General features: G+C 71.0%; 190 protein-coding genes (2 of these 190 cut by a window edge). 92 read left to right on the forward strand and 98 right to left on the reverse strand.

The annotated features are described in order from the left end of the window. Together OG226_RS10770 and OG226_RS10775 are read right to left on the reverse strand one after the other, a co-directional pair. Positions 1-692 carry the 5' portion of an SDR family NAD(P)-dependent oxidoreductase gene (locus OG226_RS10770; RefSeq protein WP_329348723.1) on the reverse strand. 79 nt of this gene lie to the left of the window's left edge, so only the first 692 of its 771 coding nucleotides appear in the window; the start codon lies at positions 690-692; the stop codon falls past the left edge of the window. Positions 693-695: 3 nt separating this feature from the next. Further along, positions 696-2,231: an acyl-CoA synthetase gene (locus tag OG226_RS10775; RefSeq protein WP_328676719.1), complete on the reverse strand. Its 1,536-nt coding sequence runs from the start codon at positions 2,229-2,231 to the stop codon at positions 696-698. A gap of 213 nt (positions 2,232-2,444) precedes the next feature. Between OG226_RS10775 and OG226_RS10780 the strand changes: the two genes are divergently transcribed. From OG226_RS10780 to OG226_RS10790, 3 genes are all read left to right on the forward strand, one after another. After that, complete coding sequence (locus OG226_RS10780) at positions 2,445-3,209, forward strand: enoyl-CoA hydratase/isomerase family protein (RefSeq protein WP_328676720.1); 765 nt, start codon at positions 2,445-2,447, stop codon at positions 3,207-3,209. 71 nt (positions 3,210-3,280) lie between these two features. After that, positions 3,281-4,339 carry a 2,3-butanediol dehydrogenase gene (locus tag OG226_RS10785; RefSeq protein ID WP_328676721.1) on the forward strand — a complete coding sequence of 353 codons (1,059 nt, stop codon included), beginning with the start codon at positions 3,281-3,283 and terminating at the stop codon, positions 4,337-4,339. A 1-nt stretch (position 4,340) separates the two neighbouring features. After that, positions 4,341-5,495 (forward strand): acyl-CoA dehydrogenase family protein, encoded by a 1,155-nt coding sequence (locus OG226_RS10790; RefSeq protein WP_328676722.1) that lies wholly within the window; start codon positions 4,341-4,343, stop codon positions 5,493-5,495. A gap of 43 nt (positions 5,496-5,538) precedes the next feature. Here the strand turns inward: OG226_RS10790 and OG226_RS10795 are convergent, their stop codons facing one another. Continuing rightward, the gene (locus OG226_RS10795) at positions 5,539-6,246 is read right to left on the reverse strand and encodes a TetR/AcrR family transcriptional regulator (RefSeq protein WP_328676723.1); all 708 of its coding nucleotides are present in this window, start codon (positions 6,244-6,246) and stop codon (positions 5,539-5,541) included. 141 nt (positions 6,247-6,387) lie between these two features. Between OG226_RS10795 and OG226_RS10800 the strand changes: the two genes are divergently transcribed. Continuing rightward, on the forward strand, positions 6,388-8,385 hold the full coding sequence (locus tag OG226_RS10800; RefSeq protein ID WP_328676725.1) for an alpha-ketoacid dehydrogenase subunit alpha/beta: 1,998 nt from the start codon (positions 6,388-6,390) through the stop codon (positions 8,383-8,385). Between the two features lie 70 nt (positions 8,386-8,455). Here the strand turns inward: OG226_RS10800 and OG226_RS10805 are convergent, their stop codons facing one another. After that, a complete protein-coding gene (locus OG226_RS10805; RefSeq protein WP_328676727.1) occupies positions 8,456-9,505 on the reverse strand; it encodes a cyclase family protein in 1,050 nt (349 codons plus the stop codon). A gap of 156 nt (positions 9,506-9,661) precedes the next feature. Between OG226_RS10805 and OG226_RS10810 the strand changes: the two genes are divergently transcribed. Beyond that, positions 9,662-10,060, forward strand: coding sequence for a nuclear transport factor 2 family protein (locus tag OG226_RS10810; RefSeq protein WP_328676729.1), 399 nt, complete (start codon positions 9,662-9,664; stop codon positions 10,058-10,060). A gap of 46 nt (positions 10,061-10,106) precedes the next feature. Continuing rightward, on the forward strand, positions 10,107-10,505 hold the full coding sequence (locus tag OG226_RS10815; RefSeq protein WP_328676730.1) for a nuclear transport factor 2 family protein: 399 nt from the start codon (positions 10,107-10,109) through the stop codon (positions 10,503-10,505). Between the two features lie 63 nt (positions 10,506-10,568). Here OG226_RS10815 and OG226_RS10820 read toward each other — a convergent pair whose 3' ends face one another. Continuing rightward, on the reverse strand, positions 10,569-12,197 hold the full coding sequence (locus OG226_RS10820; protein WP_328676732.1) for a flavin-containing monooxygenase: 1,629 nt from the start codon (positions 12,195-12,197) through the stop codon (positions 10,569-10,571). 227 nt (positions 12,198-12,424) lie between these two features. On the opposite strand from OG226_RS10820, the gene OG226_RS10825 reads away from it, so the two are divergent. From OG226_RS10825 to OG226_RS10850, 6 genes are read left to right on the forward strand one after another with little or no spacing between them, the layout of a single operon-like run. Continuing rightward, complete coding sequence (locus OG226_RS10825) at positions 12,425-12,820, forward strand: carboxymuconolactone decarboxylase family protein (RefSeq protein WP_328676733.1); 396 nt, start codon at positions 12,425-12,427, stop codon at positions 12,818-12,820. A 56-nt stretch (positions 12,821-12,876) separates the two neighbouring features. Continuing rightward, positions 12,877-13,617: an SDR family NAD(P)-dependent oxidoreductase gene (locus OG226_RS10830; RefSeq protein ID WP_329348724.1), complete on the forward strand. Its 741-nt coding sequence runs from the start codon at positions 12,877-12,879 to the stop codon at positions 13,615-13,617. Positions 13,618-13,661: 44 nt separating this feature from the next. Beyond that, positions 13,662-14,867: an NAD(P)/FAD-dependent oxidoreductase gene (locus tag OG226_RS10835; RefSeq protein WP_329348725.1), complete on the forward strand. Its 1,206-nt coding sequence runs from the start codon at positions 13,662-13,664 to the stop codon at positions 14,865-14,867. A gap of 28 nt (positions 14,868-14,895) precedes the next feature. After that, complete coding sequence (locus OG226_RS10840) at positions 14,896-15,090, forward strand: ferredoxin (RefSeq protein WP_033279370.1); 195 nt, start codon at positions 14,896-14,898, stop codon at positions 15,088-15,090. Positions 15,091-15,140: 50 nt separating this feature from the next. After that, the gene (locus OG226_RS10845; protein ID WP_329348726.1) at positions 15,141-16,382 is read left to right on the forward strand and encodes a cytochrome P450; all 1,242 of its coding nucleotides are present in this window, start codon (positions 15,141-15,143) and stop codon (positions 16,380-16,382) included. Positions 16,383-16,420: 38 nt separating this feature from the next. Beyond that, positions 16,421-17,338, forward strand: a complete 918-nt coding sequence (locus OG226_RS10850; protein WP_329348728.1) for an SDR family NAD(P)-dependent oxidoreductase — start codon at positions 16,421-16,423, stop codon at positions 17,336-17,338. A 46-nt stretch (positions 17,339-17,384) separates the two neighbouring features. Here the strand turns inward: OG226_RS10850 and OG226_RS10855 are convergent, their stop codons facing one another. The 4 genes from OG226_RS10855 to OG226_RS10870 all read right to left on the reverse strand — a co-directional run bounded on the left by OG226_RS10855 (position 17,385) and on the right by OG226_RS10870 (position 23,973). Next, positions 17,385-18,110, reverse strand: coding sequence for a class I SAM-dependent methyltransferase (locus tag OG226_RS10855; RefSeq protein WP_328676744.1), 726 nt, complete (start codon positions 18,108-18,110; stop codon positions 17,385-17,387). Between the two features lie 172 nt (positions 18,111-18,282). Beyond that, complete coding sequence (locus tag OG226_RS10860) at positions 18,283-20,784, reverse strand: SpoIIE family protein phosphatase (protein ID WP_328676746.1); 2,502 nt, start codon at positions 20,782-20,784, stop codon at positions 18,283-18,285. Between the two features lie 149 nt (positions 20,785-20,933). Next, the gene (locus OG226_RS10865; RefSeq protein WP_329348731.1) at positions 20,934-23,363 is read right to left on the reverse strand and encodes an MFS transporter; all 2,430 of its coding nucleotides are present in this window, start codon (positions 23,361-23,363) and stop codon (positions 20,934-20,936) included. A gap of 166 nt (positions 23,364-23,529) precedes the next feature. Beyond that, positions 23,530-23,973: an SRPBCC family protein gene (locus tag OG226_RS10870; RefSeq protein WP_328676749.1), complete on the reverse strand. Its 444-nt coding sequence runs from the start codon at positions 23,971-23,973 to the stop codon at positions 23,530-23,532. A 180-nt stretch (positions 23,974-24,153) separates the two neighbouring features. Here OG226_RS10870 and OG226_RS10875 point away from each other — a divergent pair, with 180 nt between their 5' ends. The 4 genes from OG226_RS10875 (at position 24,154) to OG226_RS10890 (ending at position 28,055) form a co-directional block, all read left to right on the forward strand. Beyond that, the gene (locus OG226_RS10875; protein WP_328676751.1) at positions 24,154-25,200 is read left to right on the forward strand and encodes an Rv2578c family radical SAM protein; all 1,047 of its coding nucleotides are present in this window, start codon (positions 24,154-24,156) and stop codon (positions 25,198-25,200) included. 186 nt (positions 25,201-25,386) lie between these two features. Continuing rightward, positions 25,387-26,967 carry an alpha/beta hydrolase gene (locus OG226_RS10880; RefSeq protein ID WP_329348733.1) on the forward strand — a complete coding sequence of 527 codons (1,581 nt, stop codon included), beginning with the start codon at positions 25,387-25,389 and terminating at the stop codon, positions 26,965-26,967. Between the two features lie 66 nt (positions 26,968-27,033). Continuing rightward, complete coding sequence (locus OG226_RS10885; RefSeq protein ID WP_328676755.1) at positions 27,034-27,459, forward strand: RidA family protein; 426 nt, start codon at positions 27,034-27,036, stop codon at positions 27,457-27,459. Positions 27,460-27,521: 62 nt separating this feature from the next. Beyond that, entirely contained in the window at positions 27,522-28,055 is a 534-nt protein-coding gene (locus OG226_RS10890; protein ID WP_329348734.1) for a GNAT family N-acetyltransferase, read from the forward strand. A gap of 21 nt (positions 28,056-28,076) precedes the next feature. Here the strand turns inward: OG226_RS10890 and OG226_RS10895 are convergent, their stop codons facing one another. Then, entirely contained in the window at positions 28,077-28,652 is a 576-nt protein-coding gene (locus tag OG226_RS10895; protein ID WP_329348735.1) for an adenylosuccinate lyase, read from the reverse strand. A gap of 306 nt (positions 28,653-28,958) precedes the next feature. On the opposite strand from OG226_RS10895, the gene OG226_RS10900 reads away from it, so the two are divergent. From OG226_RS10900 to pssA, 9 genes are all read left to right on the forward strand, one after another. Then, positions 28,959-30,764 carry a 3-hydroxyacyl-CoA dehydrogenase family protein gene (locus tag OG226_RS10900; protein ID WP_329348736.1) on the forward strand — a complete coding sequence of 602 codons (1,806 nt, stop codon included), beginning with the start codon at positions 28,959-28,961 and terminating at the stop codon, positions 30,762-30,764. Between the two features lie 202 nt (positions 30,765-30,966). After that, on the forward strand, positions 30,967-31,794 hold the full coding sequence (locus OG226_RS10905; RefSeq protein ID WP_329353360.1) for a TetR family transcriptional regulator: 828 nt from the start codon (positions 30,967-30,969) through the stop codon (positions 31,792-31,794). A gap of 424 nt (positions 31,795-32,218) precedes the next feature. Further along, a complete protein-coding gene (gene ccrA / locus OG226_RS10910; RefSeq protein ID WP_329353361.1) occupies positions 32,219-33,556 on the forward strand; it encodes a crotonyl-CoA carboxylase/reductase in 1,338 nt (445 codons plus the stop codon). A 9-nt stretch (positions 33,557-33,565) separates the two neighbouring features. Then, positions 33,566-35,593, forward strand: coding sequence for a protein meaA (locus OG226_RS10915; protein ID WP_329348737.1), 2,028 nt, complete (start codon positions 33,566-33,568; stop codon positions 35,591-35,593). Then, on the forward strand, positions 35,590-36,561 hold the full coding sequence (locus tag OG226_RS10920; RefSeq protein WP_328676760.1) for an HpcH/HpaI aldolase/citrate lyase family protein: 972 nt from the start codon (positions 35,590-35,592) through the stop codon (positions 36,559-36,561). The genes OG226_RS10915 and OG226_RS10920 overlap by 4 nt, the downstream gene beginning before the upstream one ends. Before the next feature lie 5 nt (positions 36,562-36,566). Then, on the forward strand, positions 36,567-37,079 hold the full coding sequence (locus tag OG226_RS10925; RefSeq protein ID WP_328676761.1) for a MaoC family dehydratase: 513 nt from the start codon (positions 36,567-36,569) through the stop codon (positions 37,077-37,079). 2 nt (positions 37,080-37,081) lie between these two features. Then, positions 37,082-38,287 (forward strand): acyl-CoA dehydrogenase family protein, encoded by a 1,206-nt coding sequence (locus OG226_RS10930; protein ID WP_329348738.1) that lies wholly within the window; start codon positions 37,082-37,084, stop codon positions 38,285-38,287. 169 nt (positions 38,288-38,456) lie between these two features. Beyond that, on the forward strand, positions 38,457-39,113 hold the full coding sequence (locus tag OG226_RS10935) for a phosphatidylserine decarboxylase (RefSeq protein WP_200688558.1): 657 nt from the start codon (positions 38,457-38,459) through the stop codon (positions 39,111-39,113). A 22-nt stretch (positions 39,114-39,135) separates the two neighbouring features. Further along, the gene (pssA, locus tag OG226_RS10940) at positions 39,136-39,957 is read left to right on the forward strand and encodes a CDP-diacylglycerol--serine O-phosphatidyltransferase (protein WP_019062931.1); all 822 of its coding nucleotides are present in this window, start codon (positions 39,136-39,138) and stop codon (positions 39,955-39,957) included. Between the two features lie 72 nt (positions 39,958-40,029). Here pssA and OG226_RS10945 read toward each other — a convergent pair whose 3' ends face one another. Beyond that, positions 40,030-41,148 (reverse strand): glycerate kinase, encoded by a 1,119-nt coding sequence (locus OG226_RS10945; RefSeq protein ID WP_328686283.1) that lies wholly within the window; start codon positions 41,146-41,148, stop codon positions 40,030-40,032. Between the two features lie 198 nt (positions 41,149-41,346). Between OG226_RS10945 and OG226_RS10950 the strand changes: the two genes are divergently transcribed. Continuing rightward, on the forward strand, positions 41,347-42,423 hold the full coding sequence (locus OG226_RS10950) for an ADP-ribosylglycohydrolase family protein (RefSeq protein ID WP_329348739.1): 1,077 nt from the start codon (positions 41,347-41,349) through the stop codon (positions 42,421-42,423). Here OG226_RS10950 and OG226_RS10955 read toward each other — a convergent pair. Next, entirely contained in the window at positions 42,420-43,439 is a 1,020-nt protein-coding gene (locus OG226_RS10955; RefSeq protein ID WP_329348740.1) for an NAD-dependent epimerase/dehydratase family protein, read from the reverse strand. The two genes, OG226_RS10950 and OG226_RS10955, sit on opposite strands and share 4 nt — an antisense overlap. 134 nt (positions 43,440-43,573) lie before the next feature. On the opposite strand from OG226_RS10955, the gene OG226_RS10960 reads away from it, so the two are divergent. After that, the gene (locus tag OG226_RS10960; protein WP_329348741.1) at positions 43,574-44,128 is read left to right on the forward strand and encodes a TetR/AcrR family transcriptional regulator; all 555 of its coding nucleotides are present in this window, start codon (positions 43,574-43,576) and stop codon (positions 44,126-44,128) included. Positions 44,129-44,317: 189 nt separating this feature from the next. Further along, positions 44,318-44,815, forward strand: coding sequence for an NUDIX hydrolase (locus OG226_RS10965; protein ID WP_328676775.1), 498 nt, complete (start codon positions 44,318-44,320; stop codon positions 44,813-44,815). A gap of 344 nt (positions 44,816-45,159) precedes the next feature. Here the strand turns inward: OG226_RS10965 and OG226_RS10970 are convergent, their stop codons facing one another. Next, positions 45,160-45,360: a DUF2191 domain-containing protein gene (locus OG226_RS10970; protein WP_328676777.1), complete on the reverse strand. Its 201-nt coding sequence runs from the start codon at positions 45,358-45,360 to the stop codon at positions 45,160-45,162. 78 nt (positions 45,361-45,438) lie between these two features. Here OG226_RS10970 and OG226_RS10975 point away from each other — a divergent pair, with 78 nt between their 5' ends. Continuing rightward, on the forward strand, positions 45,439-46,182 hold the full coding sequence (locus tag OG226_RS10975) for a Sir2 family NAD-dependent protein deacetylase (protein ID WP_329348742.1): 744 nt from the start codon (positions 45,439-45,441) through the stop codon (positions 46,180-46,182). A gap of 715 nt (positions 46,183-46,897) precedes the next feature. Here the strand turns inward: OG226_RS10975 and OG226_RS10980 are convergent. Together OG226_RS10980 and OG226_RS10985 are read right to left on the reverse strand one after the other, a co-directional pair. Next, on the reverse strand, positions 46,898-47,383 hold the full coding sequence (locus OG226_RS10980; protein ID WP_328676781.1) for a methylated-DNA--[protein]-cysteine S-methyltransferase: 486 nt from the start codon (positions 47,381-47,383) through the stop codon (positions 46,898-46,900). 28 nt (positions 47,384-47,411) lie between these two features. Then, positions 47,412-48,878, reverse strand: coding sequence for an AlkA N-terminal domain-containing protein (locus OG226_RS10985; RefSeq protein ID WP_329353364.1), 1,467 nt, complete (start codon positions 48,876-48,878; stop codon positions 47,412-47,414). A gap of 177 nt (positions 48,879-49,055) precedes the next feature. Between OG226_RS10985 and OG226_RS10990 the strand changes: the two genes are divergently transcribed. Beyond that, the gene (locus OG226_RS10990; RefSeq protein WP_329348743.1) at positions 49,056-50,357 is read left to right on the forward strand and encodes an aminotransferase class I/II-fold pyridoxal phosphate-dependent enzyme; all 1,302 of its coding nucleotides are present in this window, start codon (positions 49,056-49,058) and stop codon (positions 50,355-50,357) included. Between the two features lie 112 nt (positions 50,358-50,469). Beyond that, complete coding sequence (locus tag OG226_RS10995; protein ID WP_327400211.1) at positions 50,470-50,856, forward strand: luciferase domain-containing protein; 387 nt, start codon at positions 50,470-50,472, stop codon at positions 50,854-50,856. A 106-nt stretch (positions 50,857-50,962) separates the two neighbouring features. Here the strand turns inward: OG226_RS10995 and ppk2 are convergent, their stop codons facing one another. Genes ppk2 through OG226_RS11010 form a run of 3 tightly spaced genes read right to left on the reverse strand, consistent with a single transcriptional unit; the run spans position 50,963 to position 53,319 of the window. Further along, a complete protein-coding gene (gene ppk2 / locus OG226_RS11000; protein WP_328676789.1) occupies positions 50,963-51,853 on the reverse strand; it encodes a polyphosphate kinase 2 in 891 nt (296 codons plus the stop codon). Positions 51,854-51,913: 60 nt separating this feature from the next. Beyond that, complete coding sequence (locus tag OG226_RS11005; RefSeq protein ID WP_328676790.1) at positions 51,914-52,147, reverse strand: hypothetical protein; 234 nt, start codon at positions 52,145-52,147, stop codon at positions 51,914-51,916. A gap of 17 nt (positions 52,148-52,164) precedes the next feature. Continuing rightward, complete coding sequence (locus OG226_RS11010; protein ID WP_329348744.1) at positions 52,165-53,319, reverse strand: inorganic phosphate transporter; 1,155 nt, start codon at positions 53,317-53,319, stop codon at positions 52,165-52,167. A 292-nt stretch (positions 53,320-53,611) separates the two neighbouring features. Here OG226_RS11010 and OG226_RS11015 point away from each other — a divergent pair, with 292 nt between their 5' ends. Next, the gene (locus OG226_RS11015) at positions 53,612-55,471 is read left to right on the forward strand and encodes a M1 family aminopeptidase (RefSeq protein ID WP_328676794.1); all 1,860 of its coding nucleotides are present in this window, start codon (positions 53,612-53,614) and stop codon (positions 55,469-55,471) included. Between the two features lie 54 nt (positions 55,472-55,525). Here the strand turns inward: OG226_RS11015 and OG226_RS11020 are convergent, their stop codons facing one another. Then, positions 55,526-56,671, reverse strand: a complete 1,146-nt coding sequence (locus OG226_RS11020; protein ID WP_328676795.1) for an FHA domain-containing protein — start codon at positions 56,669-56,671, stop codon at positions 55,526-55,528. A gap of 202 nt (positions 56,672-56,873) precedes the next feature. Between OG226_RS11020 and OG226_RS11025 the strand changes: the two genes are divergently transcribed. The 5 genes from OG226_RS11025 (at position 56,874) to OG226_RS11045 (ending at position 64,068) form a co-directional block, all read left to right on the forward strand. Next, entirely contained in the window at positions 56,874-58,643 is a 1,770-nt protein-coding gene (locus OG226_RS11025) for a protein kinase domain-containing protein (protein WP_443066989.1), read from the forward strand. A gap of 90 nt (positions 58,644-58,733) precedes the next feature. Next, positions 58,734-59,519 (forward strand): IclR family transcriptional regulator, encoded by a 786-nt coding sequence (locus OG226_RS11030; RefSeq protein WP_329348746.1) that lies wholly within the window; start codon positions 58,734-58,736, stop codon positions 59,517-59,519. A 133-nt stretch (positions 59,520-59,652) separates the two neighbouring features. Continuing rightward, positions 59,653-61,734 carry an oxidoreductase gene (locus OG226_RS11035; RefSeq protein WP_329348747.1) on the forward strand — a complete coding sequence of 694 codons (2,082 nt, stop codon included), beginning with the start codon at positions 59,653-59,655 and terminating at the stop codon, positions 61,732-61,734. Positions 61,735-61,783: 49 nt separating this feature from the next. Beyond that, positions 61,784-63,037 (forward strand): aromatic ring-hydroxylating oxygenase subunit alpha, encoded by a 1,254-nt coding sequence (locus OG226_RS11040; RefSeq protein ID WP_328676806.1) that lies wholly within the window; start codon positions 61,784-61,786, stop codon positions 63,035-63,037. Continuing rightward, positions 63,034-64,068: a 2Fe-2S iron-sulfur cluster-binding protein gene (locus tag OG226_RS11045; protein ID WP_328676811.1), complete on the forward strand. Its 1,035-nt coding sequence runs from the start codon at positions 63,034-63,036 to the stop codon at positions 64,066-64,068. The genes OG226_RS11040 and OG226_RS11045 overlap by 4 nt, the downstream gene beginning before the upstream one ends. A 60-nt stretch (positions 64,069-64,128) precedes the next feature. Here OG226_RS11045 and OG226_RS11050 read toward each other — a convergent pair whose 3' ends face one another. The 5 genes from OG226_RS11050 to OG226_RS11070 form a co-directional block, all read right to left on the reverse strand. Next, on the reverse strand, positions 64,129-64,644 hold the full coding sequence (locus tag OG226_RS11050) for an O-acetyl-ADP-ribose deacetylase (protein WP_328676813.1): 516 nt from the start codon (positions 64,642-64,644) through the stop codon (positions 64,129-64,131). Further along, positions 64,641-66,050: a phytoene desaturase family protein gene (locus tag OG226_RS11055; RefSeq protein ID WP_328676815.1), complete on the reverse strand. Its 1,410-nt coding sequence runs from the start codon at positions 66,048-66,050 to the stop codon at positions 64,641-64,643. Before OG226_RS11055 ends, OG226_RS11050 begins: the two co-directional genes overlap by 4 nt. 109 nt (positions 66,051-66,159) lie before the next feature. After that, positions 66,160-67,002 carry an inositol monophosphatase family protein gene (locus OG226_RS11060; RefSeq protein WP_328676817.1) on the reverse strand — a complete coding sequence of 281 codons (843 nt, stop codon included), beginning with the start codon at positions 67,000-67,002 and terminating at the stop codon, positions 66,160-66,162. 116 nt (positions 67,003-67,118) lie between these two features. Then, entirely contained in the window at positions 67,119-68,921 is a 1,803-nt protein-coding gene (locus OG226_RS11065; protein ID WP_329348748.1) for a gamma-glutamyltransferase family protein, read from the reverse strand. Positions 68,922-69,019: 98 nt separating this feature from the next. Then, positions 69,020-70,174: an ROK family transcriptional regulator gene (locus OG226_RS11070; RefSeq protein ID WP_329348749.1), complete on the reverse strand. Its 1,155-nt coding sequence runs from the start codon at positions 70,172-70,174 to the stop codon at positions 69,020-69,022. 368 nt (positions 70,175-70,542) lie between these two features. Here OG226_RS11070 and OG226_RS11075 point away from each other — a divergent pair, with 368 nt between their 5' ends. The 7 genes from OG226_RS11075 to OG226_RS11105 all read left to right on the forward strand — a co-directional run bounded on the left by OG226_RS11075 (position 70,543) and on the right by OG226_RS11105 (position 81,753). After that, positions 70,543-72,603 (forward strand): fibronectin type III domain-containing protein, encoded by a 2,061-nt coding sequence (locus OG226_RS11075; RefSeq protein ID WP_329348750.1) that lies wholly within the window; start codon positions 70,543-70,545, stop codon positions 72,601-72,603. A 57-nt stretch (positions 72,604-72,660) separates the two neighbouring features. Then, positions 72,661-73,686, forward strand: a complete 1,026-nt coding sequence (locus OG226_RS11080; RefSeq protein WP_329348751.1) for a carbohydrate ABC transporter permease — start codon at positions 72,661-72,663, stop codon at positions 73,684-73,686. Between the two features lie 11 nt (positions 73,687-73,697). Beyond that, positions 73,698-74,636: a carbohydrate ABC transporter permease gene (locus tag OG226_RS11085; RefSeq protein WP_329348752.1), complete on the forward strand. Its 939-nt coding sequence runs from the start codon at positions 73,698-73,700 to the stop codon at positions 74,634-74,636. 32 nt (positions 74,637-74,668) lie between these two features. Then, complete coding sequence (locus OG226_RS11090) at positions 74,669-77,086, forward strand: glycosyl hydrolase family 95 catalytic domain-containing protein (protein WP_329348753.1); 2,418 nt, start codon at positions 74,669-74,671, stop codon at positions 77,084-77,086. Further along, positions 77,080-78,117, forward strand: a complete 1,038-nt coding sequence (locus OG226_RS11095; RefSeq protein ID WP_329348754.1) for an acetylxylan esterase — start codon at positions 77,080-77,082, stop codon at positions 78,115-78,117. Before OG226_RS11090 ends, OG226_RS11095 begins: the two co-directional genes overlap by 7 nt. After that, positions 78,114-79,475 (forward strand): ABC transporter substrate-binding protein, encoded by a 1,362-nt coding sequence (locus OG226_RS11100; RefSeq protein ID WP_329348755.1) that lies wholly within the window; start codon positions 78,114-78,116, stop codon positions 79,473-79,475. The genes OG226_RS11095 and OG226_RS11100 overlap by 4 nt, the downstream gene beginning before the upstream one ends. 94 nt (positions 79,476-79,569) lie before the next feature. Then, positions 79,570-81,753 carry an alpha-galactosidase gene (locus tag OG226_RS11105; RefSeq protein ID WP_329348756.1) on the forward strand — a complete coding sequence of 728 codons (2,184 nt, stop codon included), beginning with the start codon at positions 79,570-79,572 and terminating at the stop codon, positions 81,751-81,753. A gap of 51 nt (positions 81,754-81,804) precedes the next feature. On the opposite strand, the gene OG226_RS11110 is transcribed toward OG226_RS11105, so the two are convergent. Both OG226_RS11110 and OG226_RS11115 read right to left on the reverse strand, forming a co-directional pair. Beyond that, the gene (locus tag OG226_RS11110; protein WP_328676838.1) at positions 81,805-82,512 is read right to left on the reverse strand and encodes a response regulator transcription factor; all 708 of its coding nucleotides are present in this window, start codon (positions 82,510-82,512) and stop codon (positions 81,805-81,807) included. After that, positions 82,509-83,624, reverse strand: coding sequence for a sensor histidine kinase (locus OG226_RS11115; RefSeq protein WP_328676840.1), 1,116 nt, complete (start codon positions 83,622-83,624; stop codon positions 82,509-82,511). The genes OG226_RS11110 and OG226_RS11115 overlap by 4 nt, the downstream gene beginning before the upstream one ends. A gap of 165 nt (positions 83,625-83,789) precedes the next feature. On the opposite strand from OG226_RS11115, the gene OG226_RS11120 reads away from it, so the two are divergent. Next, positions 83,790-84,785 carry a carboxymuconolactone decarboxylase family protein gene (locus OG226_RS11120; RefSeq protein ID WP_329348757.1) on the forward strand — a complete coding sequence of 332 codons (996 nt, stop codon included), beginning with the start codon at positions 83,790-83,792 and terminating at the stop codon, positions 84,783-84,785. A gap of 176 nt (positions 84,786-84,961) precedes the next feature. Further along, positions 84,962-85,633, forward strand: a complete 672-nt coding sequence (locus tag OG226_RS11125; RefSeq protein WP_328676845.1) for a hypothetical protein — start codon at positions 84,962-84,964, stop codon at positions 85,631-85,633. Positions 85,634-85,661: 28 nt separating this feature from the next. On the opposite strand, the gene OG226_RS11130 is transcribed toward OG226_RS11125, so the two are convergent. The 9 genes from OG226_RS11130 to OG226_RS11170 form a co-directional block, all read right to left on the reverse strand. Further along, positions 85,662-87,218: an NCS1 family nucleobase:cation symporter-1 gene (locus tag OG226_RS11130; protein ID WP_329348758.1), complete on the reverse strand. Its 1,557-nt coding sequence runs from the start codon at positions 87,216-87,218 to the stop codon at positions 85,662-85,664. 131 nt (positions 87,219-87,349) lie between these two features. Continuing rightward, the gene (locus OG226_RS11135; protein ID WP_328676848.1) at positions 87,350-88,369 is read right to left on the reverse strand and encodes a TIGR03842 family LLM class F420-dependent oxidoreductase; all 1,020 of its coding nucleotides are present in this window, start codon (positions 88,367-88,369) and stop codon (positions 87,350-87,352) included. 11 nt (positions 88,370-88,380) lie between these two features. Beyond that, positions 88,381-89,784, reverse strand: coding sequence for a dihydropyrimidinase (hydA, locus tag OG226_RS11140; protein ID WP_328676849.1), 1,404 nt, complete (start codon positions 89,782-89,784; stop codon positions 88,381-88,383). A gap of 136 nt (positions 89,785-89,920) precedes the next feature. Continuing rightward, positions 89,921-90,763 carry a nitrilase-related carbon-nitrogen hydrolase gene (locus tag OG226_RS11145; protein ID WP_328676852.1) on the reverse strand — a complete coding sequence of 281 codons (843 nt, stop codon included), beginning with the start codon at positions 90,761-90,763 and terminating at the stop codon, positions 89,921-89,923. Positions 90,764-90,918: 155 nt separating this feature from the next. After that, on the reverse strand, positions 90,919-92,499 hold the full coding sequence (locus tag OG226_RS11150; RefSeq protein WP_329348759.1) for a PucR family transcriptional regulator: 1,581 nt from the start codon (positions 92,497-92,499) through the stop codon (positions 90,919-90,921). Between the two features lie 156 nt (positions 92,500-92,655). Next, the gene (locus tag OG226_RS11155) at positions 92,656-93,942 is read right to left on the reverse strand and encodes an aspartate aminotransferase family protein (RefSeq protein WP_328676854.1); all 1,287 of its coding nucleotides are present in this window, start codon (positions 93,940-93,942) and stop codon (positions 92,656-92,658) included. Next, positions 93,939-94,781, reverse strand: a complete 843-nt coding sequence (locus OG226_RS11160; RefSeq protein WP_328676856.1) for a nitrilase-related carbon-nitrogen hydrolase — start codon at positions 94,779-94,781, stop codon at positions 93,939-93,941. The genes OG226_RS11155 and OG226_RS11160 overlap by 4 nt, the downstream gene beginning before the upstream one ends. Positions 94,782-94,974: 193 nt before the next feature. Then, entirely contained in the window at positions 94,975-96,609 is a 1,635-nt protein-coding gene (locus tag OG226_RS11165; RefSeq protein WP_329348760.1) for a hypothetical protein, read from the reverse strand. Positions 96,610-97,067: 458 nt separating this feature from the next. Next, entirely contained in the window at positions 97,068-97,319 is a 252-nt protein-coding gene (locus OG226_RS11170; protein ID WP_019062010.1) for a helix-turn-helix domain-containing protein, read from the reverse strand. A gap of 32 nt (positions 97,320-97,351) precedes the next feature. On the opposite strand from OG226_RS11170, the gene map reads away from it, so the two are divergent. Further along, complete coding sequence (gene map / locus OG226_RS11175; RefSeq protein ID WP_328676865.1) at positions 97,352-98,119, forward strand: type I methionyl aminopeptidase; 768 nt, start codon at positions 97,352-97,354, stop codon at positions 98,117-98,119. An 81-nt stretch (positions 98,120-98,200) separates the two neighbouring features. On the opposite strand, the gene ggt is transcribed toward map, so the two are convergent. Further along, positions 98,201-100,000 carry a gamma-glutamyltransferase gene (gene ggt / locus OG226_RS11180; protein WP_328676867.1) on the reverse strand — a complete coding sequence of 600 codons (1,800 nt, stop codon included), beginning with the start codon at positions 99,998-100,000 and terminating at the stop codon, positions 98,201-98,203. A gap of 143 nt (positions 100,001-100,143) precedes the next feature. Between ggt and OG226_RS11185 the strand changes: the two genes are divergently transcribed. After that, a complete protein-coding gene (locus tag OG226_RS11185) occupies positions 100,144-100,899 on the forward strand; it encodes a hypothetical protein (protein ID WP_328676869.1) in 756 nt (251 codons plus the stop codon). A 116-nt stretch (positions 100,900-101,015) separates the two neighbouring features. Beyond that, positions 101,016-102,584 carry a CocE/NonD family hydrolase gene (locus tag OG226_RS11190; protein ID WP_328676871.1) on the forward strand — a complete coding sequence of 523 codons (1,569 nt, stop codon included), beginning with the start codon at positions 101,016-101,018 and terminating at the stop codon, positions 102,582-102,584. 37 nt (positions 102,585-102,621) lie between these two features. On the opposite strand, the gene OG226_RS11195 is transcribed toward OG226_RS11190, so the two are convergent. The 5 genes from OG226_RS11195 to OG226_RS11215 form a co-directional block, all read right to left on the reverse strand. Continuing rightward, positions 102,622-103,479, reverse strand: coding sequence for an amino acid ABC transporter permease (locus OG226_RS11195; protein WP_328676872.1), 858 nt, complete (start codon positions 103,477-103,479; stop codon positions 102,622-102,624). Further along, entirely contained in the window at positions 103,476-104,120 is a 645-nt protein-coding gene (locus OG226_RS11200; RefSeq protein WP_328676874.1) for an amino acid ABC transporter permease, read from the reverse strand. Before OG226_RS11200 ends, OG226_RS11195 begins: the two co-directional genes overlap by 4 nt. Before the next feature lie 11 nt (positions 104,121-104,131). Continuing rightward, entirely contained in the window at positions 104,132-105,043 is a 912-nt protein-coding gene (locus OG226_RS11205; protein ID WP_329348761.1) for a glutamate ABC transporter substrate-binding protein, read from the reverse strand. 17 nt (positions 105,044-105,060) lie between these two features. Next, positions 105,061-105,804, reverse strand: coding sequence for an amino acid ABC transporter ATP-binding protein (locus OG226_RS11210; protein WP_328676879.1), 744 nt, complete (start codon positions 105,802-105,804; stop codon positions 105,061-105,063). Between the two features lie 113 nt (positions 105,805-105,917). Continuing rightward, entirely contained in the window at positions 105,918-106,325 is a 408-nt protein-coding gene (locus tag OG226_RS11215) for a DUF6278 family protein (RefSeq protein ID WP_328676882.1), read from the reverse strand. Positions 106,326-106,990: 665 nt separating this feature from the next. Between OG226_RS11215 and OG226_RS11220 the strand changes: the two genes are divergently transcribed. After that, the gene (locus OG226_RS11220; RefSeq protein WP_329348762.1) at positions 106,991-107,731 is read left to right on the forward strand and encodes a hypothetical protein; all 741 of its coding nucleotides are present in this window, start codon (positions 106,991-106,993) and stop codon (positions 107,729-107,731) included. Between the two features lie 38 nt (positions 107,732-107,769). Here the strand turns inward: OG226_RS11220 and OG226_RS11225 are convergent, their stop codons facing one another. The 8 genes from OG226_RS11225 to OG226_RS11260 all read right to left on the reverse strand — a co-directional run bounded on the left by OG226_RS11225 (position 107,770) and on the right by OG226_RS11260 (position 119,196). Further along, positions 107,770-108,549: an exodeoxyribonuclease III gene (locus tag OG226_RS11225; protein ID WP_328676886.1), complete on the reverse strand. Its 780-nt coding sequence runs from the start codon at positions 108,547-108,549 to the stop codon at positions 107,770-107,772. Between the two features lie 30 nt (positions 108,550-108,579). Then, positions 108,580-109,215 (reverse strand): MBL fold metallo-hydrolase, encoded by a 636-nt coding sequence (locus OG226_RS11230; protein WP_328676888.1) that lies wholly within the window; start codon positions 109,213-109,215, stop codon positions 108,580-108,582. 135 nt (positions 109,216-109,350) lie between these two features. Continuing rightward, positions 109,351-110,640: a bifunctional 3-oxoadipate enol-lactonase/4-carboxymuconolactone decarboxylase PcaDC gene (pcaDC, locus tag OG226_RS11235; protein ID WP_443044921.1), complete on the reverse strand. Its 1,290-nt coding sequence runs from the start codon at positions 110,638-110,640 to the stop codon at positions 109,351-109,353. A 202-nt stretch (positions 110,641-110,842) separates the two neighbouring features. Continuing rightward, positions 110,843-113,053, reverse strand: coding sequence for an SWIM zinc finger family protein (locus OG226_RS11240; protein ID WP_443066990.1), 2,211 nt, complete (start codon positions 113,051-113,053; stop codon positions 110,843-110,845). 527 nt (positions 113,054-113,580) lie between these two features. Next, entirely contained in the window at positions 113,581-116,415 is a 2,835-nt protein-coding gene (locus OG226_RS11245; RefSeq protein WP_329348763.1) for a DEAD/DEAH box helicase, read from the reverse strand. Positions 116,416-116,512: 97 nt separating this feature from the next. Beyond that, positions 116,513-117,094 carry a sugar kinase gene (locus OG226_RS11250; RefSeq protein ID WP_328676895.1) on the reverse strand — a complete coding sequence of 194 codons (582 nt, stop codon included), beginning with the start codon at positions 117,092-117,094 and terminating at the stop codon, positions 116,513-116,515. After that, entirely contained in the window at positions 117,091-118,239 is a 1,149-nt protein-coding gene (locus OG226_RS11255; RefSeq protein WP_266774003.1) for an ROK family glucokinase, read from the reverse strand. Before OG226_RS11255 ends, OG226_RS11250 begins: the two co-directional genes overlap by 4 nt. Before the next feature lie 219 nt (positions 118,240-118,458). Continuing rightward, positions 118,459-119,196 (reverse strand): GntR family transcriptional regulator, encoded by a 738-nt coding sequence (locus tag OG226_RS11260; RefSeq protein WP_328686285.1) that lies wholly within the window; start codon positions 119,194-119,196, stop codon positions 118,459-118,461. Between the two features lie 130 nt (positions 119,197-119,326). Here OG226_RS11260 and OG226_RS11265 point away from each other — a divergent pair, with 130 nt between their 5' ends. Beyond that, on the forward strand, positions 119,327-120,343 hold the full coding sequence (locus OG226_RS11265; RefSeq protein WP_328676907.1) for a Gfo/Idh/MocA family protein: 1,017 nt from the start codon (positions 119,327-119,329) through the stop codon (positions 120,341-120,343). A gap of 49 nt (positions 120,344-120,392) precedes the next feature. Here OG226_RS11265 and OG226_RS11270 read toward each other — a convergent pair whose 3' ends face one another. The 4 genes from OG226_RS11270 to OG226_RS11285 form a co-directional block, all read right to left on the reverse strand. Next, on the reverse strand, positions 120,393-120,791 hold the full coding sequence (locus OG226_RS11270) for a PaaI family thioesterase (protein ID WP_328686286.1): 399 nt from the start codon (positions 120,789-120,791) through the stop codon (positions 120,393-120,395). A gap of 192 nt (positions 120,792-120,983) precedes the next feature. Next, the gene (locus OG226_RS11275; protein ID WP_329348764.1) at positions 120,984-122,168 is read right to left on the reverse strand and encodes a cytochrome P450 family protein; all 1,185 of its coding nucleotides are present in this window, start codon (positions 122,166-122,168) and stop codon (positions 120,984-120,986) included. A gap of 65 nt (positions 122,169-122,233) precedes the next feature. Beyond that, the gene (locus tag OG226_RS11280; RefSeq protein ID WP_328676910.1) at positions 122,234-122,914 is read right to left on the reverse strand and encodes a response regulator transcription factor; all 681 of its coding nucleotides are present in this window, start codon (positions 122,912-122,914) and stop codon (positions 122,234-122,236) included. 360 nt (positions 122,915-123,274) lie between these two features. After that, positions 123,275-124,531: a sensor histidine kinase gene (locus tag OG226_RS11285; protein WP_329348765.1), complete on the reverse strand. Its 1,257-nt coding sequence runs from the start codon at positions 124,529-124,531 to the stop codon at positions 123,275-123,277. A gap of 259 nt (positions 124,532-124,790) precedes the next feature. Between OG226_RS11285 and OG226_RS11290 the strand changes: the two genes are divergently transcribed. Beyond that, positions 124,791-125,180: a ribonuclease domain-containing protein gene (locus OG226_RS11290; RefSeq protein ID WP_328676913.1), complete on the forward strand. Its 390-nt coding sequence runs from the start codon at positions 124,791-124,793 to the stop codon at positions 125,178-125,180. A gap of 181 nt (positions 125,181-125,361) precedes the next feature. Here OG226_RS11290 and OG226_RS11295 read toward each other — a convergent pair whose 3' ends face one another. Both OG226_RS11295 and OG226_RS11300 read right to left on the reverse strand, forming a co-directional pair. Further along, positions 125,362-126,432, reverse strand: a complete 1,071-nt coding sequence (locus OG226_RS11295) for a DUF6745 domain-containing protein (protein ID WP_328676915.1) — start codon at positions 126,430-126,432, stop codon at positions 125,362-125,364. An 87-nt stretch (positions 126,433-126,519) separates the two neighbouring features. Beyond that, a complete protein-coding gene (locus OG226_RS11300) occupies positions 126,520-126,846 on the reverse strand; it encodes a hypothetical protein (RefSeq protein WP_266867828.1) in 327 nt (108 codons plus the stop codon). A 169-nt stretch (positions 126,847-127,015) separates the two neighbouring features. Here OG226_RS11300 and OG226_RS11305 point away from each other — a divergent pair, with 169 nt between their 5' ends. The 6 genes from OG226_RS11305 (at position 127,016) to OG226_RS11330 (ending at position 133,370) form a co-directional block, all read left to right on the forward strand. Next, the gene (locus tag OG226_RS11305; protein ID WP_329348766.1) at positions 127,016-127,975 is read left to right on the forward strand and encodes an STM4015 family protein; all 960 of its coding nucleotides are present in this window, start codon (positions 127,016-127,018) and stop codon (positions 127,973-127,975) included. Continuing rightward, positions 127,972-129,159, forward strand: a complete 1,188-nt coding sequence (locus OG226_RS11310; RefSeq protein WP_329348767.1) for an STM4014 family protein — start codon at positions 127,972-127,974, stop codon at positions 129,157-129,159. The genes OG226_RS11305 and OG226_RS11310 overlap by 4 nt, the downstream gene beginning before the upstream one ends. Before the next feature lie 7 nt (positions 129,160-129,166). After that, complete coding sequence (locus OG226_RS11315) at positions 129,167-129,982, forward strand: STM4013/SEN3800 family hydrolase (RefSeq protein WP_329353367.1); 816 nt, start codon at positions 129,167-129,169, stop codon at positions 129,980-129,982. Continuing rightward, the gene (locus tag OG226_RS11320) at positions 129,979-131,316 is read left to right on the forward strand and encodes an STM4012 family radical SAM protein (RefSeq protein WP_329348768.1); all 1,338 of its coding nucleotides are present in this window, start codon (positions 129,979-129,981) and stop codon (positions 131,314-131,316) included. The genes OG226_RS11315 and OG226_RS11320 overlap by 4 nt, the downstream gene beginning before the upstream one ends. Before the next feature lie 9 nt (positions 131,317-131,325). Beyond that, complete coding sequence (locus OG226_RS11325; protein WP_329348769.1) at positions 131,326-132,192, forward strand: STM4011 family radical SAM protein; 867 nt, start codon at positions 131,326-131,328, stop codon at positions 132,190-132,192. A 179-nt stretch (positions 132,193-132,371) separates the two neighbouring features. Continuing rightward, the gene (locus tag OG226_RS11330; protein WP_329348771.1) at positions 132,372-133,370 is read left to right on the forward strand and encodes a CHRD domain-containing protein; all 999 of its coding nucleotides are present in this window, start codon (positions 132,372-132,374) and stop codon (positions 133,368-133,370) included. 91 nt (positions 133,371-133,461) lie between these two features. Here the strand turns inward: OG226_RS11330 and OG226_RS11335 are convergent, their stop codons facing one another. The 6 genes from OG226_RS11335 to allB form a co-directional block, all read right to left on the reverse strand. Beyond that, a complete protein-coding gene (locus OG226_RS11335) occupies positions 133,462-135,828 on the reverse strand; it encodes a glycosyl hydrolase family 95 catalytic domain-containing protein (protein ID WP_329348772.1) in 2,367 nt (788 codons plus the stop codon). A 187-nt stretch (positions 135,829-136,015) separates the two neighbouring features. Further along, positions 136,016-136,921 (reverse strand): DMT family transporter, encoded by a 906-nt coding sequence (locus OG226_RS11340; RefSeq protein WP_328686288.1) that lies wholly within the window; start codon positions 136,919-136,921, stop codon positions 136,016-136,018. 91 nt (positions 136,922-137,012) lie between these two features. Then, on the reverse strand, positions 137,013-137,645 hold the full coding sequence (locus OG226_RS11345; protein WP_329348774.1) for a dihydrofolate reductase family protein: 633 nt from the start codon (positions 137,643-137,645) through the stop codon (positions 137,013-137,015). Between the two features lie 116 nt (positions 137,646-137,761). Next, positions 137,762-138,580, reverse strand: coding sequence for an AIM24 family protein (locus OG226_RS11350; RefSeq protein ID WP_328676937.1), 819 nt, complete (start codon positions 138,578-138,580; stop codon positions 137,762-137,764). A 61-nt stretch (positions 138,581-138,641) separates the two neighbouring features. Then, positions 138,642-139,757, reverse strand: a complete 1,116-nt coding sequence (alc, locus tag OG226_RS11355; protein ID WP_329348775.1) for an allantoicase — start codon at positions 139,755-139,757, stop codon at positions 138,642-138,644. A gap of 49 nt (positions 139,758-139,806) precedes the next feature. Next, positions 139,807-141,144, reverse strand: coding sequence for an allantoinase AllB (allB, locus tag OG226_RS11360; protein ID WP_329348777.1), 1,338 nt, complete (start codon positions 141,142-141,144; stop codon positions 139,807-139,809). Positions 141,145-141,427: 283 nt separating this feature from the next. Between allB and OG226_RS11365 the strand changes: the two genes are divergently transcribed. Both OG226_RS11365 and OG226_RS11370 read left to right on the forward strand, forming a co-directional pair. Next, positions 141,428-142,222 (forward strand): IclR family transcriptional regulator, encoded by a 795-nt coding sequence (locus OG226_RS11365; protein ID WP_328676943.1) that lies wholly within the window; start codon positions 141,428-141,430, stop codon positions 142,220-142,222. Then, positions 142,219-142,917 (forward strand): DUF6304 family protein, encoded by a 699-nt coding sequence (locus tag OG226_RS11370; protein WP_329348778.1) that lies wholly within the window; start codon positions 142,219-142,221, stop codon positions 142,915-142,917. The genes OG226_RS11365 and OG226_RS11370 overlap by 4 nt, the downstream gene beginning before the upstream one ends. A gap of 1 nt (position 142,918) precedes the next feature. Here OG226_RS11370 and OG226_RS11375 read toward each other — a convergent pair whose 3' ends face one another. Beyond that, positions 142,919-143,239, reverse strand: a complete 321-nt coding sequence (locus OG226_RS11375; RefSeq protein ID WP_327400281.1) for a DUF5955 family protein — start codon at positions 143,237-143,239, stop codon at positions 142,919-142,921. 188 nt (positions 143,240-143,427) lie between these two features. Between OG226_RS11375 and OG226_RS11380 the strand changes: the two genes are divergently transcribed. Both OG226_RS11380 and aceB read left to right on the forward strand, forming a co-directional pair. Continuing rightward, on the forward strand, positions 143,428-144,027 hold the full coding sequence (locus OG226_RS11380) for a nucleotidyltransferase family protein (protein WP_328676951.1): 600 nt from the start codon (positions 143,428-143,430) through the stop codon (positions 144,025-144,027). A gap of 183 nt (positions 144,028-144,210) precedes the next feature. Continuing rightward, positions 144,211-145,833, forward strand: a complete 1,623-nt coding sequence (aceB, locus tag OG226_RS11385) for a malate synthase A (RefSeq protein ID WP_328676953.1) — start codon at positions 144,211-144,213, stop codon at positions 145,831-145,833. Positions 145,834-145,876: 43 nt separating this feature from the next. Here the strand turns inward: aceB and OG226_RS11390 are convergent, their stop codons facing one another. The 4 genes from OG226_RS11390 to OG226_RS11405 all read right to left on the reverse strand — a co-directional run bounded on the left by OG226_RS11390 (position 145,877) and on the right by OG226_RS11405 (position 151,470). Beyond that, on the reverse strand, positions 145,877-146,146 hold the full coding sequence (locus OG226_RS11390) for a SelT/SelW/SelH family protein (protein WP_328676956.1): 270 nt from the start codon (positions 146,144-146,146) through the stop codon (positions 145,877-145,879). Next, the gene (locus OG226_RS11395; RefSeq protein ID WP_328686289.1) at positions 146,143-147,057 is read right to left on the reverse strand and encodes a HipA family kinase; all 915 of its coding nucleotides are present in this window, start codon (positions 147,055-147,057) and stop codon (positions 146,143-146,145) included. The genes OG226_RS11390 and OG226_RS11395 overlap by 4 nt, the downstream gene beginning before the upstream one ends. A 29-nt stretch (positions 147,058-147,086) precedes the next feature. Further along, positions 147,087-149,774: a protein kinase domain-containing protein gene (locus tag OG226_RS11400; RefSeq protein ID WP_329348779.1), complete on the reverse strand. Its 2,688-nt coding sequence runs from the start codon at positions 149,772-149,774 to the stop codon at positions 147,087-147,089. A 181-nt stretch (positions 149,775-149,955) separates the two neighbouring features. Then, positions 149,956-151,470: an IucA/IucC family protein gene (locus tag OG226_RS11405; protein ID WP_329348780.1), complete on the reverse strand. Its 1,515-nt coding sequence runs from the start codon at positions 151,468-151,470 to the stop codon at positions 149,956-149,958. Between the two features lie 151 nt (positions 151,471-151,621). Here OG226_RS11405 and OG226_RS11410 point away from each other — a divergent pair, with 151 nt between their 5' ends. From OG226_RS11410 to OG226_RS11420, 3 genes are read left to right on the forward strand one after another with little or no spacing between them, the layout of a single operon-like run. Further along, positions 151,622-153,136: an IucA/IucC family protein gene (locus OG226_RS11410; RefSeq protein WP_329348782.1), complete on the forward strand. Its 1,515-nt coding sequence runs from the start codon at positions 151,622-151,624 to the stop codon at positions 153,134-153,136. Positions 153,137-153,145: 9 nt separating this feature from the next. Beyond that, positions 153,146-154,411 (forward strand): VWA domain-containing protein, encoded by a 1,266-nt coding sequence (locus OG226_RS11415; RefSeq protein WP_329348783.1) that lies wholly within the window; start codon positions 153,146-153,148, stop codon positions 154,409-154,411. Further along, positions 154,411-155,220, forward strand: coding sequence for a hypothetical protein (locus tag OG226_RS11420; protein WP_328676969.1), 810 nt, complete (start codon positions 154,411-154,413; stop codon positions 155,218-155,220). The genes OG226_RS11415 and OG226_RS11420 overlap by 1 nt, the downstream gene beginning before the upstream one ends. 61 nt (positions 155,221-155,281) lie before the next feature. On the opposite strand, the gene OG226_RS11425 is transcribed toward OG226_RS11420, so the two are convergent. Continuing rightward, positions 155,282-155,911 (reverse strand): winged helix-turn-helix transcriptional regulator, encoded by a 630-nt coding sequence (locus tag OG226_RS11425; protein WP_329348784.1) that lies wholly within the window; start codon positions 155,909-155,911, stop codon positions 155,282-155,284. An 88-nt stretch (positions 155,912-155,999) separates the two neighbouring features. Between OG226_RS11425 and OG226_RS11430 the strand changes: the two genes are divergently transcribed. The 5 genes from OG226_RS11430 to OG226_RS11450 all read left to right on the forward strand — a co-directional run bounded on the left by OG226_RS11430 (position 156,000) and on the right by OG226_RS11450 (position 159,594). Continuing rightward, a complete protein-coding gene (locus OG226_RS11430; protein ID WP_329348787.1) occupies positions 156,000-157,208 on the forward strand; it encodes a pyridoxal phosphate-dependent aminotransferase in 1,209 nt (402 codons plus the stop codon). Between the two features lie 36 nt (positions 157,209-157,244). Beyond that, on the forward strand, positions 157,245-157,778 hold the full coding sequence (locus OG226_RS11435; protein WP_329348788.1) for an HAD domain-containing protein: 534 nt from the start codon (positions 157,245-157,247) through the stop codon (positions 157,776-157,778). A gap of 3 nt (positions 157,779-157,781) precedes the next feature. Next, positions 157,782-158,381 (forward strand): histidine phosphatase family protein, encoded by a 600-nt coding sequence (locus OG226_RS11440; protein ID WP_329348790.1) that lies wholly within the window; start codon positions 157,782-157,784, stop codon positions 158,379-158,381. 61 nt (positions 158,382-158,442) lie between these two features. After that, complete coding sequence (locus tag OG226_RS11445) at positions 158,443-159,096, forward strand: hypothetical protein (protein ID WP_329348791.1); 654 nt, start codon at positions 158,443-158,445, stop codon at positions 159,094-159,096. A gap of 75 nt (positions 159,097-159,171) precedes the next feature. Beyond that, positions 159,172-159,594, forward strand: coding sequence for an acyl-CoA thioesterase (locus tag OG226_RS11450; RefSeq protein ID WP_329348792.1), 423 nt, complete (start codon positions 159,172-159,174; stop codon positions 159,592-159,594). Between the two features lie 7 nt (positions 159,595-159,601). Here the strand turns inward: OG226_RS11450 and OG226_RS11455 are convergent, their stop codons facing one another. Continuing rightward, positions 159,602-159,991: a winged helix-turn-helix transcriptional regulator gene (locus tag OG226_RS11455; protein WP_328676981.1), complete on the reverse strand. Its 390-nt coding sequence runs from the start codon at positions 159,989-159,991 to the stop codon at positions 159,602-159,604. Between the two features lie 102 nt (positions 159,992-160,093). Here OG226_RS11455 and OG226_RS11460 point away from each other — a divergent pair, with 102 nt between their 5' ends. Then, a complete protein-coding gene (locus OG226_RS11460; RefSeq protein ID WP_329348794.1) occupies positions 160,094-161,536 on the forward strand; it encodes an MFS transporter in 1,443 nt (480 codons plus the stop codon). A gap of 142 nt (positions 161,537-161,678) precedes the next feature. Here the strand turns inward: OG226_RS11460 and OG226_RS11465 are convergent, their stop codons facing one another. Beyond that, positions 161,679-161,975 carry a hypothetical protein gene (locus OG226_RS11465; protein WP_329348796.1) on the reverse strand — a complete coding sequence of 99 codons (297 nt, stop codon included), beginning with the start codon at positions 161,973-161,975 and terminating at the stop codon, positions 161,679-161,681. 184 nt (positions 161,976-162,159) lie between these two features. Then, entirely contained in the window at positions 162,160-163,014 is an 855-nt protein-coding gene (locus OG226_RS11470; protein ID WP_443044633.1) for an NAD(P)H-binding protein, read from the reverse strand. Between the two features lie 95 nt (positions 163,015-163,109). Here OG226_RS11470 and OG226_RS11475 point away from each other — a divergent pair, with 95 nt between their 5' ends. After that, positions 163,110-163,913, forward strand: coding sequence for an AraC family transcriptional regulator (locus OG226_RS11475; RefSeq protein ID WP_329348798.1), 804 nt, complete (start codon positions 163,110-163,112; stop codon positions 163,911-163,913). Between the two features lie 180 nt (positions 163,914-164,093). Next, positions 164,094-164,912 carry a chitosanase gene (locus tag OG226_RS11480; protein ID WP_329348799.1) on the forward strand — a complete coding sequence of 273 codons (819 nt, stop codon included), beginning with the start codon at positions 164,094-164,096 and terminating at the stop codon, positions 164,910-164,912. On the opposite strand, the gene OG226_RS11485 is transcribed toward OG226_RS11480, so the two are convergent. The 7 genes from OG226_RS11485 to OG226_RS11515 form a co-directional block, all read right to left on the reverse strand. Beyond that, positions 164,897-166,297: a nucleobase:cation symporter-2 family protein gene (locus OG226_RS11485; RefSeq protein ID WP_329348801.1), complete on the reverse strand. Its 1,401-nt coding sequence runs from the start codon at positions 166,295-166,297 to the stop codon at positions 164,897-164,899. The two genes, OG226_RS11480 and OG226_RS11485, sit on opposite strands and share 16 nt — an antisense overlap. Before the next feature lie 225 nt (positions 166,298-166,522). Beyond that, positions 166,523-167,902: an 8-oxoguanine deaminase gene (locus OG226_RS11490; RefSeq protein WP_329348803.1), complete on the reverse strand. Its 1,380-nt coding sequence runs from the start codon at positions 167,900-167,902 to the stop codon at positions 166,523-166,525. A gap of 134 nt (positions 167,903-168,036) precedes the next feature. After that, positions 168,037-168,969 (reverse strand): factor-independent urate hydroxylase, encoded by a 933-nt coding sequence (gene pucL, locus OG226_RS11495; protein WP_328676998.1) that lies wholly within the window; start codon positions 168,967-168,969, stop codon positions 168,037-168,039. A 7-nt stretch (positions 168,970-168,976) separates the two neighbouring features. Next, entirely contained in the window at positions 168,977-169,378 is a 402-nt protein-coding gene (uraH, locus tag OG226_RS11500) for a hydroxyisourate hydrolase (protein ID WP_328677000.1), read from the reverse strand. Continuing rightward, positions 169,375-169,893, reverse strand: coding sequence for a 2-oxo-4-hydroxy-4-carboxy-5-ureidoimidazoline decarboxylase (gene uraD / locus OG226_RS11505; RefSeq protein WP_329348806.1), 519 nt, complete (start codon positions 169,891-169,893; stop codon positions 169,375-169,377). Before uraD ends, uraH begins: the two co-directional genes overlap by 4 nt. Positions 169,894-170,014: 121 nt before the next feature. Beyond that, complete coding sequence (locus OG226_RS11510) at positions 170,015-170,383, reverse strand: helix-turn-helix domain-containing protein (RefSeq protein ID WP_328677003.1); 369 nt, start codon at positions 170,381-170,383, stop codon at positions 170,015-170,017. After that, positions 170,380-170,631 carry a hypothetical protein gene (locus OG226_RS11515; protein WP_328677005.1) on the reverse strand — a complete coding sequence of 84 codons (252 nt, stop codon included), beginning with the start codon at positions 170,629-170,631 and terminating at the stop codon, positions 170,380-170,382. Before OG226_RS11515 ends, OG226_RS11510 begins: the two co-directional genes overlap by 4 nt. A gap of 147 nt (positions 170,632-170,778) precedes the next feature. Here OG226_RS11515 and OG226_RS11520 point away from each other — a divergent pair, with 147 nt between their 5' ends. The 5 genes from OG226_RS11520 (at position 170,779) to OG226_RS11540 (ending at position 175,513) form a co-directional block, all read left to right on the forward strand. Then, positions 170,779-171,609, forward strand: coding sequence for a TIM barrel protein (locus tag OG226_RS11520; protein WP_329348808.1), 831 nt, complete (start codon positions 170,779-170,781; stop codon positions 171,607-171,609). Positions 171,610-171,647: 38 nt separating this feature from the next. Further along, positions 171,648-172,562 (forward strand): 2-hydroxy-3-oxopropionate reductase, encoded by a 915-nt coding sequence (locus OG226_RS11525; protein ID WP_329348810.1) that lies wholly within the window; start codon positions 171,648-171,650, stop codon positions 172,560-172,562. Positions 172,563-172,697: 135 nt separating this feature from the next. After that, the gene (locus OG226_RS11530; protein WP_329348812.1) at positions 172,698-174,161 is read left to right on the forward strand and encodes a catalase; all 1,464 of its coding nucleotides are present in this window, start codon (positions 172,698-172,700) and stop codon (positions 174,159-174,161) included. A 425-nt stretch (positions 174,162-174,586) separates the two neighbouring features. After that, the gene (locus OG226_RS11535) at positions 174,587-174,823 is read left to right on the forward strand and encodes a hypothetical protein (protein WP_329348813.1); all 237 of its coding nucleotides are present in this window, start codon (positions 174,587-174,589) and stop codon (positions 174,821-174,823) included. A 117-nt stretch (positions 174,824-174,940) separates the two neighbouring features. After that, positions 174,941-175,513, forward strand: a complete 573-nt coding sequence (locus OG226_RS11540) for a TIGR04222 domain-containing membrane protein (protein ID WP_329348814.1) — start codon at positions 174,941-174,943, stop codon at positions 175,511-175,513. Between the two features lie 180 nt (positions 175,514-175,693). Here the strand turns inward: OG226_RS11540 and gcl are convergent, their stop codons facing one another. Next, positions 175,694-177,478, reverse strand: coding sequence for a glyoxylate carboligase (gcl, locus tag OG226_RS11545; protein ID WP_329348815.1), 1,785 nt, complete (start codon positions 177,476-177,478; stop codon positions 175,694-175,696). Positions 177,479-177,665: 187 nt separating this feature from the next. On the opposite strand from gcl, the gene OG226_RS11550 reads away from it, so the two are divergent. Then, positions 177,666-178,373, forward strand: a complete 708-nt coding sequence (locus OG226_RS11550) for a hypothetical protein (RefSeq protein ID WP_329348817.1) — start codon at positions 177,666-177,668, stop codon at positions 178,371-178,373. 768 nt (positions 178,374-179,141) lie between these two features. On the opposite strand, the gene OG226_RS11555 is transcribed toward OG226_RS11550, so the two are convergent. After that, on the reverse strand, positions 179,142-180,773 hold the full coding sequence (locus OG226_RS11555; RefSeq protein ID WP_329348820.1) for an AMP-binding protein: 1,632 nt from the start codon (positions 180,771-180,773) through the stop codon (positions 179,142-179,144). Next, on the reverse strand, positions 180,770-182,440 hold the full coding sequence (locus OG226_RS11560) for an AMP-binding protein (protein ID WP_329348821.1): 1,671 nt from the start codon (positions 182,438-182,440) through the stop codon (positions 180,770-180,772). The genes OG226_RS11555 and OG226_RS11560 overlap by 4 nt, the downstream gene beginning before the upstream one ends. Before the next feature lie 125 nt (positions 182,441-182,565). Here OG226_RS11560 and OG226_RS11565 point away from each other — a divergent pair, with 125 nt between their 5' ends. From OG226_RS11565 to OG226_RS11580, 4 genes are all read left to right on the forward strand, one after another. Continuing rightward, positions 182,566-183,399, forward strand: coding sequence for a helix-turn-helix transcriptional regulator (locus tag OG226_RS11565; protein ID WP_329348822.1), 834 nt, complete (start codon positions 182,566-182,568; stop codon positions 183,397-183,399). A 183-nt stretch (positions 183,400-183,582) separates the two neighbouring features. Further along, the gene (locus OG226_RS11570; protein WP_329348823.1) at positions 183,583-186,399 is read left to right on the forward strand and encodes an ATP-binding protein; all 2,817 of its coding nucleotides are present in this window, start codon (positions 183,583-183,585) and stop codon (positions 186,397-186,399) included. 201 nt (positions 186,400-186,600) lie between these two features. Continuing rightward, positions 186,601-187,392, forward strand: a complete 792-nt coding sequence (locus OG226_RS11575) for a S1 family peptidase (RefSeq protein ID WP_328677026.1) — start codon at positions 186,601-186,603, stop codon at positions 187,390-187,392. Between the two features lie 161 nt (positions 187,393-187,553). After that, positions 187,554-188,201 (forward strand): LysE family translocator, encoded by a 648-nt coding sequence (locus tag OG226_RS11580; RefSeq protein WP_329348825.1) that lies wholly within the window; start codon positions 187,554-187,556, stop codon positions 188,199-188,201. Between the two features lie 29 nt (positions 188,202-188,230). Here OG226_RS11580 and OG226_RS11585 read toward each other — a convergent pair whose 3' ends face one another. Continuing rightward, positions 188,231-189,331 carry a winged helix DNA-binding domain-containing protein gene (locus OG226_RS11585; RefSeq protein WP_328686290.1) on the reverse strand — a complete coding sequence of 367 codons (1,101 nt, stop codon included), beginning with the start codon at positions 189,329-189,331 and terminating at the stop codon, positions 188,231-188,233. 261 nt (positions 189,332-189,592) lie between these two features. On the opposite strand from OG226_RS11585, the gene OG226_RS11590 reads away from it, so the two are divergent. Beyond that, on the forward strand, positions 189,593-190,771 hold the full coding sequence (locus OG226_RS11590) for a magnesium and cobalt transport protein CorA (protein ID WP_329348826.1): 1,179 nt from the start codon (positions 189,593-189,595) through the stop codon (positions 190,769-190,771). 19 nt (positions 190,772-190,790) lie between these two features. Here the strand turns inward: OG226_RS11590 and OG226_RS11595 are convergent, their stop codons facing one another. Both OG226_RS11595 and OG226_RS11600 read right to left on the reverse strand, forming a co-directional pair. After that, complete coding sequence (locus tag OG226_RS11595) at positions 190,791-192,092, reverse strand: amidase (RefSeq protein ID WP_328677032.1); 1,302 nt, start codon at positions 192,090-192,092, stop codon at positions 190,791-190,793. A gap of 71 nt (positions 192,093-192,163) precedes the next feature. Next, positions 192,164-194,185, reverse strand: coding sequence for an MFS transporter (locus OG226_RS11600; RefSeq protein ID WP_329348828.1), 2,022 nt, complete (start codon positions 194,183-194,185; stop codon positions 192,164-192,166). A 192-nt stretch (positions 194,186-194,377) separates the two neighbouring features. On the opposite strand from OG226_RS11600, the gene OG226_RS11605 reads away from it, so the two are divergent. The 4 genes from OG226_RS11605 (at position 194,378) to OG226_RS11620 (ending at position 204,009) form a co-directional block, all read left to right on the forward strand. Then, positions 194,378-195,178 (forward strand): thioesterase II family protein, encoded by an 801-nt coding sequence (locus OG226_RS11605; protein ID WP_328677036.1) that lies wholly within the window; start codon positions 194,378-194,380, stop codon positions 195,176-195,178. Positions 195,179-195,374: 196 nt separating this feature from the next. Then, positions 195,375-196,196 (forward strand): thioesterase II family protein, encoded by an 822-nt coding sequence (locus OG226_RS11610; protein WP_329348829.1) that lies wholly within the window; start codon positions 195,375-195,377, stop codon positions 196,194-196,196. 88 nt (positions 196,197-196,284) lie between these two features. Then, a complete protein-coding gene (locus OG226_RS11615) occupies positions 196,285-197,217 on the forward strand; it encodes a TauD/TfdA family dioxygenase (RefSeq protein ID WP_329348830.1) in 933 nt (310 codons plus the stop codon). A 72-nt stretch (positions 197,218-197,289) separates the two neighbouring features. Beyond that, positions 197,290-204,009: a non-ribosomal peptide synthetase gene (locus OG226_RS11620; RefSeq protein ID WP_329348831.1), complete on the forward strand. Its 6,720-nt coding sequence runs from the start codon at positions 197,290-197,292 to the stop codon at positions 204,007-204,009. A gap of 167 nt (positions 204,010-204,176) precedes the next feature. Here OG226_RS11620 and OG226_RS11625 read toward each other — a convergent pair whose 3' ends face one another. Continuing rightward, positions 204,177-204,527, reverse strand: a complete 351-nt coding sequence (locus OG226_RS11625; protein ID WP_328677040.1) for an acyl carrier protein — start codon at positions 204,525-204,527, stop codon at positions 204,177-204,179. 369 nt (positions 204,528-204,896) lie between these two features. On the opposite strand from OG226_RS11625, the gene OG226_RS11630 reads away from it, so the two are divergent. Together OG226_RS11630 and OG226_RS11635 are read left to right on the forward strand one after the other, a co-directional pair. Then, positions 204,897-205,457: a hypothetical protein gene (locus OG226_RS11630; RefSeq protein ID WP_328677042.1), complete on the forward strand. Its 561-nt coding sequence runs from the start codon at positions 204,897-204,899 to the stop codon at positions 205,455-205,457. A 13-nt stretch (positions 205,458-205,470) separates the two neighbouring features. Next, positions 205,471-206,919 (forward strand): aldehyde dehydrogenase family protein, encoded by a 1,449-nt coding sequence (locus OG226_RS11635; RefSeq protein WP_443066881.1) that lies wholly within the window; start codon positions 205,471-205,473, stop codon positions 206,917-206,919. Between the two features lie 7 nt (positions 206,920-206,926). On the opposite strand, the gene OG226_RS11640 is transcribed toward OG226_RS11635, so the two are convergent. From OG226_RS11640 to OG226_RS11650, 3 genes are all read right to left on the reverse strand, one after another. Further along, entirely contained in the window at positions 206,927-207,157 is a 231-nt protein-coding gene (locus OG226_RS11640) for a hypothetical protein (protein WP_329348833.1), read from the reverse strand. Then, positions 207,154-208,416, reverse strand: a complete 1,263-nt coding sequence (locus OG226_RS11645; protein WP_329348834.1) for a beta-ketoacyl-[acyl-carrier-protein] synthase family protein — start codon at positions 208,414-208,416, stop codon at positions 207,154-207,156. The genes OG226_RS11640 and OG226_RS11645 overlap by 4 nt, the downstream gene beginning before the upstream one ends. A gap of 70 nt (positions 208,417-208,486) precedes the next feature. Further along, positions 208,487-209,506 carry a ferritin-like domain-containing protein gene (locus OG226_RS11650; protein WP_329348835.1) on the reverse strand — a complete coding sequence of 340 codons (1,020 nt, stop codon included), beginning with the start codon at positions 209,504-209,506 and terminating at the stop codon, positions 208,487-208,489. Positions 209,507-209,685: 179 nt separating this feature from the next. Between OG226_RS11650 and OG226_RS11655 the strand changes: the two genes are divergently transcribed. After that, entirely contained in the window at positions 209,686-211,431 is a 1,746-nt protein-coding gene (locus OG226_RS11655) for an acyl-CoA dehydrogenase family protein (protein WP_329348836.1), read from the forward strand. A 64-nt stretch (positions 211,432-211,495) separates the two neighbouring features. Here OG226_RS11655 and OG226_RS11660 read toward each other — a convergent pair whose 3' ends face one another. From OG226_RS11660 to OG226_RS11675, 4 genes are all read right to left on the reverse strand, one after another. Beyond that, on the reverse strand, positions 211,496-212,869 hold the full coding sequence (locus OG226_RS11660; protein WP_329348837.1) for a helix-turn-helix domain-containing protein: 1,374 nt from the start codon (positions 212,867-212,869) through the stop codon (positions 211,496-211,498). Between the two features lie 135 nt (positions 212,870-213,004). Continuing rightward, positions 213,005-213,376, reverse strand: a complete 372-nt coding sequence (gene panD, locus OG226_RS11665; RefSeq protein ID WP_328677053.1) for an aspartate 1-decarboxylase — start codon at positions 213,374-213,376, stop codon at positions 213,005-213,007. Positions 213,377-213,487: 111 nt separating this feature from the next. Then, positions 213,488-213,670, reverse strand: a complete 183-nt coding sequence (locus OG226_RS11670) for a hypothetical protein (RefSeq protein ID WP_328677055.1) — start codon at positions 213,668-213,670, stop codon at positions 213,488-213,490. Between the two features lie 221 nt (positions 213,671-213,891). Then, positions 213,892-214,533, reverse strand: coding sequence for a 4'-phosphopantetheinyl transferase family protein (locus OG226_RS11675; RefSeq protein WP_329348839.1), 642 nt, complete (start codon positions 214,531-214,533; stop codon positions 213,892-213,894). 423 nt (positions 214,534-214,956) lie between these two features. Between OG226_RS11675 and OG226_RS11680 the strand changes: the two genes are divergently transcribed. Next, entirely contained in the window at positions 214,957-215,952 is a 996-nt protein-coding gene (locus tag OG226_RS11680; RefSeq protein WP_328677058.1) for a helix-turn-helix transcriptional regulator, read from the forward strand. Between the two features lie 69 nt (positions 215,953-216,021). Here OG226_RS11680 and OG226_RS11685 read toward each other — a convergent pair whose 3' ends face one another. From OG226_RS11685 to OG226_RS11715, 7 genes are all read right to left on the reverse strand, one after another. Then, the gene (locus OG226_RS11685) at positions 216,022-217,278 is read right to left on the reverse strand and encodes a cytochrome P450 (protein WP_329348840.1); all 1,257 of its coding nucleotides are present in this window, start codon (positions 217,276-217,278) and stop codon (positions 216,022-216,024) included. Between the two features lie 41 nt (positions 217,279-217,319). Beyond that, complete coding sequence (locus OG226_RS11690; protein WP_328677062.1) at positions 217,320-218,093, reverse strand: SDR family NAD(P)-dependent oxidoreductase; 774 nt, start codon at positions 218,091-218,093, stop codon at positions 217,320-217,322. A gap of 98 nt (positions 218,094-218,191) precedes the next feature. Further along, positions 218,192-219,208 (reverse strand): guanitoxin biosynthesis L-enduracididine beta-hydroxylase GntD, encoded by a 1,017-nt coding sequence (gene gntD, locus OG226_RS11695; protein WP_328677064.1) that lies wholly within the window; start codon positions 219,206-219,208, stop codon positions 218,192-218,194. Further along, positions 219,205-219,420, reverse strand: coding sequence for an MbtH family protein (locus tag OG226_RS11700; protein WP_328677066.1), 216 nt, complete (start codon positions 219,418-219,420; stop codon positions 219,205-219,207). The genes gntD and OG226_RS11700 overlap by 4 nt, the downstream gene beginning before the upstream one ends. A 214-nt stretch (positions 219,421-219,634) precedes the next feature. Next, positions 219,635-221,146 carry a condensation domain-containing protein gene (locus tag OG226_RS11705; RefSeq protein ID WP_328677068.1) on the reverse strand — a complete coding sequence of 504 codons (1,512 nt, stop codon included), beginning with the start codon at positions 221,144-221,146 and terminating at the stop codon, positions 219,635-219,637. Further along, on the reverse strand, positions 221,143-227,604 hold the full coding sequence (locus OG226_RS11710) for a non-ribosomal peptide synthetase (RefSeq protein WP_329348841.1): 6,462 nt from the start codon (positions 227,602-227,604) through the stop codon (positions 221,143-221,145). Before OG226_RS11710 ends, OG226_RS11705 begins: the two co-directional genes overlap by 4 nt. Then, a protein-coding gene (locus OG226_RS11715) for a non-ribosomal peptide synthetase (protein ID WP_329348842.1) crosses the window boundary here: on the reverse strand, positions 227,601-230,686 show its end. Its footprint extends 3,268 nt past the window's final position; the window shows 3,086 of its 6,354 coding nt (coding positions 3,269-6,354); its start codon lies beyond the right edge, outside the window; the stop codon is at positions 227,601-227,603. Before OG226_RS11715 ends, OG226_RS11710 begins: the two co-directional genes overlap by 4 nt.

Genomic DNA, 230,686 nt, shown 5'->3' on the forward strand with positions numbered 1-230,686 from the left:
GCGGCCCCGCCGAGTTCCGAGACGTCGCCGACGCGGCCCAACGGCGTGCTGTCGACGATGCGTTCGCCCCAGCGGCTGGCCAGCAGGCCGGAGCTGAGGTCGGTGTGGAAGTAGCCGGGCGCGAGGGCGTTGACCCGGACCCCGCGGTCGGCCCATTCCACGGCGAGGGACTTGGTGAGGGCCTCGACCCCGCCCTTGCTGGCGGCGTAGGCGGCGATCCGCTCGAAGCCGGTGCGGGCGTGCACCGAGGAGACGTTGACGATCGAGCCCGAACGCTGCTCCAGCATCACCTGGCCGGCCTCGCGGCAGCAGTAGAAGGTGCCTTGGAGGTTGACGTCGAGAACCTGCTGCCAGTCCTCGTCGGTGACGCGCTCGCTGCGGGTGAAGTGCGGGCTCGTACCAGCACAGTTGACGACCGCGTCGAGGCGGCCGGTGTCGTCGGTGATGCGCTCGACGATGCCCCGGACGACGCCGGAGTCGGCGACCGAGCCGGGCAGGACCAGCACCTTGCCGCCGTGCGCGGCGAGTTCGCCCTCCAGGCTCTCAAGGTCCGCCGCGGTGCGGGCCGTTGCCGCCACGGTGGCGCCTGCCTGGGACAGGGCGACGGCGATCGCCCGCCCCAGTCCCTTCCCCGCACCTGTCACCCACGCCGTCCGCCCGTCGAGCCGGATTTGGGCATTCACGTCGGTCATGGCTCAGCCCTCCGCGGGGATGTCGCGCAGGGTTCGCTTGAGAACCTTGCCGGACGGGGTGCGGGGCAGCTCGTCGACGATGTCGAAGCGGGCCGGCACCTTGAACTTGGCGAGACGGGCCCGGCAGAACTCCCTCAGTTCCTCCGCGCCGGCGTTGTCGCCGGGCCTGAACACCACGAAGGCGCGCGGGACTTCGCCCCAGCGGGGATGGTTGAGCCCGACCACCGCGGCCTCAAGAACTGCCGGGTGTTCGTACAACACGCGCTCCACCTCGGGCGTGGCGATGTTCTCGCCACCGGACACGATCATGTCCTTCTTGCGGTCGTCGATGAAGAGGAAGCCCTCCTCGTCGACGTGTCCGATGTCGCCGGTGTGGAACCAGCCGTTCCGCAGAGCCGCCGCCGTGGCCTTCTCGTCGCGCCAGTACCCGGCGAAGACCTTCGGCCCGCGCAGGGTGATCTCACCGAGCTCACCGGCCGGGACCTCTACTCCGCTGTCGTCGACGATCCGCACGCGCGTGTGCGGGACGGGACGTCCGACCGAGCCCAGCTTGGACAGCGCGTGCTCGCGGTCGAGGAAGGTGTCGCCGGAGACGGTCTCGGTCAGGCCGTAGGCGTCGGCGAACCAGGCGTTGGGGAACGCGGTCATGATGCGCCGGAGCACCGGTTCGGGCGTCTTCTCGCCGCCGCCGAGGATGAAGCGGACCGAGCTGGTGTCGTACTCCTCGCGGTCGGGGACCTCCAGGACCGCGTTGACCATGGCGGGCGCCAGCCACACGTTGGTGACGCGGTACCTCTCGATGGCGTGCAGGACGCCCTGCGGGTCGAACTTGCGCTGGAGCACGACACTGCCGCCCGCGTACAGGACCCCGAGGGCCGGCATGTCCAGACCGCCGACGTGGTAAAGCGGGCCGCAGACCAGCGTGGTGTCCGCCGCCGTCAGGCCGAAGTGGACGATGTGGGCGAGGTTCTTGGCCTGGAGGTTTCCGTAGGTGATGCGGACACCCTTGGGGCGTGAGGTGGTGCCGGAGGTGTACATGAGCCGCTGGAGATCGTCGAGCTCGACGTCCACGGGCTCCACCCGCTCCCCCTTGTGCCGGGCCAGCAATTCCTCGTAGTCGGTCCACGGCTCCTCGGGCGGCTCGCCCGCGCCGATCAGGACCCGGTGCTCCAGGTCCGTCAGACACCCGGCGCTGCGCTCCACCGCCCGCACGAACTCCGGCTCGGTGACGATCACCTTGGCCTGGGCGTGCCCGAGGATGTACTGCCACTCCTCTTCCGAGAGGCGGTAGTTGAGCGGCAGGAAGACCGCGCCGAGCCGGTTGGTCGCGTGGACCAGCTCCAGGAACTCCGGCTGGTTGTAGAGCAGCAGACCGACGACATCACCGCGTCCGACGCCCAGCTCGGCCAGGCCCGCCGCCAACTGGTTCACCCGCTCGTGCAGATGACGGACCGTCAGACAGCGCTCGCCCTGGACGACGGCGACGGCGTCCGGCCGCTGCGCCAGGTGGTAATCGAGGATGCTCGCGAAATTGTGCACGGCTCACTCTCGCTCTGTGGTGTTCGGCGCTGAACACGGCTCGACCACGGCTCATGGGGCACACCGGATCCCGACCGGTCGGTTGCCCACTCCCATGATTTAGTGTACCCCTTGGTCTATAAAACCAATGAGCCGCACTTTACGACGGCGCGTGCGCATCGACAACCACCCGATCGCACGCGACGCCGCTTCCGCCGAGGAGGAGGGTTCTTCGTGCCACGCATCCGGCTCGACACCGACGGACCGGTCGTCACGGTCCGCCTCGACAACCCGCCGATGAACGCCTTCGACTCCCTTCAGAGAGAGGAGCTGGCCACCTGCGTACGCGGGCTGGCCGACTCCCCCGCCGTACGGGCCGTCGTGCTCCACGGCGGCGAACGGCTCTTCGCCGCCGGCGCCGACATCAAGGCCCTGGCCGCGATGGGCCCGGAGGAGATCCGCGGCTGGAACCGCGCGTTGCAACGCACCTTCGACGAGGTCGCCCGCCTGCCCATGCCGGTGATCGCGGCGGTCACCGGCTACGCCCTGGGCGGCGGCATGGAGCTGGCCCTGGCCGCCGACTACCGGGTGGCAGCCGAGGACGCGGTCTTCGCCCAGCCGGAGGTACAGCTCGGCATCATGCCGGGCTCGGGCGGCACCCAGCGGCTCGCCCGGCTGATCGGCCCGTCCCGCGCGAAGAACCTGCTGATGACCGGCCGCAGGGTGAAGGCGGAGGAGGCGCTACGGCTGGGCCTGGTGGACGAGGTGGTCCCCACCGGTTCCACCTTGCAGGCCGCGCTGACCTACGCCCGCCAACTGTCCGAGGGCCCACCGGCAGCCTTGGAAGCCATCAAAGAGGCGGTCGACCACGGCACGGACGCGAGCATGACGGCCGGCCTGGCACTGGAACGCGCCCTGTTCACAGGGGTGTTCGACACAGAGGACGCGAGGAAGGGCATCGGCTCCTTTCTCAACAGGGCCAAGAAGAACGCCCCTTAAGGGGCGCGGGGAACTGCGCGACCAGCCCCCACCGGGCCGCAGCCAAAATCGATACGAAAGGGGCGGAAAACATGGAGGCACTCGTCTGGCACGGTGCACAGGATCTCCGTTTCGAAGAGGTGGCCGAACCCCCTGACCCCTCCGCGCACGAGGCCGTCATAGAAGTCTCCTGGTGCGGAGTCTGCGGCACGGACCTGCACGAGTTCCTCGAAGGCCCCCACATGATCCGCGAGGCCCCGCACCCCCTCACCGGAGCCAAGCCGCCCCTCGCTCTCGGCCATGAACTCAGCGGCACAGTGGTCGCGTTGGGCGCGGACGCACCCGGCATCACCGTCGGAGACCGCGTCACCGCGGACCCGGTGTGGCGCTGCGGCGTGTGCTTCTGGTGCACGCGCGGCGAGTACCACATCTGCCCCAAGAGCGGTTCCGTGGGCCTCGCCTCCCCCGGCGGCTTCGCGGAACGCGTCACCGTGCCGCTGGCCGGCCTGACCCGCCTCCCGGACAACGTGAGCGACGAACTCGCCGCCGTGGCCGAGCCGTTGGCGGTCGGGCTGCACGCCGTGACCCGGGCCGGGGTCAAGCCGGGCGACAACGTTCTCGTGGTCGGCGGCGGCCCGATCGGCGTCGCCGTGGTCCTCGCGGCCCAAATCGCCGGTGCGGCGGGGCTGTTCGTGAGTGAACCCCTCGCCGGCCGTCGCGAGATGCTGCTCGGCATCGGCGTCACCGAGGCCTTCGACCCACGCGAGACCGACGTACGGCGTGAGGTGTTCGTACGGACCGGGCGGATCGGCCCGGACGTTGTCATCGACGCGACGGGTGTGCCCGCGCTCGCGGGGCAGGCCGTGTCGATCGTGCGGCGCGGCGGACGGGTCGTGCTGGCCGGGGTCGGGCACGGAAGTGTCGAGTTCGACATGGGCCAACTCGTGTTCTACGAGCGGTCGGTGGTCGGCACGCTCGGCTACAACTTCGACATCCCGCGCGTGATCGATCTGATGAGCACCGGGCGCCTGGACGCCTCCGCCCTGATCACCGGCCGTTTTCCGCTCTCGGGAGGAGCCGGTGTCTTCGAGGACCTGGCCGCCGACCGGGCCAAGCACCTGAAGGTGCTGCTGACCCCGAAGGGACTGTGACATGGACTTCGACCTGCCCGAGGAGACCCTCGCTCTCCAGGACATGGTCCGCGAGTTCGCGGCCAACGAGATCACGCCCCACGCGGCCGAGTGGTCCGAGAACGAGATCTTCCCCACCAAGATCTTCACCAAGCTGGGCGAACTCGGCCTGATGGGCATGCTGGTGCCGGAGGAGTACGGCGGGGCCGGCGCGGACACGGTCACCTATGTCGCGGTGATGGAGGAACTCGGCGCCGCCGACCAGTCGGTGGCCTCCTCCTGGAACGCGCACTCGACGATCGGCACGCTGCCGTTGCTCGCGTACGGCACCGAGGAGCAGAAACACCGCTGGCTGACCCCGCTGGCGAAGGGCGAGGCGATCGGCGCGTTCGGGCTGACCGAGCCGGACGCCGGCTCCGACGCGGCCGGCATCGCGACCACCGCCCGCCGGGCGGACGGGGGTTGGGTGATCAACGGCACCAAGATGTTCATCACCAACGCGGGCACCGACATCAGTCAGGGCGTCACCCTGCTCGCCACGACGGGCAGGGGCGCGGACGGACGCAAGGGGTACGCGACCTTCTACGTGCCGACCGGCACGCCCGGTTACACGGTCGGCGCCAAGCTGAAGAAGCTCGGCTGGCACGCCATGGACACACGGGAGTTGGTGTTCACCGACTGCTGGGTCTCCGACGACCACCTGATCGGCGAAGAGGGCAACGGGCTGCGGCAGTTCCTGTCCGTGCTCGACGGCGGCCGGATCAGCGTGGCGGCGCTCGGCCTCTCGCTGGCCAAGGCGGCGCTGGCGCTGGCGGTCAAACACGCCAAGGAGCGGCACCAGTTCGGGCGTCCGCTGTCGGACTTCCAGGCGGTCGCGCACAAGATCGCCGACATCGGGACTGAGTACCAGGCGGCCCGCTGGATGGTCTACCGCGCCGCGTGGCTCGCCGACCGGGGCCGCCCGCACAGCACGGAGGCCGCCATGGCCAAGCTGTACGCCTCCGAGGTCGCCAACCGGGCGGCCTCCCAGTCGCTGCAGATCCACGGCGGCTACGGATACGTGCGGGAGTCGGAGATCTCCCGTTTCTACGCCGACGCCAAGATCCTGGAGATCGGCGAGGGCACCAACGAGATCCAGCGCAATGTCATCGCCAGGGCCCTGGTCCAGGGCGCGTGAGCGGGCGGGATCCGCGGTGCGCGGCGGCGCACCGCGGGTCCGGTCAGCTCGCCACGGAGACCGCTTCCCACAACGCCTCTGGGTCGAGGAGCAGTTCGGGCCGAGCCCGCTTGAACTCGGCGGCCAGCGCCTCGACGTCCGGGAGGTCGCCGACGGACGCGGCGAAACCGCGGAACAGGGTCGAGCAGTACTCGCCCGACAGGAACGCGGCGTCCCAGCTGCCGTCCGGCCGCACCCATTGGTAGGTGTGGTTGTGGAGGTTGAGGAACTGGAGGGTGGCCAGGTGCGGTTCGACCGCGCGGAAGGTCCCCTCCTCGACAGCCTCCGTGAGCAGGCCGGTGATCAGCAGTTCGAAGTCGGAGCGCTGCCGCAGCACGATCTCCAGCTCCTTGCCGCTGAGGCTGCGGTAGTCGTGCTCGTAGACCCAGATGTGGTCGAGCCTGCGGAAGATGATCGTGAGCAGCGACTCGGACAGCAGGCGCAGCCGCAGCAGCGGGACCTCGTCGAGGGCCGCGATCTCCTTGGCGCGCGCCAGCAGCGGGCCGAGCACCCGCGACTGGATCTCGATGAGCAGGTTCTCCTTGGAACCGATGTAGTAGTACAGGGCACCCTTGGCGAGCCCGACCGCGCGGCCCAGGTCGTTGATGGAGGTCGCCGCGTAGCCCTGTTGCGCGAACAGGGACGCCGCGGCGTCGATGATCTTCTGACGTCTGACTTCGAAGCCCGGCCCATGACCTGGCGGTCGTGGCATCTCTTCTCTCCCCTGACTGTGACGACGTGCGTGCTGTCCCGGGTCCGCACAGGCGCCGGATCGTGGCGCGCCCGGGGGAAGCGGACCCGGGGACGTCGCTCTAGTTTGCTAGACCAAACGGTACATTAAGGCGAGGACCGTATGACTCAGGTATCGCATCACACCGGCACCGGCTCCGCACAGACGGACCAGCTCCTGGAGATGTACCGGCGGATGCGCCGCATCCGCCGCTTCGAGGAGCGGGCGTCCGATCTGTACAAGGCCACGGAGATCCCGGGCTTCCTGCATCTGTCGATCGGCCAGGAGGCGAGCGCCGTCGGCGCCTGCTGGCCGCTCGGCGCACGCGACGGCATCACCTCCACCCACCGCGGCCACGGCCACGTCCTGGCCAAGGGCCTGGACTCGGCGTCCATGATGGCCGAGCTGATGGGCAAGGACGCGGGCACCTGCCACGGCCGCGGCGGCTCGATGCACATCGCGGACCCCGGTCTCGGGATCTACGGCGCGAACGGCATCGTCGGCGCGGGGCTCCCGATCGCGGCCGGGGTGGCGACCGCCGCGAAACTGCGCGCGGCCGGCGACGTGGTGGTGGCGTTCTTCGGGGACGGGGCGGTGGCCCAGGGCATGTTCCACGAGGCCGTGAACCTGGCCTCCGTGTGGGATCTGCCGGTCGTCTTCCTCTGTGAGAACAACCACTACTCCGAGTTCTCCCCCGAGGCCGAGCAGCACCGCGCCCCGCTCTCCGCGCGCGCCGCCGGGTACGGCATCGACTACCACCACGTGGACGGCAACGACGTGCTGGCCGTGGCGCAGACCATGACCGGGATCGTCGCGCGGCTGCGCGCGGGCGGCGGCCCGGTCCTGCTGGAGGCGGAGACGTACCGCTGGCACGGCCACTACGAGGGCGACCCCGAGCGCTACCGCCCCGCCGAGGAGGTCGCCGCCGCCAAGAAACGCGACCCGCTGCTCGTGGCCCGCGCGCACCTGGCGGCGGCCGGTGTCCCGACCGCGCTGGCCGACGCCGTGGACGAGGAGATCGACAAAGAGATCGAGGCGGCGATCGACTGGTCCAGGACCCTGCCGGAACCCGCCCCGGAGACCCTGCACGACTACGTCTCCGCGCCCCGCCTCCCGATCCCCGAGCCCGCGCCGCTCCCGGCCGACGCCGAGATCTTCCGGTCCATGGACGCCGTACGACTGGCCCTGGAGCACGAACTCGCCGCCGATCCGAGCGTGTTCGTCGCCGGGATCGACGTCGGCGCCGGCGGCAACGTCTTCGGACTGACCCGCGGGCTCGCACAGGCCTTCCCCGGCCGGGTGCGGGACACCCCGATCAGCGAGAGCGCCGTCGTCGGTACGGCGGTGGGAGCGGCCATGGCCGGCATGAGGCCGGTGGTCGAGATCATGTACATGGACTTCATCGGCGTCTGCCTCGACATGCTCCTCAACCAGGCCGCCAAACTCCGCTTCATGACCGGCGGCCGGGCCTCCATGCCGCTGGTCGTCCGCACCCAGTTCGGCGCGGGACGCTCCTCGGGCAGCCAGCACTCGCAGAGCCTGGAGGCCATCCTCGCCCACATCCCCGGCCTGACGGTCGTGATGCCGTCCAACCCGGCGGACACCTACGGCCTGCTGCGTGCCGCCATCCAGGACCCCAACCCGGTGGTCTTCGTGGAGAACCGGCTCCAGTACGGCCTCAAGGGCCCCAGGCCCCCGGCCGACCATCTGATCCCGCTGGGCAAGGCGAAGGTGGTCCGTGAGGGCACCGACATCACCCTGGTCTCCTGGTCGCGGATGGTCCAAGACGCCCTGGCCGCCGCCGAGTTGCTCGCCGGGGAGGGCATCAGCGTCGAGGTGATCGACCTGCGCACGATCGCCCCGCTGGACCGCGAGACCGTCCTCGCCTCCCTCGCCAAGACCAACCGCCTGGTCATCGCGCACGAGGCGGTACGGGACTTCGGCGTCGGCGCGGAACTCTCCGCGATGGCCGTCGACGAGGGCTTCTGGCACCTGGACGCACCGGTGACGCGCGTGGCCCCGCCGTCGGTTCCGGCGCCGTACGCACCCTCGTTGGAACGGGTGTGGCTGCCGTCACGGGACACGATCGCGGACACGGTCCGGCGGATCGCCGCGGTCTGATCCGAGCGGTTCGTCCTACGACGGGAAGGGCCCCCAGAGATTCTGGGGGCCCTTCCCGTCGTAGCGGCTGTCAGACGGTCGCGACCGGTGTCAGCGGACTGCCCTGTGTCCCCGGCAGGTTGAGCGGGGGCGCGGTGAGCAGGAAGCGGCTGCGGTTGTGCTCGCGCAGCCAGGCCGCCAGCTTCTCCAGGTACCACAACTCGCCGAGCGGGACGCCCAGCTTGAAGAGGCAGAGGTTGTGGATCGGGAGCAGCGAGTGCGGGGTGTTGTCCTCAGGGCCGACGCCCACGCCCTCGACGGCGTAGTTGTCCGAGACCAGCGCGGAGATCTGCGACTCGGCGATCCACTCCAGGAGCGCCGGGTCGAACGCGTCGAGGTAGGAGGCCGTGGTGTGGATGCCCACGGGGTCCGGGTTCTTCCCCCAGGCCATCACCGCGGTGTCGAAACCGGTGTGCAGGAGGAGCATGTCTCCGGGTTCGACGACGATGTCGTCCGCCGCCATGATCTCCTGAAGGGTCTTCAGGTTGACCGGCTGCCAGGTGGTGCCCAGGTGGTGGGCCAGGTCGATGAGGACGCCCCGGCCCTGGACCCCGTGCTCCGCCATGTGCTCCAGGCCGAGGTGGCGGGCGAAGCCGAGGGTGCCGCTGCCGTCGCCCTTGGCGTCCTCCTGCGGTCCGACGATGTCGGTGTCGGCGCGGTAGCCGTTGTAGTAGACCGCCTCTTCGACGCCGTCACCGTCGGCGTCGAACTCCTGGCCCTGGTGGGCGAGTGCGTCCCACTGCGTCGAGTACTGCAGCCAGAGGGTCACCACGTCGTCGGACCAGACGTCCCTGAGGTGCGGCGAGAAGTGCTCCCGCGCCTTGATGTTGTAGAAGACGTCCTGCTTGTGTTCGAGGTCCTCGGTGGGCCGCAGGATCGGAGGGTAGCGGCGCTGGTTCAGCTCGCTCCCGCCCGGATAGTCCAGCGGCAGGCTCAGGCTGAAGCTGATCCCGTGCTCGACCTCGCGAACCCCCTGAAGGACCTTCTCGGGAGTGAGCAGGTTGATACGGCCCAGTTCGTCGTCCTCACCCCAATCGCCCCACGTAGAGCCCGGCGGACGCTGCTTCCAACGCTTCGTCATGATCACGCCTCCTTCGGCGACAGTCCCCGTCGACCAGCCGCCCGCATGTTATTTGTGATTGTACCGATCGGTCAACGAATCCGACGCGCACCCCTCCCTTTATCTTCTGCCCATCAATAGACTGAGTGGTCGAAACACCTGACCTTGGAGCGAAGAATGAGCGAATCCACACAGGCGTGGGTCGTCGCGGGCGTACGGGCCGTACTCGGCTCGCACACCCAGGCCCAGGACGCCGGCCGCACCGACGAGATCGTCGCGCTGTACACGCCCGACGCCGTCCTGGAGATCCCGGGCATGGACCCGGTCGAGGGGCGCGACGCGATCCACGCGGCCTTCAAGGGATGGGAGCCGGTCCGGCCGCAACTCCACCTGGTGACCAACACCGTCGTGACGTCCACGGGCGAGGACGAGGCCCGCGCCCTGAGCGACGTGGTCTTCCTCCAGCGCGGCGAGGCCGGCTGGGCGGTGGGCGTGGTCGGGCACTACGACGACACCCTGCGCAGGCAGGACGGCACGTGGCTGATCCGGAGCAGGAAGACGACGTACCAGGCCTGACGGCCGTTCCCCCAGAACTACTTCACCCTCTCGACCCTGGAGTGAGATGACCACCACGATCGACGCGTCCGTCACGGCGGCCGTACAGACCGCCATCGCCGCCTACGCCCAGGCCCTGGACGCCGGACGGACCGACGACATCGCCGACCTGTACACCGCCGACGGCGTCGCCGAGATAGTCGGCATGGCCAAGTTCGAGGGCCGGGAGGCGATACGGCAGGGCTTCGGCGGCTTCACGCCCCAGGCGCCGCAGTTGCACCTCATCGCCAACACCGTCGTGATCTCGGCGACCGAGGACGAGGCGACGGCCACCAGCAACCTGGCGTTCTTCGCGCGCGGCGAGGCGGGCTGGACCGTCCAGATGGTCGGACGCTACGACGACGTCCTGCGCCGCGAGGGCGGCCGGTGGCTCTTCCAGCAGCGGGTCACGACCTTCGCGGAGTAGGCCCCGGCGGAAACCCGGACGCCCGTGCCGCCCACGTCCAGGGCGGCACGGGCGTCCGGGCGTTCAGGCGTCCGGAGTCTCGGCCTTGGAGAGGACGAACGTCGGGTACTCGCCCTGCTTGACGGCGGCGATCGCCTCCTGGAGCGCCCACCGGCCCGTCGGGTTCAGCAGCTGCTTGACCGGCTTGCCGGGGATGTTGCCCCCGGAGAAGTAGGTGCTGTCCAGGAAGGAGGACATGGTGCTGCTGTTCATGGCGTCCGTCCACTCCCGCTCGGCGGCCTCGGTCACCTCGATGACGTCGTATCCCTGGTCGCGCGCGTGGACGATCGCGTCGGTGACGAATTCCACCTGATCGCCGGCGTACCGCGGATTGTTGCCCGTCGCGCCGTGGGGCCCGCCGGGGAAGAAGAAGTTGGGGAAGCCGGCCGACACGACCCCGAGGTAGGTGCGCGGGCCGTCCGACCAGTACTCCTTCAACGGCAGGCCCTGCCGCCCCCGCACTCCGAGCCGGTTGAGGGCCCCGGTGCCGAAGTCGTAGCCGGTGGCCCAGATGATGATGTCGAACTCCTCGACACCGTCGGCGGTTTCGATACCGTCCTCGGTGATGCGGGTGATCGGCGTCGTGTTGATGTCGACGAGAGAGACGTTCGGCTTGTTGTACGTCTCGTAGTAACCGGTCCCGAAGGGGGGCCGACGCCCACCGTAGCCATGACCCTTGGGGATCAGCTTGTCCGCCGTCTCCGGGTCCTTGACGATGCCGCGGATCTTGTCGGCCATGAACGCGCACCACTCCGCGTTCACGGTCTCGTTCGACAGCATGTCCATGTAGTGCTGGGTCAGCTTGGTGAAGCCCGGGCCGTTCCACCGCTCCTCGTAGAACGCCTGGCGGTCCTCCGGGCTGTCGTCGAGGCCCGAGCGCATGGTGAACTCGTGGAGGAACCCGCTCGGCGAGGTGTTCAGCGTGTCCCGGATGGACTCGAAGTCGGCCTTGAGCTCCGCCTGCTCCTCGGGCGGGATCGGCCCGTTGTTGAGCGGCGTGAGCCAGTCGGCGTCCTTCTGATACACCGTCAGCTGGGCCACGTCGTCCGCGATCGCGGCGATGATCTGCACACCGCTGGAGCCGGTACCGATCTGGGCCACCCGCTTGCCGGTGAAGTCGATGGGTGTCTTCGGCCAGCGGGAGGTGTGGTGCTGCTCGCCGCGGAAGTCGTCGCGGCCCGGGATGCCCGGGATGAACGGTACCGAGAGGTTGCCGGTGGCCGCGACGACGTAGCGGGCCCGGACCTCGGTGCCGTCGCTGCCTCGCACGGTCCAGGTGCCGGACGGCTCGTCGAAGACGGCCGAGGTCACCTTGACGCCGTTGCGGATGTCGCGCCGCAGGTCGAAGCGGTCGACGACGTGGTTGAAGTAGCGCTCGATCTCGGGTTGCCCGGCGAACCGCTCCGACCACTCCCACTCCTCCCACAGCTCCTTCGAGAACAGGTAGCCGTAGGTGTAGCTCTCGGAGTCGAAGCGCGCCTCGGGGTAGCGGTTCCAGTACCAGACGCCACCCACCCCGGTTCCCGCTTCGAGGAGGCGCACCGAGAACCCGGCTTCACGGGCGGTGTGCAGCTGGTAGATGCCGGTGACACCGGCCCCGATGACGAGGACGTCGACCCGGTCCTGGACCGCCGGCTTCGAAGATTCGCTCATTTGCCCTCCATGGTGACTGGGGCTGCGGCTCCCACATGAGCCTCGTTTGATAGTTCGACCAGTCGGTCGAATATTCAGATCGAGAGTAGATGAGGGGCTGAGCCCGATCAATGCCGATGACGGAGAGAGCCTGGAACCGCCATATCCGTAACAGGGATTGATTGTACCGACCGTTTGATCTAACTTTCGCTTGGGACGAATGCAATCGCCTGCACCGGGAGTCGCGCATGAGCGCCGAAGACGTCAAGGAAGCCACCGATCTGCGCGTCGCGGGCCTGAAGGCCCTGCGGGCCGCACTGCCCGGGGTGGTTCCCGCGGAGGGTGATCTCGACATGCGGGACGGCAAGCTCGGCGAGGATCTCGTCGAGATCGGCCTGTCCACCGTGTGGGGCGCGCTGTGGGGCCGTGAGGGCCTCGCCCCGCGCGACCGCAGCCTGGTCACCCTCGGCATCCTGATCGCGCTCGGTGCCGAGACCGAGCTGAAGACCCATGTCCGGGTCGCCCTCACCAACGGCGTGACCAGGGACGAGCTGGCCGAGATCCTCTACCACGCCGCCGGGTACACCGGCTTCCCCCGGGCCGTCGCCGCCCGCACCGCGGCCCGCGAGGCCCTGGGCGAATAGCCGAACCACCGGTGTCCGGTCCTCACGGCACCGCGCACGAGCGCAAGGGAGCGCACATGTCACTGCAGGGAAAGGTCGCCGTCGTCACCGGCGGCGGTCGCGGCATCGGCCAGGCGATCGCGACGGTGCTCGCCGCCCGGGGAGCCGCGGTCGCGGTCTGGGACCTCAACAGCGAGGGTGCCGAGAAGACCGCGGCGGCCATCCAGGAGGCCGGCGGTGCGGCGATCGCGGTCCCCGGCGACGCGGCCGAGGCCGGCGCCGTGGCACGGGCGGCCGCCCGCACCCGCGAGGAGTTCGGCCCGGTCGCGATCCTCGTCAACAACGCGGGCATCACCGCCTACGAGCCGTTCACGAGCATCTCCGAGGCGTCCTGGGACCGCATGATCGGGATCAACCTCAAGGGCCCGTTCCTCGTCACCAAGGAACTGGTGCCCGACATGGTCGAGGCGGGCTGGGGCCGGATCGTCAACATCTCCTCGTCCTCCGCGCAGACCGGCGCGCCCTCGATGGCCCACTACGCGTCCTCCAAGGGCGGTGTCATCGCCCTCACCCGGGCACTGGCGGTCGAGTACATCGGCCAAGGCATCACCGTGAACCACGTGCCGCCCGGCTTCATCGACACCCCCCTGGTCCGCGAGGGCCCGGTCGACGTGGAGGCCGCCGCCGCCTCCATGCCGATGAAACGGGCCGGCAAGCCGGAGGACATCGCCTACGCGGTGGCGTACCTCGCCTCCGAGGAAGCCGCCTACGTCACCGGCCAGACCCTCAGCGTCAACGGCGGGCGCTATCTGGCGTGAGCGCCCGCACAGACCATCGCACCAACGCCGCAACGGAGCAGAACATGAGCAACGAGGACGACACCGGGGCCGTGGCCCACGTGCTGGTGGTGGGCGCCTCCGCGTCCGGGCTGACCACGGTGGAGGCCCTCCGGCGCAAGGGGTACACGGGCCGTGTCACGGTGCTCGGCGCCGAGCCGCACGCCCCGTACGACCGTCCGCCGCTGTCCAAGCAGATCCTCTCCGGCGCCTGGGAACCGGCCCGGGCCGCACTGCGCACCGAGGAGATGCTGTCCGGTCTCGACACCGAGTTCGTGCTCGGCGACCCCGCGGTCGCCCTGGACCCGGCGACCCGGACCGTGCGCACGGAGTCCGGACGCGAGCTGAGCGCCGACGTGATCGTGATCGCCACCGGCGTACGGCCCCGAATGCTGCCGGGACAGGGCGAGTTGACCGGTGTCCATGTACTGCGCACCCTCGACGACGCGCTCGCCCTGCGGACGGATCTGCTGGCCGGGTCGCGGCTGGTGGTCGTCGGCGAGGGCGTTCTCGGCTCCGAAATCGCCGCCACGGCACGGACGTTGGGCCTGGACGTCACCCTCGCCGGACCACTCACCGGCCCTCTGGCCCTTCAGGTGGGCCCCCTGGTGTCGGGACTGCTGGCGGAGCTGCACACCGAACGGGGGGTGCAACTCCGGCTGGGCAACGGCGTCGTAGGGCTGACCGGTGACCAAGGCCACGTCTCCGGCGTGGAGTTGAGCACCGGCGAGGTGCTGCCCGCCGATGTGGTCGTGGTCGCGATCGGGGCGAGTCCGGCGACGGAGTGGCTGGCCGACAGCGGGCTCGAACTCGACAACGGCGTGGTGTGCGACTCGCGTTGCCAGGCGGCGCCCGGGATCTACGCCGTCGGTGACGTGGCCCGCTGGCACCACGAGCAGCTCGGCCGGCTGATCCGGCTGGAGAACCGGACGAACGCCACCGAGCAGGCCATGGCGGTCGCCGGCGCGATCCTCGGGGAGGACCGGGCGTACGAGCCGGTGCCGTACTTCTGGACCGATCAGTTCGACGCCAAGCTCCAGGTGCACGGCTTCCTGCCGGCCGATGCCGAAGTCGACGTCGTCGAGGGGGAGTTGGCGGCCCACCGGTTCGTCGCGCGCTACCGCAGCGGCGGCCGGGTCACCGGGATCCTCGGCTGGAACATGCCCAAGCAGGCCAGACAGCGCCGTCAGGAGATCGTCGACGCGGTCCCCTCCCCCGCTCCCGCCCACTGAACGACCCGGAACGATCAGGAGAGTTGCCATGAAGGTTGTCGTCGACGAGGACAAATGCGTCGCCGCCGGGCAGTGCGTCGCCGCCGCCATGGACGTGTTCGACCAGCGCGACGAGGACGGCATCGTCGTCCTGCTGAACGAGAACCCGCCCGCCGAACTGGCCGACGACGTGCGGAACGCCGCGGCGGTGTGCCCCGCGCTGGCGATCCGTATCGAGGAATAGCCCCCAGCTGTATTTCCCCCACCCTCCCACCCTCATCTGGAGGAACGACCATGTCCGAGGCCGAGACGGAACTCGCCGCCCCTGACGCGGAGCTCTTCGACTACCCGGGCGCACGCGACCGCACCTGCCCGTTCGCCCCGCCGGCCGGACTGCGTGCCCTGAACGACGAGGCGCCCGTGTCCCGGGGCCGGATCTGGGACGGCAGCACCCCGTGGCTGGTGACCGGGCACGCCGCACAGCGCGTGATCCTGTCCGACCCGCGGGTGAGCTCCGACGACAAGCAGCCGGGGTTCCCGTATCCGAACGAGGCGATGGCGGAGAACGCTCCCCACCATCCGCTGACCATCTTCAACGCCGACGGCGCCGACCACACGCGGATCCGCCGCATGATGACGGCTCCGTTCACGCGTAACCGGATGGAGAAGCTGCGGCCGGAGATCCAGCGGTTCACCGACGAGCTGATCGACAGGATGCTCGCGGGCCCGAACCCGGCGGACCTGAACGCCGCGCTGTCGCTGCCGCTGCCCTCGCTGATGATCTGCGCGCTGCTCGGAGTGCCGTACGAGGACCACGAGTTCTTCCAGGAGCACGCCTCGCTGGCGACCCGGAGCGACAAGACCGCCGAGCAGGACCGGGCGGCGAACCAGGCGCTCGGCGGCTATCTGGCCGGGCTGCTCCAGAAGCGGATGGAGGAGCCGTCCGACGACGTCATCTCGGACTTCGCCGGGCGGATCAAGGCGGGCGAGGTCACCCTGCCCGAGGCCGTCATGCTCTGCATGATCCTGCTGATCGCCGGCCACGAGACCAGCGCCGGCATGATCACCCTGGGCACCGCCCTGCTCCTCCAGAACCCCGAGCAACTGGCCCTGCTGCGCGGGACGGACGACCCCAAGGTCGTCGCGAACGCGGTCGAGGAGATCCTGCGCTATCTGACGATCCCGGCACTCGGGCAGCGGCGGATCGCCGCCGAGGACATCGAGATCGAGGGCGTGACCATCAAGGCCGGCGAGGGCATCGTCGTCGCGCTGCCCGCGGGCAACTGGGACCCGGCGGCCTTCCCCGAGCCGGAGAGGTTCGACATCTCCCGCGAGGCGCGGCACCATCACGCCTTCGCCTGGGGCATCCACCAGTGCCTCGGCCAGCAGCTCGCCCGCATCGAACTCCAGGTCGTCTACGGCACGTTGTACCGCCGCATCCCGACCCTGCGACTGGCCGTCGGCTTCGACGAGTTGAGGTTCCGCCGGGACGACGCGCTCGCCTACGGCCTGCACGCACTGCCGGTCGCCTGGTAGCCACCCACGCTGTCACCCGCACACAACTGGAGTCACCCATGAGCGAGTTCGGCTTCGAAGGACGCGTCGCCGTCGTCACCGGCGCGGGCCGTGGCCTCGGCCGCGCCTACGCCCGCCTGCTGGCGGAGCGCGGGGCGAAGGTCGTCGTCAACGACCTGGGCGGGTCGATGGAGGGCGAGGGCTCCGACGCCGGACCCGCGCAGAAGGTCGTCGACGGAATCGTCGCCACGGGCGGCGAGGCGGTGGCCGACACGCACGACGTGTCCACGACCGCGGGCGGCGAGGCGGTCATCGGCACCGCGATCGAGAACTTCGGCCGGATCGACGTCCTCGTCAACAACGCCGGGATCATCCGGTACGCGGGCCTGCCGGAGATCGAACTCGACAACCTGGAACGGCACTTGGCCGTCCACCTGCTCGGTTCGTTCAACACGATGCGGGCCGCCTGGCCGCACTTCGTCGAGCGGGGCTACGGCCGGGTCGTCCTGACCACCTCCAGCGGCATGTTCGGCATGGACAACAACCTGTCGTACGCCGCCGCGAAGGCGGGCACGGTCGGCATGGCGCGCAGCGCGAAGCTGGCCGGAGAGCCGCACAACATCAAGGTCAACCTGATCGCGCCGGCCGCGATGACCCGGATGGGCGGCGGCCCCGAGGAGGAGCCCACCGAGACCGCGGAGGGCATGCCGTACATGCCGTCGTCGGCGGTGGCGCCGATGGTGGCCTACCTCGCGCACGAGAGCGTCCCGGTGAGCGGGGAGATCTACACGGCCGGCGCGGGCCGGTTCGCGCGGGTCTTCCTGGCCTCGACAGAGGGGTACGCGCACGCCGGTGGTGACGCGTCGGTCGAGGACGTGGCGAAGAACTGGGACGCGATCAACGACGAGAAGGGGTACTACGTGCCCGCGGACCTGATGGCGTGGTCCGGGTCGTTCCTCAAGCACCAGTTCGGGTAGTGCGGGTGGGGGGAGGCGGTGAGCCGCCCCGCCTCCCCCTGCCGTCTCAGGTCGCGCGGCTCGCGATCACCCACTTCGACGGCAGTTCGATGCGCGCGCCGTCCGCGGTGAACTCGGTGGTGATCAGCGGTAGTTCGCCGCTCGCGAGGACCGTGAGGCCGGCCGCGCGCAGGAGTTCCGGCACCTCGTCGTCGGGTACTTCGCCGGGGGCGATGCCGTGCCGGAAGACCGGGGCGAGCTTCGCCGGCGGGCCCGCCGGGTCCTGGGCCAGTTCGCCGAGGATCGGGCGGGCGGCCTCGGCGAGTTCGACGAGGAAGGCGTGGCCGCGCTCGCCGATGAGCGTGGCGATTCCTTCCACCAGCGGCTGCCGGTCGTCGGGCTCGACCTGGTGCAGCACGCCCCTCATGTAGACGTTGGCGTCGCCGAGTTCGGCGTGCAGGGTCTCGACCTCGGTCTTGTCGGCGGCGTCCAGCAGCCGGTAGGCCGCCTGTCCCGCCGGGTCGTCGTGCCGGGCGTGGTCGAGGGCCGCGGCGGACAGGTCGGCGCCGACGACATGGGTGAACCGGTCGGCGAGGAACCGGGTCTGAGTGCCGTTGCCGCAGCCGAGGTCCACCATCTGGAGGCCGGGGTCGCGCAACTTCGGCTCGAACAGGGCGAGATGGAGCCCCACCGTCTGCGCCGCCGCCGCGTCCCAGAAGACGGCTCCCTGCCCGTCGGGCGCCTCGCGCCAGAAACCTTCCCAGGCCTCCCGGTACCGACTGGTCACGCTCATGCCCAACTCCCCAGGATGCGAGGCCGTTCCGCCATAAGTGACGGGCCAGTACGGTCTATCGCGCCCCGGTCCCGCTCACAAGCACACGGCGCATTCCTTCACCGCTCATTCGACCCGTGTACGCCGATGTACGCCTCGTGCGCCCCCACGGTCACCTGCGGTCGCCTCCGCTTCAGCGGCGGGGCAGGGTGAGTTCGAACCAGACGGTCTTGCCCGTGGTCGTACGGCTGGCGCCCCATTCGCGGGCGAGTACGCCGACCAGGTGCAGTCCGCGGCCGAACTCGTCGTCGGGGCCCGCGCCGAGCAGGGACGGCAGGGTGGGGTCGTCGTCGTCCACCTCGCACATCAGGGTGTCGCCGCGCACCAGGCGCAGTGCGATCCGGCGGCCGTGGGAGTGCCGTAGGGCGTTGGTGACCAGTTCGCCCGCCAACAGGGCCGTGCTGTCGGCGAGTTGGGCGAGGCCCCACGCGTGCAGCTGTTCGCGGACCGCCGCGCGGGCCCGGCCGGCCTCGACCGGGTCGAGGGTGAGCCGCCACTCGGCGACGTCGTCCGGCTCGATGCCGTTGAGACGGGCCATCAGGAGGGCGACGTCGTCCTTGCGGCCGCCGCGGGTGTTGAGGGTGCGGATGATCGTGTCGCAGGCGTCGTCCATGGACGCGGCCGGATGCGCGGCCGACTCGCTCAGGGTCGCGAGTCCTACGCCGATGTCCTCGCCGCGCACCTCGACGAGACCGTCGGTGCACATCACGAGCCGGTCGCCGGGCTCCACGCGCACACGCACCGCCTCGAAGGGCACCCCGCCGACGCCGATGGGCGCGCCCGTGGGCAGGTCGAGCAGCTCGCTGCGACCGTCCACGGCCCGCACGACCACCGGCGGGATGTGGCCCGCGTTGGCGAGGTGGAGTTCGCCCGCGATCGGGTCGTAGACGACGTAGAGGCAGGTCGCGAGGTACGAGTCGCCGAGGCGCTGCGCCAGGTCGTCGAGGTTGCGCAGGAGTTGGGCGGGCGGGAGGTCCATGGCGGCCATGGTCTGCACGGCGGTGCGCAACTGGCCCATCATGGCTGCCGAGTTGAGGCCGTGGCCCATGACGTCGCCGACGACGAGCGCGGTGCGGGCGCCGGGCAGTTTCACCGCGTCGAACCAGTCGCCGCCGACCCGGCCGAGCAGTGTGCCGGGCAGATAGCGGGTGGCGATGTCGCAGCCCGCCATGCGCGGCGGGATGTGCGGCAGCATGCTGTCCTGGAGGGTCTCGGCGACGCTCTCCTGGTAGGTGTACATGCGCGCGTTGTCGAGCACGAGGCCCGCGCGGGCGGCGAGTTCGGCGCCGGTGACGCGGTCCATGTCGTTGAACTCGACGCGCTCCGGGTGGCGCAGCAGGATCATGAAGCCGAGGACGACGTTGCGGGCCTTGAGCGGGACGACCAGCATGGAGCGGCCGGTGATCAGCGGCCGGATGTCGCGCTTCTCGAACTGCGAGGCGATCATGTGCCCCATCTGTTCGCTGATGCGCGGCACGAGGACGGGTTCGCCGGTGGTCATGCACTGGAAGAACGGGGTGTGCGCCGGGAACGGCATGGCCTCGCCGACCGGTACGACGTCGTCCCAGCGGCCGGGTTCGTCGGTGTGCTCCAGGGCGACCCGGTGCCACATGGTGGTCGTGTCCGGCACACCGTCCGGGAACCCCTCGCCGGCGACGACCTGTTCGCGGAGGTACGTGCCCGCGACGTCCGTGAACTTGGGGACGACGGCCCTGCTGACCTCGATGATGGTCTGCGCGAGGTCGAGCGAGGTGCCGATGCGGCCGCTGACCTCGTTGAGGAACTCCAACCGGTCGCGCACGGCCGCGTATTCGAGGTCCTCGCCCTCGTCCGCGGACTCCTGCGGGAGGGGACGTCCCTCGGCTGCGGCGAGGGCGGCGCGCTCGCGACGCGCCTTGCGCTCGGCGCGGCGGGCGACGCCCCAGTCGGGGGTCACCGGCACCCGCTCGTTCTGGCTGAACTCCAGGACGGGATAGCCGAGTTCGAGGACCTGGGCGACGATGCGGGCGCTCTCGTCGACGCTCATGCTGGGCAGGATCTCGGGGAGCCTGCGGGCGAGTTCTTCGGCGCCGGGGAAGTCGGTGTGCAGGGCGAAGCCCGGTGCTATGCGCTCGAAGGCGCGGTCCGCCTCGGGGAGGTCCTGGCGCAGGGCGCCCGCGTCGGCGGCGAGCACCAACAGCCGTTCCTGTCCCGGCCCGACGAGCGGATAGGCCCACCACAGGACGTCCACACGGTCGCTCCCCCAGCCTTCGGCCGGGAGGGCCCCCGGCTCGCTTCGCTCGGGCACGGTGAGGCGGGCGCGTCCGGCGGCCGGGTAGGACAGGCGGCCGTCGAGGGAGGACTCCAGGTCGGGGCCGAGTCCGTCGTAGGCGGTGAACCCGCCGTAGGGGCTGGTCTCCTCGTCGTCGGGCAGGGCGCCGGAGACGGGGAGCAGGTCGAGGGCCGTCTGGCCGATCGCCTCTTCCTTGGTGGCGCCGAACAGGCGTCGGGCACCGCGGCTCCAGTGCGAGACGAGGCCGTCGCGGTCGATCAGGATCACGGCGAGGGGGACACGGCCCGTCGCGGTGTGTTCGAGCACCACGTCGTCCCCGGCCCGGCGGCCGGGAGGTGTCTCCCGCTCGGTGCCACGGTCCATGGCCCAGGCCCTCTCTCCCCACGGCTCCGCAAGATCTGTGCCGCCACCGACCACGCTACGGGGGCGGCCGGTGGCGATGTGTGGCATTCCTGGAATTGGTTCCACTCCATCGCACCGGCGTGCGCCACCGCGCTCTGTGGGGCGGGAGTTCAGTCCTCGTGGCCGAGTTGGAGGTCACGCTCGGTGCGTCCACCGCCCGCCACTTGGAGCACGGTGGCCACGGGCGGGTACCCGGCGGCGATCACCGTGTACTCGCCGGAGGACAGATCGATGAACCGGAACGTTCCGTCGGGTCCGGTGGTGAGGGTGTCGACCACGTTGCCCGCCGCGTCCAGGAGCGTCACGCGCGCGTCCTCGACGGGCCGCCCGCCGCTCGCCCTGACCGTGCCGCGCAGCACGGCGCCGCCGGCGAGTTCGACGTCCTGGCGGGTCTCGCGGGACGCCTGGACGCTGACGGGGAGCGCGGCCGGGCGGAACGCGGGCGCGCTGGCGGCGAGGGTGTACTCGCCGGCCACCAACTCGCTGATGACATAGCCGCCTTCGCGCCCGCTGCGGGTACTGGCGACGACCTCGCCGTGCACGTTGGTGAGCGTCACGGCGGCCTCCCGCACCGGGGTGCCGTCCGCGGTCAGCACGCTCCCGGCGAGGCGTCCGGCGCCGCCGAGGACGACGTCCAGTTCGACGGGCCGCTCGCCGACGGTGACGGACACCGCCTGCGGCTGGTGGCCGCCGGCCGCCGCGATCAGGACGTACGACCCGGAGCCGGGCGTCGACAGCGCGTACCGCCCGTCCGCGCCGCTGGCGCCGCGCCCGATCTGCTGTCCGGAGACGTCGATGAGGGTGAGCGCGGCCCGGGGCACGACGGTCCCGTCGGGGTGCTGCACCGTGCCGCAGACGGGGATTCCGGCCACGTACGCCGAGCGGAGCGAGATGGGGGTCCCCCCGGCCGAAGGTTGGGGGAGGGCCTGCGGGATCGGGGAGTTGAGGGGCGCGGCCTCGGGCGTCTCGGCGGGGGCGTTGTGGGACACCAGTGGTTTCTCCTTGAGGAAGAAGGCGATGAGCAGGCCGAGGGCGAGCACCGGCACCAGGTAGAGGAAGATCCGCGGCATGGCGTCGGCGTACGCCTGGATGTAGCCGTCGCGCAGGGCCGTGGGCAGCGTGTGGACGAGCTGCGGGGTGATGGACTCGGGGTCGGGAAGACCGGCACCCGCGCGCGCGGGGATGCGGTCGCGCAGGGCGTCGGTGAGCCGGTTCGCGAACAGGGTGCCGAAGATCGCGGCCCCGACGCTGCCGCCGATCTGCCGGAAGTAGTTGTTCGCGCTGGTGGCGGTGCCGAGGTCGGCGGGCCGTACGGAGTTCTGCACGGCGAGGACGAGGACGGGCATCACCATGCCGATGCCGGCGCCGAGGACGGCCATCCAGACGCTGTACTGCAGCCGGGAGGTGTCGACTTCGAGCCGGGACAGCAGCCACATGCCGAGGGTGGCCAGCGCGCTGCCGAGGAGGGGGTAGATCTTGTAGCGGCCGGTGTGGCTGATGAGTTGCCCGGAGACGATGGACGCGCCGACGATGCCGCCCATCATGGGGAGCATCAGCAGCCCGGACTCGGTGGCGCTGGCCCCGTCGACCATCTGCAGGAAGGTCGGCAGATAGCTGGCGGCCCCGAACAGCGCGACCCCGATCACCAGGCCCACGAGGGCGGTGACGTTGAAGACGGCGTCCTTGAACAGCCGTAGCGGGATGAGGGGTTCGGGCGCGAAGCGCTCGGCGACGACGAAGAGGACCGCGGCGGCCACCGCTCCCGCGCCGAGTCCGAGGATGACGTGCGAGCCCCAGGCGTACTCGGTCCCGCCCCAACTGGTCAGCAGGACCAGGCAGGTTGAGGCGCCGGCGAGGAGGAGCGCGCCGAGGATGTCGAGGCGCGCCTTGACGGTGGGCTTCGGCAGTTTCAGTACGACGGTGACGACGGCGAACGTCACCACGCCGAACGGCACGTTGATGTAGAAGCACCAGCGCCAGGAGAGGTGGTCGGTGAAGTAGCCGCCGAGCAACGGCCCCGCCACGGAGGCGAGTCCGAAGGTGGCGCCGATCAGGCCCATGAAGCGACCGCGCTCCCGGGGCGGCACGATGTCCGCGATGATCGCCTGCACGCCGATCATGAGTCCGCCGGCGCCGACGCCCTGCACCGCGCGGAACGCGATGAGTTGGTCCATGGACTGGGCGCGGCCCGAGAGCGCGGAGCCGATGACGAAGACGCCGATCGCGAACTGGAACACGCTCTTGCGGCCCAGGAGGTCGCCGAGTTTGCCGTAGACCGGGAGTCCGACCGTGGAGGTGAGCAGGTAGGCGGTGATCGCCCAGGACATCTTCTCCAGGCCGTGCAGTTCGCCGACGATCTTCGGGAGCGCGGTGGCGACGATCATCTGGTCGAGGGCCGCGAGCAGCAGCGCGAGCATCAGGCCGAGGAACACCAACCGCACGCGGCGCGGGCTCAGTTCGGCCTTCTCGACGGGTGCGGGGACGGGTGTCTCCGGGGGTGCCGGAGCCTGTTCGTCCTGCACCAGAGTCGTCCCGCCCACGTACCGCTCCCCTCGTCGCGCCTGCCGCACAATTCCCGCTTTGGGCGACAACTGCGAGCAAGCGTGACGAGTTACGGCGTACGCCCGGCTCGAACGGAGATCCACTCGAACCGGTGAGGGACGCGGCCGGAGCGCCAACGCGCCCTGGCGGCTTGGCCCTTGGGGCCTACTTCTCGACCTCGGCGGCGAGCCTGTCGAGCACCAGGTCGTAGATCCGGCCGAGACCCTTGGGGGCGAAGGTGCGCTCGAAGAAGCCGCCGATGCCGGTGGCACCGTCCCACGTGCTGGTCACGGTGACGCGGGACTTGCCCTCGCCGGCCGGGGTGACCCGCCAGGTGGTGACCATGGTGGAGTTGCGGTCCTTCTCGACCAGTTCGCCGTCGGTGGGCTCGCTGACCTCCAGGAGGCAGTCGCGGACGCGCTTGCTGGTGGCCTGGAGCTTCCAGTGGACGAGGGTGCCCTCGCCGTCGCCGCCCTCGCGCACCTCGTACTCGCTGAACTGCTCGGGCAGCACCTTCGCGCGCGTGCCGCTGTAGTCGGCGAGGGCGTCGAAGACAGCCTCCGCGTCGGCTGCGACGACCCGCTCGGTAGTCGCCTCGACCTGCGCCATCGGTTTCCTCCAGGACATGAGTCAGGACATGGGTTCTCGGGGTCGGGGCAAGCCAACCACCCCCGCCCACGGCCACCCAAATCGGGGTGCCTCAAGGCGTCGGAAGCGATCGGGAATGACACTTGCACAGTAAATCGAACAAGTGTTTCACTCGGAGGGCAGGCCTACTTAGGAGGCGTCATGCGCTGGGAGAACCTCACCGCCGAGTCCGGCGGTCACAGCCGGGCGGCCGACGCCGCGCTGTTCGGCGCGGACGCCGTGGTCAGCCGTACCTTCGACACACCCGAGTTCCGCGGGATCACCTTCCACGAGGTGCGGGCCCGCTCGATCATCAACCGGGTGCCGGGGGCCTCCCGTATGCCCTTCGAGTGGACGGTCAACCCGTACCGGGGCTGCTCCCACGCGTGCGTGTACTGCTTCGCCCGCAAGTCGCACAGCTACCTGGACCTCGACACCGGCCTCGGCTTCGACTCGCAGATCGTGGTCAAGGTGAACGCGCCGGACCTGCTGCGCCGCCAGCTCGGCTCCCGGCGCTGGCTGGGCGAGCACATAGCGATGGGCACGAACGTCGACTGCTACCAGCGCGCGGAGGGCCGCTACCGGCTGATGCCGGGCATCCTCGGCGCCCTGCGCGACCACGCGAACCCCTTTTCGATCCTGACGAAGGGCACGCTGATCCTGCGCGACCTGGACCTCCTGGTGCAGGCCTCCGAGGTCACCGACGTCGGCATCTCGGTCTCCGTCGGCTTCACCGACCCGGCGCTGTGGCGCACGGTGGAGCCCGGCACACCGTCCCCGGAGCGGCGCCTGGACGCCGTACGGACCCTGACCGGGCACGGCATCGACGTCGGGGTCCTGATGGCCCCGGTGATCCCCTTCCTGAGCGACGACCCGGCCCAACTGCGCGCCACCGTAAGGGCGATAGCGGCCTCCGGGGCCACCTCGGTGACTCCCCTGGTGCTGCATCTGCGGCCCGGTGCCCGCGAGTGGTTCATGGCCTGGCTCGGGCAGCACCACCCGCACCTGGTGCGCCGTTACGAGCGGCTGTACGCGGAGGGCGCGTACGCCCCGAAGTGGTACCAGCGCCGGATCACCCGTCAGGTCCACGACCTGGCCCAGGAGTACGGCATCGGTCCCGCGCGCGCGGGGATGCCGCGCCGGATTCCCGAGCCGCCGGACCCGGCGGATCAGCCGGTGTCCGAGCCGACGCAGCTCACGCTGATCTGAGCGCGTTCGCCCCTGAGCCGACCCGGGGGCGCTTCCGACCGAACCGAGGGCGTTCGAGCGCATCCGGCGGCCCAATTGGGTCAAGTATCGGCTGAACAGGTTCTTCCGCCCCGAGTTTTCGGGACTATGCGGCGAGGACGGACCGCGAAACCCGCTGTCCGCCGCCTCTCCGTCCTGGGAGGACGTATGAGAAAACGCGCAGCCGTACTGTGCGGTGCCGCCGTCGTCGTGGCCGGGACGGTCACCGCTCTCCCCGCCGACGCGAGCACCGCGCGTCCCACCACCACCGTCCAGACGGCGAAGCTCAGCTGGAAGAGCTGTGCCACCACGGACTATCCGACGCTCCAGTGCTCAAGCGTCAAGGTGCCCCTGGACCACGCGAACCCGCACGGCAAGCAGATCTCGCTCGCCCTGTCCCGCGTCCCGCACACCGCGAAGACGTACCAGGGACCGCTGCTGGTCAACCCCGGCGGCCCGGGCGGCAGCGGGCTGACCCTCGCGGGCTTCGTCGCGTCCTCGCTGCCCAAGGCGGTGGCGTCCCAGTACGACGTCGTCGGCTTCGACCCGCGCGGCGTCGGCAGGAGCACCCCCGCCCTCGACTGCGAGCCCGGCTACTTCAACCCGGTGCGCCCCGACTCGGTGCCGAGCACCCCGGCGCTGGAAAAAGCCAACCTCACGCGTGTGAAGGCCTATGCCGCCGCCTGCGGCAAGAAGTACGCGAGCGTGCTGCCGTACATCGACACGATCAGCGCCGTGCGGGACATGGACTCGATCCGGGCGGCGCTCGGCGCGAAGAAGATCAACTACTTCGGTTACTCGTACGGCACCTACCTGGGCGCCGTGTACGCGAAGCTCTACCCGGAGCGCGTGCGCCGCCTGGTCCTCGACTCCATCGTCGATCCCACCGGTGTCTGGTACGACGACAACCTCGGCCAGGACTACGCCTTCAACGACCGCCAGCAGGCGCTCATGGCGTGGATCGCCAAGTACAACGCGACGTACAAGCTCGGCACCGACCCGGCCAAGATCGAGGCCAAGTGGTACGCGATGCGGAAGGCCCTCGCGAAGAAGCCGGCGGGCGGGAAGGTGGGCGCCTCCGAGCTGGAGGACACCTTCATCCCGGGCGGCTACTACAACGGCTACTGGCCTTATCTGGCCGAGGCGTTCGCGGCGTACGTGAACGACAAGAACGCCGATCCGTTGGTCGAGACGTACGAGAACTTCGCCGCGATCGACGCCTCCGGGGACAACGGGTACAGCGTCTACACGTCGGTGCAGTGCCGTGACGCGTCCTGGCCGCGCGACTGGAACCAGTGGCGCAAGGACAACTGGGCGGCCTACGACAAGGCGCCGTTCATGGTGTGGAACAACGCCTGGTACAACGCGCCGTGCGCGTTCTGGCCGACGAAGTCGGAGCAGCCGATCAACATCGCCAACGGCAAGCTGCCGCCGGTGCTGCTGTTCCAGGCGACGAACGACGCGGCCACTCCGTACGAGGGCGGCGCGACGGTCCACCAGATGCTGGCCGGTTCGAGTTTCGTGGTCGAGCAGGGCGGCGGGAACCACGGCATCACGCTGAGCGGGAACGCCTGCCTGGACAAGTACCTGGCGACGTACCTGACCGACGGCAAGGTGCCGCGCAGTGGCCGCGAGGTCGACGCGGTGTGCCAGAAGACGCCGGACCCCCAGCCACTGACCACGGCGAAGGCGGCGACGAGCACGGCACACGGTTCGACGCTGCACGGCCTGCTGGGCTTCCGCGGCTGAGTCCCGTCCGACTGTCCCTCGGGGGCGGGAATCCTCGTTGTCAGACCCATGGTCCACCATGGACGCATGAGTGAGCTGACGAGGATTCCCGCCCCCGACGGCGTCGCCCCCGCGACGGCCTACACGCACGTCGTGACGGGCACCGGCCGCTTCGTCGCGATCTCCGGCCAACTCGCCCTGGACGAGGACGGCAAGCTCGTCGGCGAGGGCGATCCGGCGGCCCAGGCCCGCCAGGTCTTCGAGAACCTCCGCCGCTGCCTCGCCTCGGCGGGCGCCACCTTCGACGACGTGGTCAAACTGACCTACTTCGTCACGGACATGGCCCACATGCCGGCCATCCGCACGGCCCGCGCGGCACACATACCCGACGACCGGCTCCCCGCCGCCTCGGCCGTCCAGGTCGCCGCTCTGGTGCGACCGGAGTTCCTGATGGAGATCGAGGCGTTCGCGGTGATCGCCGAACAAGCCGAGCGATCCCAGCAAGCCGAGTAATTCGGGGGCAGGCGCGGCCAATTGGGAGGCGGGCGCGGTCGGCGCGTCCGTATGGTGACGTCATGGACGACGCCGAGCCCCCGCGGATCCGCCCGATGACCCTCGCCGACTGCGACCGCGTCTCCGAAATCCGCGTCCTGGGCTGGCAGTTCGCGTACCGGGGCCTCATGCCGCAGCCCTTCCTCGACACCCTCAGTGCGAAGGCCGACGCGGAACGCCGCCGGGCCCGTTTCGCGCGGGACGACGGCAGCGTGGTGAACCTGGTCGCGACCCGGGGTGCGGAACTCATCGGCTGGGCCGCGATCGGACCGTACCGCGACGGTGAACCCCGCACCGGAGAGGCCGAGTTGTACGCCATCTATCTCGACCCCCAGTACGTGAGCACCGGCGTCGGCCGGGCCCTCATGCAGGAGTCCCTACGTGAGTGCGCGGCCCGCGGCCACGACCGCGTCCACCTCTGGGTCGTCCGGGGCAACGCCCGCGCCCGCCGCTTCTACGAGCGCGCGGGGTTCCGGGCCGACGGCACGGAGGAGCCGTACGAGGTGGAGGGAGTCGCGGTGCCCGAGCTGCGGTACGTCAGGGAATTGAGGGGCTGAGCGGAACACCGGGCCGACGGCTCACCGCTGCCGGGGAATCCGCCCCAGCGCGTGCACCGCCGCCTCCGCCAGTGCCGGGTGGGCGAGCGCGTCGTTCAGTACCGGTCTGGCGCGCGGGTCGGCCAGTTCACCGAGGCCCTCGACGCAGGCCAGGGCCACGCGGCGGTACGGGTCGTGCGGGCGGAGACGGCGCTGGAGGGTGGTGATGAGGGCGGGGACCGACTCGGGGGCGTGGAGGTCGGCCAGGAGGCGGACGGGCTGCAGGGCGTAGGCGACGCGGAGTTCGTTGGTGGCGAGGGCGGCCGCAGCGCGGGCGGTGCGGGGGTCGTCGAGGCGGGCCAGGGCGTGCGCGGCGGAGGCACAGCGCTGTGGTTCGCGGTGGTTGAGGAGGAGGACCAAGGACTCGAAGGCACGCCGGTCGCCGGCGAGGCCCAGGCGGAACGCGGCCAACTCCCTTGCCCACAGCGGATGACCGGGGGCGGTGAGGACCTCCGCCAGTTCGTCGAGGTCGCCGGTCGCCACGAGTCGCTCGTACGGCACCGCTCCTCCCGACTCCTGCCGTAAGCGCTCCGTGAGTGATCGCAACTCTTCGTCCATGAAACCGAGCCTATGGGTGTCGCAGGAAGCCCGGGACGTACATCACAAACTCGGGGGCTGGCGCGCTCGTTACTCACCGGTTAAGCTCAGGTGAGCGAGTTACCACTCGTGTATCTCCTTACGGCGGCCTGGTGACGCAGCCGCCGTGAGTGCAGTCGGTTCGGTACCTCGTGTACCGCGGTACGACCAGGCCTGGGACAGGGCCGGTCGGAACTCCCTCTTCTCGCCGGGCCTGTGCGCTCGTTGCCCTGTATCACCCGCACTCCGTGCGCTTCCAGTCGTCACCCTCATTCCAGGAGTCCCGCGATGGCAGCTCCCCTGTCCGACGCTCCCCTGTCCCCGTTCAAGACCATTGCCGTCGTCGGTCTCGGCACGATGGGCACCGGTATCACCGAGGTCCTCGCCCGGGCCGGCCGCGAGGTCGTCGGCATCGACGTCAGCGAGGCCGCGACCGCCCACGCCGTCGCCGCGCTGGAGACCGCGACCGCCCACGCCGTGCGGCGCGGCCGGCTGACCGAGCAGGAGCGCACCGACGCCCTGGCCCGCGTCCGCACCTCCACCGATCTGAGCGCCGCGGCCGACGCCGACCTGGTCATCGAGGTGGCCCCGGAGTCGTACGAGATCAAGCACCAGATCTTCCGCGAGCTGGACGGGGTCGTGCGCCCCGACACCATCCTCGCGACCGGCACGAACGCCCTCTCCGTGACCCGGCTGGCGGCCGATTCGGCCCGCCCGGAGCGGGTGTTGGGGCTGCACTTCTTCAACCCGGCGCCGGCGATGAAGCTGGTCGAGGTCGTCTCCTCGGTGCTGACCGCGCCCGCCGCCGTCACCGCCGTCACCGAGCTCGCGATCGAGCTGGGCAAGGAGCCCGTCGCGGTCGGCGACCGGCCCGGGTTCGTCGCGGACGGGCTGCTGTTCGGCTACCTCAACCAGGCGGCCGCGATGTACGAGGCGAAGTACGCCTCCCGCGAGGACATCGACGCCGCGATGCGGCTCGGCTGCGGGCTCCCCATGGGCCCGCTCGCGCTCCTCGACCTCATCGGCGTCGACACCGCGCGCACGGTCCTGGAGGCCATGTACGCCGAGTCCCACGACCGTCTGCACGCCCCCGCGCCGATCCTGAAACAGCTCAGCGAGGCGGGCCTGACCGGCCGTAAGACGGGCCGCGGCTTCTACTCGTACGAGACTCCGGGCAGCGCGACGGTCGTGCGGGACACGCTGACCCCGGTGGAGGGCGCGCGGCTCACCCCGGGTCGTACGGTCCGCTCGGTCGGGGTCGCCGGTTCCGGGACCATGGCGTCCGGTATCGCCGAGGTCTTCGCCAAGGCCGGGTACGACGTGGTGCTCGCCGCGCGCAGCGAGGAGAAGGCGCAGGTCGCCAAGTCCCGTATCGGCACGTCGCTTTCGCGCTCCGTCGACCGGGGGCGGATGACCGCCGAGGCCGCCGCGCAGACCCTGGAGCGGATCACTCCGGCGGGCTCCTACGACTCCTTCGCCGACGTCGATCTGGCCGTCGAGGCGGTCGCCGAGGACCTGGAGATCAAGCGGCAGCTGTTCGCGACGCTGGACAAGGTCTGCAAGCCGGGCGCGGTCCTGGCCACCACGACCTCGTCACTCCCGGTCGTCGCGTGCGCCCGCGCCACCTCGCGTCCGCAGGACGTGATCGGCATGCACTTCTTCAACCCCGCACCGGCGATGAAGCTGGTCGAGGTCGTCCGTACGGTGTTGACGGATGCCGACGTCCAATCAACGGTGCACGAGGTCTGCGTCAAGATCAAGAAGCATGCGGTCGACTGTGGTGACCGGGCTGGATTCATCGTCAACGCACTGCTTTTCCCGTACCTCAACAACGCGATCAAGATGGTGCAGGAGCACTACGCGTCTCTTGACGACATCGATGCCGCGATGAAGCTGGGCGGCGGCTACCCGATGGGCCCCTTCGAGCTGTTGGACGTCGTCGGGCTCGATGTCTCCCTGGCGATCGAGAAGGTCCTGCACCGCGAGTTCCGCGACCCGGGCCTCGCTCCGGCACCGCTCCTGGAGCACCTGGTGGCCGCGGGCTGCCTCGGCCGCAAGACGGGCCGCGGCTTCCGCGAATACGCCCGCCGCTAGGGGCCGACTCGTGGATCAGGCCGATTCCGAGGAGCGGCACCTTCCAACCCGCGACCACGGCCGGATCCACGAGACGCCCCCTGGGCATCCCGGCGAGCCGTTCGCGGCCGACGGCGACTGGGGCGGGCTGCTCGATCCCACCGGAGAACCCCTGCCCACAGCGGGCGGGGGAAACCCCGGACGTGCGCGCCGGGCTGCGCACATGCAGTACGTTCGGGTCATGCCCCAGCCCGCCAAGCCCTCCCGTACACCTGCCACGCCCGACGCACCGGAGAGTGCCGCGGGCAGTCGTGCCGCCGCCCAGCGCCTCAAGATGCGGCGCGAGTTGGCGGCGGCGGCGATGGAGCTGTTCGCGACCAAGGGGTACGAGGCGACCACCGTCGACGAGATCGCGGCCGCGGCCGGGGTCGCGCGCCGGACGTTCTTCCGCCACTTCCGCTCCAAGGAAGAGGCGATCTTTCCCGACCACGACGACACCCTGATCCGGGCCGAGGCGGTACTCAATGCCGCCCCCGCGCACGAGCACCCGCTCGACACGGTGTGCCGGGGCATCAAGGAAGTCATGCGCATGTACGCGGCCCAGCCGGAGATCTCGGTCGCCCGCTACAAGCTGACGCGCGAGGTGCCCACCCTGCGCGAGGCCGAGATCGCATCGGTGGCCCGCTACGAGCGGCTGTTCACGCGCTATCTCCTGGGCCACTTCGACGAGCACGCGCACGACGACGACGCCAACGACGACCCACTGCTCGCCGAGGTCGCCGCCTCGGCGGTGGTCACCGCCCACAACCACGTGCTGCGGCGTTGGCTGCGGGCCGGCGGCCAGGGCGACGTCGAGGCACAGCTCGACCACGCCTTCGGGATCGTACGGAAGACGTTCGGCAGCGGCATCGGCGCCGGCCGCACCGCGACCCCCAAGCCGGCCACCGCGATGGTGCATCAGCAGGGCGAGGTCCTGGTGACGGTCGCCCGCACCGACGCCCCGCTGGACGAGGTCATGCGGACCATCGAAGAGGCACTGCGGGACCGCTGAGCCCTCAGCCCCGCTGTGATGACGGCCACCCCACGGGGTGGCCGTTTTGGCATGTCAGAGCCCCTTTTCACGCACCTTTCAGACCCCGTTCGATCGATCATCGCTCATTTGTTACGTAAAGATTTCACCTGAGAGCAATTCATGGCACTCGGTGCCTTGCGGGGTGACACGCAGTGTCATACGTTGAAGGTGTCCGGGCGGCCGGCGTGCAGAGACCATTCGTACGTCGGCTGTCCCCGTAACCCGCCACTGGGCTGCGCGCCCGGACGCCTGCGTCACAGGCAACCTCCCGCGCCACCAAGCGCTGCCGAAGCACCACCCGCCGAACCGACGGCACCTCAGCACCCACCCTCAGCAGCAGCACCGACGTAACCATCGACGCCCCTCCCTCAGGGCGCACTTCGCCGGAGGCAACACCGTGACCGTGAAGGACATCCTGGACGCGATCCAGTCGCCGGACTCGACGCCGGCCGATTTCGCCGCCCTGCCGCTCCCCGAGTCGTACCGCGCGATCACCGTGCACAAGGACGAGACGGACATGTTCGCGGGCCTCACCACCCGCGACAAGGACCCCCGCAAGTCGATCCACCTGGACGACGTCCCGGTGCCCGAACTGGGCCCGGGCGAGGCCCTGGTGGCCGTGATGGCCTCCTCGGTCAACTACAACTCCGTGTGGACCTCGATCTTCGAGCCGCTGTCGACGTTCGGCTTCCTGGAGCGCTACGGCAAGCTCAGCGAACTCACCAAGCGGCACGACCTGCCATACCACATCATCGGCTCCGACCTCGCGGGCGTCGTCCTGCGCACCGGCCCCGGCGTGAACGCCTGGAAGCCCGGTGACGAGGTCGTCGCGCACTGCCTGAGCGTGGAGCTGGAGTCGAGCGACGGGCACAACGACACGATGCTCGACCCCGAGCAGCGGATCTGGGGCTTCGAGACCAACTTCGGCGGGCTCGCCGAGATCGCGCTCGTCAAGTCCAACCAGCTGATGCCCAAGCCGGGTCACCTGTCGTGGGAGGAGGCCGCCGCCCCGGGCCTGGTGAACTCCACCGCCTACCGGCAGCTGGTCTCCCGCAACGGCGCCGGCATGAAGCAGGGCGACAACGTCCTGATCTGGGGCGCGAGCGGCGGACTCGGCTCGTACGCCACACAGTTCGCGCTCGCGGGCGGCGCCAACCCCATCTGTGTCGTCTCCTCGCCCCAGAAGGCCGACATCTGCCGGGCGATGGGCGCCGAGGCGATCATCGACCGCACCGCCGAGGACTACAAGTTCTGGGCCGACGAGCACAACCAGGACCCCCGTGAGTGGAAGCGCTTCGGCAAGCGCATCCGTGACCTCACCGGCGGCGAGGACGTGGACATCGTCTTCGAGCACCCGGGCCGCGAGACCTTCGGCGCAAGCGTCTACGTCACCCGCAAGGGCGGCACGATCGTCACCTGCGCGTCGACCTCCGGGTTCAACCACGAGTACGACAACCGCTACCTGTGGATGTCCCTGAAGCGGATCATCGGCTCGCACTTCGCCAACTACCGCGAGGCCTGGGAGGCCAACCGGCTGGTCGCCAAGGGCAAGATCCACCCGACGCTCTCCAAGGTGTACTCCCTGGAGGAGACCGGCCAGGCCGCCTACGACGTCCACCGCAACCTCCACCAGGGCAAGGTCGGCGTCCTGTGCCTCGCCCCCGAGGAGGGCCTCGGTGTGCACGACGAGGAGAAGCGCGCCCAGCACATCGACGCCATCAACCGCTTCCGGAACATCTGAGGTCCGCTGATGACTGAGCGTCAGAAGGACCGGCCGTGGCTCATGCGCACCTATGCCGGTCACTCCACGGCCGAGGCGTCCAACGAGCTGTACCGGCGCAACCTCGCCAAGGGCCAGACCGGTCTGTCGGTCGCGTTCGACCTGCCGACGCAGACCGGCTACGACTCCGACCACATCCTCGCCCGCGGCGAGGTCGGCCGGGTCGGCGTGCCGGTGGCCCACGTCGGTGACATGCGCCGCCTCTTCCAGGACATCCCCCTGGACCAGATGAACACCTCGATGACGATCAACGCCACGGCCATGTGGATGCTGGCGCTCTATCAGGTCGTCGCCGAGGAGCAGGGCGTCGACATCACCCTGCTCCAGGGGACGACCCAGAACGACATCGTCAAGGAGTACCTGTCGCGGGGCACGCACGTGTTCCCGCCGGTTCCCTCGCTCCGGCTGACGACCGACATGATCTGCTACACGGTGAACCACATCCCCAAGTGGAACCCGATCAACATCTGCAGCTACCACCTCCAGGAGGCCGGGGCCACCCCGGTCCAGGAGATCGCGTACGCCATGTCCACCGCGATCGCCGTCCTGGACGCGGTGTTCGCGTCCGGCCAGATCCCCGAGGACCGCAGGGGCGATGTCGTCGCCCGCATCTCCTTCTTCGTGAACGCGGGCGTCCGCTTCATCGAGGAGATGTGCAAGATGCGCGCCTTCGGCCGCATCTGGGACGAGGTCACCCGCGAGCGCTACTGCATCGAGAACCCGAAGCAGCGCCGCTTCCGCTACGGCGTCCAGGTCAACTCCCTGGGCCTGACGGAGGCGCAGCCGGAGAACAACGTCCAGCGGATCGTGCTGGAGATGCTGGCCGTGACGCTGTCGAAGGACGCACGCGCGCGTGCCGTGCAACTCCCGGCGTGGAACGAGGCGTTGGGCCTCCCCCGGCCCTGGGACCAGCAGTGGTCGCTGCGCATCCAGCAGGTGCTGGCGCACGAGAGCGACCTGTTGGAGTACGCGGACATCTTCGAGGGCTCGCACGTCATCGAGGCGAAGGTGGCCTCTCTGGTCGAGGAGTCCCTCGCCGAGATGGACCGCATCGAGGAGATGGGCGGCGCGATGGCCGCCGTCGAGTCGGGGTATCTCAAGTCCCAGCTCGTGTCCTCGCACGCGGAGCGCAGGGGCCGTATCGAGTCCGGTCAGGAGAAGATCGTCGGCGTCAACATCTTCAACACGACCGAGCCCAATCCGCTCACCGCCGACCTCGACACCGCGATCCAGACGGTCGACCCGGCCGTCGAGGCGCGCGTCGTCGAGTCGTTGCAGCGCTGGCGGGACACCCGCTACCAGCCGCCGTTCAACCATCCGCGCCCGTGCAAGGCGCTGGAGCGGCTGAAGGAGGCCGCCAAGGGCACCGACAACCTCATGGAGGCCACCCTGGAGTGCGCCCGCGCCGGTGTCACGACCGGCGAGTGGGCCGGGGCCCTGCGCGAGGTGTTCGGCGAGTTCCGGGCGCCCACGGGCGTCTCGTCGGCGCCGGTCGCGGTGCCCGCCGAGGAGGGCTCGGCGATGGCCGAGGTGCGCCGCAAGGTGGAGGTGACGGCCCGCGAGATGGGCGCCGGGAAGCTGCGCTTCCTGGTCGGCAAGCCGGGCCTGGACGGGCACTCCAACGGCGCCGAGCAGATCGCCGTACGCGCGCGTGACGCCGGCTTCGAGGTGGTCTACCAGGGCATCCGGCTGACCCCGGAACAGATCGTGGACGCGGCCCTCGCCGAGGACGTGCACGCGGTCGGCCTGTCCATCCTGTCCGGCTCGCACGCCCAGTTGGTGCCGGACGTGCTGGACCGGCTGCGCGAGGCCGGCGCGGCCGACATCCCGGTGATCGCGGGCGGGATCATCCCGAACGCCGACGCCGAGCTGCTCAGGGCCGCGGGAGTGGCCGCGGTCTTCACCCCGAAGGACTTCGACATCACGGGAATCATCGGCCGTATCGTCGACGAGATCCGGAAAGCGAACAAGCTCGACCCTCTGGAGGTCCCCGTATGACCACGCCCGCCCCCGTCAACCGGCTTCGCCCGCGGCGCTCCTGTCTCGCGGTTCCCGGGAGCAACCCGCGCTTCCTGGAGAAGGCGCAGGGCCTCCCGGCCGACCAGGTGTTCCTGGACCTGGAGGACGCGTGCGCGCCGCTCGCCAAGCCCGAGGCGCGGCACACCATCGTCAAGTTCCTCAACGAGGGCGACTGGACGGGCAAGACGCGGGTCGTGCGCGTCAACGACTGGACGACCGAGTGGACGTACCGCGATGTCGTCACGGTCGTCGAGGGCGCGGGGCAGAACCTCGACTGCATCATGCTGCCGAAGGTGCAGGACGCCCAACAGGTCGTGGCGCTCGATCTGTTGCTCACGCAGATCGAGAAGACGATGGGCTTCGAGCTCGGCAAGATCGGCATCGAGGCGCAGATCGAGAACGCGCAGGGACTCAACAACGTCAACGAGATCGCGCAGGCCTCGCAGCGCGTCGAGACGATCATCTTCGGTCCCGCCGACTTCATGGCGTCGATCAACATGAAGTCCCTCGTCGTGGGCGAACAGCCGCCCGGCTACCCGGCGGACGCCTACCACTACATCCTGATGAAGATCCTGATGGCCGCCCGCGCCAACAACCTCCAGGCGATCGACGGCCCTTACCTCCAGATCCGCAACATCGACGGCTACCGCGCGGTCGCCCAGCGCGCCGCCGCGCTCGGCTTCGACGGCAAGTGGGTGCTGCACCCGGGCCAGGTCGAGGCGTCCAACGAGATCTTCTCGCCGTCCCAGGAGGACTTCGACCACGCCGAGTTGATCCTGGACGCGTACGACTACTACACGTCCGAGGCGGGCGGCAAGAAGGGCTCCGCGATGCTCGGCGACGAGATGATCGACGAGGCCAGCCGCAAGATGGCGCTCGTCATCTCGGGCAAGGGCCGGGCCGCCGGCATGGAGCGCACGTCCAAGTTCGAAGCCCCGGAGGCCTGAGCACCATGCAGTTCGGACGCACCTACGAGGAGTTCGAGGTCGGCGCGGTCTACAAGCACTGGCCCGGGAAGACCGTCACGGAGTACGACGACCACCTCTTCTGTCTCCTGACGATGAATCACCACCCGCTCCACATGGACGCCAACTACGCAGAGAACACGACGGACTTCGGCAAGAACGTGGTGGTCGGCAACTACATCTACTCGCTGCTGCTGGGCATGTCGGTGCCGGACGTGTCGGGCAAGGCGATCGCCAACCTGGAGGTCGAGTCGCTGAAGCACGTGGCGCCGACGTTCCACGGGGACACGATCTACGGCGAGACGACGGTCCTCGACAAGACGCCCTCGAAGTCGAAGAACGACCGCGGGATCGTGTACGTCGAGACCAGGGGCTACAAGCAGGACGGCACGCTGGTCTGCGTGTTCCGCCGCAAGGTGATGGTGCCGACCGAGACGTACATCAAGGAGCGCGGCGGCGAGCAGCCCGGCCGCCCCCAGCTCAAGGAGCAGGAGAAGTAGCCATGGCGCGACTCGCCCAGACCGCCGGTCTCACCGACATCCAGCGGGAAATCCTGTCCACCGTCCGCGACTTCGTGGACAAGGAGATCCTCCCGGCCGCCACCGAGCTGGAGCACCGCGACGAGTACCCGCAGCAGATCGTCGACGGGCTCAAGGAGTTGGGCCTCTTCGGCCTGATGATCCCGGAGGAGTACGGCGGCCTGGGCGAGTCCCTGTTGACGTACGCCCTATGTGTGGAGGAGATCGCGCGCGGGTGGATGTCGGTGTCCGGGATCATCAACACCCACTTCATCGTGGCCTACATGCTCAAGCAGCACGGCACGCAGGAGCAGAAGGACCACTTCCTGCCGCGCATGGCGGCCGGCGACATCCGGGGCGCGTTCTCGATGTCGGAGCCGGCGCTCGGTTCGGACGTCTCCGCGATCACGTCGAAGGCGGTGAAGGACGGCGACGAGTACGTCCTGACCGGCCAGAAGATGTGGCTGACGAACGGTGGCACGTCGTCACTCGTCGCCGTCCTCGTGCGAAGTGACGAAGGACACCCGGAGGGCACCGCGCCCCACAAGTCGATGACGACCTTCCTGGTGGAGAAGGAGCCCGGTTTCGGTGAGGTCCAGCCCGGTCTCACCATCCCCGGGAAGATCGACAAGATGGGCTACAAGGGCGTCGACACCACCGAGTTGATCATGGACGGCCTGCGCATTCCGGCCGATCGGGTCCTCGGCGGTGCGACCGGCCGAGGTTTTTACCAAATGATGGACGGCGTCGAGGTGGGCCGCGTCAATGTGGCGGCGCGTGGCTGCGGCGTCGCTCAGCGTGCCTTCGAGCTGGGCGTCTCGTACGCGCAGCAGCGCCACACCTTCGGGAAGCCCATCGCCCAGCACCAGGCGATCCAGTTCAAGCTCGCAGAGATGGCTACCAAGGTCGAGGCCGCCCATGCGATGATGGTCAATGCGGCACGCAAAAAGGACTCCGGGGAACGAAACGACCTTGAGGCAGGGATGGCGAAGTACCTCGCCTCCGAGTACTGCAAGGAGGTCGTCGAAGACGCCTTCCGGATCCACGGCGGGTACGGCTTCTCCAAGGAGTACGAGATCGAACGCCTCTACCGCGAGGCTCCGATGCTGTTGATCGGCGAAGGTACCGCCGAAATCCAGAAAATGATCATCGGGCGCAGGTTGCTCGAAGAGTATCGATTCCAGGGCTGATTGTCCGTTTCGGGGTGTTTTCTTCGAGAAGAAGATCACACCCCGTCAACGCTCCTCAGCCGCCGACTCGGCTTCCTGGCTTGCCCAGTTGTGGCCCGCGACCGGTACGATCCCGGGAAAGCCGCCGTCCCCCGTTACAGCGCGGCATCATCCGCTACGAAGGTCATCCATGCCCCACAGCCAAACCTCTGCACCACGCGACAGCCTGGCAGGCGTACGCCTCGCGCGCGGAGCATCGCCGTGGCTCCTGCCGACCGTCGCCACCGCAGCCCTCAGCCTGGTACGTGCGCGCAAGTCCGGCGCCGCCAAGGTCGTGGCCGTACCCGCCACCGCGCTCGCGGCGGGCATGCTGTGGTTCTTCCGCGACCCCGAGCGCGAGATCACCCAGGGCCGGGTCATCTCTCCCGCCGACGGTGTGGTGCAGAGCATCATGCCGTGGAAGGACGGTCGCACCCGCGTCGCCATCTTCATGAGCCCGCTGAACGTCCACGTCAACCGCGCGCCGCTCTCCGGCACGGTGACGTCGGTCGAGCACATCCCCGGCGGTTTCGTTCCCGCGTTCAACAAGGAGAGCGAGAACAACGAGCGGGTCGTCTGGCACTTCGACACCGAGCTCGGTGACATCGAGATGATCCAGATCGCCGGCGCCGTCGCCCGCCGCATCGTCCCCTACGTTCCGCAGGGCACGAAGGTCGAGCAGGGCGAGCGCATCGGACTGATCCGCTTCGGTTCGCGTGTCGACATCTACCTCCCCGAGGGTGTCGAGGTGGACGTGGAGGTCGGCCAGAAGACCGTGGCTGGGGTGACTCGCATTGACCGTGGTTGATCCGGAGACACAGGCGGGCTGGGTGCCCGAGGCCGATGAGGTGGACGACGAGGAGGAGATGCCTCTTTCTCTCCGCCTCTCAATAGCGGACACCCTCACCCTCGGCAACGCCACCTGCGGCTTCATGGCGGTGTACTTCACCACCACCGGCATTCTGATCCCGCACCTGACGGGCAACGACGAGTCGACCGGCATGGCCCGCCACAGCGCGGCCACCGCGGTCATCCTGATGCTGTGCGCGGCGGTCTTCGACCTCTTCGACGGCCTCGTCGCCCGCAAGCTGCGCTCCTCCCCCATGGGCGCGGAGCTGGACAACCTGTCGGACCTGATCAGCTTCGGCCTCGCACCGGCGTACTTCGTCCTCGTCTACGGCATGGTCGCCGACGACGCGCACCAGAGAGTGGCCGCGGTCGGGGCGATCGTGGTGCTGCTGGCGGTGGTGCTGAGACTGGCCCGCTTCTCGTGCGTGACGCCACCGAACGGCATGTTCCAGGGCATGCCCTCCCCGTTCGGCGCGCTGACGGTGGTCTCGATCGTGCTGCTCGAACTGCCCTTCGTGGCAACGCTGCTCGCGATCCTGGGCACCGCCTGGCTGATGGTGAGCCGGGTCGAGTACCCGAAGCCGCGTGGTCGCCTCGCGGTCGCGATGCTCGCCTGGATCGTCCTGTCGATGGGCCTGCTGGCATCCTGGGCGTTCGACGCCCCGGGCGGTCAGCTGCTCCTCCAGACGGGCTGCGCGCTCCAGCTGGTCATGGGCGCGGTGATCCCGCTGTTCGCGACGGCCCGCCGCGTGAACAACTTCCGCGGCAACCGGCGCGAGGCGCGGGCGGCACAGCTGCCGTAGTTCTTCAGAGCTGTCGAAGGGCCCCGAACCGCTTCACGGTTCGGGGCCCTTCGACGTTCCTCGGGGTCTGCCTCAGACCAGGAAGTCCCGCGCGATGTTCTCCGCCACCCGTTCCAGGATCGGTCCCGCCTCCGCGATGCACTTCACGACGTCCGGTTCCAGGGCCGTGAGCGGGTAGGCGCGGCGGATGCCCGCGTGGCCCAGGGACTGCGGTGGGAGGGCGAGGCGGCCGCAGACGGCGACGACCTCCTTGTCCTCCGCGCGGGCCGCCGCGGCGACGCCTGCCGGGGCCTTGCCGTGGAGGGTCTGTTCGTCGAGGGAACCTTCGCCGGTGATGACGAGGGTGGCGCCCTCCAGGGCGGCGGCGAAGCCGAGGACGTCGAGCATGACCTCGATGCCGGGGCGGAAGCGGGCGCCGAGGAGGAGGGCGCCGTAGCCGATGCCGCCGGCGGCGCCTGCTCCGGGTGCGGCGGCGTACTCGGCGGCCTTGGCGCCGATCGCCTCCTCCAGGACCTTCGCGTAGTGGCCGAGGGCCGCGTCGAGGGCGTCCACGTCGTCGGGGGCGGCGCCCTTCTGGGGGCCGTAGACCGCTGGGGCGCCCTTGGGGCCGGTGAGCGGGTTGTCGACGTCGCTCGCGAGGATCAGGTCGACGGAGGTGAGGCGTGGGTCGAGGCCGGTGAGGTCGGCCGAGGCGAGGTCGGTCAGGGCGCCACCGCCCGGGGGCACCGGTTCGCCCTCCGCGTCCAGGAAGCGGGCGCCGAGTGCGGAGAGCATGCCCGCGCCGCCGTCCGTCGTGGCGCTGCCGCCGACCCCGAACACGATCGTGCGGGCACCCGCGTCGAGCGCGGCCCGCAGCAGTTCGCCGGAGCCGTACGTCGAGGAGGTCAGCGGGGCGAAGACGCCCTTGGGCAGGCGTTGCAGCCCGCTCGCCTCGGCCATCTCCACGACGGCCGTGTCGCCGCGTACCGCGAAGGCCGCGGTGACCTCGTCGCCGAGGGGCCCGGCGACCCGTATCTCCCGTCGCTCGAAGCCCGCCGCGACGGCCGCGTCCACCGTGCCGTCGCCGCCGTCGGCGACCGGCATCGCCGTCACGTCCAGATCGGGTACGACCCGGCGCAGCCCGGCCGTCACCCGCTCGGCGACCTGCACGGCCGTCAGCGACCCCTTGAACTTGTCCGCGGCGATGAGCACCCTGTGGGTGCCCCTCTGTGCAGCGTTCGCCACCTTGCGATCCCCTTGCTCTACAGGCCCCCGCGCGTTCAGGGGCCAGTCGCGCCGCTGCGACCTTAACCGGCGGACGCCCCCGCCGTCATGCCCCGACCGAACGCCGGGACCGGGCTGAGCAGACCCTGTGCCGCTGCCCGGCCCGGAATCGGGTACACCGGAGGTATGACCCCTGTAGGCACCGAGCCGGCGTTCGCGGACCGCGTCCTCGGGGGCTGGCTGGGCCGGATCGCGGGCAACATGCTCGGCAAGCCGGTCGAGCAGGGCCACCTGTGGACGCGCGACCGCATCGACCGCTGTCTCCGGCAGGCCGCCGCCCTGCCGCTGACCGACTACCTCCCCGAGCCGCCGAGCGAGCACGACGGCTTCGAGCTGCGCCCCGAGTGGCGGCGATGCGTGCGCGGCCGGATCCACGGCAGCTGCCGTGACGACGACGTCGACTACGCCATCCTCGGCCTCGACCTCCTGGAGACCCACGGCTTCGGCTTCAGCACCGAGCAGGTCGGCGAACTGTGGCTGCGGAGACTGCCGTACCTGCAGACCTTCACCGCCGAGCGCGCCGCCTACCGCAACCTCGCCAACGGCCTCAAGCCGCCGCTGACGGCGACGCACGACAACCCGTACCAGGAGTGGATCGGCGCCCTGATCCGCGCCGACATCTACGGCTGGACCGGTCCAGGCGCCCCGCGCCGCGCGGCCCAACTGGCGCGCAGGGACGCGGTGTTGTCCCACTCGGGGAACGGTGTCTACGGCGCCATGTGGGCCGCCGCCCTCATCTCGGCGGCGTTCACCGCGCCGACCGTGCGGCACGCGCTGGACACGGCGCTGACGGTGATCCCGCCGGGCTGCCGTCTCGCGCGGACCGTGCGCCGGGTGCTCACGCTGCACGAGACCCGGATGAGCTGGGAGGACACGCTCACCACACTGTCCGAGGAGACCGCGGGGCTCGGCTGGATCCACACGGTCCCGAACGCGGCCGTCCTCACCGCGGGACTCCTGTACGGCGACGGCGACTTCACCCGCACCATCACGCTGACCGTGCGCGGCGGCCTGGACACCGACTCGAACGGCGCGACGGCGGGTTCGGTGGCCGGGGTGCTGACCGGCGCGGACGCGATCCCGGAGCAGTGGAAGGACCCGCTGGAGGACACCGTGCGGAGCGCGGTGTCCGGCTTCGACCGGGTGCGGATCAGTGAACTGGCCGCGCGGACCGTGCGGTTGGCGGAGACCGCCGACGTCTAGACGGCGCCCTGCGCGATGAGGCTGCGGGCGCAGTCGAGGACGGCCTCGCGCGCGGGGCGCGGTTCCCAGCCGAGGACGCGGCGGGCCTTCTCCGTGCTGTGGCGGTTGCGGCGGCCGAGCGCGGGGGTGATCTCGCGCAGGGACGGGTCCCGGAAGCGGGCCGCGAGGCGGACGGCGAAGTCCGGGAGGCGGCGCGTGGAGACGCTACGGCCGTGCTCGCCGAGGCCGTCGCGCAGGGTGCGGGCGATGTCCTCCATCCACACGAACTCCCCGGTGGCCAGGAAGCGTTGACCGACGGCATGCGGTGATTCCATCGCCCGGATGTGGACGTCGACCAGATCGCGGACGTCCACGACTTCGAGGCCGATGCGCGGGACGCCGGGCATCTTGCCGCTCACCATGCGCGCGATGATGCCGACGGAGCCCATGTTCGCGGTGGTGAGGACCGGTCCAAAGACGGCGCCGGGGAGCACGGTGGTCAGCTCGGTCGGACCGTCGTAGTCAGCCATGAAGTCCCAGGCGGCCCGCTCCGCGAGGGTCTTGGAGCGGCGGTACGGGATCAGGGTGGGGTCGTCTGGATCGGTCCACAGCTCCTCGTCGGTGACGCCCTCGGAGGCGTACGACGAGGGGCTCGCGGCGTTCGCGGCCGAGGTCATCACGACGCGTCGTACGCCCGCCTCGGTGGCCGCGCGCAGAACGCGCAACGCTCCGCCACGGGCCGCGGCGATCAGGGCCTCGGGGTCGTCCGAGGCGGCGCCGAGCGGGGAGGCGACGTGCAGGACGTGGTCGACGCCCTTGAGCGCGGCGTCCCAGCCCTCGTCGGCGGTGAGGTCGGCGACGGCGAAGCTCAGCCGTCCTGCGGGGTCGACGACGGTCGCGACGGCGTCGGAGACCGCGCGTTCCCTGCCCGGGGCGCGGACGGTCGTACGGACGTCGTAGCCGCGGCGGAGCAGTTCGGCGACGCACCAGCCTGCGATGTAGCCGCTGCCTCCGGTGACGAGGACGAGTTCGGGCATGACGGTGCTCCCTGCGGTGTCGGGTGGGGATGTGCCAGAATGGAGAACGAAACGGAGGACCCTCCGGTACACCCGCAAACGTACCGGAGGACCCTCCGCTTAGCAATCCGACACCCGACGGACGGCCCGCACCCGTGAACCCCAAACCGACCCGCCGCGACGCCCTCGACAACCGGGAACGCATCCTGACCGTCGCCCGCGAGGCGATCGCCGCGTCGAGCAGCGCGTCCCTGACGGCGATCGCCAAGGAGGCGGGCGTCGGCATCGGGACGCTGTACCGCCACTTCCCCACCCGGGAGGCGCTGATCCTGGAGCTGTACCGCCACGACATACAGCACCTGATCGACCGCGCGCCGGTGCTTCTCGCGGACCATCCCCCGCTCGTGGCCCTACGCCTCTGGTTTGACGAGGTCGCCCACTACGGGAGGCTCAAGTACGGCGTCGCCGAGGTCATCCACGCGGCGACCGACGGCGGCGCCGACGACGAGTACTTCGCGCCCTTCGTGGCCGCGATCGCCCTACTCCTGAAGGCGGGAGCCGCCGACGGGTCGCTCAAGTCCGGGCTCGATCCGGAGGACGTGCTGTTTCAGCTGAGCGTGCTGTGGCGGCTCGATCCGGCGCGGGGCGGGGAGGCGCGGGCGGGGCGGATTCTGGACCTCATCGTGGATGGGTTGCGGGCGACTCCGTAGGGGCCGTGTCGAGGTGGTGGAGTTCCGGTCCTCGCCGCGCCGTTGCCACCACCCCCTCGCGGGTGACATCGCGGTGTCGTTCGTACGGCTCGCGGTGCGGGAGGCGCCCTGGTCGAGCCTGGTGCGTCACTTCCCGGTGCCGGGCAGCGAGCCGGAGAGCCGGCCGCGCGGGCTGGTTACCCTTCCTGGATGACCACTACGCAAGACTTCGCCACGTACCTCGCGGGTCTCCCCCGCATCCTCGCCGGGGCCGCCGCCCTCTTCCGTGACACCGAGGGCCAGGTCCTCCTCGTCGAGCCCAACTACCGTGAGGGCTGGGCCCTTCCGGGCGGCACGATCGAGTCCGACGACGGCGAGACACCCCGTCAGGGCGCGCGCCGCGAGACCTTGGAGGAGATCGGCCTCGACGTCGAACCCGGCCAACTGCTCGCCGTCGACTGGGTCTACCACGGCCCGGACTACCCGCCGTTGGTCGCCTACCTGTACGACGGCGGAGTCCTCACCGCGAACGACCTCAAGTCGATCCAACTCCAGGAGGAGGAGCTGTTGTCCTGGCGGCTCGTCCCGCGCGAGGAAGTCACGGAGTACCTGCCGGGGTCGTTGGGGCTGCGGGTTCTGGTCGGCCTGGATGTGCTGGAGGCGGGGGCGGGGACCGCGGAGTTGGAGAACGGGCGGCGGGTCGGCTGACGGGGGCGAGCGCCGGGGGCGGGTCGACTGACGCCGAGCGGAAAGCCGGGGGCGGATGAGGCTGGGCGGGTGGCTGACGCCCAGGCGGAAGGCTGGGCGACTGGACACCGCGGCTCACGCCGATCGGAGGTGCCCGGGGAGCGGACGCCGTGGACAACACCGAGGGCGGCCGGGCAAGTTGGCGGCATCGCTCGCCCGAAGCACGTCGGCGCAGGCCGGGCGGAGGCCGAGCAGCTGGACACGGTGGTGACGCCAAGCGGGGGGGGAGGACGGACGCAGGCGAGGTCACCAACGCCGTTGGCAAGCAGGCAAGTTGGTCCTCCTCCATCGCCCCGCGCCAAGGCTCAGCTCTCGACTTCCCGGGGTTTCACATCCACATCGCGCAGCGCGTCGTCGCGGGCCTCGGCCCTGGCCTCCGTGCGGTGGCCGCGCTCGATGTAGTCGCGGACGACGAGTTCGACGGCGTCCTGCGGGTTGCCCACGCCCGCGAGCACCATGACTTCCACGACGAGCGATGCGTCGAGCGAGACGGTCACCTTGGCCACGCGCGGACAGCAGCACCCGGCTCCGAGCCCGCGATATCCACTCGCCGCCCCCACCCCCACCGACCTACCCTCGGCACCATGAGCAAGCCTCTCGTCGCCCTTCTCAGTGGGGCGGGTATCTCGACGGACTCCGGAATCCCCGACTACCGCGGCCCCAACGGCCTGTGGCGGAAGGACCCCGAGGCCGAGAAGCTCGTCACCTACGAGTACTACATGGGCGACCCGGAGATCCGGCGCCGGTCCTGGCAGATGCGGCGTGAGAACCGGACGTTGCGGGCCGAGCCCAACGCCGCGCACCGGGCCGTCGTGGAGCTGGAGAGGTCCGGGGTGCCCGTGCGGGTCATCACACAGAACATCGACGGACTGCATCAGCGCGCCGGACTGCCCGCCCGCAAGGTGGTCGAACTGCACGGCACCGCGCGGGAGTTCGTGTGCACGGGGTGCCAGGTGCGCGGGCCGATGCGGGACGCCATCGCCCGGGTGGCGGCCGGGGAGGACGATCCCGCCTGCCTGGAGTGCGGCGGGATCCTGAAGTCCGCGACCGTCTACTTCGGCGAGCGGCTCGACCCCGTCGTGCTCGGCGCGGCCGTCGCCATCACCAAGGCCTGCCACGTGTTCATCGCCGTCGGGAGCAGCCTCCAGGTGCAGCCCGCCGCCGGGCTCGCCGGTGTCGCCACCGACCACGGGGCCCGGCTCGTCATCGTCAACGCCGAGGCGACGCCGTACGACGAACTCGCCGACGAGGTCGTACGGGAGCCGATCGGGACGGCGCTGCCCGCGCTGCTGCGCCGGCTGAGCGCGGGGCACGACGTTCAGGCGTGACCGCGGTCCGGGAGAAGCGTGGCGGACCGTCCGGCCGCCACGCTTCCGGGACTTGGGGGATCAGGAGTCGGTCACCGTGCTCTGCAACGGCCCGCTGGGTGCCGGGGTCGTCGGAGGCGGTGACCCTGACGACCTTCCACGTGGCGCTGGTCCGCGCCGCGTACTGCGGGACGGTGAAGTCGTAGCGGTATGTGGACGACTGGGCGTTCCCGGACTCGGAGTCGGTCGTCGCGGAGCCGTCCGGCTTCAGCGCGTAGCTGATGTCGAAGGCGGGTCCCACAGCGCTACCGTCCGCGGAGACCTGCCGGACGTAGACGTCGCCCGAGACGGCGGCGGCGCTCGCGTCGCCGTCCGTCACGGTCCGGTCGAGGGTCGCGGTCGCATCCCCGGCCGTGGCGTCGACGGTCGACGGGCTGAACGAGAGAGCACCGAGTTCCAGTCCTCCTTCGTTCTCCGCGGCCCGCGCCGGCCCCACTGAGGCGGTGTCCATATGAAGGGTCTGCCTCTTCGTGAAGGCATCGTTCACTACCTCCTCCGTGCCCGACCCGGGTGGATCAGCCGCCCGATGGCAGCAATCGCGATGCCGCCCATCAGGTGAATTGACCCGAGCATGAGATCCGCCAAATGCCGCTATGCGTACGGCGGTTGCTCACGCTGGTGAGTGAACCCGGGAGACCGCCCGGGCCCTGTTCATCGGCGAGGTGAGGTGCCGGTGCTAGAAAAGCGCCGCCCCGCTCTCGAAGTCCAGCAGCCGCTGCTTGCGGTCCAGGCCGCCGCCGTAGCCCGTGAGGCTGCCGTTCGCACCGACGACCCGGTGGCAGGGGACGATGATCCCGACGGGGTTCTTCCCGTTGGCGAGGCCCACCGCGCGGGAGGCGCCCGGGTTTCCGAGGGCGTCGGCGAGGTCACCGTAGGAGCGGGTCTCGCCGTAGGGGATGCGGCGGAGTTGGTCCCAGACCGTTTGCTGGAACGGGGTGCCGTGCAGGCGCAGTCGGACGGTGAACTCCTTCAACTCGCCCGCGAAATACGCCTGCAGTTGGGCCGACGCCTCGGCGAAGGGGGTGTCGTCGGGGGTGCCGAAGTTCTCCTCCGGGGGGCGGTGGCGTTGGTCGACCATGTAGAGGCCGCGGAGGGCGCCGTCGTCGTCGGCGACGAGGGTCAGCGGGCCGTAGGGGCTGTCGATCACCGTGTGGTGCTTCATTACCTCGGCTTTCCTTGTCCGAATGCCCTTATACCGGCAGGAAGTTGATCGGGTGGTTGTCCGTCGCCCACAGGTACTGGACCGCGTACGCCCGCCACGGTCGCCAGGCCACCGCGCGGGCGGTGAGGGCGGCCGGGGTGGACGGGAGGCCCAACTCCTGGGCCGCGCGCCGGATTCCGAGGTCGGTGGGGAGGAAGGCGTCGGGGTCGCCGAGGGCGCGCATGGCGATGACGTCGGCCGTCCAGGGGCCGAAGCCGGGGAGGGAGAGAAGGTGGGCGCGGGTCTCCGTCCAGTCGCTCTCGACCCCCAAGTGGAGCGTGCCGTCCGCCAGTTGGCCCACCAGCGTGGTGAACGTCGTGCGGCGGGTGCGGGGCATCGCCAGTGATTCCGGGTCCACCGCCGCCAAGGCCTCCGGGGACGGGAAGAGGTGGGTCAGGCCGCCCTCGGGGTCGTCGGCCGGTTCCCCGTGCGCGGTGACCAGGCGGGCCGCGTGGGTGCGGGCCGCCGCCGTGGAGACCTGCTGGCCGAGGACGGCCCGTACGGCGAACTCCGCCTCGTCGACCGTGCGCGGGACACGGCGGCCCGGCGCCTTGTCCACCAGCGGTGCCAGCACCGGGTCGGTCCTCAACCGGTCGTCCACCGCGACCGGATCGGCGTCCAGGTCGAGCATGCGGCGGCAGCGGCTGATCGCCACCGGCAGGTCGCGCAGGTCGCTGAGCGTGAGACGGCAGGCGATGTGGTCGGACTTGGGGGTCAGGGACGCGATGCCGTGGCCGTAGGGGAGGCGGAGTGTCCGGCGGTACGCGCCGGCGCGCCACTCCTCCACGCCCGGTACGGCGGTGGCCGCCAGGTGGCCGAAGAGGTTGTCGGGGTTGAGGGGCGCGCGGAACGGCAGGCGGAGGGTGAGGGTGCCCGGGGTCAACACGGTTGTCTTCGGGCGCCTGTTGCGCAGTTCGCTCGGGGAGAGGGCGAAGACGTCGCGCACGGTGTCGTTGAAGGTGCGGATCGAGGAGAAGCCTGCGGCGAAGGCGATCTCCGCCATCGGGAGGGCGGTCGTCTCGATCAACAGCCTTGCCGTCTGGGCGCGTTGGGCGCGGGCCAGAGCCAAGGGGCCGGCGCCGAGTTCGGCGAGGAGTTGGCGTTCGATCTGCCGGGTGCTGTAGCCGAGGCGGGCGGCGAGGCCGGGGACGCCCTCGCGGTCCACGGTTCCGTCGGCGATCAGGCGCATGGCGCGGGCCACCAGGTCGGCCCGCTGGTTCCACTCCGGGGAGCCGGGGCTGGTGTCCGGGCGGCAGCGCTTGCAGGCCCGGAAGCCCGCCTGCTGGCAGGCCGCCGCGCTCGGGTAGAACGTCATGTTCTCCGGCTTGGGCGGGACGACCGGGCAGCTGGGCCGGCAGTAGATGCGGGTGGTCAGGACGGCCGTGAAGAACCAGCCGTCGAAGCGCGCGTCCTTGGACTGGACCGCGCGCACACAGCGCTCCGTGTCGGTGTGCATCCCGTTCTGCATACGTCCAGCATCCGATACGGGGCGGACCGGGGCTGGCGGGAATCCGACATCAACCTTGTGTGGCCTGGTCAGGCACGGATCACCGTACATCCGGCGCAGGGCGTCATGGATGCGGGCGGGTTGTGCGTTTGTGGTGTGACCTCCGGCTTTGTAGCGTCGGCTTCCGTGACGCCTCCTTCCCCGTCTGCGCACACCGCAGACTCCCTCCCGGCCCTGCTCGACGCGGCCCGGAGCGACTACGAAGCCCTTCTCGCGAAGGGGCTCAAGCTCGACCTGACCCGCGGCAAGCCCTCCGCCCGCCAGCTCGACCTGTCCGCCGGACTGCTCTCGCTGCCCGGCGACCGCTACACCTCCGCCGACGGCACGGACTGCCGCAACTACGGTGGCGCGGACGGGCTGTTGGAGCTGCGGGAGATCTTCTCCGGGTTCCTGCAGGTCCCGGCCGATCAGCTGCTCGCCGTAGGGAACTCCAGTCTGGAGCTGATGCACGACTGCCTGGTGCACGCACTCCTCGGCACGCTGCCCGGCGCCGCGCGCCGCTGGGCGGACGAGGAGCGGGTCGCGTTCCTGTGCCCGGTCCCCGGCTACGACCGGCACTTCGCACTGTGCGAGCGGTTCGGCATCGAGATGATCCCGGTGCCGATGACCGCCGAGGGTCCGGACATGGACGTGGTGGAGCGGCTGGTCGCCGAGGACCCCGCCGTGAAGGGCATCTGGTGCGTGCCCAAGTACAGCAATCCGGACGGGACCTGCTACAGCGACGCGACCGTACGGCGGCTCGCCGCCATGCCGACCGCGGCGCCCGACTTCCGGGTCTTCTGGGACAACGCCTACGCCGTGCACCACCTCACCGACGAGGAGGTGGAGATCGCCGACCTGCTGCGCGCCTGTGCCGCGAGCGGGCATCCCGACCGGGTCTTCGTCTTCGGGTCCACCTCGAAGATCACGCTGGGCGGTGCGGGCGTGGCGTTCTTCGGTTCGTCGCCCGCCAACGTGGCCTGGCTGCGCGGCTACAGCGCCAAGCGTTCCATCGGCCCGGACAAGGTCAACCAGCTGCGGCACGCGATGTTCCTGCGCGATGCCGACGGGGTGCGCGAGCACATGCGCAAGCACCGTGAGCTGCTGCGGCCGAAGTTCGACACCGTGCTGCGCATCCTCGCCGAGCGGCTGGGCGGCACTGGTCTCGCATCCTGGTCCACGCCCCGGGGCGGCTACTTCATCACCCTCGACGTGCCCGACGGGTGTGCCCGCGAGGTGGTGCGGCGCGCGGCGGACGCCGGTCTCGCCCTGACTCCGGCGGGCGCCACGCACCCGTACCGCGACGACCCCAGGGACCGGACGATCCGTATCGCCCCTTCCTTCCCCGACCTCTCCGAGATCGAGGAGATCATCGAGGGCGTGGCCACCTGCGTACGGCTGGTGGGCTACGAAAAGGGCTGCGAAAAGCTTGTGCCCGAGGGGAGTTGACCCGGTTCGCGCACCGCACACCTGATGCTCCGCAGGTGTGCGGTACCTCACGCCCCGGTTACGAATCGCTCAACCTCTGGTTGCGAGGCGGTGCACAGTCCACGATGGGGACATGACCCTGGCCGAGCGAGCCATGCAGCGACTGGAAGGCTGGCGCGACCTCAGCGCGGTCCCGGCCAGTTGCGGCACGGGGCGGGCGTTGCGGTCCGCCCACAGCGAGATCGTGCATTTCCACTCCGACCACGATGTGGACCTGCATCTCACCGTCGGGGCCATCCTCCGGTTCCACCACGATCTCAGCGAGTCGACGGCGATCCGGATCATCCCGGGCTCCCGCTGGGTGACGGTCCACCTGGACTGCGAGACGGACGTCGACCTGCTGCTGAGCCTGGTCAGCGTCGCCCTCAAGGCACACGCGGGCGGGCCCCCGTCCGGGAGCCCGCCCGCGACCGGCTGCAACTTCCACCGGGTGACACTGGTGCCGCGCGACGGAGACTAGGCGCCGCGCCGGCTGTACCCGCGATGTGCCGTCGTTTTCTGCTGCCGCGCCGTCGTGGCTGGTCGCGCAGTTCCCCGCGCCCCTTCGGGGCGCTCAGGTCCTGCCCCTAGAACACCGCCGCCGTGTCGTCCTCGCCCTCCTCCAGCAGGTTCGCCGCCGCGCCGACGATGCGCGGATCGGGACTGCCGACGACCTCCTCGTCCTTGTCGGCGTAGTCGAAGCGGGCCAGCACGCTGCGCATGGCCTCGACCCGGGCCCGCTTCTTGTCGTTGCTCTTCACCACGGTCCAGGGCGCGTGCTCCGTGTCGGTCTCCCGGAACATCGCGACCTTGGCGGCGGTGTAGTCGTCCCAGCGGTCCAGGGACTCCAGGTCCATCGCGCTGAGCTTCCACTGCCGTACGGGATCCACCTGGCGGATGGTGAAACGGGTGCGCTGTTCACCTTGTGAGACGGAGAACCAGAACTTGATCAGGTCGATGCCGTCGTCCGCCAGCATCCGCTCGAACAGCGGGGCCTGGCGCATGAAACGGCGGTACTCGTCGTCCGAGCAGAACCCCATCACACGCTCCACGCCCGCCCGGTTGTACCAGGACCGGTCGAACAGCACGATCTCGCCGGCGGTCGGCAGATGCTGGACGTACCGCTGGAAGTACCACTGACCGCTCTCGCGCTCACTCGGCTTCTCCAGCGCCACCACGCGGGCGCCACGCGGGTTCAGGTGCTCGGTGAACCGTTTGATCGTGCCGCCCTTGCCGGCCGCGTCGCGTCCCTCGCAGACGATGACGAGCCGGCGCCCGGTCTCCTTGACCCAGCGTTGCAGCTTCAGCAGTTCTATCTGCTGGAGCCGCTTGTGCCAGTCGTACTCCTTGCGCTCCATGCGGTGTTCGTACGGGTAGTTCTCCCGCCAGGTGTCCACCGTGCTGCCGTCGGGCCGCACCAGCACCGGGTCGTCGGCGTCGGTGTAGTCGACCCGCAGCCCACTCAGCAGTTCGGTCATCCCGGCCTCCTCTCAAGGGGGTTCAGTGGCTCAGAGGTGATCGGTGGTGATCCGCCGTACTCAGTGGAACTGCGGCACGATCAGATAGATGCCGTATGCCACGACAGCCGCACACGCGAGAAAGCACAACCCCGCCTGTGTCAGACCGAGGGCGTGTGTGCCGCCGTCCTGTTCGCGCGCGGCCTCCACCTGGGCGACGCCCAGGATGCCCAGCGCGAAGACGACGACCACGCCGACGGTGACTCCGATGCTCACCGCGGCGACCTCGCCGAGGGCGCTCCAGTCCAGACTCATCGCTCAACTCCCTTGACTCAGGCGGCCGTACGGACGTCCGAGGACGCCTCGCTGCGGATGGTGACCTCGTGGGTCTCGTTCACGTTGTCCGCGTGCACGGGGTTGCGACGCGAGGCGATCACGATGAATCCGGCCACGGCGGCGGCGATCAGCGCGATCAGCGCCGTACCGAGGTTGCCGCCGTGCTTGACGACGGTCGCGGACAGACCGCCGACGAAGGCGGCCGCCGGGAGGGTGACCAGCCAGGCGATGACCATGCGGCCGGCCGTGCCCCAGCGCACCTCGGCCAGGCGCCTGCCCAGACCGGCGCCGAGGATGCCGCCGGAGCAGACCTGCGTGGTGGACAGCGCGAAGCCGAGGTGGGCGGAGGTGAGGATGACGGTCGTGGAGGCGGCCTCGGCCGCGAAGCCCTGCGGGGACTGGATGTCGGTGAGGCCCTTGCCCATCGTGCGGATGATGCGCCAGCCGCCGATGTAGGTGCCCAGGCCGATGGCGAGTCCCGCCGCGGTGATGACCCACACCGGCGGACCGGCGTCGTGGCCGAGCGCGCCCACCGAGATCAGGGTCAGGGTGATGACGCCCATCGTCTTCTGGGCGTCGTTCGTGCCGTGCGCGAGGGAGACCAGGGAGGCCGAGGCGATCTGGCCGAGCCGGAAGCCCTTGGTGACCGAGTCCTTGCGGGCCCGGGCGGTGATCTTGTAGGCGAGGTAGGTGGCGAGGAGCGCGGCGATCCCGGCCACGAGCGGGGAGGCCACCGCGGGGATCAGGATCTTCTCCACGACCTTGTCGAAGTGGACGCCGTCGGCGCCCGCGCCGACCCAGACGGCGCCGATCAGGCCGCCGAACAGGGCGTGCGAGGAGCTGGACGGCAGTCCCAGCAGCCAGGTCAGGAGGTTCCAGAGGATCGCCCCGACGAGCCCCGCGAAGATCATCCCGGGTGTGACCAGGGTGTCGTCGACGATGCCGCCGGAGATCGTCTTGGCGACCTCCGTGGACAGGAAGGCGCCGACGAGGTTGAGGGCCCCACTGATCAGAACCGCCGTTTTGGGCTTCAGCGCCCCGGTGGCGATGGACGTCGCCATCGCGTTGGCGGTGTCGTGGAATCCGTTGGTGAAGTCGAAGGCCAAGGCCGTGACGATGACGACCGCCACGAGGAACGTGATGTGGTCCATCGTTCGATGGAAGCAACCGAAGGCGTACATTCGGCCAACCGGAGGCCAAATCGAGGCATGGCCCGTGCAACGCCGACGTGCACATGCCCCGCTCCGCCCCTCACTCACCCCTTCTTCCACGCCACGCACACACTTCCCCCTCCTTATGGCATGGACCGGTCAAATCTGCGAAGCTTCCCCCGCGATCACGCAAGCGCTACGCGCGTTCCCACGGCCGCCCACCGGAACACCCAGTCCGGCCCGGCGGCCACCGAGCAGGCCGGAATCCCGGCCGCCGTATAAGGAGTTCCGTGTGAGATCGACCCCCCACAAGGCCCTCGCCGCCGGCGTCTTCGCCGTCGCCGCGGTGGCCGCGCTTTCGCTCCCCGTCACCCCGGCCGCCGCCGCGCCGTCGGCCGCCCCGCTCGCCGCCGCCTGCGCCCCGGCGCAGGTGGTCGCCAACGGCGGCTTCGAGAGCGGCACTTCGTCCTGGACGCAGTCCTCGACCAGCGTCATCACCAGCCGCACCGGGCAGAGCGCCCACGGCGGCACCAGCTTCGCCTGGCTGGACGGCACCGGCGGCACCCACACCGACAGCCTGAGCCAGAGCGTCACGATCCCGTCCGGGTGCAGCAGCGCCACGCTCACCTTCTGGCTGCACATCGACACCGCCGAGACGACCTCGTCGACCGCGTACGACAAGCTCACGGCGAAGATCGGCAGCACGACGCTGGCGACGTACTCGAACCTCAACAAGGCCACCGGGTACGTCCAGAAGTCGTTCGACGTGTCGTCGTTCGCGGGCCAGACCGTGAGCCTCGCCTTCAGCGGCACCGAGGACTCCAGCCTGCAGACGAGCTTCGTCCTCGACGACATCGCGCTGAACACCTCGGGCGACACCGCCCCGCCCGCCGACTCGACGCGCACGCCGGCCGCACCGGCGTACACCGTGAGTCTGAGCAGCAACACCGCCGGCACGGTCTGGACCGGCCACGAGAGCACGACCTTCACCAACGCCTCGGCCACCCCGCTCACCGAGGTGTACCTGCGGCTGTGGGACAACTACCACGGCACCTGCTCCGCGCCGCCCATCACCGTCACCAACGTCACCGGCGGCACCGCGGGCGCCCTCTCGGTCGCCTGCACGGCCCTCCAGATCGCGCTCCCGACCCCGCTCGCGCAGGGTCAATCGACCACGATCGGCTTCGACTTGGGGATCACCGTCCCGAGCGGCGCGGACCGGTTCGGCTACGACGGCGCGTTCAGCATGATCGGCAACGCGCTGCCGGTCCTCGCGATCAAGGACGGCTCGGGCTGGCACCTGGACCCGTACACGAACAACGGCGAGTCCTTCTACTCCCTGGCCGCCGACTTCAAGGTCACCCTGGACCACCCGACTACCCTGCTGGTCCCGGCCACCGGCACCTCGGTCGACACCCCCGGCACCAGCGGCCGTACGGTGACGACGGCCACCGCGGCCAAGGTCCGTGACTTCGCGTGGGCGGCAGGCCCGTTCACGAAGATCTCGGGTACGTCGACGGCCGGCACCCCGATCAACATCTACTCGGTGTCGGGCATCAGCTCGTCCAACGCCCAGTCGATGCTCACCACCGCCAAGTCCGCGGTCGACGCCCACGCGGGACGCTTCGGTGCCTACCCGTACGGCGAGTTGGACGCCGTCATCGACAACAACTTCTGGTTCGGCGGCATGGAGTACCCCGGCTTCGTCCTCGACCTCGTCAGCACCACGGCCCTCACCCATGAGATCGGCCACCAGTGGTTCTACGGCATCGTCGGCGACGACGAGTACAACAGCCCCTGGCTGGACGAGGCGTTCACCGACTACGCCACCGACCTCGCGCAGGGCCTGACCGGCACCAACTGCTGGAACAACGTCTCCTGGGCCTCCTCGGCGGAGAACATCACCAACTCGATGGCCTACTGGGACGCCCACTCGTCCCGCTACTCCACCGTCGTCTACGGCTACGGCAAGTGCGCCCTGCACGACCTGCGCCGCACCCTCGGCGACACGGTGATGGCCAAACTCCTGAAGGACTACGCCACTTCACACTGGTACGGCGTCTCGACCACGGCCGAGTTCAAGGCGGCCGCCCAGGCCGCGACGACCACGGACCTGACGTCCTTCTGGACGACCCACCGCATCGTCGGCTGACGGACGGGGAGTCGGCGGTGCGGTCGGGGATCGCACCGCCGACTCCCTTTGCGGTCAGACCCGTCGGGTGGGCGCCGCCGCGGTCGGCGGTACGGCGATCCCGTCGGCCTCCGTGCGCCAGGCGTCGGCGAGTTCGGCGGGGAAGCGCCGGCCGCTGCGGGTGAGGACGACACCGGGGGCGAGTTCGACCTCGTCACCGGGGCGGAAGGACCGCTCGCTCTCCGGCGGCAGCGTCTCCCACGGCCCGGACACGCCCCTGCGGCCGGCGCTGCGCATCCGGGTCCCGTACGTGCTGACGTCACGGACCAGGACCGTCCCGCCGCGCGCGGAGACCGCCACATGCCGACGGCTGACCTGCGCGGCGATCTCCGGCGAGAGCAGGCTGTGCAGGGCGATGCCCGCCGGTCCCGGCAGCCGCCCGACATGCACCTCGGAACCCTCGTCGAGGGTGTAACGGGCCACGCAGGTACGGTCGATGACCACCTTGAGCTGTGCCGCGGCGGGCCTTCGCCCCTGGTCGGTCAGCGGGCTGCCGTGCACCTCGCAGGTGGGGACCCCGCGCCGCATCCGGGGCAGCAGGACACGGTCGCCCCGGTGGACGTCGTAGAGCGTGCAACGGGGTTCCGGGCAGCGCCAGTTGCGCATGATGACCTCGGTCAGCGGGGTGCGGGCCGGGCCGAGCAGGCCCTGCTTCTTGAGGGCCGCGAGTTCCATGCGGTAGGAGATCTCGGCCTCCGTGCGCACGCCCATGTCCATGGGGACGACGGCGACCGAGCCGTCGGGGCGGGGTTCCGGTCTGAGGAACTGCCAGGTGTTCCCCTGGATCCACGGGTGTTCGACGCGATGGTCGACGTACTGGTCTCCGGTGACGACCCGGGTACCGGTCATCCGGGCCAGGTCCAGGACGCGTTCGTCGGCGTCGTCGACCTCCTCGACCAGCCCGTCCGCGACCCACCGGCGCAGCCTGCGCACCTCGGCCGGATCGCCGAACTCCCGGTGCCCGCCCAGCAGACTGGTGTCGGCGACCAGGTAGACGGAGACGTCCGGGTCCCCGGTGAGTTCCGTCAACGCCCGCAGAACGAGCGCCAGTCGGTGCAGGGAGCGCGGCCCCCGGGGGCCGATGGAGGTCTGGCGTACGACATTGGAGAGTTCCACCAGGTAGTCGGCGCCCTCCGCCGAGGGGACCAGATGCTGTTCCACACACGCCTCCCAGTCCGACAGGACCTGTCAACTGCCTTGATTCTCCCGGACCTTCGCCGCTTTTCCCCGACCTCCTCGGATACTTCCCGATGACCGGCTTGCGCCGGTACGATCACTCGCCTGGCGAGGGGGGCTGTACATCTTGAACAGTGCTGAAAACGGTGGCCACTTGGGACCTCTGGGCCCCGACGACCCGCGGGACGTGGCAGGTTACCGGCTGCTCGCCCGGATCGGCGAGGGCGGCATGGGGTCCGTCTACCTCTCGCGCACGCGCGGCAACCAGCCGGTCGCCCTGAAGGTGATTCGCCGGGAGTACGCCCAGGACGAGGAGTTCCGCCGCCGCTTCGAGCAGGAGGCGACCTCCGCCCGCCGGGTGCAGGGCTACCACATCGTCCCGGTCGTCGACCACGACACCACCGGCCCACAGCCCTGGCTCGCCACCGTCTACGTCCCCGGCCTCGCCCTGGACCGGGTCCTCGCCCTGCACGGGCCGCTCCCGCTGCCCGCGGTGCTCCAGCTGACGGGCTGCGCGGCGGAAGCCCTGCACGCCGTGCACAAGGCCGGTGTGATCCACCGGGACCTGAAGCCGAGCAACATCCTCATCGGCTCCGACGGCCCCTGGATCATCGACTTCGGCATCGCGCGGGCCGCCGACGCCACCCAGCTCACCCGCAGCGGCGGGCTGATCGGCACCCCGCAGTTCATGTCACCGGAGCACGCGAACGGCCAGGAGCAGACCCCGGCCGCCGACGTCTTCTCCCTCGGCCTGATCGCCGCCGTGGCCGCGACCGGCCGCCATCCGTACGGGGACGCCGGGGCGATCACGCTGGCCACGAAGATCGCCAACACCGAGTTGCGCCCGCCGGACCTGACATCGTACCCCGAGCCGCTGCGCGCGGTCCTGGAACGCACGCTGGCCGCCGACCCGGCCGCCCGCCCCGCGCCCTCCGAACTGGCCGCCCTGTGCGAGGAGTTGGCCGAGCGGCCGTTGCGGGACTTCACCGGCTGGCTGCCGGTGGCCGTCGCGGCGGACATCGCTCGGCAGGAGCAACTCGCGCGTGAGCAGGGGGCATGGGAGGGTGGAGCGGATCTCGCGGGTGCCCCTGCCGAGGCCGACCCGGCTGCGGGTTCGAGCGACTCCGCAGGAGCGGCGGGCGCGACGACCGTGCCGCCCGGCGGCGGGTCCCGCGGTGCCGTGCCGCCCAACTCCCCTTCGCCCGGCGGATATACGCCCACCCACACACCGGGGTCCGACCAGCCGACGCAGCACGCCCCGACCCGCCCGCCGCAGCCTGTGTCCGGCCCGGCGCCCTCGTTCCCGCCCGGGGCACCGCCCTCCGCCACGGCACCGGCCCGCGGCCGGACCCCGCTGGCGGTCGGCGCCGCGGCGCTGGCCGTGGTGGTCGTAGCGGCGGCGGCCTGGGTCCTCACCCGTGACGACGACAAGGACACCGGCGCGAAGGGCGGCACCGGGCAGACAAGTTCGTCGGCGCCCACCGGCACCACCGCGTCCCCCTCCACGAGTTCGACGGCCGGCGGCTACACCGCGGTCTTCAAGGACAAGCCGCTCACCCTGCGCGCCCAGTTCACGACGGGCCGCAGCTCGTACACCAACGTCGACCTGGACTCGCCGCGGATCGACACCCACGCCTCCAGTTCGACGACCGGGGCCGAGCTGCAGTACGCGGAGTGGGGCACCGCCCACACCCTGAACCTCGTGACGACCACGGGAAAGAGCGCGGGTCCCACCCCCGAGCAGTGCGCCGAGGGCGCGGCGGCGAACGCGCTGCCCTCCCAACTCGCCGATGCCGACCAGGGCAAGGAGCTGACCAGGGGCACGCTGCTGTGCACCGTCACCGACGAGAAGAACCTGGCGATGCTCAAGATCAAGGATGTCGTCGTCCAGAAGGACGCGTCCGGCATCGAGGCCCGCGACTACGTCACCGAGCTGACCCTCTGGAAGACAGCCTGACCGGCGGGCCGGGAGACGGCCTCACCATCGCTTCGGGCAGCGGCTCACCGGGCTCGCGGACGGCCCCTCCCGCTCGATTACCCTTCCGCCATGACCAGCAACGGAAGCCGCCCGCGCGATCACTCGGTGCAGTCCGTCGACCGGGCCGTGTCGATCCTCCAGGTGCTGGCCACCCGGGGCCCCAGCGGCGTCACCGAGATCGCCGAGGAGCTGGGCGTCCACAAGTCGACCGTGTTCCGGCTGCTGGCGACGCTGGAGTCACGGGGGCTGGTCGAGCAGGACACCGAGCGCGGGCGGTACCGCATCGGGTACACGATGGTCGAACTCGCGGCCGGGGCGAGCAAGGTGAACGACCTCTCCCTGCTGAGCCGCGCCGTCTGCCAGGAACTGGCCGCGGCCGTCGGTGACACCGTGAACGTGGCGATCCACGACGGGCACGACGTGATCAGCATCGACCAGGCGATCGGCGCGGCGGCGATCACGAGCATCGACTGGGTCGGCAGGCGCACCCCGATGCACGCCACCGGCGCGGGCAAGCTCTTCATGGCGCACATGCCCCCCGGCCAGGTCGCGGAGATCCTCGCGCGCGGGGTGGAGAAGTACACACCGCACACGATCGTCGACCCGGCGCCCCTCGCGGCGGCGCTGAAGACGATCCGCGAGCGGGGCTACGCGACCACCAGCGAGGAGCACGAGATCGGGCTGGCCGTGATCGCCGCCCCGGTCCGCGCGCTGGACGGCGGCGTCATCGCGGCCGTGACCCTGTCCGGGCCGACCTACCGCATCAACGAGGACACCGTTCCCGGTCTCGCGGAGCAGGTGCTGGCCGCCGCCGCGAAGATCTCCTGGCGCCGGGGGCACGTGAAACGCGGATGAGCGCCGCGCGCACGGCGAGTTAACACGGCGGGCTCTTGACGGGTGGGGATTCCCAGCTCCACCATTTGTTCCGTATCGCGGAGCTGTTTCGCATAGCGAAACGGTCCGCTCGGAGCTCTCCTGAGGAGCTGCTGTGCCCTCACCCGCCGCCGTGCCCGCACGTGTCCTGGATCCCCTGCTCCAGCCCTTCCGGCTCAAGCACCTCACCCTGCGCAACCGGGTGGTCAGCACCTCCCACGAACCGGCGTTCGGCGAGGACGGCCTGCCCAAGGACCGCTACCGGGCCTACCACGTGGAGAAGGCGCGGGGCGGGGTCGGCCTCACGATGATCGGCGGCTCGGCGGTCGTCTCGCCCGACAGCCCGCCGGCGTTCGGCAACCTGCTCCTGTACCGCGACGACATCGTGCCGTGGCTGCGCCGGCTCGCCGACGACGTGCACGAGGCCGGGGCCGCGGTGATGTGCCAGGTCACCCATCTGGGCCGCCGTACCAGCAACTTCACCGGCGACTGGCTGCCGGTGGTGTCCGCCTCGGCGCTGCGCGAACCCGCGCACCGCGCCTTCCCGAAGGCCGCCGAGTCCTGGGACCTGGACCGGATCGTCGCCGACTACGCGGCGGCGGCGGTCCGTTGCAGGGAGGGCGGCCTCGACGGCATCGAACTGGAGGCGTACGGCCACCTGTTGGACAGTTTCCTGTCCCCCGCGACCAACCACCGCGACGACGAGTGGGGCGGCGGCCTGGAGAACCGCATGGCGTTTCCGCGCCGGGTGATCCGGGCCGTCCGCGAGGCCGTCGGCCCGGACTTCGTCGTCGGCATCCGGATGTCGCTCGACGAGGCGCACCCCGGCGGCCTCCCCGGTCTCGCCTTCGAGGAAGCGCTCACCGCCGCCGAGCGGTACGCCGCCGACGGCATCGACTTCCTCAGCGTCATCCACGGCTCCATCGAGAGCGACGCGTCCCTGGCGAAGGCCATCCCGTCCATCGGCACCCCCCTCGGGCCGTACCTGGACTTCACCGGCGAGATAAGACGACGCCTCTCCGTCCCCGTGCTGCACGCGGCCCGCATCGCCGACGTCGCCACCGCGCGGCACGCCCTGCGCGAGGGACTGCTCGACCTGGTCGGCATGACCCGCGCGCAGATCGCCGACCCGCACCTCGTCGCCAAGGTGACGGCCGGCCAGGAGGACCGCATCCGGCCCTGCGTCGGGGCGAGTTACTGCCTCGACGCGATCTACGACTCCGGCGACACCAAGTGCATCCACAATCCCGCCGTCGGCCGCGAACTCCACGTACCGCACCTCATCACCGCCACAATCGGCCGCCGCAGAAGGGCGGTTGTGGTCGGCGGGGGCCCGGCCGGCCTGGAGGCGGCGCGCGTGCTCGGCGAACGCGGCCATGACGTCGTCCTGTTCGAGGCGGGCGACCGGCCCGGCGGGCAGCTCAGGCTCGCCGCGTCGAACCCGCGCCGGGCCGACCTGATCCAGATCGTCGACTGGCGCCTCGCCGAGTGCAGACACCTCGGCGTCGACCTGCGTCTGGGCACGTACGCCGAGGCCGCCGACGTCCTCGCCGAACGCCCCGACCTCGTGATCGTCGCCACCGGCGGCCTCCCCGACCGCGGCTTCCTCAGCGCGGGCAAGGACCTGGTCTCCGACACCTGGGACGTGATGACGGGCTCGCTGCGCCGCCCGCGCGGCGAGATCCTGGTCTACGACGACCACGGCGGCTATCCGGCGATGGACGCCGTGGAGGTCCTCACCGCGTCGCCCGGCGTCCGGATCGAGTACGTCACCCCGGAACGCACCCTCGCCCCCGACGTCGGCAGCATGAACTCCCCCGCCTATCTACGGGCGTTCGCGAGACACGACGTCACCACCACACTCGCCCGGCGGCTGCGCTCCGTACGCCGGTCCGGGGACGGGCGGCTCACCGCGACCCTGTACAGCGAGTACACCGAAACGGAGACCGAGCGGACCGTGGACCACGTGATCGTGGAGCACGGGACTCTCCCGAACGACGAGTTGTACGTCGAACTCCTCCCCGGCTCGACCAACCTCGGCGAGGTCGACCACCGCGCCCTGCTGGCGTACGAGGAGCAGTCGGTGGTCCGCAACGAGGCCGGCCGCTACCAGTTGTTCCGCATCGGCGACGCCGTGGCCGCCCGCACCGTCCACGCCGCGGTCTACGACGGGCTGCGGCTGTGTCTGCCGGACTGAGCGCCACCCCGTCCGCACGTCAACTCCCCAGTCGCACCGGAGAGATGAGATGAAGCAAGCGACCACCGACGTCGGCGACCTCGTGGCCCGACGTACCGCCGGTCAGAGCCTCGAAGCCCCGTTCTACGTCGGCGAGGAGTTCTTCGACCTCGACATCGAGGCCGTCTTCGCCCGGAGTTGGCTGTTCGTGGCCGCCGAGGCGGAGCTTCCCGAGCCCGGCGACTACGTGACGGTCGGCATCGGGTCGTACTCGGTCATCGTCGTGCGCGACGACGACGAGGACGTCCGGGCCTTCCACAACGTCTGCCGCCACCGCGGCGCGCGCGTCCTCGACGAGGAGCGCGGCTCGGTGGGCAACATCGTGTGCGGGTACCACCGTTGGACGTACGGCGTGGACGGCGGACTCCTGCACGCCGAGTCCCAGGCGCCCGGCTTCGACCCGTCCTGCTTCGGGCTGCGCGCCGTGCACGCGCGCACGGTGGCCGGGCTGGTCTTCATCTGCCTGGCCGACGAACCGCCCACCGACTTCGACGAGGTCGCCGCCCGCATCGAGCCGTACCTCGCCCCGCACAACCTGGCCAAGGCGAAGGTCGCCACGCAGATCGACCTGGTCGAGAACGGCAACTGGAAGCTGACCATGGAGAACAACCGGGAGTGCTACCACTGCGTGGGCCACCCCGAACTCCAGGCCTGCTACTTCCCCATCTACGGCTACCGGGAGCAGGACATCCCGCCCGCCCTGCGCCCCGCCTACGAACGCTTCCAGCGGGCCGACGCCGAGGCCCGGAGAACCTACGACTCGCTGGGCCTGCCCTACGCCGAGATCGAGGAACTCGACACCCGCCCCACCGGTTTCCGCATCCAGCGCGAACCCCTCGACCTGGCCGGGGAGTCCTACACCCCGGACGGCACGGCCGCGTGCACACGTCTGCTGGCGGACTTCCCCACGGCCCGACTGGGCCGGCTGTCCATGCACCTCCAGCCCAACTCCTGGTTCCACTTCATGGCCGACCACGCGATCACGTTCTCCACGATCCCGCTGGGCCCGGACCGCACCCTCGTCCGAACCACCTGGCTCGTGCACGCCGACGCCGTGGAGGGGATCGACTACGACCTCGACACGATGACCAAGGTGTGGAAGGCGACCAACGACCAGGACGCGGTGCTCGTGGCCCGCGCCCACCGGGGCATCAGCAGCCCGGCCTATCTACCGGGGCCGTACGGCCCGACGGAGGAGCAGGTCGAGGCGTTCGTCAACTGGTACGTGACCAGGCTCAAGGCACACCTGGAGCTCCGGCCATGAGCGAGACCGAAGAGCTGCTCGTCTGCCGTCAGGTGCACCCGCTCACACACGACGTCACCACGTTCGTCTTCGAGTACGCCGAACCCCGGCTGTTCCGGCACGACCCGGGCCAGTTCCTGACGCTGACCCTCGACATCGACGGCCGGCCGGTCCAGCGCTGCTACACCATCTCCTCGTCGCCCACCCGCCCGTTCCTGCTCTCGATCACGGTGAAGCGCATCCCGGGCGGGCTCGTGTCGAACTGGCTGCACGACCGGCTGCGCCCCGGCGACACCGTGCGGGCGCACGGACCGCTCGGCGAGTTCAGCACGGCCCGGCATCCGGCGCCCAAGTACCTGTTCCTGTCCGGGGGCGTCGGGGTGACGCCGTCGATGTCGATGACCAGGACGCTGTACGACCTGGCCGACCCCGCCGACGTGGTGTTCGTGCACAGCGCGCGCACCCCGGCGGACATCGTCTTCCGCCACGAACTCGACCTCATCGCCGCGACCGCGCCCAACATCCGGGTGGTCCACATCTGCGAGGAGGACCGCCCGTACGCCCCCTGGGGCGGATACCGCGGCCGTCTCACGATCGAGACGCTCCGGCAGGTCGCGCCGGACTTCCGGGAGCGGGAGGTCTTCACCTGCGGTCCCGCCCCCTACATGGCCGCCGTACGGCACCTGCTGGCGGAAGCGGGCCTCGACATGGACCGCTACCACGAGGAGAGCTTCACCTTCGAGACACCGGCCACGCGGGCCGAGGCCTCACCGGTCACCGCGACGGATGCCGGCTTCAAGGTCGAGTTCACCCGCAGCGGGCGCACCCTCGACTGCGACCCCGACACCTCGCTCCTCGCCGCCGCCTCCCGGGCCGGCCTCAGCCTGCCGGCCTCGTGCGCCCAGGGCATGTGCGGCACGTGCAAGGCGACCCTGCTCTCCGGCTCCGTCGACATGCAGCACAACGGAGGCATCCGGCCGCGCGAGATCACCCAGAACAAGATCCTGCTGTGCTGCTCGAAGCCGCTGGAGGACGTCGTGATCGACGCGTGAGTGCCATCACAACTACCCAGGTTCCTCGGGCGAGTTGGGCCGACGGGCCACGACCGTCGGTCAGCGCACCTGCCGGCCGAACGCCTCGTACGCCGCCTCGTCGAAGAGGACGAACGTGACCTCCTCGACCGATGTCTGCGCCGCCCGAACCGTCGCTACGGCGATCCGCGCCGCGTCGTCCATCGGCCAGCCGAAGATCCCGGCCGAGACGGCGGGGAACGCGACCGTACGGGCGCCGAGTTCGTCGGCGACGCGCAGGGACTCGCGGTAGCAGGAGGTCAGCAGCTCCGAGCGGTCCTCCTCGCGGGAGTAGACGGGTCCCACCGTGTGGATCACCCACCGCGCGTCCAGTTCCCCCGCCGTCGTCGCGACCGCCTTGCCGGTGGCCAGGCCCTTGCCGTAGTGCGAGGCGCGGAGCCTGCGGCAGTCCGCCAGGATCGCGGGGCCGCCCCGGCGGTGGATCGCGCCGTCGACTCCTCCGCCGCCCAGAAGTGAGGAGTTGGCCGCGTTGACGATCGCGTCGGCGCTCTGGCGGGTGATGTCACCCCGGACGAGGGTGACAGTGACGGTGGTCATGACTGCCTCAGTCTCCGCCAGACGGCCTTCGCCGCGTTGTGTCCCGACATGCCGTGCACTCCGGGGCCGGGCGGGGTCGCCGAGGAGCAGATGAAGACGGCCGGGTGCGGGGTGCCGTACGGGGAGAGGGAGAGTTTGGGGCGCAGCAGGATCTGGAGGCCGGTGACCGCGCCGGTGCCGATGTCGCCGCCCACGTAGTTGGCGTTGCGGGCGGCGAGTTCGGGTGGGCCCGCGGTCGCGCGGGCGAGGACGCGGTCGCGGAACCCCGGGGCGAAGCGCTCCAGTTGGCGTTCCAGGGCGTCCGTGAGGTCGCCGGTCCAGCCGCTGGGGACATGGCCGTAGGCCCAGAAGACCTGCTTTCCGGCCGGAGCGCGGGTGGGGTCGACGACGCTGGGCTGCACGGTGATCATGAACGGCTTCTCGGGGGCGCGGTTCTCGCGGGACGCGGCGCGCAGGGCGGTGCCGATCTCCGTGCTGTCGGCGCCGATCTGTACCGTGCCGGCGGTGCGCGCCTCCTCGGCGGTCCAGGGCACCGGCCCGTCCAGGGCGTAGTCGACCTTGAACACGCCTGCGCCGTAACGGTAGTTCGCGTAGTAGTCGCCGAAGCCCGCGATCTTCGCCAGGGCGGTGGGCGAGGTGTCGAAGACGTAGGCGCGGGCCGGCGGGAGGTCGTCGAGACGCTTGACCTCGTAGTCGGTGTGGATCGCGCCGCCGAGGTCCTTCAGGTAGGCGGCCAGGGCGTCCGAGATGGACTGGGAGCCGCCGCGCGCCACCGGCCAGCCACGCGCGTGTGCCGCGAGGGCGAAGACCAGGCCGATCGCGCCGGTGGCGAAGCCGCTGAGGGGGGCCATGACATGGCCGACAAGTCCGGCGAACAGGGTCTTGGCACGCTCGTCCTGGAAGCGGCTGGTCAGCCAGGTCGACGGGGGCAGGCCGGTCAGTCCGAAGCGGGCGAGGGTGACCGGGTCACGCGGCAGCGCGGTGCGCGGCAGGGACATGAAGTCGCGGACCAGGGTGTCCCACTTGGGGAGGAAGGGCTCGACCAGCCTGCGGTACGCGCCCGCGTCACGCGGTCCGAACGAGGCCGCCGTCTCCGCGACCGAGCGCGACAGCACGGCCGCGCTGCCGTCGGTGAAGGGATGCGCCATCGGCAGCTCGGGGTGCAGCCACTCCAGGCCGTAACGCTCCAGCGGCAGGGCGCGGAACGCCGGGGAGTTGATGCCGAGCGGGTGTGCCGCCGAGCAGGGGTCGTGCCGGAAACCGGGGAGGGTCAGCTCCTCGGTGCGGGCGCCTCCGCCCACCGTGCCCCGGGCCTCGAACACGGCCACGGAGAAGCCACGCCGGGCCAGCTCCACGGCGGCCGTCAGTCCGTTCGGCCCCGCACCCACCACGACCGCATCGAGCATCGACGGCACCTTGGGACCCCTTCGTCAGCCGATGGCCACTCGACATCAGGATATGCCGCGGGACTGACACTCCCGGGGTCAGCCCTCCAGGTGAGCGCAACCCGTGACCCTACGACGCCCTCAGCAGCTCCATCACGCGCTGCGCGGTCGCCGCGTCCCGGGCCGCCGTGAACGGCAGCGCGTTGCCACCGGTGATGCGGAACGGCTCCCCCGTGAGCGTGCGGTGGGCGCCGCCCGCCTCCTCGACGAGGAGCAGGCCCGCCGCGTGGTCCCAGGCGGCCTCCCAGGAGAAGGCCGTGGCGTCCAACTCGCCCCGGGCGACGGCGAGATACTCCAGGCCCGCCGAGCCGCACGGGCGCGTGTGCACGCCGTCCGCCCACAGGCCGAGCAGGGCGCGCTTCTGGGCGTCCGTCGTGTAGTCCGGGTGGGAGGTGGCCACTTCCAGGTCCCGGGCGGGGTCCGGGGCGCCGGAGCGCAGCCGTACGCCGTCGAGGAAGGCGCCGCCGCCCTTGACGGCCGTGGCCATCTGGTCGCGGGCCGCCGCGTAGGCCCAGGAGGCGAGCAGCTCACCGTGCCGGGCGAGCGCGACCAGGGTGCAGAAGCCGGTCTCGCCGCGCACGAACTGCCGTGTCCCGTCGACCGGGTCGACGATCCAGACCGGGGCGTCGCCCTGTATCGCCTCGTACGTCTCCGGGTCGGCGTGCACCGCTTCCTCGCCGACGACGACGGAGCCGGGCAGGAGGGAGCCGAGCACCTTGGTCAGGTACCGCTCGGCGTTGCGGTCGGCGTCCGTGACCAGGTCGTGCGGGCCGCTCTTCTGGTCGACCTCGTGTGCCGCGAGCTGCCGGAAGCGGGGCATGATCTCCGTGGCCGCCGCCCTGCGGATGGCTTCTTCGACGTCGGCCGTGTGCTGTACGAGAAACTCGTCGATGGTTTCGGTGTCTTCGATCATGCCTCCATGAGAGCACGCGTCACTGACAATCCCCACCCGCCCGGTGCACTCCGGGTGGAATCACCATGAACACCCGGCGCCGGAGATCACGGGGAGCCGGTCCCTCCCACGGCAGGTCAGCGCCCCACGGCGTACCCCTGCATGCCCCGCGGATTCGCCGCCGCCGACAGGATCCCGGCCGCAGGATCCCGGGCGACCGCGCACAGCCGCCCCTCGGACCAGGCGTCGCCGACGGTCACGTCATGGCCGCGTCGCCGCAGCTCCTCCACCACCGCCGCGTCCATGCGGGACTCGACGGTGACGCTCCCGGGGCGCATACCGCGCGGGTAGAAGGAGCCGGGGAAGCTGTCGTTGTGCCAGTTCGGAGCGTCGATCGCGCCCTGGAGGTCGAGGCCGCCGCGTGCCTTCGCGCGCGTGGCGACCGCCAGGAAGAAGTGCAGCTGCCACTGGTCCTGCTGGTCCCCGCCGGGCGTGCCGAACGCCAGGACCGGCACTCCGTCGCGCAGGGCGATCGACGGGGTGAGCGTGGTGCGCGGACGGCGGCCCGGGGCAAGGGAGTTGGGCAGGCCGGGCTCCAGCCAGGCCATCTGGAGCCGGGTGCCGAGGGGGAAGCCCAGCTCGGGCACCACCGGGTTGGACTGCAGCCAGCCGCCGCTGGGCGTGGCCGCGATCATGTTGCCCCAGCGGTCGACGACGTCGAGGTGGCAGGTGTCGCCACGGGTACCGCCGTCGGCGCTCACCCGCGCGACGGTCGGCTCCCCCGCCCCCATCGGGTCGAACCCGGACTCCTCGGGCGCCACCACGCGCGCGTGCCCGCACAGTCGCGGCGCGCGCCCTCCGGGGCTGCCGGGCCGCAGCTCGTACGACGCCTTCTCGCCGATCAGCTCCCGCCGCGCGTCGTTGTAGTCCGCCGACAGCAACTCCCCCAGCGGTACGGCGTCCTCGCCCGCGTCCCCGTACCAGGCCTCCCGGTCGGCCATCGCGAGCTTGCAGCCCTCGATCAGCAGATGGACGTAGTCGGCGGATTCGTAGGCGGGCAACTCGGCCGGGAGCAGAGCCAGTTGCTGGAGGAGGACCGGGCCCTGGCTCCAGGGGCCGGCCTTGCACAGGGTCCAGCCGTTCCAGTCGTACGTCGCCGGTGCCTCGTAGGACGCGGACCAGGAGGCCAGGTCGGCGGCCGTGAGCGTGCCGGTGCGGTGCTCGCCGCTGGTGTCCATGGTGGGCCGCCCGGACTGCCGTACGAGGGCCTCGGCGATGAACCCGGACCGCCACACCTCCCGTGCCGCCTCGATCTGGGCCTCCCGGTCGCCCACCCCGGCGACCTCGGTGAGGAGTCGCTTCCAGGTGGCGGCCAGGGCGGGGTTGCGGAACAGCTCGCCGGGCCGGGGGGCCTTCCCGTCGGGCAGGTACACGTCCGCCGACGAGGTCCACTCCGTCTCGAACAGCTCCCGTACGGCCTCGACGGTCGCCCCGACGTTCTCCACGCACGCGTGGCCGTCCTCGGCGTACCCGATGGCGTACTTCAGGACGTCGGCCAGGGACTTCGTGCCGTGGTCCCGAAGGAGGAGCATCCAGGCGTCGAAGGCGCCGGGAACGGCCGCCGCGAGGGGTCCCGTACCGGGTACGAGATCCAGACCGAGTCCCCTGTAGTGCTCGATCGTCGCGCCCGCGGGGGCGACACCCTGGCCGCACAGCACCCGCACCTCGCCGCCCGCCGGGGCCAGCAGGATGGGCACCTCACCGGCGGGTCCGTTGAGGTGCGGTTCCACGACGTGCAGGACGAACGCCCCGGCGACGGCCGCGTCGTACGCGTTGCCGCCGTCCTCCAGGACGGCCATCGCCGACTGCGAGGCCAGCCAGTGCGTGGAGGACACCATGCCGAAGGTGCCCTGGAGCGTGGGTCGGGTGGTGAAGTGCATATCTCACCTCGGTGGTCGCGCGCGTGCGCCGGGGCTCGGCTCCGGTCGCCCTGGTCGGGCAGCAGACTATCGACCCGTCCCGTTCACACTTCGCCGCCCTACTTCGCGGGAGCGAAGACGCGTTGGGCCGCGACGACCGCCCCGCCGCGTGCCCACTCCTCGAACGGCAGGGGGCGGACCACGAGATCGCAGTCGACCGCGGCACCGAAGGCGTGGTCCACGAAGGCCTGCCGGATGTGGTCGGCGAACAGGTCGTAGGAGGCGACGCCCTCGCCGGAGATGATGATCCGCTCCGGTCCGATGAGGTTGGCGACGCAGGCCAGGGCGAGGCCCACGGCGTGTCCGGCGCGGGCGAAGACGGTCCGGACGGCGGGGTCGCCGGTGTGCGCGAGGCGGATCGCGCCGTCCATGGTCAACTCCGCGTCGCCGGTGGCCTGTCGGGCCTGCTCGACGATCGCGTGGGTGGAGGCGACGGCCTCCACGCACCCGGTGTTGCCGCAGGTGCAGACCCGGTCGGTGCCACTCACCGGCAGGTGCCCCACCTCGCCCGCCACGCCGTGCGCTCCGGAGACCACCCGGCCGGCGACACAGAGCCCGGCGCCGATGCCGGCGCCGACGGTGACCAGGGCGAAGATCGACAGTCCGACGCCCGCGCCGAACCACTGCTCGGCCACGGTCAGGGCCCGTACGTCGTTCTCGATGACCGTAGGTGTCCCGGTGGCCGTCTCGACGAGTTGGGCGAGCGGCACCCGGCGCCAGTCGAGGAAGGGCGAGTACTGGACCGTGCCCAACTGGCTGTCCACGTCGCCGGAGATGGTGACCCCGATGCCGTGGAGGCCGGTGCTGCCCTCCAGGTTCGCCGCCGTGCGCAGTTCGTCGACCAGCCGGGCGATGGCCAGCACCACGGTGCCCACGTCGCGCGAGTCGAGGCGGACGCGCCGGGAGGCCAGCGGACGGGCCGTCAAGTCGGCCAGTACGCCGATGAGTTCCTCGCCGGTGACCTTCACACCGGCGAACAGGGCGCGGTCTGCCCGCACTTCGACCGGGGTCGCCGGGCGGCCGTTGGTCCGCTCGGTGGTGGGCCGGCCGCCCTCGGTGATCCAGCCGTCGGCCATGAGCGAGGTGGCCACTTTGGTGACGGCTCCCGGGGTCAGCCCGGTCCGCCGGCCGATCTCGGCCCGACTCAGCGGACCGTGCTGGAGCAGGGTCTGCAGGACGAGTGCGGCCGCGGGTGGCTGGTCGGCGAGGGTCATGGGGCGACGTTACCTTTCCTTTGGAAAGTAAGACAAGGGCTATACATCGGCCCTATCGGCTTGAAACCGCAGGTCATTCGACAGCCAGCGGCCGAAAACCCCCATCAGGCCTCACAAAGGTCGGAGTTTTCTGGGCGCCGACTATGTTGACGTTGGAAGGAAACTAAGCCTAGATTCGCCGCACTCCTCGTCGGGGCGGACGGGACGGTCCTGCGCCGGTGAGGAGTGTGTGGCCCCCACCCACTCGCCCGTTGGTCCCAGCGAACCCTCTCGGTGATGTCCCGGGACGACCACCACCGAGGGGCTCCCCGCACCTCGACACCTCAGGCGGGAACCCGCCTGCAGCCGCGCCCTGACGGAGTACACACATGCCTCGTCCAGCTCGACCCACACGTCTGAGAACCCTCACCTGCCTCACCGCCCTCACGGCGGCTCTCATCGTGCCCGCCTCCGCACGGGCCGCGACCAGCGCGGACGCCTCGGGGGCCCAGGCGTCCGGTGCCACGAGCACGCCCCTCGTGGCCGCCAAGCCGTACATGGGCTACAGCACCTGGAGCGTCGAATCCACCAACTTCCCCGACTACGGCGGGAATTGGCTCACCGAGGCACACGTCCTGCAACAGGCGGGCGTGCTGTCCTCGAAGTTGAAGTCGCACGGCTACAACTACGTGAACGTGGACGCCGGTTGGAACGACGCCAAGGGCGACGCCTATGCCCGGCCGACGCCGAACCTGACGAAGTTCCCGCACGGGATGAAGTACCTGGCGGACCAACTCCACCGCAAGGGACTGAAGTTCGGCCTCTATCTGGCCGTCGGCCTCTACCAGCAGGCGTACAACGACGGCAAGACGCCGATCTACAACGCCCCCGGCTGCACCACCAAGGACATCGTCTACCCGGACCTGCGCAAGACCAGCGGCTGGGACGACGTCTCGTACCAGCTGAACTTCGCCAGCCCCTGCACCACCAAGTACATCCAGTCCGAGGCCGACCAACTGGCCTCGTTCGGCGTCGACTTCCTCAAGATCGACGGGGTGGGCCCCGGCTCGAACCAGGGCGACGACGCGCACAACAACGTCCCCGACATCCAGGCGTGGCACACCGCCCTGAAGAACACCGGGCGGCCCATCGAGTTCACCCTGTCCTGGTCGCTCAGCCACAACCAGGCCGACGTCTGGAAGGCCAACTCCAACGGCTGGCGCGTCGACACGGACGTCGAGTGCTACTGCGACACCCTGGTGACGTGGAACAACTCCGTGAAGGCGCGCTGGAACGACGTCGTGCCGTGGATCGACGACGCCGGGCCGGGGCACTGGAACAACCTCGACTCGCTCGACGTGGGCTCGGACGTCATGGACGGCGTCAACCAGACCGAGCGGCAGAGCTACATGACGCTGTGGGCCATCGAGGCGGCGCCGCTGTACATCGGTGACGACCTCACCAAGCTCGACAAGTACGGCCTGAAGCTGCTCACCAACGACGAGGTCATCGCGGTCGACCAGGCGGGCACCCCCGCCAGGCCGGTCAGCCAGAAGACCCCGCAGCAGACCTGGTACACCCGCAACACGGACGGCAGTTACACCGTGGCCCTGTTCAACCTGGGCAAAGGCTACTCGGACGTGACCGCCGACTTCGGCGACCTCGGCATCACCGGCAAGGCCAAGGTCCGCGACCTGTGGAGCCACAAGAACCTCGCCTCGGCCAGCGGCAGGTTCACCGCCAACCTGGCCCCGCACGGCTCGCGACTGCTGCGCATCACGCCTCCGGGCACCGGCAGCCACCCGGGTGTGCCGCTCAACGCGCACGGCACCGCGTCGACGGCCGGCAGCGTCTCGCTCGCCTGGAGCGCGGTGAACTCCGGTACGAGGACCACCGGTTACGACGTGTACGCAGGCGGCACCAAGAAGGCCACCGGCACCGGCACCTCCGCCACCGTGAGCGGTCTGAAGGCCGGTACCGCCTACTCCCTCACCGTGGTCGCCCACGACGCGAAGGGCCGAAAGTCCGCCCCCAGCAAGGGAGTCGACGTCACCACCCCGGCGGTCGGCGGGCCGGTGTCCTATGAGGCCGAGGCCTCCGGGAACACCCTCAGCGGCAACGCCTCCGTGGGCGACTGCTCCGCATGCTCGGGCGGCAAGAAGGTCGGCAACCTCGGCGGCACCGGAACCCTGGCGGTCAACCACGTCACCGCGCCCCGCGACGGCACCTACCTGATGAAGGTCGACTACCTCGACGGCGACACCGGCCGCACGATGATCATCACCACGGGTGGCAGCTCCTTCCAGCAGTTCCTGCCGGGCAGCAACGACAACAACTGGGGCCGGCCGAGCTCGATCACCGTGCCCGTCCAGCTGAAGGCCGGCGACAACACGATCACCTTCGGCAACGCCTCGGACTACGCCTCCGACGTGGACCGCATCACCCTCTGACCGTCGTCCGTCCGACCCGACCAGCGTTCCAACCGACCGACATCCGAGGAGAGTTCCGTGGTGGTCACATCACAGGGCGAGCCCAAGACGCCGACCACACCGCCGTCCGCCGCGGTGACCACCACGGCCACCGCCCCCGGCTCGACCCCCCACGTCCGCAAGACCCGTTCGGCCCGCAGAGCGAGCCGTCACGCGCCGACCAGGTCCGCGGCGGCCCGCCGCCGCGACCTGCCGGTCGCCCTCCTCCTGATCATTCCCTCCGTCGTCGGATTCGCCGTCTTCTACGCCTATCCGACCCTGCGCGGCATCTACCTCAGCTTCACCGACTTCCATGTCCTCACCCCGCCGAACTGGGTGGGACTGGCCAACTTCCACGAGATGTTCGGCGACGACGTCTTCTGGCACTCCCTGCTCGTCACCGTCTACTTCGTGATCCTGGCCGTCGTCTTCGGCACCCTGGCCTCCCTGGTGACGGCCGTGGTGCTGCACCGGGTCACCAAGTCGTCGGCGCTGCGCGGCGTCATCCTGCTGCCGTTCCTGATCTCCAACGTGATCGCCGCGCTGGTGTGGCAGTGGATGCTCGACCCGTCCCTCGGTGTCGTCAGCCTCGTCCTGCAGCATCTGACGGGCCACTCCATCCTCTTCTTCGGCAGCAGCGGCTGGGCCGTCCCGTCCCTCGCCGCGATCAGCATCTGGAAGTGGATGGGTTACTACTCCCTGCTGATCTTCGCCGGACTGCAGACCATCCCGTCGACCATCTACGAGGCCGGCCGGGTCGACGGCGCCAGTGAGGTGCAGATGTTCCGGCGCCTCACGGTGCCCCTGCTGCGGCCGATCCTCGTCATGGTGGTCGTCCTGACGGTGATCAACTCCTTCCAGGTGTTCGACATCGTGCAGGTCATCACCCAGGGCGGCCCGGCGAACGCCTCGAACGTGCTGCAGATGTACATCTACAGCAAGGCGTTCAGGCAGTTCGACTTCGGCTACGCCGCCACCCTCTCGCTGGCCCTGTTCGCCCTGCTCATCACGGTCACCTTCACCCAGCTGCGGCTCGCCCGCGCAGGCGAATCCGACCTGAGCTGAAGGAGCCCGTCATGGCAGTCACCCTCGCCCCCGGCCGGGCGGCCACCGCCCGGCCCCGGCCCCGGAAGAACCGCCGGAGTCTCTCCCCCGGCAGGATCGTCGCCTGGATCTATCTGGGCATCGTCGTCGTCATCACGCTCTTCCCGTTCTGCTGGATCCTGCGCACCGCGCTGTCCAACAACTACAAGCTGTCCACGCACCCGTCGTCGCCCCTGCCGGTGGGCTTCACCTGGGGCGCCTTCGAACGCGTCCTCGGCATCGCCTCCACCGCCGAGGCACAGGCCCAGGGCGGCTCGGGCGCGGCCATCGACATCGCGCTCTACCTGCGCAACTCGCTGATCTACGCGTCCGTACAGACGGTGCTGATCGTCCTGTTCGCCTCGGCCGGCGCCTACGCGTTCTCCCGGCTGCACTGGCGTGGCCGCAACCTGGTGTTCAACATCCTGATCACCGCGCTGATGGTGCCCAGCGTCTTCACGCTGCTGCCGAACTTCGTCCTCGTCAAAGACCTCGGACTGACCAACACGTTCGCCGGACTGATCCTGCCCGGGGCGCTCTTCCAGGCCTTCACGCTGTTCTTCCTGCGACAGTTCATGCTCGGCCTGAGCACCGAGGTCGAGGAAGCCGCCATCATCGACGGCGCGGGTCCGCTGCGGATCTTCTTCCGGATCATCCTGCCGATGTCGACCGCACCGATCGCCACCATCTCGCTGCTGATGTTCGTCAACGCCTGGAACGACTACTTCTGGCCGCTGCTGATCACCAACAGCCAGGACGTGCAGCCGCTGACCCTCGCGCTCGGCGTCTTCAAGCAGTCCTCGCCCCAAGCGGCCCCCGACTGGGCCGGGTTGATGGCCGCCGCCCTGGTCGCGGCGCTGCCGATGCTGCTGCTGTTCGTCGCCTTCGGCAAGCGCATCGTCAACTCCATCGGCTTCTCCGGCCTCAAGTGACCGGCCCCACCCCGCGATTGGACGACACAGCCATGCACTCCAGCGACCTGGTGCTGAGCTGGCCCGCGCCCGCCGCCACCTGGGCGGAGGCCGCCCCGGTCGGCAACGGCAGGATCGGTGCGATGGTCTTCGGCGGCACCGGCCGGGCCCGTATCCAGATCAACGACTCCACCGTCTGGTCCGGCACCCCCGCCGGGCCGGCCACCGCCCTCGCCGCACTCCGTGCGCAGGGAGCCGGTCCGGAGCGGCTCGAAGAGGTCCGCGCCGCGCTGCGCGCCGGCGACCAGGACCACGCCGAGTCCCTGCTCATGACCTTCGAGGGGCCCTACACCCAGGAGTACCTGCCGTACGCCGACCTGTACCTGACCGTGCCGGGCGGCGAGCGCGCCGAGTACCGCGGCAGGACGCTCGACCTGGACACCGCGGTCGCCGAGGACGGCTTCGGCCTCGACGGGACCTCGGTACGGCGCCGGGTCTGGGCCGACGCCGTCAGCGGCGCGCTGTGCGTGACGCTGGACGCGGACGGCGGCACCGTGGACCTGTCCGTCGAACTCTCCACCCCGCTGCGGGAGATACTGCGCTCGGCCGCCCCCGACGGCATCACGCTGGGCATCGCGATACCGGTGGACGGCGCCCCCGCCCACGAACCCGAGGTCACGGAGCCACTGCGCTACGCGGACGGTCCCGTCGACGGCTACGACCCCTTCGGCGCCCTCGCGCTCGCCGTGCACACCGACGGCACGACCACCGTGGACGACGAGGGAGGTCTGCGCGTCACCGGCGCCTCCCGCGTCCTGCTCACCCTCGCCACCTCCACCGCGGCCGACCGCGACTGGAGCGGGGCTCCGGCCCTGGACCGCGCTGCCCATCTGGCCGAGGCCGGCGACCTCGCGGCGCGGGCCCTCGCGCAGGGCGCCGACCGTCTCCTCAAGGACCACGAGGCCGACGTACGGGCCCTGTCGGGCAGCACCTCCCTGCGTGTCGGGCCGCGCCGCTCGGGCACCTACGACGTCGCCCGCGACATCCTCGGCGGCGACGACGAACTCCTCACCGCCACCGTGCTGTTCCAGCTCGGCCGCCACCTCCTGGCCACCGCCTCCCGCCCGCACACCGGCCCGCCGGCCAACCTCCAGGGCATCTGGAACGCCGACCTGCGCCCCGCCTGGTCGTCCAACTACACGATCAACATCAACACGCAGATGAACTACTGGGGCGCGGAGACGGTCGGGCTCAGCGCCTGTCACGAGCCCCTGTTCGACCTGCTCGACCGCATGGCCGTACAAGGCACGCGGGTGGCACGGGAGTTGTACGGTGCGCGCGGCTGGGTGGCGCATCACAACACCGATCCGTGGGGGTGGGCACTGCCGGTCGGCATGGGGCACGGCAACACTTCGTGGGCGCTGTGGATGATGGGTGGCGCCTGGCTGTCCCAACACCTGTGGGACCGCTACGACTTCACCCGCGACCTCGGCTTCCTGCGGGAGCGGGCCTGGCCGTTGCTCAGCGGCTGCGCGGAGTTCCTGCTCGACTGGCTCGTCGACGACGGCACGGGGCATCTCGACACCCTGCCGTCGATCTCCCCGGAGAACCTGTTCCTGGCCGACGGCGTCCCGAGGTCCCTGACCCGCACCGCCACCATGGACCTGGCGCTGATCCGGGCCACCTTCCAACGAACCCTGGCGGCGGCCGAGTTGCTGGGTCTGGACACACCGCTGACCGGCGAGATACGCGCGGCGCTGCCCCGGCTGCGCCCGCTGCCTCTCTCACCGGAGGGACGGCTCCAGGAGTGGGCCGAGGACCTGACCGAGGCCGACCCGCACCACCGTCACCTCTCGCACCTGATCGCCGTACACCCGCTCGGTCTGATCGATCCCGACGCGACTCCCGAACTCGCCGCCGCCGCACGGAAGTCGATGGACCGGCGCGGTCCCGGGGCGATGGGCTGGTCGTGGTCCTGGAAGATCGTTCTGCGGGCGTGGCTGCGTGACGCCCCGACCGCGCGCTCGCTGTTCCTTGAGGCGGTCCGGCCGCTCGACGGTGACGCGGGGGTGGACGCCCCGGTGGACGGCTCCCGTTGGGGCGGGCTGCTGCCCAATCTCTTCTCCACGCATCCACCGTTCCAGATCGACGGCAACTACGGGCTGATGGCCGCCGTGGCCGAGATGGTGGTACAGAGCCACACCGGCGTCCTCGATCTGCTGCCCGCGCTGCCCGTCCAGTGGACCGAGGGTGAGGCCAGGGACCTGCGCTGCCGCGGCGGCCTGGCCGTGGACTTCGCCTGGAACGAGGGCGAGTTGACCGGTGCGACCGTGCGCAGGCTCACCGGAGACGCCGATGAGACCGTGCGGATCCGGTGCCTCGGCCGCACGGCCGAGCTGCTGCTTCCGGCCGGTCACCAGGTGGAGCTGGACGCTCTGCTGCGGCCCCGGGGGGAGCCGGTGCCGTGCTGAGCGAACAGGACGTCCCCGAGTTGTTTGCCTACCGCAGCGTCTACCGCGAACCCGCCGACTTCGACACCTTCTGGAAGGGCACCCTCGCCGAGACCCGCGCCGGACGGGAAGCCGAGCTGCGGCTGACGGAGGTCGCCACCGGCCTGGAGACGGTCGACGTCTTCGACGCCGTCCTCCCGGGCTTCGGCGGCCACCCGGTCCACGCCTGGCTGCGGGTCCCCAGGCGGCGCGGCGGCCCGCTGCCCGCCGTGGTCCAGTTCCACGGCTACGGCAGCGGGCGCGGCGCCCCGATCGACGACCTGCTGTGGGCGTCCGCCGGGTACGCGCATCTGCTGGTGGACGCGCGCGGCCAGGGCGGCGCCTGGGCCGGCGGGGGCGCGACCCCCGACCCGGTCGGCAGCGGCCCGGCGCATCCCGGTTTCCTCACCCGGGGCATCGAGGACAAGGGCACCTACGTCTACCGGCGGGTGTTCACCGACGCCGTCCGCGCGGTCGACGCGCTGCGCGCCCGCACCGACCTCGTCGACCCGGACCGGGTCGCCCTGGTCGGCCCCAGCCAGGGCGGCGGCATCGCCCTGGCGGTCGCCGGACTGGTGCCCGGTCTGGCGGCGGCCCACTTCCAGTCGCCGTTCCTCTGCGACATCCGGCAGGCCACCCGGATCACCTCCGCCGAGCCGTACGCCGAGATCATCGGCTATCTGGCGGCCCGCCGGGACCGGGTGGAGCAGGCCTTCGACACCCTCGGCTACTTCGACGGGCTCGCCTTCGCCCGCCGCGCGACCGCCCCGGCCTGGTTCTCCGCCGGGCTGCGCGACGAGGTGTGCCCGCCGGTCACCGCGATCGCCGCCTACCACGCCTACGCCGGCCCCAAGGAGCTGCGGCTGTGGGAGTTCAACGGCCACGACGCCGGCGGGTCCGAGGACCTGGCCGTCGCCCTGGGCGCGTTCGGCGCCCTCCTCAAGACGTCGTCCCATCCGGCGGTGCTGCCGTCCCCCGCACCCACCGCGTCATCCCGAAAGAAGGAACAATGAGAAGAATCAAGGGAGTTCGAAGGACGGTCGCGCTGGGCGTCACGCTCACGCTGGCCGCTCTGCTCTCCGCGTGCTCCAACGGCTCCTCCTCCGCCGGCGGTTCCAAGACCGTCAACTGGTGGACCTGGGACGACAAGCAGGCCGCCGCGTACAAGGTGTGCGCCACGGACTTCGAGAAGGCCAACCCCGGCACCACGGTGAAGATCACGCAGTACAACGTGAACGACTACTTCACCAAGCTGACCGCCGGATTCGTGGCCGGCAGCGCGCCCGACGCCTTCCAGAACAGCGTCCAGTTCTTCCAGGCGTACGCCTCCCAGCACCAACTGCTGGCGATGGACGACTACATCAAGAAGGACGACTTCGACCTGTCCCGGTTCTCGGTCGGCGTGGACGCCTGGAAGTTCACCGACGGCAAGCAGTACGCCCTGCCCCTGGACTGGGCGGCGGCCGGCCTCTACTTCAACGACGACGCCGTCAAGAAGGCCGGCTACACCGAGAAGGACGTCGACTCGCTCAACTGGAACCCCGACAACGGCGGCACGCTGGGCAAGATGATCGCCCACCTGACGATCGACACCAAGGGGCGCCGCGGCGACGAGAAGGGCTTCGACAAGTCCCACATCAAGACCTACGGCTACGGGGAGATCGCGGCCAAGGACTTCATCGGCCAGACCACCTGGAGCCCGCTGGTCAGCACCACGGGCTGGCGGCTGGGCGACAAGGCCAGCTGGCCGACGGAGTTCAACTACTCCGACCCGCGGTTCGTGAAGACCATGAACTGGATCCGCTCGCTGACCGACAAGGGCTACGCGCCCAGGATCGGGCAGTTCACGGACAGCGTCAGCGACGTCGACCTGCTCTCCTCCGGCAAGGTCGCGATGGAGACCGGCGGTTCGTGGGAGGCCTCGACCTTCGTGAAGATCCCCGGCCTCAAGGTCGGCATCGCGCCCACCCCCTACGGCCCCGACGGCAAGACTCGGGCCGTGCTGAGCAACTCCAACGGGAACAACATCTGGGCCGGCACCAAGAACCCCGACCTGACCTGGAAGTGGGTCTCCTACATGGGCAGCGAGGCCTGCCAGTCCAAGGCCTCCCTGACCGGCACCTTCTTCCCGTCGATCCCGGCCTCCATGGACGCCTCGGCCAAGGCACTGGCCAAGACCGGCGTCGACCTGTCCGTCTTCACGGACATGATCAAGGACAAGGTTCTCTACCCGTCCCCGGTCTACGGCAACGGCGCGGCCCTCCAGGACGCCCTCCAGCCGCTGTTCCAGGGCTACTTCGCCGGACAGAAGAGCGACTCCGTCTTCACGGACATGCAGAAGCAGAGCAAGCAGCTGCTCGCCAAGAAGTGACCCCACCCCCCTCCGCACTCCCTGTCCGACCGCCGGACGGGCCCACTGAGCCGGGCCCGTCCGGTGGAGCCGGACGATCGGAAAGGAACTCCGCATGTCTGACCCCACGGCGCGGATCCACATCCTGCGCGCGGCGGGCACCGCCCTCGTCGTGGAGCTCACCGAGCCGGTGCCCAGGGTGCTGCACTGGGGGGCCGACCTGGGCGACCTCGCGCAGGACGCCCTGGCAGCGCTCGCCCTGACCGGCGAACCCGCCGTGCTCAACAACTCCGTCGACATCCCGCGCCGGTTCACCGTCTGGCCCACCGAGGCCGACGCCTGGTCGGGCACCCCGGCCCAGGAGGGCCATCTCGCCGGCGCGTTCGCCGCGCCCCGGCTGACCCTGACCGGCAGTTCCTGCCAACCGCGGTCGGCGGGCGGGGAGTTGACCCTTCACCTCACCGACCCCGGAACCGGACTCGACGTCACTCTCTCCTACCGTCTGGAGCCCTCCGGAGTACTGGGCGTACGGACCACGCTCACCCGTCGGCCGGACGCCGACCCGGCGCCGTACGACCTGGCGCACATCACCACACTGCTGCCGCTGCCGCGCCGGGCCTCGGAGGTCCTCGACTTCACCGGCAAGTGGAGCCGGGAGCGCTCACCCCAGCGGCAGCCGCTGGGCTTCGGCACCCATGCCCGTGAGGTGCGGCGGGGCAAGCCAGGACTGGACTCGCCGTACGTCATGGCGGTGGGCGTGCCAGGATTCGGCTTCCGCGACGGGGAGATCTGGGCCGTTCACGTGGCCTGGAGCGGCGACCAGCGGTATCTGGCCGAGCAGTTGCCGGAGGGCGCGGGCACCCATGCGGCGGTGCTCGGCGGCGGCGAACTCCTGCGGGCCGGGGAGATCCGGCTCGCGCCCGGCGAGTCGTACACCGCCCCGGTCTGTCACTTCGCCTGGTCCGACCAGGGCCTGGACGGGCTCGCCGACCGCTTCCACGCCCTGCTCCGGGCCCGCCCCGGCCATCCTCGCGGCCCCCGCCCGGTGATCCTCAACAGCTGGGAGGCGGTGTACTTCGACCACGATCTCGACCGGCTGCTACGGCTGGCCGACCGGGCCGCCGAGGTCGGGGTCGAGCGGTTCGTGCTGGACGACGGCTGGTTCCGGGGCCGTCGTTCGGACGACACCGGGCTGGGCGACTGGACCGTCGACCCGGTGGTGTGGCCCGAGGGACTGACCCCGCTGGTGGACCATGTGCGCTCGCTCGGCATGGAGTTCGGCCTGTGGGTCGAGCCGGAGATGATCAACCTGGACTCCGACCTGGCCCGCGAGCACCCCGACTGGGTGCTGGGCCCCGCCCGTGGGGTCGGTCCCGCGGCCCGCCATCAGCATGTGCTGGACCTGGCCAACCCCGATGCCTGGCAGTACCTGCTGGACGCGTTGGACGCGCTGGTGGAGAAGTACGCCATCGCCTGTCTCAAGTGGGACCACAACCGGGAACTCCACGAGACCGTGCACTCCGCCGCCGACCGTCCCGTGGCGCACGCCCAGGTGGTGGCCCTCTACCGGCTGATCGACGCGCTCCGGGAACGCCATCCCGCGCTGGAGATCGAGAGCTGCGCCGCCGGTGGCGGACGGGTCGACCTGGGCATCCTGGAGCGGACCGACCGGGTCTGGGCCTCGGACTGCAACGACCCGGTGGAGCGCCAGACCATCCAGCGCTGGACCGCGCAGCTGCTGCCCCCCGAACTGGTCGGCACCCATGTCGGCCCGCACACCAGCCACACCACGGACCGCGCCAGCTCCGATCAACTGCGCCTGACCACAGCCCTGTTCGGGCACGCCGGCATCGAACAGGACCTCACCCGCTGCTCCCCCGAGGAACTCGCCCGGCTCACCGCCTGGACCGCGCTCCACCGCGAGCTGCGCCCGCTGCTCCACGGCGGGCGCACGGTCCGCGCCGACCTCGCCGACGAGTCGACGCTGCTGCACGGAGTCGTGGCTTACGACGGGTCGGCCGCGCTGTACTGCTGGGCGCGGCTCGCCACCTCCCCCGAGGGCCAGTACGGGCGGGTGCCGTTGCCCGGCCTGGACCCCGAGGCGACCTACCGGGTGCGGGTGCGCGCCGAACTGGGCCGACCGTCCTTCCACGAGGTGACGGAACCCGCCTGGCTGCCCGCGGCCCTCGCCGACGGCCTGTCCCTCCCCGGCTCCGTACTCACCCTCGCCGGGCTTCCCCTGCCGAACCTCAACCCCGAGCAGGCCCTGCTCCTCGAACTCACGAGGACGACCGACTGACCGCACGCGGTCAGCCCGTTCGGGCAGGGCCCTGCGCGCGTGTCGTCCCGGTCATCGCCCCAGGGTGCGATCCGGCGTGTCCGGCTCGCAACGGAATTCGGAAGCGCGGGCCGTCACCAGTCCCGACTCGTAGGCGAACACGACGAGTTGGGCCCGGTCCCGGGCGCCGAGCTTCGTCATCGCCCGGCTGATGTGGGTCTTCGCCGTGAACGGGCTGATCACCATGTGGGCGGCGATCTCCTCGTTGGTGAGGCCGTGCGCGGCCAGGGCGGTGACCTCGCGTTCGCGGCGGGTGAGGTGTTCCAGGCCGGAGGGGGTGGAGCGGTCCGGGGGCCGGGAGACGAACTCGCCGATGAGGGTGCGGGTGACGGCCGGGGAGAGGAGTGCCTCGCCGCCGGCGACGATCTCGATCGCCTGGAGCAGGTCCGCCGGGTCGGTGTCCTTGAGGAGGAAGCCGCTGGCACCCGCGCGCAGGGCCTCGAAGACGTACTCGTCCAGGCCGTAGTTGGTGAGGATGACGACCCGGACCGCCGAGAGGGTGGGGTCCGCCGCGATGCGGCGGGTCGCCTCGATGCCCGTCATCACCGGCATCTGTACGTCGATCAGCGCGATGTCCGGGAGCTGGGCACGGACGAGGGCCACGCCCTGCTCGCCGTCGGCCGCCTCGCCGACGACCTCGATGCCCTCCTCGGCATCCAGGAGGGCACGGAAGCCCGCGCGCATCAGCGCCTGGTCGTCGACGACCGCGACCCGGATCATCCCGTCTCCCCCAGCGGTAGTTCGGCCCGCACCGAGAAGCCGCCCTCCGCGCGCGGGGCGGTGTGCAGGGTGCCGCCCAACGCGGCGACGCGCTCGCGCATGCCGGTGAGGCCGATGCCCGGTTTCGGCGGGCAGTCGGGGTCGGCCGCTCCGTCGTCCTCGACCCGTATCGTCAAGTCCTCGTGCCCGTAGTCGAGTTGGACGTTGATCTTCGCCGGGCCCGCGTGCCGGGCCGCGTTGGTGAGGGCCTCCTGGACGATGCGGTACACCGCGCGGTCGACCGTCGCCGCCAGGGGGCGCTCCTCGCCGGTCACCGCGAGTTCGACGGCGAGGCCCGCCGCGCAGGCCCGTTCGACGAGCAGCGCGGGGGTGCCGGTGGGCTCCTCGGTGGTGCGCAGGATCTCCAGGGTGGCCCGCAGTTCGCGCATCGCCTCGCCGCCCGCCTCCTGGATGGCGAGCAGCGCGGGCGGCACCTCCTCGCCGCGCTTGCGGGCGAGATGGACGGCGACGCCCGCCTGGAGCTTGACGATCGAGATGCTGTGGGTGAGGGAGTCGTGCAACTCCCGCGCGATCCGCAGGCGTTCCTCACCCGCGCGCCGCAACGCGGCCTCCTCGCGGGTGCGTTCGGCCTCCAGGGCGCGCTGTTCGGTCTGGCGCAGATACGCCTGCCAGTTGCGGTCGGCGAGGCCGGTGACCACCGCGCACAGGAACCAGCCGGCCAGCAGCGCGGTCCGCTCGACCACCTGCTGGGTCGTGGGCCCGGTCGCGAAGTACGCCACCAGGAACACCCCGCCGCCCACGGCAGCCGTACCGCGGTGTCCCGCGCGGGCCGCCGTGTGCATGGCGGCGAAGACGGGCAGACCGGCGACCGGCCCCGGGTGGGCGTGCAGGACGTAGGCCGCCTCCGCCGCCGTGGTCACCGCGAGGACCACTCTCGGAGCCGTCTGGTAGAACGCCAGGGCCGCCGCCGCGAGGGCCATCAGCACGTAGTCGACGGCGGTCGTGTCCGCGTCGAAGGCCGCGACCGTCACGACGAGGCCGCCGATCACGACCGCGAGGGACGCGTCGGCGAGTCGCCTGCGTGGGGTCGTTTCGACCGGATACCCGCTCATGTCCGCACACTAGACCGCCGCGCCGACACGGGCGTCAGCCCTGTGGACAACTCCTGGACTACTCCCCCCGCAGTAGTCCGCGCCGCCCCGGACCTCCCCGTCGTAGCCCCGACTGCCTTCGCCCGTACGACGACCCGGCCGGCCCCCGGCGCGCACGCTGCTGCCATGCCCACACCCTTCCGGCACACCCGGCCACCGTCGCCCAAGTCCGCCACCGGCCGCAGCGCCGAGGTCTTCGAGCAGATCGCCGTCGACTTCGGGATCGAACGGCCCCCGACCTTCGTGGTCCTGTCCTCCGCGCCCGAACTCCTCTCCCCCGCCTGGGCGTTGATGCGGGAGTCGTTGATCGCGGGCGTCGGCAGCCGCACCGGCAAGGAGCTGGCCGCGCTCGGTGTCTCGCTCGCCAACAAGTGCCCGTTCTGCGCGGACGCGCACACCGTCCTGCTGCACGCCACCGGCGACCACGCCCTCGCCGAGCACCTGGCCCGGGGCGGCACCCCGGAGAACGAGGAGCACGCGCGCGTGCTCGACTGGGGCCGCCGGACGCGGGTACCGGGTGCGGCCCTCACGCCGTATCCGTTCCCGCGCGAGCAGGCGCCCGCCTACCTGGGCACCGCCCTCGCCTTCCACTTCGTCAACCGCGTCGTGTCGGCCCTGCTGACCGAACAGCTTCTCCCGGGCAACGCCCAGCGCTTCCGGGCCGTACGGAGCCTCGCGGGCCGCAGCGTCGCCCGCACCGTGCGCCGAACTGCCGTACCGGGAGCGGCACTTCCCCTGCTCGACGCGCCGGGACCCGGCCCGGAGTGGGCGGCCGGAACGCCGGTGGGCCCGGCCTACGACGCGCTGCGTACGGCCGCGCACGTGGGCGCCGAGCTGCTCGACGCCGACGACCGGACGCTCGTACGGGAGACGCTGTGGGCCTGGGACGGTTCGCATCCACCGGTCGTCCTGCGCGGCTTCCCGAACCGGCGGGAGCGGCCCGCGGCGCGCCTCGCGGTGCTGGCCGCGCTCGCGCCGTACCGGATCACGGAGGAGGATGTCGCCGCCTGGCGCGGGGCGCGGCACAGTGACGCGAGTCTCGTGCGGCTCGTCGCGTACGGGGCGTTCGCGGCCGTCGAACGGATCGAGACGACGATGCGCGTGCCCGTCACCCGACCCTGAGGCACGCACAAGGGAGGGACATTTGGGGACACACGGCCCGTCGACAGTGAGGCGCTGTCACCGCACGGGCACGGAGCGAGTTCATACTTCCGCCTCACAGGCAGTCATGTGACACTGGCCGTCCCCGTCCGCAGTGCGGACCCGCTCCGCACGTGATCCCCCACGAGAAGTGCGACTTGCGTTCTCTTCCTCTGCCGCTCGCTCTCACCGCGCGTCTGTCTCCGGTCGTCGTGCTCGCCGCGATGGGCTGGGCCCTGACGTCCGGGCCGTTCGCCGCGACGACGACCGCCGACCACAAGTCGACGCCCGAGGCCGACGCCTCGTCCGGGGCCTCGGCCCCGTCGACGGCTCCCGTGGCCAAGACGTACTCCACCTCCCCCGCCCCGTGCGGAAGTGTGACGGTGGCGACGATCAAGTCGCTGGTGCCGGGGGCGAAGACGGCCGGCAAGGAGATCCCGTCGACGGACACGAAGGTGCGCCGCACCTGCTCGTGGAACGCGCTCAAGGGGTACGACTACCGCTGGCTCGACGTGTCGTACGAGATCACGGAATCGGACGCGGCGGCACAGAAGTCGTACACCGAGACGACCACGGAGAAGAGCGGCGGCGGGGTCGTCCCCGGACTCGGCGACTCCGCCTACTCGATCGTGAACCTCACCACGGAGGACAAGCAGCAGACGCGTGAGGGCACGGTCATCGTCCGCGCGGGCAACGCGCTGGTGACCATCACGTACAACGGCAGCGACTTCGAGAACAAGAAGGCGCCGAGTACGGACGTCATCAACAAGGGTGCGATCAAGGCCGCCAAGGAGGCGGTGACCGCGCTGGAGGGCGGCAGGGCCAGCTAGCCCCGACCGCCCCCGAGTCGCGGAGTCCTTACGCCTCGACGGTCTCCGGTGCCGCTTCCGTCACCGGTTCCGTCCGCTTTCCGGTCAGCAACGTGAGGACTACGTAGAGCACCATCGACGTGCCCAGGCCCACGGCCCAGCCGTAGTCGGCGAGCGAGGACAGGGCCGGGATGGGCCGGCCGTCGATCAGCGGGTGGAAGTCGGCGCCACCGACGGCCAGTACGCCACCCACCACGAAGGCGACGACGGCCCGCCAGTTCCAGCCGCCGTCGTACCAGTAACGGCCGCCCTTGCGGTACAGGTCGGCGAGGTCGAGCTTGCCGCGGCGCAGGATCCAGTAGTCGGCGATGAGGATGCCGGCGACCGTGCCGAGCAGACCGCCGACCAGACCGAGCCAGGTGAAGATGTAGCCCTGCGGGTCGGAGTACAGCTTCCAGGGGAAGATCAGCACCGCGAGGACGCTGGTCACCAGGGCGCCGGTGCGGAAACTGATCTTCCGGGGTGCGATGTTGGAGAAGTCGAAGGCGGGCGAGACCAGGTTGGCCGCGATGTTCACGGACAGGGTCGCGACCAGTACGGTCACCAACGCGTACAGCAGGCCTACGACGTTGTCCGTCTTCGCCGCCAGCTGCACCGGGTCCCAGATCGCCGTGCCGTACACGGCCTGCGAGCCGGAGGTGACCAGCACCGACAGGAACGCGAACAATGTCATGGTCGTAGGCAAGCCAAGTGCCTGGCCCCACGTCTGGGCCTTCTGGCTCTTGCCGTAGCGGGTGAAGTCCGGGATGTTCAGGGACAGCGTGGACCAGAAGCCGATCATGCCCATCAGGGAGGGCCAGAACAGCTTCCAGAAGCTGCCGCCCCAACCCAGCTTGGACGGCTGGTCGAAGAGCGGGCCGAAGCCGCCGGCCTTGTCGCTCATCCACCACAGCATCACGAACGCGCCGACGAGCACGAAGGGCGCCGCCCAGTTCTCGAAGCGGCGGATCGTCTCCATACCCCGGTAGATGATGGCCACTTGGAGCACCCAGAACAGCGCGAACGACAGCCACATCGTCCAGGCGTACCCGCCGATGTGCGAGGCGTTGGCCCAACTGTCCCCGATCAGCTTGCCGGCGAGGAAGTAGATCGCCTCACCGCCGATCCAGGTCTGGATGCCGAACCAGCCGCAGGCCACCAACGCCCGTACGACAGCGGGGAGGTTGGCGCCGCGCACGCCGAACGACGCACGCGCGAAGACCGGGAAGGGGATGCCGTACTTCGGCCCCGCGTGCCCGGTGAGCAGCATCGGCACGAGCACGATCAGGTTGGCCAGGGCGATGGTGAACACCGCCTGCTTCCAGTCCATGCCGACGGCGATGAGACCCGAAGCGAGCGTCCAGGAAGCCGTGTTGTGGGCCATGCCGACCCACAGTGCGGAGAAGTTGTACGTGGTCCAGGTGCGCTTCTCGACGGGAACCGGCAGCAGGTCGTCGTTGGCGTACGGCCCGCTGGGGAGCGGAGACCCCGGGGCGAGCTCCACCCGCCCGTCGGCGAGGGTGACTTGAGCGGTCGGCGCTATGGCCGCGGGAGCGGTGTCGGTCATGGGCAGGCCAATCAAACGAGGGGCGGATCCGGAAAGGCCGTGCGGGGGCTCCGGCCCCCCTCCCCAGGACGGTGGGGAGGGGGAGAACTGGAGTGGGGGGACGGGGAGTTGAGCGGTGGTGCGCGTGTGCGTCAGGCGTTGACGGCCGGGATGATCTTCGACCCGTAGGCGTCGATCGTGGCCTCCTGCGCGTCGTGCATGTCGTAGACGGCGAACTGGTCGACGCCCAACTCGCGCAGGGCGTTGAGCTTCTCGATCTGCTTCTCGGCCGATCCGATGATGCAGAACCGGTCGACGATCTCGTCGGGCACGAAGGCGGTGTCGGGGTTGTCGGAGCGACCGTGGTGCGAATAGTCGTACCCCTCACGGGCCTTGATGTAGTCCGTGAGTTCCTCGGGTACGGCGGCGGAGTGCTCGCCATACTTGGCGACGAGGTCGGCGACGTGGTTGCCGACCATGCCGCCGAACCAGCGGCACTGGTCGCGCGCGTGGGCGAGCGCCTCGGGCGAGTCGTCCTCGGTGACATAAGCCGGGGCGGCCACACAGATCTTGACCTCGGACGGGTCGCGTCCGGCCGCGACGGCCGCGTCCTTCACGGCCTTGACCATGTACTCGGTGAGGTAGAGGTCCGAGAGCTGGAGGATGAAGCCGTCGGCCTCCTCGCCGGTCATCTTCAGCGCCTTGGGGCCGTACGCGGCCATCCAGACCGGGAGTTGGGCGTCCTCCTTGGCCCAGGGGAACTTGATGACCGTGCCGCCGAGGTCCGCCTCCCGGCCGGAGCCGAGCGCCCTGATGACCTTCATGGCCTCGCTGATCCGGGCCAGGGTGTTGGGAGTTCGGCCCGCCACCCGCATCGCGGAGTCGCCGCGGCCGATGCCGCAGACGGTGCGGTTGCCGAACATGTCGTTCAGGGTGGCGAAGGTGGAGGCGGTGACCTCCCAGGTGCGGGTGCCCGGGTTGGTGACCATCGGGCCGACCGTCAACTTCGTGGTGTTGGCCAGGATCTGACTGTAGATCACGAACGGCTCCTGCCACAGCACGGCGGAGTCGAAGGTCCAGCCGTAGGTGAAGCCGTTGCGCTCGGCGCGCTTCATCAGGCTGATGACCCGCGAGGCCGGCGGGTCGGTTTGGAGTACAAGTCCGAAGTCCATTGGCGCCGCTCCTAGTTGAGGTACTGACTGGTGGCACGCGGGGTGTAGACGCCGTGGCCCGCGTGCCCGGTGTACTCCCGCTCGGTGATGACGAGTTCGCCGCGCGAGAGGACGGTCTCGACGCGGCCGGTGAGGCGCTTGCCCTCGTAGGCCGAGTAGTCGACGTTCATGTGGTGGGTCTCGGCGGAGACGGTCTGCTCGGCGTGCGGGTCGTAGATGACGACGTCGGCGTCGGCACCCGGGGCGATGGTGCCCTTCTTCGGGTAGAGGCCGAACATCCGCGCCGGGGAGGCGCAGGCGATCTCGATCCAGCGGCGGCGGCTGATGTGGCCGTCGACGACGCCCTGGTGGAGCAGGTCCATGCGGTTCTCGACGCCCGGCATGCCGTTCGGGATCTTCGAGAAGTCGCCCCGGCCCAGCTCCTTCTGGCCCACGAAGCAGAAGGGGCAGTGGTCGGTGGAGACGACCTGGAGGTCGTTGGTGCGCAGGCCCTGCCAGAGCTTGGCCTGGTGCTCCTTCGGCCGAAGCGGCGTGCTGCACACGTACTTCGCGCCCTCGAAGTCGGGCTCGGCGAGGTTGTCCGTCGACAGGAACAGGTACTGCGGACAGGTCTCGCCGAAGACGGGGAGGCCCTCGTCGCGCGCCTTGGCCAACTCGGCGACCGCCTCCATCGCGGAGACGTGCACAACGTACAGCGGGGCGCCCGCGACCTGGGCGAGCTTGATGGCGCGGTGGGTGGCCTCGGCTTCGAGGAGGGCCTTGCGGACCTCGCCGTGGTAGCGGGGGTCCCGCTCGCCGCGGGCCAGCGCCTGCTCGACGAGGACGTCGATCGCGATGCCGTTCTCGGCGTGCATCATGATCAACCCGCCGTTGTCGGCGGCGCGTTGCATGGCGCGCAGGATCTGGCCGTCGTCGCTGTAGAAGACGCCGGGGTAGGCCATGAACTGCTTGAAGGAGGTGACGCCCTCCTGCACCAGCAGGTCCATCTCCTTGAGGGTGTCCTCGTTGACGTCGGAGACGATCATGTGGAAGCCGTAGTCGATGGCGCAGTTGCCCTCGGCCTTGGCGTGCCAGGCGTCGAGGCCCTCACGGAGGGCTCCGCCGACGCTCTGGATGGCGAAGTCGACGATGGTCGTCGTACCGCCCCAGGCGGCGGCCCGGGTGCCGGTCTCGAAGGTGTCGGCCGCCTTCGTTCCGCCGAACGGCATCTCCATGTGGGTGTGGGCGTCCACACCGCCCGGGATGACGTACTTGCCGGTGGCGTCGATGACCTTCTCGGCGGTCCAGCCCTCGGCGACGGTGGTGCCGGAGGCGGCGAGGGCGACGATTCGGCCGTCCTCGATCAGGACGTCGGCGTGGAGTTCGTCGGACGCGGTGATGACTAGGCCGCCGCGGATTACGGTACGGGTGCTCATTGTTTTGACTCCGCTGGATTGTGGTCTGGTGCGGGTCTGTGGGGGCTGGGCGCGCCCCGCGGCGAAGCCGCTAGTGGACGCTGCCCCGCGCCCCTGAGGGAGCTGCGCTCCCCAGGTGCGCGAAGGCCTGCGTGTTTTACGGGGCGGTCAGTGGGCCGTACGCGTCCGGGCGGCGGTCGCGGTAGAACTGCCAGCGGTCCCGGACCTCGCGCAACTTCGCCAAGTCCAGGTCCCGGACGACGAGTTCGGGCTCCTTGTCGCTGGCCACCTCGCCGACGAACTGGGCCTCCGGGTCGACGAAGTAGGTCGTGCCGTAGAAGTCGTTGTCGCCCAGCTCCTCCACGCCGACACGGTTGATGGCGCCGACGAAGTACTCGTTGGCGGCAGCCGCGGCCGGCTGCTCCAGCTGCCAGAGGTAGGCGGACAGGCCGCGTGAGGTCGCCGACGGGTTGAAGACGATCTCGGCGCCCGCGAGGCCCAACGCACGCCAGCCCTCCGGGAAGTGCCGGTCGTAGCAGATGTAGACGCCGATCCTGCCGACCTTGGTGTCGAAGATCGGCCAGCCGCTGTTGCCCGGGCGGAAGTAGAACTTCTCCCAGAATCCGGGGACTTGGGGAATGTGGTGCTTGCGGTACTTGCCGAGGTAGGAGCCGTCCGCGTCGATCACGGCGGCCGTGTTGTAGAGGACGCCGGGCTGCTCCTCCTCGTACATCGGCAGAACCAGGACGATGCCGTGCTCCTTGGCCAGCGCCTGGAAGCGCTTGACGATCGGGCCGTCCGGGATCGCCTCGGCGTACTCGTAGAACGCCTTGTCCTGGACCTGGCAGAAGTACGGTCCGTAGAACAGCTCCTGGAAGCACAGGACTTGAGCACCCTGCGCGGCCGCGTCGCGGACCGCCTGCTCGTGTACCTGGATCATGGACTCCTTGTCGCCCGTCCAGGCTGTCTGGAAGAGAGCGGCACGAATCACTGTGCTCATCGGGACCTCCGGTCGCTAGGTGTGTGAGGAGCCTAGGAAGTCCTGATGTCCGGTTTGAGTTGCACGGTGTCACGTCTGCGGGCGCGTGGCGTTCCACGGTGTCACCCTGTCCTGGGCGCATGTTTCACCGCCGTTTTCCCAGGTAGTCCCATGTTTCACCCCTGTTGCGCGTCGTGCGCGAGGAGCGCGATGTGCACCGAAGCCGCCTGCTCGAAGTCGTCGAGGTCCACCCCGAGTCGGCCCTCTATCGCCTCCAGCCGGCGGTACAGCGCGGGCCGCGAGACGTGGTGGAGCTGGGCCGTGCGGGACTTGTTGCGGCCGGTGGCCAGGTAGGTGCGCAGGACGGCGAGGAGGTCCTCGTCGGCCGCGCACAGGAGGCCGTCCAACTCCCGCTCCGCGAAGGACTGAACCTGCGGGTCGTCCCTCAACAGCCGGATCAGGCCGCGCAGATGGACGTCCTTGAGGCGTACGACGGCGGGGAGGTCGAGGGCGTCGCTGGAGTCGGCCACGGCGTCGGCGACGTGCTGTGCCTCGCGGAGACCGGCGGGCACGTCGTCCCAGACGGTGCGCTGCCCGGCGGCGGCCACGACCGCCTTCAACGCCCCCGACTCGGTGCGCAGTCGGCTCGCGAAGTGCGCGGCGAGGGCGTCCGCGTCCTGGTCGCGGGGCAGGCTGAGCAGCACGGCGGTGACTCCGTCGGCCAGCTCGGCGACGAGTCCGGGGAGCCCCAACAGCCGTAGAACGCGGTCGAGTTGGGCCGTGTCGCCGTCGCGTACGACCATCGGGACGAAGGTGCGCCGGTTGACCGGGAGTCCGGCCGCGCGGGCGCGGGGCAGGAGTTGGCGGGCGGGTACGACACCGCTCGCCAGGTCGGTCATCAGGCTCTGGGCGGACTGCTCCTCCCAGGTGTGGGCGGAGCCGCCGAGCATGCGGTGCAGGACGAGGGCCTCGGCGGCGCGGTCGGCGAGGAGACGTCCGGTGGCGGTGTCGCCGCGGTAGCCGCACAGCATGATCTGGCCCCAGCGCTCCCCTCGCCCGCCCAGCTCGGCGCGGATCCAGCCGTCGCCCTCGCTGCCCCCGGCCTGCCGGGAGATGCGCTCCCAGTCGCGCAGCACGTCGTCCACCGCGGACCGCTCCCCCGCCGTGGCGAGGACACGGTGCGCGAGGTTGGTGACGACGACCGGGCAGGCGCTGTGCCCGGCGACCTCGTCGAGCAGACTCTGCAGCGGAGCGCCGCCGGTGATGAGTCCGGTGAGCGCGGTTCGTACGGCCTCGGAGAGGCTGACGGCGGCGAACTTCCGCCGTACCAGCCGGGATTGGACCTCTTCCGTCAACTCCGCGAAGGGGAAGGGCCGGTGGAGCACCACCATGGGCAGCCCGCACCGCTCGGCGGCCCGGCGCATCACGTCCGGCGGGGCGGGAAAGGCCCGCCCCAGGCCGAGCACGACGGCCGAGGCCTCCGCGCGGTGCAGGGACTGGATGTAATCGGCCTGGGCGGCCTCGTCACCGGCGAGGAGCACCCCGGTGGTGAGGACCATCTCGCCGCCGGTGAGCATCACACCTACGTCGGCGGCCTCGGCGACGTGCACCCAGCGCACGGGCCGGTCGAGTTGGCTCGCGCCGGCCACCACCTCGGGTTCCCCGGCGAGGACCCGTTCCAGGCCGAGGACCTGGCGCACCGACAGCGCGGGCTCCAGGCCGTCCAGGGTTCCGAGGGTTCCCAGGGTGGTGGTCATGACGGTCTTCCCCTTTTTTCGCGGCTCGGTTCGCCTCCGGGGCGCTGGATGCCTGTGTCGAGAGACCGACCGTGCTCGACCCTTCGGGCCTCCGCGCGCTCGCTCTCTCGTCACAGGCGCGCCCCTTCGGCTCACTCGCCCTTGTTCAACCGCTGGTTACTGCGTGCTCCTCAGAGCCCGTTCGAGGATCGCGGCGCCCTCCTCGGCCTCCGCGACGGTCAGGGAGAGCGGTGGGGCGATGCGCAGGGCGCTGGTGTTGTGGCCGCCGCCCTTGCCGATCAACAGGCCGCCCTCGCGGGCCGCTTCGAGTACAGCGGACGCCGCGTCCGGGTCGGCCTCGTCGGTGCCGGGTCTGACCAGCTCGATGCCGATCATCAGCCCGCGCCCGCGAACCTCCCGTACACCGGGATGCTGGGCGACGACGGCCCGCAGCCGCTCGATGAGGAGGCCGCCGACGCGGCGGGCGTTGCCCTGGAGGTCGTGCTCCAGCAGATAGGCGAGGTTGGCGAGGCCGGCCGCCATGGTGATCTGGGTGCCGCCGAAGGTCGAAATGCTGTTGGAGTCCAGGCAGTTCATGATCTCGGCGCGGGCGACGACCCCGCCGATGGACATGCCGTTGCCGATGCCCTTGGCGAAGGTGAGGATGTCCGGCGGCCCGTTCTCCGCGTGCGCCTGCCAGCCCCAGAAGTGGTCGCCGGTACGCCCCCAGCCGGTCTGCACCTCGTCGGCGATCCACAACACCCCGCGCTCGGCGAGGACTTCGCGGAAGGCCGCGTAGAGACCGTCGGGCGGGGAGGTGAACCCGCCCACGCCCTGCACCGGTTCGGCGATCAGCGCGGCGGGCGGGCGGACATGACCGAGCAGATCCTTCAGGTCCTCGACGCAGGCCGCGATGAACTCGGCGTCGTTCAGGTCGGCGTAGGGACCGCGGGTCCGAACACCCCCGTGGACGTACAGCGTCTGGAGCGGGGACAGCGAGGTCGGGGACCAGCCGCGGTTGCCGGTGATGCCGACCGAGCTGAAGGAACGGCCGTGGTAGCTGTTGCGCATGGCCAGGATCTGGTTGCTCCTGCGGTACGAGGTCGCCAGCATCAGGGCGGTGTCGTTGGCCTCGGTGCCCGAGGTGGTGAAGAAGACGCGGGCGTCGGGGATGCCGGACAACTGGGCGACGCGCTCGGCGAGTTCGACCATCGGCCGGTTGAGGTAGAGCGTGGACGAGTGGATGATCCGCCCGGCCTGCTCGCTCACCGCCTTGGTGACCTCGGGGAGCGCGTGCGCGGTCATCGTGGTGAGGATGCCGCCGAAGAAGTCGAGGTACTTGTTGCCCTCGGCGTCCCAGACGTGCCGGCCCTCGCCGTGCGTGATCTCCAACGGGTCCTGGTAGTACAGGGCGAGCCAGTCGGGAAGCACGTCACGGTGGCGTCCCAGCAGGTCCTTGGTCACGGCTGCACCAACCCTTCGTAGGCGTCGGGACGGCGGTCGCGGTAGAACGCCCACTGCTGGCGGACTTCCTCGATCAACCCGAAGTCCAGGTCGCGCACGACGAGTTCCTCGTCCTTGTCGCTGGCGACCTCGCCGACGAACCGGCCCCGCGGGTTGACGAAGTACGACGTCCCGTAGAAGTCGTTGTCCCCGTACTCCTCCTGTCCCACACGGTTGATCGCGGCGATGAAGTACTCGTTGGCGACGGCGGCTGCCGGCTGCTCCAGCTGCCAGAGGTAGGCGGAGAGACCGCGTGAGGTGGCGGACGGGTTGTAGACCAACTGGGCGCCGTTGAGCCCGAGTTGGCGCCAGCCCTCCGGGAAGTGGCGGTCGTAGCAGATGTAGACACCGACCTTGCCGACGGCGGTGTCGAAGACGGGCCAGCCCGCGTTGCCCGGCCTGAAGTAGTACTTCTCCCAGAAGCCCTTGACCTGCGGGATGTGGTGCTTGCGGTACTTGCCGAGGAAGGTGCCGTCGGCGTCGATCACGGCCGCGGTGTTGTAGTAGAAGCCGTCCTGCTCGATCTCGAAGACCGGGACGACGATCACCATGCCGGTCTCGCGCGCGAGCTGTTGCATACGGCGCACGGTCGGCCCGTCGGGCACCGGCTCGGCCCAGCTGTAGTGCTCGGGTTCCTGGACCTGACAGAAGTAGGGGGCGTTGAACACCTCCTGGAACCCGATGATCCGGGCGCCCTGCCGGGCCGCCTCACGGGCGTGTTCCTCGTGTTTCGCCACCATGGACTCGGTGTCGCCGGTCCAGGTGGCCTGGACCAGAGCGGCGCGTACGACGTTGGCCATGAGCTGCTCCTTCGACGGGACGCCAGAGCCTCTACGCCCGTAGACAAGGCCGTAGAGGGATGAACGTAAGCCTCCGGAGGAGCCTTGCCAAGACCATCACCGTTAACCCGCGGAGTCGATCACGTTTCACCCTCCGGTGGGTGAGCCGCTGGGCCGCCTAGGCGGATCTCATGGACTCCGTGGAGTGCAGCGCTCACGCGCTGAAGCCGGCCACTCGTAGAGCGTGGACCAGATCCCAGTGGCACTCGTCCGAGGCACCCTGCGCGGCCTCCAGCAGCAGCGGAACCAGCTGCTGCGGGTCGGCGGCGACACTGCGGGCCGCCTCCTCGGGGGTGCGGACCCGGACGTAGGCGTCGAGAAGCGCGCTGATCTCACGGCGGCGCCCCTCCGCGGCCAGCGCGAGCACGGCCTCGCCTATCTCGCCGGCGGGGCGGGCCACGCCCTGCCGCAGGATCTGCTCGCCGTCCGCCGTACGGCCCGCCGCGACCAGCGCGTCCGCCGCGCCGACCAGCCGGTCGGCGGGCAGCGAGGCGGCCTCCCACAGCAGCGTCGCCCAGTCCGCGCCGAGCCCGGCGCGCTGCAGTTCGGCCGCGAGCAGTGGGAAGCGGGCGGCGGGCCAGTACGCGGCCTCGACGAGCAGCGCGTGCGCCTCGCCGCTCCGGCCCTCGCGCCGCAGCCCCACGAGCCGCCGCACGGCCTCCACGGTTGCCTGCCGCGCCTCCGTGTCCAACGGCTCCCGCTTCGGCTGCGCCCGCTCGACCGGCCGGGCGGCCCCGGCGAAACGCGCTCCGCGCGGGGTCCGGCGAGCGGCGGGCGTGGGAGCGGGGAGTTCCGGTACGACGGCTGCGGGGCCCGGGGCCGGGGTGCCGGCGGCCTCGTCCTCGGACAGGCCGGCGAAGCGGGCGCTGCCTCGGCGGCGCTTGCGTTGCTTGGGGGCGGGGGCGGGGGTCTCGACCTCGGCGTCGGCCTGCTCGGGGGTCTCGGTCGCGGTCGTGAGGGTGGTGGCTTCGGGGCTCGCGAGGTCGGCCCACGTGGGGTCGGGGTTGCCGTAGTCGGGGTTCGCGCGCTCGAACTCCTCGTAGCCGTGGCGGGTGTCCGGGGTCCGGTCTTCCCGGTACGCCCCATCGGCACCATCGGGGCGGCCGTATCCGCCCTGCGATCCTGTGACCGGCGCCTGCTCGGCGCCGCGCTGGCGGGGCAGCCGGTGCTGGGCCTGGTTCCCGTCGTACGCGGAGGTGTTCTGGTCCTGGTAGGTGTCGTCGACGCGGAACACGTTGCCGTGCCGGTCGCGGTGGATCGTCCCGGCGCTCCGGATGTGCGCGCGGTTGTCCAACTGCTCGATACGGGCACGGAGTTCGGTGCAGCGGGCGGTGGCGCGTTCGTGGTCGTCGTGGGCCCAGGCGAGGTCGAGGCGGAGGGCGTCGGCCTCTTCCTGGGTGGTGGCGGAGTTGAGCGACCGCCCCAGTTCCGCCTGCCGTTCGGCCGCGTACTTCTGCTCACGGAGCATCACGTCGAGCCGGTCGCTCAGGGCGTCCCGACTGCCGGGCCGGGCGTCGAACGCGGCGAGCGCGGCGGCGTGCAGGGCGCGGGCCCGTTCCTTCTCCTGGCTCGCGACACCGTGGCCGTACTCCGCGGCGAGGTCCTGGAGGAGCGCCTCCACGACGTCCCAAGGCGGTACTTCACGCCCGCCGAGACAAGCCTGCATGCCGTCGGGATCACGCTGCCAGAACACTCCGCACCAGCCGCCGCCCTGGTCCAGGCGCGCCAGGAGTCCGTCGAGGTAGTTCGCGAACTCCCGCACTTGTCCGGGGAGTTGATCCACAGCCATGCCCCAACTCCCGCCAGACCGGAATGCTCCGATCCGTAGAAAACACCATTTGTGTTACGACGCGGCTACGGAAGCTTTTCGAGCCGGGCGCAGAGATCTCGGAGCCTACGCCTCCCGACACCGCGCCCGCCGGTTCATGTCGGATCCGGCACCGACCGGGGGGCCAGGGGATGGCGGAGCCGGCTCCGCGACAGGGCGAGGAGCGCCGCCCCCGCGGCCATTTCGCGGGCGCCGAGCGCAGCGGCAACCGCGCAGGGCAGAGTCGGCGAGGCGCGACCCCGACGCGGCCGACCCGGGGCTCCCCCACCACCGGTCAGGGTCGCCGGCCGGGCGGAGGCGGCAGCCATCCGACAGGCACAGACGACTCCGGGCACGAGTGCCACGGGCCTGCACGCCTCACCCGTTCCGGCACACAGCCCGCACACGTCTCCCGTCAAGGCGCGGTCACGTTCTCCGCTTCACGCTGCCAACGGCGCGCACCTGACCACGAGTTCGTCCATGGACAGCCCGAGGGCCTCGGCGAGGGCGGACACGGTGAAGAAGGCCGGCGTGGGAGCCCGGCCCGTCTCGATCTTGCGGAGGGTTTCCGCCGAGATGCCCGCGTGCGCCGCCACGTCCGTCATGCTCCGGCCACCGCGGGCCTCGCGGAGCAGTCGGCCGAGCCGTTCGCCGCGTTCGCGCTCTTCGGGGGTGAGAGGGGTGCGTACCATGCCGTCATTCTAATACCGGTATAGTAATTGGCATGGTGGAACTGAAGACGGACACGTCTATCGATGCGATGTACGAGGCGGGCCAGGTCGTGGCCCGCGCCCTCACGGCCGTGCGGGAGGCCGCCGACGTGGGCGTGTCCCTGCTGGAACTGGACGAGGTGGCGCACGACGTGCTGCGCGCGGCCGGCGCGGGTTCGCCCTTCCTCGGCTACCGTCCCGCCTTCGCGCCCACCGCGTTCCCCGCGGTCATCTGCGCCTCCGTGAACGACGCGATCGTGCACGGCATCCCGGACGGCTACCGGCTGCGCGACGCCGACCTGGTCTCGATCGACTTCGGCGCCAAGCTGGGCGGCTGGGCCGGCGACTCGGCGATCAGCTTCATCGTCGGCGAGCCGCGCCCCGCCGACGTCCGCCTGATCGACACCGCCGAGCGCGCCCTCGCGGCGGGCATCGACGCGGCCGTCGTCGGCAACCGCATCGGCGACATCGCCCACGCGATCGGCACGGTGTGCCGCACGGCGGGCTACGGCATCATGGAGGACTTCGGCGGCCACGGCATCGGCCGCCAGATGCACGAGGACCCGGGCGTCCCGAACGAGGGCCGCCCCGGCCGCGGGCTCCCCCTCCGCCACGGCATGGTCATCGCGATCGAGCCCATGCTGATCGCGAGCGGCCGTGACGACTACCACGCGGCGAAGGACGGCTGGACCCTCAGGACGAACGACGGCTCAAGAGCGGCCCACGTGGAACACACGGTGGCGATCACGGAGAACGGTCCCAGGATTCTCACGGCACGCTGAGCTCTTCCAGGGGCGCGGGGCTGTGTCGATCGCGGCTCCGCCGCGCGGGCACGACCAGCCCCCGTCCCCACAGACCGCGAACTACGGAGCTGGATCCACCACCTGCGCGGACCCGCCACCCCGCCGCACCGTCTCCGCCGCCGCCAGCCACTTCCCACCCGGCAGCCGTTGCACACCCGTCGCCGCGCCGATCTCCGGATTCAGGGTGAAGGAGTGCCCGATGACCTCCAGCCGCTTCTTCAAGTCGCTGTTGTAGAGCGCCGGTTCGAGTTCGGTGTTGGCCGCGTTGCGCTGACTGGCGCGCGGTGCGGCGATCGCGTCGACGAGGGGCAGGCCCCGGTCGAGGAACTCGGTGAGGGTCTGCAGCACGGTCGTGATGATGGTCGCGCCACCGGGTGAACCGAGCGCCACGACAGGCTTGTCGTGCTTGTCGAGGACGATCGTCGGCGAGATCGACGAGCGCGGGCGCTTGCCCGGACCGGGCAGGTTCGGGTCGTGGACGGCCGGGTTGGCCGGGGTGAAGGAGAAGTCGGTCAGCTCGTTGTTGAGCAGGAATCCCCGGCCGGGCACGGTCATCGCGCTGCCGCCGGTCTGCTCGATGGTGAGCGTGTAGGAGACGACGTCGCCCCACTTGTCGGCGACGGTGAGATGCGTGGTGTTCTCGCCCTCGTACGTCGTCGGCGCGGCCGTTCCCTTGGCGGTGCAGGGTGTCGGGTGGCGCGGGTCGGCGGGCGCCAGCGGGCTGGTGAGGACCGCGTCGTCCTTGATGAGGCAGGCGCGCGAGTCGGCGAACTTCTGCGAGAGGAGTTCCGTCGTCGGTACGTCCTCGAAGGCGGGGTCGCCGACCCAGCGCCCCCGGTCCGCGAACGCGATCCGGCTGGCCTCGATGTAGTGGTGCAGGTACTGGACCTCACTGGCCTTCGAAAGGTCCGTCTTCTCAAGGATGTTGAGGGCCTCGCCGACGGTCGTGCCGCCGGAGGAGGAGGGCGCGATGGAGTAGACACCGAGTCCGCGGTACGAGGTCTTCGTGGGCGCCTGGAGCTTGGCGCGGTACACGGCGAGGTCCTTGGCGGACAGCTTGCCGGGGCGGGCGTTCCAGCCCGAACTCGCGTCCACCTTGGGGGTGTTGACCGTGGCGAGGATGTCCTTGCCGAGATCGCCGCGGTAGATCGTACCGATCCCCTTCTTGCCCAACTCCTTGTACGTCTTGGCGAGTTCGGGGTTCTTGAACGAGGAGCCGACGACGGGCAGCGCGCCGCCCGGCAGGAACAGCTTGGCGGTGTCCGGGAAGTAGCGGAAGCGGGTCTCGTTGGACGCGGTCTGGCTGCGGAAGGTGTCGTCGACCGTGAAGCCGTCGCTCGCGATCCGCTCGGCGGGCTTGAGCACCGTGCCGAGCTTCTCGTTGCCCCACCGGTCGAGGGCCGTCTGCCAGGTGGCGGCCGTGCCCGGGGTGCCGACGCTGAGGCCGCTGCTGACGGCGTCGTTGAAGGCGAGGGCCTTGCCGTTCTCCACGAAGAGGTTGGAGTCGGCGGTCAGCGGCGCGGTCTCGCGGCCGTCGATGGTGTGCACCGTACGGGACTTGGCGTCGTAGTAGACGAAGTAGCCGCCTCCCCCGATGCCCGAGGAGTAGGGCTCGGTGACGCCGAGCGCGGCGGCGGTGGCGACGGCCGCGTCGACCGCGTTGCCGCCCTTCTTCAGGACCTCGATACCGGCCGCGGTGGCGTCCGCGTCGACGCTCGCGACCGCGCCGCCGTAGCCGACCGCGACCGGAACCTTCGTCGGTGTGCTGCTCGTTGCCGCCGGTGGGGCCGCTGCCCCGACCGACACGACGGCGGCCGATACCGCCAGGACCGACAGTTTCCGTGCCACAGGGCGACGCATCCGTACCTCCAGTCCAGAACCGTCCGCGCAGCGTATCCACCTGGCACGGGCCCGGACAGACCGCTTCCGGCCGCCGCCACACGAACGTCACACGTCGAACACCGGTACGTACCAGCCACATCGGACCGCTAACATGCGCGCCCATGAATGACGACCTGCGCAACATCGTTCTGGGCGTGGCCGCCGCCGGCATCAGCGCCGCGCTCGGCTGGCTCGCCCGCACCTATCTGTGGAAGCGCAAACTCCGGCGCAAGCAGGCGTTCTTCGGGCTGCCCGACAACTCCGAGTCGCTGCTCGTGGTGAACCGCGAGGCGGGCGGCCCCGAACTCACGGTCATGCGGCACGACGTGTTCGCGCTCCTCGAACTCGCGGCCCTGATCAAGGACTGCAACGCACACGCCCAGGTCGTCGCGCACGACGCGACCCAGCAGGGCTTCGGCGAACGCACGGAGTTCTGCGTGGGCGGCCCGGCCTCCAACCGCCGGATGGCCGCGCACCTGGCGTCCCTGCTGCCCGGCATCCGCGTCAACGTCGACCCCGAGCCGGGACCGGACCGGGGTGCTTTCCAGATAGGCAGTGAGCGCTACCGACTTGAGCCCGGCAAGGGCGAGTTCGTTCTTCTCGCCCGGCTCACCGCAGGTCAACTGGGCGGCGCGCGGCCGGTGTTCCTCTTCTGCGGCCAGCGCGCGATCACCAACCAGGCGGCGACCCGCTATCTCGCCCGCAACCACGAGAAGTTGGCCCGCAAACACGGCGGCAACACCTTCGTCCTGCTGCTGAAGGTGGTCAACTCGCAGGCGTACGGCCCCGATGTGGTGGAGCTGGTCGCGGATGTGACGCGGGCGGCGGAGACGCCGCTACCTGCACCGGCTCCTCGGAGCACGCATCGCGCCTCCTGAGGTCGCACACACGTCAACAATCTTTACTGGCACGTAACTTACTGACGGGTTACCTCAGGTAGGGGGCTGCGGTTACCGTCGGGTCACTTTGCATTGACACGTGTGAGGAGTGACCCGTGCGAAACCGCCGCAAGGCCCTGCGTACGACGGCCGTGGGCGCCGTTTCCGCGACCCTGATCGCCGGAGGCGTCCTCGGGCTCACCCCTGTGGCCCAGGCCGCCACGAACGGCGTCCGCTTCGTCGACATCGCCGGCGACGGCGGTACGAAGCTCGCGGCGAACGTCGTCACGCCGGCGGACGCCGACGGCTCGCGCGACTACCCCCTCCTCGTGCTGCCCACGAGCTGGGGATTCCCGCAGGTCCAGTACCTGGCCCAGGCCCAGAAGCTCGCGAACTCCGGCTATGTCGTGGTGAGTTACAACGTCCGCGGCTTCTGGCAGTCCGGCGGCGGGATAGAGGTCGGCGGCCCGGCCGACGTGGCCGACGCGTCCAAGGTGATCGACTGGGCGCTCGCCAACACCCCCTCCGACGCGGGGCACATCGGGATGGCGGGCGTGTCGTACGGCGCCGGTATCAGCCTGCTCGCGGCCGCACATGACAAGCGGATCAGGGCAGTTGCCTCGCTGAGCGGTTGGGCCGACCTGATCGGCTCGATCTACTCGGGCCGTACCGAGCACTCCCAGGCGACCGCCCTGCTGGACGGCGTCGGCCTCGTCACCGGCCGGCCGAGCGCGGAGACCAGCCAGGTCTTCAAGGACTTCTTCGCCGCCGACCTGTCCAAGGAGCAGGAGTTGATCGACTGGGGCAAGGAGCGATCGCCCGCCACCTACCTCGACCGGATCAACAAGAACGGCGCGGCGATCATGCTCGCGAACGCCTGGGGCGACACGATCTTCCCGCCCAATCAAATCGCCGACTTCTACGGGAAGTTGAGCGGGCCCAAGCGGCTCGAACTCCGGCCCGGCGACCATGCCACCGCCGAGCTGACCGGACTGTTCGGGCTGCCCAACGATGTGTGGACGGACACCGAGCGCTGGTTCGACCACTACCTCAAGGGCGCGGACAACGGCGTCGACCGCGAGCAGCCGGTCGAGCTCAAGTCCCGTTCCACGGGCGGCTACGAGGGCTATCCGGACTGGAAGTCGGTCGGCGCGACACGGAAGAAGATCGACCTCGCGGGCACGACCACCATCCACACCAACGTCGACTCGGGCGCCGACGGCGGGGTCGTCTTCCTGTCCAGCATCCTCGACCAGGTGGCTCAGGTGCCCCCGGTCGCGTGGGTCCCGCTGCTGCCGCGCCGCTGGGCCGCCGTATGGCAGTCGGGGACGTACACGAGTGCCCAACAGGTGCGCGGGACGGTGAAGTTGCACACCACGGTCACGGACACCAAGGAGAGCGGCACCCTCGTCGCGTACCTCTACGACGTGGGCCCGCTCGGCCTCGGCAAGCTGGTCAGCAACGCGCCGTACACCTGGCACGGGCAGCAGCCCGGCCAACCGTTCGGTGTGGACCTGGAGTTGTTCTCCACGGCCTACGACGTCCCGGCAGGGCATCGTCTCGCCCTGGTCGTCGACACGGTCGACCCGCTCTACATCGAGCACAACCCGACCGGCGCGCAGCTGACCTTCTCCTCGCCCGCGAACGACCCGTCGTACGTGTCGATCCCGCTGCGCGAGCAGTGATCTCCGGCTGCTGCCGGACGGGCAGGTGCCCTCTCGACTACTGCACCCGCGGCAGCAGCGTCCCTGGTTCGGCCGGGGCCACCTCAGTGGCCCCGGTCTTGGGACTGCGCTGCTCCCGGCGGGACACCCAACCGGCGAACCAGGAGAGCAGCATGCACATCCCGATGTAGATCGGCGAGATCACCATCACCACGGGGATGAACGGCAAATCGTAGTCGAGGTTCGACGCGATCAGCTTCCCGGCATGGAGAAACTCCTCATAGGTGATCAGATAGCCCAGCGAGGTGTCCTTCAGCGCGACCACCAACTGGCTGATGATCGCGGGCAGCATGGCCCGTACGGCCTGCGGGACAAGGACGTACGACATGACGTGGACCTTGCGCATGCCGAGGGCGAACGCGGCCTCCCGCTGGCCGCGTTCGACGCTGTTGACGCCGGAGCGGAAGACCTCGGCGAGCACCGAGCCGTTGTAGAGCGTGAGGCCCGCGACCAGTGCGGGCAGCGGCTGCGCCTTGAGCGCCACGAAGATGAAGAAGATCATCACGAGGACGGGCATGGCGCGGAAGAACTCCACGACGACCGTGGACAGCCAGCGCACGGGCCGGTGGTCCGAGAGTCGTCCCACCGCGAGCAGGGTGCCAAGTGCCAGTGACAGCACGGCCGCGAGCCCGAAGGCCTTGAGCGTGTTGCCGAGGCCGCGCAGCAGCAGTTCCTGAATTCCCTTGTACTCGAAGGGCATCCACTTCGTGTAGGTGAACTGGTCGGTGTCGAACAGGAGATAGAGGATCCAGCCGAGCAGCGCGAGGATGACGACCGTGGAGGCGATGCCGTAAAGGCGGTGCCGTTTGCGGGTCTTGGGGCCGGGGACGTCGTAGAGGGCGTTGGCGGTGGTCATCGGGCGACTCCCCATTTCCTCTCCAGCACGTTGAACAGCGCGCTGATGGCGAGGGTGATGATCAGGTAGCCGACGGCGATCCAGACGAACGTCCAGACGATGTTGTAGCCGAGTTCGCTCAACGTCCGGTAGGTGCCGAGGAGTTCGGTGACGCTGAACGCGCCGGCGATCGCCGAGTTCTTGGCGAGGGCGATGAGGGTGGAGCCGACCGGCGGGATCACCGAGCGGAACGCCTGCGGCAGGACGACGAGTCCGAGGCTCTGCCCGAAGGACATGCCGAGGCTGCGGGCCGCCTCCCCCTGGCCCCTGGGCACGGTGTTGATGCCGGAGCGCAGCGCCTCGCAGATGAACGCCGAGGTGTAGCAGCCGAGCGCGAGGACCGCGAACACCTTGAAGGGCAGCACGAGTCCGAAGCGCGGCAGGCCGAGCAGCACCGCGAAGAACAGCAGGGTGAGCGGGGTGTTGCGCAGCACGGTCACCCACACCGTCCCGAAGACCCGCAGCGAGCCGACCGGGGCGACCCGGAAGGAGGCCATGAGGAAGCCGAGGAAGAGCGCCAACACCGAGGCGTAGACGGTCAGTTCGACGGTGCCGAGGAAGCCGTCGCCGAAGGTCGAGAAGTTGTCGGTCAGTACGTTCACGTCTGCCTCCCTCAGCTCGCCGGGTAGCGGTCGATCGTGGGCGGGGTGGGCGCGGGCACTCCGGACAGGCCGAGCGTCGCCTCGTACGCCTTCTTCCAGTCACCGTTCTTCTCACGGGCCTCCAACGCGTCGTCGAGGGCGAACCGCAGGGCGTTGTCGCCGTGCGGGACACCGATGCCGTACGGCTCCTTCGAGAAGGGCTTGCCGACGACCTTGAGCTGGTCGGGGACCTTGGCCGCGTAGCCGATGAGGATCGCGTCGTCGGTGGTGACGGCGGCCACCTGATAGGTGAGCAGGTTGTCGACACAGACCGAGTACGTGTCGTAGGCGACGAGTTGGGCCTTCGGATAGTCGTCCTTGATGCGCTGGTACGGCGTGGAGCCGGCCGCAGAGCAGACGCGTTTGCCGGCGAGGTCCTGCGGGCCGTGGATGTCGTGCTCGTCGGTGCGGACGAGGAGCGACTGGCCGGCCAGGTAGTAGGGGCCGGCGAAGCCGACGAGTTTCTTGCGCATGTCGTTGATGGTGTAGGTGCCGACGTAGTAGTCGATCTGGCCGTTCTGCAGGGCGGTTTCGCGGTTGGCGGAGGCGATCGTGCGGAAGTGGATCGTCCTCGGGGCGAAGCCGAGGGAGGCCGACATCATCTTGGCGATCTCGATGTCGAAGCCGGAGTAGGTGCCCGTCGCGGGGTCCTTCTCACCGAGGTAGGGCTGGTCCTCCTTGGCGCCGACATTGAAGTAGCCGCGCTTCTTCGCCCGCTTCCAGGTCTTGGAGTCGGGGAGCTGAAAGCCTTGTGCCACTTGGTAGTTGGGGAGTTTCTCGGCGGCCGGGCCCTTGACGGGCGGGCTGCCCTCCTTGCCGCAGGCGCTCGCGCACAGCACGGCGAGCACGGCGACGGCGAGGGACGCACGGGTGGTACGGAACATGGATCGCACTCCCCCGCTCAGTGCTTGAGGATCTTGGACAGGAAGTCCTTGGCCCGGTCGCTGCGCGGGTTGGTGAAGAACTCCTCGGGGGTGCGGTCCTCGACGATGCGACCGTCGGCCATGAACACGACGCGGTTGGCGGCGGAGCGGGCGAAGCCCATCTCGTGGGTGACGACGACCATCGTCATGCCCTCGTGGGCGAGTTGGCGCATGACCTCAAGGACCTCGTTGATCATCTCCGGGTCGAGGGCCGAGGTCGGCTCGTCGAAGAGGAGCGCTTTGGGTTCCATGGCGAGGGCGCGGGCGATGGCCACGCGCTGCTGCTGGCCGCCGGAGAGCTGCGCGGGGAACTTCGGCGCCTGGGAGGCGAGTCCCACGCGGTCCAGGAGCTCCGACGACCGCCTGTCGGCGTCCTCGCGCTTGCGCTTGCGGACCTTCACCTGGGCCAGCGAGACGTTCTGCAGGACCGTCTTGTGGGCGAACAGGTTGAAGGACTGGAAGACCATGCCGACCTCGGCGCGCAGCTTCGCGAGGGCCTTGCCCTCCTCGGGCAGCGGCTGCCCGTCGAGCTTGATCGTCCCGGACTCGATGGTCTCCAGCCGGTTGATCGCCCGGCACAGCGTCGACTTTCCCGACCCCGACGGGCCGATGACCACGACCACCTCCCCCTTGCCGACGGTGAGGTTGATGTCCTGCAGGACATGCAGCTCCCCGTAGTACTTGTTGACGTCACGCAGTTCGATCAACGGATCGACGGCCATGCCCAGCCCCACTCACTCTCAGCTGTGTCGTGGTCGCCGCAAACTATCCAGACAAGAGAGGAGTTAAGGCACGACACGCACTTTTCGGGCATTAGCCGTATTTAAGCCCGGCGTTACTCTTCCGCGACCTCCGCGTACAGCTGCGAGAGTTCGGGTACACCGCTGGCGGCCCACTCGTGTCCGGAGGCCACGACGTCGAACTCCCGCCCGGAGTCGAGCCGTACGACGGGCTGGCCGTTCGGCCAGATCGCCCAGGCGGCGCCCGGCACCGTCCGCACGATCACCGTCCCCAGATACAGACCGGCGTCGTTGCCGAGCCAGGACATGGTCTCCTCGTCGTCCCGCCAGCGGGGCACCAGTTGGTCGAGCGCCTCCAACGAGCCCACGGAGTCGTCGAGTTGGACTCCCTCCCGGGCCGCGTGGGAGCGGAGCAGTTCGCACTCGGACAGCGGTTCGGCGATGCCCTCGGGGTCGTGCACACCGCGCTTCTCGCCCCGGTTGCCCAGGAAAGGGATGTTCATACTCCCAGCGTGTCATTCGTACCGCCGTACGCACCACAGGGCGTCGCGGGTGGCGTGTCAGCCCCCGGTCCGAAAGGGGGAAAGCCCTTCTGCCGAGGGCGGATTGGCCGGATGGTGGGTGCGATGTCCGCTTCGTACGGTCGCCGTATGAAGCGGACAGGCAAGTTGATGGTGCTGTGGTCGGTGACCGTCGCCCCGGTGGTGAGCGGTTCGGTGTCCGCGGGTGCCGTGGGGGCGGGGGCCGTTGGGACCGCGTCGGCGCACGGAGCGCCCGACACGGCGCGGGGGCGACTGGTGTCGGTGGTGCACCTGCGGACGCTGTCCGCGCGGGAGGTGGCCGCCGAGGTGCGGGGCGACGAGGACGGCGCGTGGGACGCCGGTGCCGTCCGCTACGGCGTCGACACCTACCGGGTGGTGTACCGCACGGTGGATCCGAAGGGCCGGCCCACCACCGCCAGCGGGCTCCTGGCGTTCCCGCGCAACGGTGAACGGCGGTTGCGCACCGTCTCGTTCACGCACGGCACCGAACTCTTCAAGGAAGACGTCGCCTCGGTGTCGTCCGAGGTGTGGAGCCAGGCGCCCGCCCTGACCTACGCGTCCGCGGGCTTCGCCGTCGTCCTCCCGGACTACCTGGGTCTGGGCCTCGGCCCGGTCGGCAGCAGTGGATGGACGTGCCCTCCGAGACGACCACCGCGCTGGACCTGCTGCGGGCCGCGGACTCCTACGCGCCCACGATCGGGCGGCAGTTGGGGCGGGACGTGTTCATCACCGGCTTCTCGCAAGGGGCTTCGGCCGCGCTCGGACCGGCGCGTGCTCTCCAGGAGGGGGCCGATCCCCGCTTCCGGGCCGCGGCGCCGGCACCGGTCAGCGGCGCGTACGCCTTCCGGGACGTGGCGCTGCCCGCCTTGCTGGACGGGCGCGCGGACCCGAAGGACGGCGTCATCTACACCGCGCTGGCCCTCGTCTCCTTCAACCGGCTCCATCACGTCTACGACAACCCCGGCGAGGTCTTCCGGGCACCGTACTGCCGCACGATCGAGGGCCTGTTGGACGGCACGCACACCGGCCAGGAGGTCATGGCCCGGACCCCGGACACCGTGGACGAACTGCTCACGGCACACGGGCGGGCGCTGCTCGCGCATCCGACGGGCGGGCCGGCCGCCGCGCTGCGCGTCACCGACGGGGTGTGCACGGACTGGACGCCCCAGGCTCCGGTGCGGCTGTACTACGCCGAGGGCGACGAGCAGGCCGTGAACGGCAACAGCGAGCACTGCCAGGCCTCGTTCCGCGCCCGGGGTGTCGAGGCGCCGCTGGTCGACCTCGGCACTCCGGACTACGGCGGCTCCCGCCACCTGGGCTCCCAACGGGCGGCGACGACAGCCGTCGTGGCTGGTTCGCGTCCCTGAACTGAGCGGCGGGCCGGTGCCTCGGCGGGTGCCTCGGGTCAGACGTCCAGGTCGACGACCACGGGCGCGTGGTCCGAGGCGCCCTTGCCCTTGCGCTCCTCGCGGTCCACGTAGGAGTCGGTGACGGCCTTCGCGAACGGTTCGTTGCCGTAGACCAGGTCGATGCGCATACCGCGGTTCTTCGGGAAGGCGAGCTGGCGGTAGTCCCAATAGGTGTACGGGTGGTCGTACTTGAGGGGGCGCGGGACCACGTCGGACAGGCCCGCGTCACGCAGGGCGGTCAGGGCGGCGCGCTCGGCGGGGGTGACGTGGGTGAGGCCCTCGAAGGCGGCCACGTCGAAGACGTCGTCGTCCGTCGGTGCCACGTTGTAGTCGCCGAGCACCGCGAAGGGGCGGCTGCCCTGCGCGTCGTCGGCGACGGCCGCCCTGAGGGCCTCGAACCACTGGAGCTTGTACGCGTAGTGGGGGTGGTCCACCTCCCGGCCGTTCGGCACGTACACCGACCAGACGCGGACCGGGCCGCAGGTCGCCGCGACGGCGCGGGGCTCCTGGACGCCCTCGTAACCGGGGTCCCCGGGAAGGCCCTTGACCACGTCGTCGAGCCCTACGCGGGAGAGCACCGCCACTCCGTTCCACCGACCGGTCGCGTTGACCGCCGCCTCGTAGCCCGCCTCGCGCAGCGCGTCGAACGGGAACTGCGCCTCGGCCAGCTTGGCCTCCTGGAGGCACAACACGTCGGTGCCGCTGCTCTCCAGCCAGGCCAGGAGCCTCGGCAGACGGGCGGTGATCGAGTTCACGTTCCAGGTCGCGATGCGCATGCCCCACAACCTACCGGGCGGGTCCGACACTCACAGGTCCGCCGCCTCGCCGGGCGCCAGCCGCAGGTGCTCCGCACCGCCGAGCGCACCGATCTGCATGTCGTAGATCGGGCGGGCGAGGTCGGTGAGCAGGGCGTCGTGGATGTCGTAGGCGCGCTGCGGCTTGACCTCGCGGACGTAGTCGATGACCTCGGAGATCTTGCTCCAGGGGGCCATGACCGGGAGCATCAGCGTCTCGACGGTGTGGTCGGGGACCGTGAGGGCGTCGCCGGGGTGGAAGACCCGGCCGCCGTCGACGAGGAAGCCGACGTTGGTGATGCGCGGGATGTCCGGGTGGATCACGGCGTGCAGTTCGCCGTGCACCTGGACGTCGAAGCCCGCCGCCGTGAAGGTGTCGCCGTGGCCGACCGTGTGCACGCGGCCCGGGAAGGCGGCGGAGAGCTGGTCCGCGACCGACTTCAGCGTCCAGATCTCGGCCGCCGGGTTGGCCTCCAGGCCGGCCCGCAGCCGGTCCTCGTTGAAGTGGTCGAGGTGCTCGTGGGTGACCAGGATCGCGTCCGCGCCGACCGCGGCGTCCTCCTCGGTGAAGGAGCCCGGGTCGATGACGAGCGACCGGCCGTCCTTCTCCAGACGGATGCAGGCGTGCGAGTTCTTCGTCAGCTTCATGGGTCCATCCTGCCGCGCCGGAACGGCGGACGGGCTGGTGAGGCTGGTGCTTTCGGTGCCCGTCTGAAGATCACTCCGTGGGGTCGCGGGGTGAGGTCTCGGGGTGAGGTCTCGGGGTGACGTCTCGGGGTGAGGTCACTCGGTGGGCGTCGTCTCCTCGCGGATGACCTGCTGGGCGACCTTGAACGCGCTGTTCGCCGCCGGTACCCCGCAGTACACGGCGGCCTGCATGAGCACTTCCTTGATCTCGGGCGGGGTGAGGCCGTTGCGCAGCGCCGCCCGGGTGTGGAAGGCCAGCTCGTCCAGGTGACCGCCCGCGACCAGCGCGGTGAGGGTGACACAGCTGCGCGAGCGCCGGTCGAGGCCGGGCCGGTCCCAGATCTCGCCCCAGGCGTAGCGGGTGATGAAGTCCTGGAAGTCCCCGGAGAACTCGTCGGCCTGCGCCAGCGCCCGGTCGACATGCGCGTCGCCGAGCACCTCGCGGCGGACCTTGATCCCGGCGTCGTAGGGATCCGGACGGCCCATGGCGTGCGGCGGCGCGGGGGGCGGCGGCGCGATCTCGGCGATGGGCGCGAGCTGCGGCGGCGGGGCGAGGACCGGTTTGACCGGGGTCGCCGCGATGGCGAACTGCCCGGTGGAGTGCTCGTGGGCGGGCTGCCAGGCGGTGGAGAAGTGCCGGACCAGGAGGTCGGTCACGGCCGCGGGCTGCTCGACCGGGACCAGGTGCGAGGCGCCGGGTACGACCGCGAGGCGCGCGTCCGGGATGCCGGCGACCAGCGTGCGGGCCTCGGCGGGGCCGGTGACCTGGTCGTCGGAGCCGACGAGGACGAGGGTCGGCACGCCGATCCGGGCGAGTTCGGACCGCACGTCGAACGCGGCCAGCGACTCGCACGCGGCGATGTAGCAGCCGGGGTCGGTGGTGCGCACCATCTGGACGGCCCACTCGGTGATCGCGGGCTGCGACGCGGCGAACCCGCTGGTGAACCAGCGCTCGGGCGAGGTACGGGCGATGGGGTCGAGCCCGTTCGTCCGCACGATCACGCCGCGCTGGCGGAACTCGTCCGCCGTGCCGAAGCGGGGCGAGGCGGCGATCAACGCCAGCGAGGCCACGCGCTCCGGGTGGCGCAGGACCAGTTCGAGACCGACCGCGCCGCCGAGCGCGCAGCCCGCGTAGCCGAAGCGCTGCACGCCGAGGGCGTCGAGCGTCGCCAGCAGCCGGTCGGCCAGGTCGGCGACCGAGCCGGTCGGGTGCGCGGGCGAGCCGCCGTGACCCGGCAGGTCGTACCGGAAGACCCGCCACTGCTTCGCCAGTTCGGGCACCTGGCGATCGAACATGTGCCACGTCGTCCCGAGGGACGGGCCCAGGATGAGAACGGGCGCGTCTTCGGGGCCGTCGAAGCGGTACTGCAGGGCGGGGGTCTTCATGTCGCTCACCGCTCCAACGTAACCGCCGTTTCTTACGGTCCGGCTGTGGGGCCCCCGGTCTCCGCACTCGGCTCCCACACATCAGTGGGGAACCCTCACATCGCCTTCACGGGACGGGGGCGGGAGCGGGGCAGTTGTGGACCGGTGCGAACGGTGACCCCGGTGGGGCTGTGTCGAAGGCCACTCCGGGGTGCTCGGCGGTTCAGAGGTCGCTGGGCGCGCCCAGACCGGTAAGTGCGCCGACCGGGTCGAGGTCGGGGGTGCCTCTGGGCCACCAGTCCTCGTGGCCCGGTTCCGATTCGTAGGCGTACCACAAACCGTCGCGGCCCAGGCGGAGTTGGACGTGGCCGTGCGGGTGGGTGAGGTGGTTGTGCCAGGGGCGGAAGGCCGGGAGGTCGGCGGCGAGGAGGAGCGGGCGGGCCCGGTCGAAGCGGCCGGCCGGCGGGTCCCAGGGCTCTTCGAGCACCGCGAGCCCTTCGATGCCGCCCTGCCGCCAGGCGGCGACCGCGCGCGCCAGCTCGGCCGTGCTGCGACCGGTGGCCTTGGCGAGGGAGGCGTAGAGAGAACGGGTGGTCACGGTCAGCCCCGAACCAGGGCGGGCCGCGGCGAGCCGCACCGCGTCCTGCCACAGCGTCAGACCCCCCACGGGGTCCCGGCCGGTACTGAGCAGCGCGTGCGCGCGGGCGGCGGCGTCGGTCGCCAACTGGTCGAGCGCGAAGGGGTCCGGGCCGCCGGGGGACGCCGGGTACACGGGAGGCTGCTCGGGGTGCGGAGGCGTGGGCAACGGGGGTGGGAGCGGGGGGAGTCGGCGCTTCCCCTGCTCCGCGAGGACGTCCGTGGCTCTTACGCCGGGGAGGGGTGCCGGTTCCTGCTCCTGGGCGGCACGGGCGGCACGGGCCGCGTTGCGGCGGGACAGGGCGTCGAGCAGGGGGCGTTCGCCCCGGCCGCGGAGCAGGAGCAGGACGAAGGGGTCGGCGTCGAGGAGGCGGGCGGTCTGGTAGCAGAGGGCGGCGGCATGCTTGCAGGGGTGACCGGAGTCGGGGCAACTGCACTGCGGGGCGAGGTCGCCGGGCCCCGGCAGCAACGAAACCCCGCACTCCGCAAGGGACTTGGGCATCTCCTTGTCGAGCAGCGCGGCGATGTGCCCCGGCCGGTCCGCGGCGGCGTCCAGGAACCGCTCCCAGTCGGCGTCGTCCAGCGTCCGCAACCGCACCTGCACGCGGTACGGCCGCGCGCGGCTGCCCCGCACATACCCGAGCACGAGCCCCGGCGTCACGGTGATCGCGTCGACGTGCCCCTTCTCCGCGTAACTCCGCCCCCGCAGCAGCCGCTTGGGATCCAGGGCGCCTTCCTCCAACGCGGTGACCCATGCGTTGCCCCACCAGGTGTCGGCGAACCGGGAGTTGGCGGCTCCGCCGCCGTCTCCGTCTGTGTCCCTGTCCGAGGGGCGAGGTGAGAAGGCGGGGAAGGTTCGGCGGAGGTCGCTGTCGCGGGAGGGGGAGGCCATGGAGGTGGGGGTTCGGGGGGTGGCGGGGGTGAGGTCGGAGTCGGGGGTGGGGACGGGGGCGGAGGTTGGGTCGAGACGGGCCGTGGGTGACGGGGGTTCGGTCCGGTCGGGTGTGCGGGCGGACGTCGGGGTGAACGCCTCGGAGTGTGAACTCCCGGGTGTCGCCCGGTCGTTGTCCGGTACGGCCGCCTCGGCAGCCGGCGTCACATCGGCCGACTCCGTCACATCGGCCGGCAACCGGAAGGCCCCGGCGAGAAAGTCCCGCAGCTCACGGGCCCCGGCCTCACCAGCGCCGCTCCGCGCAGCACGCCGCCCCTCGGAACCGGCGCCCGCACGAGACACCGGCCGGGACACCGGCTCCACTCCCCCGGCCCCGACATCCTCACGAGCCTTCCGCGCAGCACCACGGGCCGCCCGCAACGCCTCGCGCGCGGCGTCGGCGGGGCGCACCGAACCTCCGTCCGCGACGGGGTTCGGCTCCTGAACCGTGGCCGACCCGTCCTCGGACTGCTCCGCTTGACCGACTTCTCCAACTCCGCCGTCCGGAACGGTCGTTCGGGGGCGCATCGGGTCTCGCGGCCGGTCCGCTGTTCCCTCTCCCGGGCTGCCTGCCGGACCGCTCGCGGCCGTGCCCCGGGCGGAGCTGTCGCCGGGCCCGAGGGCGTCGTCCCCCGAGGCGTCTACGGCGCGCCGCTCGGCGACGGCCCGGCGCAGCGCCGCCCGTGCAGCGTCACCCGGCCGCGACCGGGCCTGGGGCTCCGCGGCCCTGTCAACTGCGGCGCGGTCCACATCCGGTGCGCGAGAAGGCCCCGGCTGCTCGGCGGCTTCCGCGTCCACCCCGTGGTTCCCACGGTCCCGCGCCGCCTGCAACGCCCGCCGCACCACGTCTGCCGGGCTCTCCTCCAGCGGGGAGTACTGCGCCTCCGGCGTTTCGTCCACCGGGTCCTGGGACGCCTCCCCCGTCGGGGGTCCATGGGTCTCGGCCGCTTCTTCCACCAGCCCCTGCACTGCCTCCGCCGCTGAGGGACGACGCGCCTCGACCCCGCCTTCCGCCGGGCCCTCCGACGCCTCCACAGCTCGCGCCACCGAGGCCTCGTCCTCCACCAACACCGTCACCTCGACCACCCGGCGACGCGCCCCGGCCGTTGCGCCCGCCGCGCCTAGCGACCGACCCACCTCCAGATGCCGCCCCACCTCGGACACCTCGTCCGCCGGGCCCGGCAACACACCTGCGGTTCCTCCCGCCGCCGCTTCGTCCACCCCCTGCTCGTCCTCCACCGGCGCCGTCACCTCGACCACCCGGCGACGCGCCCCGGCCGTTTCATCCGCCTGGTTCCGCGACTCCTCCGCCACTTGCTCGACCAACGCCCTCACGTCACCGGCCCGGCGAACCTCGTCGGCCCCGTGAACCGTCCCCGCCTCCGCACCCCTCGTCACTCCGACCTCCGCAACGACACCAGGTCCGACAAGTCCCGATCCGACAGCTCGGTCAGTGACGACTCCCCGGAGCCGAGGATCGCGTCTGCCAACGCCCGCTTGGATTCGAGCATTTCGGCGATGCGGTCCTCCACCGTGCCCTCGGTGATGAGGCGGTGGACCTGGACCGGCTGGGTCTGGCCGATGCGGTAGGCGCGGTCGGTGGCCTGTTCCTCTACGGCCGGGTTCCACCAGCGGTCGAAGTGGACGACGTGGCCTGCGCGGGTGAGGTTCAGGCCGGTGCCCGCTGCCTTCAGGGAGAGGATCAGGACCGGGGTCGCGCCCGCCTGGAAGCGGTCCACCATGCGCTCCCGTTCCGGGACCGGTGTGCCGCCGTGGAGCAGCTCCACCGGGATCGCGCGGGCCGACAGGTGGGCGGTGATGAGGCGGGCCATGCCCACGTACTGGGTGAAGACGATCGCGGAGCGGTCCTCGGACAGCAGCGTGTCCAACAGCTCGTCCAGCAGGGCGAGTTTGCCCGAGCGGGCAGTCAGGCGGTCTCCGGTGGCCTGTGCTGCCGTGTGGTCCTCCTTCAGGTACAGCGCCGGGTGGTCGCAGATCTGTTTGAGGGAGGTGAGGAGCTTCAGGACGAGGCCCCGGCGGGCGATGCCCTCCGTCGTCTCGATGGCCAGCATCGACTCCCGTACCACCGCTTCGTACAGCGAGGCCTGTTCGCGGGTGAGGGGAACCGGGTGGTCCGTCTCCGTCTTGGGCGGCAGTTCGGGAACGATGCCCGGGTCGGACTTCTTGCGGCGCAGCAGGAACGGGCGGACCAGGCGGGCGAGCCGGGCCACCGCCTCCTCGTCCTCGCCGTTCTCCACCGCACGCGCGTGCCGGGCCCGGAAGGACTTCAGGGGGCCGAGGAGTCCGGGGGTCGTCCAGTCCAGCAGGGCCCAGAGTTCGGAGAGGTTGTTCTCCACGGGGGTACCGGTCAGCGCCACGCGCGCGGGGGTCGGGATCGTACGCAGGGCCTTCGCGGTCGCCGAGTACGGGTTCTTGACGTGCTGGGCCTCGTCCGCGACGACCATGCCCCACTGCTGTTGGGCGAGAGTGGGTGCCGCCGAGCGCATCGTGCCGTACGTCGTGAGGACGAAGCCGCCGGTCAGGTCCTCCAGGGTGCGGTCCGCGCCATGGAAGCGGCGGACGGGGACTCCGGGGGCGAAGCGGGTGATCTCGCGCTGCCAGTTGCCCAGGAGGGAGGCGGGGCAGACCACCAGGGTGGGGGCGTGGTGGGCCCGCCGCAGGTGCAGGGCGATGAGGGTGATCGTCTTGCCCAGGCCCATGTCGTCGGCCAGGCAGCCGCCCAGGCCGAGGGAGGTCATGAGGTCGAGCCAGGCCAGGCCCCGGAGTTGGTAGTCCCGGAGGGTCGCGTCCAGTCCCGGGGGTGGCTCCGCGGGCCGGATGCCGGCCGTGAGGCGGTCGCGCAGGGTCGCCAACGCGCCCACCGGGACGGCCTCCACCCGCTCGCCGTCGACCTCCGCCGTGCCGGTGAGCGCGACGGACAGCGCGTCCACCGGATCGAGCAGGCCCAGTTCGCGTTTACGGGCCTTGCGGACGAGGGTCGGGTCGACCAGCACCCACTGGTCCCGGAGGCGTACGACCGGACGGTGGGCCTCGGCCAGCATGTCCATCTCGGCCTCGGTGAGCGGGTCGCCGCCGAGCGCCAACTGCCAGCGGAACTGGAGGAGTTCCTCGCTCTCGAAGAAGCCCGTGCCGTCGGTCGCGGAGCCCGGCGCCGACCGGACCACGGCGGACACCGTCAGGTCCTGTGCCAGGTCCCGGGGCCAGTGGACGGCGACCCCGGCCGCCCCGAGCCGCGTGGCCGCCACGCCGAGCAGGTCGCCCAACTCCTCCTCGGAGAGGGCGAGTACGTCCGGCACGTCCAACTCGGAGAGACGGTCCAGCGGAGGCCACACGCGCGCGGCCCGCCGTACGGCCAGCGCGGCGTCCACGCGCGCGCGGGGGCCGAAGGCGGTGTCGGCCGTGCCCGCCCACAGGGCCGCCGCGTCGACCACGAGGGTCGGGTCGGCGAGGCTGTGCACCTGGACGATCGCCGCGCCCGCGCTGCGCACCCGCCCGCCGTCGTCGAACAGGTCGTACGCCGACAGATCCAGGCGGAGCGAGATCCGCACGCCCGCGTCCATGCCGGCGGCGACCTCCGCCGCCCAGTCCTGGGCGTCGCGCAGCCGCTGGGGCGCGCGGGCCGCGAAGGGCATCCCGGAGGTGTACGGGGCGGCCGGGGTGCGGGGCAGGGTGTCCGCGACCGCGTCCAGGAAGGACCGCATCAGCGCCTCGGGCTCGGGCAGCCGCAGCGGGCCCGGGCCGGGCAGCGGGACCGCGTGGCCCTCGTACGGAAGGGCCGCCGCCACCGCGCGGACGTGCGCGATGTCCTCCGGCTCCAGGGGCCCCGCGCGCCACGCGTCGTGGCCGGTGGCGGTGAGGCCGGGAAGCAGTCGGCCACGCGCCGCGAGCCGTAGCGCGTGCAGGGCGGCGGCACCCCAGCAGGCCGTGGCGGGATGGGCGGCGGGGTCACGGCGGGCGCGCACGAGCAGGGGCAGGGCCGCTTCGATCGGCAGGGTCAGCGCGGAGGCGGACCTGCGGCGGACCGCGGCGCCCTGTCGGCGTACCACGGTCAACTCGGTCTGTTCCACGCCCGGTTCCGCTTCGGGGAGTGCGCGCTCGCCGTCGGGGTCCCAGAAGGCGATGCGGCCCTCGCGCGGGACGACGGGCGACGGCAGGAAGACCGCGGCCAGCCGTACGGAGATCTGCTCCGTCGATGCCGTGTCCGTCATACGTCCTGTCACCTCCCGCCCGTCAGTCGTGTCAGCTGTCTTCGACTCTACGGGCGGGGTCTGACAATCGGCCCCGGCGACCGGCCGGGGCCACCTGCTAGGGAACCGTGCGGGAGACGACGTAGACCATGGGGAGCTTGGGGTCGGACAGGTTCACCACGATGTCCTGGGTGGGGGCCGGGTCCTTCTGTTTGTTGACGACGCCCCACCAGGGGCCGGGGCGGGTGAACTTCCAGCCGGTGATCTTCTGGTCGCGGGCGCTGATGGTGATGTCGTTCTTCTTCAGCGTGTCCCGGTCGACGCCTACGCCGGCGAGGAAGGTGTCCAGGCCGGCGTCACTGGTCTGGAACTGGACGTAGAGGCGGCTGGTCTTCCAGTTGTTGGTCTCGTAGAACGCGACCTCTTCGGCCGGGTGCGGGACCGGTACCTGGTAGAGGCGCCGCTGCACCTTGGAGGGCCAGCCCACGGTGAGCCCGGTCGCCGAGTACTTGTCCTCTTTGTCCTTGCCGCTGTTGCGGCTCTGGTTGGCCGAGATCGCCAGATAGACGGCCGGTACGCCGATGAGCAGCACGATGATGAGCAGGGTGATCGCTCGGCGGCGGGCCTTGTGGCGGGGGTCCTCGGGCGGTCGGGGCGGTTCGTCCCGGGGCATGGCCTGGCGGGGCAGCGATGCGGTCATGCCGTGTCCTGGCTGCCGCGCCGGAACTCCGCGAACCGCTCGTAGCGCTCGTACCGCTCGACCCGGCGGCGCTTGGCGCGGCGGAAGCGGCGGGCGACCAGCCGGGCGAGGTCGGCGGCGCCGACCATGCCGGCCTCGGGGCCGAGCTGGGCGCGCACTATGCGGGCCTCGGGGCGGTAGCCGCGGCCGGTGAGCTGCCGCTTGAACGCGTCCCGCGCGGGGCCGATCAGCAGGTCGTCGGCGGCCGAGACACCGCCGCCGATCACGAAGCAGGACGGGTCGAGGGCGGCGGCGAGGTTGGCGATGCCGACGCCGAGCCACTGGCCGATGTCCTGGAGCAGCTCGATGCACATCGCGTCGCCCTCGCGGGCCAGCTCGGTGATCATCGGCCCGGTGATGTCGCCGATGTTGCCCTTGACGTGCTCGATGATCCCGTACGCCACCGGGGAGTCGGCCGCGGCCAGCTCGCGGGCCTCCCTGACCAGCGCGTTGCCGGAGCTGTACTGCTCCCAGCAGCCGCGGTTGCCGCACGCGCAGCGGTGGCCGCCGGGGACGACCTGCATATGGCCGAACTCGCCGGCGACGCCGTACTTGCCGCGCTTGACCTGGCCGTCCTCCAGGATCGCGCCGCCGATGCCGGTGCCGAGCGTGATCATGACGAGGTGGTCCTCGCCGCGGCCCGCGCCGAAGCGCCACTCGGCCCAGGCGGCGGTGTTCGCGTCGTTGTCCACCAGGACCGGCACGGAGAGCCTGCTTGTGATGCGGTCCCTGAGGGGCTCGTTCCGCCACGACAGGTGGGGGGCGAACAGGACGCGGTTGCGCTCTGCGTCGACCCAGCCGGCCGCGCCGATGCCGACCGCGTGCACGTCGTGCCGGTCGGACAGGTCCAGGACCAGTTCGACGATGGTGTCCTCGACGACCTTGGGGCTCTTGGACTTGTCCGGGGTCTCCGTGCGGAGCTTCTCCAGGATGTTGCCGTCGGCGTCCACGACGCCCGCCATGACCTTGGTGCCGCCGATGTCGATGCCGACGGTGGGCACACGGGGGGCCGTGAGGTGCGACCTCCGCTCGCGGGTGCCGACCGTCCTCAGTGCGGGGGCACGCCGGGAGCCTATAGGGGCGCTGAAGTTGCCGTAGGTGCTCATCGGGCCCGATTCTGCCTCACCGTGACGGTCGGTGCTGTGCGGGGGCGTGAAGGGGGATACGGATCGTTGTCCTGTGCGGGTTCGTCGTGGCTGGTCGCGCCCCGCGGCGGAGCCGCATATCGACACAGCCCCGCGCCCCTGAAGGGGCGCCGTCGTGGACGCCGATCGCATCTTATTGTCCGGACATTACGACGAACGTCGCGGGCGGAATGGTGCGCTCTAGGGACGTACCAGGAGCTGGAACTCGAACGAATAGCGCGTCGGCCGATAGGTGTGGCTGCCGAACTCCACCGCTCGGCCCGTGTCGTCGAACGTGGTGCGCTGCATGGTGAGCAGGGGGGCACCCTCGGGCTCGGCCAGGCGTTCGGCCTCCTCCGCCGTGGCGCCGCGGGCGCCGATGGACTGGCGGGCGCTGTGCAGGGTGATCCCGGCGGTACGCATCATGCGGTACAGGCCGGTGGCCTCCAGCTGCGGAGTGTCCAGGTCGAGGAGGCCGAGCGGCAGGTGGTTGGACAGGTAGGCCATCGGCTCGCCGTGCGCGAGGCGCAGCCGGTCGATGCGGTGCACGTCGCTGTCCTCGGCCACGCCGAGTGCCGCCGCGACCTCGGCCGACGCCGTGACGATGCTGTTGACGAGGACCTTCGTGGCGGGGCGCTGCCCGGCCGCCTCCAGGTCGTCGAAGAGGCTGCTGAGTTCCAGCGGGCGTTTGACCTGGCTGTGCACGACCTGGGTGCCCACGCCCCGTCGGCGCACCAGGAGGCCCTTGTCGACCAGTGACTGGATGGCCTGGCGGACGGTGGGCCGGGACAGGCCGAGCCGGGCCGCCAGTTCGATCTCGTTGCCCAGCAGGCTGCCGGGGGTGAGCGAGCCGTGTTCGATCGCGGCCTCCAGCTGTTGGGACAGCTGGAAGTACAACGGCACCGGGCTGCTCCGGTCCACGCTGAGCTCAAGCGGCACGGTCGGGTCCACATCTGGTTTCGGCACGGGCCCGAGCGTAGCTGTGTGAATGGTTGACGGGAAGTGATGTAGTTCGATTGTCCGGACATACGCATTGACAGCGTGGCTGGTCGGCCCTCAGTTTGTTCACATGCGCATCGGAGTCATCGGTACGGGCCGCATCGGGACCATCCATGCCAGGACGCTCAGCCGTCATCGCGAGGTCGGTTCGCTGATCCTCACGGATGTGGACCCGGCAAGGGCCCAGGAGCTGGCGAACCGGCTGGGGGAAACGGCGGCACCGAGTACGGAGGAGATCTTCAAGTGGGGCGTGGACGCCGTGGTGATCACTACGGCGACGTCGGCGCACGCCGAATTGATCGGGAGAGCGGCGCGGTCCGGGCTCCCGGTGTTCTGCGAGAAGCCCATCGCCCTGGACCTGCCGGGCTCGTTGCAGGCGATCTCCGAGGTCGAGACAGCCGGAACGGTCCTGCAGATGGGGTTCCAGCGCCGGTTCGACGCGGGCTACACGGGCGCCCGGGAGGCGGTGCGCTCCGGGCGGCTCGGGCGACTGCACACCGTCCGGGCGATGACCTCCGATCAGACGCCTCCCCCGGCCGCCTACCTGCCGATCTCCGGCGGGCTGTACCGCGACACCCTGATCCACGACTTCGACATGCTGCGCTGGGTGACCGGGCACGAGGTCGTCGACGTGTACGCGACCGGTTCGGACGCCGGTCCCGCGATGTTCCGCGAGGCCCGTGACATCGACACGGCCGCGGCGGTCCTCACGCTGGACGACGGCACGCTCGCCACGACGACGGCCGCGCGCCTGAACGGGGCGGGCTACGACGTCCGCATGGAACTCGCCGGGGAGCTGGACCAAGTCGTCGTCGGCCTGGACGACCGCACGCCGATCGCTTCCACCGAGCCGACCGGCCCCCCGGCCGCGACCAAGCCGTGGACCGGCTTCCTGGAGCGCTTCGGGCCCGCCTACGAGGCCGAGCTGATCGCCTTCGTGGAGGTCGTCGTCGGCCAGCGCACCAACCCGTGCGACGGCCGCGAGGCCCTGCAGGCGCTGCGCATCGCCGAGGCCTGCGAAGTGTCCAGACGCGAACACAGACCGGTCCGCCTCGCGGAGATCGCGGGCGCCTTCCCCTACAGCTGAGCAGCCGTGTCGTGGACGGCGATCCGTCCCGCTCCCTTTCAGGGGGCGCTCAGGACGTACGGACCGCAAGCACCGTCCCCTGGGCGACCGCGCAGAGGGACTCCGTGCCGTCGTCGGCGACCGCGAGGACGTCGCAGCGGACCACGGCCTGGCGGCGGCCGGCCTGCACGACCTCCGCATGGGCGCGCAGGACGCGGCCGGTGGCCGGGCGGACGTACTGGATGGAGAGGCCGCCGGTGAGGACCGCGGGGCCCAGTGCCGTGCCGCCGGCGAAGGTGAGCGCGTTGTCGGCGGCGTAGGCGAGCACTCCGCCGTGCACGAAGCCGTTCTGCTGCTGGAGGTCCTCCCGGATGTCGATCTCCAGCGTGGCGACGCCGTCCCCGAAGGCACTCAGCCGCGCGCCGATCAGCCTGCTGAAGGGCTGACTCTCCAGCGCCTTCCGAGCCATGGTCAGGTCGAACTCGGCGAACTCGGCGCTTGCGGTCACGAGGGCGGTCCTCCTACGGGGTCCACGATTTCTACGACTGTCACGACTGCCGCGACGTCAACGGCCTCTGCGGCTACGGCAGTTGCTGCCGAGGTTGCTGTACCTACGGCCTTCAGGGCTCCGCCGTCGCTACGGCCGCCCCGTGCAGCCGTTCTACCAGCGCACCGGCAGGGCGCGCATCCCGCGCATCAGCATGCCCGGGAGCCAGTCGCCGGGCGGGCCGTCCAGGGAGAGGGCGGGGGCGCGCTCCAGCAGGGCGCGTATCGCCGTGCGGGCTTCGAGGCGGGCCAAGGGGGCGCCGAGGCAGTAGTGGATGCCGTGGCCGAAGGCGAGGTGGCCGCGGGGGTCGCGGCGGATGTCGAAGCGGTCCGGGGCGGGGAAACGGTGCCCGTCGCGGTCGGCGGCGGTCAGGCCGACCATGACCGGATCGCCCCGCTCCATCGAGGTGCCGGCGATCTCCAGGGGCTCCGCGGCGAACCGGAACGTGCCGTTCTCCACCGGGCCCTCGTAGCGCAGCATCTCCTCGACCGCGCCGTCGAGGAGGGTCATGTCGGCGCGCAGGGCGGCGAGTTGGTCCGGGTGGGTGAGCAGGGCGTGGATGCCGCTGGTGAGGAGGTTGACGGTGGTCTCGTGGCCGGCGATGAGCAGGATGAAGGCCATGCCCCGCAGTTCCCGCGGGGAGAGCCGGTCACCGTCCTCGGCTGTGGTGCGGATCAGGTCGCTGAGCAGGTCGCCGCTGGGCCCGGCGCGGCGTTTGTCCTCGATCAGGTCGCCGAGGTATGCGGCGAGCCGTACGAACGCGTCGTACTCGGTGCCCGAACTGCTGGGCGCGACCGCCTCCGTGGACAGCTTGCGGAACTCCGCGCGGTCCGGCTCGGGCACGCCCAGGAGTTCGCAGATCACGGTGATCGGCAGCGGGTAGGAGAGCGCCTCGACGAGGTCGGCGCGGCCGGACGGCAGCATGGCGTCGAGCAGGTCGTCGGTGATCCGCTGGACGCGCGGGCGCAGTTCCTCGACCCGGCGCATGGTGAACGAGCGGGTGATCAGCCCGCGCAGGCGGGTGTGGTCCGGTGGGTCGGTGGTCAGCAGGTATCTGCCGATCAGCTCCTCGTCGAGGAACGTCACCCCGATCTTGCCGCCGTCCTTGGCCAGCCTCGGGTCGGCCAGCGCGGCGCGCGCCTCCTCGTACCCCACGATCAGCCAGGTCACGTGGTGCGCGTCCGGCGCCGGCAGCCGTACGCGGTGCACCGGGCCCGACTTCCGCAGCATGGCGTACACCTGGTGCGGGTCCCGCCGGAACGCCTCGCCGAACTCCCCCAGGTCGATCACTTCGGCCATGCCTACCCCCTCCTGGTCGATCTCCCGAGGTCTCCCAGTGCAGTGGGAACGGACGACGTGCGCCGCTAGTGCCCGCCCTCCCCGTCCTCTTCGAGCAGACCCGCGTCGTACGCCAACAGGGCGATCTGCACTCGGTTGTTGAGGTCCAGCTTGGCCAGGATGCGCGAGACGTGGGTCTTGACGGTGGCGACGCTCATGAAGAGGCCGGTGGCGATCTCGGCGTTGGCGAGGCCCTGGCCGACGGCCACGGCGACCTCGCGTTCGCGGTCCCCCAGGGCGGCGATGCGCTCACGCGCGCGTGCCCGACGGGTGTCGGTGGCGGTGCCCGCCGCGTGCTCCATCAACTGGCGGGTGACCGCGGGCGACAGCACGGGATCGCCGGCCGCGACCCGGCGTACCGCGTCGAGGATCTCGGCGGGCGGGGTGTCCTTGAGGACGAAGCCGGCGGCGCCCGCGCGGAGGGCCCGTAGCACCTGCTCGTCGGCGTGGAAGGTGGTGAGGACGACGATCTGGGGAGCGTCGCCGCGGGCGCACAACCGCTCCGTCGCCGTCAGCCCGTCGACCGACGGCATACGGATGTCCATCAGGACGACGTCCGGGTGGACGCGGTCGACGAGTTCCTCGACCTCGCTGCCGTCGGCGGCCTCGCCGACGATCTCGATGTCGGCGGCGCCGCCCATCATGAAGGACAACCCGGCCCGCACCAGCGGGTCGTCGTCGACAAGGAGCAGTCTGATCGCAGTCATGGGGCTACGTAACCACGACGACGCGGCGGTCGGTGGCGCGGTCCGCGGTGCCGGGCGGGGCGCCCAGGGAGGCGTGCGCCCAGCGGCTGCCGCGGCGGCACGAGCGGGTTGATCCTCGGGGAGCGGCTCCGGGGCGGCCGGACGGCAGTGCGACCGGTGCTCCACGGCAGCGTCCCGGACACCCTGACCCAGCCGCCGTCCTACGCCAACACGTGCGCGGAGACGGCCAATTGGCCGGAGTCCGCGTGGGCGGCGCCGGAGCGGACCGGGCCGCGCGGCGCGCACTCCCCCACCGCACTCCCTGAGCGACCTCCATCCTCCTTGCCCAGAAGGGGAGTTACCCGTGGCGCCGAACGAGCCTCATCCCCAGGGCAGCCAGGCCCGCACCCGGAATCCCCCGCCCTCCTCCGGCCCGTGCTCCAACCGTCCCCCCGCCAACGTCGCCCGCTCGGTCAGCCCGATCAACCCCTGGCCGGAACCGGGGACATGGGGCACCTCGCCCTCCGGGGGCGGGTTGCGTACGACGATCACCAGGCCTTCGCCCGGGGTGCCGGTGACCGTCACCGTGACCTCCGTGCCCGGGGCGTGTTTGCGGGCGTTGGTGAGGGCCTCCTGGGCGATGCGGTAGGCGGTGCGGCCGACCGAGGCGGGGACCGCGGCGGGGTCGGTGACCCGGTTGGCGAGGGTGACCTTCATGCCGGCCTCGCGGGACTCGGTGACCAGCGCGTCCAGGGCGCCGAGCGTGGGTTGCGGGCGGCCCGTGTCGTCGGGCTCGCCCGCGCGCAGGACGCCGATGATCTCCCGCAGGTCCTGGAGCGCCTCGTGGGCGCTCTCCCGGATGACACCGGCTGCCCGCGCGACCTCCTCGCGGGGTGCGTCAGGGCGGAACTCCAGCGCCCCCGCGTGCACGCTCAGCAGGGTCAGCCGGTGCGCGAGCACGTCGTGCATCTCGCGCGCGATGGCCTCGCGGGCGAGCCGCTGGGCCTGCTCGGCACGCAGCTCCGCCTCCGTCTCGGCGCGCCGGGCGCGGTCGCGCAGGCTCAGCATGAGCTGCCGCTTGGAGCGCACGAACATGCCCCAGCCGATGACGGTGAGGGTGAGCAGTTCGGTGAACACGACCGCGCCGGCGTACGGCAGATCGGGGTCCGGGCGCAGCCAGAAGAACAGCGGGGCCAGGACGAGTTGGACGGCGCCGACCCAGGCGACGTAGCGGAAGGGGCGGTGCACGGCGAGGGTGAACACGGCGACCATGGCGGCGCCGCCCGCCGTGTTCGACACGAACCCGACGGGGATCATCGTGACCGCGAGACCGACCGGCCAGCGGCGGCGCAGCCACACCGCGCCGCAGGCGAGGACCCCGAAGAACTGGTCCACGACGGCGAGGGAGTGCGGGGTCGCGCTGTCGCTGTCGAGGGTCTGCGCGGCGGCGAGCCCGATGCCCACGGCCAGCAGGAAGCAGCAGACGTCGACGACCCAGTCGCGTGCGGTACGGCGGGACCGTCCGCGCCGTTCGACGTCGGGGTCGAGCTCGTCCGCCACGGCCGACGGCAGCAGCCATCGGCGCCCCGCGAACGCCTGCGGTACCTTCGCGGTCCTGTCACCTGTCACGGTCGACAAATCTATGCGGGTCCGGGCCTGGTCACCCACCCGTGCGGGGGAACGGCGACCAAAGTCGCGCGATCACAGACTTTCGGCGGACACGCCTCGCCCCGCGCCCTTCGGACGGGCGGTTCGGGGACAAGGTTCCCTGCCCGTGCGCGGACCGTGTGGAGACGGCGCGCGCCAGGTTAACTCCCTGAAAACTCATCGGACTTGGCGGGAAAATCTCCGCTGTTGTCATTGACATGCCACTATCTACGCGCGTCATCATGAACGCATGAGATTCCCCCCACGGATCACCGGCATCGGCGCAGCAGCCGCCGTCCTGTCCGCTCTCCTCGTCGGCGGCACCGTCGCCACCGCGACTCCGGCCGCCGCCGCGGTCGGCAGCATCTGTTACAGCGCCCTGCCTTCCCAGGCGTACGACACGCTCGGCCTGATCGCGACGAACGGTCCCTTCCCCTACTCGCAGGACGGCGTCGTCTTCCGCAACCAGGAAGGCGTCCTCCCCAGCCAGACGTCCGGCTATTACCACGAGTACACGGTCAAGACTCCTGGCTCGTCCACGCGAGGAGCGCGCCGCATCGTCACCGGAAAGAAGACCCAGGAGGACTACTACACCTCGGACCACTACGTCACCTTCAACCTGATCAACTTCGGCTGCTGAGCCGATCGGTCAGGTACAACCCCTGAAGGAACGACGTGCCCGGCTGCAGGTCCGGCCCGTAGCCACCTGGGCGGCAGATCTGAGAGTCCCCACCGGCTGCACCATCGCTCACCCCTCGCCCCGCGGCTCCCCCCACGTTCATGGGTCGCGGGGCGAGGCACGTCCTGCCGCCGGGGGGCTCTCAGGTCTGCCGCTCGGGTGCGTACGCCTCGGCGTCCAGGCCGAAGGTCCAGGCCACCCCCGCTCGGGCCGTGCGCGTCGACGGGGGGACCCGTAGCCAGTACGTGCGGTGGGTGCCGTCGGGTTCCGGTGTGGAGTTGAGGACCTCCACCATGACCACGGGCTCGTCGTCGGCCAGGTCGATCCGCCACAGCGTGCCCGTCTCGTCCCGGTGCAGGGGGCGGGCGCCCGAATCGGTGAGGTACCGGTCGTAGCCGTAGTACTCCAGCATCACACGGCGCAGTTCGGCGTTCTCCTCGGCGCGGACGCGTTCCGGGGTCAGCGTGGGCAGTTCGGCCAGGAAGGCGGCCGGAACCGGCATGCCGCGCCAGGCGTGCAGGGCGAAGCCGTCCGGGTAGGCGAGTGCCGGGCCGTCCCCGTGGTCCAGTCGTCCCGCCTCGTCGCGGTGGAGGGCCGAGGGGCGCTCCGACAGCACGGCGACCCGCGCGAACGGCCACCACCAGCCGGCGCTGCGGCACACCGCGGACAGCGCGTCGATCGGGCCGTCGGCGGCGGGGAACGCCGCGAGCCACGGCGCGTCGTGCTGTCCGAGCACGGCGTCCAGGAGGATCAGCCGGATCTTCGCGGCCTCCTTCCCGGTGGTGCCTCCGGCCAGTTCCTCGATCACGCCGGTACGGATCCGGTCCACCAGGGCCTGCGTCGACGGCCACAGCCGTCCGCCGGTCGCCGCCCAGTGCGCCGACCACCCCGCGGGCCCCAACTCGGTGTGCAGCCGCCGTCTCGCCGCGGCCCACGGCGCACTGCGCACCGCGTCCCGGACGCTCGGGCCCCGGTCCGCCCGCTCCCGGAGAAGTGCGACCGCCGCGCGGGGCGAACCCGCCCACACCACGCGCTCCGGTTCCGCGAGTCCCGCCAGCCGGTAGGCCCGCCGGACGCCCTCCTCGGCACGCGCCCGGTCCGCGGGACCCGTCGCCGAGGCCCACGCCCGCCACTCCGCGAGGTCACCGGAGGGCCCGGTCACCACGCTCCCCGCCGCCGAGTCCGGTGTGCCGCCCGACTTCAGATCCGTCATCCTGTCCACCCCTGTGTCCGTCCCGCTCACGTGCGCTTCCTCCGCGCCCCGCCCAGTCCTGTCGTGATGCCGGTGCGTCCCGGTCGCTCAGTCGGCCACGATCCGTACGGACCCGGGCACGTACTCCCGCTGTCTGACGACCCGGAACCACCCCTTGGGCAGCACGATGACCGCGTGCTCCTCGTGCACCACCCGCCCGCCCTGGGGAAGATGGAGCAGCAACGGCCCGTAGGGGCCCGGCTCGCGCACCAACTCCCCCGGTCCGACGACCGCGTGGGCATGCCCCGTCACCTCTCCCAGCGCCAGCACGAGCCGCCCGCGTCCGTCACGCCGCTCCCTCGGGGCGTGTGCCGCGTGAGCGGGCACCGCGTCCTGCGCGACCGGCACGATCAGCACGTCTCCCTGTCGGTACATGGCTGTCCCCTCACCGCCGGGTGCGCAGCGCACCGGCTTCATGACCACGACGTTAGGCGTCACCACTGACAACGGCCCGGGCCCGCCCCCGCCGAACGGCACTGTCAGTGGCGGTTGGTAGAAATGCGGCACCACAGACCACGCACACTTCCTTCTCAGGAGCGGCCGCATGACCATCGGTGAGCACCTCGACGCGCTGCACGGGCTGCCCGCGTTCACCTTTCCCGGGCCGGGTGCCCCGACCGACCGGCTGCCCGAGCCGGACTCGGTCGCCTGGCGCCTGGACAGCGACGTGTACGACGCCGACGAGGCGTGGGCCGACCTGTTCACCCGCTTCCGTGCCGCCGTCGACACGAACCGGGTCCGGGCGCTGATCATCGGCCCCTGGCAAGACGCCTACGACAGCGCGCCCACCGAGATCTTCGAGGCGCTGGTGGAGTCCCGGGACGCCTTCCCCGCGCTGCGCGCGCTGTTCGTCGGCGACCTGACGATGGAGGAGTCCGAGATCTCCTGGATCAACCAGACCGACGTCGCACCGCTGCTCAACGCCTACCCGGCGCTGGAGGAGTTCGGTGTGCGCGGCGGCACCGGGCTGGAGTTCACCGCGCTGCGGCACGGCGCCCTGCGCCGGCTGGTGGCGGAGACGGGCGGACTGCCCGTCGGGGTGGTGCGCGGCATCGGCGCCAGTGACCTGCCCGCCCTGGAGCACCTCGACCTGTGGCTGGGCACCCCGGACTACGGCGGTGACAGCGAGGCCGCCGACCTGGAGCCGATCCTGTCCGGTGCGCGGCTGCCGCGCCTGCGTCATCTGGCCCTGCGCAACAGCGAGATGCAGGACGCGGTGGCCGCCGCGGTCGCCGCCGCCCCGGTGGTGGAGCGCCTGGAGGTGCTGGACCTGTCGATGGGCGTGCTGACCGACGAGGGCGCCGTAGCGCTGTTGAGCGGGCAGCCGCTGACGCATCTCAAGAAGCTGGATCTGCACCACAACTACCTCACCGAGGCCGTCGCGGAGCGGGTACGGCAGACGCTGGTGCCGGTGGGCGTGGACGTCGACCTGGACCGTGACGACGCCGAGGAGGACACGGAGGACGACGGCACGGTCTGGCGCTACGTCGCCGTCGGGGAGTGACCGCGTCCACCGCGGCCGGGCCGATCGCCACCGCGTCGTCCGCCCGCACCGGGCCCCGGTTCGCGGTGGTCGGCAACCCCGAGAACCGCAGGGTGTCCCTCTTCGCGGACGCCGTGCGCGCGGCCGGGCTGCCCGCACCCCGCGTCGTCGCCTGGACGGACGTCCTGCGCGAGCGGGGAGCGGACTTCGCGGCCGACGAGTTCGTCCGGGTCGACTCGCCCGGCGAGAACCCCGAGGTCGACCGGCTGCTGCGGGACGCCTCGGACCCGACCCGGGTCGAGGGCTCGGCCCGCTGGTACACGCGGTTCACCGCCGCGCTGCGCACGCTCCGCGGCGGCATCCCCCTCGCCGACCCGGACGACCTGGCGGCACTGTTCGACAAACGGGCGTGTCACGCCGCGCTCGACACGGCCGGCGTGCCCGTCCCGGACTCCCCCACGTCGGGTCCGCACGGCGCGCGCGTGCACGGCTGGGACGACGTACGGGCGCTGATGCGCGAGCACCGGATGCCCCGGCTGTTCGTCAAGCCCGCCCACGGCTCGTCGGCCTCGGGCGTCCTCGCCGTCGAGACGGCCGGCGGCGGCCGGATCAGGGCCACCACGTCCGTCGAGACCGGTCCGGACGGCACGCTCCACAACTCCCTTCGGGTGCGGCGGTATCACGACGAGCGGGACGTCGCCCGCATCGTGGACGCGCTGGCCCCGGACGGGCTGCATCTCGAACGCTGGGTGCCGAAGGCCTCCCAGGCGGGCCGGGCCGCTGATCTCCGCGTGGTCGTCGTGGCCGGCCGGGCCACCCACGCGGTGGTGCGCACCAGTCGCTGGCCGCTGACCAACCTGCATCTGGGCGGCAGCCGCGGCGATCTCGACGGCGTTCGACGGGCCGTCACCGCCGCGGGCGCCCGGTGGTCGGACGTCCTGGACGTGTGCGAGCGCGCCGCGTCCTGCTTTCCGCGCACGCTGTGCGTGGGGGTCGACCTGCTGCCGGCCGTGGACTGGCGCCGCAGCTTCGTCGGCGAGGTCAACGCCTTCGGCGACCTGCTGCCCCGGCTCACCGGACTGCCCGGCAGTGGCGCCGAGGGTCTGGACACCTACGGCGCGCAGGTGGCGGCCGTCCTGCGCGCACCGGCCGGAAGCGGCCCGCGTCACCCGTACAGAACAGGAACAGGAACAGCCCATGCCTGAGCCCGACATGAACGCGATCGTCGGCGACCACGACATCCTGCTGATCACCCTCGACACGCTGCGGCACGACGTGGCCGTCGAGTTGGCGGCCGAGGGGCGCATCCCGCAGCTCGCCCGCCATCTGCCCGGCGGACGCTGGGAGAGGAGGCACGCCCCGGGCAGTTTCACCTACGCCTCGCACCAGGCGATCTTCGCCGGGTTCCTGCCCACTCCGGCCGAACCCGGCCCGCATCCACGGCTGTTCGCGGCAAGCTTCGCCGGCAGCGAGACCACCGCCGAGGGCACTTTCGTCTACGACACCCCGGATCTCGTGTCCGGGCTCGCCGCGGCCGGCTACCGCACCGTCTGTGTCGGGGGCGTGGGCTTCTTCAACCGGCGCGGTCCACTGGGCTCCGTACTGCCCGGCCTGTTCCAAGAAGCGCACTGGGAGGAGGAGTTCGGCGTGACCTCGCCGCGTTCTTTCCAGAACCAGATCGACCGCGTGGAACAGGTGGTGGGCGAACTGCCCGCCGAGCAGCGCCTGTTCCTGTTCGTGAACGTGTCGGCGCTGCACCAGCCCAACTGGTTCCACCTGCCCGGCGCGACCCGCGAGGCGGGTGACACCCGGGAGACGCACGCCGCCGCGCTGGAGTACGTCGACCGGCACATCGGGCGGCTGTTCGCCGCGGCGAGTTCCCGGCGCCCCTGCTTCGTCATCGTGTGTTCCGACCACGGCACGGCCTACGGCGACGACGGCTACACCGGCCACCGTCTGGGCCACGAGTCCGTGTGGACCGTGCCGTACGCCCACTTCCTCCTCGAACCCGCCGAGGCCGCCCGATGACCACCGCCCAACAGACCAGCCCCTACCAGCACTACGTGTACGCGTATCCGCACAAGACGGCGTACCGCCGCCTCCAAGACCGGCCCGCGCTGCGGGAGTTGTGGGCGGCGGAGGACCGCGGCACCCTCTCCCTGTATGTGCACGTACCGTTCTGCGAGGTCCGCTGCGGCTTCTGCAACCTCTTCACCCGCATCGGCGCCCCGGACGGCCTGACCGGCGCCTATCTGGACGCCCTGGAGCGGCAGGCGGACGCCGTCCGGGCGGCACTCGGCGACGCGGAGCCGGTGCGTTTCGCCACCGCGGCGTTCGGCGGCGGCACCCCGACCTTCCTCACCGCGTCCGAGCTGGAGCGCCTGTGCGACCTCGCCGAGCGACGCATGGGCGCCGACCTGCGCTCGGTCCCGCTCTCCGTGGAGGCCTCGCCCGCCACCGCCACCGCGGACCGGCTCGCCGTCCTCGCGGACCGCGGCGCGACCCGCCTCAGCCTGGGCGTCCAGAGCTTCGTCGACTCCGAGGCCAGGGCCGCCGTACGCCCGCAGCGCCGTGCCGACGTGGAGGCCGCGCTCGGCCGGATCCGGGACGCCGCCGTCCCGGTGCTCAACATCGACCTCATCTACGGCATCGACGGCCAGACCGAGCGGACCTGGCTCGCCTCGCTGGACGCGGCCCTGGCCTGGCGGCCCGAGGAGCTGTACCTGTACCCGCTCTACGTCCGCCCGTTGACCGGCCTCGGCCGGCACCACGGGGACACCGGAACCGACCCGGAGTGGGACACGCAGCGGCTGCGGCTGTACCGGGCGGGACGTGACCACCTCCTCGCGCGGGGCTATGTCCAGCAGTCGATGCGGATGTTCCGCCGGGCCGACGCCCCGCCCCAGGGCACCGACGACTACGCCTGCCAGACGGACGGCATGATCGGGCTCGGCTGCGGCGCCCGCTCGTACACGTCGACGCTGCACTACTCCTTCGACTACGCGGTCGGCATGCACGAGATCCGCGGCATCATCGACGACTACGTCACGACGACCGACTTCGCGCACGCGGAGGTCGGCTACCACGTGGACGGACACGAGGCGCGCCGCCGTCATCTCCTGCAGTCCCTCCTCCAGGCCGAGGGGCTCTCGGTCGCCGACTACCGCGCCCGCTTCGGGAGTTCGCCCGACGACGACTTCGGGACGGAACTCGACCGGATGGCCGGGCACGGCTGGCTGACCGGCGCGGCGGGCGAGTCGCTCGTGCTGACTTCGGAGGGTCTGGCCCATTCCGACGCCGTGGGGCCGGAGTTGTTCTCCCCCGAGGTGCGGTCCGCGATGGCCGCCTACGAACGGAAGTGACGGACCGTCATGGATCTCACCGTCCTGTACCGGGGGCCGCTCGCGTCCTGCGACTACGACTGCCCCTACTGCCCGTTCGCCAAGCGCCGCGACTCGACCGCCCAACTCCGCGCGGACCGGGAGGCGTTGGAGCGCTTCGCGCGGTGGGCGACGGACAGCGGGGACGGCCTGTCGCTCCTGTTCACGCCGTGGGGCGAGGGCCTGGTCCGCTCCTGGTACCGGCGGACCCTGACCGAGCTGTCCCGGCTGCCGCACGTGCGCCGGGTCGCCATCCAGACCAACCTGAGCTGCCGGACGGGCTGGCTCGCCGACGCCGACCTCGACACGCTCGCCCTGTGGTGCACCTACCATCCGGGCCAGACCCCCTACGACCGTTTCCTCGGCAAGTGCCGTGAACTGGCCGACCGCGGGGTGCGCTTCAGTGTCGGCGTGGTCGGTCTGCCCGGCCATCTGGCGGCGGCCCGCCGGCTCCGCGACGACCTGCCCCCGCACGTCTACCTCTGGATCAACGCCGCCGAGGGACACACCTACGACGACGCGGAGGCCGACGACTGGACAGCGCTCGACCCCCTGTTCCCGTACAGCCGGCACCCGCACCGCAGCGCCGGACTCCCGTGCCGTACCGGCGAGTCGGTGATCTCGGTCGACGGCGCGGGCACGGTCCGCCGCTGCCACTTCGTCCGCGACGAGCTGGGGAACCTGTACGACGGTTCCTACCGGGCGGCGCTGCGACCGCGCGCGTGTCCGCTGGCCGTCTGCGACTGCCACATCGGCTATGTCCACCTGGAGTCCCTGCCCTTGTACGACGTCTTCGCGGGCGGTGTCCTGGAGCGGGTCCCGTCCGTCCTCCCGGGCAGGGCACCGCGCGCGCCCTGACGCTCACAGCGCGGCCGGTGAGCGTCGTAATGTCAAGATCGTGTCCTCAGTGATGCCATCCCTTCTCAGGCGTGTCTCAGGAGTGTCATCGGCTGAGGGATCGCCACGGGGGCCCCGTGATGGAGGGAGAACGACCGCGGGCCAGCCGCGGATCGGCCATCACGGGGAGAACGAGACAGATGAAGCTCAAGCGATTCGGGACCATCGCCGCGACGGCGCTCACCGGCACGCTGCTCCTGACCGCCTGCAACGGCGCGGACGGTGCGGCCGACGCCACCGTGTCGCATCCGGCGGCAGGGGCGACTCGGGCGGCGGGGGCCATCGGCCGCTACTCCGAGAACGCGCCGGGGGCGCGGTACTTCACGTCCATCCTGACCGGTGACAACGAGGTGCCCGTCAAGGGCAAGCCGGCGGTGGGGGACAAGGACGGCAGCGCGGTGGCCCTCATGCGTGTCCAGGGCGACGAGGTGTCCTTCGCGTTCGCGTGGACCGGTATCGGCACCCCGACCATGGCCCATCTCCACCAGGGTGCGCGGGGCACCAACGGTGACGTGAAGATCCCGTTCTTCATGGAGAAGCTCAAGGGCGGCACGCCGTTCGTGTTCGGCACCGTGAAGGTCAAGGACGCCGACCTGCTGCGGAGCGTCAAGGCGCATCCCGACCAGTTCTACTTCAACCTGCACACCGGCGAGTTCCCCGGCGGCGCGGTCCGCGGACAGGCCGTCGCGCTGCCGGGCGCCGTCTCGCTGCCCGACGCCATCCGGCACTCGTCCCTGGCCGGTGTCGTCAAGGGGGCCCAGATCTACGCCTGCACCAAGCAGGACGACGGCTCCTACGCCTTCACCCAGGACAACGTCGACGCCACCCTCCAGGGCGGCATCCAGCACAGCTTCGCCGAGCACGGCCCCGCCGGTCCCCCGCAGTGGATCGCACCCGACGGTTCCTCGGTGACCGGCACCGTCCTCAACAAGTTCGACAACGGCAAGGGCAACATCCCTCAACTCCTGCTCCGCGCGCGGCAGACCGGCAAGAGTGAAGGACGCCTGTCCAGGACCACATCGGTCCTGCGACTCGACACCGCCGGCGGCGTCGCCCCGGCAGGCACCTGCGACCCGGCCACCCGGCCCACCACCCGCGTCCCCTACACGGCCGACTACCTGTTCCTCGCCACCAAGTAGCACCGCCGAGCGGCACCGACCGAACCGACGGAGCCGTACACGGCCAGGCGATGCGAGTCCCACGCGGACTCGCATCGCCGTGTGTTCCCGCTCAGGAGAGGTCGATCTTCACGGAGGCCCCCGGCTTGAGGGAGATCTTCTTGCGGAACCTCCCGGCGCGGAGCTCCGTCTCCGTCCCCCCGACGCTCCGGACCGTCACCGTGGTCGCCTTGCCGTCCCGCCAGGAGAAATCGACCGTGAATCCGCCGCGGGCGCCGATCCCGGTGACGGAACCCTTCGCCGACCAGGCCTTCGGTAGCGCCGGAAGCAGTTCGACGACTCCCGGCTTCGAGTAGAGGATCATCTCCAGCGCGGCGGTGGGGCCGCCGAGGTTGGCGTCGATCTGGAAGATCGTGTAACTGCCCTGGCTGTACATGTCGAACCAGTTCGCGGAGGTCCCGTTGCCGTTGTTCATCGACGGGCGCAGCACGGTGAGATAGAGCTGGTAGGCCTTCTCGGCCTCCTTGAGCCGCGACCAGCACAGCGATCGCCAGGCGCAGGCCCAGCCGAAGCTGTCCATTCCCCTGGCGGTGAGGAGTGCGCGTACGCCGTCCACGAGTTCGCGCGGGCTGGTGTCGACGGAGATCCGGTCGCCGGGAAAGAATCCGATGAGCGGTGACAGATGACGGTGGGTCGTCTCACCGAGATTGTCCGGGCTCATCCACTCCTCCAGCCAGCCGCTCTTCGGGCTGACCCGTGGGAGGTAGAGCCTGGCCCGCATCGATTCCAGCTCGGCGGCGAGGTCCGCGTCGCGGTCCAGAACGCGGGCGGCGGCGGCGAACTCCCGGAAGAGTTCCCACGCGAGCTCCTGCCCGTAGGTGTTTCCCTTGCCGTCCGGTCCGTGCTCCGGCGACCAGGACGTGTCGTCCACCAGGACTTCGCGGGACGAACCGTCCGCATCGGTCACCTTGGTGGTGATCAGCCGCGCCTTCCAGAACTCGGCCGCTCCCTTCACCACCGGATAGATCGTCTCCAGATACTCGCGGTCCTGGGTGTACTCGTAGTGGCGCCACAGCGTGGCGCAGAGCCAGGCATTGCCCGAGGGGTGCCAGGCCCAACCACTGCCGCCGTAGATGTTGGTGGAGAACGCGACGGCCCAGCCGGCCACTTCACCGGTGCTGTTGCGGAAACGGTTGTCGGGGCTGTTGAAGAGCCGTTCGGTCACATCGGTCCACACCGGCAGCTGGGACCGGCAGTAGCGGGCGAGTGCCTCCGCGTTGTCGCCCAGTCCGGCGGGGTCGGCCAGCCAGTAGTTCATCTGCACGTTGATGTCGGTGTGGTAATCGGCGTACCAGTCGGGGGTGTTGTTGTGGATCCACAGCCCCTGGAGGTTCATGGGCAGCCAGTCCCTGGATCCGGTGATGGTCAGGTAGCGGCCGTACTGCACGTAGGCGGCCTCCAGCTCCGGGTCCGGGGTGGAGGCGTCGGTGTATCTGACGGCGATGCGCGACCACGAGTCCAACGACCGCTGCACCGCCGAGGATCTGCCGAGGTCGATCGAGAAGCGGTCGTAGAGGCGTCGGTAGTCGACCACATGGGTGGCGAGCAGAGCGGTGCCGGAGATCTTCGCCGCGGCAGCGGTCTTCGCCCGGGCCATCGTGAGGGGGACCATGGACGAGTCCCGGAATTCCTTGGTGGCATCGGGTGAGTAGTCGGTACCCGCGCAGACGGCTATCAGCACCTCGCGGCATCCCGAGAAGGACAGCTTTCCGTCCTGCGCCTTGATGGTTCCGGAACTGCTCACGGCGGTCACCGAAGCCGCGTACCGGAGGCCGTTCTTCAGCGTCGCGGCGAACGAGAGCCGTCTCCCGTCCGCCGACGTGGTCTCACCGTGCGTGCCCTCCAGGGAGATCACACCGGTATGGTCGCCGCCTCCGGTGAGCCGGATCACGATCACGTCGTCCGGGTGGCTGGCGTAGACCTCCCGGCGGAAACTGGCTCCGCGGTGCCGATAGGTCGCCGACACCACGCCGTTGCTCAGGTCGAGGCTGCGTCGGTAGTCGCTGGTCTCCTCTGTGGTGTGGCCCGGCAAGGTGACCCGGAGCTTGGCCAGCAGCCCGAAACTGCCGAAGTCGTCGGCTCCATAGGGAAGTTGTCCGTCGCTGGTGGGGGTGTCGTTGCGTCCGCCCGTCCAGAACGAACCGTCCGTGATGTACAGGAAGTCGTCCGCGGGGTCGCAGCCGACCAGCGCGCCCATCCTGCCGTTGCCCACGGGCAGCGCCTCCTGGATGACGCGCGACTCGTCGGCCGGCTTCCGGTACCAGAGGGTGGTGGCCTCACTGTCCGGAACGATGTTCGCGTGAGCGGGACGCTCGGGGTCGGCATGCGCCACGAACGGGGGCAGACCACCGAAGGCGGCGAGGCCGCCACCGGCGACACCGGTCAGGCAGAGGAAGTCACGGCGGGAGGAAGGAGGCACAGCGGAACTCCTCGGGCGAGAGGGTCGGAATTAATTCGTAAATTAGTGAGACGCCGAGGAACAAGCAATGGGCGTGCACTCAAAAGATCCGACCTCTGAGCCCAACTGCGACTCCTTAAGAGGCGATTCAAGGATATTCCGGGCTATTTATCGGATGACTGGCCCCTGTCGTTGAGTTGTCCGGGAGTCACCGCGCGGCCCCGCGTCCCCATGCGGTCCCCACCAGTACGAGGACGCCGCCTGCCAGCCCGAACGCGCCGAGCCGTTCGCCGCCGAGCGCGATACCGGCCGCGGCGGCCCACAGGGGCTCGGTGCCGAGCAGCAGGCTGACGCGGGAGGGCGAGGTCCGGCGTACGGCCCACATCTGCACGAAGAAGGCGAACAGGGTGCAGAACGCGGACAGGAACAGCAGCCCGGCCCACTCGCGTGGCCCGAAGTCGGCCGCCGTCTCCCACGGTGTGGTGTCGGCGCCGGTCGACAGGATCGCGAACACCGTTACGGCGGTGGCGAGTTGGACGGTGGTCAGGGGCAGCGCGTCGGCGCCCTGGACCGACCTGGTGCGGGACATGGCGAGGACGTGCAGGGTGCGGGCCAGCGCCGCGAGCAGCATGAGGAGGTCGCCGAGGGAGGGGCGGGAGAAGCCCGCGCCCTGGGTCAGCATCAGCACGCCGAGCACGGAGAGGGCCGCCGCGCCGAGGAAGGCGCGGGAGGGCCGGGTACGGGTGACGGCGGCCTCGGCGAGCGGGGTGAGGATCATGGTGAGGCTGATGATCAGGCCCGCGTTGGTCGCCGAGGTGTGGACGACGCCGTAGGTCTCCAGGAGGAAGATCCCGGCGAGGATCAGCCCGAGCAGGGTCGCGCCGCGCCACTGGGCGGCCGTCAGCGCGCGCAGCGAGCGGTGGCCCACGACCGCGAGGACGGGCAGGACGAGGGCGAAGCGCAGCACCAGGACGGTGAGGACCGTGCGGGCCGTGGTGATGTCCTTGGCGGCGAGATAACTGGCGCCCCAGACCACCGCGACCAGCAGGACGGGCAGGTCGGTGAGCCAGGCCCGGCGGGGCAGGGCGGTGCGCGGTACGGCGATCGAGGACATGAGGGCGGCTCTCCCGGTCTCCGACGAAGGGGTGGAGACATCGGTGGCTGCCACACGGAACGATCACCGTACCGGCGCGACCCCCGGCTGACTAGGCGTCTTCCGCATCGGCGTCCGCGTACGAGCCGTAGGTCGGGCGGCCCGCCAGGTCGTACGACTGGATGGAGACGCCGGTGCCGGTGACGCGCCCGCCCGTGTGCCGGAAGGCCATGGGCTCGGTGCCCTCGGGGAACAGGCGCAGACCGCTGCCGAGCACGACCGGGAAGGTCACCAGGTGGAGCGTGTCGACGAGGCCGAGCGCGAGGAGGGAACGGACGAGGGCGCCGCTGCCGTGCACCTGGAGTTCACCCTCGGTGCGCTCCTTGAGGTCGGTGACCTCCTTGGCGAGGTCGCCGCCGAGGACCGTGGTGCCGGACCAGGAGGCCTCGGTGAGGGTCGACGAGGCGACGTACTTCGGCAGCGCGTTCAGCTTGGAGGCGATCGGGTCGGCGGGGTCGGTCCTGTCCGGCCAGTACCCGGCGAAGATGTCGTACGTACGACGGCCGAGCAGGTACGCGCCGGAGCGGTCGAAGACCTCGACCACGAAGCGGCCGAAGTCCTCGTCGCCGTAGACGAAACTCCAGCCGCCGTGCTCGAAGCCGCCGCGGGTGTCCTCTTCCGGGCCACCGGGGCCCTGGTAGACGCCGTCGAGGGTGACGAAGAGGGTGGAGACGAGCTTGCCCATGTCGGGTGCCTGCTTCCTGGTGCGGGAGCGGATGGTGTCATCAGCTCAGACCCCGCGGGCCCCCGCAACTCATCGGTGTTCTCCCTGGTCCTCTCATCGGTCCTCGCTACGGCGTCTCAGCCCGCGTGGGTCGAGAACATGCCGCCGGTCGGGCCCTGCTTGTCGCCGCCCTGGGCCTTCTTCAGGGCGTTGGCGAGGCTCTCGATGGTGAGGGACTGGAGGATGACCCTGCCGTTGCCCTCCAGGGTGGCCAGGGACAGGCCCTCGCCGCCGAACACCGCGTTCATCAGGCCCTGGCGGTTGAGGCCGCCGATGCGCTGGACGCCGTACTGGACGCCCTCCTCGAAGGCGACGAGGCAGCCGGTGTCGACCTCGATGCGTCCGCCGAAGTCGGCGGGGTTCAGGTCGATGAAGTTGCCGGCGCCCGCGATGATCACCGTGCCGTGCCCGGTGAACTTCTCCAGGACGAAGCCCTCGCCGCCGCTCATGCCGGTGCGGCCGCCCTGGAAGGCGATGCCGAACTGGACGGTGGACTCGGCGGCCACGAAGGCGTCCTTCTCCGCGAACCACGCGCGCGTGCCGTCCAGTTCCAGGGCGCGCATCTCCCCGGGGAGCACGCCCGCGAAGCCGACGGTGCCCTCGCCGCCCTGGGAGGTGAAGTACTGGAACGCCAGCGACTCACCGGCGAGCGCGCGCTGGCCGACCTGCATGGCCGTCCCCATGGCCTGCCGGAGCACGCCGCCCATACCGCCACCGCCCGAGCCGCCGCCCTGTTGCCGGCCGCCGCTCGACGGTCCGCCGAGGCGGGTCTCCATGGTCACGTTCGTCGTCTTGAAGAGGAACTTCCCGGCCTCGCAGTACACGGTCTGGCCGGGGTTCAGGTTGACGACCGCCATCTGCATGGCGTTGCCGACGATCTCTTGCTGAAGGGTCACGAGAGGAGAACGTAGCGGGTGGCCGTCTCGGTTCCGGGTGCGGGTGGGTCGGTGGCTCGCGTCAGCCGCCCAGTTCCTGATGCCTCGCCGCCAGCGTCGCCGCCCCCTGCTCCGTCGGCGAGCCGAACAGCCGCAGGCGCGAGATCCCGCCGTCGGGATAGATGTCCACGCGCGCGTGCGTCCCGATCGCCGGGGTCGGGAGGACGAAGCGGTGGTTCGTGTCGGGCTGGAGGCGGGTGCGCGGGAGGATCTCCTGCCAGTCGCCGGTCTCGCCGTCCCGTACCGATACCGATGCCCAGCCCGCGCTGTTGCCCTTCAGGTACGCCGTGTCGATCTCCACGGCGCGGAGCCGGGACTGGGCTGCCAGGCGGTAGCGGATCCAGTCGTTGCCCTGGTCGCGGCGGCGGCGGGTTTCCCAACCGTCGTCCATCTTGCGGGAGCGGCCGGGCTGGATGGTGTTGCTCGCTGGGGAGTAGAAGAGGTTGGAGGCGTCCTCGGCGCTGCCGCCGTTCTCCAGGGCGACCACGTCGAACGTGCCCAGCGCCGCGAGCCAGTTGGGGTCGGGGACGACCTCGCCGTAGACCCGCAGGCGCGCGATGCCGCCGTCGGGGTGCTGGTTGACGCGGAGGTGGGTGAAGCGTTGTTCGGTGGATATGGCAAAGCCGTTCGCCGCGTGACCGCCCACCGGCGTACGCGGGACCAGGGGCGTCCACTTCACGTCGTCCGAGAGGAGGTTTTCGGGGGACGGTGAGCCCGGTACCGACGTGCCCTCCACCGACACCGCCTGCGGGTAGTTGCCCCGGAAGTGGGCCGTGTCGACCACGATGCCCCTGATGACACCGGGGGCGCCCAGGCGGACCAGCGCCCAGTCGTGGTCCTCCGCCGTCGGCCAGGGGTGGTCCGCCGAGGCGCCACGGCGGCGGCGGGTCTCCCAGCCGTCCATGATCTTGCCCTTGTGGCCGAAGCGCTCGGGGTCGAACTCGGCGGGCCCGGGCACGAGGAGGTTCTCCCGCTCGGCGAAGAACTCGTCGTTGGCGGCGATGACACCGGCGCCCAACTGCCGGTCGGCGAGGTTGGCGTACTGGGTGAAGGGGAAGTCGGCCGTGCGGTAGTCCGCGTACGGGTCACCGCCTCCGTAGGGGTTCGCGTCGCCGGTGAAACTGGGTATCGCCGTCACAAGGTCTGCCTTTCGGACGTAGGCCGCTGCGGGTGCGGGAGGGGGTGAATCAGGTTGTACGGCTCAGGAGTTGGCCCTTCGGGTCGGTGAACTCGCCGTCCAGCACGATGCGTTCGCCGCGCAGCCAGGTCGACTTCACGACACCGCTGAGGGTCTTGCCCGCGTACGCCGTGACGCGGTTGCGGTGCTGGAGGGCCGCCGGGTCGACCGTGAACGTCTCGTCGGGGGCGAGGACAGCGAAGTCGGCGTCGCGGCCCGCCTCGATGGCGCCCTTCTGGTCAAGTCCTGCCAGTTCGGCCGTGCTTGAGGACATCCAGCGGACCACGTCCGCCAGGTCGTGGCCCCGCCTGCGCGCCTCCGTCCACACCGCCGCGAGGCTCAACTGGAGACCGGAGATGCCGCCCCAGGCGGTCGCGAAGTCGTCGGTCTTCAGGTCCACCGTCGATGGTGAGTGGTCCGTCACCACGCAGTCGATCGTGCCGTCGGCCAGCGCCTGCCAAAGAAGGTCCTGGTTGGCGGACTCGCGGATGGGCGGGCAGCACTTGAACTCGCTTGCGCCGTCCGGGACTTCCTCCGCCGTGAGGGTCAAGTAGTGGGGGCACGTCTCCACCGTGATGCGGACGCCCTCCGCCTTGGCCGCGGCGATGAGCGGGAGCGCGTCCGACGAGGACAGGTGCAGTACGTGCACGCGTGCGTTGAGGCGCTTCGCCTGCGCGATCAGCCCCGCGATGGCCGTGTCCTCGGCGTCGCGCGGGCGGCTGGCGAGGAAGTCCGCGTACTTGGGGCCGCCCTGCTGCGGGGCCGCTTCGAGGTGGTGCGGGTCCTCCGCGTGGACGATGAGCAGGCCGTCGAATCCGGCGATCTCGGCCAGGGACAGGGCGAGTTGGTCCTGGTCCAGGTGCGGGAACTCGTCCACTCCGGACGGGGACAGGAACGCCTTGAAGCCGAAGACGCCGGCGTCGTGCAGCGGGCGCAGGTCCTTGACGTTGTCGGGCAGGGCGCCGCCCCAGAAACCGACGTCCATGTGGGCTTTCTCCGCCGCGACCTGCCGCTTCGTACGGAGGTTGTCGACCGTCGTCGTCGGCGGGAGGGAGTTGAGCGGCATGTCGATCAGGGTGGTGATGCCGCCGGCCGCCGCCGCGCGCGTGGCGGTCCAGAAGCCCTCCCAGTGGGTGCGGCCGGGGTCGTTCACATGCACATGGGTGTCGACCAGGCCGGGCAGCAGGACGTCGTCGCCGAAGTCCTCGAACCGTGCCCCGGACGGGACTTGGGCGTCGTACGGCAGGACGGCCGTGATCTTGCCCCCGGCGACCGCGACCGCCGCCGCGCGTGTCCCCTCGGGAGTGATGACACGTGTGGAGCGCACCACCAGTTCAGCGTCGGACACCCGGACCCCTCTCTCTGCCGCCGTCGTCACTTCCGTTACTTCCGGGAAACGGGAGTTACTTCCACGTAACGGAATTCAACGTTCTGTTGAAGGAGTCTTCACTCCCGCTCCCGTACCGTCAAGGGCACACTTCTCCACGATGCGCCTCACGCGCACACTCTGGACGTTTCCACAAAGCGGAATTAAACTTCCGGCAAGCAGAACGTAGCTACGCACAGGCGGGGAGTCAACCGACCCCCGGGTAGGCTTCAGCCCTTCCCGCCCGTGCCGAAAGGAACGCGCCGTGCCGCCGTCCAGCGTCAGCAGCACCGACTCCACCAAGTCCACCACGGGCGGTGTCCAGTCCCTGGAGCGCGCCTTCGACCTGCTGGAGCGGATGGCCGACGCGGGTGGTGAGGTCGGCCTGAGCGAGCTCTCCGCGAGCAGCGGCCTGCCGCTCCCCACCATCCACCGCCTGATGCGCACGCTCGTGGTCTGCGGTTACGTCCGCCAGCAGGCGAACCGCCGGTACGCGCTCGGCCCGCGTCTGATCCGCCTCGGCGAGTCCGCGTCCCGGCTGCTCGGCACCTGGGCCCGCCCCTACCTCGCCCGGCTGGTCGAGGAGACCGGCGAGACGGCGAACATGGCGCTGCTCGACGGCGACGAGATCGTGTACGTCGCGCAGGTGCCGTCCAAGCACTCGATGCGCATGTTCACCGAGGTCGGCCGGCGCGTCCTGCCGCACTCCACCGGTGTCGGCAAGGCCCTCCTCGCCAACACCCCGGACAACGAGGTGCGGGCGCTGCTCGCCCGCACCGGCATGCCCGCGGCGACCGAGAAGACGATCACCACGCCGGACGGTTTCCTCGCGGCGCTGGAGGACGTGCGCCGCCTCGGCTACGCGATCGACGACAACGAGCAGGAGATCGGCGTCCGCTGTCTCGCCGTCTCCGTGCCCAACTCCCCCACGGCGGCGGCGATTTCGATCTCGGGCCCGGCGGGCCGGGTCACCGAGTCGGCGACCGACAAGATCGTGCCGGTGCTTCAGCAGGTGGCCGGCGAACTGTCGGAGGCGCTGGCCAGCCAGAACCCCGCGTGAGCGGCGGACGGTTCTGGCCGGGCCGGTACACCGACCGGCACGGCACCGAGGTCGTCGTCTTCGAGTCGGACGGCCGGGAGTCGATCCGCACGACGATCCGGGGCGTCCGCTTCGAGGGCGACAGCATGGACGACCTGGGCGCGCTCGGCGGCGAGCCGCCGGAGGCCCCGTTCGCCTTCTTCGACGGGGCGTTGTGCTCCTGCCTGTTGGAGTGGGAGGTGCCGCTGTCCGTCGCGGTCGAGGGGCAGGGCGTGCGTACGGCGGTGCTGGACTGCGCGTTGCGGCTCGGGGACCCGGCCGGGCCGGGCCGGGGGCTGGACGCGGAGACGCTGACCACCACCCTGCGCCTCGACGGGCACGAGTACCGCGACGCAGAAGGCCATGACGACTTCGAGGACGCGCTGAACGAGGTCCAGCGCCGCCTGCCGCCAGGCACGCGACTCAAGGCCTGCGTCTCGTGCGCCTGGTCCGACTACCACCCCGCCGGCCACGGACTGATGGCCGGGCTCGCGTGCTTCCGTGACGCCAAGGACCTCTACCGTCAGGTCGACGGCAAGCACGGCCCACGGGGCATCTTCACGACCTGGCAGGAACACACCGAGTCCGTCCAGGAGACCTGGCTGTGCGAGGAGTTCGAGGACCGGACCGGGCACGCGGGCTACCGGGGAGCGTTCCCGGCGCGCCCTTGGCGCTGAACTAGCCCTGACCGCGCCGGGGTTGACCGAACAGGTCCACCGCGTTGCGTACGTCCGTCAGACCCCTCGCGAGTGCGCTCACCGAGCCGATCGCGCCCGCGATCAGGAGCAACGAGCGGCGCAGGCGCGGGATTTCGGGGGTGCCGTCGATGGTCATCGCGGCCAGCGCCGCGAGTTCGTCCTCGGCGATGACACGGTCGGGGAACTCGGCCGGATGCGCGGCCAGTTCGCGGCGCAACCGGGACACCGCGGTCCGCAGTTCCGCCACCCTCGGATCCTCGTCGCTGCCGGTCACTGACCTCTGCCCCAAGCTCCGCAACACAGCTCTCCCCCCTCGCACGTCGTCGTGCGCAAGAACTCCGCCGTCCCGCCACGCACCCCGCGACACTGGTCGGGCGTCGAGGGACGCGGGCAAGTAAACGCCACCCGGTGCGGCGCGCGCCACTCCATGGACCGAAATCAAGCAGGGGGATTCCGTCCGGTCGCCGCCGCGTCAGGTATGCAGGACGCATGACGCGAAACGAAGACCAGGTCGCCGGGCTGCTGCTCGCCGCGGGCGGCGGCCGGCGGCTCGGCGGGCGGCCCAAGGCGCTGCTACGACACCGGGGGCGGCCCCTCGTGGAGCACGCGGTCGGGACCCTGCGCACGGCGGGTCTCACCCGCGTCCACGTGGTGCTGGGGGCGCGCGCCGACGCCGTACGGGAGCAGGCGGACCTGGCCGGGTGCGTGGTCGTGGAGAACCCGGAGTGGGAGCAGGGGATGGGGTCCTCGCTGCGCGCGGGGCTCGACTCGCTCGCGGGTACGGGGGCGCGGGCGGCGCTCGTGTCGCTCGTCGACCAGCCCGGGATCGGCGCGGAGGCGGTGGCGCGGGTGCTGGCGGCCCATCTGTCGGAGGACTCGCTCGTCTCGGCCGCCTACGACGGGGTACGCGGTCATCCGGTGCTGTTCGGTGCCGCGCACTGGGCCGGGATCGCCGAGAGCGCGACCGGGGACCGGGGCGCGCGGGCGTATCTCAAGGCGCACGCGGACGCGGTCACGCTCGTCGAGTGCGGGGATGCGGCGGAGCCGTACGACATCGACACTGAGGCGGATCTCGTCCACCTTGAGTGAGCGGAGTGGCACTGAGCGCCACTTTGGCTCGATCCGGAGAATCTCGACGTCAACAAACCATTGAACTTCCACGATGAGGAAACTAGTATCCACTGTTCAGAAGCGCCCGACGGCCCCTCGGGTGCTCCCAGCCCTACCCGGGTCATCTGACACCCGGTGCCACGCTGAAGGAAGTGACAGTTCATGTCCGCACCAGCGCCGTCCTCGCCGGTCGTCGTCGACGCCGAGCCCCTGCCCCGGCAGGACGAGGTCCTCACGGTCGAGGCCCTCGCCTTCATCGCCGAGCTGCACCGCCGGTTCACGCCCCGCCGGGCCGGACTCCTCGCCCGCCGGGCCGAGCGCCGCGCGGAGATCGCCCGCACCTCCACCCTCGACTTCCTCCCGGAGACCGCCGCGATCCGCGCCGACGACTCCTGGAGGGTGGCCCCCTCCCCCGCCGCCCTGAACGACCGGCGGGTCGAGATCACCGGCCCCACCGACCGCAAGATGACGATCAACGCCCTCAACTCGGGCGCCAGGATCTGGCTCGCGGACTTCGAGGACGCCTCCGCGCCGACCTGGGAGAACGTCGTCACGGGCCAGCTCAACCTGATCGACGCCTACACCCGCGCCATCGACTTCACCGACCCCGACTCCGGTAAGTCGTACGCCCTGAAGGCCGAGGACGAGCTGGCGACCGTCGTGATGCGACCGCGCGGCTGGCATCTGAACGAGCGTCACCTCCTGGTCGACGGTGAGCAAGTGCCGGGCGCCTTCGTTGACTTCGGCCTCTACTTCTTCCACAACGCGCAGCGGCTGCTGGACCTGGGCAAGGGCCCGTACTTCTACCTCCCGAAGACCGAGTCGCACCTCGAAGCCCGGCTGTGGAACGACGTGTTCGTCTTCGCGCAGGACTACGTCGGCGTCCCGCAGGGCACCGTCCGCGCGACCGTGCTGATCGAGACGATCACCGCCGCGTACGAGATGGAGGAGATCCTCTACGAACTCCGCGACCACGCCTCGGGGTTGAACGCGGGCCGCTGGGACTACCTGTTCTCCATCGTGAAGAACTTCCGTGACGGCGGGCCCACGTTCGTCCTCCCGGACCGCAACGCGGTGACGATGACGGCCCCCTTCATGCGGGCGTACACCGAACTCCTCGTCCGTACCTGCCACAAGCGCGGGGCGCACGCGATCGGCGGCATGGCGGCGTTCATCCCCTCACGCCGTGACGCGGCGGTCAACAAGGTCGCGTTCGAGAAGGTCAAGGCGGACAAGGACCGTGAGGCCGCGGACGGTTTCGACGGGTCGTGGGTCGCCCACCCGGACCTGGTGCCGATCGCCATGGCCTCCTTCGACGCGGTGCTCGGCGAGAAGCCGAACCAGAAGGACCGGCTGCGCGAGGACGTCGACGTCAAGGCTGCCGACCTGATCGCCGTCGACTCGCTGCACGCGAAGCCGACGTACCCCGGACTCGTCAACGCCGTTCAGGTGGGCATCCGTTACATCGAGGCGTGGCTGCGCGGGCTCGGCGCGGTCGCCATCTTCAACCTGATGGAGGACGCGGCCACCGCCGAGATCTCGCGCTCGCAGATCTGGCAGTGGATCAACGCGGGCGTCGAGTTCGAGAACGGCGAGAAGGCAACTCCCGAGCTGGCGCGCGAGGTTGCCGCCGAGGAGCTGGAGAACATCCGCGCGGAGATCGGCGCGGACGCCTTCGCCGCGGGCCACTGGCAGCAGGCCCACGACCTCCTCCTGGAGGTCGCGCTCGACGACAACTACGCGGACTTCCTGACGTTGCCGGCGTACGAGCAGCTCAAGGGCTGACCCTCAGCTGACGGGCTGGTCTTCAACCACCTTCAGGAAAAGCTCACTTGTCCGAGTGGCCCAGGGACTTTCCCGGGGCCACTCGGTCGCGTACGAGCTTCTTCACGGCCGTGGGCTCCGGGAAGCCCTGTTCACTGCGGTCCCACACGACTTCGTCGTTGACGCGGACGACGAAGACACCGCCGGTGCCGGGCTTCAGGGACAGTTCCGTCAACTCGGTCTCGAAGGTGGTCAACAGCTCCTGCGCCAGCCAGGCCGCGCGCGGCAGCCAACGGCACTGGGTGCAGTACTCGATCTGGACTCGTTGGGTCATCCGAGGTGTACCGACCAATCCTGTTCAGCCGCCGGTCTGCCGTGCAGGTCGGGGACCCGCTTGAGCCAACTCGGGCGGCCCCGCTGTGTCTTCGCCGCGCGGAGGGCCTCCTCGGCGGCGCGTTCCTCCCTGCTGGGGAAGTCGGTGGGCAGCCAGGCCGCGGAGGCCTGCACGCGCGCGTGGAGGTAGGCGACGTACGCCTCCCGTACGGCGTCGGGTGTCGCGAAGCCCGGTTCGTCGACCAGCCAGGCGTCCGGTACTTCGGCCGCGACACGGCGCAGCAGCTCCTCGGTCACCTTGGGCGCCAACTCGGCGTCTGCAGCACGGGTGTCGGGGCCGTAGTGTCCGAGGGCGTGATGGCGGAAGTCGTAGGACTTGGCGGGGTCGGCGCCGTCCCAGCGGTGGTGGAAGACGAGGGCGGCGCCGTGGTCGATGAGCCACAGGCGCGGGGGTGCGATGCCGAGCGTCGGCCAGATCATCAGGTTCGAACTGTGCACCGTACGGTCGACGTTGACGGTCAACGCGTCGAGCCAGACGATCTTCCCGGCCTCCAGCGGGTCGACCGTGCACTGGGCGGCGACCTCCGGGGTGAAGTCCTGGGCACCCGGCAGGAAGTCCATGCCGAGATTCAGCCCCTCGCTCGCGCTGTGCAGGTCCCGCACCTCCTGGTGGGGTTCCTCGTCGGCGATCGCCGGGTCGAAGTGCACGAGCACCAGCTCGGGAAAGCGCAGCCCGAGGGCGCGGGCCAGCTCCCCGACGATCACCTCGGCGACCAGCGCCTTGCGGCCCTGCGCGGAGCCGGTGAACTTGACGACGTAGGTGCCGAGGTCGTCGGCCTCGACGACTCCGGGGACGGAACCGCCGGAGCGCAGGGGCTCGATGTAGCGGGTCGCGGTGACCTCTCTCAGCATGTCCGGCATGAAACGAGCATAGAGGCAGGTCAGCGCCAGGAGGGGTGGCCCTCCGGTGTGCTGCCGGTGGTGAGCCTGCGTGCGCCCGTGCCGTCCGCGCGGACGGCCCAGATCGCCGGTTGGTCGAAGGGGCCCCGGACGAACGCCACCCACGTGCCGTCGGGCGACCAGACCGGGTCCATCTCCTGGGCGGCGGTCTGCACCAGCGTCCGGTCGTCGGTGCCGTCCGTCTTGACGACGTGGATGTCTCCCCCGGTCCCCACGTTCGGCGCCCCGGCGGTGTAGGCGAAGTACCGGCCGTCCGGGGACCAGACGGGGTCGAGCGCCCGCCGGGCCTGATGGGTGACCTGCCGGGGTTCGGCGCCCGGCCGCGCCGGATCGACGACGTGGATCTGCCAACCCGACGTCTTCTGCAGGCAGATGGCGATGTGCTTGCCGTCGGGGGACCACGCCGGGTCCTCCACCTTCGCGGTACCGGTGGTCAGTTGCCGCGCGGAACCGTCCGCGACGGTCACGACGAACAGTTGCTGCACCCCGTCCTGCCGCCGCAGCACGGCCAGCCGCTTCCCGTCCGGCGACCACGACACCCGCCCACCCGAGATCGCGGCGACCCGACGCACGTCGGTACCGTCCGCGTTCGCCGTCCATACGGCCGACTCCTGCCCGGTGTTGCGGGTGAACGCGAACGACTTGTGATCGGGGGCCCACTGCGGCAGCGCGTCACACGTCCCGTCGATCAGCTGCTTCGGGTCGTCCTTGGTGGAGTCACGCCGACCGATCACGCTGTGACACGTCGAGGCCCCGGGGTCCGTGTCCATCCGAACCAACAACGGGGCGTGGGGGAAGGCGGCGCCGGCCGACCGCACGGGTGCGGGCGCGGCTCCCCCGGCACCGGCGTCGTCCTTCCGATCGGAACCGGCCCACGGCTGCCACACGAGCAGCCCCGCGGCAGCCGCAGCGACCGACATCGCCGCTACGACGACCATCGCCCTACGGCGCCCTGCCCGCACGCCCGTCCCGCCCACCGGTCCGCCCCCACCGGGCAGGACGGAAGCGGCCCCGAAGACCGGCGCGGGCCCGAAGCCGGGGCCGGGACCGGGCGACGACTGGACGGTCAGGGGGTGGGAATCCACGGACGGCCTCTCACCGGCCGGGGACAAGCCAGGCGGCCTCTCACCGGCCGCAGCCGGACTGACCGGCGGCTCGGCAACCGGCGCCGGACCCGGCCACCTCCCACCGACCGACGACGAACCGGACGCCCTCTCATCTACCGAAGAGGAACCAGTCGCCCTCTCGGCACCTGGCCACGAACCAAGCGCCCCCTCATCAACCGACGACGAACCAGTCGGCCCACCGGCAACCGGCCACGCCCCGGACAGCCCCCCACTCCCCGAAGCCGGACCAGTCGACAACTCGGCAACCGGCAAGGAACCACACGCCCCCTCACCTCCCGACGACGAACCAGTCGGCCTCCCGGCGACCTCCGGCGCAACGGGCACCCCCTCGCCAAACGCCGACGAGCCGGCAGCCCCGTCGGCAACCACCGGCGAGACACCCAGCCCCTCGTCGACCACCTGCCGGAAACCCGAACCCGCATCACCCCCCGGCGCGAAACCCTGCCCCTCCTCAACTCCCGCCGAGAACCCCGAACTTCCATCAACCACCGGCGGGAAACTCGAACCTTCACCACCCCCCGGCGGGCCGCCCACCCCCTCCCCGCCCTCCGGCGAAGCCGACATCGCGGAACGCGGATCGGCTGCCGCGCCCGACCGGCGATCCGCAGGCCCAGCAGGCCCACCCGACCCACGCCCCGCAGCCCCGCCCCCCGCCCCGTCCACCCCCGCGAAATACCCCGCCGGATCCTCACTCCGCACCAACGCGGTCGCCTCCGCGGGCAGCCACACGTCCGACGGACGCTGGACCGTCAGCCGGTCGAGGAACTCCGACGGACTGGGCCGGTCCCGCGGGTCCTTGGCCAGGCAGGCCGCGACCAGGTGGCGAAACTGCACGGGAACGTCCGTGAGATCAGGCTGTTCGTGGACGACGCGGTACGGCCACGCCGCCGCCACCCCGTCACCGAAAGGCGCACGCCCCGCCGCCTGCCCGAGCACCACACCCAGCGCGAACATGTCCACCGCGGGTGTGAGCGTCCCCCCGGTCAGCTGCTCCGGCGCGAGAAACCCCAGCGTGCCGATCTGGAACCCGGTCTGCGTGAGGGCCGTACCGTCGAGGGCCCGCGCGATGCCGAAGTCGATGACCCGGGGGCCGTCCTCCGCGACGATGATGTTGGCGGGTTTCAGGTCGCGGTGGATGACCCCGGCCTGGTGGATCGCCGCCAGCGCCTCGGCGAGGCCGGCGGCCAGCACGGTGAGCGTGTCCGCGGGCAGGGGGCCGACCCGGTCGAGGACGGCCTGCAACGTCGGTCCGGGGACGTACGCCGTCACCAGCCAGGCCGGGTCGCCCTGCGGGTCGGCGTCCACGACCGGCGCGGTGTGGAAGCCACCGACGCGGCGGGCCGCGGCCACCTCGTCGGCGAACCGGCGCCGGAAACCCGGTTCCGTGCTCAGTTCGGGCCGTACGACCTTGACGGCCACCGCCCGGCCCGACCGCGACCGGCCGAAGTAGACGACGCCCATCCCGCCCTGGCCGAGCCGTCCGACCAGCCGGTATCTGCCCTCCCCGACAGAGGCGGGATCATCCGCTCGGAGCGGTTTCATGACTCCCCCATCTCGCCCGTCCGGCAAGGCTGTTGGAACTCATCGCCCGGACCCCCGTCCCCGTCGAGCGGCGGTATTCAGCCGCGAGGCTCCCCCATACCGGCCACCAGTCTAGGTGCTCCGCTCATGACGTCACCCGGTTCGGAACGGTTCCCCTCCCCCCGACTCCTCACCCGCCCCCTCACCCCGCCAGCGGATTCCGCAACGGCAGATAGCGAGCGTCGGCGCCGTCCGCCCCGGTCCACCGCAACAGCAGGTTCGTCTTCCCGGGCAGCGTGGGCGAGGCGAGGAGTTCAGCGGCCTCGGGGACGTCGTGCCGGGCCAGTTCCGCGCGAACCGCGGGCCACGGGTCCAGCTCCGGGTGCCGCTCGGCGAGCACCCCGGCGATCTCGACGAGGTTGTTGACGACGAGGCAGTACACCAGCCGCTCCCACCCGGCCGCCCGGTCCACGTCCGCCGGCAGCTTCACACCCTCCGCGTCCCGGTACAGCGCCCGCACGGGCGTACCGCCCGCGTCGACGGCGACCAGCGTGTTCTGCAGATGCGCTTCGAGTACGACGCCGTGGTCGGCGAAGGCGGTCAGCGCGGGCGGTACGACCTGCCGCAGATACGCCTCCCACCAGGCCCCCGGGTCGCCCGTGCCGTCGAGCGGGTTGCCCGCGAACCCCTCCACCAACCCGGCGGCGAGCAACGGAGTCGTGCCGGGCAGCAGGTGCTCGCGCAGGCCGTCGCGGACCAGGACGGCGAGTTCCTCGAAGGCGAAGTCGGCGGTGCGGTAGCCGCGGTCGCTGAGCCAGGCCGCCGGTCCGCCCATCGCGGCGAAGGCGTCCCGGACGGCCGTGTCCGTGCGCCGCAGTTTCAGCAGGTCGTGACGCCACAGCCGGCGTACGTCATTGGTGATGCGCACATCGAGGCTGAACTTCAGGAACAGATCCTCCGCGCGTTCCGCGGACCCGGGGCTGTACACCGTGCGGATCGCCGCCGTCGGCCACACCTCGGTCGCCGTCGCGCCGAGCCGGATCAGCCGCCCGTCCGCGAACGCGTCCGTGAGACCGGTGCCGACGAGGTCCAGCTGCCAAGGGTGCGCGGGCAGCAGCCGGTAACCGGGCGGAGCCTCACCGAAGGCGTCCAGCGCCGAGACGTCACCCTCCTCGACCACCGCGTCCTCGCGCAGCCCGAGCAGCACCAGCGGGAAACGGGCGTACGCCTCCGGGGCGTAGGGCAGCCAGCCCGCGACGGGGCCGCCGCCGCGTGCCTTGGGCGCGGGATGGTAGGGATGGCCGGTGATCAAGGACTCTTCGGAGCGGAGATACGGGTCGTCCGGCGCCGTCGCCCGGTCGCGCGCGGTGAGCAGCGCGGCGACGGCGTCACGGCTGTCGGTCATCTCGGCGGGCAGTTCGTGGTTGGACACGCCGGTGTGGCGGGTCAGTTCCTCGGCTACGAGTTTCACGAGTTCGGTGTGGTCGACGCGCCGCCAGTCGCCGTCCGCGTACACCTCGGGCTCGGCGGGCCGCCGCTCGCCGCGCACCCGCAGCAGCCGGCCGCTGCCCGGCAGCCGGTACACGTGCCGCTCCCCCTGGTCCGGGAGCGGCTGGGCCACCTCCCGGAGCAGACAGTTGAGCAGCGGCGCCGCCGCGTACGCGTCGGCGCGCTCCGCCACGTCGTCGCCCGGGGGTGTGAAGTCGACGCGATCCATACGTTCCCTCAGTCCGTGTCCTGCGATCGCGATCAGTATGTCTCTCGTCGCACAGTGTCCCGACGCCCCGTCTCTGCCCGCTCCGCCTGTCCCCGCCCTGTCTCTCGTCGTCACCGATCATGACGCCCCGTCCGCACCCGAGGAGTCGACCGTGGACCGTCCCCCGCTTCCCGAGGCCGAGGTCGCCGAGGAACTCGCCGCCGTACGGCCCGACCTCGTACAACGGTACGCGGCCGAACTCCCCGGCGCCCGTGCGGCGGTGCTCACCCGGCTGTGGCGGGCGTTGGCCTTCGAACCACTGCCGTGGATCGTCGACAGGGCGCCGGGCCCCGTCCTACGGCTCTCCGACGGCCGTCGGCTGCGCGGTCCGCGCGCGGACCCGTACGCGACCGACGCCTACGTCACCGTCGTCCACCTCGACGACATCGCCTACGCCGATCCGGCGCGCCTGATGGCCGACCTCGCCGTGCCGCACGGGAGCGCCTTCGCCGTCGAACTCGGCCACAGCGTGGCTTCGTTGGCGCTGTCCCGGGCCAACCAGCCGACCCAGTCGGAGGATTGGCCGGTGCACGACTGGGAGTGGGAGCAGCGGATCGTCGACGGGCATCCCTTCCACCCCAACTGCCGCTCCCGGCCCGGCTTCTCGGTGGCCGAGCAGCTCGCGTACGGCCCCGAGCACCGGCCCGTGGTGGCGTTGGGCTCGGTTCCGGTCGGGACGGAGGAGTGTCTGGTGACGGGGGTGTGGCCGGACGAACTGTGGGACGGGGGGCGGCTGTTGATCCCGGTGCACCCGTGGCAGGCGGCGCATGTGCTGAAGCGGGCGGGGGACGCTCCGGTCGGCGCGCATCCGCTGATGTCCCTGCGCACCCTCGCCCTGCCGGACGGACCGCACGTCAAGACCGCGCTGAGCGCCCGGCTGACCTCCTCGGTGCGGGACATCTCGGTCTACTCGATCGGGCTTTCGGCGACGTTGTCCGCGTTCGGGGAGACGCTGGCGGCGCGCTCGGACGGCCTGTTGCACGTCACCCGCACACTGGGCGCGGCGACGGCCAACTCCCCGGATCTCGCTGCCGTGTTGCGTGAGTCGCCGCAGACGTACGCGGACACGGAAGCGGGCGAGCGAGTTCTGCCGGTGGCCGCCCTCGCGGTCACCGACCTGCCCCGATCGCCCGCCTGGTTGGCCGAGTTCACCCGTCTCGCCCTCGTCGTCGGTCTGCGGCTGCTGGAGTCCGGTGTGGCCCTTGAGGCGCACGGTCAGAACCTGCTGGTGGTGCTGTCCCGCACGGGTGCCCCCCTGCGCCTGGTCTACCGCGATCTGGCCGACATCCGGGTCAGCCCCAAGCGCCTTGCCGAGCACGGCATTCCGATCCCCGAGCTGAGCGGACGCATCGTCACCGACGACGAACTCACCCTGCGCCGCAAGCTGTTCGGCTCCCTGGTGGCGGGAGCACTCGCGGGTACGGCCGGTTCCGGTACGGCGCTCCGGGCGGCGCTGGCGGCCGTCGTACCGGATCTGCCGCGCACACCGGATCTGCGCACGCTGCTCGAACAGCCTTTGCCGAGCAAGGCGTTGACGCTGATGCGGCTGTCGCCGGAGCTGCCCGGGGACCAGTGGACCGGGCTGCCGAACCCGCTCGTTTTGGAGCCCGGTCCATCTGATCAATAGGATCCGGCGATGATCACAAGACAACGGCTGGCGGCGGGAATCTGTGCCCTGCTCGCCACCCTCACGGCCGGGGTCGCCTTCCCTGCCGGAGCGGTCGCCGACGAGACGGACTCCGCGGCCTCCCCCAAGGTCGAACTCGTGCTGGACGTCAGCGGATCCATGAGCGCCAAGGACATGGACGGCGGCTCACGGATGGCAGCGGCGAAGCAGGCGTTCAACGAGGTGCTCGACGCGACACCCGAGGAAGTGCAGCTCGGCATCCGCACCTTGGGCGCCAACTACCACGGCAACGACCGGAAGACGGGCTGCAAGGACACCGCGCAGCTCTACCCGGTGGGCACCCTGAACCGCACCGAGGCCAAGACCGCGGTCGCCACGCTCACGCCCACCGGCTGGACGCCGATCGGCCCGGCGCTGCTGAAGGCGGCGGACGACCTGAACGGCGGTGACGGCTCCCGCCGTATCGTCCTGATCAGCGACGGAGAGGACACCTGCCAGCCGCTGGACCCGTGCGAGGTGGCCCGCGAGATCGCGGCCAAGGGTATCGGCCTGACCATCGACACGCTGGGGCTGGTGCCGGACGCCAAGACCCGCGACCAGCTCAGCTGCATCGCGGACGCGACCGGCGGCACGTACACCTCCGTGCAGCACAAGGAGGAACTCTCCGACCGTGTGGGCCAGTTGGTGGACCGCGCGGCCGACCCGGTGGTGACCCCGGTCGCCACCGAGGGCACCGCCCAGTGCACCGGTGCCCCGACCCTCAAGTCCGGTCTGTACACGGACCGTGAGGAGTTCGGCAAGCAGCGCTTCTACCGCGTGGACGTCGACCCCGGCCAGGAGCTGCGCGCTTCGGTGAGCGTCGGCGCCGACCGTGAAGTGAACCCGGACTACGGGGTGTTGCTGCGCGCGGTCACCGTGCACGGCCGCGAGATCGTACGCGGCGAGGGCACGGGCAACGGCCGTACGGACGTCATCTCCACCGGCCTGCGCTACCCGAAGGCGGAGAGCGACGACGACAACGCCCCGGCGGAGACCGTCTGTCTGCAGGTCACCAACTCCTTCTCGGCGGCCTCCGGGGTGAAGACCACCCCCGGTCTGCCCCTCGAACTCACCGTGGACGTCGTGGACGGGCCGAGCAAGGCGAGCGACGTGGCCTCCTTCGGCCTCGGCCGCGGCTGGTGGCTCCTCGGCGCCCTCGTGCTGACCGGCTTCGTCGCGGGTCTGCTCTGGGGCTGGCTGTCCCGCTGGCGTCTCGCGGTCTGGAGGACCAACTGATGCGGATCACACGTGTGTTGAGCACGGCCCTGCTGATGGCGGGACTGGCGGCGACGCCCGCGGCGGCGGACTCCTCCCCCTCCGCGAGCCCCTCCGACGACAGCTCGGCGCCCACCCAGGCGGGCACCTCCTTCCGTACGGCGACGGAGCTGGACCAGGGCCGGCAGGCCACCGCGAGCGGCTCCACGGGCGACTACCTGTACTGGTCGTTCGCCGCGGACGCCGGCCAACGCCCCACCGTCAAGGCGACGGTGAAGCTGCCCGACACCCACGCGGGCGAGACCTGGCAGCTCGACGTCTACGACGGGCTGCGGCGCCGTCAGGCATGCCAGTACGGGGCCTCGACGCGCACCGCCGCGCAGGACGCGACCTCCCTGGACCTGGCGTGCACGCTGCGTACCGTCCGTGCCTGGTCGGAGACTTGGGCCAACGACCCGCTGCCGGGCACGTACTACGCGCGGCTCACCGTCGTGGACCTCCCGTCCTCCGACCTGGGCAAGCCGGTGAGCACCGAAGTCCGGGTGGACTCCAAGGACATCGGCGGTTCGGCGGCGGTGGACGGCTCGCTGGCGCAGCCGCTGACGCCGGGGATCGCGGCCAAATCGGCGTCTGACGACGACAGTTCGTCGTCGACCTCGGCGGCACTGTCCAGCATCGAGCCCGACGGCGGCTGGTCCTCCGGCTGGTGGTCCGACCGCTGGGTGTGGACCGGCGTGGGTGGCGTACTGGCCGCGCTCGCGGGGATCGGCGGATACGCGCTGACCCGGGGTTCGGGACGACCGAGGCGGGTTCCGCCGCCCGGTATGTAACTCCGTGACGTCTCGTCAGAAGGCCCGCCCGTAGCGGGCCTTCTGCCGTTTCAGGCCCGCCTCACGCCTCCCGCAGCGCCTTCGCGAGCGTGCCGTCGCCGGTCACCTCGACGCGTCCGGCACGCACCGCGTCGGGAAGGCTCAACTCCCCCTGCGCGACGGCTGTGCAGGTGTCGACGCCGAGTACCAGCCGGGCGTCGGGCTCCCGGGGCGCGGGCCCTTCGCCGTAGACCGCGCCGTCCTGCTCCGCCCCCACCCACAGGTGGAACTCCCCCTCCTCCAGCCGGACTTCGACCAGCCCCTCCCCCTCCAGCGCCCGCAGCAGCGGCAGCGCGAACCAGTGCGCACGCACCGCGTCGGTGGGCCGCCGCTCCCCCAACTCGGGCGCACCCCACGCACCGAGGGCTTGCAGTACGGGCAGCAACTCCCGTCCACGACCGGTGAGTTCGTAGACAAAAGCGGCACCGGGAGGCGGCAGCCGCCGTCGCGTCGCGAGCCCGTCCCTCTCCATGTCCTTCAGCCGCGAGGCGAGTACGTCCGTGCTGACACCCGGCAGATCGGCGTGCAGGTCCGTGTAGCGACGCGGGCCGGCGAGGAGTTCGCGGACGATCAGCAGGGTCCAGCGGTCGCCGACGAGGTCGAGGGCCCGGGCCGCGGAACAGTACTGGTCGTAGCTTCGGCGAGGTGACATGCGACGCAGTCTAGACATGTTGTTGGACTTTCCAAGCTCACACTTGGTAAAACCAAGCAACACACGAAGCCGATGGGGCGAGGGCGCAATGGAGTTCCGGCAGTCGAGCAAGCTCAGCGAGGTCTGTTACGAGATCCGCGGTCCGGTGATCGAGCATGCCGACGCACTGGAGGAGGCCGGCCACAGCGTCCTGCGCCTGAACACCGGCAACCCCGCGCTCTTCGGCTTCGAGGCGCCCGAGGAGATCATCCAGGACATGATCCGGATGCTCCCCCAGGCACACGGCTACACGGACTCGCGCGGCATCCTCTCCGCCCGCCGCGCGGTCGCCCAGCGCTACCAGACCCTGGGTCTCGAAGTCGACGTGGACGACGTGTTCCTGGGCAACGGCGTCTCCGAACTGGTCTCCATGGCCGTCCAGGCACTGCTGGAGGACGGCGACGAAATCCTCATCCCCGCCCCGGACTTCCCGCTCTGGACGGCGGTGACGACCCTCTCCGGCGGCAAGGCGGTCCACTACCTCTGCGACGAACAGGCCGACTGGTACCCGGACCTGGACGACATGGCGGCGAAGATCACCGACCGCACCAAGGCCGTCGTCATCATCAACCCGAACAACCCCACCGGCGCCGTCTACCCCAAGGAGATCATCGAGGGCATCCTCGACCTCGCCCGCCGCCACGGCCTGATGGTCTTCGCCGACGAGATCTACGACCAGATCCTCTACGACGACGCCGTGCACCACTCGGCCGCCGCGCTCGCCCCCGACCTGGTCGTCCTCACCTTCTGCGGCCTGTCGAAGACGTACCGGGTGGCCGGCTTCCGCTCGGGCTGGCTGGTGGTCACGGGCCCGAAGCAGCACGCCAAGAACTACCTGGAGGGCCTGACGATGCTGGCCTCCATGCGGCTGTGCCCGAACGCGCCCGCGCAGTACGCCATCCAGGCCGCGCTCGGCGGCCGTCAGTCCATCCGCGACCTGACCGTGCCGGGCGGCCGACTGCACGAACAGCGCAACGTGGTGTGGGAAAAACTGAACGAGATCCCGGGGGTCTCGTGCGTGAAGCCGAAGGGCGCCCTGTACGCGTTCCCCCGCCTCGATCCCAAGGTGCACAAGATCAACGACGACGAGAAGTTCGTCCTGGACCTGCTGCTCCGGGAGAAGATCCAGGTCGTCCAGGGCACGGGCTTCAACTGGCCGACCCCCGACCACTTCCGCATCCTCACGCTGCCGTACGCGGACGACCTGGAGGCGGCGATCGGCCGGATCGGGCGCTTCCTGGGCGGGTATCGCCAGTAGCAGATACCTCCGCACAGCCCTGGGTAACTCATCCGCATGACCGACCGCCCGCTGCTGCTCCTCGACGTCGACGGCCCCCTCAACCCGTACGGCGCCCGGTTCCTGCGCCACCGCGGCTATGTCACCCGTCGGCTGTGGCCGGCGAACTGGTCGGCCCGCCAGGAGCCGGGTTCCCGGCGGCTGCGGCGCGGGCTGCGGGTGCGCCTGCACCCCGGGCACGGCGAGCGCATACAGGCGCTCCCGTACGAGCCCGCCTGGGCCACCACCTGGATGCACCAGGCGAACGAGATGATCGCGCCGGTCGTCGGGCTCCCCGGCGATCTGCCGGTGATCGAGTTCACCGACCTGTTCGCCGAGGACCCGGACGGCCTCTACTGGAAGACGCGCCAGATCGTGGCCTGGGCCGTCGGCCGCCCCTTCGTCTGGGTCGACGACCTGGTCACCGGCCTGGACGTACGACATGTAGAGGCACACCACGACGGGCCTGCTCTCCTCCTCAAGGTGGACCCGCGCAGAGGTCTACGGGAGGGCGATTTCGCGACGTTGGAGCGGTGGGCCCATAGCCTGTGAGCCATGGGCGATCTTTTCCTCGTACGACACGGAGAGACCGAATGGTCCCGGTCGGGGCGGCACACCAGCTCGACCGATGTCCCGCTCACCGCGAAGGGGCGGGAGGAGGCACGCGGACTGGTGCCGCTGATCCGCTCGCACCGGGTCGGCGCCGCGTTCGTCAGCCCCATGCAGCGCGCGCGGGAGACCGCCGAGCTGATCGGGCTCACGGACGTCCGCATCGACGTGGATCTACGGGAGTGGGACTACGGCGGCTACGAGGGCATCACGACCGTCGAGATCCAGCGCACCCGGCCGGACTGGTTCCTGTTCACCGACGGGGTCGCGCCCGGGCCACCGGACCATCCCGGGGAGAGCCCGGAACAGGTGGGCGAGCGCGCCGACCGCGCCCTGGCCGAGGTGGACGCGGCCCTCGCCAACACCGAGGGCGTGGTCGTCCTGGTGGCACACGGCCATTTCCTACGGGTGCTCACCGCGCGGTGGCTCGGGCTGCCGCCGTCGAAGGGCGCGTTGTTCCAGCTCGCGACCGGGACGCTGTGCCGGCTGAGCACGGAGCACGGACGGCCGGTCATCGCCGCCTGGAATGTCAGACCCCCGTCGTAGCCTTCGGATGGGACGCGCCCACGACGTCCGGGTGGACCGACAGACCTGGGAGGAGCACGCCGTGACACGACCGCCGACCGCCGCGCAACGGCGTGTCATCGACGCCGCCGATCCCGTCACCGGGCGGCTGCGGGGCACGGAGGCGCAGCTCGCCGCGCTGGTGAAGCGGGGGTTGGCGTTCCGGCACCCGCGCCCGCCGCACGATCACTTTCTGACGCCGGCGGGGCATCGCATACGGGAGTCGGAACCGGAGGTCGCCATGCCCGCCGCCGCTGCCGAAGCCACCGCGACCCCCAACTCCACCACGACCGCCGGGGTGTTCGCCGCGCGCATCGGTGGCGAGGAGGAGACGGGCGTCGCCCCCGCCGCCCGCACCCGTGAAGTGCACAGCGCCTGGCAGGGGTTGCTGGAACTGCGCCGGATGACCAATCCGGACGGTTCCGTGGAGCGGCCGTGCGGCTGGGAGCGGAGTCATCTGGTGCAGGCCGCCGCGCTCGCCCTGGAGGCCGCCGGGCACCGGCCCGCCGGACGGGACGCGGAGGGCTACCGAGTGCGTGTGACCCCGCAGCCCGAGGCCGTCGCCGTGCGCGATCCGGACGGGGAGGCGCTGCGCGCCTGTGCGGGGACGCTGGAGCGGGCGGGCTGGCAGGTGAGCGAGCACAAGGAGCCGCGAACGGGGGCGAGTTATCTGCTTGCCTCGCCGCGCCGGACGTGAACGGACCTCACCGGACCTGAGCCGCATGCCAAGATCGGTCGGTCAGATCGTCCGTCAGTGCGAGAAGGGAACGCAGTGAGCGAGCCGTTTTCCGTCCCGGTGACCGTCCGCGGATACGAGACCGACAGCCTGGGGCACCTCAATCAGAGCGTGTACCTGCAGTACGCGGAGCACGCCCGCTGGTCGGCGCTGACCGCCGCGGGGGCGGGCCAGCCCGAGTTGATGGCCCAGGGGATCGGGCCGGTCGTCCTGGAGACCACCATCCGCTATCTGCGCGAGCTGCGCGTGGACGAGGAGGTGACGGTGAGCTGCGGCTTCGAGTGGGGCGAGGGCAAGACGTTCCGCGTGCTGCAGACGATCACCAAGGCGGACGGCACGGTCTCCGCGGAGATCGTGTCGACCGGCGGACTGCTGGACCTCCAGAAGCGCAGGCTGGTCACCCAACCGCAGGAGTTCTTCAGGAAGTTGACCACGAATCCGGGTCTGTTCGGGCTCTGAGCCGGTACTACTCCGGCAGCCGCTCGGTGTCGTAGGCCGCACGGGACTCCGCGATGTAGACGCGATTGCGCTCCGCCCAGTCCGTCAGCCGTAGCAGGGTCTCGTGCAACTCCTGGGCCACCGGGGTGAGTTCGTACTCGACCTTCGGCGGCACCGTCGGGTGCACGGTGCGGGTGACGAGTCCGTCGCGCTCCAGGTTGCGCAGGGTGAGGGTCAGCATGCGGCGGCTGATGCCCTCGATGCTGCGCTCCAACTCGGTGAAGCGGATGGGGCCGTGGGCCGCCGCGACCAGGATCTGCACACTCCATTTGCCGGCGACCCTGTCAAGAACTTCACGGACCGGGCAGGCGTGCGCGTTCACGACCTGGGCGGTAACACCGGTGTTCCCCTGGGACATCCACGTGCCTCCTTACGACGACCTCCATGGTTCCTGACGATGTACCCCGTTACAAGTCGTGCACCTATGGTTCCTATGGATAGCCACGGAGGTCAGACCGTCATGACGGCACTCACCGGGTCCGAGTCGAAGACCTCACGGACGCGCCCGTCGCCCCGGACGTACTCCCGCTGGGCGTCCCTCGTCGTCCTGTGTGCCGGGACGTTGATGACGATCCTGGACGGCAACATCGTCACGGTCGCCATGCCCGCGATCCAGAACGACCTCGGCTTCTCGGGGCCGGGGCTCGCCTGGGTCGTCAACGCGTATCTGATCCCGTTCGGCGGACTGCTGCTGCTCGTCGGCCGGTTGGGCGATCTGGTGGGCCGCAAGCGGATGTTCGCGGCGGGGCTCGCCGTGTTCACCGTGGCGTCCGTACTGTGCGGGGTCGCGACCAGCCAGGACATGCTGATCGCGGCCCGGGCCGTGCAGGGTGTCGGCGGGGCGATGGCCTCGGCGGTGGTCCTCGGGATGCTGGTCGCACTCTTCCCGGAACCGCGCGAACAGGCCCGCGCGATCGCGGTGTTCAGCGCGGTCGGCGCCGGTGGCGGAGCGCTCGGCACCTTCCTCGGCGGGGCGCTGACCCAGGCCCTGAACTGGCACTGGATCTTCCTCATCAATCTGCCGATCGGCATCGTGGCGTGGCTCGCGGCCCTCCGCGTCCTCGCCCCGGAACAGGGCGCAGGGCTCGGTAAAGGCGCCGACTGTCCGGGAGCCGCGCTGGTCACCGGCGCGCTGATGCTGAGCGTCTACGTGATCGTCGGGTCCGGAGACCGCCCCCTCCCCACCACCCTCCTCCTGGCCACCCTCGCCCTGTCCCTCTTCGTCTCGTTCACCGTCCGCCAGGCCCGGGCCGCCCGCCCGCTGCTCCGCCTCCGGCTGTTCCGCTCCCGGCTCCTGACCGGGGCGAACGCCGTGCAGATCCTGATGATCGGCACGATGTTCGGCTTCCAGTTCATCGGCGCCCTGTATGTCCAACGGGTGCTCGGCTTCAGCGAGTTGCTCACCGGTACGGCCTTCCTGCCGGCGCCGGTCGCGATCGGCGTGCTGATGCTCGGCCTGTCGGCACGGACCATCGGCCGCTTCGGCGCGTACCGGGTACTGCTGGCCGGGCTGGTCCTCATCGTCGCCGGGATGGCCCTGCTGGGCCGCGCCCCCGCCGGCGGCTCCTACCTCACGGACGTACTGCCGCCCCTGCTCCTGCTGGCCACCGGGTTCGCCGCCGCGATGCCCGCGCTGACCGGACTCGCCATGTCGGGGGCACGGGAGGAGGACGCGGGCCTTGCCTCCGGACTCTTCAACACCACGCAGGTGGTGGGTGGTTCGCTGGGGCTGGCGGTGCTGTCGACGCTGGCGGCGGGCCGGACCGATGGACTGCTCGCCCGGGGTGCGGAGTTGATACCGGCGACTGCGGAGGGGTACCAACTGGCTTTTCGGACCGGAGCGTTGATCGCGGCGGCAGCGCTGGTGCTGGCGGCGGCGGTGCTGCGATCGGGACGGGGTTAAGGGTGGGGGTGGGGTGGGGTGGGGTGGGAGCGAGGCTGACGTCCCCACGGCCGTGCGCCCGGGCGTCCATCTCCGCCGACACCTCTGGCCGCCCCGCGCGCCGCACGCCCCCGCCCCGCGCCTCCATTCACGCCACCGGCCCTCACCCTCGCTCGGGGTCGGGGTCGGGGTCGGGGTCCAACCAGCGCAGATCGTCGGCGAGTTGGCGGGCCTTCCGGTCGGGCAGGTCCCCCAGGTTCATCGCCCGGCCGACGAGATCGACCGCCGGAACACCCAGCAGCGGCAGCGTCGTGCCCGGCGCCAGCCGTACCTCCACACACGACACGAGGGGCTTGCCCGCGTGGTACGTGGCCCGGACCCGCGGCCCGACGACGAGGACGTTGCGCCGACCGTTCCCCTCCACCCGCACGACCCGCCCGCGCCTCCGCTCACGTGGCACGCCGCCGGCCCTCATCCTCGCTCGGAAGCGCCGCATGCTCCGCCCTGAACCCTCGCCCGCCCCCGCGCCTACGCGGCACGCCCGCACGCCCCGCCCCTCACCCCCGCCCGGCCCGACCGCACGCCACCGCCCCGCACCCCCGCCCGGCCCGACCGCACGCCGCCGCCCCACACCCCCGCCCGGATCACCCCTCCCCGAACGCCGCCCGGTGGTCCTGGGCCCATTCCCGGTAGGTCCGCGCCGACCGCCCCAGTACCTCCCGTACGTCATCGGTCACGACCTCGTTGCCGCCGTCGCGGACGAACTCCCTGCTGATCTCGGAGGCGTCGATGAACGTGTCGCTGAAGCCCAGCCCGAGCAGGTACTCGCGTGCCTCGGCCGAGGTCAGGTCGCGTACCTCGACCGGGCGGCCGAGGATCCCGGCGAGGACGGCGGCCTGGTCCGGGACGCTGAGTACCTCGGGGCCGGTCAGCGTGTACGTCCGGCCCGAGTGGGCCGGGTCCAGCAGCGCGGCGACCGCCACCTCGGAGACATCGCGCGGGTCGACCACCCCTTGGCCACCGGCGCCGCTCGTGTTCGGGATCGGACTGCCCGAGCGCACGGATGCCGCCCAGCCGAGCGTGTTCGAGGCGAAGGCCGAGGGGCGCAGGATCGTCCACTCCAACTCACTGTCCCGCACGGCCTGTTCACCGGACACGTGCCAGGTGCCGACCGGTCCGATGGCGGGGTCACCGGCGCCGATTCCGGAGAGCTTCACGATGCGGCGGACGCCCGCCGCCCGCGCCGCCTCCACGAGACCCCGGTCGTGCGCGGAGTCGTCCGGGCCGAACACCCCCACCAGGAAGGCGACTTCGGCGCCGGTCATCGCCGCCTCCACCGAGGTCCGGTCGGCGTGGTGGCCCCGCACCGTCTCAACTCCCTCCGGAAACTGCGCCTTTGCGGGGTCCCGGGTCAGGGCGCGCACCTTCTCACCGCGCGCCGCGAGCTGTCGTACGACTTCACTGCCGATGGTGCCCGTGGCACCCGTAACGAGGATCATGGCCACCACAGTGGGCGGGGAAGCGGCCTGGGTTCTAGGAGATTCCGGCACGTTCGAGGGCCGTGTTCGGCCGGTGGCGCGCTTACCGTGGAGGGGTGACGAACGCCCTGTCGCAGTGGGCCGTGCCCCTGCCCGACGAACTGCGCCCCTGGATCACACGCGTCGGCGCGCTGCGGCTGGACGCCGTGCCGAAGGAGCCGTTCGTGCATCTCCCGGACGCGGACACGAAGGTGGTCGTGCGGGTCGAGGGGAACGGTCGGCGCAACGTCCTCGTCGTCGGGCCGCGGGTCCGGGCCACGTACCACGCGGGCAAGCCCCTCGTGTCGTGTGTGGAGGTACGGCTGGCGCCGGGCACGACGCTGCCGCTGCTGGGTGTTCCGGCGGTCGATCTCGTCGGCCGGGCGATGAACCTGGGGGACCTGCCCGACCGGAAGGCCCGCCAACTCGCCGACGATCTGCGCTGGTTGGACCCCGACCCCGAGCGCACGGTGGAACGGCTCGTGGAGATCCTCCCCGCGCGGCTCACCGCCGTCACGGACTCCTCGCGCACCGGACTCGTCCGGGCCGGCGTCGACGCGATGTCGATCCGCACCGGTCACCTCCCCGGCCCGGTACCCGACGTGGCCCGCGAACTCGCCGTCAGCGAGCGGCAGTTGCGGAACCTGTTCGCCGAGGGGGTCGGCCTCTCCCCCAAGCACTTCGCCCGCATCAACCGCGTCCGCGCCGTACTGGCCCACGCCGCCGAACTCTCCTGGGCCCAGCTCGCCACCGTCACCGGCTACTACGACCAGTCCCACATGACGTCCGACTTCCGCGCCCTGATGGGTGTCCCACCCCGGTCGTACTTCACGGGACGGCTACCGGACGCCATGCCTTGCCAGTCGGTCCAGCGCGCCTGAACGCGGATGCGGGTCGGCACTCCGGATATCTCGGCATGAAGACCCCGCACGCCAGCTTTCCTGCGTGACAGGGGAATTCACAGTGCCCTGCCAACACCGCCCCACGGCTCTCCCAAGTTGACGCGCGAGTCTCAGCTGCCTTTCAGAATTGTTGTGTATCGCGCCCGCCTTGGAGTCGACGTGCCGTTCTTCCGAAGAAAAGCCACCCGCCGCACCCTGCTCGCCGCCCTCGGCACCGCGGCGATCGCGAGTCAGTGGCCGTCCGCCGACGCCTCGACGACGGGTTCGGCGGGGCTCGACGCACCGGCGAAGAAGGAGATCGCGATGCGGCTGGTGTCGAGCGCGGAGAACTCCTCCCTGGACTGGGAGGCGCAGTACAAGTACATCGAGGACATCGGCGACGGCCGCGGCTACACCGGCGGGATCATCGGTTTCTGCTCCGGCACCAGCGACATGCTGGCCCTCGTGGAGCTGTACACGGAGCGGGCCCCGGGCAATGTCCTCGCCGCCTATCTGCCCGCACTGCGCGCTGTCGACGGGACCGCCTCGCACAAGGGGCTGACCCCGGGCTTCCCGACGGCGTGGCGCAAGGCCGCGAAGACCTCCGCCGCGTTCCGCGAGGCGCAGCGCGACGAGCGGGACCGCGGCTACTTCGACCCGGCCGTGGCACGCGCCAAGAAGGACGGGGTGGGCACGCTCGGGCAGTTCGTCTACTACGACGCGATGGTCATGCACGGCCCGGGCGCGGACACCCTCGCCTTCGGGGGCATCCGCGCCCGGGCCCGCAAGCACGCGGCCACGCCCACCGACGGCGGCGACGAGACGACGTATCTAAACGCCTTCCTCGACGCCCGTGTCTGGGCGATGAGGCAGGAGGCGGCGCACAGTGACGTGACCCGGGTCGAGACGGCCCAACGGGTGTTCCTGAAACAGGGCAACCTCGACCTGGACACGCCGCTCAAGTGGCAGGTGTACGGGGACAGTTACGAGATCGGCTGACGGGCGAGGGGTACGGCTCCGGTCGTATCCCTAACCTCTTCGCGGGCCCGGCCGAGGTGGTGGAAGACGAGGTTCAGCGCCACCGCGGCCACACAGCCCGTGGAGATGCCCGAGTCGAGGACGATCCGTACGGTCTGCGGGAACGCGTGGTAGAAGTCCGGCGCCGTGATCGGGATGATGCCGACGGCCAGCGAGACGGCCACGATCAGGATGTTGTCGTCCCGCTCCAGGCCCGCCTTGACGAGGGTCTGGATGCCGCTCGCGGCGACCGAGCCGAACAGGACGACGCCCGCTCCGCCCAGCACCGGGCGCGGTACGACGGCGATGAGCGAGGCGGCCATCGGGCACAGGCCCATCAGCACCAGGAAGCCGCCGCCGGTGGCGACGACGTACCGGCTGCGGATACGGGTCATGGCGACCAGGCCGATGTTCTGGGCGAAGGCGCTGCACATGAAGCCGTTGAAGAGGGGACTGAGGGCGGAGCCGAGGGTGTCGGCGCGCAGGCCGGCGGCGATGGTCCGTTCGTCGGCGGGGCGGTCGACGATCTCGCCCAACGCCAGCATGTCCGCGGTGGATTCGGTCATCGAGACCACCATCACCACGCACATCGAGACGATCGCGGCGACCTGGAAGTGCGGTGCGCCGAAGTGGAAGGGGCTCGGGAATCCGATGACGTCGGCGTCCGCGACGGGGCTGAAGTCCGTCGCACCGAACGGGATCGCGAGCAGCGTGCCGATCAACAGGCCGAGCAGGACGGCTATTTGCTTGACGAAGCCGCGGCTGAAGCGGCGGAGGACCAGGACGATGACGAGTGTCGCCGCCGCCAGGCCGAGGTACGTCCGCGAACCGTAGTCGTGTGCCGAGGGGTCCGGTCCCTGCGCCCAGCCGAAGGCGACGGGCAGCAGGGACACGCCTATCAGCGTGATCACGGTGCCGGTGACGACCGGCGGGAAGAAGCGCACCGCCTTGCTGAAGAAGGGTGCGGCGAGGAAGCCGAGGAGGCCGGCGACGATCACCGCGCCGAAGATGACGGGCAGCGCGTCGGACTTGTCCTGGGTGGAGGCCACGATCGCGGTCATCGGGGCGACTCCGGCGAAGGTGACGCCGTTGACGAAGGGCAGCCGGGCACCGATCTTCCAGATGCCGATGGTCTGCAGGAAGGTGGCGAGGCCCGCCGTGAAGAGGCAGGCGCCGGTGAGGAAGGTGAGCTCGGTGCCGGAGAGGCCGACGGCCGCGCCGACGATCAGCGGCGGGGCGACGACTCCCGCGTACATGGCGGCCACGTGCTGCAGGCCCGTGGTGGCCATCTTGAGTGCGGGGAGTTTCTCGTCGACGGGATGGACGACGGGCTCGGCTACGGCTCGGGCCTCGGGTCGGATGGTCACGGCGGCTCCTCCGGGCGGGTAACACGTCGGCTCTGACGTGGGTTTCAGGAGGTGGTGCGCGGTCGTGCGGGACCGGGACGGAACCCAACAAAGGGGTTGAACAAGGCCGTTCCGGGGCGCACATGTCCATGCACGCCCCGGCCACGGCCACCGGTCGAGGGCCGTCCCCCTCAACCGGAGATCTTCAACTCAGCGACGCCGTAGGGCGATTGACGCTGAGCGTGGTCAGCCCTGCGCGGCGATCCGCGCCAGTCGCCGGGCCTCGTCCCGCGTGGAGCGGGCGATCGTGTCCTCGTCGACGTGCAACAGGCGGTTGTTCTCGACGATCTGACGGCCGTTCACGAACGACGCGGTGACCGGGGCCGCCGCGCCGAAGACCAGCGCGGTCACCGGGTCGGCGATCGAGGCGTGAGCGAGGGTGTCCAGGTTCCACAGCACCAGGTCGGCGAGCTTGCCCGGCTCCAGGGAGCCGATCTCGCTCGCGCGGCCCAGGACTTGGGCGCCGCCGTACGTTCCGAGGCGCAGCGCCTGGCGGGCGTTGAGGGCCGCTTCGCGGTGGGCGCCGAGGCGGTTGATGAGGAGCGCGTTGCGCAGTTCGGTGTGGAGTTCGCCGGACTCGTTCGAGGCGGTGCCGTCGACGCCGAGGCCGACCGGGACGCCGGCGGCGAGCATGTCGGGGACGCGGGCGATACCGGCGGCGAGGCGGGCGTTGGAGGAAGGACAGTGGGCGACACCGGTCTTCGTGCGGGCGAAGGCGGCGATGTCGGAGTCGTTCATGTGGACGCAGTGCGCCATCCACACGTCCTCGCCGAGCCAGCCGGTGGACTCGAAGTAGTCGGTCGGGCCCATGCCGAACAGCTCCTTGCAGAACTGCTCCTCCTCGACCGTCTCCGAGCCGTGCGTGTGCAGCCGTACCCCGAGCCGACGGGCCAACTGGGCGCCCTGCTTGAGGAGTTCGGTCGACACGGAGAACGGTGAGCAGGGGGCCACGGCGACCTGGGTCATCGCGTCGAAGGAGGCGTCGTGATGCTCCCGTACCGTCGCCTCGGTCGCGGCGAGGGCGCCCTCCAGGGTCTCGACGGCGAAGTCCGGGGGCAGGCCGCCGTCCTTCTCGCTGCGGTCCATGGAGCCGCGGGCCAGCGTGAAGCGGACGCCCATCTCGCGGGCGGCGCCGATGATCGCGCCGGAGAGGTCGCCGGAGCCCTTCGGGAAGACGTAGTGGTGGTCCATCGCGGTGGTGACACCGCCGCGGGCCATCATCGCGAGGGAACCCTGCGCGGCGGCGCGGACCATCGGCTCGTCGATGCGCGCCCAGGTCGGGTACAGCGCGACGAGCCAGTCGAAGAGGTTGTGGTCGGTGGCCAGGCCCCGGGTGATCCACTGGTAGAAGTGGTGGTGGGTGTTGACCAGGCCGGGGGTCACCAGGTGGCCCGACGCGTCGATACGGCGTACGACGTTCTCCAGGCCCTCGGGCGCCCGGCCCGCGCCGAGGGACTCGATGCGGTTGCCGGCGACGACGAGGTGACCGGTGGCGTACTCCGTGTCGTCGGCGTCGACGGTCGCGATCGAACAGTTCTCGATGACGATGCGCTGAACTGCCGCCATGGTTCGTCCTATTCACTGTGCGGAACGGGCACGGCAGGACCCGGGGATTTGAGTACCGCGGCCCGCACGGGACGGGCGGGCCACGGGTGCCGCAGGTGAACCGGCCGAAAGGGCGCCGGTCCAGGGGGAGTTGCTCAGAGGTTGGTGAGATCCACCGGGATCTTCGGCTCGCAGCCGTCCCGCAGGATCGTCGCCTCGATCAGGCCGTAGGGCCGGTCGGCGGCGAAGTACACAGCACCGTCTTCGGTGGCGTTCTTCAGACCGAACGGCTCCAGATCCACGAGGAAATGGTGCTTGTTCGGGAGGGAGAAGCGGACCTCGTCTATCTCGCTGCGGTTGTCGATGATCCGCGAACCCATTTGGTACAGGGTCTGCTGGAGCGACAGCGAGTACGTCTCCGCGAAGGCCTGGAGCATGTGCTTCCTCACCTGCTCGTACGACTTCTCCCAACTCGGCATCTTCTGCTCGTCGTCGGACCAGTTGAAGCGCCAGCGGGCGGAGACCTGGGTGGCCAGGATGCGGTCGTAGGCCTCGGGGAGGGTCGTGTACTTGTCCTTGACGTAGCCCCAGAACTCGGAGTTGGTCGAGTTCATCACGACGAGGTCCTTGAGGCCGGATATGACCTCCCAGTTCTCACCGTCGTAGGTGATCTGGGTGACCCGGGTCTCCTGGCCCTTGCGGACGAAGGAGTGCTTGACCTCGTCGGCGCCGATGAACTGGGAGTTGGCGTCGGAGGTGTCGATCCGCTCCCAGGAGTACTCCTCGATGCGGATGCGCGCGGTCCTGATCGGCTCCTGGCTCGTCACGAAGTGCCGGGCGAGGTGGATGCCGAACTGCTCGGCGGACTCGATCCCGTGCTCCTTGGCGAACGCGTACACCGTGTTCTTGGTGGTGTCGGTCGGCAGCACGTTGGCGTTCGAGCCGGAGTAGTGGACCTCGTCCATGTCGCCGCTCAGCGACACGGACACGTTGAGGTCCTTGATGTGGTGGGTGGCGCCGTCCCGCGTGATCTTGACGACTCGGTTCTCGGCCTTGCCGTACTGGTTCTGGCCCAGGATCGTAGGCATGTGTCTGCTAGCTCCCTCGGTATACGGAGTAGCCGAACGGGTTGAGCAGCAGCGGTACGTGGTAGTGCTCGCCGGGCTTCACGGCGAAGGTGATCGCCACTTCGGGGAAGAACACTCCGGTCGTCGCACCGCTGTCCCGATTCGCGGGGGCGTCCTGCTGCGCATCGGCTTGCTTCTTTTCGAAATACGGCTCCACGGCGAAGTCGAGCCGTACGTGTGTGGTGTCCGCCGGCAGCGCGGGGAGGTCCTTGCACCGGCCGTCCACGTCGGTGGCGGAACCTCCGAGCGGCTGCCACTCCCCCAACGGGCCGCTCCGGGCGGCGAGTTGGACGGCGACGCCCTCGGCGGGGCGGCCGACGCTGGTGTCCAGGATGTGCGTGGACACCGAGGCGGTGGTGCTGGTGCTCATGCGCGGGCTTCCTCTTCGACGATGCGGGCGAGCCGGATGCGGTTGATCTTGCCCAACTCGGTGCGGACGATCTCGCGTTCCCGCTCCGGCGAGTTGCCGATCCGTTCCCTGACCGCGTCGCGCATCTGCTCGCCGGTGCGGCCGGTGGCGCAGATCAGGAAGACATGGCCGAACCTCTCCTGGTACGACAGGTTGAGGTCGAGCATCTCCGTCCTGAGGTCCTCGGAGGCACCCGCCATGCCGCGCTGCTCGCGGGCGGAGGTGGGGTCACCGGGCTTGGGCCGGCCGATCGGCGGGTGACCGGCCATCGCCTCGGCCAGGTCGTCGGCGGTCAACTCCGCCGTCGCGGAGTCGCTCGCGGCGTACAGGTCCTCGGATCCGGCGTACGGACGGCCGGCGAGCAGCCGCCCCGCCCACGCCGTGGAGGCACAAGCGTCGAGGAGCGCGGCGAACGCCGCGTGCTCCTCCAGAACGTTGAACCGGACGAGCCCCGGCGGCATGGATGTCGAAGTCACGGGGGCCTCCGTGGCCTTGTGCTGAACGGGCTGCCCAGTAGCTAACGCCCCGCGGAACACCACGTCAACACTTTGTTGAAAATTCCGGGTAACAAAGCCCCCAGCCGCCCGGCAGCTCAGCTCAGGCGTCCTTCTCGCGGTTCAGGTAGTTGTACACGGTGAACCGGCTGACCCCGAGGGCGCCGGCCACGGTCTCCACTCCGTGCCGGACCGAGAAGGCGCCGCGCGCCTCCAGGATCCGTACGACCTCCTGCTTGGCCTTGCGGTCGAGGTCCGCGAGGGGCTTGCCCTTCTTGCGTTCCATGGCGGCCAGGATGTGGTCCAGCGAGTCCGCGAGCTGCGGCAGGCGTACGGCGACCACGTCCGTGCCCTCCCAGGCGAGCACGACGTCGTCGGGGCCGGCCTCGTCGGGCGGGAGCATCTCGCCGCCCATGGCGTCGACCAGCGGCTTCACGGCCGTGATGAACGGCTCGTCCGCGATACCGGTCACCGGTCGCCCTCGCCGATCACGTTGAGCTGGAGCGAGACCCGGGTGGCACCGGCCTCCAGGGTCCTGCGCAGCAGCGCGTCGACGGCGGTGAGCACCGCGTCGGCACCACCCTCGGCCGTGTTGCCGAACGGCCCGACGTCCACGGCGTCCAGCTCCGCAGCCTCGATGACCTCCCGGGCCACCAGCGCATGCGCGGGCGCCTCGTCGAGATCGAAGGGCTCTGTCGTGAACTCCACTCGCAATCGCACGCGCACAACCTAACGCGCGGTGCCGTTTTCCGCCGAGCCCCCTTGACAAGCTCCGACACCCGACGGCAATCTTCCATTAAGCAGAAACCATATTCCGCAATACGGAATACCAAGACGACACCCGACACGGAAGGGAGCGCGACCCCGATGGGATTCGCAGACCAGCGCTTCAACGTCAACCTGTCGATCCTCTTCACCGAACTCCCGCTCCTGGAGCGCCCCGCGGCTGCCGCCGCGGCCGGCTTCACCGCGGTCGAGCTGTGGTGGCCCTGGGTCGACTCCCCGACCCCCGAGCAGTCCCGACTGGACGCGCTCAAGCGGGCGTTGGCGGACGCGGGCGTCCAGCTCACCGGCCTGAACCTCTACGCCGGACAGCTCCCCGGCCCCGACCGCGGCGCCCTGTCGATCCCCGGCGAGGAGTCGGAGAGGTTCCGCGCGAACATCGACGTGGCCGCCGACTTCGCCCACTCCCTCGGCGCCACGGCCCTCAACGCGCTCTACGGCAACCGCGTGGCCGGCGTCGACCCCGCCGAGCAGGACGCGCTCGCGCTGGAGAACCTGGTCCTCGCGGCCCGTGCCGCCGACCGGATCGGCGCGGTCCTGCTGATCGAGGCCCTGAACAAGCCCGAGTCGCCGCTGTACCCGCTCGTCAGCGCGCCCGCCGCCGTGGACGTCGTCGACAAGGTCAACGCCGCGTCCGGCCTCGGCAACGCGCGCTTCCTCATGGACCTCTACCACCTGTCCATGAACGGGGAGGAACTCCCCTCCGTGATCGAGCAGTTCGCCGCGAAGACCGGCCATGTACAGATCGCGGACAACCCGGGCCGCGGCGCCCCCGGCACCGGCACGCTCCAACTGGAGGACCTCCTCGACCAGTTGAGGAAGGCCGGTTACGACGGCTGGGTGGGCCTGGAGTACAAGCCCGGCGACCGCCCGAGCGCCGAGGCCTTCGACTGGCTCCCGCGCGCAGCGCGCTGAACTCCCCGACACAGCAGAGCAGTGAGAGAGGCACCCGCATGAGCAAGCTCGCAGACTCTTCCCGCCCGACCCACCCGGCGGTTGCCTGGATCGGCCTCGGCATCATGGGCTCCCCCATGTCCGAGAACCTGATCAAGGCCGGTTACGACGTCACCGGCTTCACCCTGGAACAGGACAAGTTGGACCGCCTGACCGCCGCCGGCGGCACCGCGGCCGGTTCCATCGCCGAGGCCGTGCGGGACGCCGACGTGGTGATCACCATGGTCCCCGCGTCCCCGCAGGTCGAGGCCATCGCCTACGGCCCCGACGGCATCCTGGAGAACGCCCGCGCCGGCACCCTCCTGATCGACATGTCGTCGATCACCCCGCAGACCTCGGTCGACCTGGCAAAAGCCGCCGCAGAAAAGGGAGTTCGGGTTCTGGACGCTCCCGTCTCCGGCGGTGAGGCCGGTGCGATCGAGGCCGTGCTGTCCATCATGGTCGGCGGCGCACAGTCCGACTTCGAGGAAGCCGAGCCGATCTTCGACGCGCTCGGCCGGACCATCGTGCTGTGCGGTCCGCACGGCTCGGGCCAGACCGTGAAGGCCGCCAACCAGCTGATCGTCGCCGTGAACATCCAGGCGTGCGCCGAGGCCGTGGTCTTCCTGGAGAAGTCGGGCGTGGACCTCGCGGCGGCCCTCGACGTCCTCAACGGCGGGCTCGCGGGCTCCACCGTGCTGACGCGGAAGAAGGACAACTTCCTCAACCGCGACTTCAAGCCGGGCTTCCGGATCGACCTGCACCACAAGGACATGGGCATCGTCACGGACGCGGCCCGTAACGTCGGCGCCGCGCTGCCCGTGGGCGCGGTGGTGGCGCAGCTGGTCGCGAGCCTGCGTGCGCAGGGCGACGGCGGACTCGACCACTCGGCGCTGCTGCGCGCCGTGGAACGCCTGTCGGGCGCGCGGCTCTAGCACCGCCCCCCAGACCCCGGGCGGCGCCGTCGCTGACAACTGTCCTGTCGCGCCCAGGCGTTGGCGCCGCCCGGAACCATGCCCACCAGTTCAACGAATTCGACGAGTTCAACGAATCATCGAGGATTGCTCCCCATGTCGAAGCGCGTGCTCACGACCGAGTCCGGCGCCCCGGTCGCCGACAACCAGAACTCCGCCTCCGCCGGCATCGGCGGCCCGCTCCTCCTCCAGGACCAGCACCTCCTGGAGAAGTTGGCCCGCTTCAACCGCGAACGCATCCCGGAGCGCGTGGTGCACGCCAGGGGCTCCGGCGCGTACGGCTACTTCGAGGTCACCGACGACGTCACCGGCTTCACCCACGCCGACTTCCTGAACACGGTCGGCAGGCGCACCGAGGTCTTCCTGCGCTTCTCCACGGTCGCCGACTCGCTCGGCGGCGCGGACGCGGTGCGCGACCCGCGTGGCTTCGCGGTCAAGTTCTATACGGAGCAGGGGAATTACGACCTGGTCGGGAACAACACCCCGGTGTTCTTCATCAAGGACCCCATAAAATTCCCCGACTTCATCCACTCGCAGAAGCGCGACCCCTTCACGGGGCGTCAAGAGCCGGACAACGTATGGGACTTCTGGGCGCACAGCCCCGAAGCCACGCACCAGGTGACCTGGCTGATGGGCGACCGCGGCATCCCGGCGTCGTACCGCCACATGAACGGCTACGGCTCGCACACCTATCAGTGGACGAACGCGGCGGGCGAGGCCTTCTTCGTCAAGTACCACTTCAAGACCAACCAGGGCGTGCGCAGCCTGTCCTCCGACCAGGCTGCGGAGCTCGCGGGCAAGAACCCCAACTCCCATCAGACGGACCTGCTCCAGGCCATCGAGCGGGGCGTGAACCCGTCCTGGACGCTGCACGTCCAGCTCATGCCGGCGGCGGACGCGGCGGAGTACCGCTTCAACCCGTTCGACGTCACCAAGGTGTGGCCGCACCGCGACTACCCCCTCCAGCGGGTGGGTCGGCTGGTGTTGGACCGCAACCCGGACAACGTGTTCGCCGAGGTCGAGCAGGCCGCGTTCTCCCCGAACAACTTCGTGCCGGGCATCGGCCCTTCGACCGACAAGATGCTCCAGGGCCGCCTGTTCGCCTACGCGGACGCACACCGCTACCGCCTGGGCGTCAACCACACCCTGCTGGCGGTGAACGCCCCCAAGGCGACGACGGCGCGGAACTACGGCCGGGACGGCCTCATGGCGTCCAACTCCACCGCCCAGGGCCGCGCGGCGAAGAACTACGAGCCGAACTCCTACGACGGTCCCGCCGAGACCGGCCGCGCCCTGTCGGCCCCGCTGCCGGTCACCGGCTACACGGGCACGCACGAGGCTCCGCAGCACACCAAGGACGACGACTTCTACCAGGCGGGCGAGTTGTACCGCCTGATGTCGCCCGAGGAGCGGTCCCGTCTCGTCGCGAACATCGCCGGCGGGCTCGCCCAGGTCTCCCGCGACGACGTGATCGAGAGGAACCTCGCCCACTTCCACGCCGCCGACCCGGAGTACGGCCGACGCGTGGAGGAGGCGGTCCACGCCCTGCGCGAGGACTGAACCGAAGACCGAAGAACCGGAAGACTCCACAGACGGCCCGCGTGTGCCGGACGACCCGGATGAGGGGTGGTCGGCGGCACCGCGCGGGCAGGGCCAGGACCGCGGCGGAATGCGAGCCAGTGCGGTGGTGAAGGTTCCAGGGGCTACTTCTCGACCTGAGGGAAGAAGCACCCCGGTCCCGTCGCGACCGCCGCGGTCCCAGCCGAAGCCTTCTGCACAGGGCTCCCTGGGGCTCCCCTTTTGCAGAGAGAGGGGCTCCCCTCTCCAGCCCACAGACTCCGTCCGGCGGCGCGAACGTCCTGTCGCGCCCAGCCTCGCGCCGTCGGACGGCCACCACGACGAGCGCCGGATACGGACGGTTCCGTATCCGGCGCTCTTCGGCGTTTCCGGGTGCGGATCCGCCGTGGGCACAGCAGCCTGAAGGCATGGCACACCCATCGGAACACCCGCACATCGTGGTCCATCCCCCGGCGCTGGACGGCTCCCGCAGGGTCACCACCGGTGACGAGACCCTCGGTATCGCCTCGCACCTGGACGACGTCGTCGAGATCCTGCGCCTCGCCGATCTGGACCGGATCGAGGTCGAGGAGAGCGACCTGATCGACTGGCAGGGCGGCGGGCCCGAGGACTGGCCGGGCCTGTCGGAACAGCACGGTCAGTGAACCTCAAATAAACCTCTGAACCCCCCTCGCGGGGCTTCAACCGCCCCTGCACACGGGCACATTCGTCGCACGAGGCCCGCCGGCACGGGGGCGGCGGGCCTCGTATCAGGGGGTGTCATGAGCGGTGCTCCGACAATCCGGCTCCAGCCTCACGAGGTCGCGTTGCTGCGGGGTGGTGCCCGTGCGGCCGTGACCGTGGCGGTGGTTGCCTTGCGTCTGCGGGGTGAGGTGCGGGCCGGGCGGCCCGGGACGATGCGGGCGTCGGGGGTGGCTGTGGGGGCCGGGGCGCTTCCTCGTCTTACGAAGGCTGTGCACGCTGCGCTGTACCGTCCGGCGGGTATGCGGGAGTTGCTCGGTCGGCGAGGTGTGGGTGAGGCGCTCGCTGCGTTGCGTGGGGATCTTGTGGCGGCGGGGTTGCTGCGCAGGGTTCCGCCTGGTCGTAGCCGTGCCGCGCGCGTGCTGTTGAAGTCCCTGCGGGTTCAACTCCCGTTGCCTGTCGGGCGGGAGGGGGTGTCGTCGGGTGATGTTCTGCTGGCGGTCGCCCTGTACGGGGACAAGGCGTTGGTCTCGCTCGTGCCGCGTTTCGCTGAGGCGGCGGGGTTGGTCGGGCGGGGTGGGAGTGCCGAGGAGGGGTTGCCGCAGTCCTGGGGTGGGGGGTCCGGGGGTGGGTTCACTTGCGGGGCCGGGTAGGTACTGCCTGGGGCTGTTCGTTGCGGGGTGCGGGTCGTTCGTGGCTGGTCGCGCCCACGCGGCGGAGCCGCAGATTGACACAGCCCCGCGGCCCTATCGGTCGGCGCTTCGCGCCTCCCAGAAGCAGAGGGGGCGGCCCGTCCTCCCGGATGGGCCGCCCCCTCTGTCTTTCCACCTCTGTCAGACCTTCAACGTCCTGATCGACGTCGGTGCATGACCCGGTTCCGTCGCGATCTCCTCGAATTCGACCACGTTGCTGATGTCGTTCGTCCTGCTCATCGCGATGTTGGTGACTCGTTCCAGGATCGCCTCGACCACGATCGGGACCCTGAACTCCGCCGCGAGCTTCTTGGCCTGTTCGAAGGCCGTGCCCAGTTCGTTGGGGTCGGTGACGCGGATGGCCTTGCAGCCGAGGCCCTCGACGACCTTGATGTGGTCGACGCCGTAGACACCCAGCTCGGGCGAGTTGATGTTCTCAAATTCCAGGTTGACCTGGAAGTTGATGTCCAGGCCGATCTGCGCCTGCCGGATCAGGCCCAAGTAGGCGTTGTTCACGAGGACATGGACGTAGGGGATGCGGTGTTGTGCGCCGACCGCCAGTTCTTCGAGCATGAACTGGAAGTCGTAGTCCCCGGAGAGGGCCACCACCGATGCCTCGGGGTCGGCCTTCGCGACGCCCAGTGCGGCCGGGATCGTCCAGCCGAGGGGGCCCGCCTGGCCGCAGTTGATCCAGTGGCGGGGGCGGTAGACGTGGAGCATCTGGGCGCCGGCGATCTGGGAGAGGCCGATCGTGGAGACGTACCGGGTCTCCGGGCCGAAGGCCTTGTTCATCTCCTCGTAGACGCGCTGGGGTTTGATCGGGATGTCGTCGAAGTGCGTGCGGCGTTGCAGAGTCGACTTCCGCTCCTGGGCCGATGCCGCCCAGACCGAGCGGTCGGGGAGGGTGCCCGCCGCCTTCAACTCCCTTGCCACGTCCACGAACAGCTCCAGCGCCGCCTTCGCGTCGGACGCGATGCCGTAGTCGGGGGCGAAGATCTTGCCGATCTGGGTCGGCTCGATGTTGACGTGGACGAACTTCCGGCCCGCCGTGTAGACGTCGAGTTTGCCGGTGTGGCGGTTGGCCCAGCGGTTGCCGATGCCGAGGACGAAGTCGGACTCCAGGAAGGTCGCGTTGCCGTAGCGGTGCGAGGTCTGGAGGCCGACCATGCCGGCGTTCAGCTCGTGGTCGTCGGGCAGGACGCCCCAGCCCATCAGGGTCGGGACGACCGGGGTGCCGGTCAACTCGGCGAATTCGACGAGGAGTTCGGCCGCGTCCGCGTTGATGACGCCGCCGCCCGCGACGATCAGGGGGCGTTCGGAGGCGTTCAGCATCCCGATCGCCTTCTCGATCTGGGCGCGGGTCGCGGTCGGCTTGTAGACCGACAGCGGTTCGTACGTGTCCGGGTCGAACTCGATCTCCGTGAGCTGCACGTCGATCGGGAGGTCGATCAGGACCGGGCCGGGGCGGCCTGAGCGCATCAGGTGGAAGGCCTGCTGGAAGACGCCGGGGACCTGGGCCGCCTCCAGGACCGTGATCGCCATCTTCGTCACCGGGGCCGCGATCGACGCGATGTCCACGGCCTGGAAGTCCTCTTTGTGGATCACGGCGGTCGGGGCCTGGCCCGTGATGCACAGGATCGGGATCGAGTCGCCGATCGCGGAGTAGAGGCCGGTGATCATGTCGGTGCCGGCCGGGCCCGAGGTGCCGACGCAGACACCGATGTTGCCCGGGCTGGTACGGGTGTAACCCTCGGCCATGTGCGAGGCACCCTCGACGTGGCGGGCGAGGGTGTGGTTGATGCCGCCGGAGGCCTTGAGCGCGGCGTAGAACGGGTTGATCGCCGCGCCCGGGACGCCGAACGCGTCGCTGACGCCCTCGCGCTTGAGGATCTCGACTGCCGCGCGGGCAGCGGTCATACGAGCCATGGAGTACTCCTGCTTCGGCTGTCGGAATCACATCACCGGCGCGCCCCGCGGTGAAAACTCCTTGCGAGCTTCTGACTTCCGCATGAACTTCCGTATTGCGGAATCTAACTTCTACTATCTGGAAGTAATGTAAGTGGGGTGACCAAGGCCGTCAAGAGACGGACAAGCAGGGGTTTTCAGGAGGACTATGGGGCTCATGTCCGAGAGCGTGCCGGTGCGCTGTCCGGCGTGCCGAAGAGAACACGTCTACGCCGCGCCGTCGTATCCCTGTGTGTGCGGGGCCCCGGTCGCCCCGCCGCTGGACCAGCGCGGCGTGGCGACCGTCGTGAACCACCGTGTGTGGGACGAGGACTGGATCGCGGTCCGCTGCGCGGCCTGCGGCCGGCTCGACGAGTGGCCGTACCCGGAGCTGGGCTGCCCGTGCGGAACCCTGCTGCGGATACCGGTCGCCGGCGCGGAACCGACATCGGAACCCGCCGCGAGACCCCCCAAGGTCGGCGCCGAGGTCGAGGGCCGCCCGGCCTTCCAACCCGTCACGATCCGCACCGCACGCGACGCGGTCACCGCCGCCGCGCTCTACCTCCGCTGGCTCGGCTACCGGGACATCCGCCGCGCCGACCAACGGCCCCCGTCCGGCATCGGCCTCGCCGCCCGCGGCATCCTGGCCCAGGTCGACCCGACCGTACGGCCCGCCTCACTGCGCGATGTGGAGTGCCTCTGGCTGACGGCCATGACGGAGTCCACCGAGTGCGTCTACTTCTCCCTGGCCGGCTACGCCGACGACGCCCGCGCCCGCGCGGACGCCCTCCGCGTCCCCCTGTTCGTCCTCGACCTCACGGGCACACCCCAGCCGGTGAACGACCTGGCCGACCAACTCGACGCGGCGGGGAGCTAGTCGGGCGGGCGGGGTTGGTTCGCGGCCACTACGGCTGGTTCGTGACAGCAGACGCCGGGCGACGGACAACTACCTGACGGCACAGCAAGGACGCACCACAAGCCGCGAGTCTCGCCGAAGACCGACCCACCCGACCTCACGGACACACCCCAGCCAGCGAACAACCTGGCCGACCAACTCGACCCGCCGGAATGTTGGTTGAGTGGTCGCGGTTGGTTCATGGCGATCAGGGCGTGCTCGTGATACTGGGCGGCGGGCGGCGGGCGGCGGGCGGCGGGCGGCGGGCGGCGGGCGGCGGGCGGCGGGCGGCGGGCGGCGGGCGGCGGGCGACTTGACCGGCCAACTCGTCGCGGCGGGGAGTTAGTTGAGCGGTCGCGGGTGATTCGTGACGGCGGACGCCGAGCGGCAGGCAGCAGGCGACTGCCGTGCCGCCGGACGAAGACGCGGGCCCAGGGAGTCCGTACGCCGACGGCCACGTGCAGCTGCGGGACATCGCCACGAGGCCGCGCCAAGTCGCAGGCCTCGCCGGACTCGCCCCCCGACCGCCCCCGCCAGACGCATCCCAGGCCGTCGTACGCACCCACACAGCAAGTCACCGCAGGCCAACCCAGCACCAGCGCCCCCGACCCAACACCCCGCACACGCCACCAGCAGACCGCGCGGCCAAGTCCAAGTCACCCCACACCCCGGCAACCCAGCCCCCGGCCCCCGGCCCCCGGCCCACCACGACGCCCTCAGACACAGACCCGCACCTGGGGAGTCCCCACCTCACCGCCCCCGAACAGCCTGCTCCCGCAGCTCGATCTTCCGTACCTTCCCCGACACCGTCATCGGAAAGGCGTCCATGATCTGGAGCAGTCTCGGAATCTTGAAAGGCGCCAACCTCCCCTCGCAGAACCCCCGCAGCTCCTCCAGGGTCAACGGATCCGCCGGGTCTCGCGGGATCACGCACGCCAGCACCTCCTCCCCGTAGCGCTCATCCGGCACCCCCACCACCTGGACGTCCGCGATCTTCGGGTGGGTGTAGAGGAACTCCTCGATCTCGCGCGGGTAGATGTTCTCGCCACCCCGGATGATCATGTCCTTGATGCGGCCGACGATCTCGACGTAGCCGTCCTCACGCATCATCGCGAGGTCACCCGTGTGCATCCAGCGCCCCGCGTCGATCGACTCGGCGGTCTTCTCGGGCTCGTTCCAGTAGCCGAGCATCACGCTGTAGCCGCGGGTGCACAACTCCCCCGCCGCGCCCCGGGGTTGAGTCACACCCGTCGCCGGGTCGACGACCTTGACCTCCAGGTGCGGGAGCACCCGCCCGACCGTGCCGGTGCGGTGTTCGAGGTCGTCGTCCCGCCGGGTCTGGAGCGACACCGGGGACGTCTCCGTCATGCCGTAGCAGATGGAGACCTCCGCCATGTGCATCTCGGCGACCACCCGTTTCATCACCTCGACCGGGCAGGGCGAGCCCGCCATGATGCCGGTGCGGAGCGAGGAGAGGTCGTAGGTCGCGAAGTCGGGGAGGTTCAACTCCGCGATGAACATGGTCGGTACGCCGTAGAGGGACGTGCAGCGCTCCTGCTGGACCGCCTTCAGGGTCGCCGCCGGGTCGAAGGACGGGGCCGGGATCACGATGCACGCGCCGTGCGAGGTGGCCGCGAGGTTGCCCATGACCATGCCGAAGCAGTGGTAGAAGGGCACCGGGACGCAGACCCGGTCCTGCTCGGTGTACGCGATCAACTCGCCGACGAAATAACCGTTGTTGAGGATGTTGTGGTGGGAGAGGGTGGCTCCCTTGGGGAAGCCGGTCGTGCCCGAGGTGTACTGGATGTTGATGGGGTCGCCGCAGGACAACTCGGCCTCACGGGACCGCAGTTCCTCCGCACGGTCGGCCGCGCCCCGGGCCGCCATCGCGTCCCAGCTCGGGTCGCCGACGTACACCGCCTCCCGCAACTGCGGGCACTTGGGCCGGACTTGTTCGACCATCGCCCGGTAGTCACTGCTCTTGTGGCCGGCCGAGGCGAACAGGACCGAGATCCCCGCCTGGTTGAGGACGAACTCGACCTCGTGGGTCCGGTAGGCCGGGTTGATGTTCACCATGATCGCGCCTATGCGGGTGGTGGCGTACTGGACGAGCACCCACTCGGGGCAGTTGATCGCCCAGATCCCCACCCGGTCGCCCTTCCCCACCCCGCTCGCGAGCAGCGCGTACGCCAACCGCTCGACGTCGGAGGCGAACTGGCCGTAGGTCCAGCGCCGCCCGGACGGGACGTCGACGAGCACCTCGCGGTCGGGCCACGCTGCGACCGCCCGGTCGAGGTTCGCCCCGATGGTGTCGCCGAGGAGTGAAGTCCCGCTGGTTCCATGGCTGTACGAGTTCGTCGGCGCGTTCGACGGCGGGGTCATCGGAAGTCCTCCTCGCGGTACTCGGCGTCCGACCCCGCGGCCGTCGCCTCCCGCAGTTCGATCCGGCGGATCTTGCCGGAGACGGTCTTGGGCAGGTCGCCGAACTCCAGCCGCCGGATGCGCTTGTACGGGGCGAGGACGTCGCGCGAGTGCTCGAACAGCACCTTGGCCGTGTCGGGTCCCGGCTCCCAGCCCGCCGCGAGGACGACGTACGCCTTCGGTACGGCGAGCCGCAGCTCGTCCGGTGCGGGCACCACGGCGGCCTCGGCCACCGCCTCGTGCTCCAGCAGCGCGCTCTCCAGCTCGAACGGGGAGATCTTGTAGTCGGAGGCCTTGAAGACGTCGTCGGACCGGCCGACGTAGGTGATGTAGCCGTCCGCGTCGCGGGAGCCGATGTCGCCGGTGCGGTAGTAGCCGCCGGCCATCGCCTCCGCCGTACGGTCCGGGTCTCCGTGGTAGCCGGTCATCAGGCCGACCGGCGGGTCGGACAGGTCGAGCGCGATCTCGCCCTCGGCCGCGCCCGGCGCACCCGACACCGGGTCGAGGAGTTCGACCCGGTAGCCGGGGCTCGGCCGTCCCATGGAGCCCGTCTTCAGCGGCTGACCGGGGCTGTTGGACACCTGCACGGCCGTCTCCGTCTGGCCGAAGCCGTCCCGGACGGTGACGCCCCAGGCACGCCTGACCTGCTCGATCACCTCGGGGTTCAAGGGCTCCCCCGCCGCCAGCGCCTCGCGGGGCGGGGTGCGCAGCTGGGTCAGGTCGGCCTGGATGAGCATGCGCCACACGGTCGGCGGGGCGCAGAACGTCGTCACACCCGCGCGGTCCATCTCGGCCATCAGCCGGGCCGCGTCGAAGCGCGCGTAGTTGTGGATGAAGACGGTCGCCTCCGCGTTCCACGGCGCGAAGAGGTTCGACCAGGCGTGCTTGGCCCAGCCGGGCGAGGAGATGTTGAGGTGCACGTCGCCGGGGCGCAGACCGATCCAGTACATCGTCGCCAGGTGCCCGATCGGGTACGACGTGTGGGTGTGCTCGACCAGCTTGGGGTGGGCGGTCGTGCCCGAGGTGAAGTACAGCATCAGCGGGTCGTCGGCCAGGGTCGGGCCGTCCGCCGTGAACTCCGCGGAAGCGGTGTACGCGTCCTCGTACGTCCGCCAGCCCTCGACCCCACCGCCGACCGCGATCCGGGTGTAGGTCCCGGGCACCTCGTCGAACTTGTCGACGTCCCCGGAGCGCACGATCACCTGCCGGACCCGGCCGCGTGCGACACGGTCGCGCAGGTCGGCGGGGCCGAGCAGCGGGGTGGCCGGGATGACGACGGCGCCCAGTTTCATCGCGGCAAGCGCGGTCTCCCACAGCTCGGTCTGGTTGCCGAGCATGACGAGGACGCGGTCCTCGGCGCGGACGCCCTGGGCGCGCAGCCAGTTGGCGACCCGGTTCGAACGCTCGGACATCTCCGCGAAGGACAGGGCGGCCTCGGTGCCGTCCTCCTCGACGATGTGCAGCGCGGTGCGGTCGTTGCCGGTCGCGATGACGTCGAACCAGTCGAGCGCCCAGTTGAAGTGCTCGGGCCTGGGCCAGGAGAAACCCTCGTAGGCCGTGACATAGTCCGTACGGTGCGCCAGCAGAAAATCCCTCGCGCTACGGAACGACTCACTTGCCGTCGTCATCTGTCCTCCTAAGTACCGGACCATTGCCGGGCGGCTCTCTGACATCGTGTAATCCGTGATGTGGGTCTCACTACCCCCGTACGGGGGTGTGTGCAGCAGGTCGGCCGCAATGAAGGGGCACGCGGGTGGCGACGGACGCGGCGGGAATGGTGGAGATTCAGTCGGCGCTGGTACGGCTCCGGCGGGGTACGGGGCTGCCCGTCGCCTTCGGCGGCCTGGTGGAGACCGGCCGCCGGCAGATGCGCATCAGCGAACTCAGCGGCACGGCGACCTCCGCCCTGCGCGCCCTCGCGATCACCTCGGGCAGCGGCCTCGGCGGCAAGGCGGTCGCCCTCGCCCGCCCGTGCGCCGTCCTCGACTACTCCGCCTCCCGCCAGATCAGCCACGAGTACGACGCCCCAGTCGCCGTCGAGGGCCTCCGCGCGATCCTCGCGGTCCCGGTCGTCGTACGCCGCCGGGTGCGCGGTGTCCTCTACGGCGCGCTGCGCACCGCCCAGCCGTTGGGCGACCGGATGCTGAGCGCGGCGATGGAGGCCGCCCGGGACGTGGAACAGGCGCTGGTGGTACAGGAGGAGGTGCTGGAGCTGCTGAGCGCGGCACGCCCGGCACCGACCCCCGACCCGGCGGCGAGCCCGGCGTGGGAGCAGGTGCGGGAGGCGCACGCGGCGCTGCGGGCGCTGGCCCCGCGCATCCCGGACCCGGCGCTGCGGGCCGAACTGCTCGACGCCTGCGGCCTGTTGACGGCGGAGCCGGCCACCGGGGACGTGGAACTGGCGCCTCGGGAGCTGGACGTCCTGGCCTGTGTGGCGGCCGGGGCGACGAACGCGGTGGCGGCTGAGCGGCTCGGGCTGCGGCCGGAGACGGTGAAGGGCTATCTGCGCTCGGCGATGCGGAGGCTCGGGGCGCACACCCGCGGGGAGGCCGTGGTGGCGGCGCGGCGGGCGGGGGTGCTGCCGTGAGAGGGGTGGTGGTAGCCCCGTCGGCGGCCCCTGAGGGGGCTCCCGCGACGAGTGGCTATTCATTCATCGGAGCTCTGAATTTCCTGATGCCGCACAGTTGTTATTTCCCTCACGACCCCGTCCATCCGAATTTCAAGGACTGATTGCCTAATATTGGCCCGGACACGACACACGAGGGGAGCGGTGACCGTGCGACGGGACTTCAAGGAGCCTGCCAGAACGCGCCCCGACCTGGTCATCGGCCGGGAGGAGATGTTCAACGCCGCCCGTGACCAGCTCGCCGAGGGGGGCAGTGTGCTGCTCCACGGCCCCGCCGGAATAGGAAAGTCCACCGTCCTGCGGGCGTTGGCCGCGGAATACGGCGAGACGGCGCGGACCGTGTTGCGCTGCTCGGCCACGGAGTCCGAATCCCATCTCCCCTTCCTGGCCCTCGCCGACCTCCTTGGTCTGGTCCTGGACGAGGTGTCCGAGCGACTGCCCGCCGCCCAACGCACGGCGCTGGAATCCGCGCTCACCGGCCGCGGCGAGTCCTCCCTCCAGCGCGACGGACTCGCCCTGCGCCTCGCCGTCCTGTCCGCGCTGCGCGCCCTCGCGGCCGACGGTCCCGTCCTCGTCGTAGCCGATGATCTGCAGTGGCTGGACCCGGCCAGCGCGGAGTTGCTCGGGTTCGCCGCGCGGCGGCTCGGGGACACGCAGGTGCAGATGGTGTTCGCGGTGCGCACCGAGGGCCAGGAGTACGACCGGTATCTGAGCGCGTCGCCGCCGGACACGCTGGCGTTCCGGCTCAGTCCGCTGTCCCGGGCGCAGGTGTCGGCGCTGCTCGACCATCGCGGATACACCGGGCTGCCGCGTTCCACGGTCCGTGAGATCCACCGGACGAGTGGCGGAAACCCGTTGTTCGCGCTGGAGTTGGGGCGTGCGCTGGCCGAGAACCCGACCCCGCCGAGACCGGGCGAGCCGCTGCCCGTGCCCACTTCACTACGCGCGTTGGTGCTGAGCCGGCTCGACATGCTGCCCGCCGAGGCGCGCCGCACGCTGCTGGTCGCGAGCGCGGGCGCCCGGCCCACGGTGGCCCTGCTGCAGACCGCGGGCCGGGAGAACGCCGAGGCGGAGACCGCCCAGGCCGCCGAACTCGGCCTGCTGGCAACGGAGTCCGAGGCTCCCGCCGTACGGTTCGCGCATCCGCTGATCTCGGCCGCGCTGTACGCGGAGGCGCCCGCGCAGGAGCGGCGGGCCGCGCACGCGGCGCTGTCGACCGCCGCGTCCGATCCCATCGAGCGCGCCCGGCACCTGGCCCTCGCGACCACCGGCACCGACCCGGAGGTCGCCGCCCGGCTCGCCGAGGCCGCGACCCTGGCCCGGGACCGCGGGGCGCCCTCGGTCGCCGCGTCGCTCGGGCTGCTGGCCGCCCGGCACACCCCGGGCGACAGCGTGCCGGGGCCGGACGAGCGCCGGTTGCAGGCCTCGGAGGACGCGATCACCGCGGGAGAACTGGACCTCGCCCGGGACATCGCGCGCGAGGTGCTGACCCGGACGTCGGTGGCCGCCGAGCGGGTGCGGGCCTGGATCATCGTGATCGACACGGCGGGCCACTCCATGGCGGACGTCGACGCCGTCTTCCCGCAGGCCCTCGCCGACGCGGGCGACGACCCCCGGCTGCTCGCCCTGGTCCGCTACCAACTGGCCTGGCGCGCCCTGCTCGTCGAGGGCGACTTCGCCGGGGCCCGCGCGGAGACAGCGCGCTCCGCGGAACTCGCCGCGCGGGCCGGTGACCGGCGCACCGAACTCCTCGCGCTCTCCTTCCAGGCGCAGACCGAGACCCTGATGGGCCATCCGGACGCCCCGCTCACCATCAAGCGCGCGCTGAAGGAGCCGCAGGACCCGCGGGTGGCGTGCCATCACAACGGCGCCGGCTCGGCCCGGTTCCGCTGGCTGGTGATGAGCGATCAGCTGCCCGAGGCCCGCGCGACCATCACCGCGCTGCTGCGCGAGGTGCGGCGGCGCGGGTCGGTGGAGAGCGAGGTGCACTTCCTGCGCGGCTTCGCCGAGACCGAACTGCGCTCCGGGCACTGCGGCCGCGCCCTCGACCTGGCCCGCGAGGGCCTGCGGCTGGCCCGCGACTCCGGGATCGGCCAGACGGCGTCCGCGATGCTCACCGCACTCGCCGAGGCCTCCGGCGGTGACGTCGAGGAGGGGCTGGCGCTGGCCCGCGAGGCGGTCGAGCACGCCGAGGAGGACGGCGACCAGATGTACCTGTCCCGTGCCCTCGGGGCCCTGGGATACGCCCAGTTGGTCGCCGGGGACGCGCACGGGACGGTCCGCTCGCTGCGCCGGGTCCGCGAACTGGAGCAGGCCCTCGGGGTGACCGACCCGGCGCGCGGACGCTGGCACGGCGACCTCGCCGAGGCGCTCGTCCGGATCGGCGAGACCACCGAGGCCCAGGACGTCATCGACGTGACACGTGAACGCGCGCTGCGCCTCGGCCGCGAGAGCGTCCTCGCCGTACTCGACCGCGCCGAGGCACTCGTCAGAGCGGCCCGCGGCGAACACGACGAGGCCGTCGCCCAACTGACATCCGTCCAGGACCGCCTCGCCAAACTGGGCTACGGCCTGGAGGAGGCCCGCGCCGCCTTCGCGCTGGCGTCGCTGCGCACCGGACAGCCCGGCCCCACGTCGTACGACGAGGCGACCCGGCTGTTCCGCCGGTGCCGGGCGCTGCCCTGGCTGCGCCAGGTGGACGAGGCGGCCGTCGCCAGGGCGCCGGAGCCGGCGCCCGTGCCCACACCCGCGCCGACCCTGGAGGGGCTCGACGGGCTGGCCTCGATGGAGCGTCAGGTCGCCGCGCTCGTCATGGAGGGCGCCACCAACCGGGAGATCGCCGCCCGGCTGTTCATCAGCGTCAAGACGGTCGAGGCGACCCTGACCCGCGTCTACCGCAAGCTGGGGATCCGCTCGCGGGTGGATATCGTCCGACTGGCGGCGGGGCGCCGTCCGAACTGAGGACCCTACGGGTTTACTGTGCGGCGACCGAGGGTTTTCCCTGCCCAACTCCCCTAGGGGGTTCCCTCATTGGGAGCAGGGTGTTCCGGGTTCTAGCTTATGGGTGTGCCGCTCGCCCGGGCATACGGGGGTCGGTCCCGCGACCCCCGTTGCACCCCCCACACCCGCGCGACCCCCACCGGCAACCCAATGAGGAGACTCATGTTCGGGCTCAACCGCGCCAGGAGAACGACCGCGGTCGTCGCAGCAGCCGCCGCTGCCGCAGCGACCGCACTGCTCAGCGCCCCCACCGCTGTGGCAGCCCCCCAGCCCATCGTCGGCGGTTCCACGACCACGACGACGACGTACCCGTTCGTCATGCAGATCACGGACGCCTCGCAGAACCAGTTCTGCGGCGGCACCCTCGTCTCCGCCACCAAGGTGGTCACCGCCGCCCACTGCATGGTCGGCGAAACCACCAGCAGCGTGCGCGTGGTCGGCGGTCGTACGTACCTCAACGGAACGAACGGCACCGTCAGCAAGGTCAGCAAGATCTGGATCAACCCCAGCTACACGGACGCCACCAACGGCGACGACGTGGCCGTCCTGACGCTGTCGACGTCGATGCCGTACACGACGGCCTCGTACGTCTCCTCCTCCCAGACCAGCGTGTACGCGGCCGGCACCACCGCCCGCATCCTCGGCTGGGGCACCACCTCGGAGAACGGCAGCTCCTCCAACCAGCTGCGGACCGCGACCGTCCCGATCGTGTCCGACTCCAGCTGCAAGAGCTCCTACGGTTCGGACTTCATCGCGTCCGACATGGTTTGCGCCGGATACACATCCGGCGGCGTAGACACCTGCCAGGGCGATAGCGGCGGTCCCCTGCTCATCGGGGGCGTCCTGGCAGGGATCACTTCTTGGGGCGAGGGCTGTGCCGAGGCGGGTTACCCGGGTGTCTACTCCCGGCTGACCACGTTCTCCAGCCTGGTGACCACGCAGGTCAACTCGTAACCCGGAAGAACTCCTGAGCACCCCTCAGGGAAATACCAGGGTGCGTTGCGGGCTTCCACGAGCAGCCCGCAACGCACCCTATCCATGTGCGGGCCACCAACCGGCCCCTGGAGCGGACCCCTTCCCGCCTGTTTCAATGAGCGCAGGATGGGAGTGATCGCATGGTGTCCACGGACCGTTTCCTCGCCTTCGCCGCGATGTCGTTGCTGGTGATCGTGATCCCGGGACCGAGTGTCCTGTTCGTCATCGGCCGCGCCCTCGCCCACGGCCGCCGTACGGCGGTGGCGACGGCGATCGGCAATGTCTTCGGCTCGTACCTGCTGGTGACGGCGGTGGCGTTCGGCATCGGCGCGCTGGTCGAACGCTCGGTCACGATCTACCTGACGGTGAAGCTGGCGGGCGCGGCCTACCTCGTCCACCTGGGCGTCCAGGCATTCCGCCACCGCAAGGACCTGAAGGCGTCCGCGATGCGGACAGCACCTGGGCAGGAGCCCCGGGGCGACCTCCGCACGGTCCTCGACGGAGCCCTGGTCGGCGTCACCAACCCCAAGGGCGTGGTGTTCTTCGCCGCCGTACTCCCCCAGTTCGTCAACCACTCCGCGGGCCACGTCCCGCTCCAGATGCTCCTGCTCGGCCTCATCCCGATCTCGATCGGCCTGGTCACGGACACCCTCTGGGGCCTGACCGCCTCGGCGGCCCGCACCTGGTTCGCCGGCTCCGACCGCCGCCTCTCCCTGATCGGCGGCGCGGGCGGCTTCACGATGATCGGCCTCGGCGTGACGGTCGCGGTGACGGGCCGCGCGGACTGAACCTGCCAGGGGACCACGGCTCTCAGGTTCTACGGCTGTACGACCGTCCCGAACCGGATGTCGTACGGCGTCCCCTTGTGCAGCGTGTCGAGCATCCGCGCGCCCTCGGCGACCACCTCACCCCGCTGGGCCTTGGTCAGCCTGCCGAAGGGCTCGACGACGAGGTGGCCGTTCCCGTCGTCGATTCTCCAGACCCCGGCGAGGAACCCGTCGACGAGGAACGTCCGGTGGGCGACGTTGCCCCACCACGCGCGACCCCAGTACTCGGGCGGTACGACACGCGTGCGGTCGGCGTGGGAGAGGAGCAGGTTGTCGAACTCCGGCAGGAAACGCGGCGGGGCCGGGGTGTCCGCGTCGGGGCGGGGCGCGTCCGGGAGATCGAAGAGTTCGACGCCGTTCGGATCGTAGAAGGTGACGAGCTGCGGGCGCAGCCGCTCGAAGACCTCGCGGAGCCGGGTCAGACCCGCCCAGGTCTGCATGTCCTTGACGGAGGCCGGCCCGAAGGCGGCGAGATAGCGCAGGACGGTCGCGTCGGGGGCGGGCGCGGGTTCGGCGGATCGCCCGAGCCAGTGCTCGGCGGTGGTGAGCGCGACCTGTCCGCTACGGCCCCAGAGTCCGCGCGGGGTGACCTGGACGAGCGGGAGCTTGCAGCGGGCGGCGATCCCGAGGGCCTGCGGATCTGCGTCGGGCCACTCGACGAGGAGGGCCTCGCGCAACTCCTTCATGGTGTGCGGCTCGACTTCGACGAGCTCACGGGCGAGTACGGCGAGCCGGTCCAGGTCGACACCGACGAGCCCCTTGCGGAAGTTGCCGAGCTCACGATCCCGGGCGGCCTGCACGAGCGGGCGGAGGGTGAGGCAGTCGGCGGCGGTGTGGGTGTGGATGGTGGAGCGCATGGTGACGATCCGGACGACCTCGCGCTCGGCCATCAGCCCGGACAGTTCCTCGGGCACGAATCCGTCGAGGCGGGCGGCGAGGGCGTAGTACGGCGGCTTGACGTTCTGGGCCTGGAGACCGAGGAGATGCTCGACGGCGGCGCGGGCGGAGAGCGGGGAGCGGCGGAGGAGGAGTTGCCGGTGGAGGGTGGCGCGGTTGAGGGAACGGGTGCCGAGTACGGGGGCCTTCGTCATGGTCGCCGCCTTCGTCGTCTTCGCTGCCTTGGTAGCCACAGTCGTCCTGGTCGCCTTGATTGCCTTGGTCGTCACGCTCCGCACGCTAACGATGGTTGCGGACACCTTCTGTCCGCAACTCTCACCGAACCCCGAACCCCGAACCCCGAACCCTGAACCCCGGACCCCGGATCCCACACCCAGGTCGTTTACCCTTTGCCCCGTATATCCTGCTCGTGCTCCGTGATCACGCAGCCGTAGGCCCGATCGAGAGGCACCGCGATGCCCCAGCGCCGCGCCCGCCCCACCTCGAACAACGACGGAAACAGCAGGAACGGCAGGACGCCCGGCTGGCGCCGCACCCCGTCTCCGCCCCCGGCACCCGCTCCCGAACCCCCGGTGTCCACCGCCGACGCGACCCCCTCGGACCCCTCCGACGCGGGCAGCGTCGTCCAGGCCGCCCTGTACCGGGACGGCGTGCGCGTCTCGGCACCGGACACCCTCGCCGACACCTTCCGCGAACTGCGCGAACAGCCGTCCGGCATGGCCTGGATCGGCCTCGCCCGCCCCACCGAACGTGAACTCCTGTCCCTGGCCGCGGAGTTCGACCTCCACCCGCTGGCGGTCGAGGACGCGATGGAGGCCCACCAGCGCCCGAAACTGGAGCGCTACGGCGAGACGCTGTTCGTGGTCCTGAGCGCGGCCCGCTACCTGGACACCACGGAGGAGGTCGACTTCGGCGAACTCCACGTCTTCGTGGGCCCGGACTTCGTGATCACGGTCCGGCACGGCGCGGCCCCCGACCTGTCGGCGGTCCGCCAACGCATGGAGGAATCCCCGGAGTTGCTGAAACTCGGCCCCGAGGCGGTGCTGTACGCCATCCTCGACGCGGTCGTCGACGGCTACGCGCCGGTCGTCGCCGGCGTCCAGATCGACATCGACGAGATCGAGACAGAGGTCTTCCGCAGCGAACCGCAGGTCTCCCGCCGCATCTACGAACTCTCCCGCGAAATGGTCGAGTTCCAGCGCGCCACCCGCCCCCTGGTCGGCATGCTGCACAGCCTGATGGCAGGCTTCGCGAAGTACGGCACCGACGAGGAACTCCAGCGCTACCTCCGCGACGTCGCCGACCACGTCACCCACACCAGCGAACGAGTCGACGGCTTCCGCCAGGCCCTCACGGACATCCTCACGGTGAACGCGACCCTGGTCACCCAGCAACAGAACGCGGAGATGCGGGCGTTGGCGGAGGCGGGGTTCGAGCAGAACGAGGAGATCAAGAAGATTTCTTCTTGGGCGGCGATCCTGTTCGCGCCGACGCTGGTCGGGACGATCTACGGGATGAACTTCGATCGGATGCCGGAGTTGCACTGGGTGCTCGGGTATCCGTTCGCGATTCTCCTGATGGCGGTCGTATGCACCAGTCTGTACGTCGTCTTCAAGCGGAGGGACTGGCTCTGAGCAACCGCTCCGGTAGGCGCTACGCGCTCAGTGCGGCTTCCAGGTCCAGTGCCCAGCGCAGCAACCGCTCGTCCTGGCCGTAGCCGGCCACGCACTGCATGCCCAGGGGCAGTTCCGTGGTCGAGCGGCCCGCGGGCACCGTCAGAGTGGGCAGCCCCGCGCCGCTCCAGGGCAGGGACATCACCGAGTCGCCCGCGTTGTCGAGGCCCTTGGGGGCCGGGCCGGTGGCCGCGGGAGCGATCCATACGTCGATGCCGTGCCGGCTCGTCGCCTCGGTGAGGCGGTCGCGGAACGCCTGGCGCTTCCGGAGCGCCACGGTGTAGTCCGCCGGCCCGACCCGCCGGCCCTGGAGGATCGCGTCGGCGGTGCGGGGGTCGTAACGCTCGGGATAGCGGGCGTACAAGTCGGCGTGGGACCGGGCCAGTTCGTGGAGGTTGACGACGAACAGGGTGAACGCGTCCTGCTCGAAGGTCTCGAAGAGGGGCACCCGTTCCACGGCGTATCCGGCGGCGCGCAGGGCGTTCACCTGCTGCTCGAAAACGGCCAGGGCCTCGGGTTCGGTGAAGCCGAGGTAGGGGCCCTCGGGCACGCCGAGCACCGGACGGCCGGTCGTGGCAGGGGCCTGCCGCCAGTCGTCGCAGAGGCACTCGGCCGCGAGGACGGCGTCCGCGACGGTGGCGGTGAAGGTGCCCACGGTGTCGTACGACGGGGAGGTGGGCAGCACTCCGTCGAGCGGGACGCGTCCGTGGCTCGGCTTGAAGCCGACGACACCGCAGTAGGCGGCGGGCCGGATGACGGAGCCGATGGTCTGGGTACCGATGGCCAGGGGGACCAGGCCCGCGGCCACGGCCGCCGCGGAACCGCTGCTCGATCCGCCCGGCGTGTGTTCCGGCCGGTGCGGATTGCGCGTCGGCCCGGGTGCGGCGACGGCGAACTCGGCGGTCACCGTCTTGCCCGCGATCAGCGCGCCGGCCCGCAGCAGGCGGTCGACGACCACTGCCTGGCCGCCCGTCAGGACCTCGGCGGGCAGAGTCGAACCGGCCCTGGTGGGCAACCCGTCGACGTGCACGATGTCCTTCACGCCCACCGGAACTCCGTACAGCGGCGGGAGCCGGTCCGGCCACGTGCGCGTGGCCAGGTCCCGGGCGGCCTCCCGCAGCCGGTCCGCCCTGCCGGGCTCGGCCACGAACGCCTGGACGACCGGGTCGACGGCGGCGATGCGCTCGATGGCCCGCTCCGTGTGCTCCCGCACCCCGACGGCGCCGGTCCGCAGCACGCGGACCGAGTCCGCGAGGGAGGTGGTCCGTACGAGTCCGTCCATGGTGCTCCTCCGTCGGCCGCCGGTCGGCGGGGCGTTCCCCGGGTCGGCGGGGTTTCCGGTCCAGGTGTCGGTCAGTACGCGGGTGGCCGGCCCGGGACCGTCCTGGTCTTGACGAAACCGAAGAGGGCGATGCCCTTGATGACGACGCGCGGTGTGCCGGGCCTGCCGGTCCTGCGGGCGCCCCGCCTGCCGAACACACCGAACAGTCCGAAGCCCTTGACCTCGACCTCGATGTCCTCGGGAAGCAGGATCTCGGTGGCGCCCCACAGGGCGACGGCACGGATCTCGGTCTCCTGGCGGGCGAAGCGGGCCTCGGTGAGGTCGAGCCGTCCGCCGCCCCAGACCGACAGGGCGGTGAACCGGGGCGGCACGACCCACTCCCCCCTCCGCGCGAACCCGCCGAACACACCGACGGCCAGGGGCGAGGCGGGCGTACGGTCCACCACGAGCGCGTCCCTGGGACCCGGCACGGGCAGGTCCAGGCCGGCCGCCCTCAGTTCGCCGAGTGTCCTGGCCGCGTACACCGCGGCGAGCCGCTCGTCCAACTCACCCAGTTCCAGGCGTCCTTCGGCCACCGCCGTACGCACCCGCTCGGCGACGAGGTCACGGTCCCGGTCCGCGGCGAGGATGCCGTCGGCGGACGGCACGGCAGGTGGTGAGACGGGCGACAGGGCGTCCGCCTCCGGCCGGGCCCGGTCGGGGAACCCCGGGTGTTCGGTCATGCGGTCGCCCTTCTCCACGGCTGTGCTCGTGAGGATCTCCGGTCGAGCGGTGCCGTCCGGACCGCGGACGGCGGCGGCCGGGGAGACCGGAGCGAGCTCCCGTACCTCGGCCGGCGGACGGTCCAGGATACGCAGTTGGTGCCGGGCGACATGCAGCGCGAGCGCCAGCACCGCCATGACGACGGCGAGCACCCCGATGGCGCCGCGCACCCCGAGCGCGTCGGCGAGGAGACCCGCGCCGAGCGGACCGGCCCACTGCACCACCTGCACGCTGAAGCGGTGGGCCGACGCCACCCGCCCCAGATAGGCGTCCGGCACCAGCCGCACCTGGTACGACTCGGTCACCACGTTCAGCGGCACGATGCTGGCCATCGCGACCAGCAGCACCAGGCCGATCTGCCACGGCCGCGGCACCCACACGACAGCCCCGAAGCAGGCCACGAACATCCAGGCGGCCAGCCGCAGCACGGTCCGGGCGCCCAGCCCGCGCATCAGCGCCGGCCCGGCGACGGAACCCAGGAGACCGCCGGCCAGCGCGAGGGACGACGCGGTGCCGACCTCGGTGGGGCCGCCGCCGCGGAACTGCACGAGGACCACGAAGAGCAGGGTGAAGCCCTCCGTCACCGCGTTCAGCGCGGCGCCCCAGAGGATGGTGAAGACCAGGTAGTCGCTGCGGCGGATCATCCGCAGCCCGTCGGCCATGTCGGCGAACACGCCGGGGCGGGGGCCCGCGGGCCCGTCCGGACCCAGCGGGCGGCGGATCAGCGCCGAGGCGAGGGCGACGAACAGGAACGACACCGCGTCGAAGAGGAACGGCACCCAGCGGGCCAGCGAGTACAGCAGGCCGCCGAGCGGCGCGCCGACGAGGCGGGCCACCATGTCGCGCCCCATGCCCTGGGCCGTCGCGGCGGACACCTGTTCCTTGGGCACGATCCGGCGCAGCGCCGGCATCGACACCCCGCTGCGCAGCCCCGCCGCCAGGCCGCCCGCCAGGGCCAGGGCGTCCAGTGCGGCGATCGCGGGATCGCCCCGGTGGACGAGGAGGGCGATGGTGCCCATCGCGAGGGCCTGGAGGAGGGGGGCGAGGACCATGAGGGCGCGGCGCGAGACGCGGTCGGCGAGGGTCCCGCCGAGCGGCAGGGTGACGAGCGCGCCGATCATGTGGCAGGCCGTGATGCTGCCGGCCTGGGCGGCCGACCCGGTGGCGTGCAGGACCAGCAGCGGGAAGGCGAGCGTCGAGATGCTGGTGCCCAGCGCGGACACACCGTTGCCGGTCCACCAGTACATGTAGTCGAGGTTGCGCCACAGCGACCGGGGGGCGTTGTCCGCCTCGGCCCTGCTCTCCACGGCGGCCGACCGCGCCTTGGCCATACGCCCCTCACCCCCGTACCCGTCCCGAAGACCCGTCTGGGCGCCGGAAGTCCGTACCGCTGTCGTTCAGCGCATGCTGCTCGACGAGGGGGGACCGGAGCCAGGCAGCGCACCGGCAGCTTGGCCGGACCGGGCCCAAGTTGCCGCGGCGATGCCTGGCCGCCGCGGGCCGCGGTGCCGAGGCTGGCCGCCATGAGCGCATCCCACACCACCACCGCCAACTCCGCCTGGATCAGTGCCCGTTACGCACCCGTGCCGCCGCACACCCGGATCGTCTGTCTGCCGCACGCCGGCGGGGGCGCCGGTGTCTTCGGTGGCTGGCGGCCGCACGTGCCCGCGGGCATCGAACTGGCGCCGGTCGATCTGCCGGGCCGGGGGGCGCGGATCGACGAACCGGTCGCGGGCACCTTCGATGAGCTGCTGGACTCCCTGTTCGGGGCGCTGCGCGGGGAGTTCACCATGCCGTACGCGATCTACGGGCACAGCTTCGGTGCGTTGCTCGGCTACGAACTGACCCTGCGCATCGAGCGGGAGATCGAGCAGGGGGAGCCGCTGCTCGCTCCGGTCGCCCTGCTGGTGTCGGGGTCTCGGGCACCCCATGTGCCGCTGAACCGGGAGCCGGTCACCGACGGCGACGACGCGCGGCTGGTGTCCTGGCTGCGGGAGACCGGCGGGCTGCCCGAGGAACTCCTCGCCTTCCCCGGCTTCCTCACGGACCTGCTGCGGGCGGTGCGCAGTGACATCGCCTTCGCCGAGCGGTATCTGGTCCCGGGCCCGGTACCGGTGGCGTGTCCGGTGGTCGCCCTGGCCGGCCGCGAGGACACGGTCTCGCCGGTCGCGGACGTGGAGCCGTGGGCCGCGTACACGACCGCCGCGCACCGGCTGTGTGTCCTGCCCGGCGGCCACTACTTCCCGCAGAGCCGTGCCGAGGCCACCGTCCGGGCGGTCATGGACGGGCTGTTCGCGGTGACGGCGCCTCGGAACCTGTCCTAGGCAGCCGGTCGCGCACGGGGTCGGGCGAGGGGTCGGGCAACCGGCCAGGCAGCCCGGCGGCAGACCCGGTTGCCGGTCCGTATGCCTGGTTCCGGCCTGCGCACTCCGCCCACTATGCCGACATGACGGAAGGCCGTGCGGAACGGGCGCCGGCCGAGGCCGTCACAGACCGAGACCATCACAGACGGGGAATCGCATGGGCACGAACGCCGCCGCCAATGTCGCCGCGGAGCGTGGAGTCCGGCAGGCCGCGGAATCCGGTACGGGCGGACGCTCGTGCGCGTCGGGGCGTCCGTGGATCGTGGGCCGGATCCCCGCGACGCGCACCCGGCTGCGGTTGTTCTGTCTGCCCCCGGCGGGCGGCAGTTCGGGTTCGTTCGCGCCTTGGCGACTGGCCGCCGTACGACCGGACTTCGAGCTGGCCACCGTGGAGCTGCCGGGCCGGGGTGTGCGCGCCGGACAGCAACTGCCGCCCACCCTGGAGGAGTTGGCCGACGCGGTGCTCGACGGCATCGCCGAGGAGTTCGACATGCCGTACGCGCTGTTCGGCCACAGTTTCGGGGCCCTGCTCGGCTACGAGATCGCCGTGCGGGCGGGCCGGCGCGGACTCAACCCGCCGGCCGCCCTGCTGGTCTCCGCGTCCCGGGCCCCGCACGCGCCGGTACCGACGCGCGTGTCACGGCTGGCGGATCAGGATCTGCTGGAGCGGCTGAACAGCTTCGGCGCCTTTCCGCCGGAGCTGTCGCGCTATCCGGAGTATCTCCGGTACGCGCTGCGCACCGTCCGCCGCGATCTCGCCCTCGTCGAGGGCTACCAGCCCACCGAGGCGGTACGACTCGGGTTCCCTCTCCATGTGTTCGGCGGCGCCGGGGATCCGCTGGTGGGCGAGGAGCAGTTGGCGCGCTGGCGGGACTGCGCGGGCGGCGAGTTCACCTCGCGGCGGCTGCCGGGCGGGCACGACTACCTGTTCACCGCGGCGGCACCCATGCTCGGCGCGCTCGCCTCGACGCTGCGCTGACCAAGGCCGGCGAGCGGTGAGCAGCGGCCGACGGCGCGCCGGGGCGCAGCGCCGATCCAGTCCACAAGTTCCGAGGGAGTTGCGAGAGTTGAACGATCTGACGGGTATCAGCGTGCTCGAAGCGAACGGCGAGGGTCTGGAGAGCTTCACGCGCCGGCACGCCGAGGCGATCGACGAAGCCGTCGCCGGAAACGGGGCGGCCCTGATCAGGGGAGGCCGTGCCCAGGGCACCGAGGACTTCCAACAGGCGCTGAAATGGCTCGGGTTCGAGCCGCTGGCGTACACGGAGAGGTCCACCCCGCGCAGCGAGGTGGGCGCCGGCGTGTTCACGTCGACCGAGTACCCGCCGCGCGAGGTGATCCCGCAGCACTGCGAGTCCTCGTACGCGAGTGCCTGGCCCGCGCGGCTGGCGTTCTTCTCCGCGGTGCCGGCGTCGAGCGGCGGGGCGACCCCGATCACGGACGTGACGGCCGTCCTCGACCACCTCCCGGCCGAGGTGATCGAGACCGTGGAGCGGCGGGGCCTGCGGTACGTGCGCAACTACGGCAGCGGCGTCGGTCTCGACTGGCGCGACGCCTTCCAGACCGAGCGGCGCGACGAGGTGGACCTCTTCTGCGCGCAGGGCGGTCTGGAACGGGAGTGGCTGGAGGACGACTGTCTGCGCACCGTCCGCCGGGCACCGGCCCTCGCGACGCACCCGCGCACCGGACGGCGCCTGTGGTTCAACCACCTGGTCCTGTTCCACCAGTCGTCGCTCCCGTCCGGGGTGCGCGAGGACCTGGTGGCCGTCCTGGGCGAGGACGGACTGCCCAACGACGTGCTCTTCGGGGACGGTTCGCAGATCCCGGACGGGCTGGTGGCCACGGTCCGGTCGGCGTTCGAGCGCCGTCAGCAGCGCTTCGACTGGGCCCCGCACGACCTGTTGGTGATCGACAACATGCGCTGGTCGCACGGTCGGGAGGCGTTCACCGGGGAACGTCGTGTGCTGGTCTCCATGACGGACCTGATCACCCGCACCTGACATCGACCGCCGTCTGCCGCTCCCGCGTTCCGGCGCGGCCGAGCCCTGTCTGCCCACGGGGAGGACCTACCAGTGAACGAAGTGACCGAGTCACCCATCGAGGCCGCGCTGCCCCTCACCCCGTTGCAGCAGGGGATGCTCTTCCACGCGCTCTACGACACCGAGTCCGTGGACGTGTACACGATCCAGGCCGCGTTCGAGCTGCGCGGTGAGGTGGACGCCGGGCGGCTGCGCGCCGCCTGCGCGGCCGTACTGGCACGCCATCCGGTGCTGCGGGCCGGCTTCCGGCTGCGCAACAACGGCCGCCCGGTGCAGCTGGTACGCCGTACGGTGACGACACCCTGGACGGAGCTGGACCTGTCGGGGGAACCGGAGGCCGGGCGCCGGGTGCGGCTGCTGGCCTTCCTGGAGGAGGACCGGCTGCGCCGCTTCGACATGGCGGCGCCCCCGCTGATGCGGTTCGCCCTGCTCCGGCTGGGGCCCGCCCGGCACGCGCTGGTGCTGACGTACCACCACATCCTGCTGGACGGCTGGTCCCTGCCGCTGGTCCTGCGGGATCTGTGCGAGCTCTACGCGCGTACGGACCAGGGCGACGGCGGTGCCGCCGGCGCGGCCTCCGGTGCCGGGGATTCCGGTCCGGTCGCGGACTTCACCGACTTCCTGCGCTGGCTCGGGCGGCAGGATCCGGCCGCCGCGCGGCAGGCGTGGCGGGAGGCTCTCGACGGGCTGGAAGAGCCCACGCTGGTGGCTCCCGGCGCGGCCTCGGCGGGACTCGACGCGATGCCCGGAATGCTGCCCGTCACCCTGGACACGGAGGCGACGCGGGCGCTCACCGCCACGGCGCGGGCGCACGGCCTGACGCTCAACACGGTGGTGCAGGGCGTGTGGGCGCTGCTGCTGTCGTTGCTGACCGGACGCGATGACGTGGTCTTCGGCCAGACCGTGCACGGCCGGCCGGCCGAGCTGCCGGGCGCCGACTCCATCGTCGGTCTGCTGATGAACGCGGTGCCGGTGCGCGCGACCCTCTCTCCGGGCGAGTCCATGGCCCAGTTGTTCGCCCGCGTGCAGGACGAGCAGTCGGCCCTCGCCCCGTACCAGCACCAGGGGCTCGACGAGGTGCAGCGCCTGGCCGGGTTCAGCGCGCTGTTCGACACCTCGACGGGCTTCGGCAACGCGCCCTTCGACTGGACGACCGTCCAGGAGATCGCGCCCGGTCTGCGGCTGGGCCCGCTGGCGCAGACGGCCGACGCGGGCGGGCAGGAGATCAGCGGCTCCACCCACTATCCGCTGAGCGTCGTCGCCGTGCCGGGGCCGGAGCTGCGGCTCGAACTCAACTACCGGGCCGACCTGTTCGACCCCGAGCGCGTCGAGCTGGTCGCCTCCCGGCTGCGTCTGCTGCTCGACACCTTCACCCGCGCTCCCGGCACCTCCGTGGCGGCGATCCCGCTGCTGACCGAGGAGGAGCGGGCTCGGGTGATCGGCGTGTGGAGCCGCCGGCCCGGAGCACAGGGGGCGGCGGGACGCACCGGCTCCACGGTCGTCGAGCTGTTCGAGGGCCAGGTACGACGGTGTCCGGAGGCGACGGCGGTGGCCGACGGGCGCGGCTCGCTCGGCTACCGGGAGCTGGACGAGGCCGCGAACCGGCTCGCCCGGCTGATGTCGCGCCGCGGGGTCCGGCCGGGTGACCGGGTGGTCGTGGCGCTGCCGCGCGGCACCGACCAGATCGTCGCGATCCTCGCCGCGCTGAAGGCGGGCGCCTGTTACGTGCCGGTCGACCTCGCCTACCCGGCGGAGCGCATCGCCTTCCAGATCGACGACTCGGCTCCCCGGCTCGTCGTGTGCACCGACGCGGCCGCTCCGGCGCTCGGCGGACACGCCCCCGCGCTGCCGCTCGACGCCCCGGCCGTGACGGGCGAACTGGCCCTGCTGCCGGGTCATCCGGTGACCGACGACGAGCGAGGCGGTCCGGTACGGCCACAGGATCTCGCGTACGTCATCTACACCTCGGGGTCGACCGGGCGGCCCAAGGGTGTCGCCGTCGAACACCGCACGCTCGACGGCTATCTGGCCTTCGCCCGCTCCGCCTATCCCGGCCTCGCCCAGCAGGCCCTGGTGCACTCGCCGCCGTCCTTCGACCTGACCGTCACCGGCCTGTTCGGCCCGCTCACCATGGGAGGCGTCGTCCACGTCGTCGACCTGGAGAACTCGTGGGACGACGAGATCCCGGCGGGTGTCGGGCGCCGGCCCGCCTTCGTGAAGGCCACCCCGAGCCATCTGCCGATCCTGACGGCGTCCGAGGAGTGGCTGTCGCCCTCCGGTGAACTGGTGCTCGGCGGCGAGCAGTTGACCGGCGAGGCGCTCGCCGGATGGCGCGAGCGCAACCCCGGGGCGACGGTCGTGAACGAGTACGGTCCGACCGAGGCGACCGTGGGCTGCATGGAGTACCGGCTGGAGCCCGGGGATCCGCTGCCGCCGGGCGCGGTGCCGATCGGTGTGCCGGTGCCCGACGCGCGCGTCTACGTCCTCGACGGCTTCCTGCGACCGGTACCGGCGGGTGTCTCCGGCGAGCTGTACATCGGCGGCGAGGTGCTCGCCCGCGGTTACCTGAACCGGCCCGGTCTGTCCGCGGCACGCTTCGTCGCCGATCCCTTCGCGGGTGGCGGGACGCGCATGTACCGCACGGGGGACTTCGCCCGGTGGCGCTCCGACGGCGTCCTCGTCTACGGCGGCCGGACCGACGACCAGGTCAAGGTCCGCGGTTTCAGGATCGAGCTGGGGGAGGTCGAGAGCGCCCTGCTGGCCGACCCCGCCGTGGCACAGGCGGTCGTGGCGGTGCGGAAGGACGGGCGCGGGGCGCCGCAGCTGGCGGCATACGTCGTGGCTGCCCCGGGACGGAGGGCGGAGCCTGTCGCGCTCGCCGAACGGCTCGGGGCACGGCTGCCCGCCCACATGGTCCCGTCGTCGATCGTCCCGCTGTCCGAGCTGCCGGTGACCCGCAACGGCAAGGTGGACCGGAACGCGCTCCCCGCACCCGAACTCGCCCTCCCCTCAAGCGACTCGGGGCCTCAGCAGGCGGCCGACGGTCGCACGGCGGTCGTGGAGCCGGAGGAGCGTGCGGCGGTCCCGGAGTACGCCGAGCACGCGGCGGTCCCGGAGCCGGAGGAACCGTGGAGAACCGAGAGGCCACGGGAGCGGGAGAGGACCGAGCAGTCACCGGAATCCGGCACACCGCGGAAACCGGAGGAACCGCGGGAGTCCGAGGAGACCGAGGAGAGCCTTTCCGACACCTTGTCCCAGCTCTTCCTTCAGGTGCTGAACCTGGACGGTGCCGGGGCGGACGGCGACTTCTTCAGCCTGGGCGGCGACTCCATCACCGCCATCCAACTCGTCGCCCGCGCCCGCAAAGCCGGCCTCCGCCTCACCCCGAAACACATCTTCACCCACCGCACCGCCAGCGCCCTCGCCACCTTCCTCCGCCAGACCGACACCCCCACGCCCACGCCCACACAGAAGCCGGCGAAGGACTCGACCGTCCAGGACCTCGCGGACGCCGCCGAAGTCGCCGCCACCCTGGCCGGCCTGATCGGGCAGGTGCTGAACCTGGACGGCGCCGCCGCCGACGGCGACTTCTTCAGCCTCGGCGGCGACTCCATCACCGCCATCCAACTCGTCGCCCGCGCCCGCAAAGCCGGCCTCCGCCTCACCCCGAAACACATCTTCACCCACCGCACCGCCAGCGCCCTCGCCACCTTCCTCCGCCAGACCGACACCCCCACGCCCACGCCGGATCCCCCTGCGCCGACGGTCCAGGAGACGGCTCCCGCCGCCCTCCTCACGCCGATCATGCACTGGCTGCACGAACGCGGCGGCACCGTCGACGCGTTCCACCAGTCGACCCTGCTGCGCGTCCCGCCCGCGCTCGGCCTTGAGCACCTGGCGACGGCCGTAGGCACGGTGATGGAACGTCATGAGTCGCTGCGCGGCCGTCGGGACGGCGACGGCGGCCTGGTGCCGGAGCCGGTGTCGTCGACCGCGCCGCACGAGGTGGTACGCCGGGTGGACGTCTCGGAGCTGACCGAGGAGGCCGGACGTGCCGCCATGACCGCGTGCGCCCGGCAGGACGCCGGGGCGCTCGCGCCGGGCTCCGGAGAGATGGTGCGGGTCACCTGGTTCGACGCGGGCCCGGACCGGCAGGGCAGGCTGCTCGTCACCATTCATCACCTGGCCGTCGACGCGGTGTCCTGGCGCATCCTGCTCACCGATCTGCACGCCGCGCTGGAGAGCGCCCGCGCGGGTGCCGCGCCTCGGCCGGAGCCGGTGCCGGTGACGTTGCGCGAGTGGAGCGACCGGCTGCGCGGCGCCGCGCACAGCGCCGCGGTGCTGCGTGAACTCCCTTACTGGAAAAGCGTGTTGAGCCAGGACAGCGTCCGGCTCGGCGACGCCCCGCTCTCCCCCGTCCACGACATCTACGCGACGGCGGGCGAGCGGACCCTCACCCTTCCGACGGAACTGACCGGCCCGCTCCTCAGCACGGTCCCGGCCGCGTTCGGCTGCCGTACGAGCGACGTGCTGCTCGCCGGGCTCGCGCTGGCGGTAGCCGCCTGGCCGCCCGCGAAGGCCGACGGCACCACCGGCGTCCTGGTCGGCGTCGAAGGGCACGGCCGCGAGGAGATCGACGACGACCTCGATCTGTCCGGCACCGTCGGCTGGCTCACCTCGCTCTACCCGGTCCGCGTCGATGCCGGCGCCGGGGACTGGGCGGAGGGCGCCGGACCGGCCGGCCCGCGGCTGGCACGGGCCGTGCGCGACGTCACCGCGCAGCTCGCCGAAGTCCCGGGCAACGGGCTGGGATTCGGCCTCCTGCGCCATCTCAACCAGGTGACGGGCGGTGAACTCTCGGCCTTCGCCCCGCCCCGGATCGGGTTCAACTACCTGGGCAGACAGAGCACCGCGGGTGACGGCGACTGGAGCGTGGCACCCGAATCGGACGCGTTGCCGATCGGGGCGGACCCGCGCATGCCGATGCCGCACGTCGTCGAGGTGAACGCGTCGGTCGACGACGACCCGGCCGGGCCGCGCCTGGTGGCGCACTGGCTCTGGGCCCGGCTGCACCTCACGGACACCGACACGGCGGAGCTGGGCCGGCTGTGGTTCGACGCGCTGCGCGCCCTGGTGACACACGCGGCGACCCTGGCGGTGCCCCCGGTACCGGCCGGCGAGGTGGACGCCACGGAACTGGCGCTGCTCGCCCGCCGCACGGGCCTGCCCGTCGCCCGGGTGCTGCCGATGACGCCGTTGCAGGAAGGGCTGCTCTTCCACGCCCGTTACGACAGCCGGGGCCTGGACGTCTACAACGTCCAGATCGCGCTGGACGTCCACGGGCGGCTCGACCAGGAGCGGCTGCGGGACGCCTGCGACGCGCTGCTGCGGCGCCATCCGATGCTGCGGGCGGGCTTCCTGCACCTGCGGTCGGGCGAACCGGTGCAGGTCGTGCCCGAGGAGGTCCGGATGCCGTGGGAGTCGTACGACCTCACGGACCTCGGTGAGCGGGAACGGGACGAGCGGCTCGCCGGCCTCCTCGACGCCGACCGCCGCCGGCGCTTCGACCCGGCCGCTCCCCCGCTGATGCGCGGCACCTGGATCGCGCTCGCCCCCGACCACCAGCAGGTGGTCCTGACCATGCACCATCTCCTGGTGGACGGCTGGACCACCGCGCTGCTGCTGCGGGACCTGCTCGCGCTGTACGGCCGGGGCGAACACCACGCCCTGCCCGAACCCGCCGACTACGGCGGCTATCTGGCCTGGCTGGCCGTGCAGGACAGGACCGAGGCGAGGCGCGCCTGGCACGACGCGCTGGCCGACCTCAAGGAGCCCACGCTGGTCGGCGACGGCAGGGATACCGCGCGGGTGCGGGCACTGCCGGAGAGCCTGGTGGTCTCGCTGTCCGAGGAGCAGACGAGTGCGCTGCGCGAGGCCGCCCGCCGTACGGGAGTCACCGTCAACACGCTGGTGCGCGCCGCGTGGGCGCTGTGCCTGCACCGGTGCACCGGCCGGCGCGACCTCGTGTTCGGTGCCACCGTCTCGGGCCGGCCGGCCGAACTCCCGGACGTGGAGGCCATGGTGGGGCTGTTCATCAACACCGTCCCGGTGCGGGTGCGGCTCGATCCGGCGGAACCGCTGGCCGCGCTGCTGACCCGGTTGCAGGAGGAACACGCGGAGCTGCTGCCGTACCACCACCTGCCCCTGACCGACATCCAGCGGGCGGCGGGCCTGGGCACGCTGTTCGACAGCTGTGTGGTCTTCGAGAACTTCCCCCTCGCCGACGCCGGGCGCGCCGAGCCGGACGGCGGTCTGCGGCTGACGAAGGTGACGGGGTACGACGGCTACCACTACCCGCTGAAGCTCATGGCCGACCCGGGCCCGCGGCTTCGGCTGGAGATCAGCCACCGGCCCGATCTGGTCGACGCCGGACTCGCCGGGCAGATCACCGCACACCTGCGGGACCTGCTCGTCGAGTTGCCCGGCGCGACGAGCGAGCCGGTGGGGCGCTTCCTCACCTCGGACCCCGCGCCGTCGCACAGCCTCACCCAACGGCTGTGCGGCCTGATCGCCGAGGTACTCGGCCAGGACGACGTGGCCGCGGACGACGACGTCTTCGACCTGGGCTGCGATTCGCTGACGGCTCTGCGGCTGACGGGCCGTATCGAGGCGGTGCTGGACCGCACGGTCGACGTCGGGACCGTCTTCCGCTGCCGCACGGCACGGGCCCTCAGCCACGCGCTCACCCCCTGAGCCCGAGGAGCCGCGGCGACGGGCCGCCCGTCGCCGCGGCGGGGCCGGCACCAGCGGACACCAGCGGACACCAGCGGACACCAGCACGGACAGACGCCACGGGCGGCGGCCGGTTCTCCGGCCGCCGCCCGTGGCGTCTGCTGTTCGTCCGGTGCTACGGCCGGACGTTACCGGCCCTCGGGCGACCAGGTCGTTCCGTAGCGGGCGCAGATGGAGTTCACCTCGAAGTGGCTGGGCAGCGTGATGGACCCGTCGTCCACGTGGCCGCCGATCAGCCGGATGACGTCCGCGACCCGCTCCAGGGACATCGCCACCTCGGGGGTCAGGGCCTCCAGCCTGAACAAGTCCTCGATGGTGAAGCCGAGTTCGGCCAGCGCCAGTGAGTGGAAGCCGAGATCCTGCACCAGCCGGTGGTCCGGACCGACCGTGCCGGTCTTCTGCGGAGCGACCAGACGGACCAGCGTGCAGACCAGACCGGGGATCTCCGCCGGACTCACCATGACATCGGTTTCGGACATGTGCGAGCGCTCCTTTTGAGGATGTGCGGGCTGTGACGAGACGCGAGCCGGCACATCACGGCTCGGTCTGCGTCATCGTGCCGCGCCGCCACGGCACCCCACCAGGCAGTCGGACCGGCAAGCGCCGCTTCGTTCGCGCCGCGCGGGCACGGACCGGTCTGCCGTGAAATTGCCGGTCCACCTGCCTGTTCACGGGCCTCACTTGGACCCAGAATCCCGATGGCGCAAGGTGTCCAGGCCGTGTTGCGTCCGCGAAGGGCGGCCTGGCTTACTGGCACGGCATGGCCGGCGCACCCCACCTGCGCCGGACCCATGGACACCGGGCGGGACGTACTGCGGGCACGACGTGCCCGACGGGGAGGATGGACAGTGACCGACACCCTGCACACGGGGCTGACGACGGCGAGCCTGCTGGCCGCGGACAAGGGCGACGGCAGCGACTTCGTCCTCTACTTCAACACCATTCTGATCGTTGTCATCGTGACCGTCGTCATCGTCCGCCAGTTCACGGTCCGGGCGGTCACCCAGCGCATGTACTTCTGGGTGGGTGTGCTCATCGTCCGCGGCTGCATCCCGCCGGGCCCGGCCGAGTTGAAGCCGGGGAGCATCGTCCTGCTCGTCCTCTCGCTGCTCGCGTCGGTCGCCTTCGGCTACTGGCGGGGCGCGGCCTTCCCCATGTGGAAGGAGAGCGACGGACGTGTGCTGCGCAAGGGCGACCGCCGCATCCTCCTCCTGTGGCTCGCGACCGTCGCCGTCCGGCTGGTGTTCGGGACGATCGGCGCGGTCGCGTTCGGCGAGGCCTTCAACGCCAACGCGCTGTGGCTCGGTATGGGCGTGACGCTGGCCGTACAGCACGTGATCATGATGCGCCGCAGGGACGAGGCACCGCTGAGGGCGGCGCAGACCGAGGCAGAAGCAACAAGTCGCTGAAAGGTGCCCCCGATTGAACACGCAGACGCTGACCGAGCGCCCGTCGACCGTGGAGCGGGGGGTGTACGTCGGCGGAGTGTGGCGGCCCGTGACGGACGACGCGCCGACGATCCGGGTGACGAACCCGGCCGACGAACAGGTCATCGCCGTGGTGACGGCGGCCACCGAGCAGGATGTGGACGCCGCGGTCACGGCCGCGCGGACGGCGCTGCCCGGGTGGGCCGCGACGCCTCCCGCCGAACGGGCCGCCCACCTGGCCTCGTTGGAGAGCGGTCTGCGTGCCCGGGTACGGGAACTGGCCGCGACGATCACGGCGGAGCTGGGCGCCCCGCTGGCGCTCAGCCGGATGGTCCACGTACGGACGCCGCTGACCGTGCTCGCCTCGTACGCGGAGCTGGCCGCCCGCCATCCCTTCGAGGAGCGGATCGGCAACTCCCTGGTCCTGCACGAACCCGTGGGTGTGGTGGGCGCGATCACGCCGTGGAACTACCCCCTGCACCAGGTGATCTCCAAGGTGGCCCCGGCCCTCGCGGCCGGGTGCACGATCGTGGTCAAGCCGTCCGACCTCACACCGCTGACCACCCGGCTGCTGACCGAGTGCGTGGCCGCGGCGGGTCTGCCGGACGGCGTCTTCAACCTGGTCACCGGCGGCGGGACGGCGGGCCGCGCCCTGGTCGCGCACCCCGGGGTCGACCTGGTGTCGTTCACCGGTTCCACCCAGGTCGGACGGCAGGTCGCCGCTGTCGCGGCCGGTGCCGTCAAGCGGGTCACCCTTGAACTCGGCGGCAAGTCCGCGAACGTGATCCTGCCGAGCGCGCGTCTGGACCGGGCGGTCCGCGCGGGTGTCTCCAACGTGTTCACCAACTCCGGTCAGACGTGCAGTACTTGGAGCCGGATGCTGGTCCACGAGAGCCGGTACGAGGAGGCCGTCGCGCTGGCCGCCGAGGCCGCGGCCGGCTACGCCCCCGGCGATCCGCTGGATCCCGCGACCCTGATGGGCCCCCTGGTCGACGCGGGTCAGCGCGACCGGGTGCGCGCGTGCGTCGTGCGGGGCGTCGAAGAGGGGGCACGGCTGGTCACGGGCGGCCCCGAGGCGCCGGAGGGACTGCCGAAGGGGTACTTCGTACGCCCCACCGTCTTCGCCGACGTCACCGAGGACATGTCCCTCGCCCAGGACGAGATCTTCGGTCCGGTGCTGTCGGTCATGCGGTACACGGACGAGGACGACGCCGTGCGTATCGCCAACGGGACCGTGTACGGCCTGGCCGGTGCCGTGTGGGCGGCCGAGGTGCCCGAGGCGCTGGCGTTCGCCCGTCGCCTCGACACGGGCCAGGTCGACATCAACGGCGGGCGCTTCAACCCGCTGGCGCCCTTCGGCGGTCACAAGCAGTCCGGGATCGGCCGTGAACTCGGCGTCCACGGACTGACCGAGTTCCTTCAGACGAAGTCCTTGCAGATGTGACGGGGGTTCAGTCCCGGGGGTCGGGGCGGGCCGCGTGCACAGCGCGGGGGCCGGCCCCGCTCCCCGGCTCCTCCGGCGGTCCCGGCTCTCCGGCGGGCGGCTGCTGGACCGGCGCGGTGCGCAGGCGCTGTCCGGCCCGGTGGAGGATGGCCGAGGTCAGCTCCCAGCCCGAGGCGATGGTCCCGATGTCCAGGTCGGAGAACGGCCCGCGAGAGGCCGTGCCGCCCTGCGGGGTCATGCGTGCGTCCGGAAGGCGAGGGTCACGTTGTGCCCGCCGAAACCCGCGGAGTTGCTCACGCAGGCGACGGCGTCCTCGGGCAGGGCACGGGGGCTGTCCCGGACGACGTCGAGTCCGATCCGGGGGTCCAGCAGCTCGATGTTCATCGTCGGCGGCGCCGTCCTCTCACGGAGCGCGAGCACGCTGGTGACGGCGGCCAGCGCCCCCGAGGCACCCATCAGATGTCCGGCGGTCGACTTGATCGCGGAGACCGCGTAGCCGCCGTCGCCCAGCACCCTGCGGATCGCCAGACTCTCGGCGAGGTCGCCCTGTGGCGTGGACGTGGCGTGCGCGTTGACATGCGCGATGTCACGCGGACTCAGGCCGGCGTCGGCCAGGGCCTTGCGCAGTGCCGCCGCCGCGCCTCGCCCGCCGGGCTCCGGCGCCACGATGTGGTGGCCGTCGGCACTGATGCCGGCGCCCGCGAGTTCGGCGTGGACGCGGGCCCCGCGGGCGCGCGCGTGCCGTGCCGACTCCAGGACGAGGACGGCGGCGCCCTCGCCCATGACGAATCCGTCGCGCTGGGTGTCGTAGGGGCGGGAGGCGTGTTCGGGGTCGTCGTTGCGGCGCGACATCGCCCGCATGCTCGCGAACGCCGCGATCGCCAGCGGCTGGATGATCGCCTCCGTGCCGCCGACGGCCACCACGTCGGCGCGGCCCAGCCTGATCATGTCCAGACCCGCCGCGATCGCCTCGGCGCCCGCGGCGCACGCGGAGGTCGGACTGTGCACCCCCGCCTGGGCGTTGATCTCCAGTCCGATGTGTCCGGCCGAGCCGTTGATCATCATCTTCGGCATCGTGTGCGGCGAGAGCCGCCGCGCACCCTGGGTGCGGATCTGTTCGTGGCCCTCGACGAGCGTGCTCAGCCCGCCGATGCCGCTGCCGAGGACCGCGCCGACCCGTTCCGGCTCCGGGTGGCCGGGCTCACCGGCCCGGCCGAGGAAACCGGCGTCCGCCCACGCCTCCCGCACGGCGATGAGCGCGAACTGGGTCGCCCGGTCGAGCTTTCGCGCCTCCACGCGGTCCAGTACGAGGCCCGGGTCCACGGCGGCCGGCGCCGCGATGCGGACGGACAGGTCGGCGGGCCAGCCGGCGCCGAGCCGGGTCGACGCCGGGCGGCCGTCGAGCAGCGTGGCCCAGGTGGACTTGACGTCTCCCCCGAGCGGTGTCGTGACACCCATTCCGGTGATGACGACATGGTCCCTTGCGTGCACGGACATATGAGGTCCCCCAGTGGTTCGACGCGGTGATCCGGCGCGGTGATCCGGCACTCCGGCAGCACCGACGGCGTCAGGCTGCGCTGCGGAACGCCTCCGGTCGCGCGAGGTTCTCGCTCAGGAACAGGTCCCTGAGTTTCGGAGTGAGCAGTCCCAACTGCCGGAGCAGATGAATGACCTGCTGGAACAGAAGCTGCCGGTAGCCGAACATCATCGGGTCCGTCCGGGCGAACCTGATGCCCTTCTCCACGTCGAGGTCCATGCGTTCCCAGACTTCTTTCAGCAGAAAGCGTCGGGACATCAGATGGATCGCCTCCAGCAGGAACTTCTCGCGCTGGTCGAGTTCGGCGGATGTCATTCCGTCGTAGAGACCGGCGAGGGCGACGGAGCCGAATCCGACGTGCCGGGCTTCGTCCCGGGCGATCATCTTGGTGATCGAGGTGATGATGGGGTCGCCGAATCCGCTGCCCGCGAGGCGGGTCGCCGCCAGTGCCAGTCCTTCGACGACGACCTGCATGCCGAGATAGACGATGTCCCATTCCGACTCGGCGAGGAGATCCCGCAGCAGTGCCTTGAGGCCGGGGTTGATGGGATAGGACTCGCCCAGCTTCTCGTCGATGTAGCGCGCGTACGCCTCGACGTGCCGGGCCTCGTCGGCCACCTGCGAGGCGGCGTAGACCTTGGACTCCATGTCGGGGACGGTCTCGACGAGCCGGGCGGTGGTGACCAGCGCGCCCTGTTCGCCGTGGAGGAACTGGCTCACCATCCATGCCTGGTACTGCCAGCGGAACTCGTTCAGCCGTTCTTTCGGTACGGGGCTCTCATGGTCCACGACGAATGTGGCCATCCCGGCACTGAATTCGTCGGTGAGCGACGCCCCGAAACGGACGTCGTAATCCCAGTTGATATCGGTGTCCGCGTTCCACTGGGAATTCTTGTTCTTCTGGTAAAGGCGCCAGATGCGATTGTCGCGTTCGCCGTAGTCCCAGGTGAGGCAGGCACGGATCGACGCGTCCACCTCCATGAGGTCCGACCTGGCCTGGTCAAGAGTGAAGAGAGTCGAGTCGGACTCACTACGGAGTTTGTCAGCCATGGCTCAACTCTGGGATTACGGCCGCCGTGCAGCCAGGTACACACCGGGCAACTGAGCGGCAGTCTCGATTGCCGGTGCCCTACCTGGATGCGCCGTCGCCACGCCGACCAGCATGACCGGTGAGCCACACCATGACGGATGTCGGCGAACTCGTCCCGGAATTCACTGGAGATGCCCCCATGGCGCAGACCACGCGCGGCCGGCCGACCCTCGATCTCGTCACGGATCTGGAACGCACACTCGGCGATCCCGAGGTGGGCGACGGCCCGTTCAGCTACGCGGCGATCGTCGCCCACGAGGAACGGAACGAACTTCCGCCCGGCGCGGTCGAGTTGGCCCGCGCCTGGGGATTTCCCCAGTTCCTGGTGCCGCGCGAGTGCGGCGGACGGCTGAACAACCTCGAAGAGGTCTTCATGCTGACGCGCTCCCTCGCGCGCCGGAACCTGACGATCGCGGTGATGTTCGGGTCCGCGCTGCTGGGGGTCAACCCCGTCTGGGTCTGGGGGAACGAGGAGCAGCGCAGGCGGGTGGCCAACGGGCTGCTCGACGGCGACCTCGCCTGCTTCGCCGTGTCGGAGCCCGATCACGGGAGCGACCTCCAGGGCAACGAGACAACGGCCCGGGCGGAGGGCGGGGAGTTCGTGCTCAACGGGGAGAAGTGGCCGGTCGGCAACGCGACCCGCGGCCGCTTCGTGACCGTGTTCGCCACCACGGAGAACCGCCGCCAGTCGCTGCTGCTCGTCGACAAGGAGCAGTTGGCTCCCGGGAGTTGGAGCAACCATCCGTTCGTCCGGACGGTCGGGCTGCGCGGTCACGATCTGAGCGGCATCGCCTTCCACGACGCGCGGATCCCGCGCGACGCGGTGCTGGGGCGCGGCGGCGCGGGCCTGATCGAGGTCCTCAAGGCGCTCCAGATCACCCGTACGGCCATCGGCGCACTCTCCATCGGAACGATGGACTCGGTGCTGCGCATCGGCCTGCGGTACGCGCACGAGCGTTCCCTCTACGGCGCCGAGATCCGGCAGATCCCGGTGATCCGCCGGCATCTGCTGCACGCGCACCTCGATCTGCTGATCGCCGAGTGCACGGCGATTCCGGTGGCCCGGTCGCTGTCCGTCGCGCCCTCCCGGCTGAGCATGTGGTCGTCCGTCGTGAAGTACCTGGTACCGGTCATGGCCGAGGGCGCGATCCAGGACATCGGGCGCGTGCTGGGCGCCCGCGGGTATCTGCGTGAAGGAGTCGCCGAGGGGGCGTTCCAGAAGCTCCAGCGCGATCACGCCATCGCGAGCATCTTCGAGGGCACCACCCATGTGAATCTGCACAACATCGCGGCGCAACTGCCCAACCTGGCCCCGGTGGCCGGGACTTCCGCGCCCGGAGGTGCGGAGATCCTCGCGGACCTGTTCGACTGGAGCGGGGAGGCGCCGACCTGGCGGCCCACCGAGCACGTCCTGCAGCTGACGAACGCCTGCGAGGACGAGATCACGCGCGGCTGGGGCGAGGCGTCGGCCGAGGCGTCGGCCACCGCGGCGAAGCATCTCGACCCGGCGGAGGCGGCCGATCTGACCGGGATCCTCCACGCGTTCGGCGTGCGGCGCGCGGCCTTCTACGCGGGGCTGACGGCCGAGCCCGTCGAGGCGATGTCCGTGGCCGGCCAGGACGCCGCCGCCGAGCACTGCGTGCACCACGCCGCCGCGTCCTGTGTGTACACCTGGCTGCACACCTTCCGCGACGAACGCGGTGTGCCGGCCACCACCGGCTGGCTCGTCCTGGTGCTCCAGCGTCTGCTGCAGCGGCTGGAACCGACGACGGAACTCAGCGCCGCGTACGTCCCCGGTATCGAACGGGCGATGGAGGACAGCCTGGCCACCCCGTACCGCTTCTCCGTGCGCCACCTCAAGGAAGCGGCGGTGCAGGCGAGTTGAGGACGCGCCGACGGTCACGTGCGGCGGCTCGTCCGCATACCGCCGTGACCGTCGGGCTCGGCTCTCAGGCCGGGGACAGCAGTTCGTCGGGCCGCAGGCAGGCCGGTCCTTCCGGCGCGCCGAGGTACTCGCGTACGACGGAGTAGGACTCGTACTCGTAGCGGATGCCTCGCCTGATGCGTACCAGGGAGGCGTCGGTGAGTTCGCCGAGCAGTCCGACGATACGGCCCCGCTCCGTGTCGTCCCCGGCGCTGTGTCCGAGCAACACGTCCTCGGCGGTGTAGACCTTCTGCCGCAGCGCCAGTCGGCGGAGCAGCAACTGCTGTTCCGCCGAGAGCAGTTCGACGCTCCAGCGCACGCTGTCGGTCAGTGTCCGGTGCCGGGACAGCCCGCTCGTGTCGATGCCGTCCAACATCTCCAGTGACGACTCGGTGCTCACCAGCATCTCGACCGGGACCGACCGGACCCGGCGGGCGGCGAGTTCGATCGACAGGGGCAGTCCGTCGAGCCGTTCGCACAGCGCCGCCACCAGGGGCAGCTGTCCGCTGAGGTCCAGGGTGGGCACGCCCGATCCGACCCGGCGCAGGAACAACTCCACGGCGGCCGGTACGTCGCCGTCGTCCAGTGCGTGCACGGCCAGGGGCTCGACCTCCCAGGTGTCGGCGGACGGGACCGTCAGCGGGCGCCGTGACGTGACGACGAAGTGCGCCGCCGGGAAGGCCCCCATCAGCTCGTGGGTGAGCCGGGACACCGTCGTCACCACGTGCTCCGCCGTGTCCAGTACGACGAGCCGGCGGCCCTCCGTCTCCCCGGCGCCCGGGGCTCCCGGCCCGACGGCCCGCAGGACGGCGGCCCGCACCGCCTCCACGGCCTGGGCGGTGCCGTGCCGTTCCGCGGGGCAGTGGGACAGGTCGACGACCGCGACGCCCTCGGCGAACAGCGGCTGGAGGGCCGTGGCGGCGGCCAGCGCCAGCCGTGTCTTGCCCACCCCGCCGGGCCCCGTCAGCACCAGCAGCCGGCTGCGCCGGACCGTGTCCACCACATGCCGCAGGTCGGCGCCACGGCCTACGAACTCGTCGAGCGGCGCCCGCACACCCCGCCAGCGGGCGGGGTCGACCGAACCCGTCCGCTCCGAGGGCCGGTCACGCTGCGCGGGGATCCAGAGCCGGACGGCACCGGCGCCGCCGGCGTTCGGCCCGCTCTCCGCCAGTGCGGACAGGGAGGTGCCGAACGCCTGCAACAGCAGGTCGATCGAGGTCCTGCGCGGGTTCGTGTTGGCGCCCGTCTCCAGATTGCGGATGGTGCGTACGCTCACGCCGGAGCGTTCGGCCAGTTCTTCCTGTGTCCAGCCGACGGCTCTGCGCCGGCCGAAGAGGAACGCGCAGATCTGACGGACATCCATCATCCCGACCGTTCCCAAGTCATCAGCGTGCAGCATCGAAATGCCTCCCCCATACCCGTTCGACACTTCTCTTCCCATGACCGACCGCGCCGAGGGGCACGGGAGCCGTCTCCCGTCCCCCTCGGCCGCGCCGGCACCCGTGACACCCCGTCCGACGCGATCGGTCACGGGTTACGCGGTGGGGTCGTTGCCCACCTTCACGATCTCGTTGGCACCGTTCACGAAGACCACCCGCGGCTCGTACTTGGCCGCTTCGGCGTCGTCCACCGCGGCGTAGGCGATGATGATGACGGTGTCTCCGGGGTGCACGAGTCGGGCCGCGGCACCGTTGATGCAGACCACCCCGGTGTTCCGCTCGCCCTCGATGACGTACGTCTCAAGGCGGGCGCCGTTGTTCACATCCACGATGTGGACCTGCTCGCCGGGCAGCAGGTCGGCTTCCTCCATGAGGACCGGGTCGAGCGTGAGCGAGCCGACGTAGTGGAGATCGGCCTCGGTGACGGTCGCTCTGTGGATCTTCGACTTGAGCATGGTGCGCTGCATGATCCGCGTGGCTCCTCTTGGGTTGGGCTACCAGGTTCGGGAACTGATGCAGGGCGGGGCGGTTTCCGGACTCGGGCCCCCGCCCCGCGATTCCGGCCGAAAGGGTCCGGGTCAGCCGAGGATGTCGCCCACCGGGAAGTGGGGCAGGAGGTCCCACCCGAGGGAGTCCGAGGAGTTCTGGGTGGTGGGGACCTCGCCGCCGGGCGAGTCGGCCTGGGCGGTGCCGCCCAGGACACCCAGGGAAAGGAAGAGGGCACCAGCGGTGGCAGCAATGACTCGGACGCTTCTGGACACGACGTTTCTCCCCGTTTGAATACCAGTGATATGCGAGGGGCAGCCGCGAGACTTGTCGAGCAATCCCCCCACATGAATCCTGCTCGAATGGGTACTCGAATCGGAAGCGATTAAAGTGGCAGGAAATCACGGCTGTCAGAAGTGCGACACCGAGTAAGGGAACAGCAAAATCGCCGCGGAGCACGGTTCTTGGCGTCCGCTCTATCGCGATATGACCGCGATCACCCGGCGGGCACGGAGACGGCGGCCAGCAGCAGACCGCGGGCCGCGGCCCAGCGGCCCGTCACCCTGCCCAGTCGGGCCCCGCCGGCAGGGGGGATCGGCACCGAGAGCCGGACCGTGAACGTGCCGTCGGGTGACAGCCGCACATCCGCGTCGCCGTAGTCGAGCCAGCGTCCGGTCAGCGGCGACCAGACCTTGTAGACGGCCTCCTTCACGCTGAAGACGAGCCGGTCCCAGGCGACCTGCGCGCCTTGGCCGGCCCGCAGCACGTCCAGTCGGGCACGCTCATCGGCCGAGAGCGCGCGGGCGGCGACGGCCACCGGGAGCGGGACGTCGACCTCGGCGTCGATGCCGATCGCCGCGAAGCCGGACGAGCGGCCCACCACGGCGGCACGGTACCCCGGACAGTGCGTCATGCTGCCGACGCAGCCCGCGGGCCAGACCGGAGCGCCCCGACGGCCGGGCAGCAAGGGGGCGGGCGGCAGCCCCAGTTCGGCCATCGCCAGCCGGGCACAGCCCCGCACGGTGGTGAACTCACGGCGGCGCTCGGCCACCACGCCGTCGACGAGCCGGGCCTCGGCGGGATGGAGCACCATCCGTGCGGCCGGGCCGGTGTCGCCGAAGTCCTCAACGGCGGCCACACCGTGCGGAATCAGCCCCTCCATCACATTCCGGGACGAGTCCGCCCGTCCATGATCCGCCCACCCCCGAATTTCAGCCATACACCCATCCGAAGACCGTGCGACACCGGCTCGCCGAGGCGGGTGCCGCAATTTATTACCGGCCAGTAACGAGAAACCCCATGGCTCGATTTACTCCGCTATGGCGCGATGTAAAGCAGGTTTAACTTCGGGCATTACGGAATACGGCCAGCTATACCCAAGCCATCCGGGGACCTCTTGAGTAGGCTGCCCTGAGTCGGCTGCGCTGCGGGTGGCCCGCCTTTCGCCGGGCGACCACCTGTGCAGTCACCGCCGGTTCGGTCCGCACCCGAGCACGGGAGACACGAAGTGGGCCTGGGCGACGCTCTACGAGCACAGGCACCGCACAGGGGGAAATTACATATGGGCTATTCCTTACACGATCTCGGCCTCGACGAGTCCGCAGATACCGTTTACCGGGCCATTCTCGGGAGGAGACGCTGGCGCATCGACGAAATCGCCGACCACCTCTCCCTTCCCGTCGACCGAGTAAACAGAACGATAGAACGGCTCGCCGCCCTGAACCTTGTCCAACGGCCGGACAGACACCAGGACACCGTGGTACCGGAGGACCCGCAGATCGCCCTGCGCTCCCTCCTGCTCCGCAACGCGGCCGAACTACGCTTCAAACACGAGCAGTTCGAGACGAGTCGCACCGCGGTGGCCAAACTGCTCGACGACTTCACCGATCTCTACCCCGGCGTGGAACAGAAGCACATCGAAAGCCTTGTGGGCGTCGATGCCATTCGTGAACGCCTCACCGATCTGGCCGGGTCGGCAACGCGCGATTGCATGACGTTCAATCCCGGCGGCGCACAATCCGAAAGCGCACTCGCCGCCAGCATGCCGCTCGACAAGGAAGTTATCAGCAGAGGCGTACTGATGAGGACAGTGTATTTGGACAGTGCACGCACTCATACTCCGACCGCCCGATACGCACACTGGTTGACCGAATTGGGCGGCCAGGTGCGCACCACTCCCACACTTCCGCTCCGCATGGTCGTAATAGACCGGGAGACGGCACTGCTGCCCGTCGACCCGGAGAACACCCGCCGTGGCGCGATTCAGATCACGGCCCCCGGAGTCATCGCCGCGCTGGTCGCCCTCTTCGAGAACACCTGGGCGTCGGCCGTGCCGCTCACGTCGGAGCTGGACACCTCCGACGAGAACGAACTGTCCCGGCAGGAGCGGGAGATACTCAGCCTCCTCGCCGAGGGCCACACGGACGCCGTCGTCGCGAACAAGCTCGGCGTCTCCCAGCGGACGGTGGGCCGGGTCACCTCCGACCTCATGAGCCGGCTCGGTGCGCGCAGCCGCTTCCAGGCGGGCAGGCACTCCGCCCTCCAGGGCTGGCTCTGAACCCACCGAAGCGCAGCGGGGCCGGGCGCCCCGGCCCCGCTGCGCGTCCCCCGGACGACCCGCCGTCACTCAGCCCGCGGCCGGTCCCGGGCCCGGTCGGCCCTCGGGCTCCAGCGAGACCGGCAGGGTGGCCAGACCGCTGAGGAAGCTGGAGAAGACCCGCTGCGGGGGCGCCGTCGCGACCGGCGTACGGACCAGGGCCCGCAGCGCCTCGAGAACCGCCGAGATCTCCTGCCGGGCCAGATGGGCCCCGATGCAGAAGTGCGCTCCGTGCGCGAAGGCCAGGTGCTTGTTGGGCGTCCTGGCCAGATCGAAGCGCTCGGGGTGGTCGAAGACGCGCTCGTCGTGGTTGGCGGAGACGTTCCACACGGTGACGACGTCCCCCTCCTCGATGAAGGCGTCCCCGAGGAAGCTGTCCTGGGTGGCGGTGCGCCCGCCGTGCAGGGCCGGAGTCGTCCACCGCAGCACCTCGTCCACCGCCGTGGCGGTGGACACCGCCCCGCTCTTGAGCAGCTCCCACTGGCGGGGGTGGGCGATCAGCGCCTCCAGGCCGCCGATCATGGCCAGCCGGGTTGTCTCGTGGCCGCCCATGATGATGCTGTAGCAGTTGAAGATGATCTCTTCGTGGCTCAGCGGCCGGCCGGCTACCTCCTGGGACACCAGCAGGCTGACGATGTCGTCGTACGGCTTGCTCCGCCGCGACTCCGCGAGTTCGGCGAAGTACAGCAGGAGTCCGTTGCGCGAGGTCCAGGTGGTCTCCGTGGTCGGCGCCCCGTCCGTCGAGGACAGCGCCGACGAGGTGAGCTCGATGATGTGTCCGCGGTCCGCGGCGGGGACACCGAGCAGGTCGCAGATGGCCGCGAGCGGGATGTGCGCGGCCACTTCGCCCGCGAAGTCGCACGTGCCGCGCTCCACCGCCTCCGCCAGCAGGCGCCAGGTGGAGCGGCGCACGCTCTCGACCACGATCTCCAGCGCGCGCGGCCCGAACGGCTTGTTGAGGACCGTGCGCAGCGCCGAGTGGTCGGGTCCGTCGGTGACGGCGAGCATCTTGCCCGCGGCCGAATCGCCGCCCGCCAGCAGGGTGTCGAGCACATTGCCCCGCTCGGAGGTGAACGCCTCCTTGTTCTTGTACACCGAGGCGACGTCGTCGTAGCGGGTCACGACCCAGAAGCCCGGGTGGCCCGCGGTCTCCGGCTGCCAGTACACCGGTTCCTCGGACCTGAGGTGCCGCCAGACGTCGGACAGGTCGTACTCGGCATGGACGCGGGGATCCGCGAGGTCCGTGCGCGGCAGGTCGCCCGGAGCGAGCCGGGGGCGATCGAACATCGTCGACTTCCTTAACTGGAGGGGGCCCGGGGCGCCGTGCCTCAGCCCTGGACCCCGTTGGTCAGGGCGTGCCCGGGGAAGAAGGCCGTGGTGGGGCCCGCGGTCTCGCCGCCGTCGACGACGAGTTCCTGCCCCGTGACGAAGGACGCCTCGGGCGAGGCGAGGTAGTGGAACGCGGCGGCGATCTCGCGGGGCGAGGCGTGTCGCCGGGCCGGGATGCGCTCGTTCACCTCGGCGAGCATCTCGTCGGTGTACTCGGCGCGCTGCATCGGTGTGAGCACGGCGCCGGGGGTGACGCAGGCGGTGCGGACCACCGGGCTCAGTTCCATCGCGAACGTCCGGCACAGCGAGGCGACCGCTGCCTTGGTGGCGTTGTAGTCGGCGTACAGCGGATAGCCGCGCAGTCCGTTCACGGAGGCCGTCGCGAGCAGGACGCCGTGCCCCTGGCGGACCATGTGCGGCGCGGCGTGGCGCCACATCGCGAGGACGCCCATGAAGTTGACGTCGATGGTGCGGCGCACGTCCTCCTCGGTGAGTTCGAGGACCCCGCGCCGGTTGCTGATGCCGGCGTTGGCGACGACCACGTCCAGGCCGCCGTGGGTGCGGTGGACCTCGTCGAGCGCGGCCCGTACGGCCGACCAGTCGGCGACGTCCACCTTCACCCAGGGGATCACGGCGGCGTCCGGCGCCGCCGGGTCCGGTCCGGTGGGCGGGTCGACGTCGAAGTTGACGACCCGGTCCCCGTCGGCGGCGAACCGTTCGGCGACCGCCTGTCCGATGCCGCTGGACGCACCGGAGACCACAATCACGCGCATCGCGGGAGAACCTTTCCGGAAGGAGGGCGGGGCGCCGGCCCCGGCCGGCGCCCCCTGGGAGATGTCACGGCACGGCGGGGCCGCCGGCCGTGTGCGGATCAGACGAGGACGCGGTGGCTGCCCTCGGTGAAGTCGCTCAGGCTGCGCCGCAGATCGCGGCTGACCGTGAGCTTCTTCAGCCAGCGGTCGGTCCCGTCGTAGCGGGCCCGGAACGGCCTGCGGCCGTGCACCGCGCGGTAGTTGTCGACGACCAGCAGGGTGCCGGGATCCACCACGACGTCCTGCTGGGCCGCCTCCAGCTCCGCCATCAGCCGGTCGAGGGCCGCCTCGGCCGCCGGGTCGTCCCCCAGGCAGCGCATGAACGGCCGGTCCAGGCGCAGATACGGGCTGACCGCGTCCCCGAAGAGCACCGCCACCGGCTCCGGGTGGCTCACCATGCGACGGGCCTTGGCCAGCGCCGGATGGTGCGGGTCACGCGCCTCCAGCTGAAGGATGTGCTCGTCGTCGGGGAAGATGTGGAAGCGCTTCTCCGACAGGATCCGCCGGTCCGCCTCGTCGAGCCGGACATCGCGTACGGAGGCGACGATGGTCGGTATCCGGTCCTGATTGCGCAGCCCCAGCAGGAGCAGGTAGTCGCAGCGCTGCGGATGGAAACCGTCCTCGGTGTGGAACTCCAGCAGGGCCGAACTCCCGTACCCGCTCTGGCGTTGCTCGTCCCCCGCCACCGGCAGGATGTTCTGCACCAGCCGGCCCCGCTGGAGCGTCGCCCAGCCGAACGGCTCGCCCAGCACCATGCCGCACAGGGCCAGGGAGAGTTCCTGGTCGCGCGTGCTCTTCCGGCCGATCGCCGAGTTCCAGTGGTCCGGGGTCGGTCCGATGTCCTGGACCGGGAACCCGTGCACCAGGCAGGCGGCCGACCGCTCGTCCCGGGCGAACTCCTGGAGGAAGCGGCGCAGTCCCGGCGGCAACTGCTCCGGGGCCCGCCACGCCTTCTCGTAGAACTCCGGCTCCGAGGGGTCGCCGGAGGTGTCCCGCAGCGAGTGGAGCAGCTGTTCCAGGGCCGCCACCTCGCCGGAGCCGAGGGTGTACTCGGCTGGTGTGTCGGTGACGGTCATCGGGCGGCCTCGGTCGCGGCGATGAGGCTCTTGGGCCGCATGTCCGTCCAGTTCCGCTCGATGTGGTCGACGCACTCCTGCCGCGAAGCCTCGGCGTGAACGACGTCCCAGCCCTCCGGCACCTCGACGAACGACGGCCACAGCGAGTGCTGGCCCTCGTCGTTGGCCACTACCAGGTACGTCGCGTCGGGATCGTCGAAAGGGTTTGCCACTGCTTGCTCCTCATGGTGGTGACCGGTTCCGGTCCTGTCGGGCGGTTGGTCCTGTGCGGCCCGGGTCGGGCCGCGGTCACTGCTCGCGCGCGGGCCGGCCGAGCAGGGTCTCGGCCATGTGGTCCGCCGCTTCCGTGTCCGTGGGGTGAGTGACACCTCACGGACACGAAGTTCTTGGTCCGTCCGCCGCCGGTTCGATGCGCGGCCGTCGGCGTCAGGGGGTGAGGGAGGCGGTCGCGACCGCCGGGCGCGCCCGGCGGTCGACCGCGGGTGGGTCCGGCGGACACGGCGCCGGGCGGGGGTCGTCCGCGCCGGAGCGGCCGGCGTGTGCGGCCAGGGCGGAGAGTGCGGCCACCCATGCCTCGGCGATGTCCCGGACGTCCTCCTCGGACATCAGCTGCGCGGCCCAGGTCCAGGTCGCCGACAGGCGGGGTCCGTCCGCGTGGTCCTCGATGACGGTGGTCACCTCAAGGGTGTGCCACAACGGCGTGCTGTCCCCGGTGCCGTCGATGACGGCGTCCTGCTCGACGGCGGGCCGCCACAGGCCGTCGTCCCCGGCCGTGGTGTCCCCGTCGCCCGGGACCGATGTGCGGCCGAGATGGGTGAACCCGATCTGCGGCCGGGGGTACCGGTCCGGTGCTACGGCGGTGTGCCGGGCCGGACGTCGTGGGCCGCCCCGGTCGGTGCCGTGCGCGGGCAGGTTCCGCAGCTGCTCGCCGACCCGTCGCACGGCCCCGGCGAGGGCCGGTCCCCCGGTGCTCGTCCCGGCCCGGTCGCCGAGGGCGGGGGCGATCCGGACGGGCCGCGGTGCGGTGAGCCAGCCGACCGTGCGCGAGACGTCCGGGGCGCCCGCGCCGTGTCGTCGGCAGCGGTCCGGCACATCCACCAGTACGGCGGTGTCCGCGCCGAGTTGCTGCTCGCGCCGCCACTGGGCGACGGCCAGCGCCAGCGCGGTCAGCAGCACGTCCTCCGGGTCCGCCAGGAACGTGTCCGCAACCACGGTCGACAGGTCCGCGCTGAGGTCGGCCGGCAACCGCCGGACGAGTGAGGCCGAGGTGGCCCGGGTGTCCCGGGCCGGATGCAGTGGGGCATCGCTCAGCGGCGGGTCGACCGTCGGCATTCCCTCGGGCGACGGCGGTTCGGCCGTCCGGGCCGGTTCGGCGACCGGCGGTCGGCAGTGCCCCGGCCAGGCGCCCAGCGGCGTGGGCACGGGTGCGAGCACGGGGGTGACGCCGTCGGCCGCGGCGCGCCACGCGTCCCCCAGGTCGGACAGCAGGATCCGCCAGGACGCGTCGTCCACCGCCAGTTGATGGATCGTCAGCAGCAGTCGTCCAGGGTGGTCGGCACCGGCGTCGAACCACACCACTCGCGCCAACACACCCGCTTCCGGGTCGAGTTCGGCCACCGAACGGGCGGACCGGACACGGACCGCAGCGCGCAGCGCCGGCCCGTCCAGGCCGCGCGCCTCGGTACGGTCGAGGAGGTCCGCCGCCCGCACCGCACCCGGATCACGTACGACGAGCGACCATCGGCCGTCCGTCCGCCGTGCCACCAGGCGCAGCGCGTCATGGTGGTCCACCAGCGCCTGGAGCGCGACCGTGAGGGCGTCGGCGCCGAGGCCCGCGGGGACCTTCAGCAGCCGCGACCGACCGAGCGTCCCGACCGGACCGCCGTGCGCGCGCAGCCAGTCGACCACCTGGGGGATCGGAACGTTCGTCGCGGTCACCTGGAGTCCCCCCAGTCCGCCGCGAACTCGTCCAGCTCGTCCTGGTCCAGCACGACCAGCGGGTCCTCGGACGTCATGGCCCCGGCCGGCACGGTCCCGGGTGGCTCCGCGTCGGGCAGGTCGGTGACGATCGCGGCCAGTTCGGCGACCGTCTTGTGCGTGAAGACATGCCGGGGGCTGAGGCCGAGGCCGATCTTCCGTGCCCGGGTGACCAGTTGGACGGAGATGATCGAGTCGCCGCCGAGGTCGAAGAAGCTGTCGTCGATGCCGACGCTCTCCACCGGGAGCACCTCGGCGAACAGGTCGCACAGCGACTTCTCCACCGCGCTGCGCGGCGCCCGGCTCTCGGCGCGCGAGCTGAACTCCGGCTCGGGCAGCGCGGCCCGGTCGAGCTTGCCGCCGGGGGTGACCGGCAGGGCGTCGAGAACGACGAAGGCGGCGGGGACCATGTAGTCGGGCAGGGCTGCCGCCGCGCGCTCACGCAGCCGCGCGAGGTCGGGCACGGCGTCCGTCGCCGCGACGAGGTAGGCCACGATCCGCTTCACGGCGTGCCCGTCCTCGCGGACGTGCACGACGACCTGGCCGACCGTGTCGTCGGCGGCGAGCACGGACTCGATCTCGCCCAGTTCGATGCGGAATCCGCGCACCTTGACCTGGTGGTCGACGCGCCCGAGGTACTCCAGCGAGCCGTCGGCCCGCCACCGTGCCACGTCGCCCGTGCGGTACATCCGGGTGCCCGGGGCGCCGAACGGGTCGGCGACGAACCGCTCGGCCGTCAGGGCGGGCCGGCCGAGGTAGCCGCGGGCGAGTCCGGCGCCCGCCACGCAGAGTTCACCGGGGACGCCGACGGGGACCGGCTGGAGCCCGTCGTCCAGGAGGTACACGCGGGCGTTGACGACCGGGGCGCCCATCGGCGGCGACCGGTGTCCGTGGAGCGGGTCGCTCATCGTGGCCATGACGGTGGCCTCGGTCGGGCCGTACGCGTTGACCATGACGCGCCCCGTGGACCAGCGGGCGACGAGGTCCGGCGCGCAGGCCTCACCGCCGACGACGAGCGTCACTCCCGGCGGCAGCCCGTCCTCGGGCATCGCGGCCAGCGACGAGGGCGGCAGCAGCAGACAGCTCACCTCGTGCTCGGCGACCGTCCGGGCCAGCTCCGGACCGGGCAGCAGCCGCTCGGCGGGCACGGTGACCGCGCAGGAACCGGTGAGCAGGGCGGTGCACAGCTCCCACACCGAGGCGTCGAAGCTGGGTGACGCGAACAACAGCACGCGTCCGCCGGGGCCGGCGCCGATCCGGTCCGCCTGGGTCGCCACCATGCTCGCCACCCCGGCGTGCGTGACGACGACGCCCTTGGGCCGGCCGGTGGAGCCGGAGGTGTAGATGACGTAGGCGGCCGAGGCCGGACGCAGCGGTCCGGTCCGGTCGGCGTCGGTGAGGTCGCCGCCCGGAGCGGCGGTCCACAGGTCCGGCGCGTCCACCAGCAGCAGCCTGTCCGGTGCCACGGGCAGGCCGGGGGCGGTCTCCCGGGTCGCCAGCACGAGGACGGGCCGGGAGTCGTCCAGCATGTACGCCACCCGGTCGGGCGGGTAGGAGGTGTCGACCGGCAGATAGGCCGCACCCGCCTTGAGTACGGCGAGGGTCGCCACCACCGACTCCGCCGAGCGCGGCACGGCGATCGCCACGCGTGCCTCGGGTCCCACGCCGTGCGAGACGAGGACGCGCGCCAACCGATTGGCGTGGTCGTCGAGTTGGGCGTAGGTCAGGGTGCGTTCGCCGGACTCGACCGCGAGGGCCTCGGGAGCGCGGCGGACCTGTTCCGCGAACAGGTCGGGAATGGTCGCCGCGGGCAGCTCGCGGCCGGTGTCGTTCCATTCGGTGAGGATGCGGGCGCGTTCGTCGGGGCCGAGCAGGTCGATCCCGCCGACCGGGGTCGAGGGGGCGGTGACGAACACGTCCAGCACGCGGCGCAGCCGGTCGAGCAGGGCCTGGGCGGTGTCACGGTCGAACAGGTCGCCGCGGTAGTTGAGTTCCAGGCTCGGCCGCTCGCCGGGCACCACCACGAGGCTCAGCGGGTAGTGCGTGGCCCCCGGCGCGGCCTCCTCGTCGAGGGTGATGCGCAGGCCGGGCACCTGTTCGCGGACGCTGTCGCGGTCCACCGGGGTGTTCTCGAACCCGACGACGGTGTCGAAGAGTTCACCGAGTCCGCACCAGCGCTGGACGTCGGCGAGCGGGACGTGCTGATGGCCGCTGAGCGCCGACCGGGTTCGCTGGAGGTGCTGGAGTTCGGCGGCCAGCGGGCGCGCGGGGTTCAGCCGTACCCGGACCGCGTTGGTGTTCATCAGCATGCCGACGATGTCCGCGGACCCGGGCAGCTCGGCCGGGCGGCCCGCGACGGTGGCGCCGAACACCACGTCGTGGCGTGAGGTGTGCCGGCCCAGGACCACGGCCCAGGCGCCCTGGATCACGGTGTTGAGGGTGAGGCCGAGCGAGCGGGCGCGGGTGGTCAGGGCCGCACCGGCCGCCTCGTCGAGACGGTGGGAGACCAGTTCGGGGATGCGGGCGGCGGCGGCGTCCGCGCCGGGGGCGACGAGCGTCGGCTCGTCCAGCCCGGCCATGACCTCCCGCCAGGCCCGCTCGGTGGCCTCGCGGTCCTGATCGCCGAGCCAGCCGAGGTAGTCGCGGTAGGGGGCGGCAGGCGGCAGGGCCGAGCCGTCGCCGCCGCGGGCGTACATCGCGAACAGGTCGCGGAAGAAAAGTGGCAACGACCAGCCGTCCAACACGATGTGATGGTGCGTCAGAAGCATCAGGTGGCGGTCCGCGGCCAGTCGTACGAGCGTCACGCGCACCAGGGGCGGACGGGTCAGGTCGAAGGGGCGTATCCGGTCCTCGGCCATCAGCGCGGTGACCCGCGCCCGCTGCTCGCCGGCGGCGAGGGCGCTGAGGTCGACCTCCTGCCAGGGCAGGGTGACGCTCTCGGACACGGCCTGCACCAGGCGCCCGGACCGGAGCCGGACGAATCCGGCACGGAGGTTGGGGTGGCGGTCCAGCAGTGCCGCGCACGCGGCACGCAGCACGGCCGGGGCCAGCTCGCCGGTGAGTTCCAGGGGGCGCTGGGTGTTGTAGACGTCGATGCCGTCCTCGGCGAGCACCGCGTGGAAGTGCATGCCCTCCTGGAGCGGGGTCAGCGGCAGTACGTCGGCGAGGCCGGGGCAGAGCCGGTCGAGTTCGGCGCGCTCGTCCCGGTCGGGGGTGAACAGCGGGCCGTCGTAGGACGGGGCCGGGACGGCGGTGTCGGACGACAGTTCCCGGGCGGCCTCGGCGAGCGCGGCGACGGTCCGGTGCGTGAACACGTCCTTCGGGGTGATCAGGAGTCCGGACTCGCGTGCTCTGGCGGCGAGTTGCATGGAGGTGATCGAGTCGCCGCCGAGGTCGAAGAAGCTGTCGTCGATGCCGACGTTCTCCGCGCCGAGCGCGTCGGCGTACAGGTCGCACAGGGCGCGCTCGCGCTCGGTGCGCGGCGGGCGGCTCGCGGTGGCGGCGGCGAACTCGGGCGCGGGCAGCGCCGCCCGGTCCAGCTTGCCGTTGTGCGTCAGCGGCAGCGCGGGCAGGGCGACCACCGCGGCCGGCACCATGTGGTCCGGCAGGACCGCCGCGGTCAGCGCCCGCAGCGCCACGGCGTCCACGTTCTCCCCGGCCACCGGTACGACGTAGGCGACCAGCCGCCGTACGCCGGGCCGGTCCTCGCGGACGACGACGGACGCCTGGTCCACGGTGGCGTCGGCGGCCAGCACGGACTCGATCTCGCCGGGTTCGATCCGGAAGCCGCGCACCTTGACCTGGTCGTCGGAGCGGCCGGCGAACGCCACCGTCCCGTCGGGCAGCCGGCGGCCGAGGTCGCCGGTGCGGTACATCCGGGCGCCCGGGGTGCCGAACGGGTCGGCGACGAACCGTTCGGCGGTCAGGCCGGAGCGGCCGAGATAGCCGCGGGCGAGCCCGGCGCCGGCCAGGTACAGCTCGCCCTCGACGCCGACCGGGACGGGCCGCATCCGCTCGTCGAGCAGATAGAGGCGGATGTTGTCCGCGGGCCGTCCGATCGTCGGCGCCGTCGCGTCCCCGACCCGGCACAGCATGGCGTCGACCGTGCACTCGGCCGGGCCGTAGAGGTTGTACACGGACAGGCCGGGGGTGGCGCGCAGTTCGGCCCAGAGGGTGTCGCCGACCGCCTCGCCGCCGAGCGCGAGCGTCCGCGGCCGGTGTCCCTCGCCGTCCAGGAGTCCGGCGGAGCGCAGTTGCCGGAAGAATCCGGGTGTGGTGTCGAGGACGTCGACGCGGTGGTGTGCCACGTAGGCGACGAGGGCCTGCGGGTCCTTGCGGGTGTCCTCGTCCACGAGGTGCAGTTCGTGCCCGGCGACCATCCACAGCAGCTGGCTCCAGGACGCGTCGAAGACCAGCGCGTTGGTGAGGGCCACCCGTAGCGGGCCGCCGCCGGCGGCCTCGGTCTCCGGGGTGAAGAAATGCGCGTGATGGCTGTGGAACATGTTGGCCAGCGCGCGGTGTTCGACGGCGACGCCCTTGGGGCGTCCGGTCGAACCGGAGGTGTAGATCACATAGGCGAGATGCGACGGCAGCAGCGGGCGCACCCGTTGGGTGTCGGTCAGGTCGGCCTCGTGCGCGCCGGGCCCGTCCGTGAGCGTCTCCTCGACGAGGAGCCTCGCGGGACCGCCGTCCGGCAGGTTCCGCGCGGAGGCCGCGTCGGTCAGGACGAGCCGGGGCCGTGCCTCCTCGAAGAGGGTGCTGATGCGCTCGGCCGGATACTCCAGGTCGACCGGGACGTAGGCCGCCCCGGACTTGAGGATGCCGAGGATGGCCACCACGCTGTCCGCGGTACGGGGCAGCGCCAGCGCCACCAGGTCGTCGGGGCCCGCCCCGTGCGCGGCCAGCCGGTGGGCGACGCGGTTGGCCCGCGCGTTGACCTCGGCGAAGGTGAGCCGGGTGGTGCCGCAGACGACGGCGGTCGCGGCGGGGTCGCGGCGGGCCCGGTCCTCGAAGAGCGCGGGCAGTGTGGTGACCGGGTGGCCGCGGGTGGTGTCGTTCCACTCCGTCAGGGTCCGCTCCAGCTCGGCCGGGGTGAGCAGCCCGATCCGGCCCACGGGGGTGTCCATCCCGGCGACGACCGTGCGCAGCAGATGCCGGAACCGGCCGAGGACCTCCTCGGCCCCGGTCCGGGTGAACAGATCCTGGCGGTAGTTGAGTTCGAGGCGCGTGCGTTCGCCGGGGTAGACGGCGAGACTCAGCGGGTAGTGGGTGCCCTCGGGAGTGTCGTCGACGCTCTCCTGGGCCAGCGAGATCCCGAGGCCGGGCAGGCCGCCCCGGGCCAGCGCCGGGTCGAGGGGGTAGTTCTCGAACGCGACGGTGGTGTCGAAGAGTTGGGTCATGCCGGTGGCGCGGTGGATGTCGGCGAGCCCGAGGTACTGGTAGCCGCTCAGTGCCGACTGCTGCTCCTGCACCCGTTCCAGCAGGGTGCCGACCGGTGTGGCCGGGTCGAGGAGGACCCGTACGGGCACGGTGTTGATGAGCAGGCCGACCATGCCCTCGACGCCCTCGACCTCCGGCGGCCGGCCGGCCACGGTCGCCCCGAAGACCACGTCGTCGCTGCCGGTCAGCAGTGCCAGGAGCAGCGCCCAGGCGCCCTGTACCAGGGTGTTGACGGTGAGGCCCCGGCGTCGCGCGGCGTCGGTGATGTCCGAGGTCTCCGCCTCGTCCAGGTCCGCACTCGCGCGCTGCTGGCGCCCGGCCCCGCTGTCGGAACCGGCACCGGGTGCGACCAGCGTGGGCTGCGTGAGCCCCGCGAGGGTGTCCCGCCAGGCGCGTTCCGCCTCCTCGCGGTCCTGGGCCTGGAGCCAGCCCAGGTAGTCGCTGAACGGGGCCACGGGCTCCAGCCCCGAGGCGTCCCCGCCCTGTGCGTAACCGCGGAACAGGTCGCGGACCACGATCGGCAACGACCAGCCGTCCAGCAGGATGTGATGGTTCGTCAGCACCAGAAGGTGCCGCTCGGCGCCGAGTCGCACCAGCGTGAAGCGGACCAGCGGGGGGCGCCGCATGTCGAAGCGCCGCTCCCTGTCCTCGGCGAGCAGCCGGCCCAGCCGGGCGCGCTGCTCCGTGGCACCGAAGGCGCTGAGGTCGGCCTCGGCCCAGTCGAGTTCCACCCGTGCCGCGACGGCCTGTACGGCTTCACCGGAGCGCCGTTGCAGGAATCCGGCGCGCAGGCTGGGGTGCCGTTCCAGGACGGCCGCGCACGCCGCCTTCAAGGCCGCCGTGTCGAGTGCGCCGGTCAGTTCGAAGGGCGCCTGCATGTTGTAGAAGTCGACGCCCTCGCTGTCGTAGAGGGAGTGGAAGAGCATGCCCTGCTGGAGCGGGGACAGCGGCAGAACGGCTTCCAGTGATCGCTGCTTCACTTCACGTCCCCCAATTGAGCTTCGAGCTCGTCGAGTTCGTCCTGTTCGAGGAGGACCAGCGGTCCTCTTGGCGCCACCGGTCCCGAGGAGCCGGGGGCGATGTCCCGGGCCGCTTCGGCGAGGGCCGCGACCGTGCGGTGGGTGAACACGTCGCGCGGCGTCACCGCCAGGCCGGCGGTACGGGCCCGGCCGGCCAGCCGGGTGGAGGCGATCGAGTCGCCCCCGAGGTCGAAGAAGCTGTCGTCGATGCCGACGCGGTCGAGGCCGAGCAGCTCGGCGAAGAGGGCGCACAGCAGTTCCTCACGCGCGTCCCGCGGCTCCCGGCTGTCCGCGGCACCCGTGAACTCGGGCTCCGGCAGGGCCTTTCGGTCCAGCTTCCCGTTGGGTGACAGGGGGATCCGCTCCAGCTCGACGAGAGCGGCCGGGACCATGTAGTCCGGCAGCGCGCCCGCCAGCCGGTCCCGCAGCGCGTCCGGGTCGAACTCCGCACCGGGCGCCGTGACCACGTAGCCGACGATCGTCGGTGTGCCGGGGCGGTCCTCACGGACGACCACGGCGGCACGGAGCACGGCGGGGTCCCTGCCGAGCACCGTCTCGATCTCCCCCGGCTCGATCCGGTGCCCCGCCACCTTGACCTGGTGGTCGACGCGTCCGCGGTACTCCAGCTCACCGTCGGGCCGGCGCACGGCGAGGTCGCCGGTGCGGTACATCCGGGTGCCGGGTGGGCCGAAGGGATCGGGGACGAACCGTTCGGCCGTCAGCGCGGGGCGGTTGACGTAGCCGCGGGTGACGCCGGTGCCCGCGATGTACAGCTCGCCCTCCACGCCGGCCGTCGTGGGCAGCAGACCGTCGTCGAGGACGTACGCCCGCAGGTTGGCGCCGGGCAGGCCGACGGGGACGGAGCCGGTGCCGCCGGGGCGGGCCCGTCGGCTGGTGGTGTAGACGGACACCTCGGTGGGGCCGTACAGGTTGTGCAGTTCGGCGTCGAGAGCGGCGTGGAAGCGGTCGGCGAGTCCGGCCGTGAGGGCCTCTCCGCCGCAGAACACCCGGCGCAGGCTCCGGCAGTCGCGTGCGCCGGGCTCCTGCAGGAAGAGTTCCAGTGTGGACGGCACGAACTGGGCGACGGTGACCTGCTCCCGCCGGATGACGGAGGCGAGGTAGCCCGGCCCGTGCAGGGTCTCGGGCTCCGCGATCACCACGGTGGCGCCGACGGCCAGCGGCCAGAAGATCTCCCACACCGACGGGTCGAAACTCATCGACGTGCGCTGGAGGACCCGGTCGCCGGGGCCGAGCGGGAACGCGTCCTGCTTCCAGCGCAGGTAGTTGGCGATGCCCTCGTGCGCGACCACGATGCCCTTGGGCCTGCCGGTGGAGCCGGAGGTGTGGATCACGTAGGCCGGGTGCAGGGGGTGGAGGCCGCCGACGGGTGCGAGCGGCTCCGTGTCCGCCGCGGTGTCCGTGAGGGTGCGGTAGGCGTCCTCGTCGATCAGGAAGACGGGGTCTGCGTCCTCCAGCATGTTGCGGACCCGCTCCTCGGGGTAGCCGGGGTCGACCGGCAGGTAGGCCGCGCCGGCCCGGAGCACCGCGTGCAGGGTGATCAGCAGCTCGGCGGAGCGCGGCAGCCGGACCGCGACCACCTGGCCGGGGCCGGCGCCCTTGGCGGCGAGGACGGCGGCCAACGCGCCCGCGGCGCGGTCGAGTTCGGCGTAGCTGAGCGTTCGTTCGCCGTGTACGACCGCCGGAGCCCCGGGGGTTCTGCGTACCTGTTCGGCGAAGAGCCGGGGCAGGGTGGCCGCGGGATACGGGCGGGCGGTGGCGTTCGGCCGCTCGACGGCCGCGTGGTGCTCGGCGGGGGTGAGCAGTTCGACGCGCCCCACGGGGGTCTCCGGCGCCGTCACGAACGTTTCGAAGACCCGCCTGACCCGGTCCACGATCGCGCGGATGTCGGCGGCGGCAAACACGTCGGTGCGGTAGGTGAGTTCGAGGCGCAGCCGGGAGCCGGGCACCACGATGAGGCTCAGCGGATAGTGCGTCGCCCCGGTCTGGTCGGCCTCCGCCTGGGTGATCCGCAGGCCGCCCGCGGCGTCCCGGATGCCCGCGCGGTCGATGGGGGCGTTCTCGAACACCGTGGTGGTGTCGAAGAGTTCGCCGTGTCCCGCGATCCGCCGGACGTCGGCGAGGCCCAGGTACTGGTGCGGGCCCAGTTCGGCCTGCTGCGCCTGGAGCCGGGCGAGCAGCGCCGCCAGTGGCTCACCGGGCCGGGTGCGTACCCGTACGGGGACGGTGTTCATCAGCAGGCCCACGATGTCCGCGACGCCGGGCAGGTGCGCGGGCCGGCCGGAGACGGTCGCCCCGAACAGCACGTCACGACGTCCGGTGAGTCCGCCGAGGACCATCGCCCAGGCGCCCTGGACCACGGTGTTGAGGGTGAGCCCGCGGTTGCGGGCCCCTTCCGTCAGCTTCCCGGTGAGTTCCGCGGACAGCTCGGCGACCGCGAGGCCGGGGAGCGTGGCCCCGGGCCGCGGCGGCGCGTCGGGCGCGACCAGCGTGGGCTGTTCGAGGCCGGCGAGCGCCTCGCGCCAGGCGTCCTCGGCCGCGCCGCGGTCCTGCCCGGCCAGCCAGTCCAGATAGGTCCCGAACGGGACCACCGCGGGCAGCGCGCCGTCGTCCCCCGCCGAGCGGTACAGCGCGAACAGGTCCCGCAGCACGAGCGGCAACGACCAGCCGTCGAACAGGATGTGATGGCTCGTCAGCACCAGGGTGTGCTGCTCGGGCGCGGTGCGGATCAGGGTGAAGCGCAGCAGCGGCGGACGTGCCATGTCGAACCGGCGCCGCTTGTCCTCGGCGAGCAGGCGGGCCGTCCTGGCGCGCCGCTCCTCCCCGTCGTAGCCGCTCAAGTCGGTTTCGGTGAAGGGCACTTCGACGTCCGCGAGCACGAGTTGCACGGGCCGGCCCGACGCCGTCTGGTCGAACCCGGCGCGCAGCGCGCCGTGTCGGCGCAGCAGCGCCTCGCAAGCGGTGCGCAGTCTCGCCGGGTCCAGCTCGCCGGCGATGCCGAAGGTCTTCTGGACGGTGTAGGCGT

This window comes from Streptomyces sp. NBC_01261 (assembly GCF_036226385.1).
Taxonomy (GTDB): Bacteria; Actinomycetota; Actinomycetes; order Streptomycetales; family Streptomycetaceae; genus Streptomyces.

What these genes read in the sequence shown, in the direction of transcription:
- OG226_RS11075 (WP_329348750.1), top strand. Translation starts at nt 70,543, where the DNA reads ATGCCTCGTCCAGCTCGACCCACACGTCTGAGAACCCTCACCTGCCTC.
- OG226_RS11420 (WP_328676969.1), top strand. Translation starts at nt 154,411, where the DNA reads ATGCGGATCACACGTGTGTTGAGCACGGCCCTGCTGATGGCGGGACTG.
- OG226_RS11270 (WP_328686286.1), bottom strand. Translation starts at nt 120,791, where the DNA reads ATGGCTCGGAAGGCGCTGGAGAGTCAGCCCTTCAGCAGGCTGATCGGC.
- OG226_RS11225 (WP_328676886.1), bottom strand. Translation starts at nt 108,549, where the DNA reads ATGCGCATCGCGACCTGGAACGTGAACTCGATCACCGCCCGTCTGCCG.
- OG226_RS11065 (WP_329348748.1), bottom strand. Translation starts at nt 68,921, where the DNA reads ATGCACTTCACCACCCGACCCACGCTCCAGGGCACCTTCGGCATGGTG.
- OG226_RS11255 (WP_266774003.1), bottom strand. Translation starts at nt 118,239, where the DNA reads ATGAGCACCTACGGCAACTTCAGCGCCCCTATAGGCTCCCGGCGTGCC.
- OG226_RS11030 (WP_329348746.1), top strand. Translation starts at nt 58,734, where the DNA reads ATGACCAGCAACGGAAGCCGCCCGCGCGATCACTCGGTGCAGTCCGTC.
- OG226_RS11115 (WP_328676840.1), bottom strand. Translation starts at nt 83,624, where the DNA reads ATGAGCGGGTATCCGGTCGAAACGACCCCACGCAGGCGACTCGCCGAC.
- OG226_RS10920 (WP_328676760.1), top strand. Translation starts at nt 35,590, where the DNA reads ATGACCACGCCCGCCCCCGTCAACCGGCTTCGCCCGCGGCGCTCCTGT.
- OG226_RS10800 (WP_328676725.1), top strand. Translation starts at nt 6,388, where the DNA reads ATGACTCAGGTATCGCATCACACCGGCACCGGCTCCGCACAGACGGAC.
- OG226_RS11160 (WP_328676856.1), bottom strand. Translation starts at nt 94,781, where the DNA reads ATGGCCAACGTCGTACGCGCCGCTCTGGTCCAGGCCACCTGGACCGGC.
- OG226_RS10795 (WP_328676723.1), bottom strand. Translation starts at nt 6,246, where the DNA reads ATGCCACGACCGCCAGGTCATGGGCCGGGCTTCGAAGTCAGACGTCAG.
- OG226_RS11645 (WP_329348834.1), bottom strand. Translation starts at nt 208,416, where the DNA reads ATGTCCGTGCACGCAAGGGACCATGTCGTCATCACCGGAATGGGTGTC.
- OG226_RS11005 (WP_328676790.1), bottom strand. Translation starts at nt 52,147, where the DNA reads ATGAGTCTGGACTGGAGCGCCCTCGGCGAGGTCGCCGCGGTGAGCATC.
- OG226_RS10835 (WP_329348725.1), top strand. Translation starts at nt 13,662, where the DNA reads ATGAGCAACGAGGACGACACCGGGGCCGTGGCCCACGTGCTGGTGGTG.
- OG226_RS11595 (WP_328677032.1), bottom strand. Translation starts at nt 192,092, where the DNA reads ATGGACGGACTCGTACGGACCACCTCCCTCGCGGACTCGGTCCGCGTG.
- OG226_RS11010 (WP_329348744.1), bottom strand. Translation starts at nt 53,319, where the DNA reads ATGGACCACATCACGTTCCTCGTGGCGGTCGTCATCGTCACGGCCTTG.
- OG226_RS11145 (WP_328676852.1), bottom strand. Translation starts at nt 90,763, where the DNA reads ATGAGCACAGTGATTCGTGCCGCTCTCTTCCAGACAGCCTGGACGGGC.
- OG226_RS11585 (WP_328686290.1), bottom strand. Translation starts at nt 189,331, where the DNA reads ATGACGAAGGCCCCCGTACTCGGCACCCGTTCCCTCAACCGCGCCACC.
- OG226_RS11435 (WP_329348788.1), top strand. Translation starts at nt 157,245, where the DNA reads ATGACCGACCGCCCGCTGCTGCTCCTCGACGTCGACGGCCCCCTCAAC.
- OG226_RS11405 (WP_329348780.1), bottom strand. Translation starts at nt 151,470, where the DNA reads ATGGATCGCGTCGACTTCACACCCCCGGGCGACGACGTGGCGGAGCGC.
- OG226_RS11535 (WP_329348813.1), top strand. Translation starts at nt 174,587, where the DNA reads ATGGCACACCCATCGGAACACCCGCACATCGTGGTCCATCCCCCGGCG.
- OG226_RS10895 (WP_329348735.1), bottom strand. Translation starts at nt 28,652, where the DNA reads ATGGACGAAGAGTTGCGATCACTCACGGAGCGCTTACGGCAGGAGTCG.
- OG226_RS11290 (WP_328676913.1), top strand. Translation starts at nt 124,791, where the DNA reads ATGAGATTCCCCCCACGGATCACCGGCATCGGCGCAGCAGCCGCCGTC.
- OG226_RS11245 (WP_329348763.1), bottom strand. Translation starts at nt 116,415, where the DNA reads ATGACGGACACGGCATCGACGGAGCAGATCTCCGTACGGCTGGCCGCG.
- OG226_RS11560 (WP_329348821.1), bottom strand. Translation starts at nt 182,440, where the DNA reads ATGACGACGGCAAGTGAGTCGTTCCGTAGCGCGAGGGATTTTCTGCTG.
- OG226_RS11550 (WP_329348817.1), top strand. Translation starts at nt 177,666, where the DNA reads ATGGGGCTCATGTCCGAGAGCGTGCCGGTGCGCTGTCCGGCGTGCCGA.
- OG226_RS11605 (WP_328677036.1), top strand. Translation starts at nt 194,378, where the DNA reads ATGAGCGCATCCCACACCACCACCGCCAACTCCGCCTGGATCAGTGCC.
- OG226_RS10855 (WP_328676744.1), bottom strand. Translation starts at nt 18,110, where the DNA reads ATGAGCGTGACCAGTCGGTACCGGGAGGCCTGGGAAGGTTTCTGGCGC.
- OG226_RS10915 (WP_329348737.1), top strand. Translation starts at nt 33,566, where the DNA reads ATGACTGAGCGTCAGAAGGACCGGCCGTGGCTCATGCGCACCTATGCC.
- OG226_RS11120 (WP_329348757.1), top strand. Translation starts at nt 83,790, where the DNA reads ATGCCCACACCCTTCCGGCACACCCGGCCACCGTCGCCCAAGTCCGCC.
- OG226_RS11305 (WP_329348766.1), top strand. Translation starts at nt 127,016, where the DNA reads ATGACCATCGGTGAGCACCTCGACGCGCTGCACGGGCTGCCCGCGTTC.
- OG226_RS10925 (WP_328676761.1), top strand. Translation starts at nt 36,567, where the DNA reads ATGCAGTTCGGACGCACCTACGAGGAGTTCGAGGTCGGCGCGGTCTAC.
- OG226_RS11625 (WP_328677040.1), bottom strand. Translation starts at nt 204,527, where the DNA reads ATGTCCGAAACCGATGTCATGGTGAGTCCGGCGGAGATCCCCGGTCTG.
- OG226_RS11590 (WP_329348826.1), top strand. Translation starts at nt 189,593, where the DNA reads ATGCCCCAGCGCCGCGCCCGCCCCACCTCGAACAACGACGGAAACAGC.
- OG226_RS11425 (WP_329348784.1), bottom strand. Translation starts at nt 155,911, where the DNA reads ATGTCACCTCGCCGAAGCTACGACCAGTACTGTTCCGCGGCCCGGGCC.
- OG226_RS11325 (WP_329348769.1), top strand. Translation starts at nt 131,326, where the DNA reads ATGGATCTCACCGTCCTGTACCGGGGGCCGCTCGCGTCCTGCGACTAC.
- OG226_RS10790 (WP_328676722.1), top strand. Translation starts at nt 4,341, where the DNA reads ATGGACTTCGACCTGCCCGAGGAGACCCTCGCTCTCCAGGACATGGTC.
- OG226_RS11540 (WP_329348814.1), top strand. Translation starts at nt 174,941, where the DNA reads ATGAGCGGTGCTCCGACAATCCGGCTCCAGCCTCACGAGGTCGCGTTG.
- OG226_RS11205 (WP_329348761.1), bottom strand. Translation starts at nt 105,043, where the DNA reads ATGTTCCGTACCACCCGTGCGTCCCTCGCCGTCGCCGTGCTCGCCGTG.
- OG226_RS11555 (WP_329348820.1), bottom strand. Translation starts at nt 180,773, where the DNA reads ATGACCCCGCCGTCGAACGCGCCGACGAACTCGTACAGCCATGGAACC.
- OG226_RS10845 (WP_329348726.1), top strand. Translation starts at nt 15,141, where the DNA reads ATGTCCGAGGCCGAGACGGAACTCGCCGCCCCTGACGCGGAGCTCTTC.
- OG226_RS11265 (WP_328676907.1), top strand. Translation starts at nt 119,327, where the DNA reads ATGCGCATCGGAGTCATCGGTACGGGCCGCATCGGGACCATCCATGCC.
- OG226_RS11340 (WP_328686288.1), bottom strand. Translation starts at nt 136,921, where the DNA reads ATGTCCTCGATCGCCGTACCGCGCACCGCCCTGCCCCGCCGGGCCTGG.
- OG226_RS10905 (WP_329353360.1), top strand. Translation starts at nt 30,967, where the DNA reads ATGCAGTACGTTCGGGTCATGCCCCAGCCCGCCAAGCCCTCCCGTACA.
- OG226_RS11100 (WP_329348755.1), top strand. Translation starts at nt 78,114, where the DNA reads ATGAGAAGAATCAAGGGAGTTCGAAGGACGGTCGCGCTGGGCGTCACG.
- OG226_RS11045 (WP_328676811.1), top strand. Translation starts at nt 63,034, where the DNA reads ATGAGCGAGACCGAAGAGCTGCTCGTCTGCCGTCAGGTGCACCCGCTC.
- OG226_RS11415 (WP_329348783.1), top strand. Translation starts at nt 153,146, where the DNA reads ATGATCACAAGACAACGGCTGGCGGCGGGAATCTGTGCCCTGCTCGCC.
- OG226_RS11490 (WP_329348803.1), bottom strand. Translation starts at nt 167,902, where the DNA reads ATGGCGGCAGTTCAGCGCATCGTCATCGAGAACTGTTCGATCGCGACC.
- OG226_RS11165 (WP_329348760.1), bottom strand. Translation starts at nt 96,609, where the DNA reads ATGGCTGTGGATCAACTCCCCGGACAAGTGCGGGAGTTCGCGAACTAC.
- OG226_RS11530 (WP_329348812.1), top strand. Translation starts at nt 172,698, where the DNA reads ATGTCGAAGCGCGTGCTCACGACCGAGTCCGGCGCCCCGGTCGCCGAC.
- OG226_RS10815 (WP_328676730.1), top strand. Translation starts at nt 10,107, where the DNA reads ATGACCACCACGATCGACGCGTCCGTCACGGCGGCCGTACAGACCGCC.
- map (WP_328676865.1), top strand. Translation starts at nt 97,352, where the DNA reads ATGGTGGAACTGAAGACGGACACGTCTATCGATGCGATGTACGAGGCG.
- hydA (WP_328676849.1), bottom strand. Translation starts at nt 89,784, where the DNA reads ATGAGCACCCGTACCGTAATCCGCGGCGGCCTAGTCATCACCGCGTCC.
- OG226_RS10850 (WP_329348728.1), top strand. Translation starts at nt 16,421, where the DNA reads ATGAGCGAGTTCGGCTTCGAAGGACGCGTCGCCGTCGTCACCGGCGCG.
- OG226_RS11690 (WP_328677062.1), bottom strand. Translation starts at nt 218,093, where the DNA reads ATGCGCGTGATTGTGGTCTCCGGTGCGTCCAGCGGCATCGGACAGGCG.
- OG226_RS11455 (WP_328676981.1), bottom strand. Translation starts at nt 159,991, where the DNA reads ATGTCCCAGGGGAACACCGGTGTTACCGCCCAGGTCGTGAACGCGCAC.
- OG226_RS11680 (WP_328677058.1), top strand. Translation starts at nt 214,957, where the DNA reads ATGGGCTATTCCTTACACGATCTCGGCCTCGACGAGTCCGCAGATACC.
- OG226_RS11300 (WP_266867828.1), bottom strand. Translation starts at nt 126,846, where the DNA reads ATGTACCGACAGGGAGACGTGCTGATCGTGCCGGTCGCGCAGGACGCG.
- OG226_RS11105 (WP_329348756.1), top strand. Translation starts at nt 79,570, where the DNA reads ATGTCTGACCCCACGGCGCGGATCCACATCCTGCGCGCGGCGGGCACC.
- ppk2 (WP_328676789.1), bottom strand. Translation starts at nt 51,853, where the DNA reads ATGACCGAACTGCTGAGTGGGCTGCGGGTCGACTACACCGACGCCGAC.
- OG226_RS11600 (WP_329348828.1), bottom strand. Translation starts at nt 194,185, where the DNA reads ATGGCCAAGGCGCGGTCGGCCGCCGTGGAGAGCAGGGCCGAGGCGGAC.
- OG226_RS11185 (WP_328676869.1), top strand. Translation starts at nt 100,144, where the DNA reads ATGAATGACGACCTGCGCAACATCGTTCTGGGCGTGGCCGCCGCCGGC.
- OG226_RS10825 (WP_328676733.1), top strand. Translation starts at nt 12,425, where the DNA reads ATGAGCGCCGAAGACGTCAAGGAAGCCACCGATCTGCGCGTCGCGGGC.
- OG226_RS10980 (WP_328676781.1), bottom strand. Translation starts at nt 47,383, where the DNA reads ATGAAGCACCACACGGTGATCGACAGCCCCTACGGCCCGCTGACCCTC.
- gcl (WP_329348815.1), bottom strand. Translation starts at nt 177,478, where the DNA reads ATGGCTCGTATGACCGCTGCCCGCGCGGCAGTCGAGATCCTCAAGCGC.
- OG226_RS11280 (WP_328676910.1), bottom strand. Translation starts at nt 122,914, where the DNA reads ATGACTGCGATCAGACTGCTCCTTGTCGACGACGACCCGCTGGTGCGG.
- OG226_RS11330 (WP_329348771.1), top strand. Translation starts at nt 132,372, where the DNA reads ATGAAGCTCAAGCGATTCGGGACCATCGCCGCGACGGCGCTCACCGGC.
- OG226_RS10875 (WP_328676751.1), top strand. Translation starts at nt 24,154, where the DNA reads ATGCGCTGGGAGAACCTCACCGCCGAGTCCGGCGGTCACAGCCGGGCG.
- OG226_RS11345 (WP_329348774.1), bottom strand. Translation starts at nt 137,645, where the DNA reads ATGGGCAAGCTCGTCTCCACCCTCTTCGTCACCCTCGACGGCGTCTAC.
- OG226_RS11090 (WP_329348753.1), top strand. Translation starts at nt 74,669, where the DNA reads ATGCACTCCAGCGACCTGGTGCTGAGCTGGCCCGCGCCCGCCGCCACC.
- OG226_RS11230 (WP_328676888.1), bottom strand. Translation starts at nt 109,215, where the DNA reads ATGAAGCTGACGAAGAACTCGCACGCCTGCATCCGTCTGGAGAAGGAC.
- OG226_RS11460 (WP_329348794.1), top strand. Translation starts at nt 160,094, where the DNA reads ATGACGGCACTCACCGGGTCCGAGTCGAAGACCTCACGGACGCGCCCG.
- OG226_RS11295 (WP_328676915.1), bottom strand. Translation starts at nt 126,432, where the DNA reads ATGACGGATCTGAAGTCGGGCGGCACACCGGACTCGGCGGCGGGGAGC.
- OG226_RS11170 (WP_019062010.1), bottom strand. Translation starts at nt 97,319, where the DNA reads ATGGTACGCACCCCTCTCACCCCCGAAGAGCGCGAACGCGGCGAACGG.
- OG226_RS10805 (WP_328676727.1), bottom strand. Translation starts at nt 9,505, where the DNA reads ATGACGAAGCGTTGGAAGCAGCGTCCGCCGGGCTCTACGTGGGGCGAT.
- OG226_RS10950 (WP_329348739.1), top strand. Translation starts at nt 41,347, where the DNA reads ATGACCCCTGTAGGCACCGAGCCGGCGTTCGCGGACCGCGTCCTCGGG.
- panD (WP_328677053.1), bottom strand. Translation starts at nt 213,376, where the DNA reads ATGCAGCGCACCATGCTCAAGTCGAAGATCCACAGAGCGACCGTCACC.
- pucL (WP_328676998.1), bottom strand. Translation starts at nt 168,969, where the DNA reads ATGCCTACGATCCTGGGCCAGAACCAGTACGGCAAGGCCGAGAACCGA.
- OG226_RS10830 (WP_329348724.1), top strand. Translation starts at nt 12,877, where the DNA reads ATGTCACTGCAGGGAAAGGTCGCCGTCGTCACCGGCGGCGGTCGCGGC.
- OG226_RS10810 (WP_328676729.1), top strand. Translation starts at nt 9,662, where the DNA reads ATGAGCGAATCCACACAGGCGTGGGTCGTCGCGGGCGTACGGGCCGTA.
- OG226_RS11640 (WP_329348833.1), bottom strand. Translation starts at nt 207,157, where the DNA reads ATGACCCCGCAGGGCGGCACGGCCTCTCGCGGGCCGTTCTCCGACCTG.
- OG226_RS11520 (WP_329348808.1), top strand. Translation starts at nt 170,779, where the DNA reads ATGGGATTCGCAGACCAGCGCTTCAACGTCAACCTGTCGATCCTCTTC.
- OG226_RS11525 (WP_329348810.1), top strand. Translation starts at nt 171,648, where the DNA reads ATGAGCAAGCTCGCAGACTCTTCCCGCCCGACCCACCCGGCGGTTGCC.
- OG226_RS10820 (WP_328676732.1), bottom strand. Translation starts at nt 12,197, where the DNA reads ATGAGCGAATCTTCGAAGCCGGCGGTCCAGGACCGGGTCGACGTCCTC.
- OG226_RS11655 (WP_329348836.1), top strand. Translation starts at nt 209,686, where the DNA reads ATGGCGCAGACCACGCGCGGCCGGCCGACCCTCGATCTCGTCACGGAT.
- OG226_RS10785 (WP_328676721.1), top strand. Translation starts at nt 3,281, where the DNA reads ATGGAGGCACTCGTCTGGCACGGTGCACAGGATCTCCGTTTCGAAGAG.
- OG226_RS11150 (WP_329348759.1), bottom strand. Translation starts at nt 92,499, where the DNA reads ATGACCACCACCCTGGGAACCCTCGGAACCCTGGACGGCCTGGAGCCC.
- OG226_RS10930 (WP_329348738.1), top strand. Translation starts at nt 37,082, where the DNA reads ATGGCGCGACTCGCCCAGACCGCCGGTCTCACCGACATCCAGCGGGAA.
- ggt (WP_328676867.1), bottom strand. Translation starts at nt 100,000, where the DNA reads ATGCGTCGCCCTGTGGCACGGAAACTGTCGGTCCTGGCGGTATCGGCC.
- OG226_RS10955 (WP_329348740.1), bottom strand. Translation starts at nt 43,439, where the DNA reads ATGCCCGAACTCGTCCTCGTCACCGGAGGCAGCGGCTACATCGCAGGC.
- OG226_RS11135 (WP_328676848.1), bottom strand. Translation starts at nt 88,369, where the DNA reads ATGGACTTCGGACTTGTACTCCAAACCGACCCGCCGGCCTCGCGGGTC.
- OG226_RS10900 (WP_329348736.1), top strand. Translation starts at nt 28,959, where the DNA reads ATGGCAGCTCCCCTGTCCGACGCTCCCCTGTCCCCGTTCAAGACCATT.
- OG226_RS11060 (WP_328676817.1), bottom strand. Translation starts at nt 67,002, where the DNA reads ATGATCGAAGACACCGAAACCATCGACGAGTTTCTCGTACAGCACACG.
- OG226_RS11395 (WP_328686289.1), bottom strand. Translation starts at nt 147,057, where the DNA reads ATGCTGAGAGAGGTCACCGCGACCCGCTACATCGAGCCCCTGCGCTCC.
- OG226_RS11275 (WP_329348764.1), bottom strand. Translation starts at nt 122,168, where the DNA reads ATGGCCGAAGTGATCGACCTGGGGGAGTTCGGCGAGGCGTTCCGGCGG.
- OG226_RS10995 (WP_327400211.1), top strand. Translation starts at nt 50,470, where the DNA reads ATGACCCTGGCCGAGCGAGCCATGCAGCGACTGGAAGGCTGGCGCGAC.
- OG226_RS11380 (WP_328676951.1), top strand. Translation starts at nt 143,428, where the DNA reads ATGACGCGAAACGAAGACCAGGTCGCCGGGCTGCTGCTCGCCGCGGGC.
- OG226_RS11400 (WP_329348779.1), bottom strand. Translation starts at nt 149,774, where the DNA reads ATGAAACCGCTCCGAGCGGATGATCCCGCCTCTGTCGGGGAGGGCAGA.
- OG226_RS11610 (WP_329348829.1), top strand. Translation starts at nt 195,375, where the DNA reads ATGGGCACGAACGCCGCCGCCAATGTCGCCGCGGAGCGTGGAGTCCGG.
- OG226_RS11195 (WP_328676872.1), bottom strand. Translation starts at nt 103,479, where the DNA reads ATGACCACCGCCAACGCCCTCTACGACGTCCCCGGCCCCAAGACCCGC.
- OG226_RS11130 (WP_329348758.1), bottom strand. Translation starts at nt 87,218, where the DNA reads ATGACCGACACCGCTCCCGCGGCCATAGCGCCGACCGCTCAAGTCACC.
- OG226_RS11685 (WP_329348840.1), bottom strand. Translation starts at nt 217,278, where the DNA reads ATGTTCGATCGCCCCCGGCTCGCTCCGGGCGACCTGCCGCGCACGGAC.
- OG226_RS11470 (WP_443044633.1), bottom strand. Translation starts at nt 163,014, where the DNA reads ATGATCCTCGTTACGGGTGCCACGGGCACCATCGGCAGTGAAGTCGTA.
- OG226_RS10840 (WP_033279370.1), top strand. Translation starts at nt 14,896, where the DNA reads ATGAAGGTTGTCGTCGACGAGGACAAATGCGTCGCCGCCGGGCAGTGC.
- OG226_RS10860 (WP_328676746.1), bottom strand. Translation starts at nt 20,784, where the DNA reads ATGGACCGTGGCACCGAGCGGGAGACACCTCCCGGCCGCCGGGCCGGG.
- OG226_RS11085 (WP_329348752.1), top strand. Translation starts at nt 73,698, where the DNA reads ATGGCAGTCACCCTCGCCCCCGGCCGGGCGGCCACCGCCCGGCCCCGG.
- OG226_RS11050 (WP_328676813.1), bottom strand. Translation starts at nt 64,644, where the DNA reads ATGACCACCGTCACTGTCACCCTCGTCCGGGGTGACATCACCCGCCAG.
- uraH (WP_328677000.1), bottom strand. Translation starts at nt 169,378, where the DNA reads ATGAGCACCAGCACCACCGCCTCGGTGTCCACGCACATCCTGGACACC.
- OG226_RS11220 (WP_329348762.1), top strand. Translation starts at nt 106,991, where the DNA reads ATGGACGTGCCCTCCGAGACGACCACCGCGCTGGACCTGCTGCGGGCC.
- OG226_RS11210 (WP_328676879.1), bottom strand. Translation starts at nt 105,804, where the DNA reads ATGGCCGTCGATCCGTTGATCGAACTGCGTGACGTCAACAAGTACTAC.
- OG226_RS10880 (WP_329348733.1), top strand. Translation starts at nt 25,387, where the DNA reads ATGAGAAAACGCGCAGCCGTACTGTGCGGTGCCGCCGTCGTCGTGGCC.
- OG226_RS11040 (WP_328676806.1), top strand. Translation starts at nt 61,784, where the DNA reads ATGAAGCAAGCGACCACCGACGTCGGCGACCTCGTGGCCCGACGTACC.
- OG226_RS10985 (WP_329353364.1), bottom strand. Translation starts at nt 48,878, where the DNA reads ATGCACACCGACACGGAGCGCTGTGTGCGCGCGGTCCAGTCCAAGGAC.
- aceB (WP_328676953.1), top strand. Translation starts at nt 144,211, where the DNA reads ATGTCCGCACCAGCGCCGTCCTCGCCGGTCGTCGTCGACGCCGAGCCC.
- OG226_RS11440 (WP_329348790.1), top strand. Translation starts at nt 157,782, where the DNA reads ATGGGCGATCTTTTCCTCGTACGACACGGAGAGACCGAATGGTCCCGG.
- OG226_RS11660 (WP_329348837.1), bottom strand. Translation starts at nt 212,869, where the DNA reads ATGCTGCACGCTGATGACTTGGGAACGGTCGGGATGATGGATGTCCGT.
- OG226_RS11320 (WP_329348768.1), top strand. Translation starts at nt 129,979, where the DNA reads ATGACCACCGCCCAACAGACCAGCCCCTACCAGCACTACGTGTACGCG.
- OG226_RS10890 (WP_329348734.1), top strand. Translation starts at nt 27,522, where the DNA reads ATGGACGACGCCGAGCCCCCGCGGATCCGCCCGATGACCCTCGCCGAC.
- OG226_RS10975 (WP_329348742.1), top strand. Translation starts at nt 45,439, where the DNA reads ATGAGCAAGCCTCTCGTCGCCCTTCTCAGTGGGGCGGGTATCTCGACG.
- OG226_RS11580 (WP_329348825.1), top strand. Translation starts at nt 187,554, where the DNA reads ATGGTGTCCACGGACCGTTTCCTCGCCTTCGCCGCGATGTCGTTGCTG.
- OG226_RS11390 (WP_328676956.1), bottom strand. Translation starts at nt 146,146, where the DNA reads ATGACCCAACGAGTCCAGATCGAGTACTGCACCCAGTGCCGTTGGCTG.
- pcaDC (WP_443044921.1), bottom strand. Translation starts at nt 110,640, where the DNA reads ATGAAGACCCCCGCCCTGCAGTACCGCTTCGACGGCCCCGAAGACGCG.
- OG226_RS10885 (WP_328676755.1), top strand. Translation starts at nt 27,034, where the DNA reads ATGAGTGAGCTGACGAGGATTCCCGCCCCCGACGGCGTCGCCCCCGCG.
- OG226_RS10935 (WP_200688558.1), top strand. Translation starts at nt 38,457, where the DNA reads ATGCCCCACAGCCAAACCTCTGCACCACGCGACAGCCTGGCAGGCGTA.
- OG226_RS10965 (WP_328676775.1), top strand. Translation starts at nt 44,318, where the DNA reads ATGACCACTACGCAAGACTTCGCCACGTACCTCGCGGGTCTCCCCCGC.
- OG226_RS11070 (WP_329348749.1), bottom strand. Translation starts at nt 70,174, where the DNA reads ATGACCCTCGCCGACCAGCCACCCGCGGCCGCACTCGTCCTGCAGACC.
- OG226_RS11315 (WP_329353367.1), top strand. Translation starts at nt 129,167, where the DNA reads ATGAACGCGATCGTCGGCGACCACGACATCCTGCTGATCACCCTCGAC.
- gntD (WP_328677064.1), bottom strand. Translation starts at nt 219,208, where the DNA reads ATGACCGTCACCGACACACCAGCCGAGTACACCCTCGGCTCCGGCGAG.
- OG226_RS11055 (WP_328676815.1), bottom strand. Translation starts at nt 66,050, where the DNA reads ATGCTCGATGCGGTCGTGGTGGGTGCGGGGCCGAACGGACTGACGGCC.
- OG226_RS11650 (WP_329348835.1), bottom strand. Translation starts at nt 209,506, where the DNA reads ATGGCTGACAAACTCCGTAGTGAGTCCGACTCGACTCTCTTCACTCTT.
- OG226_RS10870 (WP_328676749.1), bottom strand. Translation starts at nt 23,973, where the DNA reads ATGGCGCAGGTCGAGGCGACTACCGAGCGGGTCGTCGCAGCCGACGCG.
- OG226_RS11110 (WP_328676838.1), bottom strand. Translation starts at nt 82,512, where the DNA reads ATGATCCGGGTCGCGGTCGTCGACGACCAGGCGCTGATGCGCGCGGGC.
- OG226_RS11250 (WP_328676895.1), bottom strand. Translation starts at nt 117,094, where the DNA reads ATGACCGCATCGCTGCCCCGCCAGGCCATGCCCCGGGACGAACCGCCC.
- OG226_RS11215 (WP_328676882.1), bottom strand. Translation starts at nt 106,325, where the DNA reads ATGAACATCCCTTTCCTGGGCAACCGGGGCGAGAAGCGCGGTGTGCAC.
- OG226_RS11430 (WP_329348787.1), top strand. Translation starts at nt 156,000, where the DNA reads ATGGAGTTCCGGCAGTCGAGCAAGCTCAGCGAGGTCTGTTACGAGATC.
- OG226_RS11575 (WP_328677026.1), top strand. Translation starts at nt 186,601, where the DNA reads ATGTTCGGGCTCAACCGCGCCAGGAGAACGACCGCGGTCGTCGCAGCA.